Origin of the sequence: Pilimelia terevasa, assembly GCF_014647915.1 — a bacterium.
GTDB classification, from domain to species: domain Bacteria; phylum Actinomycetota; class Actinomycetes; order Mycobacteriales; family Micromonosporaceae; genus Pilimelia; species Pilimelia terevasa.
On sequence record NZ_BMQC01000004.1, the window covers coordinates 173,015 to 341,546 of the forward strand.

Genomic DNA, 168,532 nt, shown 5'->3' on the forward strand with positions numbered 1-168,532 from the left:
GCCTTCACGACCTGGCTGCCGCTGGTGTCCCAAAGGGAGATCATCCGCACCTCCTGATGGTGGGCCAGGCGCGGGAGCGCCCGGCATCCGGGTGGATCAACTGCGGCGTACGCCACTCACGCGCGGCGCCAGGAGTGTCCGGTGCGGCGCAGCATGTCGTCGGCGGCCCGCGGCCCCCACTCGCCGGCCCGGTACGGCTGCGGCCTCGTCCCCCGCCACGCCGCCTGCAGCGGGTCGACGACCCGCCAGCTCTGCTCGACCTCGGCGGCGTTCGGGAACAGGGTCCGGTCGCCGAGCAGGACGTCGAGGACGAGCCGCTCGTACGCCTCCGGGCTGGTCTCGGTGAACGTCTCGCCGTACCCGAAGTCCATGGCGATGTCGCGCAGCTCCATCGTCGTACCGGGCACCTTGGACCCGAACTTGAGCACCACGCCCTCGTCGGGCTGCACCCGGATGACGAGCTGGTTGTGCCCGAGCATCTCCACGTCGGTCGGGTGGAACGGCAGGTGTGGCGCCTTCTTGAACAGGATCGCCACCTCGGTGACCCGCCGGGGGAGCCGCTTGCCGCACCGGACGAAGAACGGCACGCCCGCCCAGCGCCGGTTCTTGATCGACAGGTTCACCGCCACGTACGTCTCGGTGGCCGAGTCGGCCGGCACCTTGGGCTCCTCCAGGTAGCCGTTGACCCGCTCGCCGCCCACCCAGCCGGCCAGGTACTGGCCCCGGACGGTGTCGGCCGCGATGTCCTCGGACACCGCGATGGCCTTGAGCAACTTGAGCTTCTCGGTGCGGATCTCCTCGGCGTCGAACGAGGTCGGCTCCTCCATCGCCACCAGCGCCAGCAGTTGCAGCAGGTGGTTCTGGAGGACGTCGCGGGCGGCGCCGGCACTGTCGTAGAAGCCGGCCCGGCTGCCGATGCCCAGGTCCTCGGCCATGGTGATCTGTACGGAGTCGACGTACCGGGCGCTCCACACCGGCTCGAACAGCGTGTTGGCGAACCGCAGCGCCAGGATGTTCTGGACGGTCTCCTTGCCCAGGTAGTGGTCGATGCGGAAGACGCCCTCCGGGGTGAACACGGTGTCCACCAGCTCGTTGAGCGACCGGGCCGAGGGCAGGTCCTGGCCGAACGGCTTCTCCACCACCACGCGGCGCCAGCCGCGCTCCCGCTCGGCGTCGGCCAGGCCGGTGCGTTCGAGCTGCCGGAGCACGACCGGGAAGGCCGCGGGCGGGATGGAGAAGTAGAACGCCGCGTTCCCGCCGACGCCGCGGTCGGTGCGCAGCCTGCGCATCTCCGCGGCCAGCTCGTCGAAGGCGGCGTCGTCCTCGAAGGACCCGCCCACGAAGCGGAACCCGTCGGCCAGCCGCTGCCACACCTCCTCCCGCCACGCCGTCCGGGCGCCGTTGCGGGCGGCGTCGCGGGCGATCGGCAGGAACTCCCCGTCGCCCCAGTCCCGGCGCGCGAAGCCCACCATCGCGAAGTGCGGCGGGAGCAGGCCCCGGTTGGCCAGGTCGTACACGGCCGGGATCAGCTTGCGCCGGGCCAGGTCGCCGGTCACCCCGAAGATCACCAGCGCGCAGGGCTCCGGGATCCGGGGCAGCCGGCGGTCCCGCGGGTCGCGCAGGGGGTTGGGCGGCGGCGACCCCTCCGGCGGGGCGTCCACGGTCTCGGGCCGGAGCACGTCGGTGTCGGGCATCGGCTTCCTCAGTCGGCGGTGGCGGCGGCCGCGGCGACCAGCGCGGGTACGCCGGCCGTGCGGTCGGCGAGGTGGATGTGCACGAGCGGTCGGCCGCGGTCGGCCAGGGCCTTGCGGTCACCGGCGGCCTGCGCGGCGATGAGCTGGCCGAAGGTGAAGTCGCGGCCCGGTACGGCCAGGTCGAGACCGATCGCGCCGGTGACCTGGAGGAACACCCCGACCTGCGGGCCGCCCTTGTGGTACTGCCCCGTCGAGTGCAGGAAGCGCGGCCCCCAGCCGAACGTGACCGGGCGGCCGCCGGCGGCGGCCAGCGCGGGGCGGACCCCGGCGACGTCGGCGTCGCCGAAGCGGTCCAGGTACGCCATCACGGCCAGGTACCCCCGGTCGCCGACCTGGCCGAGCAGCCAGCGCAGCACCGCCGCGGTGTCGCCGCCCGCGGCGGCCGGCGCGTACACCCGCAGCGGCCCCTCGGTGAACAGCGGCTCCTCGTGCGGCGGCCCGCCGGCCAGGATCCGGTTGGTGTTCTCCTTGGACTCGGCGACGTTCGGCTGGTCGAACGGCTCCACGCCGATGACCCGGCTGGCGACCGCGGTGGCGTACTCCCAGGCCAGGAAGTGGGCGCCGAGCGGGCCGTTGACGGCCAGGTCGACGGGCTGCCCGCCGCCGGGCACCGCGCCGGCCGCCAGCGCGCCGCCGGTGGCGACCGCGAGGACGTCGGGCCCGGTGGAGCCGGGCGCGTCCGGCCGCTCCAGGACCACCGGCAGGATCCCGGCGCCGGTCTTGCCGGTGGACTCGGCGACGAGCTGCTCGGCCCAGTCGCCGAGGCCGACCACGCCGGTGCCGTCGTCGATGAGCGCGAGCTTGTCCCGGCCCGCCGCCGCGGCGTCGCCGAGGGCCGCGCCGAGGGCCAGCGCCGGGTTGTCCCGGTCGGCGCCGAGGCTGCCGGCCAGCGCCTCGGCCTGGTCGATCAGCTCCGCCACGTCGACGCCGGCCAGGGCCGACGGGACCAGCCCGAAGGCCGTCAGCGCCGAGTACCGCCCGCCGACCTCGGGGTCGGCCGGCAGCACGACCATGCCGCTCTCCTTGGCCGCGGCCTCCAGCGGGGAGCCGGGGTCGGTGACCACGACGAAGTGCCGGGCGGCCTCGGCGTCGCTCATGCCCAGGTCCCGCAGCGCCTGCCAGAACACCCGGCGGTGGCTGTCGGTCTCGACCGTCGAGCCGGACTTGCTGGCGACGACCACGACGGTGCGGCGCAGCAGCGCGGCGGCCTCGTCCGAGCCCTCCGGGTGGCCGCCGAACATCGTGGCGCGGATCTGCTGCGGGTCGGTGGTGTCCAGGACCGCCAGCGGCACGCCGAGCGTGCGGCAGATGACCTCCGGCGCCAGCGACGAGCCGCCCATGCCGCATAGCACCACGTTGGTCAGGTCGGCGATCTCGCTGCGCAGCTCGGCGAGCTGCGCGAGCAGGTCCCGGCTGCGCCGGAACGTGTCCAGCCAGCCCAGTCGGACCTTGGCCACGTCCTCCGCCGCCGGCCCCCACAGGGTCGGGTCCTTGGCGGCGAGCAGGCCGGCCACCCCGTCGGCGGCCAGGCGCGCCCGGACGGGGGAGTCGGCGGCCCCGTACACGGCCAGCCCCGCGGCGGCCTCGACGTCGTCCAGCAGGTCGCTCACCGGTCCACCCCCAGTTGGCGGGCGACGCTGCCGAGCAGCTCGGCGTAGGAGGCCTCGAACTTCTCCACGCCCTCGCTCTCCAGCACCCGCACCACGTCGTCGTAGTCGATGCCCAGCGCGGCCAGGTCGTCGAGGACCTGGCGGGCGGCGGCGTAGGACCCGGAGATGGTGTCGCCGCGGACCTCGCCGTGGTCGGCGAACGCGTGGATCACGGCCTCGGGCATCGTGTTGACGGTGCCGGGCGCGACCAGCTCCTCGACGTAGATCACGTCGCGGTAGTCGGGGTTCTTCGTCGACGTCGAGGCCCACAGCGGGCGCTGGGGGTGCGCCCCGGCGTCGGCGAGCGCCTGCCAGCGGCCGCCGCCGAAGACCTCGCTGTACTTCTCGTAGGCGAGCTGCGCGTTGGCGACCGCGGCCCGGCCGCGCAGGGCGGCCGCCTCCGGGGTGCCGATCTTGTCCAGCCGGGCGTCCACCTCGGTGTCGACGCGGGAGACGAAGAACGAGGCCACCGACCCGATCCGGCTCAGGTCGTGCCCGTTGGCCTTCGCCTGCTCCAGCCCGGCCAGGAACGCCTCCATCACGGCGGCGTAGCGCTGGATCGAGAAGATCAGCGTGACGTTCACGCTGATCCCCTCGGCCAGCGTGCGGGTGATCGCCGGCAGGCCCCCCTCGGTCGCCGGGATCTTGATGAACAGGTTGGGCCGGTCGACCATCCACCACAGCGCCTTGGCCTCGGCGGCGGTCTGCGCGGCGTCGTGGGCCAGGCGGGGGTCGACCTCGATCGACACCCGCCCGTCCAGGCCTTGCGACGCGTCGTACGCCGGGCGCATGACGTCACACGCCCAGCGCACGTCGTACGTGGTCAGCATCCGGGCCGCCTCGTCCACCCCGACGCCGCGCACGGCCAGGTCGCGGGCCTGCCCGTCGTAGCTCGCGGCGTCGGAGATGGCCTTGGCGAAGATCGTGGGGTTCGTGGTGACGCCGACGACGTGCCGCTCGCGGCGCAGCCGGTCCAGACCGCCCGAGGTCAACCGCTCCCGGGATAGGTCATCGAGCCATACCGCCACCCCGGCGGCCTGTAGCGCAGCGAGCCTGTCGGTCATCAGAACTCCTCGTCCTCAGTTGCCCGTGGTCGTGCCCTTGATCTCGCCGGTCCGCGACAGCGACGCGCGCGCCGCGGCGATCACGTGGTCGGGGGTGAACCCGAACTGCTCGAACAGGACCTGGTAGGGCGCGCTGGCGCCGAAGTGCTCCAGGCTCACGCACTCGCCGTGGTCGCCGACGATCCGGTGCCAGGACATACCCACGCCCGCCTCGACGCTCACCCGCGCCGGTACGCCCCGCGGGAGGACCCGCTCCCGGTACGCCTCATCCTGCGCCAGGAACCACTCCTGGCACGGCATCGAGACTACGCGCGTCGGGACGCCGTCGGCCTCCAAACGCTCCCGCGCGGTCAGGCAGGTGGCCACCTCGGAGCCGGTGCCGACGAGGATGACGTGCGGCTGGCCGTTCGCGGCGTCGGCGAGTACGTACCCGCCGCGCCGGACGCCCTCGGCGGCGCCGTGGCCGGTCCGGTCGACCGTCGGCAGCGCCTGCCGGGTCAGGCACAGCGCCGTGGGCCGGTCGGTGTGCTCCAGCGCCATCCGCCACGCCCACGCCGTCTCGTTGGCGTCCGCCGGCCGGACCACGTCCAGGCCCGGGATCGCGCGCAGCGCCGACAGGTGCTCGACCGGCTGGTGGGTCGGGCCGTCCTCGCCGAGGCCGATCGAGTCGTGCGTCCACACGTACACCACCGGCAGCTTCATCAGCGCCGCCAGCCGGACCGCGGGCCGCATGTAGTCGGAGAAGACCAGGAACGTGCCGCCGTACGGGCGGGTGCCGCCGTGCAGCGCGATGCCGTTGCAGATCGCGCCCATCGCGTGCTCGCGGATGCCGAAGTGCAGGGTCCGGCCGAACTGGTGGCCGGGGAACTCCCGGGTGGCGAACTCCTCCGGGACGAAGGAGGGCTCGCCCTTCATCGTCGTGTTGTTGCTCTCGGCCAGGTCGGCCGAGCCGCCCCACAGCTCGGGCAGCACCGGGGCCAGCGCGTTGAGCACCTGACCGGAGGCCGCGCGGGTGGCCAGGCCCTTGGGGTCGGCGTCGAAGGTCGGCAGCGCGTCGGCCCAGCCGGCCGGCAGCGTACGGGTCGACATGCGGTCGTAGAGCGCCTTGGCCTCGGGGTTCGCGGTCGCCCACGCGTCGAACCGCCGCTGCCACTGCGCGCGCGCCTCGCGGCCCCGGTCGATCACCTGGCGGGCGTGCTTGAGGACGGTGTCCTCGATCCCGAACGGCGTGGCCGGGTCGAAGCCGAGGACCTTCTTCGTGGCGGCCACCTCGTCGGCGCCCAGCGCAGAGCCGTGGATCTTGCCGGTGTTCTGCTTCTTCGGCGCCGGCCAGCCGATCACCGTGCGCAGGGCCACGAACGACGGTCGGTCGGTCACCGCCCGGGACCGCTCCAGCGCGGCGTGTAGCGCCTCGGCGTCCTCGCGGTACCGCCCGTCCTCGCGGTAGGAGCCGCGCCAGTCGACGACCTCGGTGTGCCACCCGTAGGCGGCGTACCGCGCCACCACGTCCTCGCTCTTGGCGATGCGGGTGTCGTCCTCGATGGAGATCTCGTTGTCGTCCCAGATCAGCGTCAGGTTGCCCAGCCGCTGGTGGCCGGCCAGGGCGCTCGCCTCGTGGCTGATGCCCTCCTCGATGTCGCCGTCGGAGGCCAGGCACCAGATGTGGTGGTCGAACACCGACTCGCCCGCGGCGGTGCCGGGGTCGAGCAGGCCGCGCTCGCGGCGGGCGGCCATGGCCATGCCGACGGCGTTGCCGATGCCCTGCCCGAGCGGGCCGGTGGTGGTCTCCACGCCGGGGGTGTGGCCGTGCTCCGGGTGGCCGGGCGTCTGCGAACCCCACTGCCGCAGGTGCTGGAGGTCGTCCAGGCCCAGGCCGTAGCCGGAGAGGTAGAGCTGCACGTACAGCGTGAGGCTGGAGTGGCCGCAGGACAGCACGAAGCGGTCCCGCCCCGCCCACGTCGGGTCGGTCGGGTCGTGCCGCATCGCCCGCTGGAACAGCAGGTACGCGGCGGGGGCCAGGCTCATCGCGGTGCCGGGGTGACCGTTGCCGGCGTGCTCGACGGCGTCCATGGCCAGGATCCGGGCGGTGTCCACGGCCCGGCGGTCGAGGTCTGACCAGTTCAGGGCGTTGGCGGTGTCGGACACGGTAGGTGTGCTCCCCACAGTCGGTCGTACTCCCAAGCGGTCGCGCGGCGCGGGGCCGGGACCCGGTCCGCGGGGCCGCGCGGGCGCGAATGGCGTCAGCAGGCATGACACTACCGAGCCGGGATGGACGAAGTGCTGTGGATCTACAGGTAACGGAACCGGCGCGTCGCGGCGGGCGGGGGCGGTCCGACGTTCCGGTGGGTGGCGGCGGCGCCGGGTCGGCCTGCGCGTACGCTGTGGGAGCGCGCCACACCGACCGGCCGCGCCCGCCATCGGAAACCCCCTACGGGGGATCGGCCGGCGGAGCCCCCGCGTGACGCCGGAAGGTGAACCAACGCCGTGACGCCGACTGCCACTACGGTCAGCGACCACCCGGCGGCGACCTCGCCGCGGGTGACGCCCCGGACCCCGCTGTCGTACGTCCGCCCGCGCGCCACCAACACCGGCGTCGGCGCGGTCGTCAAGTCGTACGTCGCCCTCACCAAGCCGCGCATCATCGAACTGCTGCTGGTCACCACGGTGCCGGCGATGATCCTGGCCGCGGGCGCGCTGCCGCCGCTGGGGCTCGTCGCGGTGGTCCTGCTCGGCGGCACGATGGCCGCGGGCGCGGCGAACGCGCTGAACTGCTATATCGACCGCGACATCGACCAGGTCATGAAGCGCACGTCGCGGCGGCCGCTGCCCTCGCACGTGGTGTCGCCGGTGGCCGCGCTGCGGTTCGGCCTGGGGCTGGCTGTCGGCTCGGTGGTCCTCATGGCCGTGTTCACCAACGTGCTCGCCGCGGTGCTCACGGCGGCGGCGATCGTCTACTACGACGTCGTCTACACGATGTGGCTCAAGCGCACCACGTGGCAGAACACCGTCTGGGGCGGGGTGTGCGGGGCGATGCCCGTGCTGATCGGCTGGGCGGCCGTCACCGGCGGCCTGGCGCCCGCGGCGTGGGTGCTGTTCGGCGTCGTGTTCCTCTGGCAGCCGCCGCACTTCTACGCGCTGGCGATTAAATTCAAGGACGACTATGCCCGTGCGGGCATCCCGATGCTGCCGGTGGTGGCCTCGTCGCGGCGCGTCGGCGCCGAGAGCGTCGTGTACGCCTGGCTGACGCTGGCGGCGTCGCTGGCGCTCGGGCTCGTGGGCGCCGGCCCGGTGTACCTGGTGACGGCGGCGGTGACCGGCGGCCTGTTCGTCTGGGAGGCGCACGGCCTGTACCGGCGGGCCCGGCGGGGCGAGCCGCTGCGGCCGATGCGGCTGTTCCACTGGTCGACGACGTACCTGACGCTCGTCTTCGTCGCCGTGGCCGTCGACGCGCTGCTCTGACGGACCGCTGAACCGACAAAGCGCGCTGTTCGGAAATGTCCGTTCGGCTTCCTGCCCCGCCGCCCGGATTGTCATCCCATTTATCCAGATAAATGGTGTGGAGACTGGACAGTGACGGACTGGTAACGCGCTGATTGGCGAAGTAATTGGAATCACATTAGGCCCGCGATCTGCCGGCGCTGCCCTCATCTTCTGTTTACGCTGCGGTCATGACAGAAGGTTCCAGTGGCACGCTGACGGTCGATGCCCCGGCGGACTCCGCCACCGATCGGCTCGTCAGCGCACTCCGGGCGTTCGCCGACGGGCACGGCGGCGCCACCGCCGTCGTGGAGTACGTGGGGCGCCGCGGCGCCCGGATCGTCCTCGTCGGCAAGGACGGCGTCTGGGGCGACCAGTTCGCCCAGGACACCGACACCGCCCGCCGCGCGTGCGAGCTCGCCGCGCTGTCCGTCGAGAACAGCTGGGAGCGCGAGCTGGTCGAGTCCATGGCCCCCACGAACGACCTGTGGCGCTCGATGGGTCGCCGGCTCACCGCCCGCTGACCCGCCGCCGTCGCCCGACCGGCCCGCGTACCCCGCGGCCGGTCGGGCGCTTCTGTGTCCTGCCCTGCCCAGGCCGCCCGCGGCGGAGCCGGCGGCCCGTCCGCGCCGCGGCCCGCCACCGCGGCAGGGGTCACCGGTCGCCGACGCTGACCGGCCGCGCGGTCTCCTCGACGGGGCGGCCCGCGGACGGCACCGGCGGCTCGGGGGCCGCGCCCGCGTAGACGGCCCGGTGGGCGGCCCGCACCGCCGCGCGGTACGCCAGCCCGGCCACCGGGCGCTGCCGGGCCAGGGCGGCCCGCGCCGCGTTCGCCCCGGGCGCGCCGTGCACCCCGCCGCCCGGGTGCGCCGAGGCGGAGGCCAGGAACAGCCGGTCCACGGGCGTGTCCGCGCGGCCCAGGCCCGGCACGGGGCGCAGGAAAAGCTGCTGGTACGCGGCCGCCGTACCGCCGCCGACGGCGCCGCCCACCAGGCTCGGGTTCTCCCGCTCCAGCCGCCCCGGCCCGGCCACGTACCGGCCGGCCACGAGCGCGCCGAAGCCCGGGGCGTGCCGCTCCAGCACCGCCTCCATCCGGGCGACCTGCACCGCGATCTCGCCGTCGTCCCAGCGCGTGCGGAACGGCAGGTGGGTGTACGCCCACAGCGACTCCGTGCCGGCGGGGGAGCGGGCCGGGTCCGCGACCGTCATCTGGCCGGCGAGCAGGAACGGGTGCGCGGGCAGCTCCCCGGCCGACAGCTCCCCGGCGTACCGCGCCAGCCCGGCCACGTCGGCGCCGAGGTGGACCGTGCCGGCGCCGGCCGCGTCCCGGTTGCGCCAGGGCACGGGCCCGCGCAGCGCCCAGTCCACCTTGACGGTGCTGCCGTCCCAGCGGAAGTGGGTCAGGTCCTCGACGAGTCGCGGCGGCAGCGCGTCGGGGCCGACCAGGTCCAGGTACAGGGCCGGCGCCGGGACGTCGGCCAGCACCGCCCGGCGGGCGCGCCAGGCGCGGCCGTCGGCGGTGCGCACGCCCAGCGCCCGGCCGTGCGCGGTGGCGATCCGCACCACCGGCGCGTGCGGGACGACCCGCCCGCCGCGGGCCGCCAGCCGCGCGACCAGCGCATCGGTGATCATCTGGGCGCCCCCGGCCGGCACCGGCCAGCCGACCTGCTGGCCGAGCATCGCCAGCAGCCACCCGTACACGCCCGAGCCGGCGTCGTCGGGGGAGATGTCGGTGTGCAGGGCGCAGCCCGAGAGCAGCGCGCGCCCGCCGACCCCGGCGAACATCTCCTGGCCGAGCTTGTGCACCGGCAGCAGCAGCCGGCGGGCCAGCCGCAGCGCGTCCCCGGCGCCCAGCGCGCCGAGCAGGCCCAGGCCGTGCCGCACCGGCGGGAACGGGGTCATCAGCATCGCCACCAGGCGGTCGGCCAGGGGCCGCCACTGCGCGTACGCGGTGCGCCAGCGCGCCCCGTCGCCCGCGGCGAACGCCTCCAGGGAGGCCGCGGTGCGCTCGACGTCGCGGTGCAGCACGGCCACCCGGTCGTCCGGCAGCACGTGCGCCAGCACGTCGGGCGCGTGCCGCCAGGCCAGGCCGTACCGGTCCAGGCCGAGGCCGCGCAGGACGGGCGAGGCGTAGCCCAGCGGGTAGAACGAGCTGTACAGGTCGGACAGGTACCCGGGCGCGGTCACCTCGGCGGAGCGCACCGCGCCGCCGGGGGCGCCCGTCGCCTCCAGCACGACCACGTCCCAGCCGGCGTCGGCGAGCAGGTTCGCGGCGACCAGCCCGTTGTGGCCGGCGCCGACGACCACCGCGTCGGCGGTCACGGCACGTCCGCCAGGGCGTCGGCGGGCACGTCCCCGCCGTCCGGCGGTGCCGGCGCCGCTCCCGGAGGGCGGTGCCGGGGCGCGTAGAGGTTGCCGGCCGTCGGCGGCGCCGCGGGCGGCGTGAGCTGCCGACGGCGCGTCCACGCCACGTACAGCCGGTCGACGACCGCCGGTGCGCACCGGTTGGCCAGCGCCGCCAGGTGCCCGGCGGCCCCGACGTACACGGTCCGGCGCGGGCGGTCGGCCAGCCGCAGCACCCGCAGGGCCACCCGGGCCGGCGGGTACACGGGCGGCAGGGCGGCGACGGTGCGGCCCGAGTAGTTGCCGGCCCACCCGTACAGCGGGGTGTCGATGCTGGAGGGCAGCACCGTACAGACCCGGATCCGGCGCTCCCCGGCCAGCAGCAGCTCCTGCCGGACGCTCGCCGACAGCCCGCGGACCGCGAACCGGCTCATCGCGTACCCCGCGGCGCTCGGATGGCCCAGCACCCCCACGGCCGAGGCGATGTTGACGACCGTCCCGCCCCCGGCGGCCCGCAGCCACGGCAGCGCCGCCCGCACCCCGTGCAGGTAGCCCAGGACGTTGACCTCGACCACCCGGCGCACGTCGGCCACGGGCGTGGCCTCCACCGACCCGAACGTCGCCACGGCGGCGTTGTTCACCCACAGGTCCAGCCGGCCGAACCGCCCGGCCGCCCGCTCGGCCAGCTCCACGACGGCGGCCGCGTCGGTCACATCGGTGGGGACCGCCAGCGTGTGCGGGCCGCACCGCGCGGCCACCTCGGCCAGCGCCGCGCCGTCCCGGCCGGCGAGCACGACCGCCCAGCCCCGGCGCGCGAAGGCCACCGCGGTGGCCCGCCCCACGCCGGAGGACCCGCCGGTGACCACCGCGACCCGCCGCGGCCGGCCGCCGCCCCCGGCGCTCACCGGGCCGCCGGGACCCGGCGGCGGACGGCGAAGTCGCCGAGCCGCCGCAGCGACTCGGCGTTGCGGCGGTGCAGCGCCAGGTCGTTCAGCTTCGTCTGGACCCACCGCAGCGGCCCGGCGGCGAACTCCTCCGCCATCGTCACGCGCGTGCCGGCCGGGCCGTCCGGCTCCAGCGCGATGCTCACCTCCGCCTCGCCCAGCGGCCAGAGCCGGGGGCGCAGCACCAGCCGGGAGCCGGGGACGCACGCGACGACGACCGTGCTGTCACGGATCGACAGCGGCCACGGGCCCGCCTTGTGGTAGATCCGCGCGCCCGGCTCAGGCCAGTGCGGATCGACGTCGCGGATGTGCGCGGTACCCACCACCCAGTCGCTGTACGTCCACCCGTCGGCCAGGACCGCGTAGACGTCGGCGACGGGCGCCCTGATCACGTGCCGGGTGACTGCCATGCCGCAGATGTACCCGACGGCCCCGCGGGTACACCCCCGGGGGCGGGCCGTCCCCGCGGGGTGCCCGGTCCGACCTTTGCGCACGGGTTTCCTCCGTCGGCGGCCCGGGTACCCGGGCGCTCATGGGACTGTCTGCGTGGACCGGGAAGCTGGCCGGCGACGCCCGCCTCGACCGGGTCGCCGACCCGCTGCGGGCGCGGGTCCGCCGGGTGCTCGGCAGCGGGCCCGCCGACGCGGTGCTCTCCGGCCGGTGGCTCGGCCACCCCCTGCACCCCGCGGTGATCCACCTGCCCGTCGGGGCGTGGCTCAGCGGCGCCGTGCTCGACCTGTCGCCCCGGCACCGCGCCGCGGCGACCCTCCTGACCGGGGTGGGGCTGGCCGGCGCCGTGCCGTCGGCGCTGGCCGGCTGGCACGACTGGGCCGCGCTGTCCCGGCCGCAGCGCCGGGTGGGCCTGGTGCACGCCGGCAGCAACCTGCTCGCCGTCGCGCTGTACGGCGCCTCGCTCGCGGCCCGCCGGGGCGGCGCCCCCGGGGTCGGCCGCGGGCTGTCGGTGGCGGGACTGTGCGCGGCGGGCGTCGGGGCCTACCTGGGCGGGCACCTGTCGTACCACGGCCGGCACCTGACCTCGCCGCACCCGGCCTCGGACCGCGCCGACGCCGACGCGGTCAGCATCTGAGCGGAGCGGCCCGGAGCCCGCCTACGTCGCGAGCTGGGTCGGCGGGACGGCGGCGTGCGCCCGCGCGTGCAGCGTGGCCAGCCAGACCCAGCAGGCGCCCAGCAGGTGCGCGGCGACGAGCAGCTCCGGCAGCCCCGTGTAGTACTGGACGAAGCCGACGACCCCCTGCGCCACCTCGGCGGCCAGCAGCAGCGCGGCCGCCCGGACCGCCGCCGGCCCCGCCCCGCGTCGACGCAGGGCGATCAGCAGCAGGACCGACAGCAGCACCAGCAGGTACACGCCCGCGGCGTGGATCCGGGAGATCGTCTCGGGATCCAGGCCGTTGCGGGCGGCGTCCGCGTCCCCGGAGTGCGGGCCGCTGCCGGTCACCAGCGTGCCGACGGCCAGGACCAGCAGGCTCACGCCGGTCAACGCCCAGCCCAACACCGGCAGGCGCGGCCCGCCGACGGCGGGCGCGGGGCGGGTCCGCCACCAGAAGGCGTAGGTGAGCGCGAGCAGCGCCATCGACAGCAGGAAGTGCAGGCCGACCACGAGGGGGTGTAGCTGCATCCGTACGGTCAGCCCGCCGACGACGCCCTGCACGCCGATGCCGACCAGGACGGCGACCGCCAGGCCCAGGACCCTCGGCCGCCGCGGCCGGAGCTGCCAGGCCGTGACGACGCCGGCCAGCGCGACGAGGCCGACGACGAAGGTCAGGGTGCGGTTGCCGAACTCGATCACGCCGTGGACGCCCATGTCGGGCGTGGTGACGTAGGACTCCTCGGTACAGCGGGGCCAGGTGGGGCAGCCCAGGCCCGACTTGGTGAGGCGGACGGCCCCGCCGGTGACCACGATGCCGACGTTGACGAGCATGGATGCCAGGGCCCAAGCGTGTACCCGCCGTAGTCGACTTTCCGGCCCGAACGGGGCGGGGGCGGGCGACGGCAGCGTCGCGGTCGGCGTACCGGTCGTCATCAGCGGGACCTCGCTTCGCACGGAGGCCGCCATCGTACGCGCGAAGATGATCTTGATTTGGAGCGGATCCCGGCGGGTGCCGCGGGTTAGGTAACCCTGGCTTGGCGATCGACCAATAAATACGTCACACTGGCGTAGTGAAAAAGATGCCGGCGCTGGTGGACGCCCCCGCGGGGGCGCCGCACGCCGGTCCGCGCCCGGCGCCGCCCGGCGCCGCCGACGCGGCGGACTACGACGGCCCCACCCGCGGGCGGGTGGCGCACCTGCTGCGCGACCGCGGCCCGGCCACCGCCGCCGACCTCGGCGCCGCGCTGGGCCTGAGTCCGGCGGCCATCCGCCGGCACCTCGACGCGCTCCTGGCCGACGGCATCGTCACCCAGCGTGACGTCGGGGCCACTGCGCCTCGGGGACGCGGCCGGCCGGCGCGGCAGTTCGCGCTCACCGAGCGCGGCCACGAGGCCATGAGCCCGCACCTGTACGACGACCTCGCCGGGGCGGCGCTGCGCTGGATCGCTGCGCGCGGCGGCGCCGACGCGGTCTCGGCCTTCGCCGCCGACCAGGTCTCCGGCCTGGAGCAGCGGTGCCGCGCGGCGCTGGCGTCGGCCGGCGACGACGTCTTCGCCCGGGCCGAGGCGCTCGCCGAGGCGCTGACGGCCGAGGGTTACGCTGCCAGCGCGTCCGCCATCACCTCCGGCGGCCAGTTGTGCCAGCACCACTGCCCGGTCGCGCAGGTGGCCGCGGAGTTCCCCCAGCTCTGTGAGGCCGAGACGGCGGTCATCGCCCGCCTCATCGGCACCCATGTGCAGCGATTGGCGACCATCGCACACGGGGACGGGGTGTGTACCACGCACATCCCGGCGCCCGGCCGCAGCGGCCGGGACACACCGATCGACACCGTCACCACCGTGAGGGGACCCAGTAGATGACCGAGCAGACCGTGCCGCCCACGCAGGAGGAGCACCTCGCCGCCCTGGGCAAGTACGAGTACGGCTGGGCCGACGCCGACGTCGCGGGGGCCAGCGCCCGGCGCGGCCTGTCGGAGGCCGTCGTCCGGGACATCTCGGCGAAGAAGAACGAGCCCGGCTGGATGCTCGACCTGCGCCTCAAGGGACTGCGGCTGTTCGGTCGCAAGCCCATGCCGTCGTGGGGCTCCGACCTGTCCGGGATCGACTTCGACAACATCAAGTACTTCGTGCGGTCCACCGAGAAGCAGGCCACGAGCTGGGAGGACCTGCCCGAGGACATCAAGAACACCTACGACCGGCTGGGCATCCCGGAGGCCGAGAAGCAGCGCCTGGTCGCCGGTGTCGCCGCGCAGTACGAGTCCGAGGTCGTGTACCACGCGATCCGCGAGGACCTGGAGCAGCAGGGCGTGCTGTTCCTGGACACCGACACCGCGCTGCGGGAGCACCCGGAGGTCTTCCAGGAGTACTTCGGCACGGTCATCCCGGTCGGCGACAACAAATTCGCCGCGCTGAACACCGCCGTGTGGTCCGGCGGCTCGTTCATCTACGTGCCCAAGGGCGTCCAGGTCGACATCCCGCTCCAGGCGTACTTCCGCATCAACACCGAGAACATGGGTCAGTTCGAGCGGACCCTGATCATCGTCGACGAGGGCGCGTACGTGCACTACGTCGAGGGCTGCACCGCCCCGATCTACTCGTCGGACTCGCTGCACAGCGCCGTGGTGGAGATCATCGTGCGCAAGGGCGGCCGGTGCCGGTACACGACCATCCAGAACTGGTCGAACAACGTGTACAACCTGGTCACCAAGCGCGCCGTCTGCCACGAGGGCGCGACCATGGAGTGGGTCGACGGCAACATCGGCTCCAAGGTCACCATGAAGTACCCGGCGGTGTTCATGACCGGTGAGCACGCCAAGGGCGAGGTCCTGTCGGTGGCCATGGCCGGCGAGGGCCAGCACCAGGACGCGGGCGCCAAGATGGTGCACGCCGCCCCGCACACCTCCTCGACGATCATCAGCAAGTCCATCGCCCGCGGCGGCGGCCGCACCTCCTACCGCGGCCTGGTCCAGGTCCTGGAGGGCTCGCACCACAGCGCCAGCACCGTCAAGTGCGACGCGCTGCTGGTCGACACCATCTCCCGGTCCGACACCTACCCCTACGTCGACATCCGCGAGGACGACGTCAACATGGGGCACGAGGCGACCGTCTCCAAGGTCAGCGACGACCAGCTCTTCTACCTGATGAGCCGCGGGCTGAGCGAGGACGAGGCGATGGCCATGATCGTCCGGGGCTTCATCGAGCCGGTCGCCAAGGAACTGCCGATGGAGTACGCCCTCGAACTCAACCGGCTCATCGAGCTCCAGATGGAAGGCGCGGTCGGCTGACCCATGACAACTGAGATCATCCCCGCCAGCACCAAGGCGCAGGCGCTGCGCTCGTACGACGTGGCCGACTTCCCCGAGCTGACCGGCCGCGAGGAGGACTGGCGGTTCACCCCGCTGCGGCGCCTGCGCGGCCTGGCCACCGGCGACGGCGGCCCGCTCGGCGCCGCCCCGTCGCTGACCTACGACGCGCTGCCGGCCGGCGTCACGGTCGGCGCGGTCGACCGGGACGACCCGCGGATCGGCAGCGTGCTCACCCCGACGGACCGGATCAGCGCGCTGGCGTACGGCCGGTTCGCCAAGGCCGCGCTCGTCTCGGTGGCCGCCGACGCGGTGCTGACGGCGCCGGCCCGGCTGCGGCTGGCCGGCGCCGGTGCCGAGGGCGTCGCCTTCGCGCACACGTTCGTCGAGGTCGGCCGGTTCGCCGAGGCCACGCTCGTGCTGGAGTCGACCGGCTCGACCACATTGGCCGACAACGTGGAGGTGCACGTCGCCGACGGCGCGCGGCTGACCCTGGTGACGGTCGCCGAGTGGGCGGCCGACGCGGTCCAGGCCCAGCACGTGGCGTTCCGGCTGGGCCGCGACGCCAAGCTCACCCACGTGCAGGTGACCCTGGGCGGCGACCTGGTGCGCCAGTACGCGACGGTCAACTACGCCGGGCGCGGCGGCGACGCCGACCTGTTCGGACTGTACTTCGCCGACGCCGGCCAGCACCTGGAGCACCGGCAGCTCGCCGACCACACCGTCCCGGACTGCCGCAGCAACGTCGGCTACCGCGGCGCGCTGCAGGGCGCCGGGGCGCACACCGTCTGGGTCGGCGACGTGCTGATCCGCGCGGCCGCCACGGGCACGGACACCTACGAGATCAACCGGAACCTGCTGCTCTCCGAGGGCGCCCGCGCCGACTCGGTGCCGAACCTGGAGATCGAGACCGGCGAGGTGGCCGGCGCCGGCCACGCCAGCGCGACGGGCCGGTTCGACGACGAGCACCTCTTCTACCTGATGGCCCGGGGCATCCCGGAGGCCGAGGCGCGCAAGCTGGTGGTCCGCGGGTTCTTCGCCGAACTGCTCGACAGGATCCCGGTCGAGGACCTGCGCGAGCGGCTGGGCGCGGTCATCGAGGGGCGGCTGGCGCGGGCCGAGGCGGGCGCGGGGGTCGCGGCACGATGATCAGGGTCTGCGCCGCCGCCGAGGTGGCCAAGGGGACGGCGGTCTCCGCGGAGGTCGACGGCACGCCCGTGGCCGTCGTGCACGCCGACGACGACGCGTTCTACGCCGTCCGCGACGAGTGTTCGCACGCCTCGATCGCCCTGTCCGAAGGGGAGGTCGAGGGCTGCATGATCGAGTGCTGGCTGCACGGCTCGCGCTTCGACCTGCGCACCGGCGCCCCGACCGGCCTGCCGGCCACCGAACCCGTCCCGACCTACCCCGTCGAGATCCGCGACGGCGACCTCTACGTCGATTTGAACCCGAGCAACGGAGTGACCGCATGAGCACCCTCCAGATCCGCGACCTCCAGGTCTCGGTGAAGCTGCCCGACGGCGCGCGCAAGCCGATCCTCGCCGGGGTGACGCTCACCGTGCGGGCGGGCGAGACCCACGCGATCATGGGGCCGAACGGCTCCGGCAAGTCCACGCTGGCCTACTCGGTCGCCGGCCACCCCCGGTACGAGATCACCGGCGGCGAGGTCGTGCTCGACGGCGAGGACGTCCTGGCGATGTCCGTCGACGAGCGGGCGCGGGCCGGCATGTTCCTGGCGATGCAGTACCCCGTCGAGGTCCCCGGCGTCTCCGTGGCCAACTTCCTGCGCACCGCCAAGACGGCGGTGGACGGCGAGGCCCCGAAGCTGCGCACGTGGGCCGGCGAGCTGCGCGGCGCCATGGAGCGCCTGCACATGGACCCGGCGATGGCCCAGCGCAACGTCAACGAGGGCTTCTCCGGCGGCGAGAAGAAGCGCCACGAGATCGTCCAGATGGAGCTGCTGCGGCCGAAGGTGGCGATCCTCGACGAGACCGACTCCGGCCTCGACGTGGACGCCCTGCGCGTGGTCAGCGAGGGCGTGAACCGCGTCCGCGACACCGGCGAGACCGGCCTGCTGCTGATCACCCACTACACCCGGATCCTGCGCTACATCAAGCCGGACTTCGTGCACGTCTTCGTCGCCGGCAGGATCGTCGAGGAGGGCGGCCCGGAGCTGGCGGACAAGCTGGAGGCCGAGGGCTACGAGCGCTACACCGCGGCCGCCGCCGCCCGCGACTGAACCCGGAAGGGGCCACGATGACCGCCATCCAGATCCCGCAGGGTATGCCGCAGTACGAGGAGATGCCCCGCCTGGACCCGTACACCCTGCGCGCCGACTTCCCGATCCTGTCCCGCGAGATCAACGGTCACCCGATGGTCTACCTGGACAGCGCGAACACCGCGCAGAAGCCCCGCGTCGTCATCGACGCGATGCGGGAGCACCTGGAGCGGCACAACGCCAACGTCGCCCGCTCCGTACACACCCTGGGCACCGAGGCGACCGACGCGTACGAGGGCGCGCGGGCCAAGGTCGCCGCGTTCATCGGCGCGGCGGACCCGGACGAGGTGATCTTCACCAAGAACGCCACCGAGGCGATCAACACGGTGGCGTACGCGTTCGCCAACGCCGGCCCGGACACCGACCCCCGGTTCCGGCTCGGCCCCGGCGACGAGGTGGTGGTCTCCGAGATGGAGCACCACTCGAACATCGTCCCCTGGCAGCTACTGTGCGAGCGGACCGGCGCCACCCTGCGCTGGTTCGGCGTCACCGACGCCGGCCGGCTGAAGCTGGACGACCTGGACGACCTGGTCAACCCGCGCACGAAGATCGTCGCGTACACCGCCGTCTCCAACGTCCTGGGCACGGTCAACCCGACGTCGGCGATCACCGCCCGCGCCCGCGAGGTCGGGGCGCTGGTCCTGCTGGACGCCTCGCAGGCGGTCCCGCACCGGCCGACCGACCTGGCCGACCTGAACGCGGACTTCCTCGCGTTCACCGGGCACAAGATGTGCGGCCCGACGGGCATCGGCGTGCTGTGGGGCCGGGGCGAGCTGCTCGCGGCGATGCCGCCGTTCCTGGGCGGCGGCTCCATGATCGAGTCGGTGACGATGGAGCGGACGACCTTCGCCGCGCCGCCGGCCCGGTTCGAGGCCGGCACCCCGCCGATCACCGAGGCCGTCGGCCTCGCCGCGGCGGTCGACTACCTGACCGGCGTGGGGATGGAGGCGGTGTCCTGGCACGAGAAGGAGCTGACCGTCTACGCGCTCGACGCGCTGGCCACCGTCCCCGGGCTGCGGCTGTACGGGCCGGCGATGGCGGTGGGGCGCGGCGGCACGCTGGCGTTCTCCCTGGACGGCATCCACCCGCACGACGTGGGCCAGGTGCTCGACTCGCTCGGCGTCCAGGTGCGGGTCGGGCACCACTGCGCGCGGCCGCTGATGCTGCGCTTCGGCGTGCCGGCGATGACCCGGGCGTCGTTCCACCTGTACTCGACCAACGAGGAGGTCGACGCGTTGGTCCGCGGACTCGGACAGGTGCGGAAGGTGTTCGGCTGATGCAGCTCGACACGCTGTACCAGGAGATCATCCTGGACCACTACAAGCACCCGCAGGGCAAGGGCCTGCGCGAGCCGTACGGCGCGCAGGTCCACCACGTCAACCCGACCTGCGGCGACGAGATCACGCTGCGGGTGGCGCTCGACGGCGGCCGGGTCGCCGACGTCTCGTACGACGGGCAGGGCTGCTCGATCAGCCAGGCCTCGGCGAGCATCCTGCACGAACTGTGCGCCGGCCGGGCGGTGCCCGAGGCGTTCGCCGTCCACGAGGCGTTCGTGGCGCTGATGTCCGGCCGCGGGCGGGTGGAGCCGGACGAGGACGTCCTCGGCGACGCCGTGGCGTTCGCGGGCGTGGCGCGGTACCCGGCGCGGGTCAAGTGCGCGCTGCTGTCCTGGATGGCCTTCAAGGACGCCGCGGTGCGCGCGGCCGCGGAGTCCACCCCGATGCTGACCGAGGAAGGGAAGGCGACCTGATGAGCGAGTCCCCGACGACCGCCGAGCGCACGGGCTCCGCGGCCTACCTGCGCCCCGCCGAGGCGCCGCCGGGCTCCTCCGCGGAGGCGGTACCGACCCCGGCCGCCACGCCGCCGGCGGCACCGCCCGCGGGCACCACGCCCCCCGACACCCCGGCCGGCGGCACCCTCCCCGCGTCCGACGCGGGGACTGCGGCGGCCGACATCGCACCCGCCGCCGACGTCGCACCAGCGGCCGATGCCGCCGCCGCACCCGCCGACGCCGCCGTCCGGCCCGACCGGGCGAAGGCCGAGCCGGCCGAGGTCGAGGAGGCGATGAAGGACGTCGTGGACCCCGAGCTGGGCATCAACGTCGTCGACCTCGGCCTGCTCTACGGCGTGCACGTCGACGACGACCACGTCGCCACGCTCGACATGACCCTGACCTCCGCCGCGTGCCCGCTCACCGACGTGATCGAGGACCAGACCCGCCAGGCCCTGACGGCCGGCCCCGGCGGGGGACTGGTGCAGGACGTGCGGATCAACTGGGTGTGGCTGCCGCCGTGGGGCCCCGACAAGATCACCGACGAGGGCCGCGACCAGCTACGGGCGCTCGGCTTCAACGTCTGAGTCACCGCGGCGCCGCCACACCGACACCGGCCGCGGACGACTCCGTCCGCGGCCGGTGTCGTGCGCGGGCGGAGCGGTTGGGGCGGCGTGGGCCCTGCCGCGGTGGGTGCGGCATTTCGTGGCGCCCTCGACCATTTCGGCGCCAGGACTTGCATTTGTGGCCGCGGTCACATCTACTAGTCTCGATTTATCGATACCCGCGTCGTCGCTGACGGCACTGTCGGCCGGTGCTGCCCACCAACGGCGGTGCTGCCGCTGCCGCCAGCACCGGAGCCGACAACCCCCCCGGCTTCCGGCCCAGTCCGACACGGGCCTCTCTTCGAGGAGATCACATGAGGCGATCCACCCTTTTCGCCGCCCTTGCCGTCGCCCTGACCGCGTCCGCCGTCCCGATGGTGGCCCACGCCGGCGAGGCGCCCGAGGCGACCCCGTCCGGCCAGACCCGCATCGTCGGCGGCAAGCCGGCGGCCGAGGGCCAGTTCCCGTGGGCCGTCAAGCTGAGTGTCGGCTGCGGCGGGACGATCGTCTCGCCCGACATCGTGATCAGCGCCCAGCACTGCTTCTCCAAGCCGGGCAAGGCCTTCACCGCCTACATGGGCAAGATCGACTGGGCCCAGGGCGAGAAGCGCGCCGGCAGCAAGTACAAGGTCGGCGGCGGCCCCGAGAAGGGCGACTGGGCCGTCCTGAAGCTCGACTCGGCCTACACCCCGGCCGCCTACCCGGTCTTCCCGTCCGACGATTCGTTCGACGCCGCCAAGATGTTCCGGGCGGCCGGCTGGGGCGCGATCCGCGAGGGCGGCCCGTCCTCGAAGACCCTGCTCTACGTGGACGTGCCGCTGGTGGCGGACACCGACAAGGCGTGCAGCAAGGCGCCCAAGGTCGAGATCTGTGCCGGTGACCTGGCCAAGGGTGGCATCGACACCTGCCAGGGCGACTCCGGCGGGCCGCTGGTGGCGTCGAAGACCGGCGACATGAACGCCAAGCCCGAGGAGTGGGTGCTGGTCGGCATGACGAGCTGGGGTCGGGGCTGCGCCCGTCCCAACGAGCCCGGCCACTACGCCCAGCTCACCGCACACCGCACCGAGATCCTGAACGCGATCAAGGAGCTCGGCGGCCAGGCCCCGGTCAACATGGGCTGACCGCCACACCGCGCGACCCGGTGCCCCGTACCTCCCGCGAGGTGCGGGGCACCGGTGCGTCCGGGTACCGGCCCCGCCCGGGGCGCCGGCCGGAAATCCGTGTCGCCCCGCGTACCGCGCCGGCACACTGGGCCGGGTGTGGAGCGGGTTCTGGGCGGGCGTCGTCGCCGGCTACGGCGTCGCGGTGCCCGTCGGGGCCATCGCGGTACTCGTCATCGGGCTGAGCGCGCGCGTCTCGCTGCGGGTCGGCGTCGGCGCGGCGCTGGGCGCCGCCACCGCGGACGCCGGGTACGCGGCGGCGGCGGTGCTCGGCGGCGCCGCCCTGGCGGCGTGGGTCGCCCCGGCGGCCGGGACCACCCGGGTCCTCGCCGCCGCGGTCCTGCTGGCCCTCGCCGCCCGGACCGCCCACGCGGCGTGGCGGGACCACCGCGCGCACGCCGCCGCCCCGTCGGCGCCGGACACCCGCGCCGGGCTCGACACGCCGCTGCGCGCCTACCTGGCGGTCCTGGCGCTGACGGCACTCAACCCGGCCACCGTCGTGTACTTCGCCGCCCTGGTCCTCGGGCGGGACGCGGCGGCGACCGGCGGCGCGGCAGGGGGCGCGTTCGTCGCCGGGGCGGCGCTGGCCTCGGCCAGTTGGCAGCTACTGCTGGCGGCCGGCGGCGCCCTCGTCGGGCGGGCGTTGGCGGGTCCGCGCGGCCGGCTCGCCTCCGGGCTGGTGTCGGCCGCGGTCGTCGCGGCACTCGGCCTGTGGATGCTCCGTTGACCGCCTGCTCCGGCGGCGGGCGGCAGTTCAGTCCGTCACCGGACCGTTACCAACTTCCCAGCGGACTCTCTGGCGCAGTGGCGTGGATCACCCTATTCTTCGATGGAAGTCGATGGATGGATGTGGCTGACGTCACCGTGGCGGTACGCCGGGGGGCGTGATGTCCCAGCACAGCGCCGTTGTCGACAGCTCGTACGGGCGGGTTGGGCGACCGGGGGATGGTCGCCCGGCCCGCCCGTACGACATCGCGCGGGGCCGGCCGCCCGCTGGCCGGTCCGGGTAGGACTTGATTTTGTGGCGCGGCTCACATCTACTGTTCTCCACGTATCGATGTCCCCGTGACGACATCGGTTCTTCTGCCTGCACTAGGAGTCCGCATGAACTGGCGAACCACCTCTCTCGCCGCCCTCGCCGCGACCCTCACCCTGGGCCTCGCGCCCCTGGCCGCCCAGGCCGCGCCCGCCGGTACCCCGCGCATCGTCGGCGGCAAGCCGGCCGCCGAGGGCCAGTTCCCGTGGGCCGTCAAGCTGAGCGTCGGCTGCGGCGGCACCCTCGTCTCCCCGGACATCGTGATCAGCGCCCAGCACTGCTTCGACCGTCCGGGCCGCCCCTTCACCGCGTACCTGGGCAAAACCAACTGGAGCCAGGGCGAGAAGCGCGCCGGCAAGAACTACAAGGTCGGTGGCGGCCCCGAGAAGGGTGACTGGGCGGTCCTGAAGCTGGACTCGCCGTACACCCCCGCGGCGTTCCCGGTGTTCCCGGCCGACGACAAGTTCGACACCGCGCCGACGTTCCGCGCCGCCGGCTGGGGCGCCACCAGCGAGGGCGGCGCCAGCTCCGCCAGGCTGCTCTACGTGGACGTGCCGCTGGTACCCGACACCGACAAGACGTGCAGCATGGCGCCGAGCGTCGAGATCTGTGCCGGTGACCTGGCCAAGGGTGGCATCGACACCTGCCAGGGCGACTCCGGCGGGCCGCTGGTGGCGTCGAAGACCGGCCGCATGAATGCCAAGCCGCAGGAGTGGGTGCTGGTCGGCATGACGAGCTGGGGCAACGGCTGCGCCCGCCCCAACGAGCCGGGCCACTACGCCCAGCTCAGCGCGCACCGCACCGAGATCCTCGCCGCCATCAGGGCGCTCGGCGGCCAGAACCCGGTGAACGTGGGCTGACGCCCGCCGTGGGTGTCCGGTGCCCGCTCTCCGCACGTGGGGGAGCGGGCACCGCCGCGTGCGACGGCGCCCGTCGCGGGGCGCCGGCCGCGGCCGGCGCCGGTAGGTTGGGGCGGTGCAGGGCAGACCCGCCGCCGGGGGCGGCCGCTGGATCGAGGTACCGCAGGCGCGGCTGGCGCGCTGGGTGGCGGGCTTCGACGCGCGCCACGGCGCGCCCACGGTGCACGCCGAGCCGTACGGCGCGCGCCTGGTGGCCCCCGACGGCGCCGAGGCCGAGATCCACCTGCCCCCGGGGGCCCCGGCGCCCGGCCCGCCCGGCGCCGCCGCGGGCTCGGTCGTGGACCGCGTCGCCGCGGCGGCGGCCGCGCCCCGGGCGCTCGGCCTCGTGCTCGCCCGCCGCGGCGCCGTGGCCGTGGCCGTGGCCGACGGCGACACGCTGACCCGCACGAAGGTCGACACCCGCTACGTGCAGGGCCGGACCGCCGCCGGGGGCTGGTCCCAGCAGCGCTTCGCCCGGCGCCGGGAGAACCAGGCCCGGGCCGCCGCCCAGGCCGGCGCCGACATCGTCGCCCGCCTGCTGCTGCCCGAGGTCGGCCGGCTGGCCGCCGTCGTGTGCGGCGGCGACCGCCAGTTCGTCGAGGCCGTCATGGCGGACCGCCGCCTGGCGCCGCTGGCGCCGCTGCGCGCGGCGCGGCTGTACGAGGTGCCGGAGCCGCGGCACGCGGTGCTGGAGTCCACGCTGGCGGCCGCCCGGGCGCTGCGTGTCCTCGTCCGCGAGCCCGGACCGCGCTGACCGCCGTCCTCTAGGCCGCGGCGAAGGTGTCGCAGCGGGTCGGGTCGCCGGTGTCGTAGCCGGTGCGGAACCAGCGCTGCCGGTCCGCCGAGGAGCCGTGGGTGAACGCCGACTCGTTGACCCGGCCGCCCATCTTCTGCTGGATGGCGTCGTCGCCGATGCGCGCCGCCGTGTCCAGGCCCTCCTGGATGTCCGCGTCGGTGATCTTCGAGAACAGCGGGACGCCCCGCTGGTCGTCCGTGCCGGTGGCGTGGTGCGCCCAGGCGCCCGCGTAGCAGTCCGCCTGGAGCTCCAGCTTGACCGAGTACCGGTTGGCGTTGCCCGGGTCGCGCTGCTGCGCCCGGCGCATCTGCGCCTCGGTCCCGAGCAGCGTCTGCACGTGGTGGCCGTACTCGTGGGCGATCACGTACGGCTGGGCGAACTCCCCGGGCGCCCCGAGCTGGTCGGCGAGCGTCCGGTAGAAGGTCAGGTCGATGTACACGTTGCGGTCGGCCGGGCAGTAGAACGGCCCCACGCCGGCATCCGCGTTGCCGCAGCCGGTGCGGACCGCGCCGGAGAAGAAGTTGGTCTTGGCGGGCTGGTACGGCTTGCCGAGGCGCTGCGGCAGCGCGTCGCGCCAGTAGTCCTGGACCGAGTTGACGTACAGCGTGTTGCGGCAGTCCAGTTTGCGCAGCTTGTCGGCCTGCGCGCAGCGCGCGGCGAGCGCCTGCTGGTCGGCGGGCGCCCCGTCCTCGGTCAGCGCCTGGTACCCGAAGGTGCCGCCGCCGATCACCGTGGCGAGCACCGCGACGATCAGGCCCAGCCAGCCGCCCCGCCCGGTGGGCAGCGGCAGGCCGCCGAGTCCGCCGCCGCCCAGGCCGCCCCCGCCGCCGGAGGAGCCCCGCAGGTCGTCCACCTGACTCGTGTCGATCTGTGCCTTGTCGTTCAACTCCATGACGAGCCCCTGTCCCTGCGCCGTTCCCGCGTCCCACCGGTACCCGCTTCGCCGGCCGCCAACCCATGGCCGCGCCGCCGGGCCGGTACGATCACCGTCGGGGACCCGACCGGCGTGACCGGTGTCGCCCCCAGCCTGCCAGCACCATCCGGGCTGCCCGCACCACCCCACCTGCTCGTACCGCCGACCAGCGCGCCGACCGATGCCGCGGCCCGGCCGCGCCGGCCGGCCCCGCCGAGAGTGAGCGCGACCACCATGATCACCGCAACGGGCCTTGAGCTGCGCGCGGGCGCCCGCATCCTGCTGTCCGAGACCACCCTGCGGGTGCAGCCCGGCGACCGGATCGGCCTGGTGGGGCGCAACGGCGCCGGGAAGACCACCACGATGAAGGCGCTCGCCGGCGAGACCCTGCCCTACGCCGGCCAGATCAACTGCCGCGGGTCGGTCGGCTACCTGCCGCAGGACCCGCGCACCGGGGACCTCGACGTCACCGCCCGGGACCGGGTGCTGTCCGCCCGCGGGCTGGACGCGCTGCTGGGCGAGATGACGGCCGTCGAGGCGCAGCTCGCCGAGGACCCGACCGACCAGCGGGTGCGCCGGTACGGTGCGCTGGAGGACCGGTTCGCGGCGCTCGGCGGGTACGGCGCCGAGGCCGAGGCCGCCCGCATCTGCGCGAACCTGGGCCTGCCCGACCGCGTCCTGGCGCAGGCGATCGGCACCCTGTCGGGCGGCCAGCGCCGCCGCGTCGAGCTGGCCCGGATCCTGTTCCGCGAGTCCGCCGACGACGGCGGCGGCACGCTGCTGCTCGACGAGCCCACCAACCACCTCGACGCCGACTCGATCACCTGGCTGCGCGGCTTCCTGGCCGGCCACAAGGGCGGCCTGATCGTCATCAGCCACGACGGCGGGCTGCTGGAGGCCGTGGTGAACAAGGTCTGGTACCTGGACGCCAACCGGTCCGTCGTCGACATGTACAGCCTCGGCTGGACCGCCTACCTGGCGCAGCGGGAGACCGACGAGCGTCGCCGCCGCCGGGAGCGCGCCAACGCCGAGAAGAAGGCCGGCGCGCTGATGGCGCAGGCGGACAAGATGCGGGCCAAGGCCACCAAGACGGTCGCCGCCCAGAACATGGCCAAGCGGGCGGAGAAGCTGCTGTCCGGCCTGGAGGCCGCCCACGTCGACGACCGGACGGCGAAGGTGCGCTTCCCCCAGCCCGCGCCGTGCGGCAAGACGCCGCTGACCGCGCACGCGCTGTCCAAGTCGTACGGCTCGCTGGAGGTCTTCACCGACGTGGACATGGCCGTGGACCGCGGCTCCCGGGTGGCCATCCTCGGCCTCAACGGCGCGGGCAAGACGACCCTGCTGCGGATCCTGTGCGGACTGCTGCCCTCGGACACCGGCGAGGTGCGGGCCGGGCACGGGCTGCGGATGGGGTACTTCGCCCAGGAGCACGACCAGCTCGACCTGGACCGCACGGTCCTGGAGAACATGCGCAGCGCGGCCAGCGACCAGGCCGACGCCGACCTGCGCACGATCCTCGGCGCGTTCCTGTTCTCGGGCGACGACGTGCACAAGCCGGCCGGCGTCCTCTCCGGCGGGGAGAAGACGCGACTGGCCCTGGCGACACTCGTCTGCTCGGGTGCGAACGTCATTCTCCTTGACGAGCCGACGAACAATCTCGACCCGGTCAGCCGGGAGCAGGTATTGGCGGCGATCTCTCGTTATCCGGGTGCGATCGTCCTCGTGAGTCACGACCCGGGCGCCGTCGCCGCGCTCCGCCCGGACCGCGCGATCCTGTTGCCCGACGGCGACGAGGACGCGTGGAGCGACGATCTGCTGGAGCTCGTCGAGTTGGCGTAGGAGTGCGCCTATATAACTTTGATTTTGCAAATTGGCCAGACAATCGTCGGGTAATTGACAGACCCGTGCGTGTCGGTTGGCGAACATTCCTTGGCTGGCGCATGATCGTCCAAGACGGTCTAATGGGTGGGTCATCACCATGCACCGCGCCTGACCGTGCACCCGCGCCCGCCCCTGCCCCCATGGGGACCGCTGCCGGCATCTCTCGCCACGCCGACGGGTCGCCGGGCGCCGCGCCACCGCAAGTCCAGGGCACAGCATCACACCCACAGTCTCGGACGTGAGGATTCCACATGGCAGCCACCGCCACAGCCAGCACCACGGAGAAGGGTCGTCGGATCATCGGGGCCGAGCGGCAGTCGCTCTCCAAGGACCTCGTCAAGCGGTACACCTCCGGTGAGAGCATCCGGGCGCTGGCCGCGTCGACCGGCCGGTCGTACGGCTTCGTCCACCGGGTGCTCAGCGAGTCCGGCGTGCAGCTACGCCAGCGTGGCGGTGCGCGGCGCCGCAAGAAAGCCTGAGCCGCCGGTACGCTGCACGGCATGACGCACGACGGCGTTGCGCTGCGGGTCGACGGTCCGGTCGCCACGGTCACCCTGGACCGGCCCGAGGTGCTCAACGCACAGACCACCGGGATGTGGGCGCGGCTGCGTGAGGTGGCCCGCGATCTCGCGGGGGACGTCCGGGTGGTGGTGGTGCGCGGGGCCGGCCGGGCCTTCAGCTCCGGTCTGGACCTGCGCCGACTCGACGGTCCGACGGGCCTGCTGGCGGAGCTGACCGCCGGCGGCCCGGCGGCCTGCGCGGAGCGGATCGCCGAGTTCCAGCAGGCCTTCTCCTGGCTCCGCCGGCCCGACCTCGTCAGCATCGCCGCCGTCCGCGGCCCCGCCGTGGGCGCCGGCTTCCAGCTCGCCCTCCAGTGCGACCTGCGGATCCTGGCCGCCGACGCCGTGCTGGCGATGAGCGAGGTCACCCACGGGCTCGTCCCCGACCTCGGCGGCATCCGGCCCCTCGTCGACCTCGTCGGCCACGGCCGGGCCGCCGAACTCTGCCTCACCGGCCGCCACGTCGACGCCGCGGAGGCGGCCCGGCTCGGCCTGGCCACCCTCGTCGTGCCACCGGATACGCTCGAAGCCGCGACCGATGATCTCGTCGCCGCCGTCCTGGCCGCCGACCGGGACGCCGCCGCCGAGATCAAGGCGCTCGTGGCCGGGGCCACCGTCCGGGACCCCGAGGCGCAGCTACGGGCCGAGCGCGAGGCGCAGACCCGGCGGCTGTTCCGGCTGGCCGGTCGCGGCGACTGAACGCCCGCCCCGCGGGCGGGCCGGTCGGTCCGCCGGGTGGGAGAGGGTGCGATGAGCGGCGCGATGGGCACGGGCGGCTGGGGGATGCTGCGCGCGCTGGGCCGGGAGGCCGAGCTGGGCGACCACCAGCTCAGCCGCGGTACCGGCCGGCGGATCCTGGCGTTCGCGCGGCCGTACCGCGGGGAGATCGCCGTCTTCCTCACCGCCGTCGTGATCTCCGCCGCGATCGGCGTCGCCACGCCGGTCCTGGCCGGCCGGGTCGTCAACGTCATCACCGCCGGCGGCGCGGACGCCGCCGGCACGATCGTGCGGATCGCGGTGGTCATCGCCGGCCTGGCCGTCGCCGACGCGGGGCTGTCGCTGGTGCAGCGGTGGTACTCGTCGCGGATCGGCGAGGGCATCATCCTGCACCTGCGCACGCAGGTCTACGACCACGTGCAGCGGCTGCCGCTGCAGTTCTTCGCCCGGACCCAGACCGGGGCGCTGGTCAGCCGGCTCAACGGCGACGTCCTCGGCGCGCAGCGGGCCTTCACCACCACGCTGTCCGGTGTGGTCAGCAACGTCATCCAGCTCGTGCTGACCGCCGCGGTGATGTTCACGCTCTCCTGGCAGATCACGGCGCTCTCGCTGGTCCTGCTGCCGGTGTTCATCCTGCCCGCGCGGCGGGTGGGCCGCCGGCTCGCCGAGATGACCCGGGAGTCCTTCGCCCTGGACGCGCAGATGAACGCGACGATGACCGAGCGGTTCGGGGTCAGCGGCGCCCTGCTGGTCAAGCTGTTCGGCCGGCCCGAGGTCGAGGCGCGGCGGTTCGCGGCGCGCGCCCGCCGGGTCCGCGACATCGGCATCCGGCAGGCCATGTACTCGCGGGTCTTCTTCGTCGCGATGATGCTCGTGGCGGCGCTGGCCCAGGCGCTCACCTACGGCGTGGGCGGCTGGCTGGCGGTGCAGGGCGCGGTCAGCGCCGGGACGGTGGTCACGCTCGCGCTGCTGCTGACCCGGCTGTACGGGCCGCTGACCGCGCTGTCCAACGTGCGCGTCGACGTGATGAGCGCCCTGGTGTCCTTCGACCGGGTCTTCGAGGTGCTCGACCTCGCCCCGGCCATCGTGGACCGGCCGGACGCGGTGCCGGTCCCGGCCGGCGCCGGCCGGGTCGAGTTCGCCGACGTGCACTTCACGTACCCCTCGGCGAAGGACGTCTCGCTGGCCTCCCTGGAGGGCGTCGCGGCGCTGGACCGGGGCGGGTCCGCGCCCGTCCTGCGGGGCGTCAGCTTCACCGTCGAGCCGGGGCGGCTCGTGGCCCTGGTGGGGCCGTCCGGGGCGGGCAAGTCCACCGCCTCCCTGCTGCTGAACCGGATCTACGACGTCACCGCGGGCGCGATCCGGGTCGGCGGGGTCGACGTCCGCGACGCCACCGCCGCCTCGCTGCGCGACACGATCGGCGTGGTCGCCCAGGAGGCGCACCTGTTCCACGAGTCGCTCGCCGACAACCTGCGCTACGCGCGCCCCGCCGCCACCGACGCGGAGCTGTGGGCGGCCCTGGCGGCGGCGCAGGTCGCCGACGTGGTGCGGGCGCTGCCCGACGGCCTGGACACCGTCGTCGGCGAGCGCGGGTACCGCTTCTCCGGCGGCGAGAAGCAGCGGATCGCCATCGCCCGCCTGCTGCTCAAGGCACCGTCGATCGTCGTCCTGGACGAGGCGACCGCGCACCTGGACTCCGAGTCCGAGGCCGCGGTCGCCGCCGCCCTCCAGACCGCCCTGGCCGGCCGGACCGCACTGGTGATCGCGCACCGGCTGTCCACGGTCCGCGACGCCGACGAGATCCTGGTCCTGGACGGGGGCCGGATCGTCCAGCGCGGCACCCACGCGGCACTGCTGGCCGCGGGCGGCCCGTACGCGAACCTGTACCGCACGCAGTTCGCCGACCCCGGTGCGGGCCCGGCGCCCGCCGGGTGAGGGGCGCCTCCGACCGGCGCGCCGACCCGGCGCCGCGCGCCGTTCACCAGGCGCGCGCGGCGCCCCCGTCGACCGGTACCGCCAGGCCGGTCAGGTAGCTCGCCGCGGGGGACAGCAGGAACGCGGCCACCCGGCCGAACTCCGCGGGCTCGCCCAGCCGGCCCAGCGGGATCGCCGCCTCCGCCTCGGCCTGCGCCCGCGCCGCGTCGCTGGTCGCCGCGAACAGCTCCCGGTTGCGGTCGGTGAGGATCCGGTGCGGGAGCAGGCTGAACACCCGCACGCCCCGCGGGCCGTACGTGTCGGCGAACTCCTTGGCGACGCCGGCCAGGCCGGGCCGCAGCCCGTTGGAGACGCCCAGGCCCGGCACCGGGCTGCGCGCCGCGCTGGACAGCACCAGGCCGACCGCGCCGCCGCGGTCCAGCCGCGCGGCGACGGTGCGGGCGCAGCGGACGGCGCCGAGGAAGACGGTGTCGAACGCCGCCCGCCAGGCCTGGTCGTCCACGGTGTCGGCGGCGCCGGGCGCCGGCCCGCCGACGGAGATCAGCGCGCCGTCCACCCGGCCGAAGGCGGTCACCGCGGCCTCCAGCAGCCGGTCCGGGGTGCGCGGGTCACCGAGGTCGGCGGCCAGGCCGCGGGCGTGCTCCGGGCCGCCCAGCGCGGCGGCGGCGCTGTCCGCGGCGGCGGCGTCGCGGCCGGCCACGACGACCCGGGCGCCGTCGGCCACCAGGCACTCCGCCGCCGCCCTGCCGAGGCCGCGGGTGGCGCCGGTGAGCAGGTACACGCGTCCGCCGAGTCCGAGATCCATGCCGCCATCATGCCCGGCGCCCCCCGCGGCTTCCGGTCCGACCCTGGGAGGCCGCAGCGGGCGCAGGGCCGGGGTGGGGGCCGGGTCGGGGTGGCGACCAGGGCAGGCCGACGGCGTGGCGGGCGACAGCCGCGCCGGGCTACGGGCGCCGGACGACCCACAGGCGGCGGCCCAGGCGCAGGGCGACCGCCCGGCCGGCGCGCCCGTACCCGCACGCTCCCCGCAGTCGGCGCCCGACCCGGCGCCACGTCCCCGCGAGGGGGTGCCCGGCGCGGTCGGGGGGTGCGGGCGGCCGGCGGCCGGGCCGCCCGAGCCGGGCGCCGGCCGCGGCCAGCTCGACCGCGGCGGCCGGACCGAGTGCCCCGGCGGCGAGCCGCTGCCGGGCGAACGCCCACCCGTCGGCGTACCCGCCGCCCGGTGGCCGCCCCGGGGCCCAGGCGGCGAACAGCTCCCGCCACCGCGGGCCGCAGTCGCGGGCCAGCTCCGGCCACACCCCGGCGACGACGTCGGCGCGCTTGGCCAGCAGCGCCGCCCGCGCCGCGGCGAACCGGGCGGCGTCGAAGCCGGCCGGCGCCGGCCCGGTACCGGTGAGCCCGGCGACCAGGGCGGCCTGCCGGGCGCCGAGCCCCGGCGCGGTACCGCTCACGTGACGGCCGGGTGTCCGCTGGCGGCGGCGATCGCGTCCAGCTCCGCCCGCAGGAGCGCCGCGGGCGGGTACCGGCCGTCGCGTTCGAGGAGGACCGTCGGCGGTTGCCGCCGCGCGGTCAGGGCGCGCAGCAGGTCCAGGACGTCGGCGGGGACGGCGTCGGTGTGCGTGTCGTGGTAGATGCCGCCGTGGCTGGACCCGCCCGCGACGTGCACGTACGCGACCCGCTCCGGCGGCAGCGCCGCGAGCAGCGCCAGCGGGTCGGTGCCGCGGTTGCGGCAGTTGGCGTAGACGTTGGCGACGTCCAGCAGCAGCAGCGCGCCCGTCGCGTCGAGGACCTCGGTGAGGAACGCCGCCTCGTCCAGTTCGTCCTCGGGCCAGTCCAGGAAGGCGGCGACGGGCTCCAGCGCCAGCGGTACGTCCAGCTCGGCCTGGAGCCGCGCGGTGTTCGCGGCCATGGCGGCCACCGCCTCGCGGGTGCGCGGCAGCGGCAGCAGGTGCCCGGCCTCGACCCCGCCCGCGCGGACGAAGGCGATGTGCTCGCTGACGTACGGCGCCCCCAGCGCCGCGGCGACCGCCGCCAGCCGGTCCACCCGGCGCGGGTCCACCGGCGCGGCGCCGCCCAGCGACAGCGCCACGCCGTGCGGCACGACGGCGACGCCGCGCTCCCGCAGCGCGCTCAGCGCGTCCGGGACGGCGCCGGGGTCGACGGACTCGGCCACGACCTCGACCATGCGCAGGCCCGGCAGCGCGGCCACGAACCCCGCGATCTCCGGCCGCCAGCCGATGCCGACGCCGTACCCCGGCACCGCCGTCACGACCCGCCTCCACCGCCGCAGCCGCCCCCGCCGCCGCAGCCGCTCCCGCCCCCGGAGTCGCCGCCACCCCCGCAGCCGCCGCCGGAGTCCCCACCGCCGCCGGAGTCCCCGCCGATGTCGCTGCCGGTGCCGCAGCCGGTGACGCCGCCCGCGCCGTAGTACGTCGTGTCGCCGGAGCGCCGCGTCGCGCTCGCGGCGAACGTCGGGTCGATCTCGCGCATACTGCCCAGGCCGAACAGGCCCACCGCGGTACCGGCGGCGACCCCGCCGTAGGTGGCGAACGCCGGCCGGTGCGCGGGCCGCAGGTGGTCGCTGTCGCGCCGCGCCCGCTTCAGCAGGTCCAGCCCGGCCGGGGTGACCCGCGGCGTCGTCACCAGCAGCACCAGCCCCAGCAGGCCGGCGGCCGCGCCGATGAGCACGGGACCGACGGTGAACACCCCCAGGATCGCGGACTCGACGCTGCCCACCAGGCCGGCGACCCCCGCCAGCAGGAGCAGCAGCGGGCCGATCCGCAGCCGGGTCCGGGTGGCGCCGTCGAGCAGCAGGCCCTGCCGGACGACCTCGGCGCGCAGCCGGGTCAGGGCGTCGACGACCGCGGGCTGCGCGCCGAGGGCGGACATCGGCGTACCGTCAGCGAGCGCCGCGTGCACGGCGCGCTCGACCGCGGACAGGCCGGCCGCCGCCGGTGCCCCGACCGGCACCCGGCCGTCGGGTCCGGCCGCTCCCACGAGGCCGTCCACCCGCAGCCGGGCCAGGCCCGCGGCGACCACCCGCTGCGGCCCGCCGCTGAGCAGCGCGAGCGTCGGGGCGCCCGGCAGCGCCGCCGGGGTGTCCACGCGGTGCAGGGTCCGGTGCCGGTGGACGAGCGTGACCACCGCGAGCGCCCCCACGACGACCAGCAGCGACAGCGTCCCCGCACCGCCGAGCAGGTCCACGGCGGCCGCCCCGCTGCTGACCGGTGAATCCGACATGTCAACCCCCTCTGTCGTGCCCTCGGCTCAGTGTGACCGAAACGGGCAACCGGGGTCACTCGGTGGGACGGCGGACGGCCTCCTCGATCAGGTCCAGTACCCGCCCGAGGTCCCCGGCGGGCCGCCCCACGGCCAACTGCCGGACCAGCCCGTCGTAGGCCAGCTCCAGGAACTGGGTGAGGACGGCCAGCGGGACGTCCTCCCGGAGTACGCCGGCCTCCCGCTGCCGGGTGAGCCGCTCCCGGGTCGCCGCGCCGACGGCCCCCGCGCGCTGCGCCCAGCGGGCGGCGAAGTCGGGGTCGGTGCGCAGCCGGCGGGACACCTCCAACTGGGTGCCGAGCCAGCCGGCGGTCTCCGAACCGGGCTCGCCCGCCCGGTCGAGCAGGTCCCGCATCACCTGGACCAGGCCGTTGGCCGCGACCGTCGTCACCATCGCGGCGGCGTCGTCCTCGGCGACGGCCAGGAACAGCGAGTCCTTGTCCCGGAAGTGGTGGAAGATCGCTCCGCGGGACAGGCCGGTGGCCTCCTCCAGCCGCCGCACCGTGGCGCCCTCGTACCCGTACCGGGCGAAACAGACGCGCGCCGCGCGCAGGATGTCGCGGCGGCGGGCGTCGAGCTGGTCCGGGCTTATCTTCGGCACACCGGTGATGGTCTCAGTTGTCCGTACCTGCGTGCAATCGGCGGGTCCCGCGACCGCCGCCCGGCAGGAGGCCGCCGGCCGGGCGGGCGGAGCGCGGCCGCGGGCGGCCAGAGCCGGCCGCCGACGCTTCCCGCGGGCCCCGCCGCCGCCCTACCGTGCCTGGTGTGGCCCTCCTCCTCTTCTCCCTGGACAACACCGTCCTCGACCGGACGGCAGCCCTGCGCGCCTGGGGCGGCTGGTTCCTGGACGACATCGGGGCGCCCGTCGCCGACCTCGACTGGCTGCTCAACATCGACGCCGACGGGCTGACGCCGCGCTGGGACGTCGCCTACGCGCTGAGCGACCGGTACCAGCTCGACACGTCCCCGTACGCGCTGGCCGAGGAGGTGCACGAGGGGGTGCTGCGGGAGCTGCGGCTGGAGCCGCTCGTGGCCACCGCCCTGCGGATCGCCCGCGACGCGGGCCACACGCCGGTGGTGGTCACCGACGGCACCGTCCGCGAGGTCGAGGACCGGATCCGCTGGACCGGGCTGGACGCCCTGCTGACCGACTGGGTCATCGCCGGGGACGTCGGCGTCAGCAAGCCCAACCCGCGGATCTTCACCACCGCCGCCCGGCGGCTGGGCATGAGCCTCGACGACGCCTGGATCATCGGCGACAGCCCCGAGTGCGACATCAGCGCCGCGGTGTCGCTCGGCGTCCGCAGCATCTGGGTGTCCCGCGGGCGGGAGTGGCCCGAGCCGCTGTACGCCCCGACCCGGACGGCCGACGGCGTCGTGGCCGCCATCGGCAGCATCCTCGGCGCGCAGGACCCGACCCGCCGGTCCGAGTTCGCCGCCGCGGCCCCGTCGCCGGCCTCCTGGCGCTGACACCAGCCTCGCCCGGCGGCGCGGCCGCGCCGCCGGGCGGAGAAGCCGGCCGCCGCGCGGCCGGTGCGGCCGGTGCGAGAAAGATCACCCGTAACCCCGCATCGCCCCTGCGTGCGGGGCTGATGTCCGATGCGGATGTTCCCGTCCCGGACACGGGTAGCTCACTTCCACCTTCTCAAGCGATCAATTGATCGCCTAGCTTCCTCTCCCGACAGGCCCCGCATCGACCGCGGTGTGCGGCCGTCGCGGCGCCCGGACGCGTGCCTCCGCTGTGGAGTACCGCCCGCGCCGTCCCGTTCCGACGGTGAGGAGCACGACATGAGACGACTGGTGTGGACGACGGCGGCGGCCGTCCTACTCGGAGCCGGCGTGACGCTCGCACCCGTCGCGGCGACCGCCGCGACCCGCCACGGCGCGGCCCTGCTCGCCCTCCGGTACCAGAGTCGGCCGTACGTGTGGGGGGCCGCCGGACCGGCGGCGTTCGACTGCTCGGGGCTGGTCCTGTTCAGCTACCGGCGGTACGGGCTGAGCCTGCCGCGGACCGCCGAGGCGATGTACCGCAGCGCGAAGCTGCGCCGGGTCACCCGGGCCCAGCTCCGCCGCGACGACCTGGTGTTCTGGTCCGCCGGCGGCTACGTGTACCACGTCGCGATCTACCTCGGCGGCGGCCGCGTCGTACACACCGGCGACTACCGCGGCGTGCGGGTGGCCCCGCTGTGGGGGAGCCCGCTGTTCAAGCGCCCCCGGACGCTGACGGCCGGCGGCACCCGGTGATCCGCGGCGTCGCCGCGGCGGCGGTGACCCTGGTGTTCGCGGGCGGCTGCGGCGCCGACACCCCGCCGGACGCCTACACCCCGGCGAGCGCCTACACCCCGACGAGCGCCACCACCCCGGCAGGCGGCGGCGTGCCCGCGCCCCGGAGCACCGCCGCGACCGCCGTCGATGCGGACCCGCCCCCCGGCGGTGCCGGGGACGGGTCGGGGGTCGGCGTGCTCGGGCCGTCCGACGGCCGCGCCGGACCGGCAGCGGCCGGGTCCGGGGGACGTGCGGGGGCCTGTCCGGCGGCGGCGGTGCTGCTCGCCGCGCTGCGCACCGACGCGCCCCTGTACGCGGCCGTCGGCCGGCCCGCCCGGCTGACCGCGGTCACCTGCGCCGACGCGTACGCGTTCGCCGATGTCACGCGCGACACCTTCGCCGTGTTCCACGCCGCGGACGCCACCTGGCGCCCCCTGAACGCGGGCACCGCCCGCGTCTGCGCCGACGTCGTCCCGCACCGGACCCGCACCCACGAACCCCGGTGCACCCGCCTGACCCGGTGCACCCGATGACCCCAGCCGGCTCCGCCCGCGGTCCGCGTCCCCATGCATGGGAAGGACGGGAACCCACGGGCGGAGCCGGCTGGGTCAGCGGTACTCAGGCGTCGAGCATCTTGCGCAGGACGTACTGGAGGATGCCGCCGTGCCGGTAGTAGTCGGCCTCGCCGGGGGTGTCGATGCGGACCACGGCGTCGAAGGAGACGTCCGTGTCCGTGGTCACCCGGACCGTGCGCGGGGTGTCGCCGTCGTTGAGGGCCGTGACGCCCGTGACCGAGAAGGTCTCCGCGCCGGTCAGGCCCAGTGACTCCGCGGTCTCGCCGGCGGGGTACTGCAGCGGCAGCACGCCCATCCCGATCAGGTTGGACCGGTGGATCCGCTCGTAGGACTCGGCGACGACGACCCGCACCCCGAGCAGCTTGGTGCCCTTGGCGGCCCAGTCCCGCGACGAGCCCGAGCCGTACTCCTTGCCGGCGAGGATCACCAGCGGGACCCCGTCGGCCTGGTACGCCATCGACGCGTCGTAGATCGTGGTCTGCTCGCCGGTCCGGTGGTCGACCGTGAAGCCGCCCTCGACGCCCGGCACGAGCTGGTTGCGCAGCCGGATGTTGGCGAACGTGCCGCGGATCATGATCTCGTGGTTGCCGCGGCGGGACCCGTACGAGTTGAAATCCCGGCGCTCCACCCCGTGCGCGGCCAGGTACCGGCCGGCCGGCGAGTCCGCCTTGATCGCCCCGGCGGGGGAGATGTGGTCGGTGGTCACCGAGTCGCCGAGCTTGGCCAGCACCCGGGCGCCGGTGACGTCCGCGACCGGGGCGGGCGTGCGGGCCATGCCCTCGAAGTACGGGGGCTTGCGCACGTACGTCGACTCCGCGGACCAGGCGAACGTGTTCCCGGTCGGCGTCGGGAGGTTGCGCCACTGCGCGTCGCCCGCGAAGACGTCGGCGTAGTCGGCGCTGAACATCTCCCGGGCGATCGAGGAGCCGATGACCTCGTCGATCTCCTTGGCCGAGGGCCAGATGTCGCGCAGATACACCGGCTGCCCGTCGCTGCCCACGCCCAGCGGCTCGCTGTCCAGGTCGATGTCCATCGTGCCGGCGATCGCGTACGCCACCACCAGCGGCGGCGAGGCCAGGTAGTTCATCTTCACGTCCGGGTTGATCCGGCCCTCGAAGTTGCGGTTGCCGGACAGGACGGAGACCGCCGTGAGGTCGTGCTCGTTGATCGCGGCGGAGATCTCGTCCTGGAGCGGGCCGGAGTTGCCGATGCACGTGGTGCAGCCGTAGCCGACGGTGTGGAAGCCCAGCTTCTCCAGGTACGGCATCAGGCCGGACCGCTGGTAGTAGCCGGTCACCACCTTCGACCCGGGGGCCAGCGTCGTCTTGACCCACGGCTTGCGGTGCAGCCCCCGCTCCACGGCGTTGCGGGCCAGCAGCGCCGCGCCGAGCATCACCTGCGGGTTGGAGGTGTTCGTACACGAGGTGATCGCCGCGATGACGACGGCGCCGTGGTCCAGTTCGAACTCCGTGCCCTCCAGGTCCACCCGGACCGGGCGGCTGGGCCGGCCGTCGGAGCCCGCGGCGGCCGAGACGAGGGCGTGCGGCTTGTCCGCGGGGTCGCCGCCGCCGCTCTCGCCGGTGGCCGGCGGGTCGCTGGCCGGGAACGACTCGGCGCTGGCCTCGTCGGCGTGCCCCTCGACGCCGTCGCTGGCGCCGACGCCCACGTAGTCGGCGAGCGCGGTGCGGAAGCAGTCCTTGGCCCGCCGCAGCGGCACCCGGTCCTGCGGGCGCTTCGGGCCGGCCAGCGACGGCTCCACCGTCGACAGGTCCAGCTCCAGCCGCTCGGAGAACTGCGGGTCGGCGTCCGGGTCGTGCCACAGGCCCTGCGTGCGGGCGTACGCCTCGACGAGCGCGATCTGCGCCTCGGGGCGGCCGGTCAGGCGCAGGTACCGGGTGGTCTCGGCGTCGATCGGGAACATCGCCGCGGTCGAGCCGTACTCCGGCGACATGTTGCCGATCGTCGCCCGGTTGGCCAGCGGCACCGCGCCGACGCCCGGCCCGTAGAACTCGACGATCTTGCCCACGACGCCGTGCTGCCGCAGCATCTCGGTGATCATCAGGACCAGGTCCGTGGCGGTGGCGCCCGCGGGCAGCTCCCCGTGCAGCTTGAAGCCGACCACGCGCGGGATCAGCATGGAGACCGGCTGGCCCAGCATCGCCGCCTCGGCCTCGATGCCGCCCACACCCCAGCCGAGCACGCCGAGGCCGTTGACCATCGTGGTGTGCGAGTCGGTGCCGACGACCGTGTCGGGGTACGCCTGGCCGTTGCGCTCCATGACGGTGCGGGCCAGGTACTCGATGTTGACCTGGTGCACGATGCCGGTGCCCGGCGGGACGACCTTGAACTCGTCGAACGCGGTCTGGCCCCAGCGCAGGAACTGGTAGCGCTCGCGGTTGCGCTGGTACTCCAGGTCGACGTTGCGGGCCAGCGCGTCGCTGCGGCCGAAGACGTCGGCGATGACCGAGTGGTCGATGACCAGCTCGGCGGGCGCCAGCGGGTTGACCTTGCTCTCGTCGCCGCCGAGGTCGCGCACGGCCTCGCGCATGGTGGCCAGGTCCACGACGCAGGGCACGCCGGTGAAGTCCTGCATCAGCACCCGGGCCGGCGTGAACTGGATCTCCACGCTCGGCTCGGCCGCCGGGTCCCAGGCGCCGAGGGCGCGGATGTGGTCGGCGGTGATGTTCGCGCCGTCCTCGGTGCGGAGCAGGTTCTCCAGCAGGATCTTCAGGCTGTACGGCAGCCGTTCGTGCCCCGGCACGCGGTCGATCCTGAAGATCTCGTAGCCGGCGTCGCCGACGCTGAGCTGACTCTTGGCACCGAAGGTGTCGAGGCTCGCCACGTCCCTCTCCCTACGTCTGGGTGACCCGGACCGGGCCCTGTGTGCAGTCTTGCGCAGGTGGTGGCGACCCGTTTCGATTAGGCCAGCCTTACCCGCAGCGCGCTGCCGGACACTACAAACCGTACGTCCGTCTTGTTAAGTTGGCAAGCCACGCCCCGACGGAAACCGGGCGGACCCCCGAGGGGACCGCCCGGTCGACCGCGCCGCGGGACCGCGGCCCGGCTCACTGCATGGACAGGTGGACGTGGTTGGTGTGGGTGCCCGAGGGCCCGCCGCCGCCGCTGTACGCGCGCCAGCCCGTGCTGGGCATCCAGATCTGGCGGTACCAGATGACGTACAGCACGCCGAGGCGGCCGGCGTTCTTGACGTAGTAGCCGGCCAGGCGGTCGCCGTACGCCCTGTCCCCGCCCGAGGCGTCGACGTTGGCGAAGCCGCCCTTGGCCGCGGCGAAGTCGCAGGCGCGGCCCTTCGGGTGCTCGCCGCCGCCCCCGCCGCGGTGGCACGAGACGAACCGGGTGAAGCCGGCCGACTTGGCCTGCTGCATGGCGTGCAGCGTGCGCGGCGTGATGCAGCCCCCGGTGGTCGGGTCGTCGACGTTGCACGACTCGTTCGGCCAGGAGCCGTCGGGGTTGCGCCGGGCCGGCTTCGCCAGCGGAGAGTTGCCCGGCAGGAAGCCCCCCGCCGCGCCGCCGCCGCCCGCGGCGATCAGCGCCTGCTCAGCCTCGGTGGTCCGGGCCTTCATCTGCGCGACCTGCTTGGTCTGCACCGTGATCTCGCCGTCGAGCTGGGCCTGCGCGCGGACGATCTCCCGCCGTGCGTCGACCAGGCCGGCGAGGCGGGCGGCGTCGAGCTGGAAGATCCGGTCCATCGCGGTGGCGCGGACCCAGAACGCGTCCGGGCTGTCGCTCTCCAGCATCATCGACACGCCGGTCAGCGGCCCCGAGCGGTACGACCGGGCGGCGACCTGCTTGACCGTCCCCGCGAGGCGCTCCTGGCGGCCGGCCAGGTCGCGCAGCTCCTGCTGGAGCTGCTTCTCCCGCCGCTGCGAGTTGGTGAGCTGCGTCTTCGCGGACACGAAGCCCCGGTTGGCCTCGTCGAGCACCTTGCGCAGCTTCGCCGTGCCACCCTCCGGGTCCGGCGCGGCGGCCGCGGCGGGGGAGCCCACGGCGGTCGCGGCCAGCAGGAGGGCCGCGGCGAGCGCGGCCCAGCGCCGGGGGGCGCCGGCCGCCCGGGCGGCCGGCCCGGCCCGGTGGGCGGGGGCGGACGCGGCGCGCGGCGCCGGTCTCGAAGGCGAAGCTGACACGAGCAGATCCTTCCGCCGGACCGCCGCGGGCGCCGGGAAGCGCCGCCGCACGGCGGGTGGACCGGGGAAGCCTACCCGAACGCGGTATCGACTGCCGTCCCCGCGTGGGCCGGTGACCGGCCCACGCGGGCGCGCCGGGCCGGGCGGGCTCACCCCAGGTCGGGCAGCCGGGGTCCGGCCTCGCGCTGCGCGGCCAGCCAGCTCTCCACGTCGTCGGCGGTCCGGGGCAGGCCGGCCGACAGGATCCGGGCGCCGTCGGTGGTCACCAGGACGTCGTCCTCGATCCGGACGCCGATGCCGCGCAGCTCGGCCGGCACCAGCTCGTCCTCCGGCTGGAAGTACAGGCCCGGCTCGACCGTGAGCACGTAGCCCTCCGCCAGCTCGCCCTCCCGGTAGCGCTCCTTGCGGGCCTGGGCGCAGTCGTGCACGTCGATGCCGAGCATGTGGCCGAAGCCGTGCAGGCTCCACCGGCGGTAGACCTGCGAGGTCGGGTCCATCGCCTCGTCCACGCTCACCGGCAGGACGCCCAGGTCCCGCAGGCCCTCGGCCAGCACCCGCATGCAGCTCTGGTGGACGTGGTCGAAGGCGACCCCGGGCCGGATCGCGGCGATCCCGGCCTCCTGCGAGCGCTGCACGATCTCGTACACCTGCCGCTGGAGCGGGCTGAACGTGCCGGACACCGGCAGGACCCGGGTGACGTCGGCGGTGTAGAGGTACTCGCCCTCCACGCCCATGTCCATCAGCAGCAGCCCGCCCGGCGCCGTGCGGCCGTCGTTGCGGATCCAGTGCAGGATCGTGGCGTGGGCGCCGGCGCCGACGATCGAGCTGTACCCGACGCCGTTGCCGTCGTGCCGGGCGCGCAGCCCGAACACGCCCTCCAGCAGCCGCTCGGACACGGGCCGGTCGGCCGGCAGGACCCGGGCCACGTCCTCGAACCCGCGCACGGTCGCGTCGACCGCGGCCTGGAGCTGGCCGATCTCCCACTCGTCCTTGACCAGCCGCAGCTCGGCCAGCACCCGGGCCAGCTCGCGGTCGCGCTCGGCGGCGGCGGGGCGCACCTGGCGGTCGACGGCGGCGTCGAGGTCGCGCAGCACCCGGGTCCGGCCCGGCGCGCAGTCGCCCAGCGCCGCCGGCAGGTCGGCCAGCGCGGCGGTGTCGACGCCCAGCTCGTCGGCCTTCTCGCGCAGGCTCGCTCGGGGGCCGACCCACAGCTCGCCCGCGCGGTGGCGGAAGAAGGCGTCGGAGTCGCGCGGCGTCGGCGGCAGGGCGTACAGCGTGGCGTCGTGCCCGGAGCCGCTGGGCCGCAGGATCAGCACGGCGTCGGGGGTGTGGTCGCCGGTGAGGTAGGCGAAGTCGCTGCCGGGGCGGAAGGGGAAGTCGGTGTCGTTGGCCCGGACCCGCTCGCCGCCGGTCGGGATGACCAGCGTCTCGCCGGGGAAGGCGGCGCTGAGCGCGGCCCGCCGCTTGGCGTAGTGCGGCGCCTGGGTCACCGGGGTGCGGGCGGTCTCGGCGTCCGCCCAGCCGGTGCGCATGAAGTCCAGGTAGGCCTGGGGGAAGGCCGGGTCGTGCGACTCGGTGCCGTCCGGTGCCCCGCGCTGCTCCCCGCCGCGCTGGCCCCCGCCGCCCTGCTCCGCCCCGTCGCGCTGCTCCGCCATGCCGCCTCCCAGGTCTCGGTGTCGCGATGACGGTACCGCGTCCGCCCGCCCCCACCCAGCGGCGGCGTCGCGCGGATCGGCCCCACCGCGCCGCGGGCCGCCCCGCCACGCCGCCGCCCCGCCGCGCCGCCGGGCCGCCCGCCCCGCCGCGGCGTGGGCCGGCCGGCGGCGGCGTGGAAGAATTTGTGGCCATGTGCGGACTCCTTGCCTACTTCAGCGTCGACGGCACGGCCGACCAGCGGGCCGGTGCCCTGGCCGAGGCCACCGAATGCATGCACCACCGCGGCCCCGACGACACCGGAGTCGAGGTGGTCCGCGGCGCCGACGGGGCGGCCGACGGGGTGTTCGCGCACAAGCGCCTGGCGATCATCGACGTGCCGCGCAGCCACGAGCCGCTGCCCTACGCCGACGGCCGCTACCTGCTGACGTTCAACGGCGAGATCTACAACTACAAGGAGCTGCGCGAGGAGCTGGCGGCGACGTGCGGGGCGACGTTCGCCACCGACGGCGACGGCGAGGCGATCGTCGCCGGGTACCACCACTGGGGCCCCGACGTGCTGCACCGGCTGCGCGGCATGTTCGCCTTCGTGATCTGGGACCGGCAGGCCCGCACGGCGTTCGGCGCCCGGGACAACTTCGGCATCAAGCCGCTGCACTGGCTGGAGACCGCCGACGGGGGGGTGTACCTGGCCTCGGAGAAGAAGGCGCTGCTGCCGTTCGCCGGCTCCGCGGCCGCGGGCGACGCCGGGGTCGACACGGCCAACCTGTCGCACTTCCTGACGATGCAGTACGTGCCGGAGCCGACGACCCTGCACCGCGGGATCTCCCGGATCGGGTCGGGGGAGTGCTTCACCTGGACGCCGGGCGCGGGGATGGCGATCCGCCGCTGGTACCGGCCGGTGTTCCGCCCGGCGCCGGTGGCCGACCCGGAGAAGCTGTTCGTCGAGATCCGCGAGACGCTGCGCGAGAGCGTGCGGATGCACATGCGCGCCGACGTGCCGGTGGGCTGCTTCCTGTCCAGCGGCATCGACTCCACCGCGATCGTGGCGCTCGCGCGCCAGTTCAACCCGGAGATCCTCACCTTCACGGTCGGCTACGACACGACGGGCTACTCGGAGATCGAGGTGGCCCAGGACTCGGCCCGGCACCTCGGCGTGACGACGATCCCCACCAAGATCGGCCCGCAGGACATGATGGCCGCCCTGCCGAAGATCATTTGGCACCTGGACGACCCGGTGGCCGACCCGTCGCTGGTGCCGCTGTACTTCGTGGCGAAGAAGGCCGCCGAGCACGTGACCGTGGTGCTGTCCGGGGAGGGCGCCGACGAGTTCTTCGGCGGCTACACGATCTACCGCGAGCCGCTGTCGCTGTCCGCCGTCAACGGCCTGCCCGACGGGCTCCAGCGCGGCCTGCGCGCGGTCTCCCGGGTCATCCCCGAGGGTGTCCGGGGCAAGAGCTTCCTGGAGCGCGGGACCACCCCGCTGGAGGAGCGGTACTTCGGCAACGCCCGGATCTTCACCGAGGCGGACAAGCGCGCGCTGCTGCGCCGCTACGACGAGTCGGTCCGGTACACCGACGTCACCGCGCCGGTCTTCGCCGAGTGCGCGGACCTGGACCCGGTCACCCGGATGCAGTACATCGACCTGTTCACCTGGCTGCGCGGCGACATCCTGGTCAAGGCCGACCGCATCTCGATGGCCCACTCGCTGGAGGTCCGGGTGCCGTTCCTGGACCGGGAGGTCTTCGAGGTCGCGGCGCGGATCCCGGTCGAGCTGCGCCTGCCGCCGCGCTCGGACACCACCAAGTACGCGCTGCGCCAGGCGCTGCGCGAGGTCGTCCCCCCGGCGATCGTCAACCGGCCCAAGCTGGGCTTCCCGACGCCGACGCGGGTCTGGCTGGCCGGCGAGATGTACGACTGGGCGCGCGAGCTGATCGCCGGCTCCGGCGCCGGTGAGCTGATCGACCTGGGCTACGCCCTGCGCCTGCTGGAGGCGCACCGCCGCGGCGAGGCCGACCACTCCCGCAAGGTCTGGACCGTCCTGGTGTTCTGCGTCTGGCACGCGATCTTCGTCGCCCGGACCCTGGACCCGGGCATCTCCCGCAACGCGAGCGCGCTGATCACCAAACCGGTGGTCGGCTCGATGGTCGCCTGAGGGCCGCCGGCCCGACCGGGCAGCCGAGGGTGGCCTGATGGCCGACCCGTTCCGGGTGAACGCGCCCCGCCCGCCGCACGTGGTCTCCAAGGTGCGGACGACTGTGCCGTCGTCCCTTCACGCAGCCAAGGAGCCTGAGTGCAGAAGAACGTCAGCCTTGCCGTGGGTGCCGTCGCGGTCGTCCTCCTGGCGACCGCCGTGGCGGTCCCGGTCAGCATCGCCGCGAGCGACTCCGTCGCCGAGAAGGCGGCGAACCAGGCCAGCGCCCGGGTGGCGACGGCCCGGTTCGCCGCCGGTTCGCTCACCGTCGAGGACCCGGCCCGCTTCCACCTGACCGCGGACGACCAGCTCGGCGAACCCAGCGTGGTGGTTCAGGACGACCTCCAGTACGTGGCGTACGGCCGCACGCACCGCGGCATCCCCGTCTGGGGCGGCGACTTCGTCGTCGTCACCGACAGCACCGGCGCCGTGCGCAGCACCAGCGTGGCCCAGTCCCGCCCGCTGGCCGTCGACGTCACCCCGACCGTCAGCCCCGAGCGCGCCGCGGCCGTGGCCCGCCGGAAGCTGGTGACGGTGGAGGAGGTCGGCACGCCGACGCTGACCGTCGTGGCGGCGGGGTCCGGCCGGCTGGCGTACGAGGTGGTCGTCACCGGTACGGCCCGCGGCGCGCACGGCCTGGCACCCAGCCGCACCCACGTCTTCGTCGACGCGCGCACCGGCGCGGTCGTCAAGGGCATGACCTACGACGAGGTCCGCGAGATCACCGGCAAGGGCTTCTACTACGGCGACGTCGAGCTGCCCGTGTCCGGGACGCTGACCGACACCGGCCGCAAGGGTCTCCAGTGCGGCGGCCAGGACGGTCAGCCGATGAAGGTCACCGGCCCCTCGATCGGCAACGGCAGCGGCACCGACCTCCAGACCGCGTGCGTGGACGCGATGCACGCCGCGGGCAAGGAGTGGGACATGCTCAAGGAGTGGCTCGGCCGCGACGGGATCGACGGCAAGGGCCGGGCGTTCCCGATCCGGGTCGGCCTGAGCGAGGTCAACGCGTTCTGGAACGGCCAGTTCACCAACTTCGGCCACTCCTCGGACAACAAGCGCCAGCTCACGGTGATCGACGTGGTGGGCCACGAGTTCGGCCACGGCATCTTCCAGAACACCCCGGGCGGCTCCGGCGGCGGCAACGAGGCCGGCGGGCTCAACGAGTCCACCGGCGACATCTTCGGCGCGCTCACCGAGTTCTTCGCCCAGGACCCCAAGGACAAGCCCGACTACGAGGTCGGCGAGCTGGCCGACCTGTCCGGCCGGGGGCCCATCCGGGTGATGAACGACCCGTCCAAGGTGGGCGACCCGAACTGCTTCTCCAGCAAGATCCCCAGTACCGAGGTGCACGCCGCGGCCGGCCCGCAGAACCACTGGTTCTACCTGCTCGCCGAGGGCAGCAGCCCGACCAGCGGGATGCCCAAGTCCCCGACGTGCGACAACAGCACGGTCACCGGCATCGGCATCCAGAAGGCCGGCAAGATCTTCATGGGCGCGCTGAACCGCAAGACCTCGGGCTGGACCCACGCCAAGGCGCGGGCGGCCTCGGTGGCCGCGGCTTCCGAGCTGTTCCCGGGCGGGGCGGAGTGCGAGACGGTGAAGAAGGCGTGGACCGCGGTCAGTGTCCCGGCGGCCGGCGGCGAGGCCGCCTGCGGCGGCGGGCAGCCGCCGACGCCGGCACCCACGACCGCGGCGCCGACGACGGCCGCGCCCACGACCGCGGCGCCCACCCCGGCGCCGACGGCCACGGCGGCGCCGACCGCCACCGCCACGCCGTCGGACACCCCGGCGCCCGGCGGTGAGCCGACCGGTTCGCCGACCCCGGACGCCACCGGCGGCGCGGAGCCGGCGCAGCCGTAGCGCGACCCCGCTGACGCGGCCCCGCCGCGGGGCCGCGTCAGCGGTCGGCGAAGGCGCCGGCCACGAACGACCGACGGTCGACCAGGACGCGCTCGATCCGGCCGCGGGCCACCACCGTGGCGCCGTCGGTCACCGACACGTCGAAGTACAGCCGGCGGCCGCGCACCCCGGTCAGGCTGGCGAGCGCCGACACGGTGCGGCCCACGGGCGTGGGCGCCAGGTGCTCGACGCTCACCACGGCCCCGACGGTCGTCATGCCCGAGGGGAGCCGGCGGGCGGTGGCCGCCACCGAGGCGGTCTCGGCGAGGGCGAGCAACTGCGGGGTACCGAGCACCGGCACGTCACCCGAGCCGACGGCCTGCGCGGTGTCCCGGTCGCTGACCGTGAGGCCCACCCGGGCGCGCAGCCCGACCTCGAAGTACCGCGCCGCGCCGCCGCCGGGGTAGACCCGCCCCCGCGGCGCCTCCGCGGCCGGGCGGTCGGCGTCGGCCGGCCCCGGACCGGTCGGGCCGGAGGAACCAGGAACTGGCTGCTCGTCCATTGCGGGATCCTACGTGCCGGCGCCGGGGCCGCCCGCCACCCGGGCGGTGGGCCGGTCGGCCAGCGTGGCGGCCAGCCGCCACGCCTGCGCCGTGTCCCGGTGTACGACGGCGACGCTGCCGGCGGCGGTGTCCACATGCACCGTGGCGAGGTCGAGCAGCCGCTGCAGCGGCCCGGTCGTGACCCGGACACTCTGGATCCGCGGCCGGCTCACCAGCGTCAACCGGCGGGTGAGCACCCCGGACCGGACGGCGACGACGTCCGCCGTCAGCGCGACGCCGAGGTGCCGCCGCGCCAGCGGCGCGAGCCAGGCGGCGCGCGGGGGCGGGGGCGCGGCGTCCGGGGCGAGCCCGCCCGCGCCCGGCAGCACCACCTCGACCAGGCGCGCGGCCTCGGCGGGGGTGCCGACGGGCAGCAGCGTGTCCACCGGCGGCGCCGACTCGCCCTCGCCGGCCCCCCGGGCGTAGCCGGCGATGTCCAGGTGCAGGCGCAGCCAGCCGCGGCGGCGCCACAGCAGCGGCCACACCGCCCGGACCGACTGCACCCGGTCCGCCGGCACGATCTGCTGCCGGTGCTCGACCAGCCCGTGGGCCACCACCAGGCCGTCCGGGCCGTCGCTGACCGCGAACCGCCAGTGCCGCAGCGTGCGGCGGATCGGCTGGGTGAACACGGCGAGCATGGCGGTCGCGGTACTGGCCAGGGCGAGCAGTCCCCAGTCGCCGGCGATCACCGCCTGGTAGCCCACGAGGGCCGCGGCGACCGGGACGGTCCACACCTCGGGGGTCAGGAACTGGGCCACCACCAGGTCCCGGTCCCGCACGGTGTGCAGCACGGCGGCCGCCGGGGCGGCGGCGTCGGCGGCCGGCGCGCGGCCGGCCGCGAGCAGTTCGTCGCGCAGCCGGACCGCGTCGGCCAGCCCCAGGTACGCCAGCGGCGCCTCGGTCCGCGCCCCGCCGGCCACCTCCAGCCGCAGTTCGGCCAGGCCCGCGAGCTGGGCCAGCGCGGGGCGCCGGACCTCGACGCTCTGGAGCCGCTCCAGCGGGATGGCGCGGGTGCGCCGCCACAGCAGACCGTCGTCGATGCGCAGCTCCCGGCCGGTCAGCCGGTACCCGGTGTTGTACCAGCTCACCACCGCCCAGGCGCCCGTCGCGGCGACGAGCGCGCCCACCAGCAGCAGCCAGCGCAGCGGGCCGAGCCACGCGTACCCCTGCCAGGACAGCGCCGCGACGCTCACGGCCAGGGCCTTCGCGCTGTGCAGCAGCGGACTCAGCGGGTGCAGCCGGTGCCGGGCCGGCCGGTCGGCGGTCACAGCCCGGCGGCGGGGTCGGCGCCCAGCGCGGCCAGGCGGTCCCGCAGCCGGCGGGCCTCGGTCGGGGCCAGGCCGGGCACGACGGCGTCGCTGGCGGCCGAGGCCGTGTGCAGGGTGACCGTGGCCAGCTTGAAGGCCCGCTCCAGCGGGCCGGCGCTGACGTCGACGAACTGCATCCGCGCGTACGGCACGAGGGTCAGCCGGCGGATCAGCAGGCCGTGCCGGACGAGCAGGTCGTGGTCCCGCTCGGCGTACCCCCAGGCGCGCACCGCCCGGACCGTCGACCACGACCGCACCGCCGCCGCGGCGAGCACCGCCCAGGTGCCCGCGTGGGCCAGCCCGGCGACGAGGCCGTCCGGCAGCGTCAGCCGGGCGGCGGTCAGCGCGGCGACGCCCAGCGCCGCCGCGGCCCAGAGCCGGATGAGCCGGACCCACACCAGCCGCGGGGACACCGGCCGCCAGGCTAGCGTCCGCGGCCACGGGGTGAAGGCATCGTCGTCGGTCACACGCCGAGCCTAGTCGCCGGTCGCCGGCCCGCTCGGGGCGTGCGGGACGCTGTCGACGTGCGGGGCCACCTCGCGCAGGAAGCCGCGGGCGGTCAGGAAGTCGCCGAGGGAGATGCGGTGCGGGTCGCAGGCGAGCCAGGTCTTGCGCCGGCCCGGGTCATGCAGCCTCGGGTTGTTCCAGCGCAGTTCCCAGCGCGCGAGGGCGCGGCAGCCCTTCGCCGAACAGATCGCTGGTTCCACATGCACGCGGCCGAGTCTATGACGATCATCGTCGGCGACCGCGGGGACGGCGTTCTGGCGCGTCGGCCGGCGTGGCGGACCGGTACCGCGACCGGCCGGCCGGGTGCGGGCGGGGTCGGCGACGCCGACGGCGCGACCGCCCGGCGTCGTGGTCGGAGGAGGTCGCCCGCAGCGCGGGCAGTGGGCGGGTCGCCGGGCGACCACGGGGGAAGCCGCCCGGCGACGGGTGAATCGTACCCAGCCCAGGGGTCCGGCTGTCCAGCCGGCGGGGTAGCCCGTTCGGATTGATCGCGCGGCCCGCCCCGACCCCGGGTGCGCCCGCCCGGCGCGCGGGCCCGGCCGGGTGCGCCGCACCGCCGCCACCCCGCGCCGCGGCGGCCTGGCCCGGCGCCTAGGCTGGCCGGGCCGGCCGGACCTGCCCGCGCCCGGTCGCAGAGGAGCGCGGCGGCGGCCGCGACGGAAGGTGGAGCGGCATGGCGCGCACGGTGCTGGTGACCGGCGGCAACCGGGGGATCGGCCTGGCCATCGCCCGGGCGTTCGCGGCGCAGGGCGACCGGGTCGCGGTGACCCACCGCTCCGGCGCCGCGCCGGAGGGCCTGTTCGGCGTCCGCTGCGACGTGACCGACAACGACTCGGTCGACGCGGCGTTCGGCGCCGTCGAGGCCGAGCTGGGGCCGGTGGAGATCCTCGTGGCCAACGCCGGGGTCACCGACGACACCCTGCTGATGCGGATGTCCGAGGAGCAGTTCAGCGGCGTCCTGGACACCAACCTGACCGGCGCCTGGCGGTGCGCCCGCCGGGCGAGCGCCAAGATGGTCCGCGGCCGCTGGGGGCGGATGATCTTCATCTCCTCCGTCATCGCGATGTACGGCCAGGCCGGGCAGGTCAACTACGCGGCCAGCAAGGCGGGCCTGGTCGGCATGGCGCGGTCGATCAGCCGGGAGCTGGGCGGCCGCAACATCACCGCCAACGTCGTCGCGCCGGGCTTCGTCGAGACCGACATGACCGCCGGTCTGGCGGAGGAGCGCAAGGCCGAGTATCGCAAGGTCATCCCGGCCGGCCGGTTCGCCGCGGCCGACGAGGTCGCCGGGGTCGTCGCGTGGCTGGGCAGCGACGCCGCCGCGTACGTCACCGGCGCGATCGTCCCCGTCGACGGCGGCCTCGGCATGGGACACTGACCGCCGCCCGTACCCCCGATGAGGAGTGACAGTGTCAGGACTGCTGGCCGGCAAGCGGCTGCTGATCACCGGTGTGCTCACCGACCAGTCGATCGCGTTCGCGGTCGCCAGGCTCGCCCAGGAGCAGGGCGCCACGGTGATCCTCACCGGGTACGGCCGGCTGTCGCTCGTGGAGCGGATCGCCAGGCGGCTGCCCGCCCCGGCGCCGGTGATCGAGCTGGACGTGACCGACGCCGACCAGCTCGCCGGGCTGGCCGACCGGGTCCGGGAGCACGTCGACGGCCTGGACGGCGTGCTGCACTCGATCGGCTTCGCGCCGCAGACCTGCCTCGGCGGCGGCTTCCTGGACGCGCCGTGGGAGGACGTGGCCACCGCGCTGCACGTCTCCACGTACTCGTACAAGTCCCTGGTGATGGCGGCGATGCCGCTGCTGGCCGAGGGCGGCGCCGTGGTCGGCCTGACCTTCGACGCCTCGGTGGCCTGGCCCGTGTACGACTGGATGGGCGTGGCCAAGGCCGGCCTGGAGTCGACGTCCCGGTACCTGGCCATGCACCTGGGCGGCCGCGGCATCCGCAGCAACCTCGTCGCCGCCGGCCCGCTGCGGACCATGGCCGCCAAGTCGATCCCCGGCTTCGGCCAGTTCGAGGACACCTGGGTCCAGCGCGCGCCGCTGGGCTGGGACCTCAGCGCCATCGAGCCGGCCGCCCGGGCCTGCGTCGCCCTGCTCTCGGACTGGTTCCCGGCGACCACCGGCGAGATCGTGCATGTCGACGGCGGGTACCACGCCGTCGGGTCGTAGCCTGAACCGATGGCCTACGACGCGTTCCTGCTCATCTCGTTCGGCGGGCCGGAGCACCCGGACGACGTCATGCCGTTCCTGCGCAACGTCGTCCGGGGCCGCGGTGTCCCCGACGCCCGGCTGGCCGAGGTGGCCGCGCACTACCAGCACTTCGGCGGCGTCTCGCCGATCAACGCGCAGTGCCGGGACCTGCTGGCGGCCGTGGCCGAGGACTTCGCCGCCCACGGCGTGGACCTGTCCTGCCACTGGGGCAACCGCAACTGGCGGCCGATGCTGCGCGACACCGTCGCGCAGCTACGCGACGCCGGGGTGCGGCGGGCGGTGGCCTTCGTCACGAGCGCCTACGGCGGCTACTCCTCCTGCCGCCAGTACCGCGAGGACATCGCCGCGGCCCGGGCGGCGGTCGGGCCCGGCGCCCCCGTGATCGACAAGGTGCGCCACTACGCCGACCACCCCGGCTTCGTCGCGCCGCACGCCGACGCGCTGCGCGCGGCGCTGGCCACGCTGGACCCGGCCGCCCGCGACCGCACCCGCGTGGTCTTCACCGCGCACTCGGTGCCGCTGGCGGCCGCCGCCGCGGCCGGGCCGGACGGGCACCTGTACGAGACGCAGCTCCGCGAGACCGCCGCGCTGGTGGCGGCGGCCGCCGCGCCGGACCTGCCGTACGACCTGGTCTGGCAGTCGCGGTCCGGCCCGCCGCAGGTGCCGTGGCTGGAGCCCGACGTCAACGCGCACCTGGCGCGGCTGGCGGCGGCGGGGACGGCGCAGGTGGCCGTCAGCCCGATCGGCTTCGTCTCCGACCACCTGGAGGTCGTCTGGGACCTCGACACCGAGGCGGCGGCCACGGCCCGCGACCTCGGCCTCGGCTTCGCCCGCGCGGCCACCCCCGGCACCGACCCGCGGTTCGTGACGATGGTCCGGGAGCTGGTCACCGAGCGGCTGGCCGCGGCCGCGCCGCGCCGGCTCGGCACGCTGGCGCTGGCCGACCCCTGCCCGTCGACCTGCTGCCAGTCACCCCGCGCCCGGCCGCCCGCCCGGACGTCCCCGCGCGCCTGACCGCCGCGACCGCGCCGGTGCGCCGCCCGCCGCCGCGCGCTGAGCCGGACCGTGCCGGAGGGCCTCGGCGCGACCGCTAACGAAGTGGGCGCGGCCGCTCATGACGTGGACGCGGCCGGTCACGAGGCGAGCGGGGCGTTGCAGGCGGCGGTCAGCGCGTGCCGGCAGGCCGTGGTCAGCGGGCGCAGCGCGGCGTCGCGCTGGTTGGCCTCGTGGGCGTTGACGGCGCCGCCCGGGGCGTCCTCCGCCGCCAGCGCCAGCACCGAGTGCAGGACCCGGGCACGGGCGTACAGCCGGCGGGACCGCGGCGTGAAGCCCGGCGGCAGGTCGTGCCCGCTGCCCGGCCGCCGCAACTGCTCCAGCGCGCTGGCCAGGCCCGGCCGCCAGCGCGCCACGTCCAACCGGGTCAGCGCGGTCGTGGTCTCGGCCAGGGCGGCGGACAGGTCCGCCTCGGCGTCCGCCGCGGTCAGCGGCGGCGGCGCCGGGGCCGCCGGGAGCTGGTACACCCGCCAGACCACGGTGTGGAACTCGTCGCCGGAGCCCGAGGTGTGCGTCTGGACCGAGGGCACCAGCCCGTACCCGCCGGCCACCACCGCCTCGCGGGCGGCGACGGCGGCGTCGGTGAACCGCCCCGGCCCCGGCAGCCCGGTCGGGTCGCCCGGCACCGGCAGCACCAGGCGGATCTCGTCGCACGCCACTTTGGACAGGAAGGCCAGCGACTGGCGCAGCGGCAGGTCCCGCCACGTCCCGGGGGAGTCGGCCAGCAGGTGCTCCTCGCCGTCGGCGATCACGTCCGCGACGTCGTCGTACGCGGCCAGTCCGGCCCGCCAGGCCCGGGCCCAGGTGACGAAGCGGATCGCGCGCTCGCCGACGACCTCGGGGGGGTCCGCGGTTTCCGGCATGACCGCCAGCGTACGTCCCGCCGCTGCACTTGTCTGCCTTCGTCCGCGCCCGCGTGGCCCGCGCGTCCGGGGGCCGTCGGCGGGCCGGCGGCGCGGCGCGCGACGGTAGGGTGCGGGCATGACGACGGACCGGTACGCGCGGGATGTCCTGGCCGGCGACTGGCGTCGGCGGCGGGCGATCCGGGAGGTCGAGGCGACGCCCGGCCTGGTGGTGGAGGACGCCGGCTCCGGCTTCTGCGGCGCGGTCGTCGACCTGGCCGACGGCGCCGCGGTGCTGGAGGACCGGCACGGCCGGCGGCGGCACTTCCCGCTGCTGCCCGCCGCGTTCCGCCTGGAGGGTGAACTGGTCACGCTGCGGCGCCCCGCACCGCCGCCGGCTGCCGCCGCCCGGCGGACCGCGTCCGGCTCGGTCGCGGTGGCGGGGCAGCGGGCGCAGGTCGCCAGGGCGAGCCGGATCTGGGTGGAGGGCGTACACGACGCGGCGCTGGTCGAACGGATCTGGGGCGACGACCTGCGCGTCGAGGGCATCGTCGTCGAGCCGCTGCACGGGATCGACGCGCTGGCCGAGGCGGTGGCCGGGTTCGGGCCGGGGCCGGGGGCGCGGCTGGGGGTGCTGGTCGACCACCTGGTCGACGGGAGCAAGGAGAGCCGCATCGCGGCCGGGGCGTCCTCGCGGCACGTGATGGTCACCGGCCACCCGTACGTCGACATCTGGCAGGCGGTGAAGCCGCGGCGGCTGGGGATCGCCGCCTGGCCCGTCGTACCGCCGGGACAGCCCTGGAAGGAGGGGGTGTGCGCCGCGCTGGGGGTGGCCGAGCCGGCCGCGATGTGGCGGCACATCCTGTCCCGTGTGGACTCGTACCGCGACGTGGAGACACCGCTCCTCGGGGCCGTGGAGCGGTTGATCGACTTTGTCACCGTACCGTGATCCGCACCACTTTTCGAGGTACCGCTTAGCTTCCCGTCCCTTGACCGGCCGTGCCACGATCAGTGACATGGACGTTCTGATCTGGGTGGCGGCCGGCGTGGTGCTGGCGGTGGCCGAGGTACTGACGGTGACACTGGTACTGGCCATGTTCTCCGTGGGCGCCTTCGCCGCGGCCATCGCCGCCGGCCTGGGCGCGCCGCTGTGGGCGCAGATCACCCTCTGCGCGCTGGTGTCGGTTCTCTGCCTGGTCGCGGTCCGGCCGGTGCTGCGCCGGCACCGCCGCCGGGCGGTGCCCCACCGGGCGGCGGCCATCGGCATGGAGAGCCTGCTCGGCAGCCTGGCCACCGTGCTGACGCCGGTGGACGACGGCGCCGGCCAGGTGAAGTTCGACGGCGAGGTGTGGTCGGCGCGGGCCGCCGTCGACGGCCAGCGGTTCGAGCCCGGGACGCGCGTCCGGGTGGTCGGGGTCGACGGCGCCACCGTCCAGGTGGGCGCGACCAGCGAGGCAGGCGAGGGGGAGCGATGACTACTGGCATCGTGGTCGGGGCGATCGCGTTGATCGTGATCGTCGTACTGGCCCGGTCGGTGCGGATCGTGCCGCAGCAGCGGATGGACGTGGTGGAGCGGCTCGGCCGGTACCAGCGCACCCTGAGCCCGGGGCTGAACCTGCTGATGCCCTTCATCGAGGCCGTGCGGACCAAGGTGGACATGCGCGAGCAGGTCGTCAGCTTCGAGCCGCAGCCGGTGATCACCTCCGACAACCTCGTCGTCTCGATCGACACGGTGCTGTACTTCAAGGTGGTCGACCCGGTGCGGGCGACGTACGAGATCGCGCACTTCCTCCAGGCCATCGAGCAGCTCACCGTCACCACCCTGCGCAACGTCATCGGCTCGCTGGACCTGGAGCGGGCCCTGACCAGCCGCGACCAGATCAACCAGCACCTGTCCGGCGTCCTGGACGAGACGACGGGCCGGTGGGGCATCAAGGTCACCCGGGTGGAGCTGAAGGCGATCGAGCCGCCGCCGAGCATCCGCGACTCGATGGAGAAGCAGATGCGCGCCGAGCGCGACCGCCGCGCCGCGATCCTCAACGCCGAGGGCGTGAAGCAGTCGCAGATCCTCACGGCCGAGGGCGACAAGCAGGCCGCCGTCCTGCGCGCCGACGGCGACCGGCAGGCCCGGATCCTGCAGGCCGAGGGCCAGGCCAAGGCGATCCGCACGGTGTTCGACGCCATCCACACCGCGAACCCGAGCCAGAAGGTGCTGGCCTATCAGTACCTGCAGGCCCTGCCGCAGATCGCCAACGGCCAGGCCAACAAGGTGTGGATCGTGCCGGCGGAGCTGTCCAAGGCGCTGGAGGGCATCGGCGGCGCGCTGGGCGGCCTGGCCAACATGGTCGGCGACGCCCCGGTGGCGCCGCCGGCCCACGACGAGGTGAACGAGGAGGCCGCGGCCGCCGCCGAGGCCGCCGCGGCGGCGGCCCAGCAGGTGCACGCCGAGGTCCGCGCCGCCGAGGCGCAGGTCTCCGGTCCGCGCCCCCCGCACGCGGCGGGGTAGCGCCGGGGGCCGCGCACCCCGGGCGCACCCGGGGTGCGCGGGGCGGCACACTGGTGCGGTGCAGGACAGCGTGGCGCTCACCGTGACGGCCGACGACCCGCGGGTCGCCGACTACCGCGAACTGACCGACGTGGCGCTGCGGACCCGGTGGGAGCCGCCGCACGGGCTGTTCATCGCCGAGGGCGAGCTGGTGCTGCGGCGGGCGCTGCGCGCGGGTTACCGGCCGCGCTCCTTCCTGGTCGACGCCAAGCGGGTCGACCAGGTCGCCGACCTGGCGGGCACCGGCGCGCCGCTGTACGCGGCGCCGCCGCAGGTGCTCGCCGAGATCACCGGCTTCCACGTACACCGCGGCGTCCTCGCCTCGTTCCACCGCCGGCCGCTGCCCGCCCCGGCGGCGCTGATGGCCGGCGCCCGCCGCCTGGTGATCCTGGAGGACCTGAACAGCCACACCAACATCGGCGCCGTCCTGCGGGCCGCGGCCGGCCTCGGCGTCGACGGGGTGCTGCTGTCCCCGCGCTGCGCCGACCCGCTGTACCGGCGGTCGGTGCGGGTGAGCATGGGCGAGGTGTTCGCGGTGCCGTACGCCGTCCTGGATGCGTGGCCCGGCGACCTGGCCGCCGTGCGGGCGGCCGGCTTCACACTGCTGGCGATGACCCCGGCCCCCGACGCCGTACCGATCCAGCGGCTGGCCGCCGCCGACCGCGCGCGGACCGCGCTGCTGATCGGCGCCGAGGGCGCCGGCCTGAGCGCCGCGGCGATGGCGGCCGCGCACCGGCGGGTGGTGATCCCCATGCGTGGCGGGGTCGACTCGCTGAACGCGGCGGCGGCCGCCGCCGTGGCGTGCTGGGAACTCGGCCGGACGGACGCCTGAGAGCGCCACCGGCGCGTGGGGCGGCGCGGTCCGCGTGAGGTAACCGACGCGTGGCGGTTGTTGATCCACACCGGCCGGTCTGCCATCGTTCCTGCGCGCGGCGCGCGGGGCGCCGCCAGGTCGACAGTGGAGGCGCCGATGATGGGCCCGTCGCACGCGTTGTCGGGGGCGGCCGTCTGGCTCGTCGGCTCGTGGACCGCCGACCACGTCTACGGGTACGCGCAGACGCCGGCCGCCCTGGCGGTCGGCACGGCCGTCTGCGCGGGCGGCGCGCTGCTGCCCGACCTCGACATGTCGGGCAAGGTGACCGCCAACCGGGGCGGGGCGACGGTGGCCCGGACGTTCGGCATCTTCACGCTGCTGCTGGCCGAGATCGTGGAGAAGCTGAGCCTGTTCGTGTACCACGCGACCAAGCTGCGGCGGGACCCGTCGCGGCGCAACGGGCACCGGACCTTCACCCACACGCTGCCGTTCGTCGTCGGCGTCGGCTGGGGGACGACGTGGCTGTGCACCCGGTACGGCAAGTGGGCGGTGCTGGGCGTGCTGTTCGTCATGATCGGACTGGCGCTGCGGGGCCTGGCCGACCGGTGGGCCGACCGGGTCGGCTGGCTCGGCGTGACGCTGGCGGCCGCCGGTGCGGCGCTCGCCGCCTACGTGACCCTGCCCGGCGCCCGGGCGTACCCCGAACTTGGCTTCGCCGTCGGCGTCGGCTGCCTGGTGCACCTGCTGGGCGACCTCATCACCAGCGCCGGAATCCCGATTCTGTGGCCGCTGCCGCTGGCCGGGCGGACGTGGCGGATGATCGGGCTGCCCCGCTCGGTGGCGGTCCGGGCGGGCGGCCCGGGGGAGGTGGCGCTGCGCGGGCTGTTCGTCCTGGCGGCGCTGCTGGCCGGTACGGCCCTGGCGGCGCCCGCGGCCGTCGACCGGGTCCTGGTCGTCCTGTCCTGACCGCGGGCGGCCCCGCGCGCGGGCGCCGGGCGGGATCAGGTGGTGGGCAGGGCGTCGCCCGGGTGGGGCAGGCGGCGCACCGCCCCGTCGGGCGGAGCGTCGCCCGCGACCAGGCTGTCCGGGAGGCTGAGCGTGAGCGTGCTGCCCAGACCCACCGCCGACTGCAGGTGCAGGTCGCCGCCGTGGGCCTGCGCGAGCCGCCGGCCCAGGGCCAGGCCCAGGCCGGTACCGCCGCGCTTGTCCGCCGTCCGCACCTGCTGGAACGCCTCGAAGATCATCGGCTGGTCCTCGGCGGCGATGCCCACCCCGGTGTCGGCGACCGACACGGTGACATCCCTGCCCTCGACGCCCAGGCTGACCGTGATCCGGCCCTCCTCCGCGGTGAACTTGATGGCGTTGGACAGCAGGTTCTCGACGATCTGCCGGAAGCGCAGCGCGTCCACCGAGGCGGTGACCGGGGCCAGCAGGCTGACGAGTTGGAGGTTCTTGCGCGCGAGCATCGGGCGCAGCGTCGCCAGCAACTCGACGATCGCCGTGTCCAGCCGCAGCGGGGCGCGGCGCAGGTCGACCTGCCCGGACTCCACTTTCGCCAGGTCCAGCAGGCCGTTGATGAGCGTGAGCAGGTGGTACCCGCCCCGCTGGATGTGCCCGACCCACTCGGCGTGCACCGGGTCGCCGGCCAGGTCGTCGCCGAGCAGGTCGCTGAAGCCGATGATGGCGTGCAGGGGGGTACGCAGCTCGTGGCTCATCGCCGCCAGGAAGTCGGTCTTGGCGCGGCTGGCCTGGGTCAGCGCCGCCACGGAGGCGGCCAGCTCGTCGGTCAGGCGCTGCTGCCGCTGGACCACCGCCCCGCGCTCGGCCAGGACGGCGGCCTGCGCGGCGAGGTCGGCCAGCAGCCGCAGGTCGTCACCGGCGAACAGGCCGCGGCGCCGGTTCACGACGACGAGCGCGCCCTCGCGGACCCGGGGGGCGGCGATCGGCACCGCGGTCAGGAACGCCCCGTCCCAGGTGCCCGCGTAGAAGTCGGCCAGCGGGCCGCCGGCTCCTGCCTGCCGCGGCCCGGCGGCGGCCGGCCGCAGTGCGACGGCGTAGTCCACCCGCAGCAGCCGGGACAGGTCCGCCCGGACCAGGTCGGCGGGCAGCGTCGGGTGGTGCGGGTCGTCGCCGGGCCGGACGAGCCCGCCCTCCGGCCCGCACAGGACGACGTCGGCGGCGTCGGCGCCGGTCACGTCCCGCACGACGTCGGTGTACCGCCGCCACACCTCGGTCGGCGTCTCGGTGGGCGGGGCGTCCAGCAGGCGTCGACTCACTGTGCGTAGTGCCCGGGCCTCCCACACCTGGCGCAGCAGCCGCGGCGGGGCGAAGGCCAGCAGGTAGCCGACGGCCGACGCCGCGAGCAGGAAGTGCGACAGCAGCACCACCACCACGCCGCCGGGCCGCACGGCCACCACGTCGTTGGTGGGCGCGGAGGTCAGCCCGGCGATCCCGCCGAGCACGGCGAGCAGCAGGACGAGGATGAGCGCCCACGCCGCCAGGGACGCGCTGCGCAGCCGCACCGCGGAGGTGCCCCGGCGGCGGCGGGCCTCGGCGGCGAAGATCCGGGCGGCGGCGGTCTCCACGGTCACGAAGAAGACCACGTAGCCCAGGCCGACCGCGGGGATGCCCGGCTTGGGGTACGCCACCAGGGGAAACGTCAACAGAGTCGCCCCGGCGAAGGCGGCGGCGACCACCGCCCGCGGCACCCGGTGGACGAAGCTGGCCAGCAGCAGCGTCATGATCGGGTGGAACAGGTACACGGCGCCGGCCGTGGCGACCCCGTAGCCGCTGGGCCGCCCGGACAGGCGGACGTACGCCTCCACCGCGGAGACGGTCAGGCCGGTGGCGTAGAGCAGGACGAGCAGGCCGCGCAGCGCGTCGCGGTGCCGGACGTAGGCGCCGACCGCGTACGTCAGCATGCCGAGGTTGATCACCGCGGAACCCCAGCGGAAGATCTCGGCAGCAGCCATTCGTACCCACCATCAGTCGGCGGCGGTCCCCACGCCCGCGAGCCCCGGCTCGCACCGGTCCCGGCTACTCACCGTACTGGACACCGTCGGGTCGGTCGGGGGACAGCGGCGTACATCTCCCGGTACATCTCGGGTATTCCGGTAACGATAGGCCCGGTGTCGCGGGATGGGCCCCACGGCTCGTCCGGCCCGGCCGAACGGACGACGGCGGGCACCCTTCCCGTGCCGTCCCACCCGCGACGCACGTCCCGTGATCAGCGTCGTGGGCGACATGCGGATGCCCGGTATCGACGGCATCGAGCTGCCTGCGCAGATCCGCCTCCGACACCGGAGACGACCCTGGCGCGTCCGCGCGGTGCCGGCCGAACCGTGGCGCGCGCCGGGGGCGGTCAGTCGGCGGGGAGCAGTGCCGGTGACGCGGGCGGCCAGCTCTGCGGGGCCGAAGGGCTCCCGTACGCCCGAGGGTCGCGCGGGGGAGCAGTTGGGGAGCGGCGGCCCGCACCCGGCCCCGGGACTGCCAGGATGGGCGAGTGCTGTTCGTCGACCTCGCGGCCGCCTCCGCCGCCGTCGCCGCGGTCGGGGGCCGCCGAGACAAGGTCGCCCTGCTCGCCGACGCCCTGCGCCGCCTCGACCCCGACGAGGTGGCGGCCGGCGCCGGCTACCTGGCCGGCGAGCTGCGCCAGCGCCGGACCGGCGTCGGCGGCGCCGGCCTGCGCGACCTGCCCCCGCCCGCCCAGGTCGCCACGCTGACGGTCGCCGCCGTCGACGCCGCGGTCGACGCCGTCGCGGCAGTGGCCGGCGCCGGCTCCCAGCGCCTGCGGCGCGCCCGGCTGGCCGCCCTCTACGCCGCGGCCACCGCCCCGGAGCAGCGGCTGCTGACCGGCCTGTTCTTCGGCGAACTCCGCCAGGGCGCCCAGGCCGGCCTCCTCGCCGACGCGATCGCCCGGGCCGCCGCGGTGCCCGCCGCCGCCGTCCGGCGGGCGCTGCTGCTCACCGGGGACATCCGCGCGGTCGCGGTGGCCGCGCTGGCCGGCGGGGCGGCCGCGCTCGCGGCGGTCGCGCTGGAGGTGGGCCGCCCGCTGGCCCCCATGCTGGCCGGCAGCGCACCGGACATCGAGGCCGGCCTGGCGGCCACCGGCGTACCCGCGGTCGTCGACACCAAGCTCGACGGCGTCCGCGTCCAGGTCCACCGGCGGGGCCGGGAGGTCGCCGTGTTCAGCCGCAGCCTCGCCGACGTCACCGCCCGGCTGCCCGGCGTGGCCGCCGCCGTCCGGGACCTGCCCGGCGGCGACCTCGTGCTCGACGGGGAGGCGGTGCTGCGCGACGCCACCGGCCGCCCGCGGGCGTTCCAGGACACCGCCGGCCGCGCCGCGACCAGCGGCCCGGCCGACGCGGGCGACCCGCTCGTGCCGTACTTCTTCGACCTGCTGCACGCCGACGGCGCCGACCTGATCGACACGCCCGGCGCCGGCCGTTGGGCCGCCCTGGCCGACCTCGTCCCGGCCGCGCTGCGGGTGGGGCGCGACACCGTGACCGGCCCCGGGCAGGCGGCCGGGTTCTTCGCCGCGGCGCTGGCCGGCGGGCACGAGGGTGTGGTCCTGAAGTCGCCGCAGGCCCCCTACGAGGTGGGCCGCCGCGGCGGGGCCTGGGTGAAGGTCAAGCCGCGGCACACGCTGGACCTGGTGGTCCTGGCCGTCGAGCGGGGGCACGGCCGGCGGCAGGGCTGGCTGTCCAACCTGCACCTGGGCGCGCGGGAGCCGGCGACCGGCGGCTTCGTGATGCTGGGCAAGACCTTCAAGGGACTCAGCGACGCGACGCTGCGCTGGCAGACGGAGCGGTTCACGGCGCTCGCGGTGGGCGAGGAGCGGGGCGTGGTGCGGGTCCGGCCGGAGCAGGTGGTCGAGGTCGCCTTCGACGGGGTCCAGCGCAGCACTCGGTACCCCGGCGGTGTCGCGCTGCGGTTCGCGCGGGTGCTGCGGTACCGGGAGGACAAGACGGCGGCCGAGGCCGACACGATCGACGAGGTCCGGGCACTGCGCCCACCCGGGTCCGTCGCACCGACAGGGGTGGCAGTGGGCCGGGCGGGCGAGCGGGGGGCGTCATGAGCGGGTGCCGGGTGTTGGTGTCGGGGGCGAGTATCGCGGGGCCGGCGCTGGCGCACTAGCTGCGTCGGCCGGGTGCGGCGGTGACCGTGGTGGAGCGGGCGCCGGAGCTGCGTGCCGGTGGGCAGGCCGTGGATGCGCGGGGTGGGCCAGGGAGGTCATCGCGCGGATGGGTTGGACGCGGCCGTGCGCGCGGCCCGCACCGACACCGCTGGCGCGCACACCGTGGACGTGGACGGGAACGTGCGGGAGACCTACCGCGCGGACGACCACGGCGGCGACGGGTACATCGCGGAGATCGAGATCCTGCGGGGGGACCTGTCCCGGGTGCTGTACGAGGGCACCCGCGACGGTGTCGAGTACCTCTTCGGCGACCGGATCGCCGCGCTCACCCAGGACGCCGACGGGGTCGACGTGGCGCTCGTCGGCGGCGCTTCGACCTGGTGATCGGGGCCGACGGGCTGGACCGCTGGCTGGTCGACTACCAGGAGTCCGGGACCGGGCGCTCCGCCGGCCTGCGGCCCCTCCGGGACGTGAGGCGGGCGATGGTCATGTTCTCCCTCCCCGCCGCCGACCTCGATGTCGACCACCGCGATGTCGCCGCCCAGAAGCGGGTGCTGCGTGAGCAGATGAACGACATGGGCTGGTTGACCCCGCGCATCCTCGCGCACCTGGACGACACCCCGGACTTCTACCTGGACCAGGTCGCCCAGGTGGTGATGGAACGCTGGTCGGACGGACGGGTCGGGCTGCTCGGGGACGCGGCGTTCAGCTCGTCGCCGCTGTCCGGGCAGGGCACCGGACTGGCCCTGGTCGGTGCCCATCTGCTGGCCGCGGAGTTGGCCGCCGCCGACTGGGATCCGCAGGCGGGGTTCGGCGCCTACGAGCGGCGGATGCGCCCGTTCGTCGAGGCCAACCAGGAGATCGGCCGGCTGCACGCCCGCAGCCTCGACGTGTCCGCCGTGAGCGCTCGGTCAACTCCGCCCGCTCAGTAGGCGAACCGCCACCCCGCAGCGAGGGGCGCGGCAGCGGCTCGTTGTACCTTCCGGCTGCCCGTCGAACCTGAGGAGCTGGAGTGGAAGGGGAAAGTGGCGCAATGACAACCGAGCCCAGCGAGGGCGTGGAGGCACGTCGGGCCTTCGTCCTTCCTCCTGTACACAATGGCCTCGACTACCTCGTCACCGCCGTGGACTACCTCGGCGCCGCCGCCACCCCACCGGGCAGAGGAAGCCTCAAGTACGCGGTCCTCCACCTTCAGGCGGCGACGGAGGTACTCCTTAAAGCACGGCTTGTCGAGGAGCACTGGAGCCTGGTGTTCGCAAAGCCGGGAGAGGCTACGCGGGAGAAGTTCGACGAGGGTGACTTCAACAGTTGCACCCTGAGGGATGTCTTCACGAGACTTGAACAAATTGCCGGAGTGAGAAACCCGGAACTTCACGAGGCGATCCAGCGACTGACGACCACGCGAAACGCTCTCACTCATTTCGGTCACCTCAGGCGGGACGTCAGCGCCGCCACCGTGGAGAGAACGGCAGCGGAGGTCACGATGCGTCTTCTGCAGTTCATTCACCTGTACCTGCGACCCGCGCTGTGCGAGAAAAATTCAGACGCGATCCGTCACGTCGGGGAAACCATGGCCGCCCTACGGTCGAAGCTCGGGAGCATCACGTCGCTTGTGGAGCACGGTATGCGGGCACTGGGGGAGGAACTCGCTGTAGTCGCTGAACGGACGGTGGAATGCCCCGATTGCAGGCTGTGGGCCTTTGTGGTCGGCAAGCCGGACCGGTTCGACAAGAGTCCGCTGATGTGCCGCTTCTGCTTCACCGAATACGACCTTCCCGGCTTCGCGGAGTCCGACTATGTTTCGGACGTCCTCGGTGGCCGTTCCGGCCGTCCGTACGCACCATGTAGCGCCTGCGGGGAGTCCATGGTTATCGGTGCGCGTACGGTGAAGAGCCCGGAGGGTGTCGCGCTCTGCTTCAGTTGCGGCGCCGTCACCGACGTCCCGCGCTGAAATAGGCGCGACACCGTCGCCGGTCCGGGGGCGACGAGGCCGGTGGCCGGTCCAGCCCCGCGGCTCGTTATGGCTTGCGGGGGAGTACCACCTCGTCGGGAACGATGAGATGGTCGCCGATACCGACGGTGAAGACTCTGGCGTCGGTAGGTGTGCGCCGCCCCGGTACCCACTGGTGTGGTTTGGCCGTCGGACCCCCGCGCAGACGCACACTGATCTTGTACCGACCGGGCGCCACCGCTGCGAAGTCGAAGTTTCCGTCGTCGTCGGCGACACGGGCCTGGCGGGTGAGGGGGACGGCCGGGTCGGTGGAGCCGTCGGGGGCGACGCGGTGCAGCAGCGCGTGGGCGCCGTACGGGGGCACGCCTGCGGTCCTGGTCGTGAGTCTGCCCGAGATCCGGCCGACGGAGAGGTGCAGCGGGTCGAGGACGCGGTGTTCGCCCGCGTCGATGGTGAGCCACTCCGTCGGCCTGTGCAGGCCGCCGCCGGGCAGCCAGGCGGCGGCGTTGCCACTGCTGACGGAGAACTGGTACTCCCCTGGCGGAAGTGGGCTGAGTTCGAAGCTGCCGTCCGCGGCGACCGGCCCCCGCCACGCGTAGTGGTCCACTGGCCAGACGGCGAACTCGGTCGCCGACGCGCCCCCGGTGACCGTCAGCCGCCCCGACACCACCGCGGCCCTGGGAAGTGGGAGCTGCCGCTGGTCGACGACGGTGGTCTGGCCGGCCTCCACGGCGACGGTGTCGGCCCGGGCCCGTACCCACCGGCCGGGCAGCCACTGGGTGACCACCGTGTCCTCGTCGTCGCTGAAGCGCATCCCGGTGCCGACCTTGTAGCCGCCGCCGATCACGGTCGCGAACCGGTACCTGCCGTCGGATCCGGTGGACGCCCGCTCCAGGTCAGCCGGTCCCGAGCCGGGCCTTCCGTACGTGGCATCCAGGAACACCGGCGCACGTTTCACCGGTTCGCCGCCCTGGCTGGTGATACGGCCCTCGACCGCGCCGACCGGCACCGTCATCGTCGGCACGGCAACCGGCCCGTCATCGGCGACGGTGAATACCGTCGCCTGCGCCGGATCGTGGGTGCCGGGCCACCACAGTGTCCCGAACCCGCGGCCGCGCCACGTGTCCGCCTGGAGCCGGTAGCGACCGGGCGCCACACCGGCGACGGTGAAGCGGCCGTCGCCGGTCACCTGCCCCCGGGCCACGGCGTTGTCGCTGTCGACGGGGTAGGCGAGGACGTCGAAGCGATCGGGTGCCGCGTCGCCGACCACGGTGATGGCACCGCTGAGTTCCGCGGACATCCGTCCTGACGCATGAACCGGTAGGGGCGCGCAGGGCAGGATCGTCACCGAAATCGCCGCCGTCACCAACCCCCGGCGGGCCCGTTTCCGCGTCATCGCCGGTTCCTTTCGGTGGGCAGCAGAAGCTGTTCGTGCAGGGTCAGCGTCCTTCCCGCTTCCACCTGGTAGTGGGCGCCCGCCTCCGGGCTGCTCTTGCGCGGGAACCACTGGATGGGCGTGCCCAGCCGGGCGTAGGTACTGAACTGGTACTCGCCGGGCTTGACCGCGTCGAAGCTGAATCCGCCGTCGGCATCGGTCAGGCTGTAGGTGAGGCCGCGGCTCCCACGCTGGTGCATCGACACCTCCACGGACTGGGCGGGGCGGCCGTCCGGCCCGGTGACGCGTCCCGCGACGGTGCCCACCGCAACGACGAGGTCCGGCGCCACACCGGAGGCGCCGGCGTCGACCGACACCCGCTCACCGTCGTCCGGGTGGTCGGCTCCCGGCCCCCACCACCGGCCCCAGCCCATACCTCTGCGCACCGCGATCGAAATCCGGTCGTCGCCGGGCAGCGCACCCTCGATGCGGTAGCTGCCGTCGGCCCGCACCGGGGTGCGTCCGGCGTGCCAGGACACCTCAAGGAAGTTCGGCGGTACACCGCCTCGGACCTGAAGCCGTCCGCGCAGCGCCGCGGTCGCCGGCCGCGCCAACAACTGCTGGTCGACCGTGACCACCGTGTCGGCAGTGACCAGAACGGTGTCGGCCTGGGCCTGCAGCCACCGGCCCGGTGCCCACTGAATGGCCTCCTCACCCCGGAACTGCCGGCGCGCCCCCACCGCGTACGCGCCGGGCGCCAGGCCGGCATTCCGATATGCGCCGTCCCCGTCCGTACGGACACTCGCCAGTACGCGATGATCGCCGGCACGGTGCACGACGACGGGGATGTCCTCGGCCGGACTTCCGTTGCTCAACACCACCCGCCCCGAGATCACCCCGGTCCCCTCCGGGACGGCGGCAGAACCCGCGGTCGGCAGACACAGCGCCGCGGCCGCCACGACCGCGGCCAGTGTCACCACTCGTGTCATTCTCCTGTAGACACTCATGGGCATCAACGTACGCGGCTCCCGCCGGAACGTCGGCGGTGAACAGCCAATTTGCCGAGGGGCGCAATAGGGCTGCCGCTAGGCCGTCGTGGTGTCCGGCGACGGAACGGACGCGGCGGTGTTGTCGAAGACGGCGTACTGGTTCTTGCCGTTCTGCTTGGCCCGGTACATGGCCAGGTCCGCGGCCTTGAGCACCTCCGTGCTGTTGGCGCTGGTCGAGCCGGCCACCCCGATGCTGCAGCTCAGCGTGAGGTGGTGTTCGCCGTCGACCAGGACCGGGGTCTTCAGGGCGTCGAGGAAGCGCTGGGCGACCAGGGTGGCCTCACCGGCGGTGGTGTGCGGCAGCAGAGCCGCGAACTCGTCGCCGCCCAGTCGGGCGGCGAGATCGCTGCCGCGCAGGCAACGCGACAGCGTGTCCGCCAGGCCGATCAGGGCGTCGTCGCCGCCGTGGTGGCCGTGGACGTCGTTGATGGATTTGAAGTCGTCCAGGTCGATGGCCAGTACCGTGGCCCGGGCCGGGGCGCCGAGCCGGCCGGGTGGACCGGTGAGGACCTCGTCCAGTCGTTGCTGGAACAGGGCGCGGTTGGCGAGCTTGGTCAGCGGGTCGTGCGTCGCCTTGTGCTCCAGCAGTTCCTGCAGTTCGCGGGCGGCGGTCACCTCGCGGCAGTTGCTGATCAGGCTGCCGACGTGCGCCGAGTCCAGCAGGTTCGTGGTGATCACCTCCAGCCAGCGCCAGCTACCGTCGACGTGTCGGTACCGCGCCTGGTGTGTGGCGCTGCCACTACCCTCCGCCACCAGGTGACGCACCGCCGCGGCCGCCTGCGTCCGGTCCGCCGGATGGACCAGGGTCGCGGCGTTGCGGCCCTGCAGCCGCGCCGGCTCGTAACCCAGCAGGCGGGTGACGGCCGGGCTGACGTAGTCGCAGCGGAGCTGGGCGTCGGTGATGACGATGATGTCGGAGGAGTGCTGCAGCAGGACGCTCATCCGCTGCTCCTGCTGCTGGATGCGCGCCAGCAGCCGGTCGTTGTCGGTGAGCGAGACGAGCTGGCGGGCCACGACCAGGCCCACGCTCGCCAGCACCGCCACGAGGACACCGACGGTACGAGGTAGCACATTTCCGGACACGGCCACGGAGAGCAGCAGCAGCCCGAGCGTGACCGCGATGGCGGCGTACGGCAGCAGGCTGAACGAGCGGCGCCGGGGTCGGGCCGACTCGATCTGGTCGTGCGCGTTGCGGTACTGGGCCAGCGGACCCGCCGCGGCGAGGACGCTGGGCAGCAGCCAGAGCAGCATCTGCGCCGTGTACCCGTCCGCGTTGCCGCGCTCAGGCGCGGGCAGGCCCATGCCGTTGATCACGCTGATCAGCGCAGCGGAACCGATGAGCAGGACCGCTGTCGCCCGCGTCGTGGGCGCGTGGCCACTGACCGCCAGTCGGGCGCCGGCGAAGGTGGTGAGGACGAAGATCGCGGCGGCGCCCAGCGCGACGGCGGTCGTGGTGAGGTCACTGGTCTCCTCGCGGACGGTCAGGAACCAGTTGACCGCCGCGGCGGCCACGGCCACCGTGCCCGTGTCCAGCCAGAACGTCAGCCGTGCCCGGGCGCTGCGCCAGCGCACCGGGTACCGGAGCATCGTGATCAGGATCGTGAGGTAGCCGCCGACCAGGAGCGCCCCCTGTACGTCCTGAGCCCGGGCCGGCCCGCCGAGGGCGGCCAGCGCCGCCCCGCAGTCCCCGATCAGAAACGCCGCGGTCACGACCCCGTAGGCCCGCCAGAATGTCCGTTTCGGGCCGGCTGGCGTCCGGCGGGCCACGATGAGGGTGGCGACCAGCGCCACCGCGTCGAGCGCGAGGACGGCGACCCAGTAGGTCCACAGCCGGGCGAGGCCGCCGCTGGCGCCGCCGGTGACGAAGTACACCCCCAACACCACCGTGACCAGCGGCAGTACCCAGCCCACCGGCCGGCGGCCCGCGGCGGGTGCTGTCGCGGGCGCCCCGGGGGCGGTCGGGGCAGGCAATAATGCGGTCGGCACGCGCACGCGGCTCCTTTCCCACCTCGGCTGGTGCCGTGTTAATCGGCGCAGTGGTGGCCGACACCAGGAATTCGGGAAAGGGTCTGCCCCATCGGCAGCGGACAGTTGAAGTCGCAACTATTCGGCACAGCGACCGGGAGTCGGTCCCACTGCGCGGGTTCTCCCGCCGCCCGTCGTCGCAATCCACTCGATGGTGGCCGGTTGTCGGTTACCGAAACCTTCGGTCGGAAGTCTATTTTCTAGGCGTGGACAACGGCGGATCACAGCGTGGAGGACCTACCGTGCGCACCTTGGAACCGCAGGAGATGGAGCGGCTGCTCCGAATGAATCGACAACTGAAGATTTCGTTCCTGGTGACGGTGGCGGTCGTGGTGGCCCTGGTGGTCGTGCTCATCGCCGCTGATGTCGACTTCCCGATCGGACTGGGCGCGCCGCTGGGCATCGGCATCGGCCTGCTGCTGACGCTCCCCGGTCGCCGGCTCCTCGCCGAACTGGGCCTGACCGCCGCCGAGGCCCGCTCGGTCCTGCAGGGCGAACGGCAGCGGCGCAGCGGCGTCGCCGACCTCCCGCGGCAGGTCCGCTACCAGCGCGAGGTTCTGCGCGCGCGCATCTGGCTCGCCGTCGGCCTGGTGGCCGCCGCGGTGTTCGTGGTGGCGGCGCTCTACTTCTTCGGCGCGGCGGGGCAGACGCACGAGGAGGACGCACCCACCAACGTCTGGCTCGGCGTCAGCTTCTTCGCCGGTGCCATTGCGCTCATCCTGACGCCCAGCGCGCTCCTGCAGGCCAGAAGTCACCGGGAGACCGCCCGCTCCTTCGAGCAGTCGGCCGCGTCCGCACGTCGGAGTGAGCCCGTCCCGTCGGCTTGACGGCACGGGCTGCACCCGCACCCGCTAGGGAACCGGGGTGACCACGACGCGGTCCCCGCTCTCGCGGTCCAGCACTCGGGCGCCGCCGGCCACGGCGATCGAGTCGGCGTCCTCCCCGCCGTACACCTTGTCCCCGCCATAGACGGCCGCGACCACATCCTGGCCGGGACCGCCGTTGATCGAGTCGTTGTCCCCGGTCCCACTGCCGACCGGGCCACCGAACAGGAAGTCGTCCCCTTCCTCACCGTGGATGCCGTCGTGTCCCGCCTCGCCGAAGGCGACATCGGCACCCTCGCCGCTGAACAGGAAATCGTTGCCGGCGCCTCCGAAGATCAGGTCGTCGCCCGGGCCGCCAGCCAGCACGTCGTGCCCGTTCCCGCCGCACAGCACGTCCTCGTCGGGGCCGCCGGCAAGCGTGTTCGAGGCGTCGGAGCCGACCATGAAGTCGATGCCGAAGTCCCCGGCCATCTGCCTGAGCCCGGTACTGAACTTGACCGGTACCTGCGCGCTACGGCCGTCCCCGGTCGTCACCTCCAGCACGACCGTGACCGGGGTGCGCAGGTCGGCGGCGGCGGTCATCAGCAGCGTCCGGCCGGGTCCCTGCTCGTAGCCGGGGTAGGAGACCAGGCGGGCGCCGAGCTGGCCCGGGTTGTCGTTGGAGACCAGCCGCATCGCGGTGGCGTCGGCGGTGAACCGCATCGCCATCCAGTGGGAGCCGGCGGCCCCGCAGTTCGCGGCGACGACGTCGACGCCCGGCGGGGGCGGGTCCTCGACGGCGCTCGCGGCGGTGATTCCGGCGGTGAGCAGGCCACCGGTGGTCAGGACCGCGGTGGCGGTGCGGGCGGTGCGGCGGGACAGGTGCATGGCGTGCGGCTCCTGGCAGACGAGAGACGGGCAGAGGAGCCCACCCAACCAGCCCCGCCACAAAACGACCAAACACGGTCATACCCACGGGCTACTGCGCCTCCAGTCATGACCCGGCGATACCACGCCCCGGCGTACCGGAGGCGTGGCCAACCGACAGTCCGACTGAGTCAACGTTCCGCGGTGCCCGACCCGGCCTACGTCACAGGTACCCCGCCCGCGCGCGCCGCCGGATCCGGTTTCCGGCCGGGCCGGGCGGGCCACCAGAAGCGCTCGCCGAGCAGCAGCGCGAGCGCCGGGACGACGAGTGTGCGCACCAGCAGCGTGTCGAGCAGCACCCCGATGCCGACGATGACGCCGAGCTGGGTGAGCACGACGACCGGTAGTACCCCGAGGACGGTGAAGACCGCGGCCAGCAGGACCCCGGCTGAGGTGATCACCCCGCCGGTCGCGCCGAGCGCGCGGACCATCGCCCTGCGCGTGTCGCCGTGGGCGGCGGTCTCCTCGCGGGCCCGGGTCACCAGGAAGATGTTGTAGTCGACGCCGAGCGCGACCAGGAACAGGAAGCTCAGCAGCGGCACCCCGGCGTCCAGCGCGGGCAGGCCGAGCAGGTGGGTCAGCACCAGCGTGGCGGCGCCCAGGCTGGCCGCGTAGCTGGCGATCACCGTGAGCAGGAGCAGCACCGGGGCGAGCAGCGAGCGCAGCAGCACGATCAGCACCAGCAGGACGACGGCCAGCACCAGCGGGACGATGACCCGGTTGTCCCGCACGTTCGCGTCGCGCTGGTCCAGGTCGGCGGCCGGGGCGCCGCCGACCAGCGCGGCTGGGAGGGCGGAGCGCAGCCTTCGCACGGCCTCGTCGGCCCGCTCCGTGCCCGGCGCCGCAGTCAGCTGCACGGAGAGCTTGGTCAACCGGCCGTCGTCCGACAGCTCGGGCCGCCCCACGGCCGCCACTGCGGGCACGGCGCGGACCTGCGCCGACACGTCCCCGGCGGCGATCACGGTGACCGGCTGCGAGGAGCCGGACGGGAAGTGCCGGGCCAGCGCCCGCTCGGCGGTGACCGACTCGACCTCGGTGCGGAACTGCTCGGTCTGGGCGAGCCCGATCCTCGTGGTGAGCAGGCCGGCGGTGAGCCCGCCGAGCAGCAGTACGGCCACCGCGAGCACGGCGGCGGGGCGGCGGCCGACCCCGCGGGCGAGCCGTGCCCACCGGCCGGTGTCGCCGGGTTCGGCCGAGCCGGCCTCCGGTACGAACGGCCAGAACACGCCGCGCGGCAGACCGGCCAGCACGGCGGGGAGTACGACGAGTCCGAAGAACAGGGCGACCGCGACCCCGAGCGCGGCCGCGACGCCGAGCGTGCGGTTGCTGGTGAGCGTCGCGGCGAGCAGCGTGAGCAGGGCCAGGATGACGGTGGCGGCGCTGCCGACGACGGCCGGTGCCGCGGCGCGCAGGGCGTTGGCCATCGCCTCCCGGCGGTCCGGGGTGCGGCGCAGCTCCTCGCGGTACCGGGAGATCAGCAGCAGCGCGTAGTCGGTGCCGGCGCCGAAGACCAGGACCGACACGATGCCGGTGACCGAGGCGTCGGTACGTTCCCCGACCCACCGGGCGACCCACGGCAGCAGTTTGGCGACCAGTTGGTCACCGACGCCGATGAGCAGCAGCGGGGCGAGCCAGAGCAGCGGGCTGCGGTAGGTGATCAGCAGGAGCAGCGCGACGATGCAGGCGGTGGCGACCAGCAGGGTGACGTCGGCGCCCGCGAAGGCGGCCGCGGTGTCGCGTCCGAAGGCGGGTCCGCCGGTGACCTGCGCGGTCAGTCCGGCCGGCAGCGGAGCGCCGGGACCGGCGGAGACTGCGGCGCGGAGGTCGTCGACGGCCGTGGCCCGCGCGGCGGCGTCGAGGTCGTCGGCGAACGGGACGGTCACCAGCGCCGCCCGGCCGTCCGCGGCGAAGACCGGGGGCGGCGCGACCCCGCGCTGTGCCCGGGTGGCGACGATCGCGGCCCGGTCGGCGGCGGTCAGCGGGCCGTCACGGCGCTCGTAGACGACGACGGCGGCGTCGGTGCGCCCGCTGGGGAACCGGTCGGCCAGCGCGGTCACCCGGGTGGACTGCGTGCCGGCCGGCAGCCCGTCGGTCGGCTCGGCGGCCGGCTGCGGCGGGGACGTCAGCCAGACCAGCGTGGTCAGCGCGGCGGTCACCAGGACGACCAGCAGCGTGCCGGTCCGGCTGGTGACGGCGGTGGCCCAGCGAGCACCCATGGCGAATCCTTCGTTTGCTGAAATGTTCGGCTGCCGAAACGATAGGATGAGCCGCGTGCCGACGCAACCTGCCCGCGATGCCGAGCGCGCCGAGCTCGTCGAGGACCTCATCGATGCGCTGCGGCTGTTCACGGTCGAGAGCGACGTCTTCGTGGACGTGTTCGCGCGCGCGCACGGCCTGGGCCGCAACGACCTCAACGCGATCATGTGGATCGCCCAGGGCACCCGCACCGGCCACCCGATCACCTCGGGCGAGCTGGCGGCCCGGCTCGGCCTCGGCGCGCCGGCCACCACCGGGCTGGTGGACCGGCTGGAGAACGCCGGACACCTGCGGCGCGAGCGGGACCCGCACGACCGCCGCAAGGTGACCGTCGTGATGCAGCCGACGGCCCTCCAACTGGCAACCGACTTCTTCGTTCCGCTCGGCCGGCTCATGCACGAGACCGTCGCCGACGTCGGCGCCGACGACCTGCAGCGGGTGACCGCCGTGGTCCGCCAGATGATCACCGCGGTGACCGCCGCCCGGACCGCGGCCACGAACCCGATGCCGCCGGGCACCGCCGCCCCGGGCTCGCCGACCGCCCGCAAGGCCACCGCGGGCCGGCCGACCGCCCGTGACGTCACCGCCGGCCCGCCGGGTGCGCAGGCGCGCCCCTGACGGCCTCCTCAGGGACGCAGGCGGCCCTGCAGCATGCTGGTGCCGTGCTGCTGCTGGCCGAGCTGCTGCGCCGACACGTCGATGATGCTGAACCGGGTCAGGTCGCCGGCCGCGGCCGGCACGTTCAGCCGCGCCGACCCGGGCGCGCCGAGCGGGACCATCACCGAGCCGCCGTCGTAGAGCCAGACCAGGTAGTAGCCGCCGGGCGTCGGCATACCGGACATCTCCAGCCGCACCTCCAGGCCGTGTCCGGTGTCGACAACGGCGGCCCGGCCCTTCGCGGCCGCCGGCGCCGCGGGCTGCGCGATCAGATCGGCCTCGGCGACCACGCGCTCCACACCGCGGCGTCCGGTCCGGACAGCGCCGACGCCCACCGCGACGATCAGCACCAGCGCCGCGGTCGCCGCCACGGCGAGCCGCAACCGGCCCCGGGGCCCGCGCAGCGAGTCGAACCACCGCGTGCGGACCGCGGGGCGCGCAGCGGGCGGCGCGAGCGCGGGGGCGGCGAAGGCGGCACCGGCGATGCGCGCCCACAGCTCCGGCGGCGGCTCGGGCAGATCCCGGACATGACGGGAACCCCTGCCCACGGCGACGGTCGCCCGGGCGGCGTCCAGGTCGGCGGCGCAGGAGTCGCAGCCGTGCAGGTGCCCGGCTTCGGACGCGGACGGGTCCTGCTCGCCGAGAGCGACGAGCACCAGGCGATCAGGATCCAGATGCGGCACGGTCGACCTCCCATCGGCTGCGCAGTCGGGCCAGACCTCGGCGTAGATGACTTTTCACGGTACCGAGCGGCATTCCGGTCTGCGCGGCGATCTGGACCTGGGTCAGGTCGCCGTAGAAGCTCAGCTCCAGGACCCGGCGCTGGGCGGGCTCCAGGACGCTGAGCTCGTCGGCGACCACCAGCCGGTCCACCACCGTGTCGGCCGCGGCCTCCCGGTCCTCGCCGCCGGTCTCGACCTGCCGCAGCGTGTCGGCCACCCGGTCCTGCCGGGACCGCACGCGCACCAGGTCGACGGCCTTGCGCCGGGCGATGCCCAGCAGCCAGGACAGCAGGCTGCCGAGCTGCGGGTCGTACCGCTCGCGGCTCTGCCACGCCGCGACGAATGTCGCCTGCACGATGTCCTCGGCGTCGTGCCGGTTGCCGAGTGCGCTGTAGGCGAGGTGGAGCACCGCCGCACCGTAGCGCTCGTAGAGCAGCCGCAACGCATCCTCGTCGCCCGACCGGAAACGCTCGGATACTCCGTCGCCTCCGCCGGTGTCCGAGCGGTCGATCGTATTCACCGCGTTCGCTGCCATCCCCAATGCACGCCCGACCCTATCGCGGAACCTTCTCGCCCTTCCTTCGCCGTCGGCCGCGGCCGCGGATGCACCGGAACCCCGGAAATTCGTGGGGCTCCGGTGCATCCGATCCGCTCCGGGCGGACGAATACCCCTTGACGCCCGGCGGTCACCGACGGCCGCCGGCCCCACGGAAGGTCACGCATGAGACTCGGACGTACCTCCTCCCGCCTCATCGCCGGAATCGCCGCCACCCTCGCCACCCTCGCACCGAGCGCGGCCGCGCACGCCTCCGGCCCGACCGGAACCCGCTCGCTCGCCCAGGTGCTCGCCCGCGACGGGGGCGGCTTCGACCACAGGCCGAACGACTTCGACATCCTCACCGCCGCCGTCAACGCCGTGCTGAAGGCCAAGCCCGGCAGCCCGGTCGCCGTGCTCGCCGACGGCGGAACCGCGCTCACCGCGTTCCTGCCCACCGACCGCGCCTTCGAGAACCTGGCCCGGGAGATCTCCGGCAGCCACGACCTGCCCGGCGAGAAGCAGGCCTTCACCACGGTCGCCGCGCTCGGCATCGACACCGTCGAGGGCGTCCTGCTCTACCACGTGGTACCGGGCGTGACGATCACCCGCAAGGCCGCGGTCAAGGCGGACGGGGCGAAGCTGACCACCGCGGCGGGCAGCGCGATCACCGTGCAGGTGACCGGCCGCTGCTTCCCCCGGGTCAGCCTGCGTGACGCGGACACCGACGACCGCGACCCGCGCGTCGTGAAGTTCGACATCAACAAGGGCAACCGCCAGATCGCCCACGGCATCGACGCGGTCCTGCGCCCGGCCGACCTGCCGTAGTCGGAAGGCAGGTGCCGAGACGGTGGCGCCGCGAGCAGGCACGCGGCGTCACCGCTCAGCACACGACGCGAACCACCCCGAAGGTCGGTGTCGTCGGCCGTCCGCGCGACCCGACGGCGCGACAGCGCAATGCCCCGTTAGAGGCATTGGACGGCCGCCCCGGTTGTCTGAAGATAGAAAAATGAGTCGTAGTTGGTTGATTACCGGCTGTTCATCTGGCCTCGGTGCCGCACTCGCCGACGCCGTCGCCGCCGCGGGTGACCGGGTGCTGGCGACCGCCCGCCGGCCCGAGAGCCTCACCCCGCTGACCGACCGGCACCCGGACCTGGTCCGGACCGCAGCCTGCGACGTCCGGGACACCGCCGCCTGCGAGGCCGCCGTGGCCACCGCGATCGACGCGTTCGGTCGGATCGACGTCCTGGTCAACAATGCCGGCTACGGCGTGTTTGGCGCGGTCGAGGAGATCGACGACGACGCGCTCGCCGCGCAGTTGGACACCAACCTCGGCGGCCCCTGGCGGATCACCCGGGCGGCACTGCCGCACCTGCGCGCGGCCGGCTCCGGCCACATCCTGATGGTCTCCTCCACGGCCGCCGGTATCGCCTACCCGGGGCTGGGCGCCTACAACGCGTCGAAGGCCGCGCTGGAGGGGCTGGCCGAGACCCTGGCCGGGGAGGTCGCCGCCTTCGGTATCGGCGTGACCATCCTCGAACCCGGCGGCTACGCCACCGGCTACGGCGCCTCCCTGGACAGCCGCCGTACGCCGATCGAGGCCTACGCGCCGATCACGCAGGCCATGGAGGCCGGCATCGCGTCGTTGGCCGGCGGGGGCCCGGGGATCGGACAGCCGCAGGAGTTCGCCGCCGTGGTCCTGGAGCTGGTCGAGTCGGGGGCGCGGCCGATGCGGCTGCCGGTCGGCGCGGGCGTCGCCACCGAACTGCTGGAGGCGTGGGACCGCCGCCGCGAGGACATGCTCGACGCCGAGCGCCCCTGTACGGCCGCCCCGGCCGCGCCCCTCCCACTGCGCTGACGTCCTCACCCCGCGGAGGGTGGAAAGGGGTCAGCCGGCGAAGTGGCCCCAGCGGGGCGCCAGGTCCGTCCACGGGCCCTGGTCGGCGACCTCGCCGCCGACGAGGACCACCACGTGGTCGGCCTGCTGGAGCGCGGCGCGTTTCGACGTCGAGCCCACGACCGTGACGCCGTGCGCGCGCAGCGCCCGCCACAGCTCCAGCTCCGTCGTGACGTCGAGCGCGGAGGACACGTCGTCGGCGACCAGCAGCTCGGCGCGGGCCGCGAGCGCCCGCGCCAGCGCCACGCGCTGGAGCTGACCGCCCGACAGCCGGGTGCCCTTGTGGCCGATGACCAGCTCCAGCCCCTGGCCCGTACCCGCGAGGTCGTGCTCCAGTTGCGCCGCGGCCACCGCCGTGGCCGCGTCCACCTCGCGGCCGAGCGCGATGTTCTCCGCGAGGGTGCCGGACAGCACGCGCGGGACCTGGCCCACGTACGCGACCTGGTTCGGCCGCAGGAACAGCTCCGGCTCCGTCACCGGCCGGGAGTTCCAGCGCAGGGCGCCGGTGTGGTGCACGATGCCCGCCAGCGCGCGCAGCAGCGACGACTTGCCCGAGCCCACCGGGCCCAGCACCAGCACCAACTGGCCTCGCCGCACCGTCAGCTCGACGTCGCGCACGCCGAGCCTGCCGTCGTCGTGCACGGCGCTGAAGCCGACCAGTTCGAGCCGCTGCAGCGGCATCCGCTCCGGCACGGCCGGTGCCGCAGCGGTGCCCGCGGCGATGTCCACGCCCGGGACGTCCGCCGAGTAGTTGGCTTCGCCCACCATGTCGACGGTGCGCCGGGTCCACACCCGCGCCGACGGCAGCGCCGACACGACCGACGCCGTCGTCCACGCGAACCAGCCCGCCGAACCCAGCATCGCCACCGTGATCAGCACCGCCGCGGGCGACAGGCCACCGTGCAGGTACATCGCCCACGCGCCGATCGGCAGCAGGCTGCTCGCCAGGCCCGGCGTCGACCGTGCCCACACCTGCACCGCGACCTCCCGGCGCTGCCGGTCGCTGCGCGCGACCTCCAGCCGCGTCAGGTGCGCCAGCAGGGGCCGCGTCGCCCCGGCCAGCTTGACCGTGCGCGCCGCCGACAGCGTCGACACCAGGCCCGTGGCGAAAGCCGCGCGGGCCCCGACGGTGCGCTGCGCCGCGCGGGCCATCGCCCGCCCGAACAGCGTCGCCGCCAGGCCCGAGATCACCATCGCGCCGAGGAAGAACAGCGCCGGTACGGGGGTGCCGGCGACCCACACCACGACGACGAGTGCCAGCAGGCAGGTGACCTGGTCGATCAGGTTGTCGGCGAGCTGCACGACCCGCTCGGTGTCGCCGCCCTGCGCCACGACCTCGGCGGGCGTGTGCCTGCTGACCCGCCGCGGGCCGGTCTGCCCGTGTACCAGGCGCAGGCTGATTCGCAGCATCTGCCGGACCCACCACTCCGGGAACAGCCTCATCGCCCAGCGGCTCATCGGGATCGTGACCAGCATCGCCACGACGATCGCGGCCATCGGCGGCCACGGGCTGCCGCGCCCGTCAACCACGTCCGCCCACAGCCAGGGCAGCACCGAGCCCTCGAAGCCCAGCACCGTCAGGCCGAGGAAGAACAGCACGCCGGTCATGCCGAACCGCTTGTCGTTGAGGATCAGCCGGGCGAACTCCCGCAGCGCCCGCGCCGGTGGCGGCTCCGGCCGCGGCGGCGGCGCGACCGACGGCAGCGCCGCGGCGACCGCCAGCGGCTCCGGCTCCGCCGTGAGCACCGCGGTGGTCGCGGCACCGCCGCCCGCGGCCGCCGCGGCGAGCGCGCGGCCGTCGGCGGCGGGCACGGCGGCCGGGGCGGCCGCGTCGCCCGACTCGGCCAGCAGCGCGGCGAACCGCGTCGACGCGTGCATCGGGCCCGCCTCCACGACCGCGCCGTCCGCCAGCACCACGACGTCGTCGCAGCGCCGCACCGAGGACAGCCGGTGCGCGATGACGATGCCGATCCGGTCCCGCAGCAGCCGGTCCGTCGCCTGGTGCACCCAGGTCTCCGTCACCGGGTCGAGCCGCGCCGTCGCCTCGTCCAGCAGCACCACCTGCGGGTCCCGGACCATGATCCGCGCGAACGCCACCAACTGCGCCTGGCCGGCCGAGAGCACGTACCCGCCCTCGCCGAGCCGGGTCTGCGCGCCGTCGGGCAGGCCCGCCACCCACGGCGACAGGCCCAGCTCGTCCAACGCCCGTACTGCCGCGGTGCGCAGCTCCGGGTCGAACAGCGCGACGTTCTCGACCAGCGTGCCGGCCAGGATGTCCGTCTGCTGCGGCACCACGGCGATCCAGCGGCGCAGCGACTCGACGTCCAGGTCGAGGATGTCGTCGCCGCCCAGGAACACGGTGCCGCGTGGCACGGGGACCGCCCGCGTCAGGATTTTGGCCAGGGTGGACTTGCCCGAGCCGGTGCGCCCGACCAGGGCGTACGAGCGGCCGCGCGCGAACGTCAGGTGCACCTCGCGCAGCGCCGGGCCGCGGCCGTCGGCCGTCCCGTACGCGAAGGTCAGGCCCCGCACCGCGAGGTCGCCCGGACGCGGCGCGGCGCCCCCGGCCGGCTCCTGCGCGGCGTCCGCGAGGAGTTGCACGCGCCCCCAGGCGCCGAGGGCGTACTGCAGCTCGTCGGCCTGCCGGGTGACCATCTCGACGGTGCCGGCGAACCCGATGGCGAGCAGCCAGACCGCCGTCAGGCGGCTGCCGTCGATACCGCCCGCGACCATGGCCGCGCCACCGCCGACGATGACCGCCGCGATGCCCAGGCGCGTCACCGTCAGGGCGATGGTGATGACGTCGTTGGACAGCCGCCACACCCGGCGCGCGCGGGCCAGCACCTGGCTGGCGCGCTGCGCGTAGAGGCGCAGAACGTACGGCCGGGCCAGCGTCGTGCGCACGTCGTCCTGGCCGTGGATCGCCTCCTCCATCACGGCGGCGAGATCGGACCAGGCCTCCTCCTCGACCATCCGGGCGGGGGCGATCGCGCCCATCCGGCGGCGCAGGCCCCCGACCAGCAGGGCGGCCAGAACCGCCATCGCCAGGCCGGCCGGCCACCACACGAACGTCGCCGCCACGGTGGAGGTCACGCCGACCGCCAGCGAGCCCGCGATCCGGCGGCCGCTGCCGCGCAGCTCGGCCCCGACCTGCGAGACGTCCCCGTCGATCCGGTCCAGCAGCTCGCCGACCGGGGTGCCCTCCAGGACCGTCAGCGGCTGCCCGAGCGCCGCGCGGCAGAGGCGTCGGCGCACGTCCGCAGCCCACTCGGCCGTGAGCCGGGCGACGACGAGGCCGACCGCGACGTGGCTGACGGCGGCGACGGCCAGGCTGACGGCGATGGCGGCGAAGGCGAGCCAGGAGCGGTGTACGAGCACCTGGCCGGCGAGGGCGGCGGCCACGGCCACGCCGGCCGCGTCGAGCACGATCAGCGCCGCCAGCAGGGTCACCTGGCGAGGGGCGGTGGCCCACAGGTCGCGCAACAGGCGCACGCTGCCTCCTCGGGACGCGGACGGGGTGGGCGCTCCAGCGTCCGCCCCGGGACCGGCGGGGACAACCGATTTAGTGGTCAGAGCAAGGGGGCGGCGGACGCTGACCATGCCGGCGGGCGGCTTGACCCTGACGTAACGTCAGCGTCTCTAATAAGGGCCATGCGTATCGGGGAGCTGGCCGCGCTGGCCGGAGTGACCATTCGTACCGTGCGCCACTACCACCACCTCGGGCTGCTGCCCGAGCCGGCGCGGACCCCCGGCGGCTACCGCGACTACCGGCTGCGCGACGCGGTCCTGCTCGCCCGGGTCCGCCGCCTGGCCGAACTGGGTCTGTCCCTCGATGAGATCCGCGACGTGCTCGCCGACGACCAGGGCCGTGAGTTGCGCGAGGTGCTCACCGATCTGGATGCCGACCTGGCCCGCCAGCAGGACGCGATCGCCGGCCGGCGGGCCCGGCTGGCCGCGCTGCTGGCCGAGGCCGACCTCAACCTCGACAGCACGGTCGCCTCCGGCCTGGGGGACCTGCTGCACGACATCCACCCGGGCGGCTCCGCGTTCGCCGCGCTCGACCGCGACGTGCTGTCGCTGATCGACACCGGCGCCGACCCGGCCGCCCAGGAAGAAATCATGGCGATGTTCCAGCCGCTCACCGCCCCGGACGCGCGGGGCCGGGGCCACGCCCTCACCGCGCGGATGGACGCGATCGCCGCCGCGGACCCCGCCGATCCGCGGGTCGCCGCGCTCGCCGCCGAGTTCGCCGCCCACCTGCCCGCCGAGATGGCCGCGGCGATGGTGGCCAGCCTCGCACAGGCCGAGTCCAGCCACTGGTGGGAGCTGATGACCGCGGAACTCGCCCCGGCCCAGGTCGAGGTACTGCGCCTGATGGTGACGACCCTCACGGAGCGCGGACGATGCTGAAGATCGCCCGAGCGGCTCTGTTCGCGGTGCTGCCGGCGGAGGTGGCGCTCGCCGTCCTGCTGGTCTCCGGCGTCGCGCTGCCCCGCCCGGTCGTCACCACCGCCGAGCTGGCCGTGCTGGCGGTGCTGCTGCTGGAGGCGTCGGTGCTGTGGCGGGGTTACCGCGCCCTGCGTCGGGGCGGCGCCCGGCGCCCAACGGCCCTGCGCGGCGCCTACGCGCAGATCGTTCCCGAGCAGGTGCGGCGGATCATGGGCTTCGAAGCCGCGGGCATGGTCAGCCTGGCGCTCTGGGTCGGTCGTCGCCGACACGGGGTACCGCCGGGCGCTGTGACACTGCCCTATCACCGCGAGCTGACGGGGCTCATGTGCGGGTTCCTGTTCGCCTGCGTGGTCGAGCTCGCGGCCGTGGAGGTCCTGCTGCGCGCGCTGGACGCGCCGGCCGGGCTGCGCGGAGTGCTCCTCGCGCTCGACGCGTACGGCATCCTGGTCGCGCTGGCCGTCATCGCCGGCTACCTCACCCGCCCGCACGTCGTCACCGCAGACGAACTGCGCGTCCGCTACGGCGCGTTCTTCGATCTGCGCATCCCCCGTAGCCTCGTGGTCGAGGTGCGGCACAGGCGCAACTACAACGAGACCGGCATGATCACGATGGACGGTGACTGCATGGCCCTGGCCGCGAACAGCCAGACCAACGTGATCGTCGAGCTCGCCGAGACCGTGGTCGCCGTACGCCCGCTGGGGCGGCGCGAGCAGGTCCGCGTGCTGCGGTTCTTCGTCGACGACCCGTCGGCCGCCGTCGAGGCGCTACGGCCGTCGGGGGACTCGGCTGCTGTCGGACCAGCGGGTCGGGCAGCATAGGGGACCCGCGCCGCCGTCGTCCTGACAGTCTGCCTCGGTGTGCCGCGGGTTGGTCAGACGACGCAGGGGTACACCTGGAAGATGGCGTGTCGGAGCTCCGCGGAGTCCCGGACCACCGCGCGCCGGTCGCCGGGCAGGCACAGGTCCAGCGCGAGGTCGATGTGGCCGGCGTCCTCGGCGGCCTCCGCCAACGCCTCCACGGCATCGACGTCCAGGGCGGACACCCGGGCCAGGTCGACGACGAGCGGAGATGCGCCTTCGTCGAGCAGACTTTGCAGCGCGGCGTCCAGGCGCTGGCTGCGGGTGCCGCAGAGTCGGCCGTCGGCCCAGACCAGAGCCGCCTCATTGAGTCGAATCACGGTGACATCCACCACAAGGTACCTCCCGGCCGCATGCTGAGTCGCGTCCCCGGTCTGCCCGTTGGCTGCGATCAGCACCGCGCTGCGCCGCGATTGCGTCGCAGACACCGGCATCACGCTCCGGAGTCGACAGATGAGCGTAACGTTACGGTATCGGTCTCCGGTGAGGCAATGCGTCCGGCCGTTAGGTGCCGCTGCTCACAACGGCGGCGTGTCGGCGCCCGGGTCCGACGGCACGTTCGCCCGATGCCTCCACAATGGTAGCCCGTAGAGCCTGCCTCCGCAGGTCACACTCTTGAACATTGTGCACCTGAAGGGACCCCGGCCCCTGAACACGTCGGGTCCGGGGTGGGTCAGGCGGGGGGGTCCGGGACAGGTGCGGGTGGGCCGTCCCGGGGCAGCGTGAAGGTGAACACCGCGCCGCGCCCCACGTCGCTCGCGGCGCTGATCCGCCCGCCGTGGCGGTCCACGATTCGGTGCACGGTCGTCAGGCCGATGCCGGTACCGGGGAAGTCGGCGGTGCCGTGTACCCGCTGGAACGGCCGGAAGATCCGCTTGGCGTCCTCGGCCGGGAACCCGACGCCGTTGTCGCGGACGGCGAACGCCACCTCGTCGCCGGACGCGCTGCTCTCGACGTCGATGCGCGCCTTCTCGGTCCGGCCGGTGAACTTCCACGCGTTGCCCATGAGGTTCGCCAGGACCACCCGCAGCATCCCCGGGTCGCCCGGGGCCACCATGCCGTCCTGTACCGCCACGTCCACCGCGCGGTCGGGCTCGCGGTCGTGCAGCTCCTCGGCGATCTCCCGCGCCAGCGCCGACAGGTCGGTGGGCTGCCGGCCCAGCTCGGCACGGCTGGCCCGGGACAGCAGCAGCAGCGAGTCGACCAGTTCGGACATCCGGATCGCCGCGGCCAGGATCCGCTGGAGCCGGTGCTGGCCCTGGGGGGTGAGTGCCGTCAGCTCGTCCTCGACCAGCATCTCGGCGAGCCCCCGGATGATCTGCAACGGCGAGCGCAGGTCGTGGGTGACCGAGCCGGCGAACGCGTCCAGCTCCTCGTTGCGCCACTCCAGTTCGCGGACCAGCACCGCCCGGGCCTCGGCCAGCTCCTTGGCCGCCCGCGCCTCGGCGGCCTCGATCTCGCCGCGCAGCAGCTCCTCGCGGATCCGGCGCGCCTTCGCCTCGGACTGCTTGCGCCGGATCTGGCTGCGGACGTTGGCGCGCAGCAGGTTCAGCTCGTCGGAGCGGCGGATGTAGTGGTCGGCCCCGGCGGCCAGGCAGCTCACCAGGACCTCGGTGTCCGGGCGGTCCCCGACGGCCACGATCGGCAGGTCCCGGCGATCGGGCAGCGCCCGGGCCCGGGTGGGCAGGTCGCCGGAGGTCAGCGCGGGCAGGTCCAGGTCGACGACGACGCAGTCCACCGGCTGCGCCGCGAGCAGGGCCAGCGCGTCCTGCGCGCTGTCGGCCAGGATCGACTCGTGGCCGTCCACCCGCAGCGCGTCGCCGGTCGTCCGCAGCCGGGCGCGGTCGGCGTCCACGACGAGGATCTTGGTGGGGCCGTGCATGCTTCCGCCGGCCGGCAGGGGCAGCCAGTCCGGTCGCTGGCGCAGGGCGGTGGCCAGGCGGGCCAGGACGATCGACAGGTCCTCGTGCTTGTGGACCACCGCGTCGGCGCCGGCCTCCAGCGTCTGGAGTTCGGTCGCGTCGTCGTCGTCGGCGGTGAGCAGCAGGCACGGGGTGTCGCGCAGCGCCACGTCCAGCCGCACCTGCCGGATCACCGTCGCGCCGTCGATGCCGGGCATCATCCCGTCGACCACGATGGCGCTGGGGCGGTGGTCGGCCGCCAGCCGCAGGCCCTCCTCGCCGTTGGCGGCGGTGAGCACGGCGTACCGCTCCTTCTCCAGCGCCTGCCGCAGGTGCTCGCGGTAGGTGAGGCTGTCGTCGATGACCAGGACGGTGGCCCGCTCCTGGCTCGGCGCGTCCCGCAACCGCAGCAACTGCCGGGTGCGGGCCAGGACGTACCCGGCGTCGTACGGCTTGCCCACGTACTCCTGCGCACCCGTGCGCAGGCCGTGCACCCGGTCGGAGACCTCCGCCTCGGAGGAGAGCATCAGCACGATGGTGTCGGCGTGCTCCGGCGCCGCCCGGATCTCCCGCAGCAGGTCGACCCCGTCGGCGTCGGGCAGCATCACATCGAGGATCGCCACGTCGCGGGGGCTCTCGGTCAGCGCGGCGCGGGCCTCGGCGCCGGTGGCGCACGCGGTCGTGGCGAAGTCGTCGTCCCGGAAGGCCTCGACCAGGTCCATCCGTACGGTGAGGCTGTCGTCGACGATCAGTACGGTATAGGCCATCACCACCCCGCCGTCCCGGTGACGCCCGGCAGCAGGGCCAGCCGCCCGCTCATCTGCTGCGGCGGCAGGACGTACGCCGCAGCCCCCAGGACCACCGCCTCGCGGGGCATCCCGTACACGACGCACGACGCCTCGTCCTGCGCGTACGTGTGCCCGCCCGCGCGCCGCACGGCGAGCAGTCCGGTGGCGCCGTCGCGCCCCATCCCGCTGAGCAGGCAGGCGGCGGCCCGTCCCCCGAACTCCCGGGCGACGCTGTCGAACAGCGTGTCCACCGAGGGCCGGCAGGAGTGCCGGGGTGCGTCCGCGGTCACCTCCAGGACACCGCGGGAGACGACCAGGTGCCGGTCCGGCGGCGCCATGACCACCTGGCCCGCCAGCGACGCCACGGGCTCGCCGCCGCGGGCGTAGGACACGCGCCGGTCGGTCCGGCCGCCGAGCCAGTCGGTGAACGCCACGGCGAAGGGTTCGTGGGTCGAGATGTGCTGGACGAGCAGGATCGGCGCGGCGAACGAGCTGGGCAGCGCGCGCAGCAGGTCCACGACGGCGCCCGGCCCGCCGGTCGAGGCGCCCACGGCCACGACCTGCACCGGCAGCGGCGCCCGGCCGGGTGCGGGCCGGCTCCCGGCCGGCTCGGGCCGCGCGGCCGCGCCCGCAGCCGGGCCGGGCCGGTGGCGGGTCACCACGGGCACCCGGGACAGCAGCTTCACCGCCGCCCGCAGCCGCTGCCCCCAGCGGGCGTCCGAGGCGTCGCCCCAGGGCTTCTCCAGAACGTCGACCGCCCCGGCGGCCAGCGCGTCGTAGGTGGTGAACGCCTCGCTGCGCTCGGCGCCGGACACCACGAGGATCGGGGTGGGGGAGCGGGACATGATCTGCTCGGTGGCCACCAGCCCGCTCATCCCGGGCAGGACGACGTCCATGGTCACCACGTCGGGGCGTAGCCGGGCGCACATCGCCACGGCGTCGATCCCGTTGGCCGCCTCGCCCACCACGACGATGTCCGGGTCGGCCGACAGGGCCTCCTGCAGGACGTGCCGGACGGTGGGGGAGTCTTCCACCACCAGCACCCGCACGCCCGGTCCGCTCACGCGTCCACCAACTTCCGGATCCGCTCCAGCAGCTCGCCCTGGTTGAACTCGCTCTTGGCCATGTACCCGCTGGCGCCGGCCTCGGCGCCGCGCCGGCGGTCCTCGGCGGAGGTGCGGGAGCTGACCAGGATGACCGGGACGTGGCTGAGGTCGGGCTCGGCGCGGGTACGGGCGGTGAAGGTGAAGCCGTCGATGCCGGGCATGTCGATGTCCACCAGGAACAGGGAGTAGTCGCCGGCGGTCGCCTTGGCCAGGCCCTCCTCGCCGGAGGCCGCCACGTCCACCCGGTAGCCGGCGGACTCCAGGATGCTGCGTTCGAGCATCCGGGTGGTGAGCGAGTCGTCGATGACCAGGATCGTGGCGCGCTCGGCCGCGTCGCCGCCGTGCCCGGCGTCCGGTTCGGGGGTGTCGCGAGCGGCGCGGGCCACCAGGGCGTGCGGGTCGAGCACGATGCGCGGGATGCCCTCCACGTCCACGGTCACGCCGTCCACGACGGCGTCCGCGGGGGTCAGCTCCGGCAGCGGCCGGGCGACCAGGGCGGTGGTGCCGAGCAGTTCGTCCGCGCCGACGGCCACCGTCTCGGCGCCGGCCGCCAGGATGATCGCCACCGCGGTGCGCGCCGGCTCGGCCCGGTCGTCCCCGGGCAGCAGGTCCGCCAGCGGCAGGTACGGCAGGAGCCGCCCCTCGTACGGCAGGGCCCCGGCGCCCGCGGCCCGGGCGGTCTCCTCGCTGTCCAGCCGCAGGCAGCCGCGCACCGCGTCCAGCGGCACCGTGGCCAGGACACCGGCGGCGCGCACGTTGAGCCCGCGCAGCGACACCACCGTCAGCGGCACCCGCAGCTCCACCGTGGTGCCGCCGCCGGGCGCGGTCTGGATCGACACCTCGCCGCCGAGCTGGTGGCTGATGTCGCGCAGGACGTCCATCCCGATGCCGCGGCCGGACACGGCCGTGACCTGCGGCGCCGTGCTGATCCCCCCGCGCATCAGCAGCGGGACGAGCTCCTGCAGGTCCTGGTCGGCGTCGCCACTGGGGTGCCAGCCGGTCCGGGCGGCGGCCGCGCGCAGGGCGGTCAGGTCCAGTCCGCGCCCGTCGTCGCGGCAGATGAACGCGCCGTGCCGCCCCCGCCGTTCCGCGTGGACCTCGACGTGGCCCTCGGGGCGCTTGCCGGCGGCCGTCCGCGCGTCTGGCGGCTCGATGCCGTGCGAGACGGCGTTGCTGACCACGTGCAGCATCGCGCTGCCGACCAGGGTCAGCACCTGGGGGTCCAGGCGCAGGTCGCCGCCGCGGGCCTCGAACACGACCCGCTTGCCCTCGGCGTCCGCGACCCCCCGGGCGGCCCGCCGCAGGGAGGTGAACATGCCGCTGGCCGGTACCAGGCGCAGGTGCTCGGCGCGGCGGCGCACCTCGTCCAGTTCGCGCTCCAGGTACTCCACGGAGTCGGTCAGGTGGCGGGCGAGGGTGGCGAGTTCACCCGCGAGGCGGGCGGCCGTGGCGTGCCCGGACTGCGCGGTACGGGTTGGCGGCTCGTCGCCGGTCTGGCCGGCGCGGGCGCGCAGCCGGTCGGCGAGCAGCTTGGCGGAGCGGCGGGTGCGCTCGACCGCGTGGACCTGCCGCCGCAGGGGGGCGAACTGCGCGTGCGCCTCGCCGACGACGTCGAGCAGCTCGTCCACGTCCTGCGCGTCGGCCCGGACCGCGGCGAAGCCGGCGGCCTGTGCCGGCAGCGTCCCGGCGGGCGCGGCGGCGGGGGCGGGGTCGCGCGGCGGTCCGGCCGGGCCGGACGCGGGGTCGCCCGCCACCGGGCCGGCGGGCGGGCCGGCGGACGCGGGCTGCACCCGCACAGTGGTGGGCGCCGGGGTCCCGGCGGGCGGCCCGGCGACCGGTGCGGGCGGGTCCGCCGCGGGGGCCGGCGCCAGCGCGGCGACCGCGGCGGACATCTCGTCGGCGAGGGCGAGCAGCGGCGCGACCGTCTCCCGGGGTACCCGCTCGGTGCTCTGCCGGTACGGCATCAGCAGGTCCTCGACCGCGTGGGCCTGTTCGGCCAGCGCGTTCTGCCCGACGACCCGGGCGGCGCCCTTGAACGTGTGCGCCGCCCGCAGCAGCCGCCCGACGATGTCGGGGTCGGCCGCCTCCAGCTCCAGGTCGAGAATTCCCTGGCTGAGCTGTTCGACCAGCTCCCGCGCCTCGATCCGGAAGTACCGCAGCGGATCCTGCGGCACCCTAGCCACCGGCCTTCGTGGAGACCAGCCGCAGCAGCTCCCCGGCGAGGTTGGTGAGCTGCGCGGCGGTCTGCCGGGTCTGGGTGGAGCTGACCTCGGACTCCTGGGTGACCCGGGCGGTGTCGGCGACGGCGGCGTTGGTCTGCTCCACGGCCGTGCTCTGCTGCCGGGTGGACAGCTCGATCTCCCTGGCCGCGTCGCTGGTGGTCACGACGAGGTTGGAGATCCGGCCGAACGCCTCGGTCACCTCGTCGAAGCGCTGCGACCCCGAGTCCACGGCCTTCGCGCCGGTCTCGGTGGCCATGACCGTGGTGTTGACGGCGCCGCGGACGTCCTCGACGAGCGCCCGGATCTCCTTCGCCGAGCCGGCGGTCCGGTCGGCGAGCTTGCGGATCTCGTCGGCGACCACGGAGAACCGCCGGCCCCACTCGCCGGCTCCGCTGGCCTCGATCGTCGCGTTGATCGCCAGGATGTTGGTCTGCTCGGCCAGCTCGGAGACCAGGTCGACGATCACGCCGATCTGCTGGGACTTCTCGCCGAGTTCGAGCATGTGCTGGACGATCAGGTCCACCTGGCGGCGGATGGCGGCGATCGAGGTACGGGTCTGGTCGATGGTGGCGTCGCCGGTGCGCGCGGCGTCGGCGGTCTGCTCGGCGGTGCGCGACACCCGCTGCGCGGTCTCCACGATCTGCCGCGAGGTGATCGACAGTTCGTTGGTGGTCGTGGTGATCTCGTTCATGGCGGTGGACTGCTCGCGCGCGCCGGAGGCCTGCTGCCCGGCCACCGCCTCCAGCTCGGCCGAGGAGCTCTGGATGTGGCCGACCACGCCGCCGATCTGCCGGCCGAGCACCCGGGTCAGCGCCATCCCGAGCGCGATGCCGCACGCCGTGACCAGGAGGACGACCACGAAGACGCTGGTCGCGGCGGCGTTGGCCCGCGCTGTCGACTCTGCCCGGTCCGTGGCCAACTGTTGGCTGAGCTGGTCCCGCAGGGCGCTGATCTGGCCGTTGAGCGTCTCGCGGCGCGGCAGCGTGTCGGCCTCGAACGCCCGGCCGACACGCTCCACCGGCGTGCCCGCCCGGCGTAGCGCGATCATCCGGTCCAGCGATGTCTGGTAGTCGACGCGGGCCTTGTCGATGTTGTCCAACAGCGCCAGCTCGGCCGGACGGCTGCGGGCCTCGGCGCGCAGGGTGGACAGCTGCCCGGTGAGCGCGGTGGCGGCCTGGCGAACCTGGGTGAGCATCTGCTCGCTGCCCGTGAGGAGATAGCCGCGGCTGTTGACGGCCATCTCACTGGAGGAGACCCGGAGCTGCTCGACGGCGACGGCCCGGCGGACACCGTCGTCGATCACCTTGTCCTTGCTGGACCGGACGGTGTCCAGCGCGTAGATGGCGATGGCCCCTCCGATGAGGAAGAGCCCCACCATCGCGGCGAAGCCGGCGCCGATTTTGCGGCCGAAGGTCCATTGCCGGAAGTGCGTCATCGCCGTCGACTTCCTTCCAGGTGTGCGGTCATGGTGTGGATGCTGGCGCGGACGGCCGCCAGGTCGACGACGCCCAGGGTCCGCCCGGGCAGTCGCGCCATGCCGTTCATCCACTGGTGCGAGGACGTGTCCTCGCCGTACCGGACCACGGCCTCGGGCGGCAGCCGCAGGTGGCCGTCGAGCGCGTCGAACGCCAGGGCCAGCGCCGGTGTGCCGGCCACCAGGACCAGCCAGCGCGGCACCCCGCCGGTCGGGTGCCCGAGGACGGCGGCCAGTTCGTACACCGGGACGACGGCCCCGCGGAACGTGGCCACCCCCAGCAGCGCGGGCAGCGGACCGGGCAGCGCGGTGACCGGCCGGTCGGTGAACAGGCCGGCCGTGTCGGCCACCCACAGCGCGTACGGCCGGCCGCCGGAGCGGATGGCGAGCAGGTGCGCGCCGGAGTCGCCGGCCGGCCGCGGCGGCTCCATGAACGACAGGTCGAAGGAGGCGCGCAGCGGGGCGAGCCGGTCGGCCAGCCGCTCGGCGACGTCGGCGCCGCCCGGCCGGTCCGGGCTCACCGCGGGCTCCCGGCGGCGGCCAGTTCGCTGCGGCACAGGGCGAGCAGCGCGTGCCGGCCGAAGCTGCCGCCGAACAGCAGGATCCGCCGGTCGCGCTCGGCGGGCAGCAGCGCGATGGCGTGCTGGAAGTCGGCGGCCCCGCTCTGCGGGTCCCCGCGCCGCCGGGCCAGGATGCCCAGCCGCAGCCACGGCAGCGCGAAGTCGGGGTCGAGGCTGGCCGCGCGGCGGTAGTGCGCGCCGGCCGTGGCGGCGTCGTCGTCCTCGTGGCACATGCCGAGCAGGTGGTGGGCGTCGGCGTCCAGGCCGTCCGCCGCGAGCAGGTCGCGGCAGCCCGCCACGGCCCCGTCGTAGTCGCCGGTCTGCGCGAGCAGGACGGCGTGCAGCAGGGCCTCCTCCCGGTCCAGCGGCCGGGGGAGCGCCGCCACGACGGCGAGGGCGTCGCCGAACCGCTCCGCGGCGATCAGCCGGTCGCAGTCGCGCCACAGCGCGGTCCGGGTGGGCCGCGCTGGGGAGCCGGCCGGCTCCCCAGCCGGCGGCCGGCAGGCGGGCACGGACGGTGCGGCGGGGGCGACCGGCGGGTCGAGCTGTGCCAGGCCGGGCTGCGCCGGGCCGGGCGCCGGCCGGCGCGGGAGCGGGCCGGGCAGCCGCTCGTAGTAGAACGCGTCGTGCGAGTGCTGGACCCGGAGGCCGGCCGGGCTGCCGCCGAGGGTGTCGGTGTGGCCGAGGAACAGGTAGCCCCCCGGCACCAGCGCACCGGTCATCCGCACGAGGAGTGCGGCGGCGACGCGCGGGTGCAGGTACATGAGCAGGTTGCGGCAGAGCACCACGTCGTACTCGTCCGGGCGCCACAGCACCGGGTCGTCGTCGACGACGTTGCGGCGCAGGAAGCTCACCCGCCGCCGGACGGCCTCGACGACCTCGCTGTCGTCGCCGACCTGCTGGAACCACCGCCGCCGCACCGGCAGCGGCGTCTCCCGCATCGACCACTGCGGGTACCGGCCCGCGGTCGCCCTGCGCAGCATCGCCGAGTTCACGTCGATTCCCTGGACGCGGATGTCCCAGCCGGGGTCGGGGACGCTCTCCAGCGCGAGGATCGCCAGGGTGTACGCCTCCTCGCCGGAGGAGCAGCCCACGGACAGCAGCCGCAGGGTGCGCGCCTGGGCGCGGGCGCGCACGCGCGCGGGCAGCGCCGCGCCGGCGAGGGCGCGCATCTGCTCGGCGTGGCGGAAGAAGTACGTCTCCGTGATCGTCAGCTCCTCGGTGAGCACCGTGCGCTCGCGGGTCGACGGCGCGCGGCCGAGCCGGGCGAGGTAGGCGGCGACCGGCTCGCCGTGCGCCGCGGCGCGGCTGTCCAGCACCGCGCGCAGCCGGTCGCCGTCGCGGGCGTCGAAGCACAGTCCGAGCAGGTCGGCCAGCAGCGCCCGGAACCGGTCCAGCTCCACGGCTTCCACGTCGGTCACGGCGGGTCCCCGTGCCGGCTGAGGGCGTCCCAGACGTTGGCGGGCACGACCGTCGCCGCGCGCAGCCGCAGCAGCGGCTCGGTGCCCCGGACCGTGATCCCGGTGAGCGCGGGGTCGCCGACCCGCTCCCCGGCGTCGGCGTCGTCGGCCACCCCGAGGACCTCGCCGGTGGCCAGCGCCAGGCCGCCCCGGCTGCCGCGGACGGACACGAACCGCGTCGCCGCCGCCGGCTCGCCGCCGACCAGCGCGGCGGCGTCGACCACCGGTACGGGGACGCCCCGCAGCACGCTGACGCCGCGGACGTACGCCGGCACGTCGGCCAGCGGCCGCACGGGCAGGGGGCGCATCGTCTCCACGACATCCTCCAGCGGCAGCGCGCACAGCAGGGAGCCGGCACGGAACAGCAGCGAGGGGCCCGTCATGCCGCCCACCCGGCGGCAGAGCCGGACACCGGTCCCGAAAGGCCTGATCGATGGTTGAATCTCCGCATAGCCCTTTTGCTCCCGTTTAGGCCTGACTATTGCCGAGGCTAACGCCGCAGCGGGCCGGGCGTCGGCGAACACCTCATCCCGCGCGCGGGTACCGACCGTGCCCCGCCCGCACGGACCTGGACACCGCGGACCCGGACACCATCGGGTTGAGCTGACTGCGCAGCGTCGTCTATCGATGACATGCGGTGGTCATCCGCGTAACGTCCGGCCGAGGCGGCGCCACCGCCGCCGACAACGGGAATCGAGGCGCGTGATGCACACCAGGCGACAAATCCGGACCGCCCTGGCCGTCCTGCTGCTGCTGGCGGGCACGCCCGCGGCGGCGGCCGCCGCCCCGGCGGGCCCGCTGCGGGTCACCCGGTACCTGGGCGAGCAGCGGCTCGCGCACCGGATGCCCTTCGCCGACACGGTCGTCGGCGGGCTCTCCGGCATCGACCGGGACCCGCGCACCGGCACCTGGTACCTGATCTCCGACGACCGCTGGCGCTACAACCCCGCCCGCTTCTACACCGGCCAGCTCGCCATCGACCCGGTCACCGGTGCCTTCACCGGCGCCACGCTGACCGGGGTCAGCACGCTGCGCCGCCCCGACGGCACGCCGTACCCGGCGTTCGGCCAGCCGGGGTCGGCCGACCCGGAGTCCATCCGGGTGGACCCGCGCGGCCGCGGCCTGCTGTGGAGCAGCGAGGGCGACCGGCCGGACGCCGCCAACCCGACGATCCCCCTGGCGGCCGGCTTCCTGCGCTGGGTCGACCCGACGGGCCGGCACCTGGGCGCACTGCCGCTGCCGCGCAATCTGCGGCTCACCACCGCCGACTCCGGGCCCCGCCGCAACTACGGGATCGAGGCGCTGGCGGTGACCCGCGAGGTGGTCGCCGCGGCGGTGGAGGGGCCGCGGTACGAGGACGGTCCGCAGCCCACGATCCTGCAGGGCGCGACCGCCCGGATCACCGTGTGGCACCGGCGGAGCGGGACGGTGGCGCAGTACGCGTACCCGATCGACCCGCTGCCCGCCACCCCGGTCCCGGCCGGCGGCGCCACGGACTCCGGGGTCTCCGAGCTGCTGGCGGTGGACCGGTACCGGTACCTGGCGCTGGAGCGGTCCTGGATCGAGGGCGTCAACTACCGGGTGAAGCTGTACGAGGTCGACCTGGCCGGGGCGACCGACGTCGCCGGCCGCGCCGGCCTGGCCGGCGGGCGGTCGTTCCGGCCGGCGGCCAAGCGCCTGGTGCTGGACCTGGGCGCCCAGGCGCAGCCGGTGCAGAACCTGGAGAGCCTGGCCTGGGGGCCGCGGCTGCCCGGCGGCGAGTGCACGCTGGTGATCGGGTCCGACGACAACTTCGACAGTCGGGAGATCACCCAGTTCCAGGCGTTCGCGCTGCGCGGCTGCTGAGCGCCGATCCTTGACCGATCGTGCAGCCTTCCCGCGCCTCCACGCGTGTCGCGAGGGAAATATTTGACAGAGAGAAGTCAAGCCAACACGCGAAGTTACTATTCGCGCTGGATGGCTTTAGCCGACAGGCGAGTGCGGGCTGTCCGGGCAAGTGGAGCACTCATGACTCTCTCGGGGGGAATTCACGCATGCGAAAGCCCAGGATCCGACCAGCATTGCACCGGTTGTCCCGCCCCGGCCTCGCCATCGGCGCGGCCGCCCTGCTGGTCGTCGGCCTCAGCGCGCCCGCCATGGCGGCCAGCGTGCCGATGACGCTCAGCGCCCCGTCCGGGCCCAGCCAGGGCGGCAACACCCTGACCGGTACCACGACGACCGCGGTCTTCAACGCCAACAGCGCGGTCGAGTTCCAGTACGTCGGCACCGGCGCCGCCGCCGCGTGCTCGGCCGTCTACGCGGCGCCGGCCGCCGTCGTCGTGGCGGGCACCCCGCCGGTCCAGACCGCGGGCATCCTGGCCGTACCGGCCGCCAACGTGCGGCTGCTGTCGACCACCAAGCTCGGCATCACGGTACCCGCCACGGTCGCGCTCGCCGGCGGCCAGACGACGGCGAAGTACAACGTCTGCGTCTACTCCGGCACCGTCACCGGCGCCAGCGGCAGCCCGCTGATCGCCAACGCGGCGTACTCGATCGCCGCCAAGCCCGTGATCTCCGCGATCTCCCCGAGCACCGGTCCGGCGCTCGGCGGCAAGACCGTCACCATCACCGGCTCGAACTTCCCGACCACCGCGGGCGCGCTCACCGCCAGCATCGGCGGCACGGCGCTCACCGGCATCTCGGTGGCGGCCAACGGCAACAGCTTCACGGCCAACCTGCCGGCCAAGACCGCCGGCGGACCGTACACGCTGTCGGTGACCTCGGCCGGCGGCACGGTGACCAAGGCCAACGCCTTCACCTACACCAACGGCATCGTCGTGGTGCCGAACACGGCGCCCAACACCGGCGCGACGCTGCCCGACATCGACATCCAGGGCGTGGGCTTCACCAACCTGGACTTCAGCATGACCACCGGCGCCACGCCGAACGACGCCAAGTCGCACGTGTACCTGGTCGACGGCAAGTACGACCCGACCACCAACTCCGGCAACAAGACCATCGGTGAGGTCGCGGAGTGCATCAACGTCCTCGTCGTCAGTGACACCGAGGTCATCTGCAGCATGAACCTGCGCAGCCGGATCAGCACCACCGGCACCTACACGACCGTCGCCGCACGCACGGTCGCCGACGGTGCCACGACCAACGCGAGCACGACGCTCACGTCGGCCACGGCGGCCTTCACCTCGGCGGACGTCGGCATGTCGCTGTCGGTGGCCAGCAACACCCAGGTGCCCGCGGGTACCACGATCGTCTCGGTCACCAACCCGACGACCGTGGTCCTGTCGGCGGCGGCCACCGCCACCGCCACCGGTGTCAGCACGACGATCGGCCCGCGCACCGCGGCGAGCGTCACGACCGTCAACGCCAGCACCGGTGTGACCGCGGCGGCGCCGCAGTTCACCGTCGCCGACGTCGGCCGCTCGATCACCGGTACCGGCATTCCGGCCGGCACCGTGATCAGTGCCTACACCAGCGCCACGCAGGTCACCCTGTCGAACGCGGCCACCGCGGGCGGCACCGTCACCATGACGATCGCGAACCCGGTCCCGGTGCCCAACGGCACCTACACCGTCGCCGTGATCAGCAACGGTGCGGTGGACGTCCAGGCCGGCGGCGCCAGCGAGGACGCCAACTACACCGAGTCGATCATCTCCAGCGGGTCGACGTTCACGGTCGCGGACTACTGACCGGGAACCCTGCCTGACCGGCGACGGCGGCGGCCCGGACCACGTCCGGGCCGCCGCTGCGCCGGGGCGCCACCCGTCCCGTCCCATCCGGGCGCGCCGCCCGCGCGCGGCGACGCGCCACCCGGCCACTGAGGAGCTGGCATGAACCCCCTTCGGCACACCACGCCGTCCGCCGAGACGGTCGCGTGGCGCCGTCGGCGCCTGCGGTTCGCGATCGGCGGCGCCCTCGGCGGCGCGCTGATCGGCGGCGCGGCGCTCGTCCTGTACCCCTTCGACGACCGGGCCGCGGACAGCCCCGCCCCGCCGCCGGCCGCCGCACCCGCGCCCGACACCGCCGCCGGCGGAACCGGTACCGCCGCCGCATCCGACCCGACCGCCGCGACGCGCCCCCGGGCCGCCGCCGCGAGCCCGACGCGGCGGATGAGCACCCGGGAGCGGATCGCCGCGGCGAAGGCCGCCCCGCACGTGCCCGCGGCCGCGCCGCAGGCCCCGGTGCCCGACAACGACAGCGTGTCCGTGGTGAACACCGGGCAGCTCCGCAAGGACCGGCGCACCCTGCGGGTCGTCTCGGCGCGCGCCGACCTGACCGGGCAGCGCGAACTGGCCTGGATCGCCGACGAGGGCCGGCCGGTCGGCAACGCCCGGTGTACCCAGAAGTTCCAGTTCAGCTCCGGCCGCCCGGCCGCCGAGCGGCCGACGCTGCTGATGTGCTGGCGGACCAGCGCCGCCCGCAGCGCCTACACGATCCTGGTGGACCTCTCCGGCCGGCCCTCGGCCGCCGACAGCCTGCTCGCCCTGGACCGGGCCTGGTCCCGGCTGACCTGAGCCACCCGACCGACCCGGGCACCGGATGTCGGGTGCGGGCGGTCCCCTGCGGCCTAGCGTGGTGCCCCGGAGGGAAGGGGCGCGGATGCTGGACCGGCTCAACGACGCGATGGAGTACGTGGAGCGGCACCTGGACCGGCCGCTGGACGTGGCCGCGCTCGCCCGGATCGCCACGACATCGGAGTACCACTTCCGCCGGCTGTTCTCCGCCCTGGCGGGGATGCCGCTGTCGGAGTACGTGCGCCGGCGCCGCCTGACCGTTGCCGGCGCCGAGGTGCTCGACGGGCGGGAGACCCTGCTGGCTGTGGCGGTGCGCTACGGGTACGGCTCGGGGGAGGCGTTCGCCCGGGCGTTCCGCGCGGTGCACGGCGTGGGTCCGGCCGAGGTCCGCCGGGGCGGCGCGCCCCTGCGATCGCAGCCGCGGATGGCCTTCCGCCTCGTCGTCGAAGGGAGTAACACCATGCGGTACCGGGTCGTCGACAAGGACGCGTTCCGCGTCGTGGGGTGGCGGGCGCGGGTCCCGCTGGTGCACGAGGGGATGAACCCCGCGTTGGTGGCGTTCATCCGCGGGATCGACAAGGCGGAGCTGGCGGCCGTGGCCGCGCTCGCCGACCAGGAGCCGGCCGGGGTGCTCGGCGCCAGCGTCAACCTGGCCGAGGACCGGGCCGAGGGTACCGAGCTGGACTACTACCACGGCGTGGTCACCGGCGCCCCGGCCCCCGCCGGCCGGGACAGCCTCGCGGTCCCGGCCGGCCGGTGGGCGGTGTTCGACAGCGAGGGCGCGTTCCCGCAGGCGCTCCAGTACCTGTGGCGCGACGTGTTCACCCAGTGGTTCCCGGCCAACCCGTACCGCAGCCGCCCCGGCCCCGAGATCCTGCAGACGCGCCTGTCCGCGGACGGGGCGCACGCCGCGGCCCAGCTCTGGATCCCGGTGGAGCGGGAGCCGCGGACCGGGTGACCCCCGTCGGTGCGCCACCGCCTCCCAACAATCCCCCCAAAGCGGACATATACTTTGTCCGTTTTTGGGAGGTTTCCGATGGTGAAGGTGCTGTATATCGCGGGCTGGGGCCGCAGCGGTACGACGATCCTCGACAACATCCTCAACGCCTACCCGAGCGTCTTCTCGGCGGGGGAGCTGTTCTACCTCTGGCGCCGGGGGCTGGTCCAGGGCCGGCGGTGCGGCTGCGGCGTCCGCCTCCCCGACTGCCCCTGCTGGTCGGCGATCCGGCGGCAGGCGTTCGGCACGGCCGAGCCGGACCCGCGCGAGATGATGGCGCTGCAGGCCGAGGCCGCCCGCGCCCGGCACGCCCTGCGGCTGTACCACCGGCCGCACGAGCCGGCGGTGCGCCGGTACCGGGAGATCATGGGCCAGGTGTACCGGGCGGTCGGCGAGGTCACCGGCGCGGAGCTGGTGGTGGACTCGTCCAAGACGCCGGCCGGCGCGGCGGTCCTGGCGCGGCTGGCGGGCGTGGAGGGGTACCTGGTCCACATGGTCCGCGACCCGCGCGCCGTGGCGTACTCCTGGATGCGCGCCAAGCCGCAGGTCGACCGGCCCAGACCCGCCATGATGGACCGGCACGGCCCGTGGGAGAGCACCGGCCAGTGGCTGGCCTGCAACGCCGTCATCGCCCACCTCGCCCCCGCCTACGGCCCGCGGCAGGCCCGGCTGCGGTACGAGGACTTCCTGACCGACCCGCGCGCCCGCGTGGAGAACCTCCTGCGGCTGGCCGGCGTGTCGACGGCCGACGGCCCGTTCCGCGGCCCGCGCGAGGTCGCGCTGGTGCCCAACCACACCGTGTCGGGCAACCCGAGCCGGTTCACCACGGGGACGGTCACCCTGCGCCTGGACGACGCCTGGCGCGGCGGTCAGCGGCCGCGCGACCGCGTGGTCGCCAGCGCGGTCGCGCTCCCGCTGCTGCGCCGCTACGGCTACCCGCTCCAGCCGCGGCGCCCCCCGGCCGCCGGCCCGCGACCGCGCTGACCGGGGGAGCGGCCGCTACGCTGCCGGCATGTTCGTCGTGACGCTGGAGTACCGGGTGCCGCTGCCCGAGGTCGACGCCCTGCTGCCGGCGCACCGGGAGTGGCTGGACCGGCTGCTGGCCGACGGCCACCTGGTCGCCTGCGGCCCCCGGGTACCCCGCACCGGCGGCGTCATCGTCGCCCGGGCGGCCAGCCGCGGGCAGCTCAACGCCCTGCTGGCCACCGACCCGCTGCACCAGGCCCGCGCCGCGGCCTACACGGTCGTCGAGTTCACCGCGGTCCGCGGCCTGCCAGACCTGCTGGACTGAGCCGCCGCCGCCGCCGCCGCCGCCGGCCGCCGCAGCAGCAGCAGCAGCAGCAGCCGCCGGCCGCCGCAGCAGCCGCAGCCGGCGCCGCGCCACAGCCGCGGGCGGACGACCGCGGTCCACACCCGACGACCGCGGTATTGACGCCGACGCCCGCGAGGTGACACCGTGAACACGCGTCGCTACCACGTGTCGCCGATCGTGCGTCGCCGCCCCGCCCTGCGGAGACCGGCGCCGCTGCGCCGCGTGGACCTCTGTCCGCCCGAGCCTGTGGGGTGCGAGTGGTGTCCGACCAGAAGCTGGTGCACGTCCTGACCCTGTGCGGCAACTGCGGCTGCGGCTGCCCCGAGCTGTACGTCGACCCGGAGGCCGAGCCGGCCCGGCAGGTCGTCGTCACCGACGACTTCGGCAGCGCCATCCGGATGAGCGCGCCGCAGTGGCGCGACATCGTCGCGCTGGCCAAGTCCGGCGCGCTGGACGCCGGCCCCTGACCCGCGGGCGGATGCCCGGGCGGCTCACCCCGGCGGACGGGCACCCTCGTCGGCGGCGTGCCGGCGCAGCTCGTTGACCTGCGTCACCGTTGTCGTCACCTGGCCGACCACGGCCGAGATGGTGCTGTTCTGCTGCGCGGCGACGTCCCGGACCTCCTCGATGGCGCGCCGGACCTGGCCCAGCGCCGCGCCCAGGCCCGTCATCACCTCCGACACCTGCGCCGCGCGGCGGTCGATGTCGCCGGCCGCCGTGGAGATCCGCGCGGCGGAGTCGGCGGTGCTGAGCGCGAGTTCCTTGACCTCCTCGGCGACCACGGCGAAGCCGGCGCCCTCCTGCCCGGCGCGGACCGCCTCGACGGTCGCGTTGAGCGCGAGCAGCCGGGTCTCGCGGGCGACCCGGCTGATCACCGCGGCCATGTCGGCCACCACCGGCAGGGTGCCGGCGAGGTCGGCGAGCGCCCGGTCGGCGGCGGCGGAGCGCGCGAGGATCGTGTCGGTGGCATCCGTCGCCTGGCCGATGCCACCGTCGATGCGCGCCACGCACGCCTGGACGGCGTCCATCTGGCCGGTCACCCCGTCGAGCCGGTCCACGATCGCGTCGACGACCTCGCCGGCCTCCGCGCGGGCGCGCCGCATCGAGTCCTCGCGGGCGGCCTCCCGCGCGGCGTACGAGGCGGCCAGGCCGTCGCGCTCCCGCTGGTCCGCCTCGCGCAGCAGGCCGCCCTGGGAGTGCAGGCGTTCCAACATGCCGTCGATCGCCCGGCCGAGTCCCGCGATGTCGTCCGTACCGGTGGGGCTCACCCGCAGGGCGGTGTCCCCGGAGGCGATCACCTCCTCGGTGACCCGGCGCAGCGGGGCGACCGCCCGCCGGATGGCCTGGCGCGACACGACCCACCGCGCCACGACCGCCGCCAGCGCCAGCAGGAGCAGCAGCGTGGTCAGGTTGCGGACGACGGCGGCGCCGAGGTCGGCGATGGGGCGGCCGCTGGTACCGCGCAGGACGAACGGCCGGTCCTGCCCCGCGACCGGCAGGGTGAAGGTCACCACCGTGGACCGGGGGGCGGTCTCCGCCGCGGTGCCGACCGGCCCGAGGCGCGACTCGATGGTCCGCTCGGCGGGGGGCGTGGCCCCGGCGCCGTCGCCGCGCAGGTCGACCCCGGTGCTGGTGCCCCACTCGCGCAGCAGCGCGTCGTCGACCTGGCGCAGCAGGATCAGGCTGCCGACCGCCGGGCCGGTGCTGTCGGTGCGGAACAGCCGGAAGCCGCAGCCCAGGTAGTGGGCGCCCGCCGCACCGGCGACGACCCGGCAGGCCGCCTCGCCGGGCCCGGCGGTGGGCACGACCAGTTCCCGGACCGCGTCGGCGGTGGCCAGGCCGGCGGGCGGTGCCCCGTACGCCGCGTTCCCGACGGTCCCGCCGACCCGGAACCGGCCGGCGGTGTCGACCCCGATGACCGCGCTGAGCTGGTAGATCTTGCCCATGTCGCCGGCCGGGAGGATCGCGTCGAACAGCCGGCGGTCGCCGTCGCGCACGGCCCGGTAGCTGTCGTCCCACAGGGCGTTGGTGGCGCCGACGTCGATCAGCCGCTGGACGCTGTTGTCCAGGGAGCCGACCACGGCGCGGGCGCGGTTCAGCTCCTCCCGCTCCTCCAGCCGGATGAAGCCGGGCGCGGTGACGGCGCCGGCCAGCGCGACGACCAGACCGGCCACGAGCACGGCGAGGCCGCCCACGGCCACGGCGCGGTGTCGCTTCGGCACTGCCACCCCCGCTCCGGCCGCACGGCGTGCGCGGGCGGCCCCTCGGTGCGCGCGTACCGCGGCCGCGCGGCACTGGGCGTCCGGCGGGCGGCAACGGCCAGGCTACTGGCTATGACAGGCCGTGTCCCGAAAACAAGATCATCGGGTGCGGGTCGCGGCGCGCCGCCCGGACCGGGGCCGGCCCGGCGGCGTCAGGCCGGCTCGTAGGCGAGGTTGGGCCGCAGCCAGCGCTCCACCTCGGCCACGGTCGTGCCGCGCCGCGCCGCGTAGTCCTCGATCTGGTCGCGCCCGAGCCGGCCGACCGTGAAGTACCGGGCGTCCGGGTGGGCGAAGATCAGCCCGCTGACGCTCGCGGCCGGCGTGACCGCGAACGACTCGGTCAGGCCCATCCCCAGGCCGGCGGCGTCGAGCAGGTCGAACAGCTCCCGCTTCTCGCTGTGGTCGGGGCACGCCGGGTAGCCCAGCGCCGGCCGGATGCCGCGGAACCGCTCCGCGTGCAGGTCCGCGACCGCCGGGGCCGCGTCCGGCTCGAACCACTCGCGCCTGGCCTGCAGGTGCAGGTACTCGGCGAACGCCTCGGCGAGCCGGTCCGCCAGCGCCTTCACCATGATCGCCCGGTAGTCGTCGCGCGCCGCCTCGTACCGCCCGGCGAGCCGCTCGGCGCCGTGGACCGCGACGGCGAAGCCGCCGAGGTGGTCGCCGTCCGGGGCGACGTAGTCGGCCAGGCAGCGGTTGGCCCGCCCCGTCGGCTTGACCGTCTGCTGGCGCAGCATCGGCAGCCGCACGACGGGATCGGTGAGCACGATGTCGTCGCCCTCGGCGTGCGCCGGCCAGAACCCGTAACCGCCGACGGCCTCGAACGACCCGTCGGCGATGATCTGGTCGAGCAGCGTGTTGGCGTCGTCGAACAGCTCCCGCGCGACCGGCTGCTCCAGGATCGCCGGGTACTTGCCCTTGAGCTCCCAGGCCAGGAACAGGAACTGCCAGTCCACCAACCCCCGCAGCGCCTCCAGCGACGGCCGGACCACCCGCACCCCCGTGAACGGCGGCACCGGCAGCCCGTCGAACGGCACCGCCTCCCGGTTGGCCCGCGCCTGCGCCACCGTCAGCAGGGCGGTCGACTGGCGGGCGGCGTGCTGCGCGCGCAGCCGCTCCTGCTCGGCGAGGTTGCTCTCCCGCAGCGCCCCGGCCCGCTCGGCGTCCAGCAGGTCGGCGACGACGCCGACGACCCGGGAGGCGTCCAGCACGTGCACGGTCGTGCCGTCGTACGCGGGCGCGATCCGCACCGCCGTGTGCTGCTTGGACGTCGTCGCCCCGCCGATCAGCAGCGGCAGCTTCAGGCCGCGCCGCTGCATCTCCGCGGCGACGGTCACCATCTCGTCCAGCGACGGCGTGATCAGGCCGGACAGCCCCACCGCGTCGGCGTTCTCGGCGACGGCGGTGTCCAGGATCCGCGCGGCCGGGACCATCACCCCGAGGTCGACCACCTCGTAGTTGTTGCAGCCCAGGACGACGCCGACGATGTTCTTGCCGATGTCGTGCACGTCGCCCTTGACCGTCGCCAGCACGATCCGGCCCTGGCCCTGGACGCTCTCGGCCCGGCCGGCGAGGCGGGCCTGCTCCTTCTCGGCCTCCATGAACGGCTCCAGGTAGGCCACCGACCGCTTCATCACCCGGGCGCTCTTGACCACCTGCGGCAGGAACATCTTGCCGGAGCCGAACAGGTCCCCGACGATGCGCATGCCGTCCATCAGCGGGCCCTCGATGACCTCCAGCGCGCGCGGCAGGACCTGCCGGGCCTCCTCGGTGTCCTCCTCGATGAAGTCCACGATCCCGTGCACCAGCGCGTGGGACAGCCGCTCGCGGACCGGCTGCGCGCGCCACGACAGGTCCGCGGTGCGCCTCGTCCCGGAGCCGGTGACGGTCGAGGCGAAGGTGACCAGCCGGTCGGTGGCGTCCGCCCGGCGGTCGAACAGCACGTCCTCGACCAGCTCCAGCAGGTCGGCGGGGATGTCCTGGTACACGGCGAGCTGGCTGGCGTTGACGATGCCCATGTCCAGCCCGGCCCGCACGGCGTGGAACAGGAACGCCGAGTGCATCGCCTCGCGGACGACGTTGTTGCCGCGGAAGGAGAAGGAGAGGTTGGAGATGCCGCCGCTGGTGCGCGCGCCGGGGCAGCGGCGCTTGATCAGCGGCAGGGCGTCGATGAACTCCTTGGCGTACCCGTTGTGCTCGGCGATGCCCGTACCGACGGCGAGCACGTTGGGGTCGAAGATGATGTCCTCGGCGGGGAACCCGGCCCGCTGGGTGAGCAGGTCGTACGCGCGGGCGCAGATCTCCACCTTGCGGGCGGCGGTGTCCGCCTGACCCCGCTCGTCGAAGGCCATGACGACGACCCCGGCGCCGTAGTCGCGGATGCGCCGGGCCTGGTCGAGAAAGACCTCCTCGCCCTCCTTGAGGCTGATCGAGTTGACCACGCCCTTGCCCTGGACGCACTTGAGGCCGGCCTCCAGCACGCTCCACCGCGAGCTGTCCACCATGATCGGGATGCGGGCGACCTCGGGCTCGGTGGCGATGAGGTTGAGGAACGTGGTCATCGCGCGCTCGCTGTCGAGCAGGTCGGCGTCCATGTTGACGTCGAGCAGGTTGGCCCCGCCGCGCACCTGGTCCAGGGCGACGTCGACCGCCTGCTGGTGGTCGTCGCCCTCGATCAGCCGCCGGAACCGCGCCGAGCCGGTGACGTTGGTGCGCTCGCCGATCATCACGAAGCCGGTGTCCGGCCCGATCGTGAACGGCTCCAGCCCGCTGAACCGGGTCGCCGCCGGGGGCGCCGGAACGGCCCGCGCGGGCACGTCGCGCACGGCCGCGGCGATCGCGGCGACGTGGGCGGGCGTCGTACCGCAGCAGCCGCCGACCACGTTGACCATCGTGGACCGCGCGAACTCGCCGAGCAGCGCCGCGGTCTCCCGCGGGGTCTCGTCGTACCCGCCGAAGGCGTTGGGCAGCCCGGCGTTCGGGTGGCACGCGACGTAGGTGTCGGCGAGCCGGGACAGCTCGGCCACGTACTGGCGCATCTCGGCGGCGCCCAGCGAGCAGTTCACGCCGACCATCAGCGGGGCGGCGTGGGCGACCGCGTCCCAGAACGCCTCGACCGTCTGCCCCGACAGCGTCCGCCCGCTCAGGTCGACGATCGTGACCGAGATCCACAGCGGCAGGTGCGGGGCGACCTCCCGGGCCGCGGCGACGGCGGCCTTGGCGTTCAGCGTGTCGAAGATGGTCTCGATCAGCAGGATGTCGACGCCGCCCTCGGCCAGCGCGGCGATCTGCTCGGCGTACGCGGCCCGGACCTGGTCGAAGGTCACCGCGCGGTACGCCGGGTCCTCGACCCGCGGCGACATCGACAGGGTCACGTTGAGCGGGCCGATCGAGCCGGCGACGAACCGGCCGCCGGCCTCGTCGGCGGCCTGCCGGGCGAGCCGGGCGCCCGCCAGGTTCATCTCGCGGACGTGGGCCTGCATGCCGTAGTCGGCCTGCCCAATGCTCGTGGCGGTGAAGGTGTTGGTGGAGGTGATGTCGGCACCGGCGGCCAGGTACTGCCGGTGCACGTCGAGGATGACGTCCGGGCGGGTGATGTTGAGCAGGTCGGGGTCGCCGGTGACGTCGTCGGGGTGGTCGGCGAAGCGGCTGCCGCGGTAGTCGGCCGGGGTGAGCTGCGCGCCCTGGAGCATCGTCCCCCAGGCGCCGTCGAGGACGACGATCCGCCGGTCCAGGAGCTCCCGGAGGCGACCTGTCGCCTCCGACGCCGCGAACGAACCCACCAAGCACCTCCGACATGGGAGGCGCCCTTGATGCGTGACCAGCGTCGAGCGTGGCGGGACCCGGCCCGTTGCAGCGCCTCTCGACTCCGATGCAGGAGTGTACCGGACCCCGACCTGCGGCCCGCCCGCGTCGTTGCCCGCCGCCGGGCGCCCGCGGCCGACGACGGCGGTCGATGCGTTGGGGCCGGCTCAGGTCAGCAGCAGGCCCGCCGCGGCCGCGAACGAGGACACCGTCGCGTCGGCGGCCGGCGTGTCCGGCGCGTCGGCGTACTCGCCGGTGCGGACCCGGACGGCGCGGGCGCCCGCGGCGCGGGCCACCGCCACGTCCTTGCCCGGCCGGTCGCCGACGACGACCACCGCCGCGGGCGGCACGCCCAGCGCCGCCGCCGCGGCGGCCAGGCCGGCCGGGTGCGGCTTGCGCGCCGCCCGGCCCCCCAGCTCGTCGGAGACCACCACGGCGTCGAAGGCCGCGGCCAGGCCGGTCGCGGCCAGCTTCGCCCGCTGGATCGGCGGGGCGCCGTCGGTCAGGCAGGCCACCGGGTACCGTTCGCGGAGCCGGGCCAGGGCGGCGGCGGCGCCCGGGTAGCACGGCAGCGCGCGCGGCCGGTGCGCGGTGAAGGCGGCCACCAGCGCCGCCACCAGCTCGTCGGCGGCCGCGACGCCGCACGCGGCGAGAGCCCGGTCGATCGTGGCGCCGCGGTCGGAGCCGGCGGCCAGCTCGCGGGCCAGCGCCGCGGCCACGGCCGGGCCGTCCAGGCCGGCGCGGACCGCCGCCCGGCCGACGGCGCGCGCGGCGCCGTCCAGGTAGCTGGCCTGCGGGTACAGGGTGTCGTCCAGGTCCACCACCACGGCCGCGGGCGGGCCGCCGGGCAGCCGGACCGGGCCGGTCACGCCGGCAGCCGACCGGGCAGGACCCCGTCGGTGAAGTCGGGCTCGACGAGGTCGAGCAGCCGGTCCAGTTCCGGGCGGCCGAGGATCTCGGCGACCTGCGCGCCGGTGGTGCCGTCGCCGTACGGGCACTCCCGCGCGGCCAGCCGGGCCAGCGACCCCGGGGTCTGCAGGGCGCGGGCCGCCGCGAGCGCCCGGTCCGCCTCGTCGTCGGTGGTCAGGCCCGACAGGACGGCGCTGCCCGCGGTCACGCCCTCCCAGCGCGGCGTCGACCGGCGCAGCACGACGACCGGTACGCCCAGGTAGGCCGCCTCCTCCTGGACGCCGCCGGAGTCGGTGACCACGACCCGCGCCGCGGCGAGGGCGGCCAGCATCCCGTCGTAGGCCAGCGGGGCGGCGAGGGTGACGTCGGGCGCGGCGGCCAGCCGGGCCTCCAGCCCCGCGGCCCGCAGCCGGTCGGCGGTCCGCGGGTGGACCGGGAAGGTGACCGGGCCGACCTGCGCCGCCAGCGCCTCCACCAGCCGCGCCAGCCGGGCCAGCCGGACCGGGTCGTCCACGTTGGTCGGCCGGTGCGCGGTCACCAGCACCCCGGTGCGCCGCGCCGGGGGAACCGGCGCCGCGCCCCGCTCGCGCAGCGCGTCGATCACGGGGTTGCCGACGACGAACACCCGCTCGTCCTCCACCCCCTCAGCCGCCAGGAACGCCGCCGCCTGGCGGGTCGGCGCGAAGTGCACCTGCGCCGTGGCGGCCGCCACCCGGCGGTTGACCTCCTCGACGCTGCGCTGGTTGAAGCTGCGCAGCCCCGCCTCCAGGTGCCCGAACGGCACGCCGAGCCCGCGGGCGGCCAGCGCGTACGCCGGCACCGTGGCCGTGTCGCCCAGCGCCAGGACCAGGTCCGGCCGCACCCGCGCGACCGTGGCGACCGCGCCGGCCGTCAGGGCGCCGAGCCGGGCGGCCTGGTCGTGGGCCGGCAGGGTCAGCGCGATGTCGACCGGCAGGCCCAGCTCGGCGTACCGGGCGGCGCCCAGCTCCGCGCTCGCGTGCTGGCCGGTGTCCACGGTGGTCACCGCGTGGCCGGCGGCCCGCAGCGCCCGGACCACCGGTGCCAGCTTGATGATCTCCGGCCGCGTGCCGCACGGCACGAGGACCCGCCGCCGCGCGCTCACGCCGTGCCCGCCAGGCGCAGCGGGTCGGCCACGGCGCCGCCGTCGGCGCCGACGTACACCTCGCTGAAGTGCCGCGCCATCCGCACGCCCGCGTCGAAGCTGAGCCGCGGCAGGTCGGCCGCGGGGTCCAGGATGCCGGCCAGGTAGGTGCCGACGACGTCCGCGCCGGCCGCCAGGGTCAGCGGCAGGCCGCCGGAGAACCGCGGGTTGACCTCGACGACCGTCACGGTCACCGCGGCGTCCGGGTTGACCGACAGCGGGGCGGCGTCGGCGACGAAGCCCTGCACGTTGGCCGGCCCGGTGAGGCCGACCGCCCGCACGGTCGCGGCCACGACGGAGGTCACCGCGGTCGAGTCGAACGTCGTCCCGCGCACCGAGATGCCGGCCTTGGTCTCGTCGCGCCAGCGCGGCACGCAGGTCAGCATCGCGCCGTCGCGGCCCACCAGCACGTCGGCGGTGAACTCGCGCCCGGCCAGCCGGGTCTGCGCGATGGCCCCGGGCACCCGGCCCATCGCCTCGGCGAGTGCCGCGGCCGTGTCCACGGCGACGACGTCGCGGCTGCCGCGGCCGTGCGCCGGCTTCACGATCCAGGGGCCGGGCAGCTCGGCGGCCCGCGCCGGGTCGGCGGTGGTCTGCGGGTGCGGCACACCGGCGGCGTGCAGGGCCGCGGCGAACGCCACCTTGTCCAGGCAGGCGGCCGACGCGGCCGGGTCCGGCAGCCAGGTCCGGCAGCCCAGTCCGGCCAGGGTGCCGGTGAGCGGCTCCAGCGCGGCGTACTCCTCGGCGACGGTGCAGACCAGGGCGTCCGGCCGGTGCGTGGTGACGATCTCCACCAGCCGCGCGCCGTACCCCGGCTCGTCGGCCCGGGGCAGTACCTCACCGGCGCTGGCCAGCCGCAGCCCGACCGCGTCGGGGCTGGCGTCCAGCGCCAGCACCCGGTGCCCGGCCGCGCGTAGCGCCCGGATCACGGCCACGCCGGCGGGTCCGCCGGCACCGGTGACGGCGACGGTGTGCCCGTCGGCGCGGTCGCCGGTCGACCCCTCGGGCGCGCGCATCAGCCACGCCCGCGCCCACAGCCGCAGCGCGGTGACCTGCGGGCGGGTGACCGGCTCCCACTGCCGGGCGGCGACGGCCGCGGCGAGGGCGTCGAGGACCACCGGGTCGGTCTCGTGGGTGGCCACCGCCAGCAGCGTGGCGGTGTGCACGCCCAGGCCCTTGGCGGCGAGCGCCGCGATCTGGTTGGCCCGCGCCTGCGGGCCGAGGTGGCCCAGCCGGTAGTCGACCCGGTTGCGCTCGCGGCGGGCGCCCAGCCGGCGGGAGATCGGCGCCGGTACGAGGAAGCGGTGGACGAACGAGATGAGCCGGTACTTGCCCGGGCGGGCGGCGGCGGCCAGGCCGTCGTCGCGGTAGCCCAGGCCGGGGCGGGCCCACGCGTCGGGGCGGTTGGCGGTGTGCCGGCCGGCGCGGTCCTGTTCGGCGCGCTCGGCGCTGTGCATCGTGATGGTGATCAAGATGAGGAGTCCGATCAGCGTGTAGACGAAGTTGAACAGCGCACCGACCCAGTCGTGGAACAGGATCAGCGCCCCGTCGCCGTACCAGACGCCGGCGAGCAGGGAGGCGATGAGGCGGGCCTGGTTGGCGCCGACCACCCACAGCGCGGCCGCGCCGAGGCCGGGCAGCGCGTGCGGGCGGCGGCGCAGCAGGAACACCGCGAGCGCGCCGATGGCCAGCAGGCTGGCCAGGGCGGAGCAGGAGGGCGTGAGGACGGCGAGCATCGTGGCGCCGTCGGGCCCGAAGACCAGGAAGGTGTCGTCGAAGGGGGCCGCCACCCGCCGCTCGCCGCCGAGGGTCAGCAGCAGCATCACCAGCCGGACCTCGACGTGCCGGGCCGGGTCGACGAGCAGCAGGAAGCCGCCGTAGCACCACGTGACGGCACCGACGATCTCGTACAGCACGGTGCGGCGCCGGGCGATCGCGCCCGGCCGGCGGCGGTCGGCGCGGATCCGGCGGACGAGCCGCCCCTCGGCGACGGCGGCGCTCACGCCGCGACCTTCGGCGCCGGGCGGGTGGCCGCGGTCCGCCGGGCGAACGTCGCCGGCCGCTGCGGCGCCGCCTCGGCCGCCGTGCCGACCGAGCCGGACCGGGCGGTCTTGGCCCAGCTCAGCCGCTTGCCGATCATGCCGTCGAGGTAGGCATGGGTGGCGGTCAGGATGGACAGCCCGAACGCCGGCAGGAACGCCACGAGCTGCCAGGCCGCCCGCCGCTCCACCCGGCCGACGACGAGGCCGACGGCCAGCTCGGCGAACGGGCCGGCGAACAGCAGCGCCGACAGCGGGAGCAGCCCGACGACTGCCTGTCCGCCGACGCCGAAGGCGCGCAGCAGGGTCAACCCGAGGCCGAGCCCGCACAGGACCGGCACGTGGTACACCCACAGGAACATGACCGTCTCGATCTTGTCCACGAGGCCGAGGTGCCGGCTGCGCAGCACCGGGCGCCAGTAGTCGCGCAGGCACTTCTGGTGCCCCAGCGCCCAGCGGTGCCGCTGCTTCCAGAAGCGGCGCGTCGAGTGGACGGCCTCCTCGAAGTCCACCGCGGTCGGGTCGTAGCGCACCCGGCCGCCGGCCAGCAGGACCCGCAGCGTCAGGTCCGTGTCCTCGGTGACGGTGTCGGGGTTCCAGCCGCCCAGGGCGCGCAGGGTGCTCACCCGGACCGCGCAGTTGGCCCCGCCGTAGGCGGGCAGCTCGAACAGCGCCTGCCGCCCGTACTCGTTGACCAGGTACCCGGACAGGTAGTCGACGAAGATCGTCCCCGCCAGGGACGAGTCGGCGCCGTTGCGCACCACGCAGCGGCCCATCACCGCGCCGACGAACGGGTCCCGGAAGTGCCGGACCAGCCGGCGCAGGACGTTGCGCGCCGGCTCGTGGTCGGCGTCGAAGACGACGACGATCTCGGCGTCCACGCCGGCCAGGGCGTCGTTGAGGGCGCCGGACTTGCCGCCGCCGGCCCCCGGCGCCCGGTGCAGGACCCGCAGCCGGGGGTCGGAGGCGGCCCAGGCGTCCAGCCGCGCGGCGGTGCCGTCCTCGGAGGCGTCGTCGACGACGACGATGGTGAGCCGGTCGCCGGGGTAGTCGAGGCCGAGCAGCGCCGACACCATGCCGTCGACCACCAGCTCCTCGTTCTTGCAGGCCACCAGGACGGCGACCGGCGGCGCGTAGGACTCCAGCCCGACCCCGGCGGCCTCCAGGTCGGCCTCGGCCCAGCGGGCCGCCGAGACGGCGAAGGCCAGGTGCCGGAAGAAGAACGCCAGGAACACCACGTTGAGGACGCCGGCCGCGATGCCCAGCGTCAGGTCGAACCCGATCAGCGCGAACGCCGCGAGCAGGACGAGGGCGTACACCGCGAGCGCGACCCAGTGCCGCTCGACGCGGCCCTGCGCGGCCGCGCCCCCGGCGCTCACCACGGCGGGGCGGCCGACTGGCCGGGGGCCACCGCGACGCGCCCCGGCGCGGCGGCCGGGATCCGGCCCAGGTCCCAGACGAACCGGGCCGGGGTGAACGCCTCGGCGTACCGGATCCGGGCCTGCGCCCCGAAGTAGCGGGCCGCCGCGGCGACCACCTCGGGGTCCACCATCGCCGAGCCGTGGACCTGGCTGCGGTGGCAGGCGAGCGCGGCGAGCTTGCGGTCGAGGTGGGCGGCGACGTCGACGTAGACCGACGGCCGGAACGCCAGCGTCGACGGGCTCTGGTAGTGCAGCACCCGGGGTCCGCGGCGCGCGGCCGACACGGTGGCGGCCGCCACGGCGCGGTGGTCCTGGTGCGAGTCCTCGGGCGCGTGCACGTACACGACGTCGGCGGCGACCGCCTCGATGACCTGCTCGACGGACGAGACGGTGCCGGCGTCCGCGGTGATGGCGCAGTCGACCGCGTGGCCCCACAGCAGGACGGCGCCGAGCTGCGCGGCGGCCTCCTCCTGCTCCTGGGCGCGCTCGGCCACCGAGCCGGGGCCGTTCTGCCCGCCGGTGAGTACGAGCATCGTCACGGCGTCGCCGGCCGCGCGGTGGGCGGCCAGGGCGCCGCCGCAGCCCAGTTCGATGTCGTCGGGGTGCGCGCCGACGGCCAGCACGCTGTACATCAGGCCCGCCGGCGGCGCAGGGCGCGCACGAGCAGCGCGGCACCGGCGATCACGGCGCTGGCGCCGAGGGCCAGGACCGGGCCGGTGCCGTTGCCGTCGGCGGGCAGGCTGACCTGGGGGCCGCAGCTACGCGAGCTGGACCGGGCGGTGGCGGTGTTGCCGTGCACCTTCCAGACCACGACGGTGTTGACCGGCACGGCGGCGGTGGTGAACGCGGCGCGGCGCGGGCCGGGGGAGAAGCGGGTCGGCTGGCTGCCGTTGAGGCCGCCGGGACTGACGATGTTGTTGGTGCCGACGGCGACAGTGACCGCGCTCGAGGAGTAGCTCGTGTAGTTGAAGACCGCGCGGTAGGTCCCGTTGACGGGCACGGTCACGCAGTCCACGGCGGGGACGACCTGGCCGAAGTGGGCCGAGGCCGGGGTGGCCGGCAGGACGAGCGCGGCGAGTACCGCGAGCGCGGCGGCGGCGTACGCCGCGCGGCGCGGCGTGGTCGAGATCGGCACGGCTGGCCCTCCGAAGCATCGGTCGGTCAGGCAGCACCGCGGTCACCGGTGGCCCACCCGCAGTTTCGGCGCGGGACGCCGGCGGCTGAGAAATATCGCGGTCGCGGGCGGGGGCGGCCGGCGCCCCGGCCGCGGAATCGGCGCGCGGCCGAAATTCTTTCTGGGGCCGATTAAGGACGCCCGCGCCGTTTCGGAATTGTGGGCGCGCGGGGCCGGAAAGGGAATCGGTGAATACCGCCCGGGACGGCGCACCACACGGCGTACCAGGGTCTATACATTTCTACATATAGTATTGACGAACCGCGATGCGAATGTACTGTGGGGCACCCGACCTCCCCGGCCGGGCGACGCGCCGCCCGGCCAGTCCCCCCTACGCGCACCGGCCCGCGACCCACCGCCTCCGCACCTGCCTCCCGTTTCGCCTCCGAGGAGAAGGACCGCCATGTCGAGGATCCGCCGCCGTGCCGCGCGCACGGCAGTCCCGCCGGTCGCCCGTCGCCGGGCCCTCGCCGCGGCGGTGGTCTGACGTGGTGGCCCTCTCGCTGCTGCTCGCCGCCGCCGCCGCGGTCACCTCGTTCGCCTCGGCCGCCCACGCCCGGCTCGCCGACCCGTCGCACGGCATCGTCGGCGGCGCCGAGGTGAGCGCCCCGACGCCGTGGGCCGCGGCGGTGGGCTGGTCCCGGCCCGGGATGTGCAGCGGCTCGGTGGTGGCCCGGCAGTGGGTGCTGACCGCGGCGCACTGCCTCCTGCCCGGCGACCACACGATGACCGTCGCGGTCGGCAGCGCCGACATGGCCCAGGGCGAGGTGATCACGGTCGCCGAGAAGCACACCCGGCACGACCTGCTGCTGCTGAAGCTCGTCAGCCCGGCCACCCAGGCCGTGCCGGTGAAGCTGGCCGACGCCGACCCGCCCGTGGGCGCCGAGAACGAGATCTTCGGCTGGGGCCGGACCAGCGCCCGGGCACCGGCCGCCGGCCGGCTGAAGGTCGCCACCGTCAAGGTGACCAGGCTCGACGCCCGGGACAACAAGGGCGGCCCCGCCATCGAGAGCGTCAAGGGCAGCGGCCACGCCCACAAGGGCGACTCCGGTGGGCCGCAGTTCTACCAGGGTGCCCAGGTCGGCGTCTGCTCGCAGGGCTACGTCGAGCGCGGCATCCAGATGTACGCCAGCGTCGCCCGCAGCCGCGAGTGGATCCGCGCGACCGCGGGCGTCTGAGCGGGCACCAGGGCCGGGTGCCGGACGCGCCACCTCGGCACGGTGGTGCGGCCGTCTGTTGCGGAGACGGCCGCGACGCCGGGAGTGCCCGACACCGGTCGGCGCTCCCGGCGTCTCGCGTCGGCGGGCGACCCGGGCGGTCCGCCGGCCGGGGCGGTCCGGGCGCCGGGTCAGACGCGCAGGACGCTGCGCCGACGCGCGGGCATCCGCGGGTTGACCATCTGGCGGCGGCTGTTGCGGCCCGGGTTCCCGTACTCCTCGAAGTCCTCCGGGTAGCCCAGGCCCCGGCGCGCGGCGGCCGTCATCCGGTCCCGGGCGGGGTAGGGGATCTCGACCTTGGCCCGGCGGCGGCGGCGGAACATCCGCACCAGCAGGCCGGTGCTGAAGGACATGATCAGTCCACCCACGACGAACCAGACGAAGGGGAGCTGCCCGGGCAGCACCGCGGAGGCCGACCGGACCGGCGGCGCGGCGGCCGCGCCGGCGGAGTCCGCCGGTACCTGCCCGCCGTCGTCCGCCGGTACCTGTCCGGTCTCGTCCGCCGGCTGCGACCCGGCCGGCGTGACGACACCGCCGGTGATGCTGATGCTGGTGGTGTTGGCGCCGAGCCGCTGGCCCTGCTCGTCGAGGGCCTCGACCGTCAGGGTGACCAGGCCGCGCACGCTGGCGTCGGGGACGGTGACCGCGTACCCGGCGGTGACGCTGCGCCCGCGGCAGAGCTGCCCGTCGTCGACGCGCTGGTCGGTCAGGCGCAGCGCGTCGTCGACCCGGGCCTGGTCCAGCGGCACGACGGTGCCGTTCTCGTTGCGGGTGACCTGGATGTCGGCGGGATCCAGCCCGGACGGCGTCCTGACCGCCATCGACCAGCGGATCCGCTGGCAGTCGGTCGGGCCGCCGGACTGCTGCCGGACGGTCGCGTTCATCCGTGCGGTGTCGCCGCCGGCGCGCAGGTTCGCCGGGGCCTTGCCGATGTCGACGCGCGCCAGCGGCGGCGGGGCCGCCTCGGCGGCGAGCTGGGGGGCGAGACCGGCCGCGGCCGCCGCGACCGCGCCGACGCAGAGGGAGAGGCCAACGCTACGCAGAAAGGCCATTCGCCGCTCCTTTCGCTGGCGGGATTCGTTGCGGAGTCCACGATAGGCGGACGGGCCGCGCCGCAGTACGGGAAAGCGGGCGGCATCTTCGATCCGGGGCGGCACCACAATTGTCCGTCCGCGTTGAACCGATGCCGGCTTGCGCCCGGTTTGCCGAGGCCGTCCGACGGTCCGCGCGGCGCGCTGAGCGCGCCGCCGACGGCGCGGTCCCGGGGTCCGGTTTCGCACCGCGGGACCCGGGGTAGGTCAGGCCCACACGCGCCCTGCCCCGGCCGCGCGGCCGGGTGCCGCCAGCCGGCCGCGCCGACCCGATCAGGAGCCCCGCCGATGCACCTGCCCACGCCGCGGGGCCCCGTCTCGGCCCGGCTCGTCGAGGACCTGCGCCGCGCCCCGCACGCACTGGCGGCGGTCGCGCCCGACTTCACCGGCCCGCCCCTGACGGACGAGGACCTGCACCTGACCCTGCACGTCTGCTACGAGCTGCACTACCGCGGCTGGGACGGCGTGGCCGCCGACTGGGAGTGGGAGCCGTCGCTGCTGCGGCTGCGGGCGGTCGCCGAACGCCGGTTCGAGGGGGCGCTGCGCGCTGCCGTCGCGGTACCCCGCGGCCCGGCGGCCACGGCACCGGCCATGGCGGCGGCGTTGGCGGCGCTGGTGCGGGCCGACGACGCGCCGCCGCTGAGCCGGTACCTGGAGCGGCGGGCGACCGCCGCCGAGTTCCGTGAGTTCGTCACCCACCGGTCGGTGTACCACCAGCGCGAGGCCGACCCCCACACCTGGGCCATCCCGCGCCTCGGCGGCGCCGCCAAGGCCGCCCTGGTCGAGATCCAGCGCGACGAGTACGGCGACGGGCGGCTCGACCGGATGCACAGCACCCTGTTCGACCGCGTGCTGGCGTTCTTCGACCTCGACACCCGGTACGGCGCGCATGTGGACGCGGTACCGGCGGTCACCCTGGCCAACAACAACCTGATGTCCCTGTTCGGCCTCCACCGCCGCCTGCGCGGGGCGCTGCTGGGCCACCTCGCCGCCTACGAGATGACCTCGTCGGTGCCGAACCGGCGGTACGGCGGCGGCCTGCGCCGGCTCGGCGGCGGGCCGGCCGACACCGTCTTCTACGACGAGCACGTCGAGGCCGACGCCGTACACGAGCAGATCGCCGCCCACGACATGTGCGGCGGCTTCGCGGAGACCCACCCGGCGGAGGTCGCCGAGGTGCTGTTCGGCGCGGCGTGCGCGCTGCGGCTCGACGGCCTGGCGGCCGCCCACCTGCTGGACCGCTGGAAGGCGGGCGCCAGCTCGCTGTACCGGCCGGCCGCGCTCCCGGCCGCCGCCTGAGACCGGACGGGTACCCCGGAGTTCTCAGCCTGGGCCCGCGGGTTCTCCGCCTTCGCGGGTACCGGGGGCCGTGAAGCCGACCAGCTTGTGCGTCCCGTCGCAGAACGGGCGCCGCGCCGACCGCCCGCACCGGCACAGCGCCACGGTGGACCGGCCGGCGTCCACGGGCGTGCCGTCCTGGGCGACGATGGTGAAGTCGCCGCGCAGCAGCAGCGGCCCGTCGGCGCACACCGTCACCTCGGCGGCCCGCCGCGGCACCTCGCGCCGCCCGCCGCCCTGCTCCGTCCCGCCAGCCACGGCCGCCCCCTCCCGCCGGCACCCGCGGCGCGGGCACGGTCCGCACGGACGTGCCCGCGCCGCGGGTGCGGCAAACGCCCTCGCGGGGCGGGTTTGCCCGCGGCCGCGGCTGGGCACGAGTCGGGCATGACCACTGCCCAGCCGGCCGACGCGGGCCTGTTCGGACCCGGGTCGGTGACGTGGCGGGTGCACGACGAGCCGGTCCTGCTGCTGGGCGGGCTGCGTTCGCTGTTCCTCCAGGCGCTGCACCCGCGGGCGATCGCGGCGGTCGCCCAGAACTCCCGCTACCGCGAGGACCCCTGGGGCCGCCTCCAGCGCACGTCGACCTACCTGGTGACCGCCATCTACGGCACGTCCGCTGAGGCCGCGGCCGCCGGTGCCCGGATCCGCCGGCTGCACGCCCGGATGTCGGCCACCGACCCGCGCACCGGCGAGCGGTTCGCCGTCGACGACCCGCACCTGCTGCGCTGGGTCCACGTCGCGGAGGTCGAGTCGTTCCTCACCACGGCCCGGCGGGCCGGCCTGCGGCTGACCGACGCCGAAGCCGACCGGTACTACGACGAGCAGCGCCGCGGCGCCGCCCTGGTCGGGCTGGACCCGGCGACGGTACCGGGCAGCGCGGCGCAGGTGCGCGACTACTACCGCGCGATGCGCCCGGAGCTGGCGCTGACCCGCGACGCCGCCGAGGCCCTGTGCTACCTGTTCGCGCCGCCGATGCCCTGGTGGCTCACCCTGTCACCGGCCCGGCCGGCGTACGCGGGGGTGGCCGCCGCCGCCTTCGCCTCGATGCCCGGGTGGGCGCGCCGCCGGTACGGCGCCCTGGGCCTGCCCGTGGCCGACGCCGCGGCCACCGCCACGGCGCAGGCGCTGCGCACGCTGCTGCGGACCCTGCCGCGGCGGTGGTGGGAGAGCCCGGTGCACCGCGCGGCCCGGGAGCGCCTGGCCACCCCCGCCTGACAGCCGCCTGGCCACCCCTGCCGGCACCCCCGCCCGACAGCACGTGGTCACCGTGTCAACACACTCCGGTGGGACGCGCGCGGCGTCCGCGCCGCGGCAGGCTGGAAGGCAGCCGTCGCGGGGGAGGCAGCATGATGGGCCGTTCGCACGCCCTGTCCGGGGTCGTGGTCTGGCTGGCCGGCTGCGCCGTCGTCGAGCGGGTCGGCCCCGACCTCGGCTGGCGGTCCCTCGCCGTCGGCGCGCTCGTCGCGGGCGGCGCCGCCCTGGCCCCGGACCTCGACCACCCCGGGTCGACCGCGGCCCGCGTCCTCGGCCCGGTGACGCGGTGGGCCGCGCGCGGCGTGGACGCGGTCGCCGTCCGGGTGCGCGACCGGACCTGCGCCTGCTGCGCCCGCCGCGGCGGCGGCCACCGGACGCTCACCCACACCGCCCTGTTCGCCGTCGCGCTCGGCGCCCTGGCGGCGCTCGCCGGGTGGGCCGGCCCGTTCGGCGCCGCGGCGGTGGTCTACCTCAGCGCCGCGCTGGCCATGCACGGCCTGCTGCGGCGCCGCACGCGCGGGCCGTTCGGCGGGCACGCCGTCGGCCTGCTCGCCGCGGCCGCCACCGTCGGCGCCGCGCCGGGCGGTTCGTGGTGGTGGCTGGGGCTGCCGGTGTTCGTCGGCTGCCTCACCCACACCCTCGGCGACTCCCTGACGGTGTACGGCACGCCGCTGCTGTGGCCGCTGCGGGTGCGCGGCTGCCGGTGGGCGCTGCTCGGTACGCCGAGGCGCCTGCGGTTCCGCACCGGCGGTACCGGCGAGCGGGTCGCCGTGGCGGTCATCGGCGCCGCCGGCGTCCTGGCCGCCTGGGCCCTTGCGGCCTGATCGGTCGCCCGGCCGGGAGCGGCCCGGTGCCGTCCCGGGCGTGGCCGGAGCCGCGGGGTCGGCGCGCTCCTGCGCGCGGGTCGAGGGGGCGCTGGCGGGCGGGTCCGCCGCGACGCGACTGTGGCGGCGCCCGCATCGGGGCGCCGCCACAGTGGCCGTTCACGTCACGTCATGGTGCGTGCCGCCCCGGGTCAGCAGCCCGTCTCCCGACGCCGGCCGAGGACCAGGAACAGCGCACCCAGGAAGGTGAGCGTGGCGCCGGCCGCGACGAACGGGGTCAGCCCCGCGCCGGTGACCGGCAGGGTCGGCTGCGGCGCGGTGCCGCCGCTGCCGTCGCCGGAGCCGTCCGTGCTGGGCACCGGGCTCGCCGTGCCGCCGGGCGTGGGCGTGTCAGTCGGCTCGGGGGAGTGGGTCGGCTCAGGCGAGTCCGTGGGCTCGGGGGAGTCGGTCGGCTCGGGGGAGTCGGTCGGCTCCGGGCAGTCCGTGGGGGTCGGGGTAGGGGTGGGCTCGACGGGCTTGCCGCAGCCGGCCGGGCGGGCGTAGGTGAGCGTGACCGCGGTCGGGCCGGCGGTGACGTCGACGGTCATGCCCGGCTCGGCGTCGACCGTCGCGCTCCCGGCGGTGCCGGGGGCCACCCGCAGGGTGCGGCTGTCGCCGCCGCGGGGGCGGACCGTGGCCGTGACAGGCGTGTTGCCGGCCGGGTTGGCCACCGTGACGGTCATCGAGGTGCAGTCGGCGGTGCTGGTCACGACCGGCGGCGGGCAGCCCGCCGGGCGGGTCCAGGTGCCGCGGGCCACGGTGTCGCCGTCGGCCCGGACGGTGAGGGTGCCGGCGTCCGCGGCGACCGCCACGTCGACCGTGGCGCCGGGGCGCACGGTGACGGTCCGGCTGAAGCCGCTGGCGGCGGTCACGGTGAACTCGGTGGGCAGGGTCGCGGCCGCGCCGTTGCTCAGGTGTACGGTCCGGCTGCCGTCGCAGGCGTCGGTGACCGCGGCGGCGGGGGTGGCGCAGCCGCCGCTGCCGCCCTCGTGGGCGCCGACCGGGCCGGTCGAGCGGTCGCCGGGGCTCCGGGCGCCGCCCAGGCGGGTGGCGGCGTACGGGGTGCCGCCGCCGAGCGGGGTGACCACGCCGGTACCCCAGACCAGGTACACGGTGCGGTAGCAGGCGGGCAGGTCGACGTCCAGGGTGACCTCGCGGTGGCTGCCGTCCAGGACGCCGGTGGCGGAGTCGAACAACTGCTGGGCGCCGGCGGACCCGGCGGCCGTGGCCGTGTACGACACGAGGGTGAAGTCCTGGCTCTGGCCGGCGCACAGCGGCAGGTTCCGGGTGCGGACCGTCGCGTTGCCGGCGGCGCCGTCGAACGTGTGGCCGTACGCGGCGGTGTCGGCGGGCGTGCAGACCGGGGCCGGGGGCCGGCAGGTGCCGTTGAGGCTCACGGTCCTGCTGGCCGACGCGGTGTAGCCGTCGGTCCACCGCGAGGACAGGCGCAGCGCCGCGCTGGTCGCCGTACCGGGCACCCGCTGCACGCCGCTGACCGTGCCGTTGCGGCCGTTGTACCGGGCGGGCACGACCGTGCCGACGGCGATGTCGGCGATCTGCGTGGGGGTGGCGGAGACGCTGGACAGGGTGGCCTTGCCGGCCCAGTCGTTGGCCACCGTCCAGGTGACGCGGTACTCGCCGCTGTCGGTGTCGCAGGCCACGGACGCGGTGATCGCGTTGGCGTGGGCGCTGGCGGGCGCGGCGAACGTCATCACGCCGGTGGCGCCGGCCAGGACACTGACCAGCACGGCCATCCGGCGCGCGGTGCGGCCGGCGGCGCGGTGCAGCCCCTCGACCCGACGGTGCAGTCCAACTTTTCGGCGATGTGCAGCGCTCACGGTGCGGCCCCCCAAGGCGTCGAGACGTCGGGGGCGGTCTCACCACTGACTCCCCGTGCCGCAAGGTGACCGGTTACGCGGCGCGGATCTCTGTCTCCCCTTACATCGTCACTTTCTGTGGCGACTTCTCCAGAATAGGGGCGCCTGAAGCAAGGTAAATAGGGTGATTAAGTGGGATTCAGAGCGTACGAAAATGACTACCGAAAGTGACGACGATTCGCCACAATAGTGGTGACAAATGACTTGTCGTCCGAATAGCTATGACGTAGGTCACATATGAGATGTGCGGTCCGTGAGGTTCCCTGCCGGGGGCGATTCAGTGTCACCGGGTGCACTCTCCGTGACAGAGCCAGTGCGTCCGCGACCCGGCCGACGGGTACGGCGTCGCGGTCACGCTCCGGTCGGCCCCAGGTGGGTGCGCTCGCCGTCGTGGTCCAGGACGCACAGCATCTCGGCCGGCCCCCCGTGCGCGCCGAAGGCGTGCGGCACCATCGTGGAGAACTCGGCCGCCTCGCCGGCCTCGACCAGGATCGTCCGCCCGCCGAGCCGCAGCGCCACGGTGCCCGACAGCACGGTGAACCAGTCCCGGCCCGGGTGCACCCGCAGCGTCTCCGGTACCGGCCGGGTGAGCCGCAGCTTGGCGACGGTGACCCCGTGCGGCGCCCCCTCCCGGGAGAGCAGCCACGTGGTGATCCCCCGCGCCTCGTCGCGGTGCGGGCGGATCACCACGTCGTCGTTGGCGTCGGACTCGACGAGCTGGTCGAGGGTCGTCCCCAGCGCGCGGGCGATCGGGGCGAGCTGGTCCAGGGCGATCCGCCGGTGGCCGGTCTCCAGCCGGCTGAGCGTGGACGGGCTCAGGTGGCAGCGGGCGGCCAGGTCGTCCAGCGACCAGCCCCGGGCCGTCCGCAGTCCCCGGATCCGCTGCCGGACCACGGCGTCGAGCTCCCCGTCCTGCCTCCCGCCCTGCGCGGGCGGACGCGCGTCGTCTTGCTTCATGCGCAAGATGCTATGCCATCAGCGCAAGGGTGCGCTACCGTGGTCCCATGACGCACCCCTCCTCGCTTGCCGAGACCCTCGACCTCGACGTCGAGGTCCTGCACGAGTACCACCGCGACCTCATCGACTGGGTGGCGTCGGCCACCGTGGACCGCCCGCGGGTCGTCGACCTGGGCGCGGGCACGGGCACCGGGGCCGTCGCGCTGGCCCGCCGGCTGCCCCGCGCCGAGGTGTACGCCGTCGACGTCTCCGACGAGATGCTGGCGCACCTGCGCCGCCGCGCCGACGAGGCGGGCGTCGGGGACCGCGTGCACACCGTCCGCGCCGACCTCGACCAGCCCTGGCCGGACCTCGGGCCGGCCGACCTGATGTGGGCCGCCGCCTCGCTGCACCACGTCGGCGACCCCGGCCGCGTCCTGGGGCAGGCGCACGCCCTTCTCCGCCCCGGCGGCGTCCTCGCGGTCGCCGAGCTGGACTCGTTCCCCCGCTTCCTCGCCGACCCGGCCGGCGCGGCCCTGGAGGAGCGCTGCCACGCCGCGCTGGCGCGGATGCGGCGCGAGCGCGGGATGCACCTGGACGCCGACTGGGGCGCCCTGCTGGCCGGGGCCGGGTTCGCGGTGGAGGCGACCCGGCGCACCGACCTCGCCCTGGACCCGCCGCTGCCGGCGGCCACCGGCCGGTACGCGCTGGTGTCGCTGCAGCGGATGCGGCACGGGCTCGACGGCAGGGTGGGCGCCGCGGACCTGGCGGCCCTGGACGCGTACGCCGCCGACCTCGACCGGGCCGACCTCAGGGTGCGGGCCACGCGGACGGTCTGGCTCGCCCGGCGGCCCTGACCACCGGCGCGCTTCAGTCCTCCAGCCAGTCCCGCGCGGCCGCGGCGCCGGCCCGCTCCCGGGCCCGGGGCAGCAGGCGCAGCGCGGCGGCGGCGGCCAGCCGCTGCTCGGCCACCAGCACCCCGCACGTGAAGCTGCTGGCGCCGTCCTGGGTCGCCCGCAGCGCCAGCCGCCCGAGCAACTGCCCCGTGACCACGGCGTCCTGGTGCGCGCCGAGCACGTCCTGGAGGGCGGTCAGCCGGCGGATCAGCTTCCGCGCCGCCCCGGGCGCCTGCGGCGCCGCGACCTCGGCGGCGTACCGCGCCTTCTTGTACAGCCGCCGGGCGTGGTGCAGGTGGGCGTCGCGCACGGGCGCGGGCGCCGGCAGCGCCGTCGACGAGGTTGGCACGTCGCTGTCCGTCGCGGACTCCAGCTCCTTGTCGGCCCTGCGCAGCGCGCCGGCCACCAGCCGGCGTACCCGCTTGCGGCCGGCCCGCACCGGCGCGTCGGCCAGGGCGTCGAGCGCGTCCAGCGCCGCGTACAGGCGGGGCGAGGCGAGCGCCCGCCCCAACTCGGCGCGGGCCGGCGCGGCCTCCTCCGCCAGGTACCCGGTGAGCTGGTCGGCGACCGGTCCGACGACCAGGTCCTCCGGGAGGGCCGCGACCGCCTCGGCCAGCCGGGCGGCCTGCACGTCGGCGTCGCGCACCTCGCCGAGCAGGTCGGCCAGCCACTTCAGCTCGGCCCGCAGGGGCTCGCCCGCGGCGGCGTCCAGCAGCGGGCGGAACGTCTGGAGCGTGCTGCGCAGGCGCCGGACCGCCACGCGCATGTCGTGGACGGCGTCGGGGTCGCCGGCGCGGACGCCGGGTTCGTGCCGCAGCAGCGTGTCGCGCTGCGCCCGCAGGTAGCCACTGATCTCCGCGCCCGCCCCGTGTCCGGGCGGCGGCGGTGCCGGCAGGCGGTCGCCGAGGGCGTGGGCGAGCTTGCTGGCGAGGCGGGCGGGGCGGGCGCCCGCGGCCTCCAGGGCCTGCGCGACGGCGTCCAGCACCTCCTCGTCGCCGTCGACCAGCTCGACCTCGATCTCCCGCCAGTGGCTGGTCACCACCGCCGCGCCGAGCACCTCGCCGGTGACCCGGTCGTCGGCGACCAGCGCGAGCACGGTGCCGTCGGCGGCGCGCAGGGGGTACTCGGTGCGCGCGGTGCTGATCTGGACGACCGGCTCCAGCGGCGCGTCCCGCACCAGGACCGCGACCTGCTGGCGCAGCGCCGCGGGCACGGTCCGCGCGGCCCGGCCGGCGGGGGCGTGGATCTCCTCGCGGCCCCGCCCGGCCGGGCGCTTGAGGTGCCAGCCGGCGTCCGTGCCGCCGGTGCGGCGGCGCAGGGTGACGGCGTGGGCGAGCAGCCGCAGCCGCGGGGTGTCGAAGTACAGCGCGCGGAGCTGGTGCCGGGCGGGGCGGTCCAGGCTGGCGCCGTCGACCGCGGCGGCCAGGTCGGGCAGCGGGGCGTCGTCGGGCAGGTCGAACGTGGACTCGATCTCCAGATGAGAGGTCATGTCACCGGTTACCCGCCCGGCGGAGGTCCGCAACGTCATGGCGCCCAGGCTGCCGTATCCGTGCATCGGTAGGAACCCCGGGCCGCCGCCGGCCGTTCTCGACATCCACAACTATCTACAATTTCGTTCTCCGGGCCGCCGCCGACCCGTGCCGCGGCACCCGATCCCGACCGAACGGACTCGCCCATGAAGCGGATTCTCAGGACGGTGGTCGCGCTGGCCGCGACCGGCGCCGCGACCCTGGCCCCCGGCGGCGCCGCGGCGGCCGACCCGGGCCGGGGGGCGCGGATCATCGGCGGTACCGAGGTGGCCGACGAGAGCCTGTACCCGTGGATGACCAAGGTGCAGCTCACCGTGCCCAAGGGAGTCGCCGTGTGCGGCGGGTCGCAGGTCTCGCGGGACATCGTGCTCACCGCCGCGCACTGCTTCCTGGAGACCTCCCCGGACGGCAGGCCGTCCAAGGTCACCCTCGACATCGGCAAGGTCGACGCGTCCGCCGCGGAGGCCGCCGGCCAGCGCCGCACCGGCGCGGCGTACCGGTACGGCAAGGGCGCCCGCCGCTCCGACTGGGCGGTCATCAGGCTGGACCAGCCGTACGAACCGGCGGTCTACCCGGCCCTGCCGGCCGACGCCTCCCTCGACACCTCGCCCACCTTCCGGGCCACCGGCTGGGGCATGGTCTCCTTCGGGGGCCAGCTCTCCCGACTGCTCCGGCATGTGGACGCCCCGCTGGTGCCCGACAGCAGCAGGCTGTGCTCCGACGACCCGGACTTCGAGAAGCCCGAGATCCACATCTGTGCCGGCGACGACCGCAGGGGCACCTGCATGGGAGACTCCGGCGGCCCCCTGCTCGCGCCCCGGGCCGGCACCCGCCCCCGCGACGCCCGGCCCGGGGACTGGACCGTCGTCGGCATCACGAGCTGGGGCTACGGCTGCGGCTCCCGCGGCACCCCCGGCTTCTACGCCCAGGTCAGCGTGTACGTCGCCGAGATCCGCGCCGCGATCGCCGCGCTCGGGGGCCAGCAGCCCCGCTGAGCGGCGCCCACATGGGAGGATGGGCGCGCACGACCCGCCGCGAACCCGCAGGAGCTGGCCCGATGACGTACTCCGCCCTCAGCCACCTGGAGTGCTCCCGCGCGGGCACCCGGTACGACGCCGACGCCGTCCAGGGCGTCAGCGATCTCGGGGCGCCGCTGCTGGCGCGGTACGACCTGGAGCGCGCCGGCCGGACGCTCACCCGGGAGGCGCTCGCCGGGCGGCCGGCCGACCTGTGGCGATACCACGAGGTGCTGCCGGTGCGCGACCCCGACCGCGTCGTCACCCTCGGCGAGGGCATGACGCCGCTGCTGCCGCTGCGCCGGTACGGGGCGGCCATCGGGGTGCCGGGCCTGCTGATGAAAGATGAGGGCCTGATCCCCACGGGCTCGTTCAAGGCCCGCGGCGCCGCGGTCGGCGTCTCCCGGGCGGCCGAGCTGGGCGTCACCGGCGTCGCCATGCCGACCAACGGCAACGCCGGTGCGGCCTGGGCCGCCTACGCCGCCCGCGCGGGGATGGCCGCGCTGATCGCGATGCCGGTCGACGCCCCGCCGATCACCCGGGCCGAGTGCCTGGCCACCGGCGCCGAGCTGTACCTCGTGGACGGCCTGATCGGCGACGCCGGCAAGCTGATCCACGCCGCGGTGCCCGAGCGCCCCGGCTACCAGGAGGTCTCGACGCTGCGCGAGCCCTACCGGCTGGAGGGCAAGAAGACCATGGGCTACGAGCTGGTGGAGCAGCTCGGCTGGGCGGTGCCCGACGTGATCCTGTACCCGACCGGCGGCGGCGTCGGCCTCATCGGCATCTACAAGGCGCTGCGGGAGATGCAGGAGCTGGGCTGGATCGGCGAGCGCCTGCCCCGCCTCGTCGCGGTGCAGGCGCAGGGGTGCGCGCCGATCGTGGCGGCCTTCGAGGCGGGGGAGTCGGTGTCCGTACCCTGGCCGCACGCCGCGACCGTGGCCTTCGGCATCACCGTGCCCAAGGCGCTGGGCGACTTCCTGGTGCTGGAGGCGGTGCGCGCGACCGGCGGCACGGCGGTGGCGGTCAGCGACGACGCCCTGCTGGCAGAGCAGCGGCGGCTGGCCGCCCACGAGGGTACGTTCGTCTGCCCGGAGACCGCGGCGTGCGCGGCCGCCGCGCGGCAGTTGCGGGCCGGCGGCGGCATCGCCGCCGGTGAGCGGGTGGTCCTGCTGAACACCGGGGCCGGCCTGAAGTACCCCGAGACCGTCGACGTGCGGGTGCCGACCCTGGCCGTCGACGGCCGCATCCCGTAGCGCCCGCCGCGCGGCCCGCGCTAGGACCGCGCGATGTGGTGGGCCAGGACCTCGTTGTCGGTGAGCTGGCGCGGGTACACGGCGACCTCGTCCACGGTCCCCGTCAGGTAGTGGCTGGTGGGAGCGGCGGTGTACCCGGTGAGGTTCTGCCCGCCGACGCGCCAGTAGCCGGCGTAGTTCTTCGCCGTCGTGGCGGCGTCGGTGCCGACGAGCACCCCGTCCAGGTACAGCCGCAGCCCCGCTGGTCCCAGGCTCCCGACGACGTGGTGCCAGGCGCCGTCGTTGACCGCCCCCGCCGACACGATCCGCTTCTCCACCCCGCCGGGCTGGGCGACGAAGGCCAGCTTTCCGGCGCTGTCGACGTAGAGGACGCGGTCGGAGTTGCTGTCGGCGGCACCGGTGGTGCTCGCGGCGAACCCCAGGACGGCGCCGCCGCTGCCGCCGGTGACCCGGACCAGGCACTCGGCGGTGAACGGGCCGGGGTTGGTGTACTGCGTCGGGTTGTAGGCGCCGGCGCTGCCGCTCAGCGCCACCGCCGTCGAGCTGGACTGGCTGGACCCGGTCAGCGCGCCGGCCTGCCCGGCGGCCATCTCGTAGGGCGGTCCGGTGAACGCGCTCGGGTCCACCATGAGCTGGGCGATCTCGCTGCTGTCCAGGACCCGCTGGTACAGGTAGGTCTGGTCGACCGGGCCGGTGAAGAAGTCGCCCCAGGTGTCCCCGCAGAAGGTGCGGTAGCCGGTGCGGCCCACGGAGGTGTACGCGGTCTCGATCGGCACGACGATGCAGCTGAAGACGCTGTGGTTGCGGCTGTCCCAGGCGGTGAACGCCTCGGTGAGCGAGTTGGCCAGCACCCCGTTGACGTACAGCCGCAGCGTGTCGGTGGTCGCGTCGAAGGTACCCAGCAGGTGGGTCCAGGTGTTGAGCTGGGCGGAGTTGGTGCCGGTGTTGACCACCTTGCGGGCCGCGCCCGTGCTCGCCGACACGGCCATCTGGAAGGACCAGCCGGTGGTGCCGCCCACCCGGCTGCTGCTGGCCGGGTAGCTGCCGTTGCCCTCGTACCCGAGCTGGAAGTTGACCCCGTTGGCGTTGGACTGGGAGACCGCGGCGCGGTCGCTGGCGCCCAGCGCGGTCGGGTATACCCAGGCCGCGACGCTGAAGCTGGCACTGGTGTCGATCACGCCGCCCTCGTAGTACGCGGCGTTGTTGCCCGGGGCGCTGTAGGCGTGCGTGCCCAGGTGCCGGGTGGTGGTGTAACCGCCGCCGCCGTTGGTGCACGCGCGGCCGTTTCCGCTGGAGTCCGTGCAGTTGTTGTCGAACTCCCAGCGCGCCAGCGGGGACGACGGCGGGGGGAAGGTGGGGGCGAACGTGGCGGCCTCCGCCGCGCCCAGCGCCCGGGAGAAGGCGCGCACCTCGTCGATCCGGCCGACCCACTGGTCGGCGACGGCGCTGTTCCAGCGGGAGGCCCCGGCCAGGAGGTTGGTGCCCGCCTGCCAGTCGGCGGTCGCCGTGACCGGGGTGCCCTGCGCGTTGCCGTTGACGTAGAGGTACAGCTTGTCGGCCGGGTCGTCGTAGACGGCGAGCACGTGCGTCCAGGTGTTCACCGGGGCGCTGGAGTTGTCCGAGAAGATCGCCACGGTGGCCGGGGCGGCCGTGTCGGCCGCGGTGGTGAGGAACTGCCAGCGGTCGTTGGCGGCCTCGCGCTTGATCATGAAGGCGCTGCTGGCGCTGCCGGTCTGCGCCACGGCGGCGCCGCTGTGGTCCGTCGTCGGGTACAGCCACGCGCCGATGCTGAAGCTGTTGTCGGTGCGGATCCGGGTGTCGGCGGCGACGTAGCCCGCCCCGCTGGTGACCGCGAACGCGCTGCCGTACTTGCCGCTGGCGTTCCAGCCGGCGTTGGCGCCGGTGAGCGTGCCCGGGGCGGCGGCACCGGAGGAGTCCGCGGTGACCGTACCGGCACCGCCCGCGCCCTCGTCGAGCTTCCACCAGGTGGACGGCCCGTCGGTACGGCCGCCGTAGGTGCCGGTGCGGGCGTTGCCCGAGGAGTCCGCGGCCGAGGAGGTGCCGGCGGCGGACTGGGCGTCGTCGGCCCGGTGGTAGAACGAGGGTCCGTAGCTGACCCCGGCGGGTGCGTAGTCGAAGGAGGAGGCGGCGGCGAGGGTGCTGCCGTCGGCGCGGGTGTTGCTGCTCAGCGCGCTGGAGGCGGTGCCGGTCACCAGCAACCCCAGCCCCAGCAGTCCCAGCAGCAGGGTCGGCAGCCACGGCACGCGAGGCGTGCGGGTGAGTACCCGGCGCCGGCTGTGCCCGGCGTCGCGCCGCTTCCGGTGCATCCCAGACCCTCCGACTTCAGGCTAACCTGCTGTTCGGCCGGGAATGGGAGAGCGCCAGCAATGCGAAAGACAATTCTTAGTTTTCGCACGTCTATTTATGGTAATTGTTTCGGTGAGTAAAAGTGCGGGCTCAACTATTGTCGAATGCTAACGGTGTGGCGGCGCCTCGAATAGCGCGCTCAGGGGCGCTGTCCCGGGGCGTAGGAGCGCGTGACGTGGCCGGCGAGATCCTCCGGGTGGAAGTAGACCGGCCGCAGGTCGCCGCTCGCGTAGCGGCCGACCTGGTCGGTGAAGTGCGGCGAGTCCGGGTGTCCGCTGGCGCCGCCCGCCGTGACGGCCCGGGCGCGCACCTTCGGACCGAACTCCACCACCGCCACGAAGCTGTTGCCGCTGGTGCCGTAGTAGCGCGTGGTGCCGGGGTACCGGCGCGCGCCGAATGAGGCCAGCGAACCCCACTGCGCCGAGGTGAAGGGCACGCCGGTGCTCGGCCTGGCGTCGTCGAATTTCTGGACGATCGCGCCGTCGTTGCGCTGGAAGCGGTTGATCTGGCCCCAGGGCACGCGCCAGGTGCCGAAGTCCTCGGTCAGCCGCTGCGCCGCCGTCGCCAGCGCGGCGATCCGCTGGGCGTCGGTGGCGCGCTCGGCGATGTAGTCCCAGGCCGACATGCCGGCCTCCTTGGCCTGCGGGGCCACCAGCGCCCAGACCGCCTCGCCCCAGAACACGGCGAGCGAGGTCGCGGCCGACTCCGCCGACCAGCGGTGGTCCCAGTCGCGCAGCAGGGCGTGGGGGCCGGCGAGCGCGCTCTTGCGCGGGTCGTCCGCGGGCAGCGCCGCCCAGGCCGCGGCGATGCCCGGCCCGAACCGGGCGAACGCGGTGAGGTACGGGTCGAAGGCGGCCTCGGTCAGCTTCCGCGGCGTGAAGTCGGCGGCCGCGCGCAGCACCCGGACGGCCTGCGGGCCGCGCGGGTTCTCGCCGCTCTGGTCGAGGTACCGCGGGTAGTCGGCCGCCCGGGGGCTGTCCGCGCCCGCCGCCGTCCACGGCCAGTTATTGGTGTTGTACACCCAGTTGTTGCGCGGGTTGACCACCTGCGGAAGCTCCGCCAGCCGGTGCAGGCCGCGCCAGCGGGTCGCCGGGTCGCTGCCGTCGACCGGCCGGCGGTAGTCGAAGCGGTCCTCGCGCACCGGCATGAACTGCGGCATCAGGAAGGCGATCTCGCCCTTGGAGTCGGCGAACACCGTGTTGTTCGAGCTGTTGGCCCGGAGCCGGGCCACGGCGAGGAACTGCGCGTAGTCCTGCGCCTTGGTGCGCAGGAAGCTCTGCTGGAGCGCCGCGACCGGCCGGTTCATCAGCGCGGCCGCGATCCACCGGCCGTCGGCCTCCCGCACGATCGGGCCGTGGTGGGTGGCGAAGGTGCGGAAGCTGCGCTTCGCCCGGCCGCCGTCGGCGGTGCGGTGGGACAGCGTGACCGTCCTCGTGGTCACCGGCCGCAGCGCGTCGCCGTAGCGGTAGGAGAGGGAGCCGTCGGCGCCGGTCACGACCGTCTCGGCGAACTCGTCGACGTTGTCGGCGCCGCTGGAGGTGTGCATCCACCCGGCGTGCGCGTTGAAGCCCTGGTAGACGAAGAACTGCCCCCACGTCGCGGCGCCGTAGGCGTTGAGCCCCTCCCCGCTGGTCACGTGCTGCTCGGAGCGGAAGAAGAAGCTGGTGTGCGGATTGATCAGCAGCAGCGCCCGGCCGTCGCGGGTGTGGGCCGGTGCGAGGGCCATGCCGTTGGAGCCGCGGGGTTCGCTGAACAGCAGCCCGCGCTCCTCGTCGGTCATCGGCACCGGGCGCCGGCCGTAGAACGCCTCCACCTGGCTCAGCGGCACCCGCTCGACGTCGCCGCCGATGCTGCCCTCGGAGAAGCTCAGCGCCATCCACGGCGCGAACCGGTCGAGGACCCGCGGCCGCACCTGCGGGTGGGTGGCGAGGAAGTGGTTGAGCCCGTCCGCCCACGCCTGCGTCAGCTTCTTCAGCCACGGCGGGCAGGTGCGGTGGAGCGCCTCCAGGCGCGCCGGGTCGACGAACAGGCGCTGGCGCAGGTCCTGCCAGATCGCGCCCTCGCCCTCGGCCTCGGCGAGGCGGCCGAGGCTGACCAGGTAGTTGTTCTCGATCCGCGGGAAGTCGTCCTCGGCCTGGGCGTACATCATCCCGAAGACCGCGTCGGCGTCGGTCGCGCCGGACACGTGCGCGACGCCCCAGTCGTCGCGGGTGATCGTGACGCGGGCGGCGTGCGCGCGCCAGCGGGCCTGTTCGGCGGTGCCCGCCGTGGCGGCGGCGCCCGGGGGTACGGCCACGGCGGCCGCGACGGCGAGCGCGAGCGCCGCGCCGGCCAGCCGGCGCCGGTGCCCCCCGGCCCGCGGCGCCGCGGCGGGGCGACTCCTCAGATCGGCGGTGTTCATGCGCCGGCCACCTTCCTCGGATCGACGGGCCGGGGCTCCTGCCCAGGGACGGCCCGGCACACCTCGTACCCGCCGTCTCTCGACGGCCCGTCCGTCACCTTAGGACACATCGGTGATCGGTAGGGGCCGCGGCACCGAAGCGCGGGGGACCGGGCGCGACCGCGGTGTGCGGGGCCGGGCGGGCGGCCCGACCCCGCACCCCGGTCAGCGGCGGGCCGGCACCTTCAGGTGCGTCAGCGCGCGGCCGATGAACGTGTCCCGCTCCTTGGTGCCCAGGCCCTCCAGCCCGAAGCCGGCGTAGACGGTGTCCGGGGTCGTCACGACCGCGGACTCGGTGAACATCGCCTTGGTGCGCGCCCACGTGGCCGGGTTCTTCGGCGAGCCGGCCGGGGCCGGCGGCGTCGCCCAGCCGCCGAAGTCCGCCTCGAACGAGGTGTCCGCCACGACCTGGCCGCCCACACTGACCCGCGCCTGGTCGACGAAGACCCCGATGCCCTCGGTGCCGCCGTCGGTCATCGCCGTGACCGACACCTCGACCCGCTTGCCCGCGTACCGGCTCAGGTCGAACGCCATGGGCTGCCACCCGCCCGAGCCGCCGCTGACCGCGTGCCACTCGCCCGTGGTGCCCTTGGGCGTACAGCCGGTCAGGTAGTGCAGGACGTGCGGGTGCAGCCGCTGGATGTTGCCGTCGCAGCCCAGGCCGGCGTCGGTGCTGGTCCGGCCGGTGCGCTCGGGCAGCGTGGTCCAGTTGTCGGTGCCGACCTCGTGCGCCTCCACGAACACGTAGTCGTACCGCGGCTCGGTGTCGTGGGAGAGCTGGAAGGCCAGCTCGCCGGTGCTCGCCTGGGACAGGTCGACCGTGCGGGTCAGCCGCTGGTACGCCTGGGCCGCCCCGAGGACGCTGGCGTGGTACTCCCCGTCGCGCGGCGTGAAGGGACCGCCGCCGGGCCGCTGCCACGTCATCCCGGCCGCCGCGTCGAACTGCGGGAACCGCTGCGGCGGCAGGAAGCTGGGCGTCTGGAGGAAGCCGGCCGTGTGCTTCTGGTTGCCCGCCGAGTCCGGCCCGTTGAACCCGCCGCTGAGCCCGCCGAACGGCCCGCCGGCCACCCCGGCGACCGGGTAGACCGCGCCGTCGGGGGCGCGCCCCGCGTTGTCCAGGTACTGGTAGGCGCCGAGGTAGTACTGGAGGAAGTCGTTGGACAGCTCCAGGCACGGCGCCGCCTGCGGGGTCCGGCAGTCGGCGGTCCCGCCGGGGTCGTAGCTGGCGTCGGTGCCGGTGCCCTGGGCGCGCAGCGCGTGCTGGCCGCCCAGGATCAGCTTGCCGCCCTCGTTGAGGTAGTCGCGCACGGCCATCTCGGTGTCCAGCGCCGCCTTGGCGGCGGTGCCGGCCGGCTGGCCGGGGTTGCGGATCACCTCGTCGTCGCCGGTCTCCCAGACGACCGCCCGGTAGTGGGACAGCACACCCAGCGGGTGCGGCGCGCGGCGGCCCTGGGCGTCGAAGTCGTACACGTCCGGCCGGTGGCCCGCCCGCTTCAGCGCGTCGACGTGGACGCCCGCGTACTTGGCGGTGGTGCCGGTCTGCCGCGGCGCCTCGCCCGTGACGTCCTCGGCGGCCAGCACCAGCACGTCACCGCCCACCGCGTCGTGGACCCGGTAGGTGAAGCGGTCGCTGGTGACCTTGCGGTCGGCGCCGCCGACCTGCTTGGTCGCCGTGAACCACGCCTGGACCCGGTCGCCGGGCCGGGCGCCGGTGACCACGCCCCGCCGCTCGGCGAACCACTGGGTGCCCTCGTGCCCGTAGCGCTCGCCGCCGGTCCACGGCGCCGCCTTGGTGAGCTGCGTCGGGCCGCCGTTGATCCGGTACGCCAGCTTGACGCCCCGCAGCGACCTGCGGACCACGGCCGCCACCGGCTGGCTGGTGCCGTAGGAGACCGGGAACGGGTCGACGACCAGGTCGGGGGTGTGCCGGCCGATCGAGGAGACCGGGTCGGCGGGGTCCTTGGCCGACAGCGCCATGGACAGCGCGAACGGCACGTTCTTGCGGAACTCCATCGAGATCAGGCGCTCGTCGTCGGGGAAGTTGAAGCCGCTGGGGCAGTCCTCCGGGCGCCACTCGTCGTCGTCCAGCCAGCCCGAGACCGTGGCGCAGGTGGACATCTCCGGGGTGAAGCCGTACACGCCGTACTTCTGGCCCATGTACGAGTCGGTGTCGCCGTTGGTGGTGTACAGCTCCGCGCCCAGGTCGGGGTCGTAGCCGGGGACCGCCGGGAAGGCGTCGTCGCCGGCCAGCGCCTCGCCGATCACGTCGTCGGGGCTCGGCGTGGTGACCTGCCAGCCGGTGCCGTACAGCAGCAGCTCGGCCGCCGAGTGGTAGTTGACGAAGAAGCGGAAGTCGACCCGGCGGGCCAGCGCGTCCAGCGCCTGGGACTCCGGCTCGGAGTTGGGGCCGGCGCCCCGGTACGTCTCGCTGTTCGGGTTGGGTGAGGACCCCTCGTTGTCGTAGCCCCAGCGGTACTGGTAGTTGCGGTTGGGGTCCACGCCGTCACCGGTGGTGATCTGGCCGTCGAAGTTGGTGTCCCGCAGGTTCTTGCGCCAGAGGCGGTGGCCCTCGGTGAAGGTGTAGTCGTAGCCGTCGGGGTTGAGGACCGGCACGAACCACAGCTCCGTGGTGTCGATCACCTTGGTGAGCTGGTCGTTCGTACCGTAGCCGGTCAGCATGTGGTGGATCAGCCGGCGGTTCATCTCCGGGGTGATCCACTCGCGGGCGTGCTGCCCCCCGGCGTAGAGGACGGCCGGCCGGCTGTTCTCGGCGACCTGGCCGGCGTCCTTGGTGACGCGCAGCGCGAGGATCGGCTTGCCGTTGACCGAGTGCCCGATGGTCTGGAGGCTGGTCAGGCCCGGGTACCGGGCGGCGATGGTGACCAGCTCCTCGCGGAGCCCGCCGGGGCCGCTGTACGGGCGGAAGACCCTGGTCCCCGCCGCGCGCTGCCGCTCCATGGCCGCGGCCGCGCTGCCCCCGCGGACCTGCTTGGGGCTCAGCGGCACGCCGGCCCGGCGCAGCGCGTCGACCTGCGGCCCGGTGAGGATGGCCTCGACCCGGGTCCGCCCGTCGGCCTGGGGCGCGGCCTGCAACTCCTCCCGGTCCACGCCGGTGGCGTGGACGGCGGCGAGCTGGGCGGGGGAGAGGGTGCCGGTGTAGACCTGGAACCGGTCGGCGGGCGTCGACCGCGGCGCGGCGGCGGCCGGCACGGCGGCGCTGGACAGGCACAGGCCCAGCACCGCGAACGCCGGCAGTAGTTTCCGTCTCATGTGTCTCCTCGACGATGGGTGGTGTCCGCTGAAGCCTCATCGTCGGCGCGATGCCTGTCAATCGCCGGCCGCCGATCGGGCGAGGGTCTGCGGCTGCCGCCGCCCGCCAGGTGGCCGGGGCGAGGTCCGCACGACGGCATCATCGCCGCTTCGGCGCCCCCGCCGCGGGCACTGGCGCGGGGATCATCCGGTGGGGGTGGCCCGCCCGGGGCGCCCCGGGCGGGCGGCGGTGCGGCCGGGGCGTCAGCCGCAGAAGGCCCACGACAGGTCCAGGCGCTGCTTGAAGCCGCCCACCTGCGTGTTGACCATCGAGACGTTGGCGCTGCCCGACCCGCCGGGCGGTACCGCGCCCTGGAGCTGGGACTCGATCAGCGGAACTCCGAGCTGCCCGCAGCCACTGCCCGACTGGCTGCCGCTGCTGGTACTGCCCACCGCCTCGCCGAACGGACCGGTGCGCTGCTCCACCTTGCTCGTCCTGGCGCCGCCGACCACGCCGTAGTCGACCTGGAGGCGCCCCTGGTTGCCGGAGGCCAGCGTCATCTGCGCCTGGGTCGCCTGCCTGGCGGGGCTGAACCGGAAGAGGTTCTTGTTGTAGGAAAGGTGGACCTCCAGGTGGCAGAGCTTCTTGGTGACCCCGGCGCCGGACTGCTTGACCTCGAAGGACGGGTACTCGAAGAAGATCGCCCTGCGGTCGGGCGTCAGCGTCGCCTTCGGGGCCGCCCCGCACTGGCCGCTGATCCCCAGCGAGGTGATCGTGAGATCGGCCGGCGGATCGGTCGGAACGGGCCGGGGCGCGGCCGCGGCGGCGGGGGCGGCCGCGGCGAGGCCGGCCCCGAGGAGGGCTGCGGCGACCAGGGTGCGAATGGGGTGCATGGGTTCCTCCGTCGACAGTGCTCGGGCGCCACGCCCGACCGGGCCGGCGCCCCTTCACCCTGTCGCGGGGTGCCGCGGGCGAGCATCGGGGAAAGCCCCACCCCCGGGTTGCCCCGATGGCCGGCCGCGGGCGCGGGCCGGCTCACCGCGGTCCGGCCTCCAGGACCAGGCAGGTGAACGTGAACCCGATGCCCACGCCGATCAGGGCCACCCGGTCGCCCGGCGCGACCAGCCGGTGGCGGAGCAGGTGGTCGAGAGCGACTAGCTGGTCCACCGCGCCCAGGTGCCCGACCCGCCGCCCGAGCTGGTGCAGCGTGCGGTTCGGGTCCAGGCCCAGCGGCCCGGCGTACCCGGCCTGGAACAGCGCCCGCCCGACGAACGGCAGGCACACCCACCGCAGCCGGTCCAGCGGCGTGTCCGCCTCCGCGAGCGCCTGCGTCGTCACCCGCTGCACGCCGGCCACGGACCGCGCCAGCACCGACGCGGGCGTGTGCCGCCCGGCGGCGAAGAACTGGCGCGCCCGGTCCCGCAGCACCAGCGGGCGCAGCACCGCCGTGGAGGCGCCGGTGAGCGGCTCGTCGCCGCGCTGCAGCCCGACCAGGCCGGCGTCGGTGTAGGACGAGGAGGACAGCAGCCGCAGCCGGCCGGCGCCGCGGCCCAGCACGGCGGCGCCGGCCCCGTCGCCGAACACGAGGCCGGAGTCCACGTTCCACCGGTCGAACTGCGGGGCGGCGAACCGGTCGGCCGCGGTGACCAGCGCCGCGGACAGCTCCGGCTGGCCGGCGAGCTGCCCGGCGGCCAGCTCCAGGCCCGCCAGCGCGCTGTTGGACAGGCCGCCCAGGTGCAGGGACAGGCCGGACCACCGCTCGCCGATCACCTCGGCGGCCACGGCGCAGGCCGACGACCAGAGGTCCAGCCCCTGGAAGTACACCGAGCCGTGCAGGTGCAGGCCCGGGGCGACCGCCCCCCCGGCGTGGGCCAGGGCGGCCCGGCCGGCGCGCACCGCCATGGCCGGCGGGTCCTCGTCGCACTCGGAGACCGACACCAGGCCGGCCTCGGCCGCGTCCGCGGCGCCGTACCGGCCGTCGGCCACCGCCTCGGCGACCGGGGTGAGGTCGCCGAGGACGCTGCCGGTTCCGGTGATCCACACGTCGTCGTAGCGCACTCAGCCCAACTCCGCCAGGGCGGCGGAGACCAGCGGGGCCAGCTCCGGTGCGTGGATGACCGAGTAGTGGTGGCCGGGCACCCGGTGGACGCGCAGCCGCGGGCAGTAGGGACCCCAGCCGAGGTCGGGCTCGTCGTAGGCGTCGTCGACGCCCATGCCGATCCGGGCGTTGCGCGGGGACGGGTCGTCGGCGCGCAGGAGGACGACGGGGACGCTGTCGTCCAGCGCGGCGGCGTGGTGGTCGGCCAGGTCGCGCAGGTGCCGGCTGAACGCCGCCTGCCGCTGCCGCCGGCCGTCGTTGGGGTGCAGCAGGCCGGCCTCGGTCAGTGCCCGGGTGAGGCCGTCGGCGTCCAGGTCGTCGGGCAGGCCCAGCTCCAGGAAGGCCTCGACGGAGCGCAGGTACCGCAGGTGCAGCTCCGCCTCGGTCCGCGGCCGGTCCAGGCCCTCCAGCGCCACGATCCGCTCCGGGCTGTTGGCGTCGACCATGACGACCAGGTCGACCGGGGCGCCGTCGCGGCGCAGCGCGCCGGCCAGGTGGTGGGCGACGGTGCCGCCCATCGACCAGCCGCCGATCAGGTACGGCCCGGCACCGGCGTGCCGGCGCAGCGCGTGGCCGTACAGCTCCGTCAGCGCGTCGATGCCCTCGGGCGCGCGGTGGCCGGCCAGCTCCGGGTCCGTCAGCGCCAGGACCGGCCGATCGGTCTCCAGCGACCGGGCCAGCTCGGCGTAGCAGAGCACGTCCCCGCCGGAGGGGTGGAGCAGGACCAGCGGCACGCCCGTGCCCTCGCGCAGCGGCACGACGATGTCGTCCAGGATCCGCGGGTCCGCCGGCAGGTGCGCCGCGGGTGCGCCGGTGCGCGGCCGCGGCGCGGCCCGGGTGTCGCCCTCCGCCCCGGCGGCGGGCGCCGCTGCGGCGGCCGCCAGCCCGGCGATGGTCGGGTCGGCCAGGAACCGGGCCGGCGGTACGGCCACCTCCCGCGCCGCGGCCAGCTTGCGGAGCATCCGCAGCGCGCTCAGCGAGTCCCCGCCCAGGGCGAAGAAGTCCGCCGCCCGGTCGGTCGGGAGCGTGCCGAGCAGCGGGTGCCACAGGGCGGCGATCTCCTCCTCCAGGCCCGGCCGCGGCGGACCCGCCTCGTGGGCGCCCCCGCCGCTCTCGGCGGGCGGCGCGGGCGGGTTGTCGGCCGGCGGCAGCTCCAGGGCCGCCGACCAGGCGGCCGGCGCGGCCAGCGCCCCGGCCTGCGCGACCAGGCCGGCGAACAGCCGGTCGAGGTCCCCGGCGGCGAACACCTCGTCCACACTGGCCAGGGAGAGCACCAGCTCCTCGCCGATCTCGTACAGCCGCAGCTCCAGCAGTACCTGGGGGGTGCGGATGCGCTGGGTGTGGTCGCGCTCGTCCACCCGGCCCAGGGGGCCGGCGGCGCTGTCCAGCGCGCCGCCGAGGGCGGCGTTGAGGCCCAGGGTGCTCTGGAACACCACGGGCGCGACGGGCCGGCGGCTGCCGCGCAGCCGGGCCAGCTCCCGCGACACCTCGACGCCGGTGGTCAACTGGTGGGCCAGGGACTCGGTGATCTGCTCCTGCATCGCCCGCGCCGCGGCGGCGAAGTCCCAGCCCGGCTGCAGCGCCACCGGCACCAGGGCGGTCGCGGAGAAGGCGCCGATCATCCGGTCCACGTCGGGGTGCAGCGGGTGCCGGCTGAACTGGAGCGAGTTCATCAGGAAGCGGCGGTGCCCGGCCAGGCGGGCCACCGCGACGGCGTAGCCGGCGGCCAGCGCCGCCGACGGCGTGACGCCGTGCGCGGCGCACTGCGCGCGCAGTCGCGCCCAGTCCGCCGCGGGCAGGCGCGCCTCCCGGCCGCCCATGCCGTCGACGGTCACCGCGCCCGGCTCCGCGGCCAGCGGCAGGGCCGGCGCGGCGGGCAGGTCGGCGAGCCGGTCCGTCCACCACTGGCGGTCGGCGCGCCACTCCGGCCGGTCCGCCGCGCCCGCGACCGCGGTGACGTAGTCGCCGAAGTCGATCAGGAGCGGGGCGTGCACCGCGTTCGGGTCCGCCAGGTACGCCAGCAGCTCCCGGGCGAAGATCTGCGCGGACCAGCCGTCCGCGGTGAGCAGGCTGAAGGCGACGTGCAGCCGGCCGGCCCCGCCGGGCAGCAGGGTGAGCCCGACCGCGAACCCGGGGCCCTGCTGCGGGTCCGGGCCGGTGGCGCCCATCCGCTCCCGGACCGCGGCCAGCCCGGTCCGTACGGCGGCCTCGTCGCCGTCGCGCAGGTCGACCACGCCCACCGGGGCGGCCGTGGCGGCGGGGTCGTCCAGCGGCAGGATCCGCTGCGAGCCGTCGGGCAGCACCCGGGCCCGCAGCATCGGCTGGTGGGCCATCATCCGCTCGACGGCGTCGGCCAGGGCGCCCGGCGCCCGGTCGCCGTCGACGCCGGAGAGGGCCACGTCGGTGTAGTAGTGGGCGGAGTCGTACGAGAACTCCCAGCCGCCCTGCTGCCCGACGAAGTACGCCTGCTGCAGCGGCAGCAGCGGGAACGGTGCCTCCGGGTCGGGCCGGCGGCGCAGCCGCAGCCCGGCGGCGGCCGGTCCGGTACCGTCGGTCCGGCCGTCCAGCAGCGCGGCCAGCTCGGCGAGGGTGGACTCGGAGCGGATCTCGGGCAGGGACAGCTCGACGCCGAGGCGCTGGCGCACGAGAGCCGTGAGCCGGACCGCGAGCAGCGAGTCCCCGCCGAGGCTGACGAACGTGGCGTCGTCGGCGATGTCGTCGCGGACGAGCAGCTCCGCCCAGATGCGGCGCAGGGCGTCGCGGGTCGCGGTGCCCGCCGGTTCCGGTTCCGGTTCCGGCGCGGGCGCGGGCGCGGGCGGCGGCGGGGCGACCGGGCCGTCCCACTCCCGATCCGGGGCGGCGAGGGTGCCGAGCAGGTCGACGTACCCGGCGAAGGCGGCCGCGGCGTCGGCGGGGTCGAGGGCCGCCGTGTTGACGTCCCACTGCAGCACCAGCGCCCCCCGGCGGGTGAACACCTGGTGGTCCAGCCACACCTGCGGGGTCTGGCTGACGCCGTCGACCACCGGGCCCAGCCACTCGTGGTCGTGCTCGCCGCCGTCGGCGGCGCGGGCGATCCCGAGCATCCCGGTGAACACCACCGGGACGTTGCCCTGCTGCCCGCGGCGGGCCCGCTCCCCCAGCAGCTCCAGGCCGCCGTACTCGCGGTGGTCCAGGTCGTCGAACAGCAGGCCCTGGGCGTGCCGGACCCGGTCGGCGAAGCTCGCCGGCCGCCGGTGGTCGACCTCGTGCAGCAGCAGGGAGGAGAACTCGCCGACGACGTTGTCCACGTCCGGGTGGACGGCGGGGCGGTCGAAGACGGTCAGCGTCACACTGAAGTGCGCGCTCCCGGACCACCGGGCCAGCGCGGTCGCGTACGCCGCCAGCAGCGCCGCGGTCGGCGTGGCGCCCACGGCGGCGGCCCGCTGGCACAGGCGCTGCCAGGCCTCGGGGGGCAGCTCACCGGCGAGGCGCCGGAAGCGCGGCGGCCCGTCGCCGGTGTCCCGGACGGGCAGCGGCGGGGCCGGCGGCAGCTCCCGCGCGGTCCAGTACCGCCGCGCCCGCGCGTAGCCCTCGGTACCGCGGCGCCGCTCCAGCGCGGCGACGCAGCCGGCGAAGTCGACGCCGAGCGGCGGCAGGGCCGCGTCCGGGTCGCGGTACAGCGCGCACAGCTCGCGGTCCAGGATCAGGTAGCTGGCCGAGTCGCACACCAGCACGTCCACCGACAGCAGCAGCCGGGAGGCACCCCCGGGCAGGTGGACGACCTCGCTGACGATCAGCGGCCAGCGGGTCGGGTCGGCGACCCGGTGCGAGAGCCGGTCCCGGCAGGCGGCCAGGGCCGCCTGCGCGCTGGCGGGCTCGTGCCCGCGCAGGTCGGTGACGGGGACCCGGTAGCGGGGCACGGTCGGCAGGACCAGGTTCTCCCCGTCGGCGGTGACCACCGCGCGCAGCATCGGGTGCCGGGCGATGACGGCGTTCCAGGCCCGCTCGTAGCGCGCCACGTCCAGGTCGGCGCACTCGTGCTCCAGGTAGAAGTGGCAGCCGACGGAGCCCAGGGCGTACTCCTCGGAGCGCCCCACCCGGTACGCGTGCTGGACCCGGGTCAGGGGGAACGGCGCCGTCCCGGCCGGCCGCGCGCCGGGATCGGCGGCCTCCGCCGCGGCCGCCGCCTCCGGCGGGGCCGCGGCGACCGGCCGCGGCGCCCCCTCGGGCTGCGGCGGGAGCAGGGCGGCCAGCGCCGCCACGGTGGGGCAGGCGAGCAGGTCGCGCAGCCGCAGCGCGACGCCGTGGGCGTCGCGCAGCGTCGCCAGCACGCGGGTGGCCAGCAGGGAGTGGCCGCCGAGGGCGAAGAAGTCGTCGTCGGCGGAGTCCACCGGCCGGCCCAGCGCCTCGGACCACACCTGCGCGATCAGGCGCTGGGCGTCCGTGGCCAGCGCCGCGCCGCCCGCGGTCGGGCCGCTGGCCGTGCGGGCGGGCAGCGCGGTGGCGCGCGCGTTCAACGGGGCCGGCGAGGCCGCCACCTGGTCGGGCGCCCGCCCGGCGCAGGCCAGCGCGGCGACGGCGGTCAGGGCCCGGAGGGCGTCGGCGGCGTCCAGCGCGTGCCGCATGGTGATGGCGGCGGCGGCCTCGGCCTCGGCGGCGGTGCCGAAGCGCCACCGGTCGAAGTCGACCGCGGACCAGCCGGGCTCGGCGGCGGCCACGGCGTCGAGGAAGCGGCTGGCCGCCACGTAGGCGCCCAGGCCGAAGCCGCCGATCGTCCCGGCGGCCGAAGAGGCCAGCAGCACGGCCGGGCGCTGCCCGGTCCGGCGCAGCGCCGTCCGCAGCGCCAGGACGCCCTCGACCTTCGGCGCCAGGACCGCCTCGGTGGTGGCGCCGTCGCGCTCGGCCAGGCCGGCCAGCGCCACCACCACCGGCGCGTGGAGCACGATGTCGAGCCGGCCGTGGGCGGCGACGATCCCGGCGACCGCGGCGGTCAGCGCCGCCGCGTCCGTCACGTCGCAGGCGAGCGTCTCCACCCGGGCGCCGTCGGCGCGCAGCCGGGCGACCGCCTCCTGTCGCGGCGCCGCCGCCGCGGCCAGGTCGGTGCGGCCCAGCAGGACGACGGTCGCGTCGTGCGCCGCCGACCAGGCCGCGGCCACGGCAAGTCCGACGCTGCCCAGGCCGCCGGTGACGAGTACCACCGGCGCGGCGGGCAGCTCCGGTACCGCGTCCGGCTCCCACGCCTGCCACTCGCGCAGCCAGCGGCGCCCGGCCCGGCCGGCGACCTCCCAGCAACTGCGCCGGGGGGCGGCGGCCAGGTCGGCGGCCTCGGCGAGGACGGCGGCGGCGTCCACGGTGCGCAGGTCCAGGCAGCGCCAGCGCAGCCGCGGCAGCTCCTGGCCGAGTACCCGAGGCAGGCCGCGGACCGCGGCGGCGGCCGGGTCCACCTGCTCCGTGCCGTCGACGGGTTCGGCGTCCACGGTGACCTGTACCAGGGCCAGCGGCGTCTCCGCCGCGTCGGCACCGGCGCCGGCCTGGGCCAGGTCCCCGTACGCGGTCACCGCGCGGTGGATCCGGTCGCCGGCCTGGCCGCCGTCGAGCCCGACGAGGCTGAGCACGCCGGTGGTGTCGGCGTCCAGGCGGTCGACCGGCTCGGCGCCGGCCGCGCGCAGCGCGGCGTCGAGCTGCGCGGCGTACGGCTGCGGTCCGACGACCAGCCACCGCTGCCCCGCCAGCCGGGCCGGCGGCAGCGGCGGAAGCTGCCGCCAGGTGGGCAGTTGCAGCGGCGCGGCCGCGGAGGGTTCGCCGACGGCCTCGCCGGGCGCGCGGTGGCCGTCGACCCGCGGCTGCGGGTCGACCCAGAAGCGGCGGCGGTCGAACGCGTACCCCGGCAGCGGCACCCGGCGGCGCGGGGCGCCGAGGGTCGCGGCGTGGTCGATCGGCACCCCGTGCTGCCACAGCCGGCCCAGCACGCCCAGCAGCTCGGCCCGCCCCGCCGGCTCGTCGTCGGCGCGGCCCAGCGTGGTCAGCGCCGCCGGCACGGCCGGCCGGCCGCGCCGGGCCGCCAGCGAGGCGACCAGCGCGCCGGGGCCGACCTGGACCACCAGCGCGGGGCCCTCGCCCACGGCCGTGTCCAGCGCGGCGCCGAAGCGCACCGGGGCGCGCAGGTGGCGCACCCACCGCTGCGGGTCGGCCAGGTCCGCCGGGTCGGCGAGCCGGCCGGTGATGGTGGTGACCAGCGGCGTCTCCGCCGGCTTGGGGGCCAGCCCCGCGGCGGCGCGGGCCAGCGCCGGCATCGCGGGCTCCACCAGCCGCGAGTGGGCGGCGACGTCCACCCCGACCAGGCGGGCGTCGAGCCCGCGGCCGGTCAGCTCGTCGCGGAGCGCGCGCACGGCGTCGACCGGACCGGCGACGGCGCAGGCGTCGACCGCGTTGACCGCGGCGATGTCCAGCGCGGGGTGCCGGCCGAGCAGGTCGGCGACCTGCGCCTCCGGCAGCGGTACCGCGAGCATCGCGCCGGCCGGCAGGCCGGACATCAGTACTGACCGCTCGGCCACCAGGTCGGCGGCGTCGCCGAGGTCCAGCGCACCGGCGGCGACGGCGGCGGCGTACTCGCCGACGCTGTGCCCGAGGACCACGTCGGGCCGCAGCCCCCAGTGCCGCAGCAGCGCCCAGGTGGCCACGCTGACGGTGAACAGCAGCGGCAGCCCGGTCCGCGGGTCGCGGGCCCGCGCCACCGCCGCCGGGTCACCGGCGGTCTGGACGTCGACCCGCAGGTCCACCCCGATGCGGGCGGCGAACGCGTCGGCCAGCTCGTCGACCGCGGCCGCGAACACCGGCTCCTGCGCGTACAGCAGGCGCCCGGCCCCGGCGAACTGCGCCCCGCCGCCGGGGAACGCGCAGACCACCCGGGCCGGCGCGGTCAGCGCGGTCGGCGCCGCGGCGGTCAGCGCGGCCCCCGCGGCGGCCGGCGCCGCGGCGACGGCGATCCGGTGCGGCAGCGGCACCCGGCCGACCGCCAGGGTGTGCGCCGCGTCGGCGAGCCGGCCCGGCTCGCCGACCCGGTCGGCGAGGGCGGCGGCCGTCGCCTGCCCGGCGGCCGGCGTGGCCGCGGAGACCAGCAGGAGCTGCGGCCGGTCGTCCGGCCGGGCCGGCGCCGCGGCCGGCGCGGCGGCCAGCACCACGTGGCAGTCGACGCCCCCGATGCCGAACGCGCTGACGCCGGCCCGCCGGTCGGGGCCGGTCCAGGGGCGCGCCTCGGTGACCAGGTCGAACGCCGAGCCGCGCAACTCCAGGGCGGGGTTGGGGTCCTCGGCGTACAGGGTGGCCGGCAGCAGGCCCTCGCGGAGGGCGAGCACCGCCTTGATCAGCCCGGCCACGCCGGCCGCGGAGTCGGCGTGGCCGATGTTGCCCTTCACCGAGCCCAGCCCGCACCACGGCGCGCCCGCCGGGCCGAACACCTCGCGCAGCGCCCGCACCTCGATCGGGTCGCCCAGCACCGTCCCGGTGCCGTGGCCCTCCACGTAGGAGATCTGGCCGGGGGCGGTGTCGGCGACGGCGAGCGCCTCGGCGATGACCCGGGCCTGGCCGGCGGCGGACGGGGCGGTGAAGCCCGCGCGCGCCGCCCCGTCGTTGCCGACCGCGGATCCGAGGATGACCGCGTGGACGTGGTCGCCGTCGGCCACCGCGTCGGCGAGCCGGCGCAGCACCACGACCCCGGCGCCCTGGGTGAACACGGTGCCGGCCGCGCCCGCGGCGTACGGGCGGGTGTGCCCGTCGGCGGAGAACGGCCCGTCCGGGACCGCCAGGTAGCCGCGGCCCTGCGGCACCCGCAGCGACACCCCGCCCGCCAGCGCGGTGTCGCACTCCCCGCTGGCCAGCGCCTGGACCGCCAGGTGGACCGCGACCAGAGACGTGCTGCAGGTCGCGCCGACGGCCACGGCCGGACCGGTCAGGCCCAGCCGGTAGGCGACGTGCAGGGGGAGGTAGTCGGCGACGTTGCCGGTGTGCAGGGCCAGGCTGCCCGCCGGGTCGGCACCGCCGAGCGGGTCGAACCGGTGCGCGAGGTTCGTGGCCAGGTAGCCAGAGAGGGCGGCGCCCGCGTACACGCCGACGCTGCCGGCGGTCTCCCCGCCCGCGTGCCCGGCGTGCTCCAGCGCGTGCCAGGCGCACTCCAGGAACACCCGGACCTGCGGGTCCAGCAGCGGCGCCTCCGCCTCGCTGATGCCGAAGGGGTCCGGGTCGAACTCCTCCTGGCCGGCGATCAGCCCGCCGACGGGCACGTACGACGGGTTGCGCCGCAGCGTCGCCGGTACGCCGCGGTCGGCGAGCTCGGCGTCGGTGAACCGGGTCAGCCCCTCACCGCCGTCGCGCAGGAGCCGCCAGTAGGCGTCCGCGTCGGGAGCACCCGGGTAGCGGCAGGCGAGGCCCACCACGGCGATGGCGGTCATCGGACCGTCCTTTCGTTGAGTAAGCGGCGGCGCTCGCCCCGGCTGCGGGCAGCGCGCAGCGGGTCGGCGGCAGGAGGTGCGGGCGGGTCGTCGGGGTCCGGCGGCGTACTGCGGCCGTCGGGCGTGGGCGGTGCGGCGGGGTCGCCGGCCGCGGGGTCGTCGGCGGCCAGGTGGGCCGCGGCGGCCCGGATACTCGGGTGCGCGAACAGGTCCAGCACCGACAGCCGGGGGGCGTCGGCCCGCAGCCGCTGGTGCAGGGTGACGAGGGTGAGGGAGGTGGCGCCGCACTCGAAGAAGGAGCGGGTCGGGTCCAGGCGCGGCGCCGGTACGGCCAGCAGCGCGGCCAGTGCGGCGGTGATCCGCTCCTCCCACGCGGCCCGCGCCGCGGCCGGGGGCGCGCCCCGCGGCGGCGACCCGGCGGCCGGGATCGCGACCGGCCCGTCCGGGAGCCCGTCGGTCGGCCCGCCGTCCGCCGCGGCGGCAGCCAGGTCCCGGGCAGCCAGGTCCCGGCCGGCCAGCCCCGCCGGGTCGGCGTGCGGCCAGGACGCGGGGTCGGTGAGGGCGAGGAGCAGCGCGCGGTAGGCGGTGAACAGGCCGTCGAGGTAGCCGGCCGGGAAGGCCGCCTCCACCGCGTCCCAGTTGACCCGCAGCTCGCCGGACGCCTCGAACACCTGGCAGTCGAGTACCACGTGCGGCGTCTGGCTGATCGCGTACACCGTCTCCCCGAACCCGCCCAGCAACTGCGAGGCGTCGACCGCCGCGCCGCCGCCGTCCACGGTGCTCCCCAGGCCGCTGGAGAACACCACCGGCAGCAGGACCTGCCGCCCCCGGCGCGCGGTCAGCAGCCGCAGTACCTCGTTGCCGTGGACGCCGTGCGGGCCGGTGGTGTGCTCCAGGTCCCGCAGGAGCCGGTGGCCCAGCGCCCGCGCCCGGTCGGCGAGAAGCGGCTCGTCGCCGCCGACGTCCACGAGCGCGGTGGAGGTGTAGTCGCCGACGACCCCGGTGTGGCCCGGCGGGCGGTCGAACGTGGTCACCACCAGCGTGCCCGCGGGCTGGCCGGTGCCGGCGCGCAGGACGTCGGCGAACGCGGCCAGCAGCGCCGCGGCGGGCGTCGCCCCGTGCGCGGCGGAGTGGCGGCGCAGCGCCGCCCACTGCCCGGGGGCCAGGACGGTGCGGCGCCGGGTGAACCGGACCCGCCCGGCCCCGGGGAGCCGGATCGGCAGCCGGGGGCCGTCGGGCAGCCGGGCGGCGCGCGCGTGCCAGTGGGCCTCGGCCGCCCGGCGGCGCGGGCCGGCGGCCGCCGCCGCCAGCGCGGCGGTCCAGTCGGCGAAGGTGGCGGCGGGGGCGGGCGGCAGGGCCGCGGGGTCGTCGTACGCGCGGATCAGCTCGTCGGCGACGGTGGCGGCGCTGCGGGCGTCGCAGAAGATCAGGTCCAGTCCGAGGTGGAGGCGCCACCGCCCGGACCCGAGCCGGGTGGCGCCCACGTGCAGCGTCGCCTCGCGGGTGGGGTCGACGATCCGGTGCGAGTGCGTGCGGCGGATCCGCGCCAACCGCGCCGACCGCTCCTGTGCGCCGCACCCGGACAGGTCGACGACGGTCAGCTCGGCGGCCGGCGCGGCCGCGCGGACCTGCTGGCGGGTGTCGGCGGTCACGACGGCGCGCAGCATCGGGTGCCGGGCGACCACCGTGGCCAGGGCACGGCGCAGCCGGTCGACGTCGAGGTCGTCGCGCTCCACTTCGGTGTAGTAGTGGGGGGCGACCGGGTCGCCGAGCCAGCGGTCGGCCCGTCCCACGAGGTACGCCAGCTGCATCTCGGTCAGCGGGAAGGGCGCCTCCTCTCCGCCCGGCGGAGTGGGTCCGCGCGTCTCGCTCCGCAGGGCGGGCGCATGGGTCTCGCTCTGCGGGGCGGGCTGGGCCTCGGCCTGCGGGGTAGGCGTGTGTGCCTCGGCCCGGGGGGTGGGTGCGGGTGTCCCGGCCTCCGGGCGGGGCGCGGCCGGGGTGACCGAGCGGGTGGGCCGACCGTCGAGCCGCATCTCGGCGAGGCCGGTGCCGTCGGCGACGCGGACCTGCGGTGCCGGCAGCCCGGCGCGTCTGGCCTGCGCCGCGGCGGCGTCGAGCCAGTCCCCGGCGGCCCGCAGCGCGTCGGGCAGCGGCCGGTCCGGGTCCGCGTCCAGGCGCAGCGTCAGGCGCAGGCCCGCGGGTGGCAGCGGCAGCCCGACCTCGGCCGCGGCGGGCGCGGCGGGAACGGCCGGCCGGGACGCGTCGGCTGCGCGGGCGCGGCCCGGCGGGGCGAGGCTGTCGAGCAGGGCGGTGACGCTCGGCGGGGAGACGAGGTCGGCGAAGGCGGGCCGCTGTCCGGTGAGGTCCTCGACCAGGTTGGCCAGCCGGACGACCTCCAGGGAGGTGGCGCCGGCCGGGATCAGCCCGAGGTCGAAGTCGGCCGGGCCGAGCATGTCGCGCAGCGCCGTCTCCAGCGCTCCGCGCAGGTCGCTGGCGGGCACGGACGCCGCCGCGCGGCCGGACAGCGAGGTACCGGCCGCCGGACCGTACGGCGCCGGGCCGACCCCAGCCGGGCCGGACACGGCCGGGCCGGACACGGCCGGCCGCGACTCCGCTGCACCGGCCGCCGGTGCGCGGGAGGTCGAGGAGTCAGGGGCCGACGCGTCAGAGGCCGACGGATCGGGGGCGGTCTCGGCGGGGGCGGCGACGGCCGGCGCGGACCTGTTGGCGGCTGGCGCGCCGAAGGGGTCGGGCAGGGCGCGGTGGTCGATCTTGCCGTTGTCCGTCACGGGCAGCGCCGCCAGCACCACGAACCGGCTCGGCACCAGGTAGTCGGGCAGTTGCTGGGCCAGGTCCCGGGCGAGGACCCGCTCGGTGTCGGGCAGCGCGTCGTGCAGCGAGACGTGGGCCACCAGCCGGGGCCGCCCGTCGGGGCCGGGCAGCGCGGAGGCGACCGCCTGCCGGACGGCCGGGTGCCGGACCAGCGCGGCCTCCACGTCGCCCAGCTCGATCCGGTGCCCGCGGACCTTCACCTGCCGGTCGGTCCGGCCCAGGAACTCGATGTTGCCGTCCGTCCGCCACCGGCCCAGGTCGCCGGTGCGGTACAGCCGTTCGCCGAGGACCGGGTGCACGGCGAACCGGGCGGCGGTCTGCTCGGCGTCGCCCAGGTACCCGTCGGCGAGCCCGGCACCGGCGATGAACAGCTCGCCGGTCCGACCGACCGGACACGGCGCGCCGGCCGGGTCCAGGACGTAGAAGAACTGCCCGCGCAGCGGCCGGCCGTACGGGATGCTCGGCCAGGCCGGGTCGACGTCGCCGATCGGGTACGTGATCGACCAGATCGCGGCCTCGGTGGCCCCGCCGAGGCTGATCACCTCGGCGTGCGGCGCCAGCGCGCGGATTCGGTCGGGCAGCGCGACGGGGATCCAGTCGCCGGAGAGCAGCACCAGGCGCAGGCCGCGCAGCGCCGCGGCGGCGGCCGGGTCGCCCTCGGCGTACTCGACCAGCATCTCCAGCAGCGCCGGGGCGGTGTTCCAGACGGTGACCCCGTGCTCGGCGACGAGCTGGCACCAGTGCTGGGGGTCGCGCTGCCGCGCCGGCTCCGGCAGAACCAGCGCGCCGCCGGCACCGAGCACGCCGAAGATGTCGTACACCGACAGGTCGAAGCTGAGCGCCGACAGGCCCAGCACCCGGTCGCCCGGCCCGACCCGGTGCCGCCCGGTGATGTCGTCGATGGTGGTCCGGGCCGCGCCGTGGCTGACGGCCACGCCCTTGGGTACGCCGGTCGAGCCGGAGGTGAAGATCGCATAGGCGCGCTGGTCGACCGGGTGGTCGGCGGCCGGCGGCGGCGCGGCGGTACCCGCGCCCGCGGTGACGGTGGTCAGGCCCGCGGGCAGCGCGGCCGGCGCCTCCGGGGCGACCACGGCGCGCCGGATCGCCGCCCGGCGGCAGACCGCCTCGATCCGCGCCGCCGGCCAGGCCGGGTCGACCGGCACGTACGCCGCTCCGGCACCCAGCACGCCGAGCACCGCCGCGATCTGGTGGGGGCCCTTGGGCAGGGCGACGAGCACCGGCTCGGCGGCCCGCACCCCCGCGGCGCGCAGCGCCGCGGCGACGGCGCCGGCCCGGCCGGCGAGGTCGGCGTGGCTCCACGGCCGGTCGCCGCCGAGGACCGCCGGTGCGTCCGGGTACCGGGTCGCCGCCTCGGCCACCGGGTCGTGCAGCAGCGGCCCGGCGTGCGGGTAGGCAGTGGGCGCGGGCGCCTGCCGGGACTCGAACGTGGGGTCCCAGCCCAGGTCCGGCGTCTGCCACGGGGCGTCGGCCGCGGCGAGCGCGGTGAGCAGCCGGTGGTGGGCGTCGGCCAGCCCGTCGACGTACCCGCCGGGGAAGGCGCGCACCGCGGCATCCCAGCAGACGCGGAGCTGGCCGTCCTCCTCCCAGACGAGGTGGTCCAGGGCCACCTGCGGCGTCTGCGAGACGCCGTACACCTCCTCGCCCAGCCAGGCCGCCCCGTCGGTGGGCAGCCCCACGCCGGAGGTGAACACGACGGGGAAGCCCGGCCGGGCGGCGGCGGGCAGCTCGCGCAGCACCTCGACGCCGGTCACCGCGGTGTGGTCCAGGGCCGCCCAGAAGCGGGCGTTGACGTCGGCGGCGTAGTCGGCGAAGGAGGCGCCCGGCTCCACCGCGGGCAGCCCCACCAGGGCGGTGCCGGTGAAGTCGCCGACGATGCCGTCGGCCCCGGGCAGGTCGGGGCGGTCGTAGACGGTGGTGTTGAGGGTGAACCCGCCCCCGGCGCCCCACCGGGCCAGCGCCAGCCCCAGGGCCGCGAGCAGGGTCGCGGTCGTCGAGACGCCGTGCCGGGCCGCCGCGGCCCGCAGCCCCGTCCACGCCGCGGCGTCGAGCCGGCGGCCGTGTCGGGCGAAGCGGGCGCCGGTGAGCGTCTCGGGCAGTGCCGCGTACGGCAGGTCCGGCGGGGGCGGCAGCAGCGGCCCCTGCGCGTGCCACCACGCCCGGTCCCGGTCGCGGCGCGCGCGCTCGGCCGGATCGGCGGCGCGCTGGCGGACCACGTCCAGGAAGGTCAGCGGCGCCGCGGGCAGGTCGGCCCCGGGCGCGGCGACGAGCCGGCCCCACTGCCGCAGCAGCAGCCGCCAGCTCGCGAAGTCGAGAATCAGCACGTCGAAGCCGACGAACAGCCGGGTCCGGCCGTCGGGACACAGCGCGGCATACAGGTCGAACAGCGGCCACCGGTCGGTCGGCAGGAGCTGGTGCGAGCGCTGTTCGCGCAGGGCGGCCAGGGTCGCGGCCGCCTCCTGCGGCGAGGCGCGGCGCAGGTCGGTGCGGCCGATGCGGTACCGCGGCACGTGCGCGGCGACCCGCTGGCGGCCGTCGCGGCCGACGGTGGCGCGCAGCATCGGGTGGTGCCGGACGAGCCGGTCCCACGCCTCCTCCAGCGCCGCGAGGTCGGCCTCCGGGTCGGCGGGGCGCCGGTCGTACTCGTGGTACCAGAACGTCGCCACGCCGCCCAGCGGCAGGCCCGGCTCGCGGCCGGCCCAGTAGGCGGCCTGGACCGGCGTCAGCGGCGCGTCGTCGGGCCCGGCCGCCTCCGCGCCGGGGTCCGCCGGCGGGACGGCCGCGGCGGGGGAGGCGTCCTCGGCGGCGGACCCGGCGAGCGCGGCCACGACGTCGCCGACGGTGCGGTGCCCGAGCAGTGCGGTGAGCGGCAGCGTGACGCCGGTGCGTGCGGCGAGTTCGCGGCGCAGCCGGACCGCGGTGAGGGACTCCATCCCGAGCGCTGCCAGGGAGGTGTCCAGGGTGATGCCCGCGGTCGGGCTGGAGAGGTGACGGGTGATGACGTCGCGCACCACCACGTCGGAATTTCCACGGTACGGCATGGATCCTCCGCCGGAAGGGGGGAGAGCTCGATGTATAGAAGTTTGCCTATATGTGCAAACGAAAGTCAATGGCGCGCGGCGTCCGCGATCCACATAGCACCGGAACATCGACAGTAGACAGCCGCGTCAAGTGGCCGTCTCGTGAGGCGGCGCGCGCCGGTGACGCGACCGCAGGCGCAGGTGGCACGGACGACCGTCGGCGGCCCGCCCACCGACGTGACCCCGGCGCCCGCCGGGGTGAAGACCGTGGTCGACCACGCGGGTGCGGCGCGAGGCCGGCAGTGCCGTAGCCGCCGCGTGCCGGTTACCGCGTGCCGCTACCCGGCTGTCGTCAGCGCGGAGCCGGCAGCGTCGGCGCCACGGCGACCTGCGGCGGGTCGGGCAGCCGGCCGGCGAGGTAGCGGCGCAGGCCGGCGGGGTCGGGGCGCAGCCGGGTGCGGGCGGCGTGCACGTACTGGCCGAGCCCGGCGACGGGGTGGCCGGGCTCGGGCAGGGACCACAGCGGATCGAACCCCGCCCCCTCGGCCGCCGCGCGCCACTGCGCCACCGTGGGGAAGATCTGGTCGCGTTCGGCGCGCCCGTCGGTGAACCGGGCGTCCGGGTCCGCGGCCGGGGGCGACATGAGGAACTCGGTCGAGGTCATGATCTGCGGGTGCTCCCGGCTGGTGTCGATGAACACCAGCCAGCCGCCGGGCGCCAGGAGCCGGTACAGCGCCGCCATGAGCTGCCCGGTGTCCACCGCGTTGTGCAGCACGTTGGCCGCCAGCACGACGTCGACGCTGCCGGGGGCGTGGCCCTGCGCCGACAGGTCGCTGTTGATGTCGCACCTGCCGTACCGGACCCACGGCCGGTCCCCGAACATCTCGCGCCCGACGTGCAGGAAGAACGGCGACACGTCGGTGAACTGGTAGTCGACCGGGTCCGTCGACTCGGCCAGGGCCGGGATCACCACCGCGCTGGTACCGCCCACGCCGGCCCCGATCTCCAGGACCCGCAGCGGCGTGTCGGGGGCGTGCCAGGCGGCCACGTGGCGCAGCGTCGCCGCGGCGACGCCGTTGACGTAGCGGCTGGCCAGGTTGTCCCGGTACGTGCTGTCGGCGGTGTCCGTGCGGCCGTCGGGGAACATCAGTTGCTGGACGGTCACCTCGTCGCGCAGCAGCCGCGGCAGGCTGCGGGCGCAGCGGGCGAGGAACTCGCCCATCTGCTCCCCGTGCCCCAGCCCGGCCGCCGCGGCGTCGAGCCGGGCGAGGCGGACATCGAGGTCCGCGGCGGTGCAGGGACGCTCGGCCCGGTAGCTGTCCGGGCCGGCGGCGGACAGGACGCCCTCCCTGGTCAGCTCCCGCAGCCAGCGCCGCACCACCCGCCGGTGCCGGGGCGCCACCGCGAGGGCGGTCAACACCTCCGCGACCGGGTGTACCGCGCCGGCCGCGGTGAACAGGCCCGCCTCCGCCAGGGTCGCGCCCATCGCGGCGTGCGCGGCCGCGTCCAGGACGGCCACCCGGTCGGCGACGGCGGCCCAGTCCACGGACCCCAGCGCGGCCAGCCCGGCGGTGTGCGCCGCCTCCCGCACCGCGCGGTCGGCCGGCAGTGTCGCCGCCGCCGGCTGGGCGAGCAGGTGGCCGTCGACGGGGCAGGCGCACGCGACGGCCGGGTGGCGGCACAGCAGTCCGGCGGCGGTCTTCAGGGGCGCGGCGGCGGTCGGGGAGGCGGCTGCGGTCGACGGGGAGGCGGTGGCGGTGTCAGACACGGCGAGCGCTCCGATCAGTGGTCGCGGGCGGGGTGACGGTGGGACCGGCCGGGCACGCGACGGTGGCGGGAGCGCGGGTGACCCCGGCGGCTCCGGTACGGGGACCTTCCGGCGCAAGCGGACCACTGTGGTCTCACCGTACGGCCGCCATCCGTAAATGGCAACTATGTTCATTAAGGCGGGGGAAGGGCCGGACCGGGTCAGCTCGGCGGGTCGCCGTCGCGCGCTCCCCCCACCGGGTGTCGGGGCGGTGCCGCGGCCGCCGGGAGGAACGCCGCGCCGAGCAGGATCGCGCAGGCGGCGACTGGCGCGGCGGCGGGCTGCCACTGGTACAGGGCGGTGCCGGCGATCGGGCCGACGATGAACGCCGCCGCGTTGGCCGCCCCGACCAGCCCGGCCACGGCACCCTGCTGGGCCGGCGCGTACCCGAGCGTCGCCCCGGTCGTGTAGCCCGGCACCGCGAGGCCCAGGCCCACGCCCACCGCGGCCATCCCGGCGAGGACGGCGGGCATCCCGGAGGCTCCGGCGACCAGGGCGGCGCCCCCCGCGGCCAGCAGGGCGCCGACCGTGACCAGCCGCCGGGGCGACCACTTCAGCAGCCGGACCAGGCCCGCCTGGGCGGCCAGGTACCCCACGCCGGAGCTGACGAGCGCGAGGCCGGTGAGCCGGGCGGTCTCCGCGTGCGTCGCGTGCAGGCGGTCCTGGATGAGGAAGCCGATGGTCACCTGCACCATGCCCAGCGCCACGAGGACGCCGACCCCGCAGCACAGGTACGGCCACAGGCGGCGTTCGCGCCAGCTCACCCGCGCGCTCACCCGGCGCGCCGCCGGCACCCCACCTGCGGGCAGGCGCAGCGCGACCACCGCGGCGGTGGCCAGGACCAGCACCGGCGTCGCGTACAGCGGGGCGAACAGGGACAGGCCGCCGAGCGCCCCGCCGATGAGCGGCCCGACGATCAGCGCCAGCCCCTGCGCCGCGCCGACCATGCCCAGCGCGCGCGTCCGCGCCGCCGGCTCCTCGATGGAGGCCGCGACGTACGACTGCGCGGCGACCGGCAGGCCGGCGATGCCGGCGCCGAAGACCAGGGCGCGCCCGGCGATGAGCGCCGCCCACAGCACCGCGCCGGTCACCACGCCGGCCAGCCCGAGGCGGACCGCCACCGCGAACGCGGCGGCGCCCACCGCCGCGAGACCGAGCGCGCTCAGCATGGTCGCGCGGTACCCGCTGCGCCCCACCTGTCGCCCCCAGACCGGGCTCGCCGCCATGACCACGGCCGCGGCTCCGGCGATCAGCAGGCCGAGCCCGGCCTCGCCGAGGCCGAGCTGGCGGGCGAGCGGAGGCAGTACCGGCGTGAGGGTCTGCTGGGCGGCGAAGGCCCCGAACACCGCGACCTGCACGACGACGGGGCGCACGGGCGGCCCGCCGTCGCGGTGCCCGCGTGTGTCGTCCGGCGGGGGAGCCGCCACCGCCTCCCGTGAGTCGCGCATCCACAGAGGTTAGACGGTGATCTTCGACGAGGCCAGGTATGCCGGCGGGCGGCCTGTCGCCGCGCCGGGTGTAGGGCAGGATGCAGAGTTTCCGGGCCGGGAGGAGCGCCGTCGTGCCCCAGGTGGATCTCACGTCAGGAGTCGTCGCGTACGCCGATACCGGCGGCGCCGGCCGGCCGGTGCTGGTCCTGCTGGGCGGGTTGTTCGTCGGCGGGTCGATGTGGCGCCACGTCGTCGCGGAGTGGGGTGGTGAGTTCCGGTGCGTGGTGCCGCAGCTTCCGCTGGGCGCGCACCGCACCCCGATGCGCTCCGGCGCCGATCTCAGCGGCCGGGGCATCGCACGGCTGGTGGGCGAGTTCCTGGAGCGGCTCGACCTGCGGGACGTCACGCTGGTGGGCAGCGACTGGGGCGGCGCGCAGCTGGTGGTCGCGGAGAAGGTCGACGGCCGGGTGGCGCGGCTGGTCCTGCTGCCGCAGGAGGCGCTGGACAACTACCCCCCGGGGCTCAGCGGCAGGTCGGTGTGCCGGGCGGCGAGGACTCCCGGCGGCCTGACACTGACGCTGCAGCAGATGAGGTTCCGCGCGCTGCGCCGGTCGCCGTTGGCGTTCGGGCGGATGTCCAAGCGCGGCGTCCCGGACCAGGTGCTGGACGCCTGGCTCGACCCGGCGCTGCGCCGGTCCGAAATCCGCAGGGACGTGGCGAGGTACCTGCGGTCCACCGTCACCGGCGACTACCTCCGGGCCGCCGCGGCGCTGGCGATCCCCGAGGACCAGCCCGCGGCGTGCGCGGCCGCGATCCGCCGGTTCGTCCGGGAGACGCCGGATGCGCGGGCGCCCCGCCCGTGACGCGGTGCCGACCGCCGGAGAGGAGCCAGCTCCGACCCGGCCGGCTCTAGGCCGCGTGGTGGAACGCGATCGCCGTGGTCGCTGCCGCGGTGGCATCGGAGCGGTCCACGGCCACCACCGCGCAGGCTCCCGCGCGGCAGTCCAGGAGGGCCGCGGACGGGACCCCCTCCGTGGCCACGGCCACGAAGGTCCTCTGTACCCGGAACGTCGCGGTCGCCGTACCGAAGATGTCGGTCCGCACGCGCACGAGCCCGTTGAACTCCCGGGCGCAGGCCGAGGTCGCGGCGCCGCACTGCATGACGTCGACGGCCGCGCGCGGCGCGAATCCGCGGATCTGCACGGTGATGGCGGCCCCGTCCCGCAGGTCGTCTGCCGGGGTGGCCGACAGTCCCGGCGTCGTCGTCCGGGTGGCGGCGGACAGGGTCCCCACCACCAGCAGCGCCACGGCGCTCGCGGCCACCGCTGCTGAGAAGTTCAGCTTCATCACGTCTCCCGTCGACTGTCCCGGCGTGCCGGCCGCCGTGGCGCCGACGCGCCCGGCTCGGAACGACCTTCGCCGCGGCCGGGCGCGGGGGACAAGCCGGCGGGACGGTTCCGGGACGGGCGGGACGCGCGCCCCAGCCACGAGCTGCGGGCGGGGCGCCGGCGGAACGCGGCGCCGGGACGCCGGTGCCCGGGCAGCCGGACGCCGTCCTGAGGCGCGGGCCGCTGGTCGCCGGGGCTGCGAACGGGAGCGGGCGGACCGCGGGCCGCCCCGGCCTCTAGGGTGTCCGGGTGCGGGTGCTGTTGATTGAGGACGATGACGAGTTGGGGCCTGCCGTCGCCACGGGTCTGCGGGGTGCGGGCTTCGCGGTCGACCTGGCCGCCGACCTCGCCGTCGGCGACTTCAAGGTCGCGGTCAGCGGCTACGACTGCCTGGTCGTGGACCGGAACCTGCCCGACGGCGACGGCGCGCGATTCGTCGGGCGGCAGCGCGCCGGCGGCAGCCGGACGCCGGTGCTGATCCTGACCGCCCGGGACGGCCTGCGCGACCGGGTGGAGGGTTTCGCGCTGGGCGCGGACGACTATCTGGTCAAGCCCTTCGACCTGGCGGAGCTGGTCGCCCGGGTCCGCGCGCTGTGCCGCCGCGGCGACGTGCTCCGCCCGACCCGGCTGGCCGTCGGCGACATCCTCGTCGACCTGGCCGCGCGGAAGGTCACCCGGGCGGGGATCGTGCTGACCCTGTCGCCGAAGGAGTTCGGTGTGCTGGAGCTGCTCGCCGTCCGCGTCGGCCAGGTGGTGAGCCGCACCGAGATCATCGAGTGCTGCTGGGACGAGATGGGCGAGCCGGAGTCCAACGTGGTTGACGCGGTGATGGCGCGCCTGCGGCGGCGGCTCGGCCTGCCCGCGGTGATCTCGACGGTACGCGGAGTGGGCTTCCGGCTCGACGCGGTCGAGGGCTGAGCGGGCGTGCGCGGCGGGGTCCGGGTGGAGCGGCAGCTCCGGCGGCTGCGCTGGAAGCTGACCGCGATGTTCACGGCGGTGACCGTCGGCTGCCTGCTGACCCTGGCGGCGGTGACCGCGACCCTGGACCGGCGGGCGGAGGAGCGCGCACTGGACGCCGACCTCAGCACGCGCACGGCCGCGGTGGCCCTGACCGCATGTTTCGACCCGGCCGTGGGGCGGATCACCGTGGACGACGACAGCGCCGACAGCCTGGTTCTCGGTCGCCCCTACCTGGTGGTGGTCGTCGACTGGTCCCGGGATCCGGCCGGGGCGGTGGTCTACCCGGCGCGGGCGCCGCTGGGCCCGCCCGACCTCGGCGCCCTGCGGGGGCTGCGCCCGCGGGTGGGTCCGGGAGACCGGCCGGTGCTGACGGACCTCGCCGGCCCCTCCGGTGGGTGGCGGGCCGCCGTGGTGGCCGTACCTGGGGAGGGTCCGGTCAACGCCGGCATGGTCGTCCTCGTCGGGGATCCGGCCCCGGTCCGGGAGGCCAACGCGGAGCTGACCCGACGGCTGCTGACCGGCTGCGTGGTGCTGGCGCAGTTGGCGGCCGTCGGCGGGTACTGGCTCGCCCGGTTCAGCATGCGGCCGGTGGTGCAGGCGCTGACCCGGCAGGAGCAGTTCCTGGCCGAGGCCGCGCACGAGCTGCGGACGCCGCTGGCCGCGCTCCTGCTGGTCGCCCGGGGCGGCCTCGCCCACCCCGCCCGCCGGGTCGACGCGATGCGGGACACCGTCCGGCTGGCGGACCGCCTCGGGCACCTCGTCACCAGCCTGCTCACCCGGGCCCGACTCCAGGCCGGCACGCAGCGGGTCGACCTGGTGTCGATGCGCCTGGATCAGCTCGTCGAGCAGGTGGTCGAGGACCTGCCGGGCGCCGACGCGGTGGCGGTCCGCGCCGCACCGACCGTCGTGGCCGGCGATCCGGATCTGCTCGCCCAGGCGGTGCGCAACCTGACCGAGAACGCCCTGCGGCACGGGCGCCCGGCGGCGGGCGCCGCCCCGGTCGAGGTGACGGTCCGCGACGGGCTCGTCGAGGTGCGCGACCACGGGCCCGGTCCGCACCGGGTCGGCCACGGGAGCGCGGGCACCGGCATCGGGCTGTCCATCGTCCGGTGGGTCGCCGAACTCCACGGCGGCGAGTTCATGCTGGTCGAGGCGCCTGACGGCGGGGCGCTGGCCACCCTGCGGCTGCCCGGCGCCGCAGCGCGCCCCACCCGGGCCTGACGGGACGGCCGGAGAATTTCCGGCGCCGGGCGACGCCGGCCCGGACCGCTGTCACGACGTTGTCATGGGCGGGACGGCACCGTGTCCACGGCAGAGAGCCGCCGCCGGTCAGGGGTGGGCGGCGAGGAGGAGGAACGCGCCGAGCAGGATGAGGTGGACCAGCCCCTGCAGCCGGGTGGCCCGGCCCGGGACGACGGTCAGCGTGGCGACGACCACGGTGATGGCGAGCAGGACGATCTGGGTGGCGCCCAGGCCCAGTGACAGGGGACCGGGCAGCCAGATCGTCGCGATGGCGATCGCGGGAATGGTCAGGCCGATGCTGGCCATCGCGGAGCCCAGCGCGAGGTTGAGGCTCACCTGGATGCGGTTGCTGCGGGCGGCGTTGGCCGCGGCGAGGGTCTCGGGCAGCAGTACGAGCAGGGCGATGACCACGCCGACGAACGAGTGCGGCAGGCTGACGCGGGCGACGGTGTCCTCGATGGCCGGGGACAGGACCTTGGCCAGGCCGACGACCGCGACGAGCGCGACCAGCAGCAGGACGAGGCTGGTGCCGGCGGCGCGGTTCGTGGGCGGGTCGGCGTGGTCGTCGCCGTCCGCGTCGTTGACCACCACGCCCTGGCTGGTGACCGGCAGGAAGAAGTCGCGGTGGCGGACGGTCTGGGTGCTGACGAACGCCGCGTAGAGGCTGACGGACGCCACGGCGGCGAAGGATAGCTGCGTCGGCGAGAACTCCGGCCCGGAGCGGGCGGTCGTGAAGGTCGGCAGGACCAGGCAGACGACGGCCAGGGTCGCCACGGTGGCCAGGGCCGCGCCGGTCCCCTCGGCGTTGAACACGGCGAGCCGGTAGCGGACGGCGCCGACGAACAGCGACAGGCCGAGGATCCCGTTGCAGGTGATCATGACGGCGGCGAAGACCGTGTCGCGGGCCAGCGACGCGGTGCCCGGACCACCGGCGATCATGAGCGTCACGATCAGCCCGACCTCGATGACCGTGACGGCGACCGCCAGCAGCAGCGACCCCAGCGGTTCGCCGACGCGGTGGGCGACGACCTCGGCGTGGTGCACCGCGGCCAGGACCGCGACGCCCAGCACCACGGCGACCAGGGCGAGGGGCAGCACGGGCAGGTCGCGGCCCCAGGACGCGGCCAGCACGACGACGGCGACCGGCGGGGCGAGGAACCGCCAGTCCGCGTACCGGCGGGCGGGTCGCGCGCGCCCGGCCTCCGCCTGCGCGGTCGGCCCGGCGGCGGGCCGGGCCGGCTCGGGCGCGCTCATGCCGGGGCGCCGCAGCCGGGCCGTACCGGCGCGCCTGTCCGCCGGTACGGGCCCCGCTCCGCCGCCGACACCGGCGCGCATCCGACGATCATGCGTCGACAGTACCGAACAGCACCGTTGTCCGACGTGGAGGCCGGCGCGCCAGGGGCGCCGCACGCGGCCCCCGGCCGCCGACGACCACCGGAGCCGGCCGCGGGCCGACCGGGAGCCGTTCAGGTTTGGGCCGGTACGGCCGATAGGGCGGGTATGACGATTCCGCGCGGCGAGCCGGTCGGCGAGGCGCCGTGCGCCGCGGACAGCCGAGCGGAGCTGGCGCGCGCGGTGGACGCCCTGGAGCTGGTGCCGTACCACGCCCCGCAGGAGGCGGCCGAGCCCGCGCGGGAGCTGGAGCGGCGGGCGCGGGAACTCGGCGAGGAGTCGCTGGTCGTCCGGGCGCGGCTGATCGGCGCCGACGTCCGGGCGCGGGCCGGGGACAACGCCGCCCTCGGCCGGGTCGCCCACCAGGCGCTGACGTGGGCCGGGGAGCGCGGCGACCGGGAGGTGCAGTGCCGCTGCGAGCGGCTGCTGTCGTCCTTCTACGGGCGCCTGGGCGACACCGCGACGTCGCTGGAGCACGCGGTCCGCGCTGTCGAGCTGCTGTCGCCGGCCGCACCGCCGGCGCTGCGGATCCGGCACTTCATGGCGCTGGCCGTCGCCCTGATGCTGGCCCAGTCGTTCGACGCGGCCCGGGACCGGTTCGGGTCGACGCTGGCGATGCTCGACGAGTGCGACGACCCCGATGTGCGGGTCGCGGTGTGGAACAACGTGGCGTACCTCGAACTCATGGCCGGCGACACCGGCGCCGCGCTCGCGGCGGCCGACGAGATGCGGGCGGTCGGCGCACGGCACGGCATCGCGATGGACGCGGTGTACCTGGACACCATCGCCCGGGCGCAGATCGGCGCCGGTCACTTCGACGCCGTCGAGGCGACGCTGGCGCCGATCCTGTACGCCGCGGGCGGGCGCACCGAGCCGCACGACCTGGCCGAGGCCCTCCTCACCCTGGCGGAGAGCCAGCGGCTGGCCGGCGCGCTCGACCGGGCGCTGGACAGCGTGCACCGGGCACTGGACGAGAGCCGGCGCCGCGGCATCGAGGCGTTCGTGGTGCGGGGCATCCGGGAGCACGCCGCCGTCCTGGCGGCGACGGGCGCGCACGCGCGGGCGTACGAGCGGCTGCTGGAGTTCCACGCCGCGCACGAGGCGGTGCAGTCCGCGCAGCGGCAGGCCCGGGCGCGGACGATCCACGCCGCGTTCGCCACCCAGGAGGCGGTGCGGGAGAGCCGCCGGTTCCGGGAGATGTCGCTGCGCGACCCCCTCACCAACCTGTACAACCGCCGCTACCTCGACGACCGCCTGCCCGCCCTGCTGGACACCACCCGGCAGCGCTTCGGCCACCTGGCCGTGGCCATCGTCGACCTGGACCACTTCAAGCGGGTGAACGACGAGGTCTCCCACGACGCCGGTGACAAGGTGCTGGTCCGCGTGGCCTACCTGCTCGACGCGGCGGTCGGCGGCGGGGGCGGGTTCGCGGCGCGGCTGGGCGGCGAGGAGTTCCTCCTCGTCCTCCGCGACGACGCCGCGGCCGCCGCCCGGACCTGCGAGCGGCTCCGCGACACCATCGGCGCCCACGACTGGAGCGACCTCGTCGGCGACCTGCCGGTCACCGCCAGCATCGGCGTCGCGGCCACGTTCGCGGGCGGCGCCACCGCGACCGACCTGCTCGGCGCGGCGGACCGGAACCTCTACCGCGCCAAGGCGGCCGGCCGCAACCGCGTCGCCACCTGACCGGCCTCCCGGGCGCCCGCGGTCAGGACGCCTGGCGGACCGGCGGTGCGGCCAGCCAGACGCCGGCCAGGTCCCCGAGGGGGACGTCGAGGGCGCGGCTGAGGCAGACCACGGTGCCGAACGCCGGGGCGGGCAGCCGGCCTGCCTCGATCTTGCGCAGGGTCTCGGGGGAGATGCCGGCCGCCAGGGCCACCTCGGCGAGGCTGCGGCGGGCCCGCGCGGCCCGGAGGGCGGCGCCGAGGCGCTGGCCTGCCGCGATCTGCGCGGCGGTGAGGGGTTGGCGGACCATGCCGGCAGGATAGCCCTGCCGGGCGCCGCCGTCCCGGCGTGGTATAAAAATACCGCATCCGGCCGGAGGGGGAGCTGCCGTGATCGAACTCAAGTCCGCCGAGGAGGTCGACCGGATGGCGGTGGCCGGCCGGTTCGTCGGCGAGCTGCTCGCCGAGCTGGCCGGCGTCGCCGCGGTCGGCGTCAACCTGATGGACCTCGAACACCACGCCCGCCGCCGGATCGCGCAGCGCGGCGCCGAGTCCTGCTACTGGGACTACGCTCCGTCGTTCGGCCGCGGCCCGTTCCGCCACGTGCTGTGCCTGTCGGTCAACGACGCGGTCCTGCACGGCCTGCCGCACGACTACGTCCTGCGCGACGGCGACCTGCTCAGCATCGACATGGCGGTCGGCGTCGGCGGCTGGGTCGCCGACGCCGCCCTCTCCCTCGTCGTCGGCACCCCCGACCCGGCCGACCTGAAGCTGATCGAGGCCACCGAGGTCGCGCTCGAAGCCGGCATCGCCGCCGCCCGGCCCGGCGGCCGCCTCGGCGACGTCTCCGCCGCGGTCGGCGAGGTCGCCCGCGCCTACGGGTACGGCGTCAACGCCGAGTTCGGCGGCCACGGCATCGGCCGCACCATGCACGAGGCCCCGCACGTGGCCAACAGCGGCCGCCCCCACCGCGGCCTGCGGCTCGAACCCGGCCTGGCCATCGCCATCGAGCCCTGGTTCTGCCGCTCGACCGACCGGATCAGGTTCGACGACGACGGCTGGACGATCCGCTCGGCCGACGGCTCCCGCACCGCCCACTCCGAACACACCGTCGCGGTCACCGACGCCGGCCCCCGGGTCCTGACCCGCCGCCCCGCGGCGTCCCTGCCGGCGCCGTCGCCCGGGGGACTGGCCGCGCCGGCGTAGGATGGTGCGTCGCCGCCGTACCGCCCCGCGGACCCCGCCGCCCGGCGCCGGCCGCGTGCCGGACCCGCAAAATCGCTCGCTCCGCCCGGCAGGCCGTGGTTGCCTCGACGCGCCCGGCGCCCGCGGGCGACCCGACCGACTCCGAACGGGGGCAGCTCTGTGCTGATCCGGCTCCTGCGCACCTACCTGCGGCCGTACCGCGGGCTGCTCGGCGCCGTCGTCGCGCTGCAGCTCGCCGCTACGATCGCCAACCTGTACCTGCCCAGCCTGAACGCGGACATCATCGACCGCGGCATCGCCCGGGCCGACACCGGCTACATCGCGCGCACCGGCGGCTGGATGCTGCTGGTCACGGCGCTGCAGGTCGCCTGCGCCATCGCCGCGGTCTACGTCGGCGCCAAGGCCGCGATGAGCTTCGGCCGCGACCTGCGGGCGGCGGTCTTCACCCGGGTCGGCGGCTTCTCCAGCCGCGAGGTCAACCGGTTCGGCGCGCCGTCGCTGATCACCCGGACCACCAACGACGTCCAGCAGGTGCAGGTCCTCGTGGTGGTGACCTGCACGATGCTGGTGGCCGCGCCGATCATGTGCGTCGGCGGCGTCGTCATGGCGCTGCGCGAGGACGTGGGCCTGTCCTGGCTCATGCTGGTGTCGGTACCGGTGATGGTGCTCGCCATCGGCCTGATCATCTGGCGGATGGTGCCGCTGTTCCGCACGATGCAGAAGCGCATCGACGTGGTCAACCGGGTGCTCCGCGAGCAGCTCACCGGCGTGCGGGTGGTGCGCGCGTTCGTCCGGGAGCCGTACGAGTCGGCCCGGTTCGCCGACGCCAACCGGGCACTCACCGACGTGGCGCTGAAGCTGGGCCGGACCCAGGCCCTAATCTTTCCGATCGTCACCCTGGTGTTCAGCGCCTCCAGCGTCGCCGTGCTGTGGTTCGGCGCCGACCGGGTGGAGGCGGGTCAGATAGAGATCGGTGCGCTGGGCGCGTTCCTCCAGTACCTCGCGCAGATCCTCATGTCGGTGATGATGGCGACCTTCATGGTCATCATGGTGCCGCGGGCGGCCGTCTGCGCCGAGCGGATCGTCGAGGTGCTGGACACCGACTCCTCGGTGGCGGCGCCCGCGCACCCGGTGACCGAACCCCCGGAGCGGGGCACCGTCGAGCTGCGCGCCGTGCGGTTCCAGTACCCCGGCGCCGAGGTGCCCGTCCTGCGCGAGGTGTCGCTGCGCGCCGAGGCCGGGCGGACCACCGCGATCATCGGCAGTACGGGTGCCGGCAAGACGACGCTGCTGTCCCTGGTCCCGCGCCTGCACGACGCCACCGGCGGCGCGGTTCTGGTCGACGGGGTGGACGTCCGGCAGCTCGACCTGGACACGCTGTGGTCGCGGGTCGCGATCGTGCCGCAGCGGCCGTACCTGTTCTCCGGGACCGTGGCCAGCAACCTGCGCTACGGCGACCCCGACGCCACCGACGAGGAGCTGTGGCGCTGCCTGGAGATCGCCCAGGCGCGCGACTTCGTGGCGGCCATGCCGGCCGGGCTGGACTCGCCGATCGCCCAGGGCGGCACCAACGTCTCCGGCGGCCAGCGCCAGCGGCTGGCGATCGCCCGGGCGCTGGTGCGCCGGCCGCAGGTCTACCTGTTCGACGACTCGTTCTCCGCGCTGGACCTGGCCACCGACGCCCGGCTGCGGGCCGCGCTGCGACCGGTCACGGCGGACGCGGCGGTGATCGTGGTGGCGCAGCGGGTGTCGACCATCGTGGACGCCGACCGGATCGTCGTGCTGGAGGACGGCGCCGTGGTCGGCGCCGGCCCGCACGCCGAGCTGGTCGAGACCTGTCAGACGTACCGGGAGATCGTGGACTCCCAGCAGAGCGCGGGGGCGACGGCATGAGTGGCACGGAACGCACCGACAGCCCCGGCGCGGCGGGCGCCGGACCGGCGGTGCCGGCACGGCTGCCGGCTGCCGGGCGCCGCGGCCCCGGCGGCGGGCCGCCCTGGATGGGCGCCGGGATGCCGGCCGAGAAGTCCATGACGTTCTGGCCCTCGGCGAAGCGGCTGATCCGCCGGCTGCGCCCGTACCGGGTGACGCTGCTGCTGGTCGTCGCGCTCGGCGCCGCCAGCGTGGCGCTGTCGGTGTACGTGCCCCGGCTGCTCGGGCGCGCGACGGACGTCATCTTCAGCGGCGTGATCGGCCGGCGGCTGCCGGCCGGCGCGACCAGGCAGGAGGTGGTCGCCGGGCTGCGGGCGCGCGGCGAGGACGACTTCGCGGCGATGGTGGACCGGATGTCCGTGCTCCCCGGCGCGGGCGTCGACTTCGCCGCCCTGAACCGGATCGCCGCGTTCGCGGTGGTGCTGTTCGTGCTCTCCAGCGTCCTCCAGTGGTGGCAGGGGTACCTGCTGGCCGGGGTGGTCCAGCGCGCGGTCTACGCCCTGCGCCGCGACGTGGAGGAGAAGCTGCACCGGCTCCCGCTGCCCTACTTCGACCGGCAGCCGCGCGGCGAGCTGCTCAGCCGGGTCACCAACGACATCGACAACATCGCGCAGACCCTCCAGCAGACGCTGAGCCAGCTCCTGACCTCGCTGCTGACGGTGGTCGGCGTCCTGGTGATGATGGTGGTGATCTCGCCGCTGCTGGCGCTCATCGCGCTGGTCGCGGTACCGCTGTCGGTGCTGGTCACCCAGCAGGTCGCCCGGCGGTCGCAGAAGCAGTTCATCGCCCAGTGGACGCACACCGGCACGCTCAACGCGCACATCGAGGAGGCGTTCACCGGCCACGAGCTGGTCAAGGTGTTCGGGCGGCGGCGCGAGGCGGAGGCGACCTTCGCCCGGCGCAACGACGACCTGTTCGCGGCCTCGTTCCACGCGCAGTTCGTCTCCGGGATCATCATGCCGGCGATGATGTTCATCGGGAACCTGAGCTACGTGGCGATCGCGGTCGTCGGCGGGCTGCGGGTGGCCTCGGGCGCGACGAGCCTCGGCGACGTGCAGGCGTTCATCCAGTACTCGCGCCAGTTCACCCAGCCGCTGACCCAGGTCGCCTCGATGGCCAACGTGCTCCAGTCCGGCGTCGCCTCGGCCGAGCGGGTCTTCGACCTGCTCGACGCCGACGAGCAGAGCCCGGAGCCCGCGGCCGGCCCCGTCCCGCCGCGGACCCGCGGCCGGGTCGCGTTCGACCACGTCTCGTTCCGGTACGAGCCCGACCGGCCGCTCATCGACGACCTCTCGCTGGTCGCCGAGCCGGGCCAGACCGTGGCGATCGTCGGCCCGACCGGCGCCGGCAAGACCACCCTGGTCAACCTGATCATGCGGTTCTACGAGCTGGACGGCGGCGAGATCACCCTCGACGGCGTCGAGACCACCGCGATGCGCCGCGACGAGCTGCGGTCCGCGGTCGGCATGGTGCTCCAGGACACCTGGCTGTTCCACGGCACGATCCGGGACAACATCGCCTACGGCCGCCCCGGCGCCACCGACGCGGAGATCCGCGCGGCGGCCGCGGCCACCTACGTCGACCGGTTCGTGCACAGCCTCCCCGGCGGGTACGACACCGTCATCGACGAGGAGGGCAGCAACGTCAGCGCCGGGGAGAAGCAGCTCATCACCATCGCCCGGGCCTTCCTGGCCGACCCGGCGCTGCTGATCCTGGACGAGGCGACCAGTTCCGTCGACACCCGCACCGAGGTACTGGTGCAGCACGCGATGGCGGCGCTGCGCTCCAGCCGGACCAGCTTCGTCATCGCCCACCGGCTGTCCACCGTCCGCGACGCGGACCTGATCCTGGTCATGGAGCGGGGGTCGATCGTGGAGCAGGGGACGCACGAACGGCTGCTGGCCGCGCGCGGGGCGTACCACCGCCTGTACCAGGCGCAGTTCGAACAGGCCATGGTGGACGCCGGGGAAGCGGCGTCGTAGTCCGCGGCCGGTAGTTGGCGTGAAACGGCCTCATGGCGGCGCATCCGGGGTGTGGCGCCGGACAGCGCGCATCATCGGGTCGGCGGTAGCGTGCGAAGCCAGTGGGAAGGAGCCGGGACGACGGTGCCGGCACGGCACGACCGCGACCGGCGGTGGCCGGCGGTCGCCCGGTGATCCTCGCTGTCGCCTACGTCCTGGCCGTGGTACCGGTGCTGGCGGTGGCCACGGCTGCGGTCTGGCCGCCGCCCTCGACCTCGCGCTACCGGCGTTCTCGCACTCGGGGCCGTGGTGCGGGTGCTGGTCCCGCGTCGCCGCCGGTCCGTCGATGCGCAACCCCCGTGACGGCTCGGTGCTAACCCCGTCCGCCGGCCTGCCGGGCCGCGCGGAACCGCGCCGCCAGTTCGAGCGATCCGCGTGCCCGGGCCTGCGCCGCCAACACGGCCTGCGTGTTGCCGTCAGCACCGGCGTCCGCGGCCTGCTTCTTGGCGTCCCCCTCAGCCTCGATGCCCGCATCGATGACCTGCAGGATCTCCGCGTTGCTGAGCCCGCCGAGCGAGTTCTGCACGAGTTGGGCGGCCTTCCGACCGGCCGCATCGGCCTGCTCGTCACTGAACTCGACCTGGTTGCCGGACTCGACCTTCTTGCCGGCATTGGCGCCGCCGCCGCGGACGGACACCTCGGCCGCCGAGGACACGTTGGTCAGCGTGAGCATTCCGCCGACCAGCGCGACCGCCCCGGCGAGAGCTACCACCCGCCTGCGCCGGCGTGCCCGTCCGGCCACCTGTGCTCGCCTGGCGAAGTAACCACCCATGGCATTCCTCCATACCGCAACCCACCCCCACCCGGACCCACACCGGTAGGCAGGTATGCCTCTCGTAACGGGAGGTACGCGCGCCCGGCCGCAGCGGATTACCGCCATCGGCTACTGTCGATCGCCAGGCGACCGGGCCGGGCCGACCGTCCAGACCGATTCCGGCATGTCGGCCCTAGCGGACATCGGAGTGGGGACACGCCGGATTTCCGTGCCGGCGGTGGCGCGGCAGCCGGCTCGCCGGTCGACGCACACGCAGCGTCGACTCCGGACCGCCGCGACGGTCCGGACCGGGTGCGCACGGAGGCGCGCTGAGCCGGCTGACGGTGCCGGGGCGCGGCGGCCCTGGAGTCCGTCTCGCTCACAACTTGTCGGCACAGCCGGATCGGCAGGCAGCATGGCACGGCCCGCCGTCGGGATACTTGTCGTCGCAGCACTGCCGGCACGACTCCTCGTCGTCAGAGTCGACGAGGCAATCACTGCCCGCGTCCGCATCACCGCACCCGGGCGCCTCGGCGGGCTCGTCCGGCGCCGGCCCGGAACGCGCCAACACCTGAATCTCGTGCCCGGACGGGTGGACCCACAGCGCGACCCCGCCGGGATTCCCGGCTGGGCGGTACCCCTGCGTCGTGAGCGCCTTCGACGTGAGGTTCGGCGAGTTGCTCACCGTCGTCGACAGGTTCGGCCTCTTGTTCCCGCTGGCGTACGCCAGGAAGTCCTGGGTGAAGTCGGGGCCGTATGCCGCGACCATCTTCCATCCCACGAGACCGCGTTGATCTGCGGTCAGGCGGCCCCACCGGGGCAGTGCCAGGCTCGGGCGCCGCGCCAGCTGCTCCGACTGTGCTTCGGTGAGGGCGGCGCCGCTCGCGTCGCGCTGCGCGACCGGCGTCGCGCCTTGCTCGCACCCCTCGGGCGGGCACGCATGTCCGCCGCAGCGCTGTACAGGTGCCGCGCTGTCTCCGGTGCGCTGTGCCAGTACACCGGAGACAGCGCGGTTCCCCGCAGCACGCTGGAGTGACAGCACGGCGCTGTCGGCCGGTGCCTCCCACGGCCGGACCGGCGGGTGGATGTCGCCGAGCAGAGATTCGCGCGCGGCTCCGGCGGGGCCCGGCCGGGCCCGAGAGGTGTCTCCGACCAGTCGCAGGTCTGCTGTCACGTCGACCCCCTTCGGAGTGCGCTTCTCAGCCTCCCAGACCGGAGGCCCCGCGGGTGTGGATCCGCGGAATGCGCGCGGCCGGTCCGAGCCCCTCCACCGAAGTCAGCATTCGCGGGCATCTTCATGGCTGGATGAGATGCCTTCTCCTCTGGGTCCAGTTCTACACTCGTCCCAGCTTTCGACTCCGCCTCGGACGTGGTGTCTCTCCTGGGTCGAGCGGCACGCGCGTGAACAAAGTTGCCAAACGCGTGCCACAGTGCTCTCCCTCAGTTTTTGATCTCTGTAGCTGAGGGAGGTTAATACGTAAGACGTAGAAGACCGGGCAGACTCGCCCTGTTCTTAACTTAACTTTGGCCGTGGTGTCTCCCCAGGAGAGAGCGGCACGCTTGTGGCGGTTCCGGAGGGTTCATCAGTGTTGTCAACCGGGATCAGGAAGAAAAACACAGCAGCGATTCCCACGACGACAATCCCACCAACAACACCCGCGACGACGGCAAGTTTACGTTTCATGTGATCCTCCTAGGCCAAAGAACAAATTTCATCCCACCGGGGTTCAAACACACTTGTCATGTAGATCCGAAGACACGGCTGCTGTCGGGAAGAAACTTCGCTTCAAACCAATGCTGTGCCCAACCACGGGAAGTACCCACGACACCGGCATCAAACGCGGGTGTGCCTTTATAGCGCCAGCCAGGGGTTTTGGTTTCCCCGCCAGTGCCATCATCCGTAATATATGTGTTGTGCCAGCCCTTCTTCTTGTCATGACACCAATTTATCTCGGTCCAGAATGTACCAAGAGTGTTTCCCGCGTTCCCCTTCAGTGCCCGCTTGTGCCGAGCCTTGTCACATCCGAAGACGGTAGAACGCGGCTCAACGTCCACGTCCTCGATCCGCACCGGAACATACGCGGCGTTGAACGCCTCCAGCTCGGCCGGGGTCAGTGCGACGTAGGCGGCATCGGGGTCGAGCGACGAGAAGAGGCGGTTGACCACGCTGAGCGGGTCCTGGTGGCCGACGCTAGGTGTAGCTAGAGCTGGGGCCGAGGGTACGGCCACCAGGGCTAAGGTTAACAAGATAGTACGAACGAACACGGTCATCCTCCCCAAGGATGGGACTCTACATTGATGCGGCAGCACGGCTACGGGCGTGTGGGACCGAGGCTGACTTGATCTCGATGAACCGGACCTCGGCGCGTCCATCAGGAGTCATGTGGTTGCACTTGACGGGGAGCCAGTAACCGTCCTCGTCGGCTCGAAGATCACCCACGGCGAGGATCTCGACCATGATCGAACCTTGAACATCCCGATACTGCCGAGCGTCCAACATCAACACATCACCAAACGTCAGCATGGTCACGCTCCGGGCGTAGGTACAGCGTCGAGCCTCCGCACGCTGGACACCACCGGTTCCTGATCTTGGTGAAGAGGAAGCCCAGCAAGAAGCCGACCCCGATCCCAATCATCACTAGCCACCACATGGGATGACCGTAGAGGTGCCCCGACCAGGGGCTCTACGAAGTTGATAAAACTTGAGGTTGCCGTCTCAGGGTCGACAAGGGAGACTGTTCACGCTCCCAACTTTCATCAACTTCCGCGACAAAGGTTGAGTCATGCAGTTTGAATTCCTGGGAAAAGGCCCAGGCTCGGGGCAAGATGGATGCCCTTCTCTCTTCAAAACTGACCGCGACACCTATTTGGTTCAAGGTTGGAAAGTAAAAGACGCTGAAGGTCTCGACATCCCCGAGGGCGAAGCTGTCGTAGAAATTCCCGCACGAATGTTGACGTTGTTTCAGGGACGAAGCTGATGTTCCAAGAAATATCCCAGGACGAATTTACAGCTAGGCTCCGTGGGATCGAACGTTCTCGGTGGCGCATGGAATTCCAACGGGCTTACACGGTTGATATGGAAATGCCTCGTTACAAGCACTGGCAGGAAACGGGTGACATTGATTGGGAATATCACCTGTGGTGGATTGAATACATGCAGCGCCTACGAGATGAAGGCAAATCCGTTCGTAGGATCAAAGTCGTAGATGAGCCGCTGAATGACTATTGGAAGTTTACATACGCCCAAACAGGCAGATTGAACGCAGCAGGAGACGCAACTCGTTGGTGCAATCGCCAGGAGATGTCTCATATCCTCGTACCGCCAACTGACTTCTACGTGCTGGATGGTCGGGAAGTCATGTTTCTTCATTTCGGCGGAGATCTTCAACCTTCGGGCTACACCGTTTCTGAGAATCCTGAACTGGTAGCCGCAGCAACTTCCGCATTCAATACAGCATGGGACTTTTCTACTCCACACGATGACTATAAACCCCGCAACGACCGCTGAAGAAGGTCGTAAAGCAATTGGTGCCCGGCTTCGCCAGATCCGCAAACATTCGGGTTTGACGGGCCGGGTACTTTCTGCTGCTACCAAAATCCATGTAACAGCGATTTCCAAGGTTGAGAACGGCCATGTCTCTCCTACCGTGACCCAGGTACGGGCATGGTGCAATGCCTGTGGGGTTGACGACCAGGCTGAAGACCTGGTGGCGGAGCTGCTGACGCTAGAGGAGGCGTACGCGCTCTGGAAGGCCAAAGTTCGTAACGGGATGAAGTACGCCGGGGGCCGTGACCCTTTGGCAATTTATGAACAAACCACGGTCTTTCGGAACTTCGAGTTGAGCGTCCTACCCGGCATCTTTCAAGTTCCTAGCTACACCGCCGCAGTGGTCGGGTATTGGCGTAGATTCTATGGGGCACCCGATGATACCCACGAGGTGATTAAACTCCGTCAGCGTCGCGCTCAGGCTGCTTTACGGGGGACTAACAGGATCCTCGTGGTGTTGACCGAAGCCGTACTACTTACCAGGTACACAGATGTAGTGCGCCACGAACTTCAACTTTTGGAATTACTCAAGTTCATGAAGCGACCAAACGTAAGCCTTGGAATCATTCCGTTTGGTAGAGAGATTACACCGAATAGCAACTGTGGCTTCTGGATCTTTGATGAGGATGTTGTAAAGGTGGAGCTACCTTCGGCACAGTTGAAGATCACTAGACCTTCAGAAGTCGAACAATACTTGAGAATTTTTACCGATCTTCAGGGCCAGGCCGCGTACGGCTCCGAAGCTAAGACTGTCGTGCTCAGAGCTATCGCGAGCCTAAGCTAAAGCCTAGCGAACGCGCCTGATCCGCGATGACGGAGACCGAGCCGCTTTACGTGTTAAGAGATTGCTGCGTCGGGCTTTCTTTCTAGCTTCGTATTGTCTCCGTCTCCTCCATGTAGCCCAACCCGTAACAACGATAACGGGTAGAAGGGCTATTGCGTAACCCGTAAGTGAGGGAATGACGAAGTTAATTATAATTCCGCCACCCATATATATCTTAAAGTCGGAAGAATAAGAAACCAGACAATCAAACCATTGAGAAGCGCCATCAAGTTTGGCATGGCTCTTATCACATTAACCAGGATGTCCATCTTTTTATACAACGTTGGCGTAACGACGATACATAACATTAGCCAAATCGTATTAGCTAAAATTATCACTGCACCTTTAAAAGTTAGACTTTGGCAACAATCCCAAAGAAACCGCGCCAAGGTAGATGATGAGCGCTGCCACAAGGTTCCTTGAAGAAGAACCGCGCCGCAGCGATGGCGTTCTGTTGAGCACCTACCGCCCCACGGGCGTTGCGACGAACAACAACAGATTTCTTGATTTTGCGTACCCAGTCGCCAAGGTCACTCGTACGAACCTCTGAGACCTTCTTGTCTCCCAAAGCTTCAACGAGCTTGATCCAGTACGAATCGTAGGTGCGGAAGATGGTCTGAGGAGCAACCTAGCGTACGGTCCCCACGAACTCGGCCACGGTCACGTTCGACAGCTTCGCGTCGGTCTCGCTAGGTGCCTTAACCAGATCCTCAGCCGTGACGCCGAGAGTCTGCATGAGCTGTCGGATGGGTCTGCTGCACCAACTGGTGACACCTGAGCTGGCTTGCCGTTGAGGCGGGCTGGAAGGATGCCACCGTGCCCAAGCCCTACCCCCGAGAGTTCCGTGACGACGTCGTGCGGGTCGCCCGCGGCC

The 168,532-nt window shown here is 74.9% G+C and carries 133 protein-coding genes, 3 pseudogenes and 1 riboswitch (1 of these 137 only partly in view); of the genes and pseudogenes, 67 read left to right on the forward strand and 69 right to left on the reverse strand.

Translation table 11 applies throughout. The features are described from left to right. From IEY75_RS07710 to tkt, 5 genes are all read right to left on the reverse strand, one after another. A protein-coding gene (locus IEY75_RS07710) for a glucose-6-phosphate dehydrogenase assembly protein OpcA (RefSeq protein WP_189113531.1) crosses the window boundary here: on the reverse strand, positions 1 to 44 show its 5' end (the start). Its footprint begins 943 nt before the window's first position; 44 of the gene's 987 nt are visible here — the first part of the coding sequence; the start codon lies at positions 42 to 44; its stop codon lies beyond the left edge, outside the window. 72 nt (positions 45 to 116) lie between these two features. Then, positions 117 to 1,694, reverse strand: a complete 1,578-nt coding sequence (zwf, locus tag IEY75_RS07715; RefSeq protein ID WP_189113532.1) for a glucose-6-phosphate dehydrogenase — start codon at positions 1,692 to 1,694, stop codon at positions 117 to 119. A gap of 8 nt (positions 1,695 to 1,702) precedes the next feature. Beyond that, complete coding sequence (locus tag IEY75_RS07720; RefSeq protein WP_189113533.1) at positions 1,703 to 3,364, reverse strand: phosphoglucose isomerase-related protein; 1,662 nt, start codon at positions 3,362 to 3,364, stop codon at positions 1,703 to 1,705. Then, positions 3,361 to 4,467 carry a transaldolase gene (gene tal, locus IEY75_RS07725; protein ID WP_189113534.1) on the reverse strand — a complete coding sequence of 369 codons (1,107 nt, stop codon included), beginning with the start codon at positions 4,465 to 4,467 and terminating at the stop codon, positions 3,361 to 3,363. Before tal ends, IEY75_RS07720 begins: the two co-directional genes overlap by 4 nt. 15 nt (positions 4,468 to 4,482) lie before the next feature. After that, on the reverse strand, positions 4,483 to 6,612 hold the full coding sequence (tkt, locus tag IEY75_RS07730; protein ID WP_268244336.1) for a transketolase: 2,130 nt from the start codon (positions 6,610 to 6,612) through the stop codon (positions 4,483 to 4,485). Positions 6,613 to 7,059: 447 nt separating this feature from the next. On the opposite strand from tkt, the pseudogene IEY75_RS07735 reads away from it, so the two are divergent. After that, positions 7,060 to 7,926, forward strand: a pseudogene (locus tag IEY75_RS07735) (heme o synthase); the annotation flags it as partial. Between the two features lie 209 nt (positions 7,927 to 8,135). Beyond that, positions 8,136 to 8,468, forward strand: a complete 333-nt coding sequence (locus tag IEY75_RS07740; RefSeq protein WP_189113536.1) for a hypothetical protein — start codon at positions 8,136 to 8,138, stop codon at positions 8,466 to 8,468. Between the two features lie 217 nt (positions 8,469 to 8,685). Here IEY75_RS07740 and IEY75_RS07745 read toward each other — a convergent pair. The 3 genes and pseudogenes from IEY75_RS07745 to IEY75_RS07755 form a co-directional block, all read right to left on the reverse strand. After that, positions 8,686 to 10,266, reverse strand: a pseudogene (locus IEY75_RS07745) (phytoene desaturase family protein); the annotation flags it as partial. Then, positions 10,263 to 11,192 (reverse strand): SDR family NAD(P)-dependent oxidoreductase, encoded by a 930-nt coding sequence (locus IEY75_RS07750; protein ID WP_189113538.1) that lies wholly within the window; start codon positions 11,190 to 11,192, stop codon positions 10,263 to 10,265. The gene IEY75_RS07750 and the pseudogene IEY75_RS07745, both read right to left, overlap by 4 nt. Beyond that, positions 11,189 to 11,641, reverse strand: coding sequence for an SRPBCC family protein (locus tag IEY75_RS07755; protein ID WP_189113539.1), 453 nt, complete (start codon positions 11,639 to 11,641; stop codon positions 11,189 to 11,191). The genes IEY75_RS07750 and IEY75_RS07755 overlap by 4 nt, the downstream gene beginning before the upstream one ends. Before the next feature lie 122 nt (positions 11,642 to 11,763). Between IEY75_RS07755 and IEY75_RS07760 the strand changes: the two genes are divergently transcribed. Continuing rightward, positions 11,764 to 12,318, forward strand: a complete 555-nt coding sequence (locus tag IEY75_RS07760; protein WP_189113540.1) for a DUF2231 domain-containing protein — start codon at positions 11,764 to 11,766, stop codon at positions 12,316 to 12,318. Positions 12,319 to 12,339: 21 nt separating this feature from the next. Here IEY75_RS07760 and IEY75_RS07765 read toward each other — a convergent pair whose 3' ends face one another. After that, positions 12,340 to 13,293, reverse strand: a complete 954-nt coding sequence (locus IEY75_RS07765; protein ID WP_373290230.1) for a COX15/CtaA family protein — start codon at positions 13,291 to 13,293, stop codon at positions 12,340 to 12,342. Positions 13,294 to 13,418: 125 nt separating this feature from the next. Here IEY75_RS07765 and IEY75_RS07770 point away from each other — a divergent pair, with 125 nt between their 5' ends. The 12 genes from IEY75_RS07770 (at position 13,419) to IEY75_RS07825 (ending at position 24,143) form a co-directional block, all read left to right on the forward strand. Next, positions 13,419 to 14,198 (forward strand): helix-turn-helix transcriptional regulator, encoded by a 780-nt coding sequence (locus IEY75_RS07770; RefSeq protein ID WP_189113666.1) that lies wholly within the window; start codon positions 13,419 to 13,421, stop codon positions 14,196 to 14,198. Then, positions 14,195 to 15,622 carry a Fe-S cluster assembly protein SufB gene (gene sufB, locus IEY75_RS07775; RefSeq protein WP_189113541.1) on the forward strand — a complete coding sequence of 476 codons (1,428 nt, stop codon included), beginning with the start codon at positions 14,195 to 14,197 and terminating at the stop codon, positions 15,620 to 15,622. Before IEY75_RS07770 ends, sufB begins: the two co-directional genes overlap by 4 nt. Positions 15,623 to 15,625: 3 nt before the next feature. Further along, a complete protein-coding gene (gene sufD, locus IEY75_RS07780) occupies positions 15,626 to 16,789 on the forward strand; it encodes a Fe-S cluster assembly protein SufD (protein WP_189113542.1) in 1,164 nt (387 codons plus the stop codon). After that, positions 16,786 to 17,112, forward strand: a complete 327-nt coding sequence (locus IEY75_RS07785; protein WP_189113543.1) for a non-heme iron oxygenase ferredoxin subunit — start codon at positions 16,786 to 16,788, stop codon at positions 17,110 to 17,112. The genes sufD and IEY75_RS07785 overlap by 4 nt, the downstream gene beginning before the upstream one ends. After that, positions 17,109 to 17,879 (forward strand): Fe-S cluster assembly ATPase SufC, encoded by a 771-nt coding sequence (gene sufC / locus IEY75_RS07790; RefSeq protein ID WP_189113544.1) that lies wholly within the window; start codon positions 17,109 to 17,111, stop codon positions 17,877 to 17,879. The genes IEY75_RS07785 and sufC overlap by 4 nt, the downstream gene beginning before the upstream one ends. Positions 17,880 to 17,896: 17 nt before the next feature. Next, entirely contained in the window at positions 17,897 to 19,195 is a 1,299-nt protein-coding gene (locus tag IEY75_RS07795) for a cysteine desulfurase (protein WP_189113545.1), read from the forward strand. After that, complete coding sequence (gene sufU / locus IEY75_RS07800; protein ID WP_189113546.1) at positions 19,195 to 19,668, forward strand: Fe-S cluster assembly sulfur transfer protein SufU; 474 nt, start codon at positions 19,195 to 19,197, stop codon at positions 19,666 to 19,668. Before IEY75_RS07795 ends, sufU begins: the two co-directional genes overlap by 1 nt. A 203-nt stretch (positions 19,669 to 19,871) precedes the next feature. Next, positions 19,872 to 20,276, forward strand: a complete 405-nt coding sequence (locus IEY75_RS07805; RefSeq protein ID WP_229789455.1) for a metal-sulfur cluster assembly factor — start codon at positions 19,872 to 19,874, stop codon at positions 20,274 to 20,276. Between the two features lie 332 nt (positions 20,277 to 20,608). Continuing rightward, the gene (locus tag IEY75_RS07810; RefSeq protein WP_189113548.1) at positions 20,609 to 21,415 is read left to right on the forward strand and encodes a serine protease; all 807 of its coding nucleotides are present in this window, start codon (positions 20,609 to 20,611) and stop codon (positions 21,413 to 21,415) included. Positions 21,416 to 21,551: 136 nt separating this feature from the next. Next, entirely contained in the window at positions 21,552 to 22,181 is a 630-nt protein-coding gene (locus tag IEY75_RS07815; protein ID WP_189113549.1) for a LysE family transporter, read from the forward strand. Between the two features lie 377 nt (positions 22,182 to 22,558). Continuing rightward, positions 22,559 to 23,350: a serine protease gene (locus IEY75_RS07820; protein ID WP_189113550.1), complete on the forward strand. Its 792-nt coding sequence runs from the start codon at positions 22,559 to 22,561 to the stop codon at positions 23,348 to 23,350. A 115-nt stretch (positions 23,351 to 23,465) separates the two neighbouring features. Next, complete coding sequence (locus IEY75_RS07825) at positions 23,466 to 24,143, forward strand: acVLRF1 family peptidyl-tRNA hydrolase (RefSeq protein ID WP_189113551.1); 678 nt, start codon at positions 23,466 to 23,468, stop codon at positions 24,141 to 24,143. Positions 24,144 to 24,153: 10 nt separating this feature from the next. Here IEY75_RS07825 and ypfJ read toward each other — a convergent pair whose 3' ends face one another. After that, positions 24,154 to 25,077, reverse strand: a complete 924-nt coding sequence (ypfJ, locus tag IEY75_RS07830; RefSeq protein WP_189113552.1) for a KPN_02809 family neutral zinc metallopeptidase — start codon at positions 25,075 to 25,077, stop codon at positions 24,154 to 24,156. A gap of 255 nt (positions 25,078 to 25,332) precedes the next feature. Between ypfJ and IEY75_RS07835 the strand changes: the two genes are divergently transcribed. The 4 genes from IEY75_RS07835 to IEY75_RS07850 all read left to right on the forward strand — a co-directional run bounded on the left by IEY75_RS07835 (position 25,333) and on the right by IEY75_RS07850 (position 30,191). After that, a complete protein-coding gene (locus IEY75_RS07835) occupies positions 25,333 to 26,937 on the forward strand; it encodes an ABC-F family ATP-binding cassette domain-containing protein (RefSeq protein ID WP_189113553.1) in 1,605 nt (534 codons plus the stop codon). 293 nt (positions 26,938 to 27,230) lie between these two features. After that, positions 27,231 to 27,458, forward strand: a complete 228-nt coding sequence (locus IEY75_RS07840) for a helix-turn-helix domain-containing protein (protein ID WP_189113554.1) — start codon at positions 27,231 to 27,233, stop codon at positions 27,456 to 27,458. A 21-nt stretch (positions 27,459 to 27,479) separates the two neighbouring features. Continuing rightward, on the forward strand, positions 27,480 to 28,238 hold the full coding sequence (locus tag IEY75_RS07845) for an enoyl-CoA hydratase/isomerase family protein (protein ID WP_189113555.1): 759 nt from the start codon (positions 27,480 to 27,482) through the stop codon (positions 28,236 to 28,238). 51 nt (positions 28,239 to 28,289) lie between these two features. Further along, positions 28,290 to 30,191 carry an ABC transporter ATP-binding protein gene (locus tag IEY75_RS07850; RefSeq protein ID WP_189113556.1) on the forward strand — a complete coding sequence of 634 codons (1,902 nt, stop codon included), beginning with the start codon at positions 28,290 to 28,292 and terminating at the stop codon, positions 30,189 to 30,191. 43 nt (positions 30,192 to 30,234) lie between these two features. On the opposite strand, the gene IEY75_RS07855 is transcribed toward IEY75_RS07850, so the two are convergent. The 5 genes from IEY75_RS07855 to IEY75_RS07875 all read right to left on the reverse strand — a co-directional run bounded on the left by IEY75_RS07855 (position 30,235) and on the right by IEY75_RS07875 (position 34,071). After that, positions 30,235 to 30,996 carry an SDR family oxidoreductase gene (locus IEY75_RS07855; RefSeq protein ID WP_189113557.1) on the reverse strand — a complete coding sequence of 254 codons (762 nt, stop codon included), beginning with the start codon at positions 30,994 to 30,996 and terminating at the stop codon, positions 30,235 to 30,237. Positions 30,997 to 31,135: 139 nt separating this feature from the next. Beyond that, positions 31,136 to 31,642: an SCO6045 C-terminal-like domain-containing protein gene (locus IEY75_RS07860; protein WP_189113558.1), complete on the reverse strand. Its 507-nt coding sequence runs from the start codon at positions 31,640 to 31,642 to the stop codon at positions 31,136 to 31,138. After that, complete coding sequence (locus IEY75_RS07865) at positions 31,639 to 32,460, reverse strand: MbnB/TglH/ChrH family RiPP precursor modification enzyme (RefSeq protein ID WP_189113559.1); 822 nt, start codon at positions 32,458 to 32,460, stop codon at positions 31,639 to 31,641. Before IEY75_RS07865 ends, IEY75_RS07860 begins: the two co-directional genes overlap by 4 nt. Then, positions 32,457 to 33,431: a TIGR04222 domain-containing membrane protein gene (locus tag IEY75_RS07870; protein ID WP_189113560.1), complete on the reverse strand. Its 975-nt coding sequence runs from the start codon at positions 33,429 to 33,431 to the stop codon at positions 32,457 to 32,459. The genes IEY75_RS07865 and IEY75_RS07870 overlap by 4 nt, the downstream gene beginning before the upstream one ends. A gap of 55 nt (positions 33,432 to 33,486) precedes the next feature. Next, entirely contained in the window at positions 33,487 to 34,071 is a 585-nt protein-coding gene (locus IEY75_RS07875; protein WP_189113561.1) for a TetR/AcrR family transcriptional regulator, read from the reverse strand. 164 nt (positions 34,072 to 34,235) lie between these two features. On the opposite strand from IEY75_RS07875, the gene IEY75_RS07880 reads away from it, so the two are divergent. The 3 genes from IEY75_RS07880 (at position 34,236) to IEY75_RS07890 (ending at position 36,268) form a co-directional block, all read left to right on the forward strand. Continuing rightward, complete coding sequence (locus tag IEY75_RS07880) at positions 34,236 to 34,940, forward strand: HAD family hydrolase (protein ID WP_189113562.1); 705 nt, start codon at positions 34,236 to 34,238, stop codon at positions 34,938 to 34,940. Between the two features lie 318 nt (positions 34,941 to 35,258). Next, on the forward strand, positions 35,259 to 35,714 hold the full coding sequence (locus IEY75_RS07885; protein ID WP_189113563.1) for a C40 family peptidase: 456 nt from the start codon (positions 35,259 to 35,261) through the stop codon (positions 35,712 to 35,714). Next, entirely contained in the window at positions 35,711 to 36,268 is a 558-nt protein-coding gene (locus IEY75_RS07890) for a hypothetical protein (RefSeq protein WP_189113564.1), read from the forward strand. The genes IEY75_RS07885 and IEY75_RS07890 overlap by 4 nt, the downstream gene beginning before the upstream one ends. 85 nt (positions 36,269 to 36,353) lie before the next feature. On the opposite strand, the gene IEY75_RS07895 is transcribed toward IEY75_RS07890, so the two are convergent. From IEY75_RS07895 to IEY75_RS07905, 3 genes are all read right to left on the reverse strand, one after another. Continuing rightward, on the reverse strand, positions 36,354 to 39,152 hold the full coding sequence (locus IEY75_RS07895; protein WP_189113565.1) for an aconitate hydratase: 2,799 nt from the start codon (positions 39,150 to 39,152) through the stop codon (positions 36,354 to 36,356). Between the two features lie 223 nt (positions 39,153 to 39,375). Next, positions 39,376 to 40,455, reverse strand: a complete 1,080-nt coding sequence (locus IEY75_RS07900) for a coiled-coil domain-containing protein (RefSeq protein WP_308425689.1) — start codon at positions 40,453 to 40,455, stop codon at positions 39,376 to 39,378. A 149-nt stretch (positions 40,456 to 40,604) separates the two neighbouring features. Further along, on the reverse strand, positions 40,605 to 42,110 hold the full coding sequence (locus tag IEY75_RS07905) for an aminopeptidase P family protein (RefSeq protein WP_189113566.1): 1,506 nt from the start codon (positions 42,108 to 42,110) through the stop codon (positions 40,605 to 40,607). A 191-nt stretch (positions 42,111 to 42,301) separates the two neighbouring features. Here IEY75_RS07905 and asnB point away from each other — a divergent pair, with 191 nt between their 5' ends. Both asnB and IEY75_RS07915 read left to right on the forward strand, forming a co-directional pair. Next, a complete protein-coding gene (gene asnB, locus IEY75_RS07910) occupies positions 42,302 to 44,263 on the forward strand; it encodes an asparagine synthase (glutamine-hydrolyzing) (RefSeq protein WP_189113567.1) in 1,962 nt (653 codons plus the stop codon). Between the two features lie 138 nt (positions 44,264 to 44,401). Continuing rightward, entirely contained in the window at positions 44,402 to 46,165 is a 1,764-nt protein-coding gene (locus tag IEY75_RS07915; protein WP_189113568.1) for a M4 family metallopeptidase, read from the forward strand. A gap of 37 nt (positions 46,166 to 46,202) precedes the next feature. Here IEY75_RS07915 and IEY75_RS07920 read toward each other — a convergent pair whose 3' ends face one another. The 4 genes from IEY75_RS07920 to IEY75_RS07935 form a co-directional block, all read right to left on the reverse strand. Next, entirely contained in the window at positions 46,203 to 46,571 is a 369-nt protein-coding gene (locus IEY75_RS07920) for a thioesterase family protein (RefSeq protein WP_229789456.1), read from the reverse strand. A 144-nt stretch (positions 46,572 to 46,715) separates the two neighbouring features. Beyond that, positions 46,716 to 48,014 carry a PH domain-containing protein gene (locus tag IEY75_RS07925; RefSeq protein WP_189113570.1) on the reverse strand — a complete coding sequence of 433 codons (1,299 nt, stop codon included), beginning with the start codon at positions 48,012 to 48,014 and terminating at the stop codon, positions 46,716 to 46,718. Next, positions 48,011 to 48,520 carry a PH domain-containing protein gene (locus IEY75_RS07930; RefSeq protein ID WP_189113571.1) on the reverse strand — a complete coding sequence of 170 codons (510 nt, stop codon included), beginning with the start codon at positions 48,518 to 48,520 and terminating at the stop codon, positions 48,011 to 48,013. The genes IEY75_RS07925 and IEY75_RS07930 overlap by 4 nt, the downstream gene beginning before the upstream one ends. A 9-nt stretch (positions 48,521 to 48,529) precedes the next feature. Continuing rightward, positions 48,530 to 48,766 carry a hypothetical protein gene (locus IEY75_RS07935; protein WP_229789432.1) on the reverse strand — a complete coding sequence of 79 codons (237 nt, stop codon included), beginning with the start codon at positions 48,764 to 48,766 and terminating at the stop codon, positions 48,530 to 48,532. Between the two features lie 467 nt (positions 48,767 to 49,233). On the opposite strand from IEY75_RS07935, the gene fabG reads away from it, so the two are divergent. The 3 genes from fabG to IEY75_RS07950 are packed head-to-tail and all read left to right on the forward strand — an operon-like array spanning position 49,234 to position 51,793. Further along, the gene (fabG, locus tag IEY75_RS07940; RefSeq protein WP_189113572.1) at positions 49,234 to 49,938 is read left to right on the forward strand and encodes a 3-oxoacyl-ACP reductase FabG; all 705 of its coding nucleotides are present in this window, start codon (positions 49,234 to 49,236) and stop codon (positions 49,936 to 49,938) included. A gap of 31 nt (positions 49,939 to 49,969) precedes the next feature. Continuing rightward, entirely contained in the window at positions 49,970 to 50,737 is a 768-nt protein-coding gene (gene fabI, locus IEY75_RS07945; protein WP_189113573.1) for an enoyl-ACP reductase FabI, read from the forward strand. Between the two features lie 9 nt (positions 50,738 to 50,746). After that, entirely contained in the window at positions 50,747 to 51,793 is a 1,047-nt protein-coding gene (locus IEY75_RS07950) for a ferrochelatase (protein ID WP_189113574.1), read from the forward strand. 119 nt (positions 51,794 to 51,912) lie between these two features. Here IEY75_RS07950 and IEY75_RS07955 read toward each other — a convergent pair whose 3' ends face one another. Continuing rightward, complete coding sequence (locus IEY75_RS07955; RefSeq protein ID WP_189113575.1) at positions 51,913 to 52,695, reverse strand: Rv1486c family protein; 783 nt, start codon at positions 52,693 to 52,695, stop codon at positions 51,913 to 51,915. A gap of 118 nt (positions 52,696 to 52,813) precedes the next feature. On the opposite strand from IEY75_RS07955, the gene IEY75_RS07960 reads away from it, so the two are divergent. From IEY75_RS07960 to IEY75_RS07980, 5 genes are all read left to right on the forward strand, one after another. Further along, on the forward strand, positions 52,814 to 53,623 hold the full coding sequence (locus IEY75_RS07960; protein ID WP_189113576.1) for a DUF3097 domain-containing protein: 810 nt from the start codon (positions 52,814 to 52,816) through the stop codon (positions 53,621 to 53,623). Positions 53,624 to 53,690: 67 nt separating this feature from the next. Further along, positions 53,691 to 54,149, forward strand: a complete 459-nt coding sequence (locus IEY75_RS07965; protein ID WP_189113577.1) for an NfeD family protein — start codon at positions 53,691 to 53,693, stop codon at positions 54,147 to 54,149. Further along, positions 54,146 to 55,180, forward strand: coding sequence for an SPFH domain-containing protein (locus IEY75_RS07970; RefSeq protein WP_189113578.1), 1,035 nt, complete (start codon positions 54,146 to 54,148; stop codon positions 55,178 to 55,180). The genes IEY75_RS07965 and IEY75_RS07970 overlap by 4 nt, the downstream gene beginning before the upstream one ends. Positions 55,181 to 55,238: 58 nt before the next feature. Continuing rightward, complete coding sequence (locus IEY75_RS07975) at positions 55,239 to 56,051, forward strand: TrmH family RNA methyltransferase (protein ID WP_229789433.1); 813 nt, start codon at positions 55,239 to 55,241, stop codon at positions 56,049 to 56,051. A gap of 138 nt (positions 56,052 to 56,189) precedes the next feature. Beyond that, on the forward strand, positions 56,190 to 56,999 hold the full coding sequence (locus IEY75_RS07980) for a metal-dependent hydrolase (protein ID WP_189113579.1): 810 nt from the start codon (positions 56,190 to 56,192) through the stop codon (positions 56,997 to 56,999). A gap of 35 nt (positions 57,000 to 57,034) precedes the next feature. Here the strand turns inward: IEY75_RS07980 and IEY75_RS07985 are convergent, their stop codons facing one another. Then, positions 57,035 to 59,005 carry a sensor histidine kinase gene (locus IEY75_RS07985; protein WP_189113580.1) on the reverse strand — a complete coding sequence of 657 codons (1,971 nt, stop codon included), beginning with the start codon at positions 59,003 to 59,005 and terminating at the stop codon, positions 57,035 to 57,037. 530 nt (positions 59,006 to 59,535) lie between these two features. Between IEY75_RS07985 and IEY75_RS07990 the strand changes: the two genes are divergently transcribed. From IEY75_RS07990 to IEY75_RS08000, 4 genes are all read left to right on the forward strand, one after another. Continuing rightward, complete coding sequence (locus tag IEY75_RS07990) at positions 59,536 to 61,110, forward strand: ATP-dependent DNA ligase (RefSeq protein WP_189113581.1); 1,575 nt, start codon at positions 59,536 to 59,538, stop codon at positions 61,108 to 61,110. A 183-nt stretch (positions 61,111 to 61,293) separates the two neighbouring features. Next, the gene (locus IEY75_RS20820) at positions 61,294 to 61,554 is read left to right on the forward strand and encodes a Rossmann-fold NAD(P)-binding domain-containing protein (RefSeq protein ID WP_229789434.1); all 261 of its coding nucleotides are present in this window, start codon (positions 61,294 to 61,296) and stop codon (positions 61,552 to 61,554) included. Beyond that, the gene (locus IEY75_RS20825) at positions 61,551 to 62,102 is read left to right on the forward strand and encodes an FAD-dependent monooxygenase (RefSeq protein ID WP_229789435.1); all 552 of its coding nucleotides are present in this window, start codon (positions 61,551 to 61,553) and stop codon (positions 62,100 to 62,102) included. Before IEY75_RS20820 ends, IEY75_RS20825 begins: the two co-directional genes overlap by 4 nt. A 101-nt stretch (positions 62,103 to 62,203) precedes the next feature. Then, entirely contained in the window at positions 62,204 to 63,121 is a 918-nt protein-coding gene (locus tag IEY75_RS08000; RefSeq protein WP_189113582.1) for a hypothetical protein, read from the forward strand. 67 nt (positions 63,122 to 63,188) lie between these two features. Here the strand turns inward: IEY75_RS08000 and IEY75_RS08005 are convergent, their stop codons facing one another. From IEY75_RS08005 to IEY75_RS08015, 3 genes are all read right to left on the reverse strand, one after another. Beyond that, positions 63,189 to 64,421: a peptidase associated/transthyretin-like domain-containing protein gene (locus IEY75_RS08005; RefSeq protein WP_189113583.1), complete on the reverse strand. Its 1,233-nt coding sequence runs from the start codon at positions 64,419 to 64,421 to the stop codon at positions 63,189 to 63,191. 92 nt (positions 64,422 to 64,513) lie between these two features. Next, positions 64,514 to 65,476 carry a carboxypeptidase-like regulatory domain-containing protein gene (locus tag IEY75_RS08010; protein WP_189113584.1) on the reverse strand — a complete coding sequence of 321 codons (963 nt, stop codon included), beginning with the start codon at positions 65,474 to 65,476 and terminating at the stop codon, positions 64,514 to 64,516. 105 nt (positions 65,477 to 65,581) lie between these two features. Next, a complete protein-coding gene (locus tag IEY75_RS08015) occupies positions 65,582 to 67,537 on the reverse strand; it encodes a sensor domain-containing diguanylate cyclase (protein ID WP_189113585.1) in 1,956 nt (651 codons plus the stop codon). 275 nt (positions 67,538 to 67,812) lie between these two features. Between IEY75_RS08015 and IEY75_RS08020 the strand changes: the two genes are divergently transcribed. Then, on the forward strand, positions 67,813 to 68,397 hold the full coding sequence (locus tag IEY75_RS08020; RefSeq protein WP_189113586.1) for a hypothetical protein: 585 nt from the start codon (positions 67,813 to 67,815) through the stop codon (positions 68,395 to 68,397). A 24-nt stretch (positions 68,398 to 68,421) separates the two neighbouring features. On the opposite strand, the gene IEY75_RS08025 is transcribed toward IEY75_RS08020, so the two are convergent. Both IEY75_RS08025 and IEY75_RS08030 read right to left on the reverse strand, forming a co-directional pair. Continuing rightward, positions 68,422 to 69,261 carry a calcium-binding protein gene (locus IEY75_RS08025; RefSeq protein ID WP_189113587.1) on the reverse strand — a complete coding sequence of 280 codons (840 nt, stop codon included), beginning with the start codon at positions 69,259 to 69,261 and terminating at the stop codon, positions 68,422 to 68,424. A 197-nt stretch (positions 69,262 to 69,458) separates the two neighbouring features. Beyond that, positions 69,459 to 71,516: an MMPL family transporter gene (locus IEY75_RS08030; RefSeq protein WP_189113588.1), complete on the reverse strand. Its 2,058-nt coding sequence runs from the start codon at positions 71,514 to 71,516 to the stop codon at positions 69,459 to 69,461. Positions 71,517 to 71,571: 55 nt separating this feature from the next. Here IEY75_RS08030 and IEY75_RS08035 point away from each other — a divergent pair, with 55 nt between their 5' ends. Next, positions 71,572 to 72,174, forward strand: coding sequence for a MarR family winged helix-turn-helix transcriptional regulator (locus IEY75_RS08035; protein WP_229789436.1), 603 nt, complete (start codon positions 71,572 to 71,574; stop codon positions 72,172 to 72,174). 8 nt (positions 72,175 to 72,182) lie between these two features. Here the strand turns inward: IEY75_RS08035 and IEY75_RS08040 are convergent, their stop codons facing one another. After that, on the reverse strand, positions 72,183 to 72,869 hold the full coding sequence (locus IEY75_RS08040; RefSeq protein WP_229789437.1) for an anti-sigma factor domain-containing protein: 687 nt from the start codon (positions 72,867 to 72,869) through the stop codon (positions 72,183 to 72,185). Positions 72,870 to 72,876: 7 nt separating this feature from the next. Beyond that, the gene (locus tag IEY75_RS08045) at positions 72,877 to 73,470 is read right to left on the reverse strand and encodes an RNA polymerase sigma factor (protein ID WP_189113591.1); all 594 of its coding nucleotides are present in this window, start codon (positions 73,468 to 73,470) and stop codon (positions 72,877 to 72,879) included. A 186-nt stretch (positions 73,471 to 73,656) separates the two neighbouring features. Between IEY75_RS08045 and IEY75_RS08050 the strand changes: the two genes are divergently transcribed. Further along, positions 73,657 to 74,298 carry a fasciclin domain-containing protein gene (locus tag IEY75_RS08050; RefSeq protein WP_189113592.1) on the forward strand — a complete coding sequence of 214 codons (642 nt, stop codon included), beginning with the start codon at positions 73,657 to 73,659 and terminating at the stop codon, positions 74,296 to 74,298. A 181-nt stretch (positions 74,299 to 74,479) separates the two neighbouring features. Then, positions 74,480 to 75,328 carry an SDR family NAD(P)-dependent oxidoreductase gene (locus IEY75_RS08055; RefSeq protein WP_189113593.1) on the forward strand — a complete coding sequence of 283 codons (849 nt, stop codon included), beginning with the start codon at positions 74,480 to 74,482 and terminating at the stop codon, positions 75,326 to 75,328. Positions 75,329 to 75,358: 30 nt separating this feature from the next. Here IEY75_RS08055 and IEY75_RS08060 read toward each other — a convergent pair whose 3' ends face one another. Then, entirely contained in the window at positions 75,359 to 78,859 is a 3,501-nt protein-coding gene (locus tag IEY75_RS08060; RefSeq protein WP_189113594.1) for an ATP-binding cassette domain-containing protein, read from the reverse strand. Between the two features lie 159 nt (positions 78,860 to 79,018). On the opposite strand from IEY75_RS08060, the gene IEY75_RS08065 reads away from it, so the two are divergent. Together IEY75_RS08065 and IEY75_RS08070 are read left to right on the forward strand one after the other, a co-directional pair. Beyond that, the gene (locus IEY75_RS08065; RefSeq protein ID WP_189113595.1) at positions 79,019 to 79,777 is read left to right on the forward strand and encodes a MerR family transcriptional regulator; all 759 of its coding nucleotides are present in this window, start codon (positions 79,019 to 79,021) and stop codon (positions 79,775 to 79,777) included. Next, positions 79,771 to 80,634 (forward strand): hypothetical protein, encoded by an 864-nt coding sequence (locus IEY75_RS08070; protein WP_189113596.1) that lies wholly within the window; start codon positions 79,771 to 79,773, stop codon positions 80,632 to 80,634. The genes IEY75_RS08065 and IEY75_RS08070 overlap by 7 nt, the downstream gene beginning before the upstream one ends. Positions 80,635 to 80,687: 53 nt before the next feature. On the opposite strand, the gene IEY75_RS08075 is transcribed toward IEY75_RS08070, so the two are convergent. The 8 genes from IEY75_RS08075 to IEY75_RS08110 all read right to left on the reverse strand — a co-directional run bounded on the left by IEY75_RS08075 (position 80,688) and on the right by IEY75_RS08110 (position 90,567). Continuing rightward, positions 80,688 to 80,993, reverse strand: a complete 306-nt coding sequence (locus tag IEY75_RS08075) for an STAS domain-containing protein (protein ID WP_189113597.1) — start codon at positions 80,991 to 80,993, stop codon at positions 80,688 to 80,690. A 353-nt stretch (positions 80,994 to 81,346) separates the two neighbouring features. Beyond that, positions 81,347 to 83,341: a response regulator gene (locus IEY75_RS08080; RefSeq protein WP_189113598.1), complete on the reverse strand. Its 1,995-nt coding sequence runs from the start codon at positions 83,339 to 83,341 to the stop codon at positions 81,347 to 81,349. Further along, entirely contained in the window at positions 83,341 to 84,426 is a 1,086-nt protein-coding gene (gene cheB / locus IEY75_RS08085) for a chemotaxis-specific protein-glutamate methyltransferase CheB (RefSeq protein ID WP_189113599.1), read from the reverse strand. Before cheB ends, IEY75_RS08080 begins: the two co-directional genes overlap by 1 nt. After that, the gene (locus IEY75_RS08090) at positions 84,423 to 86,642 is read right to left on the reverse strand and encodes a hybrid sensor histidine kinase/response regulator (protein ID WP_189113600.1); all 2,220 of its coding nucleotides are present in this window, start codon (positions 86,640 to 86,642) and stop codon (positions 84,423 to 84,425) included. The genes cheB and IEY75_RS08090 overlap by 4 nt, the downstream gene beginning before the upstream one ends. Position 86,643: 1 nt before the next feature. Beyond that, entirely contained in the window at positions 86,644 to 88,125 is a 1,482-nt protein-coding gene (locus tag IEY75_RS08095; protein ID WP_229789438.1) for a methyl-accepting chemotaxis protein, read from the reverse strand. Next, entirely contained in the window at positions 88,122 to 88,685 is a 564-nt protein-coding gene (locus tag IEY75_RS08100; RefSeq protein ID WP_229789439.1) for a chemotaxis protein CheW, read from the reverse strand. The genes IEY75_RS08095 and IEY75_RS08100 overlap by 4 nt, the downstream gene beginning before the upstream one ends. Continuing rightward, positions 88,682 to 90,145 carry a CheR family methyltransferase gene (locus IEY75_RS08105; protein ID WP_229789440.1) on the reverse strand — a complete coding sequence of 488 codons (1,464 nt, stop codon included), beginning with the start codon at positions 90,143 to 90,145 and terminating at the stop codon, positions 88,682 to 88,684. The genes IEY75_RS08100 and IEY75_RS08105 overlap by 4 nt, the downstream gene beginning before the upstream one ends. Continuing rightward, the gene (locus IEY75_RS08110) at positions 90,142 to 90,567 is read right to left on the reverse strand and encodes a chemotaxis protein CheW (protein WP_189113601.1); all 426 of its coding nucleotides are present in this window, start codon (positions 90,565 to 90,567) and stop codon (positions 90,142 to 90,144) included. The genes IEY75_RS08105 and IEY75_RS08110 overlap by 4 nt, the downstream gene beginning before the upstream one ends. Before the next feature lie 322 nt (positions 90,568 to 90,889). Between IEY75_RS08110 and IEY75_RS08115 the strand changes: the two genes are divergently transcribed. The 7 genes from IEY75_RS08115 to IEY75_RS08145 all read left to right on the forward strand — a co-directional run bounded on the left by IEY75_RS08115 (position 90,890) and on the right by IEY75_RS08145 (position 97,471). Further along, on the forward strand, positions 90,890 to 92,029 hold the full coding sequence (locus IEY75_RS08115; protein ID WP_189113602.1) for an esterase-like activity of phytase family protein: 1,140 nt from the start codon (positions 90,890 to 90,892) through the stop codon (positions 92,027 to 92,029). Between the two features lie 224 nt (positions 92,030 to 92,253). Next, a complete protein-coding gene (locus tag IEY75_RS08120; protein ID WP_189113603.1) occupies positions 92,254 to 93,870 on the forward strand; it encodes an IPT/TIG domain-containing protein in 1,617 nt (538 codons plus the stop codon). A 141-nt stretch (positions 93,871 to 94,011) separates the two neighbouring features. Next, entirely contained in the window at positions 94,012 to 94,695 is a 684-nt protein-coding gene (locus tag IEY75_RS08125) for a hypothetical protein (RefSeq protein ID WP_189113604.1), read from the forward strand. Positions 94,696 to 94,780: 85 nt separating this feature from the next. Then, complete coding sequence (locus IEY75_RS08130) at positions 94,781 to 95,653, forward strand: AraC family transcriptional regulator (protein WP_189113605.1); 873 nt, start codon at positions 94,781 to 94,783, stop codon at positions 95,651 to 95,653. Between the two features lie 78 nt (positions 95,654 to 95,731). Beyond that, positions 95,732 to 96,676: a sulfotransferase gene (locus tag IEY75_RS08135; RefSeq protein WP_189113606.1), complete on the forward strand. Its 945-nt coding sequence runs from the start codon at positions 95,732 to 95,734 to the stop codon at positions 96,674 to 96,676. 28 nt (positions 96,677 to 96,704) lie between these two features. After that, positions 96,705 to 96,983, forward strand: coding sequence for a YciI family protein (locus IEY75_RS08140; RefSeq protein ID WP_189113607.1), 279 nt, complete (start codon positions 96,705 to 96,707; stop codon positions 96,981 to 96,983). Between the two features lie 281 nt (positions 96,984 to 97,264). Further along, complete coding sequence (locus tag IEY75_RS08145) at positions 97,265 to 97,471, forward strand: hypothetical protein (RefSeq protein ID WP_229789441.1); 207 nt, start codon at positions 97,265 to 97,267, stop codon at positions 97,469 to 97,471. Between the two features lie 24 nt (positions 97,472 to 97,495). Here the strand turns inward: IEY75_RS08145 and IEY75_RS08150 are convergent, their stop codons facing one another. The 8 genes from IEY75_RS08150 to IEY75_RS08185 all read right to left on the reverse strand — a co-directional run bounded on the left by IEY75_RS08150 (position 97,496) and on the right by IEY75_RS08185 (position 109,732). Further along, positions 97,496 to 99,232 carry a methyl-accepting chemotaxis protein gene (locus IEY75_RS08150; protein WP_189113608.1) on the reverse strand — a complete coding sequence of 579 codons (1,737 nt, stop codon included), beginning with the start codon at positions 99,230 to 99,232 and terminating at the stop codon, positions 97,496 to 97,498. A gap of 185 nt (positions 99,233 to 99,417) precedes the next feature. Next, a complete protein-coding gene (metH, locus tag IEY75_RS08155; RefSeq protein WP_189113609.1) occupies positions 99,418 to 103,044 on the reverse strand; it encodes a methionine synthase in 3,627 nt (1,208 codons plus the stop codon). A 189-nt stretch (positions 103,045 to 103,233) separates the two neighbouring features. Beyond that, positions 103,234 to 103,935 carry an HAD family hydrolase gene (locus tag IEY75_RS08160; protein ID WP_229789442.1) on the reverse strand — a complete coding sequence of 234 codons (702 nt, stop codon included), beginning with the start codon at positions 103,933 to 103,935 and terminating at the stop codon, positions 103,234 to 103,236. Then, on the reverse strand, positions 103,932 to 105,098 hold the full coding sequence (gene wecB, locus IEY75_RS08165) for a non-hydrolyzing UDP-N-acetylglucosamine 2-epimerase (RefSeq protein ID WP_189113610.1): 1,167 nt from the start codon (positions 105,096 to 105,098) through the stop codon (positions 103,932 to 103,934). The genes IEY75_RS08160 and wecB overlap by 4 nt, the downstream gene beginning before the upstream one ends. Beyond that, positions 105,095 to 107,140, reverse strand: a complete 2,046-nt coding sequence (locus tag IEY75_RS08170; protein ID WP_189113611.1) for an ATP-grasp domain-containing protein — start codon at positions 107,138 to 107,140, stop codon at positions 105,095 to 105,097. The genes wecB and IEY75_RS08170 overlap by 4 nt, the downstream gene beginning before the upstream one ends. Beyond that, complete coding sequence (locus IEY75_RS08175) at positions 107,137 to 108,555, reverse strand: glycosyltransferase family 2 protein (protein ID WP_229789443.1); 1,419 nt, start codon at positions 108,553 to 108,555, stop codon at positions 107,137 to 107,139. The genes IEY75_RS08170 and IEY75_RS08175 overlap by 4 nt, the downstream gene beginning before the upstream one ends. Further along, positions 108,552 to 109,229 (reverse strand): PIG-L deacetylase family protein, encoded by a 678-nt coding sequence (locus IEY75_RS08180; RefSeq protein WP_189113613.1) that lies wholly within the window; start codon positions 109,227 to 109,229, stop codon positions 108,552 to 108,554. Before IEY75_RS08180 ends, IEY75_RS08175 begins: the two co-directional genes overlap by 4 nt. Further along, on the reverse strand, positions 109,229 to 109,732 hold the full coding sequence (locus tag IEY75_RS08185; RefSeq protein ID WP_189113614.1) for a hypothetical protein: 504 nt from the start codon (positions 109,730 to 109,732) through the stop codon (positions 109,229 to 109,231). Before IEY75_RS08185 ends, IEY75_RS08180 begins: the two co-directional genes overlap by 1 nt. Positions 109,733 to 110,259: 527 nt before the next feature. Between IEY75_RS08185 and IEY75_RS08190 the strand changes: the two genes are divergently transcribed. Continuing rightward, positions 110,260 to 110,949, forward strand: a complete 690-nt coding sequence (locus IEY75_RS08190; RefSeq protein ID WP_229789444.1) for a S1 family peptidase — start codon at positions 110,260 to 110,262, stop codon at positions 110,947 to 110,949. 170 nt (positions 110,950 to 111,119) lie between these two features. Here IEY75_RS08190 and IEY75_RS08195 read toward each other — a convergent pair whose 3' ends face one another. Beyond that, positions 111,120 to 112,040, reverse strand: coding sequence for a hypothetical protein (locus IEY75_RS08195; RefSeq protein WP_189113615.1), 921 nt, complete (start codon positions 112,038 to 112,040; stop codon positions 111,120 to 111,122). 327 nt (positions 112,041 to 112,367) lie between these two features. On the opposite strand from IEY75_RS08195, the gene IEY75_RS08200 reads away from it, so the two are divergent. Then, positions 112,368 to 113,378, forward strand: a complete 1,011-nt coding sequence (locus tag IEY75_RS08200) for an iron-containing redox enzyme family protein (RefSeq protein WP_189113616.1) — start codon at positions 112,368 to 112,370, stop codon at positions 113,376 to 113,378. 24 nt (positions 113,379 to 113,402) lie between these two features. Here IEY75_RS08200 and IEY75_RS08205 read toward each other — a convergent pair whose 3' ends face one another. Beyond that, positions 113,403 to 113,675 (reverse strand): CDGSH iron-sulfur domain-containing protein, encoded by a 273-nt coding sequence (locus IEY75_RS08205; protein WP_229789445.1) that lies wholly within the window; start codon positions 113,673 to 113,675, stop codon positions 113,403 to 113,405. 126 nt (positions 113,676 to 113,801) lie between these two features. On the opposite strand from IEY75_RS08205, the gene IEY75_RS08210 reads away from it, so the two are divergent. Together IEY75_RS08210 and IEY75_RS08215 are read left to right on the forward strand one after the other, a co-directional pair. Next, positions 113,802 to 114,632 (forward strand): oxygenase MpaB family protein, encoded by an 831-nt coding sequence (locus IEY75_RS08210; RefSeq protein WP_189113617.1) that lies wholly within the window; start codon positions 113,802 to 113,804, stop codon positions 114,630 to 114,632. A gap of 131 nt (positions 114,633 to 114,763) precedes the next feature. Then, positions 114,764 to 115,495 (forward strand): metal-dependent hydrolase, encoded by a 732-nt coding sequence (locus tag IEY75_RS08215; protein WP_189113618.1) that lies wholly within the window; start codon positions 114,764 to 114,766, stop codon positions 115,493 to 115,495. Between the two features lie 191 nt (positions 115,496 to 115,686). On the opposite strand, the gene IEY75_RS08220 is transcribed toward IEY75_RS08215, so the two are convergent. Together IEY75_RS08220 and IEY75_RS08225 are read right to left on the reverse strand one after the other, a co-directional pair. Continuing rightward, entirely contained in the window at positions 115,687 to 117,372 is a 1,686-nt protein-coding gene (locus tag IEY75_RS08220) for an LPXTG cell wall anchor domain-containing protein (RefSeq protein WP_189113619.1), read from the reverse strand. 23 nt (positions 117,373 to 117,395) lie between these two features. Further along, a riboswitch (cyclic di-GMP riboswitch) is annotated at positions 117,396 to 117,479 on the reverse strand. Between the two features lie 283 nt (positions 117,480 to 117,762). Beyond that, positions 117,763 to 118,368, reverse strand: coding sequence for a helix-turn-helix domain-containing protein (locus IEY75_RS08225; RefSeq protein WP_189113620.1), 606 nt, complete (start codon positions 118,366 to 118,368; stop codon positions 117,763 to 117,765). A gap of 47 nt (positions 118,369 to 118,415) precedes the next feature. Here IEY75_RS08225 and IEY75_RS08230 point away from each other — a divergent pair, with 47 nt between their 5' ends. After that, on the forward strand, positions 118,416 to 119,204 hold the full coding sequence (locus tag IEY75_RS08230) for a class I SAM-dependent methyltransferase (RefSeq protein ID WP_189113621.1): 789 nt from the start codon (positions 118,416 to 118,418) through the stop codon (positions 119,202 to 119,204). A gap of 13 nt (positions 119,205 to 119,217) precedes the next feature. Here the strand turns inward: IEY75_RS08230 and IEY75_RS08235 are convergent, their stop codons facing one another. Continuing rightward, positions 119,218 to 120,732: a CYTH and CHAD domain-containing protein gene (locus IEY75_RS08235; protein ID WP_189113622.1), complete on the reverse strand. Its 1,515-nt coding sequence runs from the start codon at positions 120,730 to 120,732 to the stop codon at positions 119,218 to 119,220. Positions 120,733 to 120,918: 186 nt separating this feature from the next. On the opposite strand from IEY75_RS08235, the gene IEY75_RS08240 reads away from it, so the two are divergent. Then, complete coding sequence (locus IEY75_RS08240) at positions 120,919 to 121,767, forward strand: serine protease (RefSeq protein ID WP_189113623.1); 849 nt, start codon at positions 120,919 to 120,921, stop codon at positions 121,765 to 121,767. 62 nt (positions 121,768 to 121,829) lie between these two features. Then, entirely contained in the window at positions 121,830 to 123,041 is a 1,212-nt protein-coding gene (locus IEY75_RS08245) for a threonine synthase (protein ID WP_189113624.1), read from the forward strand. A 20-nt stretch (positions 123,042 to 123,061) separates the two neighbouring features. On the opposite strand, the gene IEY75_RS08250 is transcribed toward IEY75_RS08245, so the two are convergent. From IEY75_RS08250 to IEY75_RS08290, 9 genes are all read right to left on the reverse strand, one after another. Next, positions 123,062 to 125,368 carry a LamG domain-containing protein gene (locus tag IEY75_RS08250; protein WP_189113625.1) on the reverse strand — a complete coding sequence of 769 codons (2,307 nt, stop codon included), beginning with the start codon at positions 125,366 to 125,368 and terminating at the stop codon, positions 123,062 to 123,064. Positions 125,369 to 125,547: 179 nt separating this feature from the next. Next, entirely contained in the window at positions 125,548 to 127,809 is a 2,262-nt protein-coding gene (locus IEY75_RS08255) for a penicillin acylase family protein (protein WP_189113626.1), read from the reverse strand. 204 nt (positions 127,810 to 128,013) lie between these two features. After that, entirely contained in the window at positions 128,014 to 131,118 is a 3,105-nt protein-coding gene (locus IEY75_RS08260; protein ID WP_189113627.1) for a M14 family metallopeptidase, read from the reverse strand. A 243-nt stretch (positions 131,119 to 131,361) separates the two neighbouring features. Beyond that, on the reverse strand, positions 131,362 to 131,991 hold the full coding sequence (locus IEY75_RS08265) for a DUF4360 domain-containing protein (protein WP_189113628.1): 630 nt from the start codon (positions 131,989 to 131,991) through the stop codon (positions 131,362 to 131,364). Positions 131,992 to 132,133: 142 nt separating this feature from the next. Beyond that, positions 132,134 to 133,156: a ketoacyl-ACP synthase III family protein gene (locus tag IEY75_RS08270; RefSeq protein ID WP_189113629.1), complete on the reverse strand. Its 1,023-nt coding sequence runs from the start codon at positions 133,154 to 133,156 to the stop codon at positions 132,134 to 132,136. Further along, the gene (locus IEY75_RS08275; protein ID WP_189113630.1) at positions 133,157 to 141,622 is read right to left on the reverse strand and encodes a type I polyketide synthase; all 8,466 of its coding nucleotides are present in this window, start codon (positions 141,620 to 141,622) and stop codon (positions 133,157 to 133,159) included. After that, positions 141,619 to 147,513 carry a non-ribosomal peptide synthetase gene (locus IEY75_RS08280; RefSeq protein ID WP_189113631.1) on the reverse strand — a complete coding sequence of 1,965 codons (5,895 nt, stop codon included), beginning with the start codon at positions 147,511 to 147,513 and terminating at the stop codon, positions 141,619 to 141,621. The genes IEY75_RS08275 and IEY75_RS08280 overlap by 4 nt, the downstream gene beginning before the upstream one ends. Before the next feature lie 331 nt (positions 147,514 to 147,844). Continuing rightward, positions 147,845 to 149,260 (reverse strand): class I SAM-dependent methyltransferase, encoded by a 1,416-nt coding sequence (locus tag IEY75_RS21255; RefSeq protein ID WP_189113632.1) that lies wholly within the window; start codon positions 149,258 to 149,260, stop codon positions 147,845 to 147,847. Between the two features lie 200 nt (positions 149,261 to 149,460). Further along, positions 149,461 to 150,747, reverse strand: coding sequence for an MFS transporter (locus IEY75_RS08290; protein ID WP_189113633.1), 1,287 nt, complete (start codon positions 150,745 to 150,747; stop codon positions 149,461 to 149,463). A 113-nt stretch (positions 150,748 to 150,860) separates the two neighbouring features. Between IEY75_RS08290 and IEY75_RS08295 the strand changes: the two genes are divergently transcribed. Further along, positions 150,861 to 151,592 (forward strand): alpha/beta fold hydrolase, encoded by a 732-nt coding sequence (locus tag IEY75_RS08295; protein WP_189113634.1) that lies wholly within the window; start codon positions 150,861 to 150,863, stop codon positions 151,590 to 151,592. Between the two features lie 46 nt (positions 151,593 to 151,638). Here the strand turns inward: IEY75_RS08295 and IEY75_RS08300 are convergent, their stop codons facing one another. Next, positions 151,639 to 152,076, reverse strand: a complete 438-nt coding sequence (locus tag IEY75_RS08300) for a neocarzinostatin apoprotein domain-containing protein (protein WP_189113635.1) — start codon at positions 152,074 to 152,076, stop codon at positions 151,639 to 151,641. 290 nt (positions 152,077 to 152,366) lie between these two features. On the opposite strand from IEY75_RS08300, the gene IEY75_RS08305 reads away from it, so the two are divergent. Beyond that, positions 152,367 to 153,035 (forward strand): winged helix-turn-helix domain-containing protein, encoded by a 669-nt coding sequence (locus tag IEY75_RS08305; RefSeq protein WP_189113636.1) that lies wholly within the window; start codon positions 152,367 to 152,369, stop codon positions 153,033 to 153,035. Positions 153,036 to 153,041: 6 nt separating this feature from the next. Next, entirely contained in the window at positions 153,042 to 154,298 is a 1,257-nt protein-coding gene (locus IEY75_RS08310) for a sensor histidine kinase (protein WP_189113637.1), read from the forward strand. A gap of 108 nt (positions 154,299 to 154,406) precedes the next feature. Here IEY75_RS08310 and IEY75_RS08315 read toward each other — a convergent pair whose 3' ends face one another. Then, positions 154,407 to 155,654 carry a calcium:cation antiporter gene (locus tag IEY75_RS08315; protein ID WP_229789446.1) on the reverse strand — a complete coding sequence of 416 codons (1,248 nt, stop codon included), beginning with the start codon at positions 155,652 to 155,654 and terminating at the stop codon, positions 154,407 to 154,409. A 165-nt stretch (positions 155,655 to 155,819) separates the two neighbouring features. Here IEY75_RS08315 and IEY75_RS21260 point away from each other — a divergent pair, with 165 nt between their 5' ends. Then, the gene (locus IEY75_RS21260; RefSeq protein ID WP_189113638.1) at positions 155,820 to 157,397 is read left to right on the forward strand and encodes a GGDEF domain-containing protein; all 1,578 of its coding nucleotides are present in this window, start codon (positions 155,820 to 155,822) and stop codon (positions 157,395 to 157,397) included. A 22-nt stretch (positions 157,398 to 157,419) separates the two neighbouring features. Here the strand turns inward: IEY75_RS21260 and IEY75_RS08325 are convergent, their stop codons facing one another. Beyond that, positions 157,420 to 157,686 carry a helix-turn-helix domain-containing protein gene (locus IEY75_RS08325; protein WP_189113639.1) on the reverse strand — a complete coding sequence of 89 codons (267 nt, stop codon included), beginning with the start codon at positions 157,684 to 157,686 and terminating at the stop codon, positions 157,420 to 157,422. A gap of 79 nt (positions 157,687 to 157,765) precedes the next feature. Here IEY75_RS08325 and map point away from each other — a divergent pair, with 79 nt between their 5' ends. The 3 genes from map to IEY75_RS08340 all read left to right on the forward strand — a co-directional run bounded on the left by map (position 157,766) and on the right by IEY75_RS08340 (position 162,495). Next, positions 157,766 to 158,581: a type I methionyl aminopeptidase gene (gene map, locus IEY75_RS08330; protein ID WP_189113640.1), complete on the forward strand. Its 816-nt coding sequence runs from the start codon at positions 157,766 to 157,768 to the stop codon at positions 158,579 to 158,581. 159 nt (positions 158,582 to 158,740) lie between these two features. Beyond that, entirely contained in the window at positions 158,741 to 160,474 is a 1,734-nt protein-coding gene (locus IEY75_RS08335) for an ABC transporter ATP-binding protein (RefSeq protein ID WP_189113641.1), read from the forward strand. After that, the gene (locus tag IEY75_RS08340) at positions 160,471 to 162,495 is read left to right on the forward strand and encodes an ABC transporter ATP-binding protein (RefSeq protein WP_189113642.1); all 2,025 of its coding nucleotides are present in this window, start codon (positions 160,471 to 160,473) and stop codon (positions 162,493 to 162,495) included. The genes IEY75_RS08335 and IEY75_RS08340 overlap by 4 nt, the downstream gene beginning before the upstream one ends. A gap of 352 nt (positions 162,496 to 162,847) precedes the next feature. Here IEY75_RS08340 and IEY75_RS08345 read toward each other — a convergent pair whose 3' ends face one another. From IEY75_RS08345 to IEY75_RS08360, 4 genes are all read right to left on the reverse strand, one after another. Next, the gene (locus IEY75_RS08345) at positions 162,848 to 163,207 is read right to left on the reverse strand and encodes a hypothetical protein (protein ID WP_189113643.1); all 360 of its coding nucleotides are present in this window, start codon (positions 163,205 to 163,207) and stop codon (positions 162,848 to 162,850) included. A 460-nt stretch (positions 163,208 to 163,667) separates the two neighbouring features. Next, entirely contained in the window at positions 163,668 to 164,462 is a 795-nt protein-coding gene (locus IEY75_RS08350; RefSeq protein ID WP_189113644.1) for a hypothetical protein, read from the reverse strand. Positions 164,463 to 165,028: 566 nt separating this feature from the next. Then, the gene (locus IEY75_RS08355; protein ID WP_189113645.1) at positions 165,029 to 165,559 is read right to left on the reverse strand and encodes a hypothetical protein; all 531 of its coding nucleotides are present in this window, start codon (positions 165,557 to 165,559) and stop codon (positions 165,029 to 165,031) included. A gap of 19 nt (positions 165,560 to 165,578) precedes the next feature. After that, the gene (locus tag IEY75_RS08360) at positions 165,579 to 165,818 is read right to left on the reverse strand and encodes a hypothetical protein (RefSeq protein ID WP_189113646.1); all 240 of its coding nucleotides are present in this window, start codon (positions 165,816 to 165,818) and stop codon (positions 165,579 to 165,581) included. A 253-nt stretch (positions 165,819 to 166,071) separates the two neighbouring features. Here IEY75_RS08360 and IEY75_RS08365 point away from each other — a divergent pair, with 253 nt between their 5' ends. The 4 genes and pseudogenes from IEY75_RS08365 (at position 166,072) to IEY75_RS08375 (ending at position 167,619) form a co-directional block, all read left to right on the forward strand. Continuing rightward, entirely contained in the window at positions 166,072 to 166,266 is a 195-nt protein-coding gene (locus IEY75_RS08365) for a hypothetical protein (RefSeq protein WP_189113647.1), read from the forward strand. After that, on the forward strand, positions 166,266 to 166,796 hold the full coding sequence (locus IEY75_RS08370; RefSeq protein ID WP_373290232.1) for a DUF6879 family protein: 531 nt from the start codon (positions 166,266 to 166,268) through the stop codon (positions 166,794 to 166,796). The genes IEY75_RS08365 and IEY75_RS08370 overlap by 1 nt, the downstream gene beginning before the upstream one ends. Then, positions 166,768 to 166,974, forward strand: a pseudogene (locus IEY75_RS21465) (helix-turn-helix domain-containing protein); the annotation flags it as partial. The gene IEY75_RS08370 and the pseudogene IEY75_RS21465, both read left to right, overlap by 29 nt. 21 nt (positions 166,975 to 166,995) lie before the next feature. Further along, positions 166,996 to 167,619: a DUF5753 domain-containing protein gene (locus IEY75_RS08375; protein ID WP_229789447.1), complete on the forward strand. Its 624-nt coding sequence runs from the start codon at positions 166,996 to 166,998 to the stop codon at positions 167,617 to 167,619. Positions 167,620 to 168,532: the final 913 nt, after the last annotated feature.

Excerpts from the sequence above, each read along its gene's own strand:
- sufC (WP_189113544.1), top strand. The coding sequence starts at position 17,109 with ATGAGCACCCTCCAGATCCGCGACCTCCAGGTCTCGGTGAAGCTGCCC.
- IEY75_RS08255 (WP_189113626.1), bottom strand. The coding sequence starts at position 127,809 with ATGAACACCGCCGATCTGAGGAGTCGCCCCGCCGCGGCGCCGCGGGCC.
- IEY75_RS08125 (WP_189113604.1), top strand. The coding sequence starts at position 94,012 with ATGAACCCCCTTCGGCACACCACGCCGTCCGCCGAGACGGTCGCGTGG.
- IEY75_RS08265 (WP_189113628.1), bottom strand. The coding sequence starts at position 131,991 with ATGCACCCCATTCGCACCCTGGTCGCCGCAGCCCTCCTCGGGGCCGGC.
- IEY75_RS08195 (WP_189113615.1), bottom strand. The coding sequence starts at position 112,040 with ATGGCCTTTCTGCGTAGCGTTGGCCTCTCCCTCTGCGTCGGCGCGGTC.
- IEY75_RS07950 (WP_189113574.1), top strand. The coding sequence starts at position 50,747 with ATGGCCTACGACGCGTTCCTGCTCATCTCGTTCGGCGGGCCGGAGCAC.
- IEY75_RS08340 (WP_189113642.1), top strand. The coding sequence starts at position 160,471 with ATGAGTGGCACGGAACGCACCGACAGCCCCGGCGCGGCGGGCGCCGGA.
- IEY75_RS07970 (WP_189113578.1), top strand. The coding sequence starts at position 54,146 with ATGACTACTGGCATCGTGGTCGGGGCGATCGCGTTGATCGTGATCGTC.
- IEY75_RS07850 (WP_189113556.1), top strand. The coding sequence starts at position 28,290 with ATGAGCGGCGCGATGGGCACGGGCGGCTGGGGGATGCTGCGCGCGCTG.
- IEY75_RS08225 (WP_189113620.1), bottom strand. The coding sequence starts at position 118,368 with ATGAAGCAAGACGACGCGCGTCCGCCCGCGCAGGGCGGGAGGCAGGAC.
- IEY75_RS08245 (WP_189113624.1), top strand. The coding sequence starts at position 121,830 with ATGACGTACTCCGCCCTCAGCCACCTGGAGTGCTCCCGCGCGGGCACC.
- IEY75_RS07965 (WP_189113577.1), top strand. The coding sequence starts at position 53,691 with ATGGACGTTCTGATCTGGGTGGCGGCCGGCGTGGTGCTGGCGGTGGCC.
- IEY75_RS08025 (WP_189113587.1), bottom strand. The coding sequence starts at position 69,261 with ATGCACCTGTCCCGCCGCACCGCCCGCACCGCCACCGCGGTCCTGACC.
- sufB (WP_189113541.1), top strand. The coding sequence starts at position 14,195 with ATGACCGAGCAGACCGTGCCGCCCACGCAGGAGGAGCACCTCGCCGCC.
- IEY75_RS08215 (WP_189113618.1), top strand. The coding sequence starts at position 114,764 with ATGATGGGCCGTTCGCACGCCCTGTCCGGGGTCGTGGTCTGGCTGGCC.
- IEY75_RS08325 (WP_189113639.1), bottom strand. The coding sequence starts at position 157,686 with ATGGTCCGCCAACCCCTCACCGCCGCGCAGATCGCGGCAGGCCAGCGC.
- IEY75_RS08030 (WP_189113588.1), bottom strand. The coding sequence starts at position 71,516 with ATGGGTGCTCGCTGGGCCACCGCCGTCACCAGCCGGACCGGCACGCTG.
- IEY75_RS21260 (WP_189113638.1), top strand. The coding sequence starts at position 155,820 with ATGACGATTCCGCGCGGCGAGCCGGTCGGCGAGGCGCCGTGCGCCGCG.
- IEY75_RS08235 (WP_189113622.1), bottom strand. The coding sequence starts at position 120,732 with ATGACCTCTCATCTGGAGATCGAGTCCACGTTCGACCTGCCCGACGAC.
- IEY75_RS07835 (WP_189113553.1), top strand. The coding sequence starts at position 25,333 with ATGATCACCGCAACGGGCCTTGAGCTGCGCGCGGGCGCCCGCATCCTG.
- IEY75_RS08055 (WP_189113593.1), top strand. The coding sequence starts at position 74,480 with ATGAGTCGTAGTTGGTTGATTACCGGCTGTTCATCTGGCCTCGGTGCC.
- IEY75_RS07870 (WP_189113560.1), bottom strand. The coding sequence starts at position 33,431 with ATGTCGGATTCACCGGTCAGCAGCGGGGCGGCCGCCGTGGACCTGCTC.
- IEY75_RS07795 (WP_189113545.1), top strand. The coding sequence starts at position 17,897 with ATGACCGCCATCCAGATCCCGCAGGGTATGCCGCAGTACGAGGAGATG.
- IEY75_RS08065 (WP_189113595.1), top strand. The coding sequence starts at position 79,019 with ATGCGTATCGGGGAGCTGGCCGCGCTGGCCGGAGTGACCATTCGTACC.
- IEY75_RS07905 (WP_189113566.1), bottom strand. The coding sequence starts at position 42,110 with ATGGCGGAGCAGCGCGACGGGGCGGAGCAGGGCGGCGGGGGCCAGCGC.
- tal (WP_189113534.1), bottom strand. The coding sequence starts at position 4,467 with ATGACCGACAGGCTCGCTGCGCTACAGGCCGCCGGGGTGGCGGTATGG.
- IEY75_RS08315 (WP_229789446.1), bottom strand. The coding sequence starts at position 155,654 with ATGCGCGCCGGTGTCGGCGGCGGAGCGGGGCCCGTACCGGCGGACAGG.
- IEY75_RS08260 (WP_189113627.1), bottom strand. The coding sequence starts at position 131,118 with ATGAGACGGAAACTACTGCCGGCGTTCGCGGTGCTGGGCCTGTGCCTG.
- IEY75_RS08370 (WP_373290232.1), top strand. The coding sequence starts at position 166,266 with ATGTTCCAAGAAATATCCCAGGACGAATTTACAGCTAGGCTCCGTGGG.
- zwf (WP_189113532.1), bottom strand. The coding sequence starts at position 1,694 with ATGCCCGACACCGACGTGCTCCGGCCCGAGACCGTGGACGCCCCGCCG.
- IEY75_RS07985 (WP_189113580.1), bottom strand. The coding sequence starts at position 59,005 with ATGGCTGCTGCCGAGATCTTCCGCTGGGGTTCCGCGGTGATCAACCTC.
- IEY75_RS07955 (WP_189113575.1), bottom strand. The coding sequence starts at position 52,695 with ATGCCGGAAACCGCGGACCCCCCCGAGGTCGTCGGCGAGCGCGCGATC.
- IEY75_RS07960 (WP_189113576.1), top strand. The coding sequence starts at position 52,814 with ATGACGACGGACCGGTACGCGCGGGATGTCCTGGCCGGCGACTGGCGT.
- ypfJ (WP_189113552.1), bottom strand. The coding sequence starts at position 25,077 with ATGGAGTTGAACGACAAGGCACAGATCGACACGAGTCAGGTGGACGAC.
- IEY75_RS07740 (WP_189113536.1), top strand. The coding sequence starts at position 8,136 with ATGACAGAAGGTTCCAGTGGCACGCTGACGGTCGATGCCCCGGCGGAC.
- IEY75_RS08355 (WP_189113645.1), bottom strand. The coding sequence starts at position 165,559 with ATGACCGTGTTCGTTCGTACTATCTTGTTAACCTTAGCCCTGGTGGCC.
- fabG (WP_189113572.1), top strand. The coding sequence starts at position 49,234 with ATGGCGCGCACGGTGCTGGTGACCGGCGGCAACCGGGGGATCGGCCTG.
- IEY75_RS08110 (WP_189113601.1), bottom strand. The coding sequence starts at position 90,567 with ATGACGGGCCCCTCGCTGCTGTTCCGTGCCGGCTCCCTGCTGTGCGCG.
- IEY75_RS07770 (WP_189113666.1), top strand. The coding sequence starts at position 13,419 with ATGCCGGCGCTGGTGGACGCCCCCGCGGGGGCGCCGCACGCCGGTCCG.
- IEY75_RS07785 (WP_189113543.1), top strand. The coding sequence starts at position 16,786 with ATGATCAGGGTCTGCGCCGCCGCCGAGGTGGCCAAGGGGACGGCGGTC.
- IEY75_RS08180 (WP_189113613.1), bottom strand. The coding sequence starts at position 109,229 with ATGTACAGCGTGCTGGCCGTCGGCGCGCACCCCGACGACATCGAACTG.
- IEY75_RS08200 (WP_189113616.1), top strand. The coding sequence starts at position 112,368 with ATGCACCTGCCCACGCCGCGGGGCCCCGTCTCGGCCCGGCTCGTCGAG.
- IEY75_RS07755 (WP_189113539.1), bottom strand. The coding sequence starts at position 11,641 with ATGGCAGTCACCCGGCACGTGATCAGGGCGCCCGTCGCCGACGTCTAC.
- IEY75_RS08095 (WP_229789438.1), bottom strand. The coding sequence starts at position 88,125 with ATGACGCACTTCCGGCAATGGACCTTCGGCCGCAAAATCGGCGCCGGC.
- IEY75_RS08115 (WP_189113602.1), top strand. The coding sequence starts at position 90,890 with ATGCACACCAGGCGACAAATCCGGACCGCCCTGGCCGTCCTGCTGCTG.
- IEY75_RS08080 (WP_189113598.1), bottom strand. The coding sequence starts at position 83,341 with ATGGCCTATACCGTACTGATCGTCGACGACAGCCTCACCGTACGGATG.
- IEY75_RS08000 (WP_189113582.1), top strand. The coding sequence starts at position 62,204 with ATGACAACCGAGCCCAGCGAGGGCGTGGAGGCACGTCGGGCCTTCGTC.
- IEY75_RS07810 (WP_189113548.1), top strand. The coding sequence starts at position 20,609 with ATGAGGCGATCCACCCTTTTCGCCGCCCTTGCCGTCGCCCTGACCGCG.
- IEY75_RS08290 (WP_189113633.1), bottom strand. The coding sequence starts at position 150,747 with ATGCGCGACTCACGGGAGGCGGTGGCGGCTCCCCCGCCGGACGACACA.
- IEY75_RS07885 (WP_189113563.1), top strand. The coding sequence starts at position 35,259 with ATGAGACGACTGGTGTGGACGACGGCGGCGGCCGTCCTACTCGGAGCC.
- IEY75_RS07845 (WP_189113555.1), top strand. The coding sequence starts at position 27,480 with ATGACGCACGACGGCGTTGCGCTGCGGGTCGACGGTCCGGTCGCCACG.
- IEY75_RS08070 (WP_189113596.1), top strand. The coding sequence starts at position 79,771 with ATGCTGAAGATCGCCCGAGCGGCTCTGTTCGCGGTGCTGCCGGCGGAG.
- IEY75_RS07820 (WP_189113550.1), top strand. The coding sequence starts at position 22,559 with ATGAACTGGCGAACCACCTCTCTCGCCGCCCTCGCCGCGACCCTCACC.
- IEY75_RS08345 (WP_189113643.1), bottom strand. The coding sequence starts at position 163,207 with ATGCTCACGCTGACCAACGTGTCCTCGGCGGCCGAGGTGTCCGTCCGC.
- sufU (WP_189113546.1), top strand. The coding sequence starts at position 19,195 with ATGCAGCTCGACACGCTGTACCAGGAGATCATCCTGGACCACTACAAG.
- IEY75_RS08045 (WP_189113591.1), bottom strand. The coding sequence starts at position 73,470 with ATGGCAGCGAACGCGGTGAATACGATCGACCGCTCGGACACCGGCGGA.
- IEY75_RS08005 (WP_189113583.1), bottom strand. The coding sequence starts at position 64,421 with ATGTCCGCGGAACTCAGCGGTGCCATCACCGTGGTCGGCGACGCGGCA.
- IEY75_RS08250 (WP_189113625.1), bottom strand. The coding sequence starts at position 125,368 with ATGCACCGGAAGCGGCGCGACGCCGGGCACAGCCGGCGCCGGGTACTC.
- sufD (WP_189113542.1), top strand. The coding sequence starts at position 15,626 with ATGACAACTGAGATCATCCCCGCCAGCACCAAGGCGCAGGCGCTGCGC.
- IEY75_RS07840 (WP_189113554.1), top strand. The coding sequence starts at position 27,231 with ATGGCAGCCACCGCCACAGCCAGCACCACGGAGAAGGGTCGTCGGATC.
- IEY75_RS08300 (WP_189113635.1), bottom strand. The coding sequence starts at position 152,076 with ATGAAGCTGAACTTCTCAGCAGCGGTGGCCGCGAGCGCCGTGGCGCTG.
- IEY75_RS08280 (WP_189113631.1), bottom strand. The coding sequence starts at position 147,513 with ATGCCGTACCGTGGAAATTCCGACGTGGTGGTGCGCGACGTCATCACC.
- IEY75_RS08140 (WP_189113607.1), top strand. The coding sequence starts at position 96,705 with ATGTTCGTCGTGACGCTGGAGTACCGGGTGCCGCTGCCCGAGGTCGAC.
- asnB (WP_189113567.1), top strand. The coding sequence starts at position 42,302 with ATGTGCGGACTCCTTGCCTACTTCAGCGTCGACGGCACGGCCGACCAG.
- IEY75_RS08240 (WP_189113623.1), top strand. The coding sequence starts at position 120,919 with ATGAAGCGGATTCTCAGGACGGTGGTCGCGCTGGCCGCGACCGGCGCC.
- IEY75_RS07980 (WP_189113579.1), top strand. The coding sequence starts at position 56,190 with ATGATGGGCCCGTCGCACGCGTTGTCGGGGGCGGCCGTCTGGCTCGTC.
- IEY75_RS08050 (WP_189113592.1), top strand. The coding sequence starts at position 73,657 with ATGAGACTCGGACGTACCTCCTCCCGCCTCATCGCCGGAATCGCCGCC.
- IEY75_RS08275 (WP_189113630.1), bottom strand. The coding sequence starts at position 141,622 with ATGACCGCCATCGCCGTGGTGGGCCTCGCCTGCCGCTACCCGGGTGCT.
- IEY75_RS08230 (WP_189113621.1), top strand. The coding sequence starts at position 118,416 with ATGACGCACCCCTCCTCGCTTGCCGAGACCCTCGACCTCGACGTCGAG.
- IEY75_RS07855 (WP_189113557.1), bottom strand. The coding sequence starts at position 30,996 with ATGGATCTCGGACTCGGCGGACGCGTGTACCTGCTCACCGGCGCCACC.
- IEY75_RS08210 (WP_189113617.1), top strand. The coding sequence starts at position 113,802 with ATGACCACTGCCCAGCCGGCCGACGCGGGCCTGTTCGGACCCGGGTCG.
- IEY75_RS08135 (WP_189113606.1), top strand. The coding sequence starts at position 95,732 with ATGGTGAAGGTGCTGTATATCGCGGGCTGGGGCCGCAGCGGTACGACG.
- IEY75_RS08130 (WP_189113605.1), top strand. The coding sequence starts at position 94,781 with ATGCTGGACCGGCTCAACGACGCGATGGAGTACGTGGAGCGGCACCTG.
- IEY75_RS08365 (WP_189113647.1), top strand. The coding sequence starts at position 166,072 with ATGCAGTTTGAATTCCTGGGAAAAGGCCCAGGCTCGGGGCAAGATGGA.
- IEY75_RS07760 (WP_189113540.1), top strand. The coding sequence starts at position 11,764 with ATGGGACTGTCTGCGTGGACCGGGAAGCTGGCCGGCGACGCCCGCCTC.